The sequence below is a fragment of the Pseudomonas sp. Irchel s3a12 genome (genome assembly GCF_900187485.1).
Taxonomy (GTDB): domain Bacteria; phylum Pseudomonadota; class Gammaproteobacteria; order Pseudomonadales; family Pseudomonadaceae; genus Aquipseudomonas; species Aquipseudomonas neuropathica.
This window is the reverse complement of sequence record NZ_FYDN01000009.1, coordinates 1-230686: the sequence shown is the minus strand read 5'-3', so window position 1 is coordinate 230686 and position 230686 is coordinate 1. Positions and strand designations below refer to the sequence as shown.

At 59.2% G+C, this 230686-nt stretch carries 186 protein-coding genes, 4 pseudogenes and 1 riboswitch (1 of these 191 cut by a window edge); of the genes and pseudogenes, 91 read left to right on the top strand and 99 right to left on the bottom strand.

Annotation, left to right across the window (positions count from 1 at the left end):
* A protein-coding gene (locus CKW14_RS17085; protein WP_095125730.1) for a TonB-dependent siderophore receptor crosses the window boundary here: on the bottom strand, window positions 1-2005 show its 5' portion. 128 nt of this gene lie to the left of the window's left edge; 2005 of the gene's 2133 nt are visible here — the first part of the coding sequence; its start codon is at window positions 2003-2005; its stop codon lies off the left edge, out of view.
* A gap of 92 nt (window positions 2006-2097) precedes the next feature.
* Complete coding sequence (locus CKW14_RS17080; RefSeq protein WP_016982997.1) at window positions 2098-2487, bottom strand: DUF2946 domain-containing protein; 390 nt, start codon at window positions 2485-2487, stop codon at window positions 2098-2100.
* 94 nt (window positions 2488-2581) lie between these two features.
* Between CKW14_RS17080 and CKW14_RS17075 the strand changes: the two genes are divergently transcribed.
* Complete coding sequence (locus CKW14_RS17075) at window positions 2582-3022, top strand: DUF3995 domain-containing protein (RefSeq protein ID WP_095050003.1); 441 nt, start codon at window positions 2582-2584, stop codon at window positions 3020-3022.
* Window positions 3023-3131: 109 nt separating this feature from the next.
* Here the strand turns inward: CKW14_RS17075 and CKW14_RS17070 are convergent, their stop codons facing one another.
* From CKW14_RS17070 to CKW14_RS17040, 7 genes are all read right to left on the bottom strand, one after another.
* Window positions 3132-3494, bottom strand: coding sequence for a Na+/H+ antiporter subunit G (locus tag CKW14_RS17070; RefSeq protein ID WP_093437301.1), 363 nt, complete (start codon window positions 3492-3494; stop codon window positions 3132-3134).
* Window positions 3491-3769 carry a K+/H+ antiporter subunit F gene (locus CKW14_RS17065; RefSeq protein ID WP_007910754.1) on the bottom strand — a complete coding sequence of 93 codons (279 nt, stop codon included), beginning with the start codon at window positions 3767-3769 and terminating at the stop codon, window positions 3491-3493. Before CKW14_RS17065 ends, CKW14_RS17070 begins: the two co-directional genes overlap by 4 nt.
* Window positions 3766-4254, bottom strand: coding sequence for a Na+/H+ antiporter subunit E (locus tag CKW14_RS17060; protein WP_095125729.1), 489 nt, complete (start codon window positions 4252-4254; stop codon window positions 3766-3768). Before CKW14_RS17060 ends, CKW14_RS17065 begins: the two co-directional genes overlap by 4 nt.
* Complete coding sequence (locus CKW14_RS17055) at window positions 4251-5930, bottom strand: monovalent cation/H+ antiporter subunit D (RefSeq protein WP_095050005.1); 1680 nt, start codon at window positions 5928-5930, stop codon at window positions 4251-4253. The genes CKW14_RS17060 and CKW14_RS17055 overlap by 4 nt, the downstream gene beginning before the upstream one ends.
* Complete coding sequence (locus tag CKW14_RS17050) at window positions 5927-6271, bottom strand: Na+/H+ antiporter subunit C (RefSeq protein ID WP_007910763.1); 345 nt, start codon at window positions 6269-6271, stop codon at window positions 5927-5929. Before CKW14_RS17050 ends, CKW14_RS17055 begins: the two co-directional genes overlap by 4 nt.
* Window positions 6271-9189 (bottom strand): monovalent cation/H+ antiporter subunit A, encoded by a 2919-nt coding sequence (locus CKW14_RS17045; protein WP_095125728.1) that lies wholly within the window; start codon window positions 9187-9189, stop codon window positions 6271-6273. The genes CKW14_RS17050 and CKW14_RS17045 overlap by 1 nt, the downstream gene beginning before the upstream one ends.
* Before the next feature lie 248 nt (window positions 9190-9437).
* On the bottom strand, window positions 9438-10373 hold the full coding sequence (locus CKW14_RS17040) for a DMT family transporter (RefSeq protein WP_095050007.1): 936 nt from the start codon (window positions 10371-10373) through the stop codon (window positions 9438-9440).
* Window positions 10374-10458: 85 nt separating this feature from the next.
* Between CKW14_RS17040 and CKW14_RS17035 the strand changes: the two genes are divergently transcribed.
* Both CKW14_RS17035 and CKW14_RS17030 read left to right on the top strand, forming a co-directional pair.
* Window positions 10459-11022, top strand: coding sequence for a helix-turn-helix domain-containing protein (locus CKW14_RS17035; RefSeq protein WP_093437325.1), 564 nt, complete (start codon window positions 10459-10461; stop codon window positions 11020-11022).
* Entirely contained in the window at window positions 11023-12417 is a 1395-nt protein-coding gene (locus tag CKW14_RS17030) for an FAD/NAD(P)-binding protein (protein WP_095125727.1), read from the top strand.
* A gap of 207 nt (window positions 12418-12624) precedes the next feature.
* On the opposite strand, the gene ppnN is transcribed toward CKW14_RS17030, so the two are convergent.
* Window positions 12625-13998 carry a nucleotide 5'-monophosphate nucleosidase PpnN gene (gene ppnN / locus CKW14_RS17025; RefSeq protein WP_007910770.1) on the bottom strand — a complete coding sequence of 458 codons (1374 nt, stop codon included), beginning with the start codon at window positions 13996-13998 and terminating at the stop codon, window positions 12625-12627.
* A gap of 223 nt (window positions 13999-14221) precedes the next feature.
* Between ppnN and CKW14_RS17020 the strand changes: the two genes are divergently transcribed.
* Window positions 14222-14749, top strand: a complete 528-nt coding sequence (locus tag CKW14_RS17020; protein ID WP_095050009.1) for a DUF3087 domain-containing protein — start codon at window positions 14222-14224, stop codon at window positions 14747-14749.
* A 19-nt stretch (window positions 14750-14768) separates the two neighbouring features.
* Here CKW14_RS17020 and CKW14_RS17015 read toward each other — a convergent pair whose 3' ends face one another.
* Window positions 14769-15656, bottom strand: coding sequence for an NAD(P)/FAD-dependent oxidoreductase (locus CKW14_RS17015; RefSeq protein WP_095050010.1), 888 nt, complete (start codon window positions 15654-15656; stop codon window positions 14769-14771).
* 133 nt (window positions 15657-15789) lie between these two features.
* On the opposite strand from CKW14_RS17015, the gene CKW14_RS17010 reads away from it, so the two are divergent.
* A complete protein-coding gene (locus CKW14_RS17010) occupies window positions 15790-16230 on the top strand; it encodes an Rrf2 family transcriptional regulator (RefSeq protein ID WP_095125726.1) in 441 nt (146 codons plus the stop codon).
* Here the strand turns inward: CKW14_RS17010 and CKW14_RS17005 are convergent.
* Window positions 16227-16610, bottom strand: coding sequence for a DUF2784 domain-containing protein (locus CKW14_RS17005; protein ID WP_095125725.1), 384 nt, complete (start codon window positions 16608-16610; stop codon window positions 16227-16229). The genes CKW14_RS17010 and CKW14_RS17005 overlap by 4 nt on opposite strands.
* 186 nt (window positions 16611-16796) lie before the next feature.
* On the opposite strand from CKW14_RS17005, the gene CKW14_RS17000 reads away from it, so the two are divergent.
* The 3 genes from CKW14_RS17000 to CKW14_RS29990 all read left to right on the top strand — a co-directional run bounded on the left by CKW14_RS17000 (window position 16797) and on the right by CKW14_RS29990 (window position 18016).
* Window positions 16797-17495 (top strand): AzlC family ABC transporter permease, encoded by a 699-nt coding sequence (locus CKW14_RS17000; RefSeq protein WP_095125724.1) that lies wholly within the window; start codon window positions 16797-16799, stop codon window positions 17493-17495.
* On the top strand, window positions 17495-17806 hold the full coding sequence (locus CKW14_RS16995) for an AzlD domain-containing protein (RefSeq protein WP_174244501.1): 312 nt from the start codon (window positions 17495-17497) through the stop codon (window positions 17804-17806). Before CKW14_RS17000 ends, CKW14_RS16995 begins: the two co-directional genes overlap by 1 nt.
* Window positions 17807-17869: 63 nt before the next feature.
* Window positions 17870-18016 carry a hypothetical protein gene (locus CKW14_RS29990; protein WP_176471299.1) on the top strand — a complete coding sequence of 49 codons (147 nt, stop codon included), beginning with the start codon at window positions 17870-17872 and terminating at the stop codon, window positions 18014-18016.
* A 45-nt stretch (window positions 18017-18061) separates the two neighbouring features.
* Here CKW14_RS29990 and CKW14_RS16990 read toward each other — a convergent pair whose 3' ends face one another.
* The 4 genes and pseudogenes from CKW14_RS16990 to CKW14_RS16975 form a co-directional block, all read right to left on the bottom strand.
* Window positions 18062-18334 carry a hypothetical protein gene (locus tag CKW14_RS16990; protein WP_095125723.1) on the bottom strand — a complete coding sequence of 91 codons (273 nt, stop codon included), beginning with the start codon at window positions 18332-18334 and terminating at the stop codon, window positions 18062-18064.
* Window positions 18335-18666: 332 nt separating this feature from the next.
* A pseudogene (locus CKW14_RS16985) lies at window positions 18667-19347 on the bottom strand (SOS response-associated peptidase).
* Window positions 19348-19375: 28 nt separating this feature from the next.
* Window positions 19376-20218: an ABC transporter permease gene (locus CKW14_RS16980; protein WP_095125722.1), complete on the bottom strand. Its 843-nt coding sequence runs from the start codon at window positions 20216-20218 to the stop codon at window positions 19376-19378.
* Window positions 20219-20280: 62 nt separating this feature from the next.
* On the bottom strand, window positions 20281-21261 hold the full coding sequence (locus CKW14_RS16975) for an aliphatic sulfonate ABC transporter substrate-binding protein (protein WP_095125721.1): 981 nt from the start codon (window positions 21259-21261) through the stop codon (window positions 20281-20283).
* Between the two features lie 294 nt (window positions 21262-21555).
* Between CKW14_RS16975 and CKW14_RS16970 the strand changes: the two genes are divergently transcribed.
* From CKW14_RS16970 to CKW14_RS16960, 3 genes are all read left to right on the top strand, one after another.
* On the top strand, window positions 21556-22503 hold the full coding sequence (locus tag CKW14_RS16970) for an ABC transporter substrate-binding protein (RefSeq protein WP_095125720.1): 948 nt from the start codon (window positions 21556-21558) through the stop codon (window positions 22501-22503).
* Between the two features lie 131 nt (window positions 22504-22634).
* Entirely contained in the window at window positions 22635-23534 is a 900-nt protein-coding gene (locus CKW14_RS16965; protein ID WP_095125719.1) for a polysaccharide deacetylase family protein, read from the top strand.
* Window positions 23535-23643: 109 nt separating this feature from the next.
* Window positions 23644-23886, top strand: a complete 243-nt coding sequence (locus CKW14_RS16960; RefSeq protein ID WP_095125718.1) for a DUF1652 domain-containing protein — start codon at window positions 23644-23646, stop codon at window positions 23884-23886.
* 4 nt (window positions 23887-23890) lie between these two features.
* On the opposite strand, the gene CKW14_RS16955 is transcribed toward CKW14_RS16960, so the two are convergent.
* A complete protein-coding gene (locus tag CKW14_RS16955; protein ID WP_095125717.1) occupies window positions 23891-24253 on the bottom strand; it encodes an NUDIX hydrolase in 363 nt (120 codons plus the stop codon).
* Window positions 24254-24476: 223 nt separating this feature from the next.
* On the opposite strand from CKW14_RS16955, the gene CKW14_RS16950 reads away from it, so the two are divergent.
* A complete protein-coding gene (locus CKW14_RS16950; RefSeq protein WP_095050021.1) occupies window positions 24477-24674 on the top strand; it encodes a DUF2188 domain-containing protein in 198 nt (65 codons plus the stop codon).
* Between the two features lie 68 nt (window positions 24675-24742).
* Here the strand turns inward: CKW14_RS16950 and CKW14_RS16945 are convergent, their stop codons facing one another.
* Window positions 24743-24982 (bottom strand): hypothetical protein, encoded by a 240-nt coding sequence (locus CKW14_RS16945; protein ID WP_016983018.1) that lies wholly within the window; start codon window positions 24980-24982, stop codon window positions 24743-24745.
* 184 nt (window positions 24983-25166) lie between these two features.
* Between CKW14_RS16945 and CKW14_RS16940 the strand changes: the two genes are divergently transcribed.
* The 5 genes from CKW14_RS16940 to CKW14_RS16920 all read left to right on the top strand — a co-directional run bounded on the left by CKW14_RS16940 (window position 25167) and on the right by CKW14_RS16920 (window position 30357).
* A complete protein-coding gene (locus tag CKW14_RS16940; protein WP_095125716.1) occupies window positions 25167-25502 on the top strand; it encodes a hypothetical protein in 336 nt (111 codons plus the stop codon).
* A gap of 333 nt (window positions 25503-25835) precedes the next feature.
* Window positions 25836-26348: a formaldehyde-activating enzyme gene (gene fae / locus CKW14_RS16935; protein ID WP_093437400.1), complete on the top strand. Its 513-nt coding sequence runs from the start codon at window positions 25836-25838 to the stop codon at window positions 26346-26348.
* A gap of 10 nt (window positions 26349-26358) precedes the next feature.
* Complete coding sequence (locus CKW14_RS16930; protein ID WP_093437404.1) at window positions 26359-27393, top strand: aldo/keto reductase; 1035 nt, start codon at window positions 26359-26361, stop codon at window positions 27391-27393.
* Window positions 27390-28823, top strand: a complete 1434-nt coding sequence (locus tag CKW14_RS16925) for an NAD-dependent succinate-semialdehyde dehydrogenase (protein WP_095125715.1) — start codon at window positions 27390-27392, stop codon at window positions 28821-28823. Before CKW14_RS16930 ends, CKW14_RS16925 begins: the two co-directional genes overlap by 4 nt.
* Window positions 28824-28992: 169 nt before the next feature.
* A complete protein-coding gene (locus tag CKW14_RS16920) occupies window positions 28993-30357 on the top strand; it encodes an MFS transporter (RefSeq protein ID WP_095125714.1) in 1365 nt (454 codons plus the stop codon).
* Window positions 30358-30657: 300 nt separating this feature from the next.
* On the opposite strand, the gene CKW14_RS16915 is transcribed toward CKW14_RS16920, so the two are convergent.
* Both CKW14_RS16915 and CKW14_RS16910 read right to left on the bottom strand, forming a co-directional pair.
* A complete protein-coding gene (locus CKW14_RS16915) occupies window positions 30658-31533 on the bottom strand; it encodes a LysR substrate-binding domain-containing protein (RefSeq protein ID WP_093437416.1) in 876 nt (291 codons plus the stop codon).
* Window positions 31534-31742: 209 nt separating this feature from the next.
* On the bottom strand, window positions 31743-32921 hold the full coding sequence (locus tag CKW14_RS16910; RefSeq protein ID WP_095050027.1) for a hypothetical protein: 1179 nt from the start codon (window positions 32919-32921) through the stop codon (window positions 31743-31745).
* Window positions 32922-33107: 186 nt separating this feature from the next.
* On the opposite strand from CKW14_RS16910, the gene CKW14_RS16905 reads away from it, so the two are divergent.
* The 6 genes from CKW14_RS16905 to CKW14_RS16880 all read left to right on the top strand — a co-directional run bounded on the left by CKW14_RS16905 (window position 33108) and on the right by CKW14_RS16880 (window position 40804).
* On the top strand, window positions 33108-34040 hold the full coding sequence (locus tag CKW14_RS16905; protein ID WP_095050028.1) for a LysR substrate-binding domain-containing protein: 933 nt from the start codon (window positions 33108-33110) through the stop codon (window positions 34038-34040).
* Window positions 34041-34273: 233 nt separating this feature from the next.
* Window positions 34274-35698: an aldehyde dehydrogenase gene (gene aldA / locus CKW14_RS16900; RefSeq protein WP_095050128.1), complete on the top strand. Its 1425-nt coding sequence runs from the start codon at window positions 34274-34276 to the stop codon at window positions 35696-35698.
* Between the two features lie 82 nt (window positions 35699-35780).
* Window positions 35781-37100 carry a nitrate/nitrite transporter gene (locus tag CKW14_RS16895; RefSeq protein WP_095050029.1) on the top strand — a complete coding sequence of 440 codons (1320 nt, stop codon included), beginning with the start codon at window positions 35781-35783 and terminating at the stop codon, window positions 37098-37100.
* Between the two features lies 1 nt (window position 37101).
* Window positions 37102-38319: a mandelate racemase/muconate lactonizing enzyme family protein gene (locus CKW14_RS16890; RefSeq protein ID WP_095050030.1), complete on the top strand. Its 1218-nt coding sequence runs from the start codon at window positions 37102-37104 to the stop codon at window positions 38317-38319.
* Window positions 38320-38482: 163 nt separating this feature from the next.
* Window positions 38483-40096 carry a GMC family oxidoreductase gene (locus tag CKW14_RS16885; RefSeq protein WP_095125713.1) on the top strand — a complete coding sequence of 538 codons (1614 nt, stop codon included), beginning with the start codon at window positions 38483-38485 and terminating at the stop codon, window positions 40094-40096.
* Window positions 40097-40198: 102 nt separating this feature from the next.
* A complete protein-coding gene (locus CKW14_RS16880) occupies window positions 40199-40804 on the top strand; it encodes a DUF6338 family protein (RefSeq protein ID WP_095050032.1) in 606 nt (201 codons plus the stop codon).
* Between the two features lie 118 nt (window positions 40805-40922).
* Here the strand turns inward: CKW14_RS16880 and CKW14_RS16875 are convergent, their stop codons facing one another.
* Window positions 40923-41843 (bottom strand): LysR substrate-binding domain-containing protein, encoded by a 921-nt coding sequence (locus tag CKW14_RS16875; protein WP_095125712.1) that lies wholly within the window; start codon window positions 41841-41843, stop codon window positions 40923-40925.
* A gap of 119 nt (window positions 41844-41962) precedes the next feature.
* Between CKW14_RS16875 and CKW14_RS16870 the strand changes: the two genes are divergently transcribed.
* Both CKW14_RS16870 and CKW14_RS16865 read left to right on the top strand, forming a co-directional pair.
* Window positions 41963-43330: an MFS transporter gene (locus CKW14_RS16870; protein WP_095125711.1), complete on the top strand. Its 1368-nt coding sequence runs from the start codon at window positions 41963-41965 to the stop codon at window positions 43328-43330.
* Between the two features lie 30 nt (window positions 43331-43360).
* Window positions 43361-44635, top strand: coding sequence for a glucarate dehydratase family protein (locus CKW14_RS16865; RefSeq protein ID WP_095125710.1), 1275 nt, complete (start codon window positions 43361-43363; stop codon window positions 44633-44635).
* Between the two features lie 97 nt (window positions 44636-44732).
* On the opposite strand, the gene CKW14_RS16860 is transcribed toward CKW14_RS16865, so the two are convergent.
* Window positions 44733-45617, bottom strand: coding sequence for a LysR substrate-binding domain-containing protein (locus CKW14_RS16860; RefSeq protein WP_095125709.1), 885 nt, complete (start codon window positions 45615-45617; stop codon window positions 44733-44735).
* Between the two features lie 157 nt (window positions 45618-45774).
* On the opposite strand from CKW14_RS16860, the gene CKW14_RS16855 reads away from it, so the two are divergent.
* A complete protein-coding gene (locus tag CKW14_RS16855; RefSeq protein ID WP_095125708.1) occupies window positions 45775-48801 on the top strand; it encodes an FAD-binding and (Fe-S)-binding domain-containing protein in 3027 nt (1008 codons plus the stop codon).
* Here CKW14_RS16855 and CKW14_RS16850 read toward each other — a convergent pair.
* Together CKW14_RS16850 and CKW14_RS16845 are read right to left on the bottom strand one after the other, a co-directional pair.
* Window positions 48734-49423, bottom strand: coding sequence for a paraquat-inducible protein A (locus tag CKW14_RS16850; RefSeq protein WP_095125707.1), 690 nt, complete (start codon window positions 49421-49423; stop codon window positions 48734-48736). The two genes, CKW14_RS16855 and CKW14_RS16850, sit on opposite strands and share 68 nt — an antisense overlap.
* Entirely contained in the window at window positions 49420-50016 is a 597-nt protein-coding gene (locus CKW14_RS16845; protein WP_095050039.1) for a paraquat-inducible protein A, read from the bottom strand. Before CKW14_RS16845 ends, CKW14_RS16850 begins: the two co-directional genes overlap by 4 nt.
* A 217-nt stretch (window positions 50017-50233) precedes the next feature.
* Between CKW14_RS16845 and CKW14_RS16840 the strand changes: the two genes are divergently transcribed.
* A complete protein-coding gene (locus tag CKW14_RS16840) occupies window positions 50234-51400 on the top strand; it encodes a DUF1624 domain-containing protein (RefSeq protein WP_095125706.1) in 1167 nt (388 codons plus the stop codon).
* Window positions 51401-51404: 4 nt separating this feature from the next.
* Here the strand turns inward: CKW14_RS16840 and CKW14_RS16835 are convergent, their stop codons facing one another.
* The gene (locus CKW14_RS16835; RefSeq protein ID WP_095125705.1) at window positions 51405-52295 is read right to left on the bottom strand and encodes a LysR family transcriptional regulator; all 891 of its coding nucleotides are present in this window, start codon (window positions 52293-52295) and stop codon (window positions 51405-51407) included.
* 131 nt (window positions 52296-52426) lie between these two features.
* Here CKW14_RS16835 and CKW14_RS16830 point away from each other — a divergent pair, with 131 nt between their 5' ends.
* A complete protein-coding gene (locus CKW14_RS16830; RefSeq protein ID WP_095125704.1) occupies window positions 52427-53257 on the top strand; it encodes an oxidoreductase in 831 nt (276 codons plus the stop codon).
* A gap of 131 nt (window positions 53258-53388) precedes the next feature.
* Window positions 53389-54933 (top strand): MFS transporter, encoded by a 1545-nt coding sequence (locus tag CKW14_RS16825; RefSeq protein WP_095125703.1) that lies wholly within the window; start codon window positions 53389-53391, stop codon window positions 54931-54933.
* A gap of 249 nt (window positions 54934-55182) precedes the next feature.
* On the opposite strand, the gene CKW14_RS16820 is transcribed toward CKW14_RS16825, so the two are convergent.
* Window positions 55183-56574 carry an aldehyde dehydrogenase family protein gene (locus CKW14_RS16820; RefSeq protein WP_095125702.1) on the bottom strand — a complete coding sequence of 464 codons (1392 nt, stop codon included), beginning with the start codon at window positions 56572-56574 and terminating at the stop codon, window positions 55183-55185.
* Between the two features lie 103 nt (window positions 56575-56677).
* On the opposite strand from CKW14_RS16820, the gene CKW14_RS16815 reads away from it, so the two are divergent.
* Window positions 56678-57556, top strand: a complete 879-nt coding sequence (locus tag CKW14_RS16815; protein ID WP_095050129.1) for a LysR family transcriptional regulator — start codon at window positions 56678-56680, stop codon at window positions 57554-57556.
* A 27-nt stretch (window positions 57557-57583) separates the two neighbouring features.
* Here the strand turns inward: CKW14_RS16815 and CKW14_RS16810 are convergent, their stop codons facing one another.
* Both CKW14_RS16810 and CKW14_RS16805 read right to left on the bottom strand, forming a co-directional pair.
* On the bottom strand, window positions 57584-59149 hold the full coding sequence (locus CKW14_RS16810) for an aldehyde dehydrogenase (NADP(+)) (protein ID WP_095125701.1): 1566 nt from the start codon (window positions 59147-59149) through the stop codon (window positions 57584-57586).
* Window positions 59146-59784 carry an isochorismatase family cysteine hydrolase gene (locus tag CKW14_RS16805; protein ID WP_095125700.1) on the bottom strand — a complete coding sequence of 213 codons (639 nt, stop codon included), beginning with the start codon at window positions 59782-59784 and terminating at the stop codon, window positions 59146-59148. Before CKW14_RS16805 ends, CKW14_RS16810 begins: the two co-directional genes overlap by 4 nt.
* A gap of 98 nt (window positions 59785-59882) precedes the next feature.
* Here CKW14_RS16805 and CKW14_RS16800 point away from each other — a divergent pair, with 98 nt between their 5' ends.
* Window positions 59883-60380 carry a helix-turn-helix domain-containing protein gene (locus CKW14_RS16800; RefSeq protein ID WP_095125699.1) on the top strand — a complete coding sequence of 166 codons (498 nt, stop codon included), beginning with the start codon at window positions 59883-59885 and terminating at the stop codon, window positions 60378-60380.
* Between the two features lie 6 nt (window positions 60381-60386).
* Here the strand turns inward: CKW14_RS16800 and CKW14_RS16795 are convergent, their stop codons facing one another.
* Window positions 60387-61010, bottom strand: coding sequence for a glutathione S-transferase family protein (locus tag CKW14_RS16795; protein WP_095050048.1), 624 nt, complete (start codon window positions 61008-61010; stop codon window positions 60387-60389).
* A gap of 100 nt (window positions 61011-61110) precedes the next feature.
* Window positions 61111-62526, bottom strand: coding sequence for a cytosine permease (locus tag CKW14_RS16790; RefSeq protein ID WP_095050049.1), 1416 nt, complete (start codon window positions 62524-62526; stop codon window positions 61111-61113).
* A gap of 235 nt (window positions 62527-62761) precedes the next feature.
* Here CKW14_RS16790 and CKW14_RS16785 point away from each other — a divergent pair, with 235 nt between their 5' ends.
* Entirely contained in the window at window positions 62762-63673 is a 912-nt protein-coding gene (locus tag CKW14_RS16785) for a LysR family transcriptional regulator (RefSeq protein ID WP_095125698.1), read from the top strand.
* Between the two features lie 18 nt (window positions 63674-63691).
* Here CKW14_RS16785 and argE read toward each other — a convergent pair whose 3' ends face one another.
* The 6 genes from argE to CKW14_RS16755 all read right to left on the bottom strand — a co-directional run bounded on the left by argE (window position 63692) and on the right by CKW14_RS16755 (window position 69012).
* A complete protein-coding gene (gene argE / locus CKW14_RS16780; RefSeq protein ID WP_095125697.1) occupies window positions 63692-64840 on the bottom strand; it encodes an acetylornithine deacetylase in 1149 nt (382 codons plus the stop codon).
* Window positions 64837-65514, bottom strand: coding sequence for a DUF1028 domain-containing protein (locus tag CKW14_RS16775; RefSeq protein ID WP_095050052.1), 678 nt, complete (start codon window positions 65512-65514; stop codon window positions 64837-64839). Before CKW14_RS16775 ends, argE begins: the two co-directional genes overlap by 4 nt.
* A gap of 154 nt (window positions 65515-65668) precedes the next feature.
* Window positions 65669-66085: a RidA family protein gene (locus CKW14_RS16770; protein ID WP_007910844.1), complete on the bottom strand. Its 417-nt coding sequence runs from the start codon at window positions 66083-66085 to the stop codon at window positions 65669-65671.
* A gap of 57 nt (window positions 66086-66142) precedes the next feature.
* The gene (locus tag CKW14_RS16765) at window positions 66143-67462 is read right to left on the bottom strand and encodes an NAD(P)/FAD-dependent oxidoreductase (protein WP_095125696.1); all 1320 of its coding nucleotides are present in this window, start codon (window positions 67460-67462) and stop codon (window positions 66143-66145) included.
* A gap of 207 nt (window positions 67463-67669) precedes the next feature.
* Window positions 67670-67936 (bottom strand): DUF4880 domain-containing protein, encoded by a 267-nt coding sequence (locus tag CKW14_RS16760; RefSeq protein WP_095050054.1) that lies wholly within the window; start codon window positions 67934-67936, stop codon window positions 67670-67672.
* A gap of 257 nt (window positions 67937-68193) precedes the next feature.
* Complete coding sequence (locus CKW14_RS16755) at window positions 68194-69012, bottom strand: alpha/beta fold hydrolase (protein WP_095125695.1); 819 nt, start codon at window positions 69010-69012, stop codon at window positions 68194-68196.
* 186 nt (window positions 69013-69198) lie between these two features.
* On the opposite strand from CKW14_RS16755, the gene CKW14_RS16750 reads away from it, so the two are divergent.
* The 11 genes from CKW14_RS16750 to CKW14_RS16700 all read left to right on the top strand — a co-directional run bounded on the left by CKW14_RS16750 (window position 69199) and on the right by CKW14_RS16700 (window position 86202).
* Window positions 69199-69648 carry a helix-turn-helix domain-containing protein gene (locus tag CKW14_RS16750; protein WP_095125772.1) on the top strand — a complete coding sequence of 150 codons (450 nt, stop codon included), beginning with the start codon at window positions 69199-69201 and terminating at the stop codon, window positions 69646-69648.
* Between the two features lie 97 nt (window positions 69649-69745).
* Window positions 69746-70294 carry a hypothetical protein gene (locus CKW14_RS16745; RefSeq protein WP_095125771.1) on the top strand — a complete coding sequence of 183 codons (549 nt, stop codon included), beginning with the start codon at window positions 69746-69748 and terminating at the stop codon, window positions 70292-70294.
* A 48-nt stretch (window positions 70295-70342) separates the two neighbouring features.
* Window positions 70343-70753 carry a lipocalin family protein gene (locus CKW14_RS16740; RefSeq protein WP_095050056.1) on the top strand — a complete coding sequence of 137 codons (411 nt, stop codon included), beginning with the start codon at window positions 70343-70345 and terminating at the stop codon, window positions 70751-70753.
* A gap of 155 nt (window positions 70754-70908) precedes the next feature.
* Entirely contained in the window at window positions 70909-72615 is a 1707-nt protein-coding gene (locus CKW14_RS16735; protein ID WP_095125694.1) for a ShlB/FhaC/HecB family hemolysin secretion/activation protein, read from the top strand.
* A gap of 24 nt (window positions 72616-72639) precedes the next feature.
* Complete coding sequence (locus CKW14_RS16730) at window positions 72640-83424, top strand: deaminase domain-containing protein (protein WP_095125693.1); 10785 nt, start codon at window positions 72640-72642, stop codon at window positions 83422-83424.
* 85 nt (window positions 83425-83509) lie between these two features.
* Window positions 83510-83797: a hypothetical protein gene (locus CKW14_RS16725; RefSeq protein ID WP_095050058.1), complete on the top strand. Its 288-nt coding sequence runs from the start codon at window positions 83510-83512 to the stop codon at window positions 83795-83797.
* A 376-nt stretch (window positions 83798-84173) separates the two neighbouring features.
* Window positions 84174-84407: a Hint domain-containing protein gene (locus CKW14_RS30475; protein WP_095125691.1), complete on the top strand. Its 234-nt coding sequence runs from the start codon at window positions 84174-84176 to the stop codon at window positions 84405-84407.
* Window positions 84408-84596: 189 nt separating this feature from the next.
* Window positions 84597-85094, top strand: coding sequence for a contact-dependent growth inhibition system immunity protein (locus tag CKW14_RS16710; protein WP_095125690.1), 498 nt, complete (start codon window positions 84597-84599; stop codon window positions 85092-85094).
* A gap of 134 nt (window positions 85095-85228) precedes the next feature.
* Window positions 85229-85402, top strand: a complete 174-nt coding sequence (locus tag CKW14_RS29985; protein WP_176471298.1) for a hypothetical protein — start codon at window positions 85229-85231, stop codon at window positions 85400-85402.
* Window positions 85403-85432: 30 nt separating this feature from the next.
* Entirely contained in the window at window positions 85433-85669 is a 237-nt protein-coding gene (locus tag CKW14_RS16705) for a hypothetical protein (protein WP_095125770.1), read from the top strand.
* A gap of 98 nt (window positions 85670-85767) precedes the next feature.
* Window positions 85768-86202, top strand: coding sequence for a hypothetical protein (locus tag CKW14_RS16700; protein ID WP_095125689.1), 435 nt, complete (start codon window positions 85768-85770; stop codon window positions 86200-86202).
* Between the two features lie 755 nt (window positions 86203-86957).
* On the opposite strand, the gene CKW14_RS16695 is transcribed toward CKW14_RS16700, so the two are convergent.
* Both CKW14_RS16695 and CKW14_RS16690 read right to left on the bottom strand, forming a co-directional pair.
* Complete coding sequence (locus tag CKW14_RS16695; RefSeq protein WP_007910852.1) at window positions 86958-88001, bottom strand: LLM class flavin-dependent oxidoreductase; 1044 nt, start codon at window positions 87999-88001, stop codon at window positions 86958-86960.
* A gap of 152 nt (window positions 88002-88153) precedes the next feature.
* Entirely contained in the window at window positions 88154-88639 is a 486-nt protein-coding gene (locus tag CKW14_RS16690; protein WP_016987069.1) for a flavin reductase family protein, read from the bottom strand.
* 324 nt (window positions 88640-88963) lie between these two features.
* Here CKW14_RS16690 and CKW14_RS16685 point away from each other — a divergent pair, with 324 nt between their 5' ends.
* Window positions 88964-90370 carry a cytosine permease gene (locus CKW14_RS16685; RefSeq protein WP_095125688.1) on the top strand — a complete coding sequence of 469 codons (1407 nt, stop codon included), beginning with the start codon at window positions 88964-88966 and terminating at the stop codon, window positions 90368-90370.
* A gap of 249 nt (window positions 90371-90619) precedes the next feature.
* Entirely contained in the window at window positions 90620-91720 is a 1101-nt protein-coding gene (locus CKW14_RS16680; RefSeq protein ID WP_095050069.1) for a polyamine ABC transporter substrate-binding protein, read from the top strand.
* A gap of 115 nt (window positions 91721-91835) precedes the next feature.
* On the opposite strand, the gene CKW14_RS16675 is transcribed toward CKW14_RS16680, so the two are convergent.
* Window positions 91836-92810 (bottom strand): TerC family protein, encoded by a 975-nt coding sequence (locus tag CKW14_RS16675; RefSeq protein WP_095125687.1) that lies wholly within the window; start codon window positions 92808-92810, stop codon window positions 91836-91838.
* 164 nt (window positions 92811-92974) lie between these two features.
* On the opposite strand from CKW14_RS16675, the gene CKW14_RS16670 reads away from it, so the two are divergent.
* Window positions 92975-93919 (top strand): Dyp-type peroxidase, encoded by a 945-nt coding sequence (locus CKW14_RS16670; protein WP_095050071.1) that lies wholly within the window; start codon window positions 92975-92977, stop codon window positions 93917-93919.
* Here the strand turns inward: CKW14_RS16670 and CKW14_RS16665 are convergent, their stop codons facing one another.
* Window positions 93920-94708, bottom strand: a complete 789-nt coding sequence (locus tag CKW14_RS16665; protein WP_095125686.1) for a helix-turn-helix domain-containing protein — start codon at window positions 94706-94708, stop codon at window positions 93920-93922.
* Window positions 94709-94792: 84 nt separating this feature from the next.
* On the opposite strand from CKW14_RS16665, the gene CKW14_RS16660 reads away from it, so the two are divergent.
* On the top strand, window positions 94793-95791 hold the full coding sequence (locus CKW14_RS16660; protein ID WP_007910866.1) for a bile acid:sodium symporter family protein: 999 nt from the start codon (window positions 94793-94795) through the stop codon (window positions 95789-95791).
* Window positions 95792-96196: 405 nt separating this feature from the next.
* A complete protein-coding gene (locus CKW14_RS16655; RefSeq protein WP_095125685.1) occupies window positions 96197-100171 on the top strand; it encodes a hypothetical protein in 3975 nt (1324 codons plus the stop codon).
* Here CKW14_RS16655 and CKW14_RS16650 read toward each other — a convergent pair.
* Window positions 100161-100766: a response regulator transcription factor gene (locus CKW14_RS16650; protein ID WP_095125684.1), complete on the bottom strand. Its 606-nt coding sequence runs from the start codon at window positions 100764-100766 to the stop codon at window positions 100161-100163. The two genes, CKW14_RS16655 and CKW14_RS16650, sit on opposite strands and share 11 nt — an antisense overlap.
* 115 nt (window positions 100767-100881) lie before the next feature.
* Between CKW14_RS16650 and CKW14_RS16645 the strand changes: the two genes are divergently transcribed.
* Window positions 100882-102510 (top strand): hybrid sensor histidine kinase/response regulator, encoded by a 1629-nt coding sequence (locus CKW14_RS16645; RefSeq protein WP_007949861.1) that lies wholly within the window; start codon window positions 100882-100884, stop codon window positions 102508-102510.
* Between the two features lie 115 nt (window positions 102511-102625).
* Here CKW14_RS16645 and yecR read toward each other — a convergent pair whose 3' ends face one another.
* The 3 genes from yecR to CKW14_RS29980 all read right to left on the bottom strand — a co-directional run bounded on the left by yecR (window position 102626) and on the right by CKW14_RS29980 (window position 103818).
* Complete coding sequence (yecR, locus tag CKW14_RS16640) at window positions 102626-102934, bottom strand: YecR family lipoprotein (RefSeq protein WP_095125683.1); 309 nt, start codon at window positions 102932-102934, stop codon at window positions 102626-102628.
* A 32-nt stretch (window positions 102935-102966) separates the two neighbouring features.
* Window positions 102967-103281: a hypothetical protein gene (locus CKW14_RS16635; protein WP_095125682.1), complete on the bottom strand. Its 315-nt coding sequence runs from the start codon at window positions 103279-103281 to the stop codon at window positions 102967-102969.
* A 234-nt stretch (window positions 103282-103515) separates the two neighbouring features.
* A complete protein-coding gene (locus CKW14_RS29980; RefSeq protein ID WP_176471297.1) occupies window positions 103516-103818 on the bottom strand; it encodes a hypothetical protein in 303 nt (100 codons plus the stop codon).
* On the opposite strand from CKW14_RS29980, the gene CKW14_RS29975 reads away from it, so the two are divergent.
* On the top strand, window positions 103817-104143 hold the full coding sequence (locus CKW14_RS29975) for a hypothetical protein (protein WP_176471296.1): 327 nt from the start codon (window positions 103817-103819) through the stop codon (window positions 104141-104143). The two genes, CKW14_RS29980 and CKW14_RS29975, sit on opposite strands and share 2 nt — an antisense overlap.
* 570 nt (window positions 104144-104713) lie before the next feature.
* Here the strand turns inward: CKW14_RS29975 and CKW14_RS16625 are convergent.
* Together CKW14_RS16625 and CKW14_RS16620 are read right to left on the bottom strand one after the other, a co-directional pair.
* Window positions 104714-105886: a cystathionine gamma-synthase gene (locus CKW14_RS16625; RefSeq protein WP_095125681.1), complete on the bottom strand. Its 1173-nt coding sequence runs from the start codon at window positions 105884-105886 to the stop codon at window positions 104714-104716.
* Window positions 105883-107259, bottom strand: coding sequence for a cystathionine beta-synthase (locus tag CKW14_RS16620; RefSeq protein WP_093437711.1), 1377 nt, complete (start codon window positions 107257-107259; stop codon window positions 105883-105885). The genes CKW14_RS16625 and CKW14_RS16620 overlap by 4 nt, the downstream gene beginning before the upstream one ends.
* Before the next feature lie 424 nt (window positions 107260-107683).
* Between CKW14_RS16620 and metE the strand changes: the two genes are divergently transcribed.
* Window positions 107684-109972, top strand: a complete 2289-nt coding sequence (gene metE / locus CKW14_RS16615) for a 5-methyltetrahydropteroyltriglutamate--homocysteine S-methyltransferase (protein ID WP_095125680.1) — start codon at window positions 107684-107686, stop codon at window positions 109970-109972.
* Between the two features lie 207 nt (window positions 109973-110179).
* The gene (locus CKW14_RS16610) at window positions 110180-110686 is read left to right on the top strand and encodes a GNAT family N-acetyltransferase (protein WP_176471295.1); all 507 of its coding nucleotides are present in this window, start codon (window positions 110180-110182) and stop codon (window positions 110684-110686) included.
* On the opposite strand, the gene CKW14_RS16605 is transcribed toward CKW14_RS16610, so the two are convergent.
* From CKW14_RS16605 to CKW14_RS16590, 4 genes are all read right to left on the bottom strand, one after another.
* Window positions 110670-111434: an ABC transporter ATP-binding protein gene (locus CKW14_RS16605; RefSeq protein ID WP_095050078.1), complete on the bottom strand. Its 765-nt coding sequence runs from the start codon at window positions 111432-111434 to the stop codon at window positions 110670-110672. The two genes, CKW14_RS16610 and CKW14_RS16605, sit on opposite strands and share 17 nt — an antisense overlap.
* A complete protein-coding gene (locus CKW14_RS16600) occupies window positions 111431-112435 on the bottom strand; it encodes an iron ABC transporter permease (RefSeq protein ID WP_175559651.1) in 1005 nt (334 codons plus the stop codon). The genes CKW14_RS16605 and CKW14_RS16600 overlap by 4 nt, the downstream gene beginning before the upstream one ends.
* Window positions 112436-112443: 8 nt before the next feature.
* Window positions 112444-113457 carry an ABC transporter substrate-binding protein gene (locus tag CKW14_RS16595; RefSeq protein ID WP_095125678.1) on the bottom strand — a complete coding sequence of 338 codons (1014 nt, stop codon included), beginning with the start codon at window positions 113455-113457 and terminating at the stop codon, window positions 112444-112446.
* Between the two features lie 143 nt (window positions 113458-113600).
* Window positions 113601-113795: riboswitch (cobalamin riboswitch) on the bottom strand.
* Window positions 113796-113837: 42 nt separating this feature from the next.
* Window positions 113838-114773 (bottom strand): Ppx/GppA family phosphatase, encoded by a 936-nt coding sequence (locus tag CKW14_RS16590; protein ID WP_095050081.1) that lies wholly within the window; start codon window positions 114771-114773, stop codon window positions 113838-113840.
* Window positions 114774-114781: 8 nt separating this feature from the next.
* Between CKW14_RS16590 and CKW14_RS29570 the strand changes: the two genes are divergently transcribed.
* Window positions 114782-115051: a hypothetical protein gene (locus tag CKW14_RS29570; protein ID WP_141231800.1), complete on the top strand. Its 270-nt coding sequence runs from the start codon at window positions 114782-114784 to the stop codon at window positions 115049-115051.
* Between the two features lie 69 nt (window positions 115052-115120).
* Here CKW14_RS29570 and phnX read toward each other — a convergent pair whose 3' ends face one another.
* The 7 genes from phnX to phnD all read right to left on the bottom strand — a co-directional run bounded on the left by phnX (window position 115121) and on the right by phnD (window position 122005).
* Window positions 115121-115948 carry a phosphonoacetaldehyde hydrolase gene (gene phnX / locus CKW14_RS16585; protein ID WP_095050083.1) on the bottom strand — a complete coding sequence of 276 codons (828 nt, stop codon included), beginning with the start codon at window positions 115946-115948 and terminating at the stop codon, window positions 115121-115123.
* A gap of 74 nt (window positions 115949-116022) precedes the next feature.
* Entirely contained in the window at window positions 116023-116892 is an 870-nt protein-coding gene (locus CKW14_RS16580; RefSeq protein WP_095050084.1) for a LysR substrate-binding domain-containing protein, read from the bottom strand.
* Between the two features lie 10 nt (window positions 116893-116902).
* The gene (locus CKW14_RS16575; protein ID WP_095125677.1) at window positions 116903-118198 is read right to left on the bottom strand and encodes an MFS transporter; all 1296 of its coding nucleotides are present in this window, start codon (window positions 118196-118198) and stop codon (window positions 116903-116905) included.
* Between the two features lie 129 nt (window positions 118199-118327).
* Window positions 118328-119419, bottom strand: a complete 1092-nt coding sequence (gene psrA, locus CKW14_RS16570) for an iron-containing alcohol dehydrogenase PsrA (RefSeq protein ID WP_095050086.1) — start codon at window positions 119417-119419, stop codon at window positions 118328-118330.
* A 110-nt stretch (window positions 119420-119529) separates the two neighbouring features.
* Window positions 119530-120348: a phosphonate ABC transporter, permease protein PhnE gene (gene phnE, locus CKW14_RS16565; RefSeq protein ID WP_095125676.1), complete on the bottom strand. Its 819-nt coding sequence runs from the start codon at window positions 120346-120348 to the stop codon at window positions 119530-119532.
* Window positions 120349-120350: 2 nt separating this feature from the next.
* Entirely contained in the window at window positions 120351-121142 is a 792-nt protein-coding gene (gene phnC / locus CKW14_RS16560) for a phosphonate ABC transporter ATP-binding protein (RefSeq protein ID WP_095050088.1), read from the bottom strand.
* A complete protein-coding gene (gene phnD / locus CKW14_RS16555) occupies window positions 121139-122005 on the bottom strand; it encodes a phosphonate ABC transporter substrate-binding protein (protein ID WP_095050089.1) in 867 nt (288 codons plus the stop codon). The genes phnC and phnD overlap by 4 nt, the downstream gene beginning before the upstream one ends.
* Before the next feature lie 109 nt (window positions 122006-122114).
* Between phnD and CKW14_RS16550 the strand changes: the two genes are divergently transcribed.
* The 3 genes from CKW14_RS16550 to map all read left to right on the top strand — a co-directional run bounded on the left by CKW14_RS16550 (window position 122115) and on the right by map (window position 124052).
* Window positions 122115-122972 carry a LysR substrate-binding domain-containing protein gene (locus CKW14_RS16550; protein WP_095050090.1) on the top strand — a complete coding sequence of 286 codons (858 nt, stop codon included), beginning with the start codon at window positions 122115-122117 and terminating at the stop codon, window positions 122970-122972.
* 64 nt (window positions 122973-123036) lie between these two features.
* A complete protein-coding gene (locus tag CKW14_RS16545) occupies window positions 123037-123264 on the top strand; it encodes a ParD-like family protein (protein WP_007918027.1) in 228 nt (75 codons plus the stop codon).
* Complete coding sequence (gene map, locus CKW14_RS16540) at window positions 123261-124052, top strand: type I methionyl aminopeptidase (protein WP_093437755.1); 792 nt, start codon at window positions 123261-123263, stop codon at window positions 124050-124052. Before CKW14_RS16545 ends, map begins: the two co-directional genes overlap by 4 nt.
* A 316-nt stretch (window positions 124053-124368) precedes the next feature.
* Here map and CKW14_RS16535 read toward each other — a convergent pair whose 3' ends face one another.
* From CKW14_RS16535 to ribBA, 5 genes are all read right to left on the bottom strand, one after another.
* Complete coding sequence (locus CKW14_RS16535; protein ID WP_095125675.1) at window positions 124369-125523, bottom strand: ABC transporter ATP-binding protein; 1155 nt, start codon at window positions 125521-125523, stop codon at window positions 124369-124371.
* A gap of 17 nt (window positions 125524-125540) precedes the next feature.
* On the bottom strand, window positions 125541-126350 hold the full coding sequence (locus tag CKW14_RS16530) for an ABC transporter permease (RefSeq protein WP_095125674.1): 810 nt from the start codon (window positions 126348-126350) through the stop codon (window positions 125541-125543).
* Between the two features lie 6 nt (window positions 126351-126356).
* The gene (locus tag CKW14_RS16525; RefSeq protein WP_166674938.1) at window positions 126357-127304 is read right to left on the bottom strand and encodes an ABC transporter permease; all 948 of its coding nucleotides are present in this window, start codon (window positions 127302-127304) and stop codon (window positions 126357-126359) included.
* Complete coding sequence (locus CKW14_RS16520; protein ID WP_007918009.1) at window positions 127301-128326, bottom strand: ABC transporter substrate-binding protein; 1026 nt, start codon at window positions 128324-128326, stop codon at window positions 127301-127303. Before CKW14_RS16520 ends, CKW14_RS16525 begins: the two co-directional genes overlap by 4 nt.
* Before the next feature lie 447 nt (window positions 128327-128773).
* Window positions 128774-129883: a bifunctional 3,4-dihydroxy-2-butanone-4-phosphate synthase/GTP cyclohydrolase II gene (gene ribBA, locus CKW14_RS16515; protein ID WP_095125672.1), complete on the bottom strand. Its 1110-nt coding sequence runs from the start codon at window positions 129881-129883 to the stop codon at window positions 128774-128776.
* Between the two features lie 68 nt (window positions 129884-129951).
* Between ribBA and CKW14_RS16510 the strand changes: the two genes are divergently transcribed.
* Window positions 129952-130248, top strand: a complete 297-nt coding sequence (locus tag CKW14_RS16510; protein ID WP_095050095.1) for a DUF1330 domain-containing protein — start codon at window positions 129952-129954, stop codon at window positions 130246-130248.
* 161 nt (window positions 130249-130409) lie between these two features.
* On the opposite strand, the gene CKW14_RS16505 is transcribed toward CKW14_RS16510, so the two are convergent.
* The 7 genes from CKW14_RS16505 to CKW14_RS16475 form a co-directional block, all read right to left on the bottom strand.
* On the bottom strand, window positions 130410-130973 hold the full coding sequence (locus CKW14_RS16505; protein WP_095050096.1) for an NUDIX hydrolase: 564 nt from the start codon (window positions 130971-130973) through the stop codon (window positions 130410-130412).
* A gap of 1 nt (window position 130974) precedes the next feature.
* Window positions 130975-131727 (bottom strand): GntR family transcriptional regulator, encoded by a 753-nt coding sequence (locus CKW14_RS16500; protein ID WP_095050097.1) that lies wholly within the window; start codon window positions 131725-131727, stop codon window positions 130975-130977.
* Between the two features lie 58 nt (window positions 131728-131785).
* A complete protein-coding gene (locus tag CKW14_RS16495) occupies window positions 131786-132175 on the bottom strand; it encodes a carboxymuconolactone decarboxylase family protein (protein WP_095125671.1) in 390 nt (129 codons plus the stop codon).
* Window positions 132176-132306: 131 nt separating this feature from the next.
* Complete coding sequence (locus CKW14_RS16490) at window positions 132307-132792, bottom strand: flavin reductase family protein (RefSeq protein ID WP_095125670.1); 486 nt, start codon at window positions 132790-132792, stop codon at window positions 132307-132309.
* A gap of 12 nt (window positions 132793-132804) precedes the next feature.
* On the bottom strand, window positions 132805-134286 hold the full coding sequence (locus CKW14_RS16485; protein ID WP_095125669.1) for an aldehyde dehydrogenase: 1482 nt from the start codon (window positions 134284-134286) through the stop codon (window positions 132805-132807).
* On the bottom strand, window positions 134283-135116 hold the full coding sequence (locus CKW14_RS16480) for an alpha/beta fold hydrolase (RefSeq protein WP_095050100.1): 834 nt from the start codon (window positions 135114-135116) through the stop codon (window positions 134283-134285). Before CKW14_RS16480 ends, CKW14_RS16485 begins: the two co-directional genes overlap by 4 nt.
* A gap of 31 nt (window positions 135117-135147) precedes the next feature.
* Window positions 135148-135738, bottom strand: a complete 591-nt coding sequence (locus CKW14_RS16475) for an amino acid synthesis family protein (protein WP_007917992.1) — start codon at window positions 135736-135738, stop codon at window positions 135148-135150.
* Window positions 135739-136178: 440 nt separating this feature from the next.
* Here CKW14_RS16475 and CKW14_RS16470 point away from each other — a divergent pair, with 440 nt between their 5' ends.
* Window positions 136179-137222: a YCF48-related protein gene (locus tag CKW14_RS16470; RefSeq protein WP_095050101.1), complete on the top strand. Its 1044-nt coding sequence runs from the start codon at window positions 136179-136181 to the stop codon at window positions 137220-137222.
* Window positions 137219-139603: an RND family transporter gene (locus tag CKW14_RS16465; RefSeq protein WP_095050102.1), complete on the top strand. Its 2385-nt coding sequence runs from the start codon at window positions 137219-137221 to the stop codon at window positions 139601-139603. Before CKW14_RS16470 ends, CKW14_RS16465 begins: the two co-directional genes overlap by 4 nt.
* A gap of 364 nt (window positions 139604-139967) precedes the next feature.
* Here CKW14_RS16465 and CKW14_RS16460 read toward each other — a convergent pair whose 3' ends face one another.
* Complete coding sequence (locus tag CKW14_RS16460) at window positions 139968-140687, bottom strand: FadR/GntR family transcriptional regulator (RefSeq protein WP_064392969.1); 720 nt, start codon at window positions 140685-140687, stop codon at window positions 139968-139970.
* A gap of 199 nt (window positions 140688-140886) precedes the next feature.
* Window positions 140887-142623: an IlvD/Edd family dehydratase gene (locus tag CKW14_RS16455; RefSeq protein ID WP_095050103.1), complete on the bottom strand. Its 1737-nt coding sequence runs from the start codon at window positions 142621-142623 to the stop codon at window positions 140887-140889.
* Window positions 142624-142817: 194 nt separating this feature from the next.
* On the opposite strand from CKW14_RS16455, the gene CKW14_RS16450 reads away from it, so the two are divergent.
* The 8 genes from CKW14_RS16450 (at window position 142818) to CKW14_RS16415 (ending at window position 149624) form a co-directional block, all read left to right on the top strand.
* Window positions 142818-144140 (top strand): MFS transporter, encoded by a 1323-nt coding sequence (locus tag CKW14_RS16450; protein WP_077573249.1) that lies wholly within the window; start codon window positions 142818-142820, stop codon window positions 144138-144140.
* A gap of 174 nt (window positions 144141-144314) precedes the next feature.
* Window positions 144315-145307 (top strand): AraD1 family protein, encoded by a 993-nt coding sequence (gene araD1 / locus CKW14_RS16445; protein ID WP_095050104.1) that lies wholly within the window; start codon window positions 144315-144317, stop codon window positions 145305-145307.
* 9 nt (window positions 145308-145316) lie between these two features.
* On the top strand, window positions 145317-146897 hold the full coding sequence (locus CKW14_RS16440) for an aldehyde dehydrogenase (NADP(+)) (RefSeq protein WP_095050105.1): 1581 nt from the start codon (window positions 145317-145319) through the stop codon (window positions 146895-146897).
* Window positions 146898-147076: 179 nt separating this feature from the next.
* Complete coding sequence (locus CKW14_RS16435; protein WP_095050106.1) at window positions 147077-147379, top strand: DUF5629 family protein; 303 nt, start codon at window positions 147077-147079, stop codon at window positions 147377-147379.
* Window positions 147376-148551: a lactonase family protein gene (locus tag CKW14_RS16430; protein ID WP_095125668.1), complete on the top strand. Its 1176-nt coding sequence runs from the start codon at window positions 147376-147378 to the stop codon at window positions 148549-148551. The genes CKW14_RS16435 and CKW14_RS16430 overlap by 4 nt, the downstream gene beginning before the upstream one ends.
* Before the next feature lie 156 nt (window positions 148552-148707).
* A complete protein-coding gene (locus CKW14_RS16425) occupies window positions 148708-148887 on the top strand; it encodes a hypothetical protein (protein WP_007917967.1) in 180 nt (59 codons plus the stop codon).
* A gap of 270 nt (window positions 148888-149157) precedes the next feature.
* Window positions 149158-149370, top strand: a complete 213-nt coding sequence (locus tag CKW14_RS16420; protein ID WP_095125769.1) for a hypothetical protein — start codon at window positions 149158-149160, stop codon at window positions 149368-149370.
* The gene (locus CKW14_RS16415; protein WP_095050108.1) at window positions 149367-149624 is read left to right on the top strand and encodes a hypothetical protein; all 258 of its coding nucleotides are present in this window, start codon (window positions 149367-149369) and stop codon (window positions 149622-149624) included. The genes CKW14_RS16420 and CKW14_RS16415 overlap by 4 nt, the downstream gene beginning before the upstream one ends.
* A gap of 88 nt (window positions 149625-149712) precedes the next feature.
* On the opposite strand, the gene CKW14_RS16410 is transcribed toward CKW14_RS16415, so the two are convergent.
* The 3 genes from CKW14_RS16410 to CKW14_RS16400 are packed head-to-tail and all read right to left on the bottom strand — an operon-like array spanning window position 149713 to window position 155188.
* Entirely contained in the window at window positions 149713-150309 is a 597-nt protein-coding gene (locus tag CKW14_RS16410; RefSeq protein WP_095050109.1) for a glutathione S-transferase, read from the bottom strand.
* Window positions 150306-153947, bottom strand: a complete 3642-nt coding sequence (locus CKW14_RS16405) for an AAA family ATPase (RefSeq protein WP_095050110.1) — start codon at window positions 153945-153947, stop codon at window positions 150306-150308. Before CKW14_RS16405 ends, CKW14_RS16410 begins: the two co-directional genes overlap by 4 nt.
* Entirely contained in the window at window positions 153944-155188 is a 1245-nt protein-coding gene (locus CKW14_RS16400) for an exonuclease SbcCD subunit D C-terminal domain-containing protein (protein WP_093437857.1), read from the bottom strand. Before CKW14_RS16400 ends, CKW14_RS16405 begins: the two co-directional genes overlap by 4 nt.
* A 347-nt stretch (window positions 155189-155535) precedes the next feature.
* On the opposite strand from CKW14_RS16400, the gene CKW14_RS16395 reads away from it, so the two are divergent.
* The 4 genes from CKW14_RS16395 to CKW14_RS16375 all read left to right on the top strand — a co-directional run bounded on the left by CKW14_RS16395 (window position 155536) and on the right by CKW14_RS16375 (window position 170722).
* Entirely contained in the window at window positions 155536-168591 is a 13056-nt protein-coding gene (locus CKW14_RS16395) for a hemagglutinin repeat-containing protein (RefSeq protein WP_095125667.1), read from the top strand.
* A gap of 602 nt (window positions 168592-169193) precedes the next feature.
* On the top strand, window positions 169194-169949 hold the full coding sequence (locus CKW14_RS16385; RefSeq protein WP_176471294.1) for a DNA/RNA non-specific endonuclease: 756 nt from the start codon (window positions 169194-169196) through the stop codon (window positions 169947-169949).
* Complete coding sequence (locus tag CKW14_RS16380) at window positions 169946-170248, top strand: hypothetical protein (protein WP_095050112.1); 303 nt, start codon at window positions 169946-169948, stop codon at window positions 170246-170248. The genes CKW14_RS16385 and CKW14_RS16380 overlap by 4 nt, the downstream gene beginning before the upstream one ends.
* 171 nt (window positions 170249-170419) lie before the next feature.
* Entirely contained in the window at window positions 170420-170722 is a 303-nt protein-coding gene (locus CKW14_RS16375) for a hypothetical protein (protein WP_007916505.1), read from the top strand.
* 112 nt (window positions 170723-170834) lie between these two features.
* Here CKW14_RS16375 and CKW14_RS16370 read toward each other — a convergent pair whose 3' ends face one another.
* From CKW14_RS16370 to CKW14_RS16340, 7 genes are all read right to left on the bottom strand, one after another.
* A complete protein-coding gene (locus tag CKW14_RS16370) occupies window positions 170835-172472 on the bottom strand; it encodes a BatD family protein (protein ID WP_095125665.1) in 1638 nt (545 codons plus the stop codon).
* Window positions 172469-174208 (bottom strand): tetratricopeptide repeat protein, encoded by a 1740-nt coding sequence (locus CKW14_RS16365; protein WP_095125664.1) that lies wholly within the window; start codon window positions 174206-174208, stop codon window positions 172469-172471. Before CKW14_RS16365 ends, CKW14_RS16370 begins: the two co-directional genes overlap by 4 nt.
* Window positions 174205-175284, bottom strand: a complete 1080-nt coding sequence (locus tag CKW14_RS16360; RefSeq protein ID WP_095125663.1) for a VWA domain-containing protein — start codon at window positions 175282-175284, stop codon at window positions 174205-174207. Before CKW14_RS16360 ends, CKW14_RS16365 begins: the two co-directional genes overlap by 4 nt.
* Window positions 175277-175774 (bottom strand): DUF4381 domain-containing protein, encoded by a 498-nt coding sequence (locus CKW14_RS16355; protein WP_038369283.1) that lies wholly within the window; start codon window positions 175772-175774, stop codon window positions 175277-175279. Before CKW14_RS16355 ends, CKW14_RS16360 begins: the two co-directional genes overlap by 8 nt.
* Window positions 175771-176715 (bottom strand): DUF58 domain-containing protein, encoded by a 945-nt coding sequence (locus CKW14_RS16350; RefSeq protein ID WP_095125662.1) that lies wholly within the window; start codon window positions 176713-176715, stop codon window positions 175771-175773. Before CKW14_RS16350 ends, CKW14_RS16355 begins: the two co-directional genes overlap by 4 nt.
* Before the next feature lie 5 nt (window positions 176716-176720).
* On the bottom strand, window positions 176721-177680 hold the full coding sequence (locus CKW14_RS16345; protein WP_007913915.1) for a MoxR family ATPase: 960 nt from the start codon (window positions 177678-177680) through the stop codon (window positions 176721-176723).
* Window positions 177681-178000: 320 nt separating this feature from the next.
* The gene (locus CKW14_RS16340) at window positions 178001-178354 is read right to left on the bottom strand and encodes a hypothetical protein (protein ID WP_095050118.1); all 354 of its coding nucleotides are present in this window, start codon (window positions 178352-178354) and stop codon (window positions 178001-178003) included.
* Between the two features lie 504 nt (window positions 178355-178858).
* Here CKW14_RS16340 and CKW14_RS16335 point away from each other — a divergent pair.
* Window positions 178859-183754, top strand: a complete 4896-nt coding sequence (locus CKW14_RS16335) for an NAD-glutamate dehydrogenase (protein WP_095050119.1) — start codon at window positions 178859-178861, stop codon at window positions 183752-183754.
* 170 nt (window positions 183755-183924) lie between these two features.
* Here the strand turns inward: CKW14_RS16335 and CKW14_RS16330 are convergent, their stop codons facing one another.
* The 4 genes from CKW14_RS16330 to CKW14_RS16315 all read right to left on the bottom strand — a co-directional run bounded on the left by CKW14_RS16330 (window position 183925) and on the right by CKW14_RS16315 (window position 187336).
* Window positions 183925-184638, bottom strand: coding sequence for an ATPase (locus CKW14_RS16330; RefSeq protein WP_095125661.1), 714 nt, complete (start codon window positions 184636-184638; stop codon window positions 183925-183927).
* A gap of 216 nt (window positions 184639-184854) precedes the next feature.
* Window positions 184855-185259 (bottom strand): cupin domain-containing protein, encoded by a 405-nt coding sequence (locus CKW14_RS16325; RefSeq protein ID WP_095050121.1) that lies wholly within the window; start codon window positions 185257-185259, stop codon window positions 184855-184857.
* A 226-nt stretch (window positions 185260-185485) separates the two neighbouring features.
* A complete protein-coding gene (locus CKW14_RS16320) occupies window positions 185486-185779 on the bottom strand; it encodes a putative quinol monooxygenase (RefSeq protein ID WP_095125660.1) in 294 nt (97 codons plus the stop codon).
* Between the two features lie 123 nt (window positions 185780-185902).
* Window positions 185903-187336: a PLP-dependent aminotransferase family protein gene (locus CKW14_RS16315; protein ID WP_095125659.1), complete on the bottom strand. Its 1434-nt coding sequence runs from the start codon at window positions 187334-187336 to the stop codon at window positions 185903-185905.
* A gap of 311 nt (window positions 187337-187647) precedes the next feature.
* Between CKW14_RS16315 and CKW14_RS16310 the strand changes: the two genes are divergently transcribed.
* Window positions 187648-188088 (top strand): carboxymuconolactone decarboxylase family protein, encoded by a 441-nt coding sequence (locus CKW14_RS16310; RefSeq protein WP_095125658.1) that lies wholly within the window; start codon window positions 187648-187650, stop codon window positions 188086-188088.
* A 129-nt stretch (window positions 188089-188217) separates the two neighbouring features.
* Here CKW14_RS16310 and CKW14_RS16305 read toward each other — a convergent pair whose 3' ends face one another.
* Complete coding sequence (locus tag CKW14_RS16305; RefSeq protein WP_095125657.1) at window positions 188218-188532, bottom strand: hypothetical protein; 315 nt, start codon at window positions 188530-188532, stop codon at window positions 188218-188220.
* Between the two features lie 207 nt (window positions 188533-188739).
* Here CKW14_RS16305 and CKW14_RS16300 point away from each other — a divergent pair, with 207 nt between their 5' ends.
* Genes CKW14_RS16300 through CKW14_RS16290 form a run of 3 tightly spaced genes read left to right on the top strand, consistent with a single transcriptional unit; the run spans window position 188740 to window position 190923 of the window.
* Window positions 188740-189405: a secretin and TonB N-terminal domain-containing protein gene (locus CKW14_RS16300; RefSeq protein ID WP_095125656.1), complete on the top strand. Its 666-nt coding sequence runs from the start codon at window positions 188740-188742 to the stop codon at window positions 189403-189405.
* Window positions 189402-189953, top strand: a complete 552-nt coding sequence (locus tag CKW14_RS16295) for an RNA polymerase sigma factor (RefSeq protein ID WP_007913935.1) — start codon at window positions 189402-189404, stop codon at window positions 189951-189953. The genes CKW14_RS16300 and CKW14_RS16295 overlap by 4 nt, the downstream gene beginning before the upstream one ends.
* Window positions 189954-189984: 31 nt before the next feature.
* Window positions 189985-190923, top strand: a complete 939-nt coding sequence (locus tag CKW14_RS16290; protein WP_095125655.1) for a DUF4880 domain-containing protein — start codon at window positions 189985-189987, stop codon at window positions 190921-190923.
* 692 nt (window positions 190924-191615) lie between these two features.
* On the opposite strand, the gene CKW14_RS16285 is transcribed toward CKW14_RS16290, so the two are convergent.
* Both CKW14_RS16285 and gspH read right to left on the bottom strand, forming a co-directional pair.
* Window positions 191616-192224, bottom strand: coding sequence for a prepilin-type N-terminal cleavage/methylation domain-containing protein (locus CKW14_RS16285; RefSeq protein ID WP_095125654.1), 609 nt, complete (start codon window positions 192222-192224; stop codon window positions 191616-191618).
* A complete protein-coding gene (gspH, locus tag CKW14_RS16280) occupies window positions 192221-192667 on the bottom strand; it encodes a type II secretion system minor pseudopilin GspH (protein WP_008087980.1) in 447 nt (148 codons plus the stop codon). Before gspH ends, CKW14_RS16285 begins: the two co-directional genes overlap by 4 nt.
* A 120-nt stretch (window positions 192668-192787) precedes the next feature.
* Here gspH and CKW14_RS16275 point away from each other — a divergent pair, with 120 nt between their 5' ends.
* Window positions 192788-193219: a type II secretion system protein N gene (locus tag CKW14_RS16275; RefSeq protein WP_095125653.1), complete on the top strand. Its 432-nt coding sequence runs from the start codon at window positions 192788-192790 to the stop codon at window positions 193217-193219.
* Between the two features lie 239 nt (window positions 193220-193458).
* On the opposite strand, the gene CKW14_RS16270 is transcribed toward CKW14_RS16275, so the two are convergent.
* The 3 genes from CKW14_RS16270 to CKW14_RS16260 all read right to left on the bottom strand — a co-directional run bounded on the left by CKW14_RS16270 (window position 193459) and on the right by CKW14_RS16260 (window position 198061).
* Entirely contained in the window at window positions 193459-195192 is a 1734-nt protein-coding gene (locus tag CKW14_RS16270) for a UvrD-helicase domain-containing protein (RefSeq protein ID WP_095125652.1), read from the bottom strand.
* A complete protein-coding gene (locus CKW14_RS16265) occupies window positions 195189-197270 on the bottom strand; it encodes an ATP-dependent endonuclease (protein ID WP_095125651.1) in 2082 nt (693 codons plus the stop codon). The genes CKW14_RS16270 and CKW14_RS16265 overlap by 4 nt, the downstream gene beginning before the upstream one ends.
* Window positions 197271-197470: 200 nt before the next feature.
* On the bottom strand, window positions 197471-198061 hold the full coding sequence (locus tag CKW14_RS16260; protein WP_256587238.1) for a hypothetical protein: 591 nt from the start codon (window positions 198059-198061) through the stop codon (window positions 197471-197473).
* A gap of 509 nt (window positions 198062-198570) precedes the next feature.
* On the opposite strand from CKW14_RS16260, the pseudogene CKW14_RS30210 reads away from it, so the two are divergent.
* Together CKW14_RS30210 and CKW14_RS16245 are read left to right on the top strand one after the other, a co-directional pair.
* A pseudogene (locus CKW14_RS30210) lies at window positions 198571-198852 on the top strand (hypothetical protein).
* Between the two features lie 471 nt (window positions 198853-199323).
* A complete protein-coding gene (locus CKW14_RS16245; protein ID WP_008087957.1) occupies window positions 199324-199683 on the top strand; it encodes a DUF6124 family protein in 360 nt (119 codons plus the stop codon).
* 157 nt (window positions 199684-199840) lie between these two features.
* On the opposite strand, the gene CKW14_RS16240 is transcribed toward CKW14_RS16245, so the two are convergent.
* Genes CKW14_RS16240 through CKW14_RS16230 form a run of 3 tightly spaced genes read right to left on the bottom strand, consistent with a single transcriptional unit; the run spans window position 199841 to window position 201333 of the window.
* The gene (locus tag CKW14_RS16240; RefSeq protein WP_095125649.1) at window positions 199841-200230 is read right to left on the bottom strand and encodes a hypothetical protein; all 390 of its coding nucleotides are present in this window, start codon (window positions 200228-200230) and stop codon (window positions 199841-199843) included.
* On the bottom strand, window positions 200227-200832 hold the full coding sequence (locus CKW14_RS16235) for a hypothetical protein (protein WP_218233172.1): 606 nt from the start codon (window positions 200830-200832) through the stop codon (window positions 200227-200229). The genes CKW14_RS16240 and CKW14_RS16235 overlap by 4 nt, the downstream gene beginning before the upstream one ends.
* Window positions 200833-200835: 3 nt before the next feature.
* On the bottom strand, window positions 200836-201333 hold the full coding sequence (locus CKW14_RS16230) for a PAAR domain-containing protein (protein WP_095125648.1): 498 nt from the start codon (window positions 201331-201333) through the stop codon (window positions 200836-200838).
* Window positions 201334-202011: 678 nt separating this feature from the next.
* Here CKW14_RS16230 and CKW14_RS16225 point away from each other — a divergent pair.
* A complete protein-coding gene (locus CKW14_RS16225; RefSeq protein ID WP_095125647.1) occupies window positions 202012-202371 on the top strand; it encodes a DUF6124 family protein in 360 nt (119 codons plus the stop codon).
* A 176-nt stretch (window positions 202372-202547) separates the two neighbouring features.
* Here the strand turns inward: CKW14_RS16225 and CKW14_RS16220 are convergent, their stop codons facing one another.
* Window positions 202548-203489, bottom strand: a complete 942-nt coding sequence (locus tag CKW14_RS16220) for an aromatic alcohol reductase (protein ID WP_095125646.1) — start codon at window positions 203487-203489, stop codon at window positions 202548-202550.
* Window positions 203490-203585: 96 nt separating this feature from the next.
* On the opposite strand from CKW14_RS16220, the gene CKW14_RS16215 reads away from it, so the two are divergent.
* Window positions 203586-204044 (top strand): helix-turn-helix domain-containing protein, encoded by a 459-nt coding sequence (locus CKW14_RS16215; RefSeq protein ID WP_095125645.1) that lies wholly within the window; start codon window positions 203586-203588, stop codon window positions 204042-204044.
* A gap of 317 nt (window positions 204045-204361) precedes the next feature.
* On the opposite strand, the gene gspI is transcribed toward CKW14_RS16215, so the two are convergent.
* Window positions 204362-204748, bottom strand: a complete 387-nt coding sequence (gene gspI, locus CKW14_RS16205) for a type II secretion system minor pseudopilin GspI (protein WP_095125643.1) — start codon at window positions 204746-204748, stop codon at window positions 204362-204364.
* Between the two features lie 147 nt (window positions 204749-204895).
* Here gspI and gspG point away from each other — a divergent pair, with 147 nt between their 5' ends.
* From gspG to CKW14_RS16160, 9 genes are all read left to right on the top strand, one after another.
* Window positions 204896-205354 carry a type II secretion system major pseudopilin GspG gene (gspG, locus tag CKW14_RS16200; RefSeq protein WP_095125642.1) on the top strand — a complete coding sequence of 153 codons (459 nt, stop codon included), beginning with the start codon at window positions 204896-204898 and terminating at the stop codon, window positions 205352-205354.
* Window positions 205355-205362: 8 nt separating this feature from the next.
* Window positions 205363-206322 (top strand): type II secretion system minor pseudopilin GspK, encoded by a 960-nt coding sequence (gene gspK / locus CKW14_RS16195; protein ID WP_095125641.1) that lies wholly within the window; start codon window positions 205363-205365, stop codon window positions 206320-206322.
* Window positions 206319-207497 (top strand): type II secretion system protein GspL, encoded by a 1179-nt coding sequence (gene gspL, locus CKW14_RS16190; RefSeq protein ID WP_095125640.1) that lies wholly within the window; start codon window positions 206319-206321, stop codon window positions 207495-207497. Before gspK ends, gspL begins: the two co-directional genes overlap by 4 nt.
* The gene (gspM, locus tag CKW14_RS16185; protein ID WP_095125639.1) at window positions 207490-208038 is read left to right on the top strand and encodes a type II secretion system protein GspM; all 549 of its coding nucleotides are present in this window, start codon (window positions 207490-207492) and stop codon (window positions 208036-208038) included. Before gspL ends, gspM begins: the two co-directional genes overlap by 8 nt.
* On the top strand, window positions 208035-210407 hold the full coding sequence (gspD, locus tag CKW14_RS16180) for a type II secretion system secretin GspD (RefSeq protein ID WP_095125638.1): 2373 nt from the start codon (window positions 208035-208037) through the stop codon (window positions 210405-210407). Before gspM ends, gspD begins: the two co-directional genes overlap by 4 nt.
* A 151-nt stretch (window positions 210408-210558) precedes the next feature.
* Complete coding sequence (gene gspE, locus CKW14_RS16175; protein WP_095125637.1) at window positions 210559-211965, top strand: type II secretion system ATPase GspE; 1407 nt, start codon at window positions 210559-210561, stop codon at window positions 211963-211965.
* On the top strand, window positions 211965-213176 hold the full coding sequence (gene gspF / locus CKW14_RS16170) for a type II secretion system inner membrane protein GspF (RefSeq protein WP_095125636.1): 1212 nt from the start codon (window positions 211965-211967) through the stop codon (window positions 213174-213176). Before gspE ends, gspF begins: the two co-directional genes overlap by 1 nt.
* A gap of 612 nt (window positions 213177-213788) precedes the next feature.
* The gene (locus CKW14_RS16165) at window positions 213789-214898 is read left to right on the top strand and encodes a substrate-binding domain-containing protein (RefSeq protein WP_095049840.1); all 1110 of its coding nucleotides are present in this window, start codon (window positions 213789-213791) and stop codon (window positions 214896-214898) included.
* Between the two features lie 191 nt (window positions 214899-215089).
* Window positions 215090-227584 carry a filamentous haemagglutinin family protein gene (locus tag CKW14_RS16160; RefSeq protein WP_095125635.1) on the top strand — a complete coding sequence of 4165 codons (12495 nt, stop codon included), beginning with the start codon at window positions 215090-215092 and terminating at the stop codon, window positions 227582-227584.
* A gap of 53 nt (window positions 227585-227637) precedes the next feature.
* On the opposite strand, the gene CKW14_RS16155 is transcribed toward CKW14_RS16160, so the two are convergent.
* From CKW14_RS16155 to CKW14_RS16145, 3 genes and pseudogenes are all read right to left on the bottom strand, one after another.
* A complete protein-coding gene (locus CKW14_RS16155) occupies window positions 227638-227859 on the bottom strand; it encodes a type II toxin-antitoxin system RelE/ParE family toxin (protein ID WP_256579944.1) in 222 nt (73 codons plus the stop codon).
* Between the two features lie 46 nt (window positions 227860-227905).
* Window positions 227906-228099: pseudogene (locus CKW14_RS16150) on the bottom strand (stability determinant).
* 254 nt (window positions 228100-228353) lie between these two features.
* Window positions 228354-229301 carry a transporter gene (locus tag CKW14_RS16145; protein ID WP_095049844.1) on the bottom strand — a complete coding sequence of 316 codons (948 nt, stop codon included), beginning with the start codon at window positions 229299-229301 and terminating at the stop codon, window positions 228354-228356.
* 210 nt (window positions 229302-229511) lie between these two features.
* On the opposite strand from CKW14_RS16145, the pseudogene CKW14_RS16140 reads away from it, so the two are divergent.
* Window positions 229512-230537 (top strand): annotated as a pseudogene (locus tag CKW14_RS16140) (AraC family transcriptional regulator); the annotation flags it as partial.
* Window positions 230538-230686: the final 149 nt, after the last annotated feature.

Here is a 230686-nt window from a genome sequence, read left to right as displayed (position 1 = left end):
GCGAATCAACCTTGTAGCTGAGAAAGCTGCCGAACAATGTGTACGACGGCACGGTCATGGTATTCGCAGTATCGGCATACACCGATGCCACATATCGTGCATCCACCCCACCTTGCCATTGCGGCGAAAAATCGTAAGTCAGCCACAGATTGCCAACCCGATCCGGCACGTTGGTCGGCGTGTTGCCCTTGCGTGATACCACCACGCCGGCGGCATTCTTTTCGGTGAAATCATCGTATTGCGCATCGACCCAAGCGAAGTTGCCTTCAGCCAGCAGCTTGTCGGTGATCCGCAACGAGCTGGCGATCTCTAAACCTTTCGACGTCTGCTGACCGACCGGAATACTGCTGGTCGGGTCCAGCGGATCGGTCACGGCGAAGTCCTTTCGCTCAATGGTGTAGGCCGCAATCGTCGCCGAGCCGCGCCCGTTCAGATAATCAAATTTGCTGCCAATCTCCCATTGCTTACCGGTGGAAACGTCGAAGTCTTGCGTGCCGTTCGGTTGCTCGGCGGCGGTGCTGTATTGCACGTAGACGTTGGCCGACGGAATGAATTGGTAAGTCAGGCCGGCGCGGCCGGTGACTGGTTCCCAACTGCGCTTGAGGTGTTTCGGGTTGGTGGCGGTTACCGTGCGATGGTTGGTCACGTCGAGGTCAATGTCGTCATAGCGCAGGCCGGTGAGCAGCGACAGTTTGTCGGTCAACGCTAAACGGTTTTCCACGAACAATGCTTTGGTGGTGACCTCGTTGGTTTTGTCGCTGATCAGCTTGGGGTTGGTGCCCGGGATGTCGTAAAAATGCCCCGGACGGTAGTTGTTCGGGTCAACCGAGCTAGCGCCTTTGACGTTCAGCGGCGAGTTGGTGGTCTGGTTGACCTTGTATTCGAAGCCCGCCGACCACGTCGTATCGAGACCGAACAGCGTGTTGTCATGGCGCAACTCGAACTGGTTGCCGTTCTGCTCGCCTTGATGACGCACCTGATACGCAGTGGAGCGATTCACCGCGGTGTTGTCGGCGTTGTACTGGTAGGTTTCGAGGTTGCGGTAATCGCGTTGGCTGTCGAGGTGGTACAGCGTATTGCGCAGGGTGGTGCTGTCGTTGATCCGGTAGTCGATGATCGAACGGACCCAGATCGTCCGCTGCTCGTAGCGACCGTCCTCGACGTTGTAGTTATTGAAGCGGTTGTGTTTATCGATCTTCAACTCGCCGGCCTTGGGATTGAGCACGGGCGTGCCCCAGTACGGACTGTCTTCGTGTTCATCCTGATATTCCAGGGCCAACGTGTGCGACAGGTCGGGTGTGAGATCGCTGAGCAGCGAGAACGCCACGCTCCAGGCATCGCGCTCCTGGCGGTCGATGTAGCCGTTGCTGGTGTTGTGACTGACGTCGAGGCGCGCGTAGTGCTGCACGTCGGCGCTCGGGTCGGTGAGGGCGTGGTTGAGGCCGAAAGCGGTTTCGCTGGTGTCGTAGGTGCCGTAGCTGACCCGGCCTTCAACCGCTTGTTCATCACGGGTGGCGAGTTTGGTCACGTAGTTCAGCGATCCCCCCACCGAGCCTGCGCCGTTGATCAGCGACGACGGGCCGCCGACCAGTTCCACACGATCATAGATCCATGAATCGACGGGCCGCGCGAGTCCGCCGGAGACGTTGATGCCGTTGAACATCTGGGTGATCTGGCTGCTGGTGAAGCCACGATAGGAGACGAAGCCGCCGAACCCCGGCGGTGCGCTGGCGTTGACCCCAGGCAAGGTGTTGGCGGCGTCCTGGAAGTTCTGCGCGCCATGGCGTTCGATGTCATTGCGATTGGCGATGGCCACCGAGGCCGGCGTGTCGCGCACGCTCAAACCCAGTCGCGAGGCCATGCCGCTGGATTGGTCGAGGCTCAGACCCGGTTCTGCGCCGGACTCGCCATCGATGGTGATCGGCGCCAGATCCACGGTGGATTGCGCCCAGACGTTAACGGACAGGCAGCCGCACAGGCTCGCCAGCAGAGTGAGTTGTTTCATCATTGAATCCTGAATGCTTGTCTAGGAGTCAGCGCACAGGCAAACGCCGCGCGTTGGCGCAGTGGGCTGACAAATCAAAAAGGCAGAGACACTCAGGCGAGCGGTGGGGCGCGAGGATTGGCCGACGGCCAGGTGAAGCGGGCAGGGAGGTCGGCGCTGACGATGGGCGCCAGTGGTGGGCTGTGTTGTTCGGGCAGGATCGCTAGCGTCAGGCTGGAGTTGAACGCCGGGCCCATGCCGCCGCCGACCGAGCACAGCGGGCAGCCAAATGCCTTGGACAGGGTCGGCAGTTGTTCTTCAGTGGGGTTGCTGGCGAGCGGCGCTTGAGTGGCCGGGTCGACTGTACAGAACTGGCCGCCGATACCGTTCAGCTGCATGCCGACCATTTGTCCGTGACCGATGCTGCAGGCGAACACGTTGAACAGGACGCAGCAATAAAGCATCCAGGCCAGTAGTGAGCGATCGGAACGGGAGAATTTCATGGGGCGGCACTTTACCGTACCGCTGATCGGTCGTGCACTTGGAAAAAATGCGACTAGGCTGATTTGTTCAAATCCCTTTCCAAGGATTTCAACCATGACCTTTGTGTTGGCTCAATGGCTGGTGACAACGTTTGCGGTGATCGCCTTGATGCACGTGTATTGGGCGCTGGGTGGGCAGTGGGCGGCAGCGGTGGTGGTGCCGCAGGTGCCGGTGCGCGGATTTGTCGCAACGGTGCGGCCGGCGTTCAAGCCGTCAGGCTGGCTCACGTTGATCGTGGCGGCGGCGTTGCTGGTGATTGCTGCGTTGGTGTGTATGCGGGTTGGCTGGGGAGTGCCGGCGGTGACACACAAAGCGCTGCAATGGGTGATCAGCGCGATTGCGCTGTTGATGTTTGCCCGGGCGATTGGTGATTCGAATCTGGTCGGGTTTTTCAAGGAAGTGACGGATTCACGGTTTGCGCGACTGGACACCTGGGTGTATTCGCCGTTGTGTGCGGTATTGGGAGCGGGGTTGTTGGCGGTGGCTTGGGTTTGAGGTGAGTCGGATATCGCTATCGCGAGCAGGCTCACTCCTACATTTGGAATGCGTTCCCCTGTAGGAGTGAGCCTGCTCGCGATGGCGTCATATCAGCCCCTACAAATCTTCAGCTACCACTCTCGGTGCGGCGGCTACTGACTTCTGCCGGCACATCATCCCCAGCCATACGCTTGCGGAACAACGCCGCCCGCGCCAGCAGCAAAGTAGTCACCGGCACAGTAATCGCCAGCAAAACCGGAATCAGCCAGGCATGTATGACCGGCCCGGACTTCAGCGCCGAAAAACAGATGATCGATGCCAGCGCCACACACCATGCGCCTAGCGTCGAAGCCAGTGCCGGCGGATGCATGCGCTGGAAGAAATCCTTCATACGCAATAATCCGATCGCACCGATCAGCGCAAAAAGCCCGCTGAGCACCAGCAGGATCGCCACCGGAATCTCGATCCATAGCGACAATTCAGCATTCATTCGATCACCTCGCCACGCAGCAGGAATTTCGCCAGGGCAAACGAGCCGACGAAGCCGAACAGCGCAATCAGCAGCGCCGCTTCGAAGTAAGTGTCACTGGAATACCGAATGCCCAGGGTCAGCATCATCAGCATCGCGACGATGTACAGGTAGTCCAGCGCCAAGACCCGATCTTGCGCCGAAGGGCCTTTGAACAGGCGCACCAGGGTCAGCACCATCGCCAGCGAGAACAGGAACAGCGTCAGCAGGATCGCGTTCGACAGTAATGGGCTCATTCGAAAATCTCCATCAGCGGCCGCTCGTAGGTGCTCTTGAAGTGCTCGATGAACTGCGCTTCGTCATCCAGATCCCAGACGTGCAACAACAGAATGCTGCGATCCAGCGACAGTTCCGACCATACCGTGCCGGGCACCACCGTGCAGATCATCGCCAGCGTTGCGAGGCCGTGAGCATCGCGCAGGTCCAGCGGGACTTTGACAAATCCCGAGCGCGGAGGGCGGCGACCGGCATTGAGCACGCCCCACGCGACGATCAGGTTGGACATCACCACGTCACGACCGACGAGCAGAAACAGGCGCAGAATCGTTCCCGGACGGCGAATGCGAACTTGTTTCGGGCGCAGTTTGCGCATCATCAACGGCGCAGCAAAACCCAGTATCGCGCCGAGCAGCAGATTGCCCGGGCTGATCGATAGGTTCAGGGTCAGCCACAAGGCGCACAGCGCCAACGACAATAAAGGTGCAGGAAACACGCGCTTCATGGCTGCACCTCCAGCATCGCCGATTTGGCTTCCGGGCTCGGGACGGCGCGGGTGCCGAGCACCGCCATGACGTATTGCTGCGGGTTGTTCAGTGCCTCGGCGGTGGCCTGGGTGTAGCGCAGCAGGGGCTCAGCCTTGAAGGTCAAGACGATGCTCAGCCCCAACAACAGGAAGATCGGCGCGCATTCGAGTTTGCGCAGCAGCGGCGAAGGGCGCTCCTCCGGGGTCCAGAAGCGCTGGATGCCGAGGCGCGAGAACGCCATCAACGACGTCAGCCCGGTGAGGATCAGCAGTGCCAGCAACGCCCAGGCCGCGTTGGATATCGGCGCGCCGGTGCCCAGGCCTAGCGGATTGAGCAAGGCGCCGATCAGGCTGAGTTTGCCGATAAATCCGGACAGCGGCGGCATGCCGATAATCAGCAAAGCGCAGGCGATGAAGCTCAGGCCGAGAAACGCCATAGTCCACGGGATAACCTGGCCGACCACGGCTTTCTGCTCGTCATCGAGGTTGATGCCTTTGGGCGGTTGCAGGGATTCCTGTGGGCGTGGCAGCAGTTCGCTTTCGTCTTCCAGCGGGATCTCGTTGGCCGAACGCGAACGTTCGATCAGTTCTGCCAGCAGGAACAGTGCACTCAGCGCCAGGGTCGAGCTGACCAGATAGAACAGCGCCGCGCCGATCAGGTTTGGCTGGGCGAAACCGACGGCCGATAACAGAATCCCCGCCGACACCAGAATGCTCAGGCTGGCCATGCGCTCCAGCCGTTGCGCGGCCAGAATCGCCAGCGCCGCACAGGCCATCGTCGCCATGCCGCCGTAGATCAGCCAGTCGCCACCAAAGAATGCCGACGCTCCGGCCTGGCCGGAAAACAACAGGGTCCACAGACGCAGCAGGGTGTACACGCCAACCTTGGTCATGATCGCGAACATCGCCGCCACCGGTGCACTGGCGGAAGAATAGGCGGGTACGAGCCAGAAGTTCAGCGGCCACATGCCGGCCTTGGCCAGGAAGGCGACGGCGAGAATCCCCGCGCCGGCGTGCAACAAGCCGCGGTCGGCTTCCGGTACCAGCGGAATCTTCAGTGCCAGATCGGCCATGTTCAGCGTGCCGGTGACACCGTAGATCAGGGCCGCGCCAATCAGAAACAGCGACGAGGCAAGCAGGTTGATCGAGATGTAATGCAACCCCGACGAGACCCGTGCCCGACCCGAGCCGTGCAGCAACAGGCCATAAGACGCGGCGAGCAAGACTTCGAAGAATACGAACAGGTTGAACAGATCCGCCGTCAGAAACGCGCCGTACAGGCCCATCAACTGAATCTGGAACAGCGCGTGGAAGCTTGAACCGGCGCCGTCCCAACGGGCCATGGCAAACAGCAGGGCGCTGACGCCGATGATCCCGGTCAGCACCAGCATCAGCGCCGACAGGCGATCAACCACCAGCACAATGCCGAACGGCGCCTGCCAGTTGCCCGGCAGGTAAACCCCGATGGAGCCGGGCACGCCGGTGGTTTGCGTCCATTGCAGCAACAGCACCGAAATGAACAGGCCGACGAGGCTGGAGAACAGGTTGATTTTTGCCTTCAACGGTCGGTGCCGCTCGCCGAGCATCAGCATGATGGCGGCGGTCAGCAGCGGCAGCAGGATCGGTGCGGCGATCAGGTGAGTCATCGCCATCATTCCTTAGGCTCCCGGCCGTCAACGTGGTCGGTGCCGGTCAAACCGCGTGAAGCGAGCAGCACGACGAGGAACAGCGCGGTCATGGCGAAACTGATGACGATCGCGGTGAGTACCAGTGCCTGTGGCAGCGGGTCGGTGTAGTGCAACAAATCCTGGGTGACACCGTCCTTGATCACCGGCTCCTTGCCGATGAACAGGCTGCCCATGCTGAAGATGAACAGGTTGACGCCATACGACAGCAGGCACAGGCCCATGACCACCTGGAATGTCCGTGGCCGCAGGATCAGCCAGACGCCGGACGCGGCGAGCACGCCGATGGCGATTGCGATGACTTCTTCCATCAGACGGCTCCTTTACTAGCGACGGACTTGGGCAGCGATGCGGTCTTGTGACCCCGCACCGATTGGTGGGCGAGGGCGGTGAGGATCAACAGCGTCGAACCGACCACCACGCCGTACACGCCAATGTCGAAGAACAGCGCGCTGGCGACATGGATGTCACCCAGCACTGGCAAGCTGAAATGCCAGGTGTGTGTGGTCAGGAACGGATAACCGACCAGCATCGCGCCCAGACCTGTAGCGGTGGCGAATAGCAATCCGGTGCCCATCCAGCGCAACGGCCGCAGGCTCATTTGTGCCTCGACCCACTGTGTACCGGCGACCATGTATTGCAGGATGAAAGCCACCGACATCACCAGGCCGGCGACGAAACCGCCGCCCGGTTGGTTGTGCCCGCGCATGAACAGGTAGCACGACACTACCAGCGCAATCGGCAGCAGCAGACGCACCAGCACTGCCGGCACCATCATGAAGCCGAGCGCGGTGTCGCTGGCGGAACGCGGGTTGACCAGATCGGTGACCACGTCCGGTGCCAGCAAGCGTTGCTGGGCTGGCAATTGCAGGCTTTCTTTCGGAGGACGGAAGCGCCGCAGCAGGGCGAATACGGTCAGCGCCACGGCAACCAGCACGGTGATTTCGCCGAGGGTGTCGAAGCCACGGAAATCCACCAGCATCACGTTGACCACGTTGCTGCCGCCGCCCTCAGGCATGGCGCGGCTCAGGTAGAACGAGGAGATGTCGTTCGGCGTTTGCCGCGTCAGCATCGCGTAGGACAGCAGCGCCATGCCGCCGCCGACGGCAATCGACAATAGCAAGTCGCGCAGACGACGAATGCGTGCTTTGCGCAGGCTGCTCGGCAGTGGCGAGACTTCTTCGATGCGGCGTGGCAACCAGCGCAGGCCGAGCAGAATCAGCACGGTGGTGACCACTTCCACTGCCAGTTGCGTCAGGGCCAGATCCGGAGCGGAGAACCAGACGAAGGTCACGCAGGTCATCAACCCGCAGACGCTGACCATGGTCAGGGCGGCGAGACGGTGATACTTGGCTTGCCACGCGGCGCCGAGCGCGCAGGCGATGGCCAGCAACCACAGGGTCACGAAGACAATGGAACCGGGGATTTTCGGCCGGTCGCCCCAGCTCAGCGTGCTGTGCAACATCGGGATCAGGCCGGCGAGTACCGCCGCCAATACCATCAGGAACAATTGCATTTGCAGGCGCTTGGTGCCGAGTCGTCGCTCCAAGCGTCGGGCCATACGCATCATGACGACCAGACTACGCTCGAACAGGCGCTTGCCGTTGAAGCGGCCCACCAGTGGCGGATATTTGAAACGTCCGCGCTTGAGCTGATTGCGCAGCAACAGATAGACGATGATGCCGCCGGACATGGCAATCAGGCTCATGATCATCGGTGCGTTCAGACCGTGCCAGATCGCCAGGCTGTATTCCGGCAGTGTGCCGCCAACCACTGGCAATGCCGCTGCCGCGAGCAATGGGCCGACGATCTGCGCCGGGAAAATCCCCACCAGCAAGCAAGTGAATACCAAAAGCTCTACCGGCGCACGCATCCAGCGCGGCGGCTCGTGCGGAGTGTGTGGCAGGTCAGTGGCCGGCGGGCCGAAGAACACATCGACGGTGAAGCGCAACGAGTAGGCAACGCTGAATGTACCGGCGATGGTCGCGACAATCGGCAGCGCCGCTTCAACCCACGCAGTGGCATTGATGAACACGGTTTCGGCGAAGAACATCTCTTTCGACAGGAAGCCGTTAAGCAGCGGCACACCTGCCATCGAGGCGCTGGCAACCATGGCCAGCGTCGCGGTGAAGGGAATCAGTTTGATCAGGCCGCTGAGTTTGCGGATATCGCGAGTACCGCTTTCATGGTCGATGATGCCCGCGGCCATGAACAGCGAGGCTTTGAATGTCGCGTGATTGAGGATGTGGAATACCGCCGCCACAGCGGCCAACGGACTATTGAGACCCAACAACAGCGTGATCAGGCCGAGGTGGCTGATGGTCGAGTAAGCGAGCAGACCTTTGAGATCGTTCTGGAACATCGCGCAATAGGCGCCGAGCAACAGCGTACACGCTCCAGCGCCGCTGACGATGTAGAACCATTCTTCGCTGCCGGACAGCGACGGCCACAGACGCGCGAGCAGGAAAACCCCGGCCTTGACCATGGTCGCCGAATGCAGATAGGCCGAAACCGGAGTCGGCGCCGCCATTGCGTGGGGCAGCCAGAAGTGGAAAGGGAACTGCGCGCTTTTGCTGAGGGCGCCAATGAGAATCAGGGGAAGGAGGATAGGGTAGAGCGAATGTGCGCGAATCATGTCGCCGGCGGCCAGGACCTTGTCGAGGTCATAGCTGCCGACGACATGGCCGAGAATCATGACCCCCGCCAGCAGGCATAACCCGCCGGCACCGGTGACCATCAACGCCATATAAGCACCGCGACGGGCGTCGGCGCGGTGGTGCCAGTAACCGATCAACAGGAACGAGAAGAGGCTGGTCAGCTCCCAGAAAAACACGATTTGAATCAGATTGCCGGAGATGACCAGACCGAGCATGGCGCCCATGAACGCCAGAAAAAACGCGAAGAAACGCGGCACCGGATCGTCCGGGGACATGTAATAACGGGCATAGAGAGAAACGAGCGTGCCGATGCCAAGTACCAGCATCGAAAACAGCCAGGCGAAACCGTCCATACGCAGAACGAAGTTCAGACCGAGGCTGGGCAGCCACATGAACTCTTCGCGGATCACGCCGCCGTGGGCAATTTGCGGGTACAACATCGCGACCTGGACGGTGCCGATCAAAGCGACCAGACCTGCCAACAGTGATTCGGTATTACGCGCGTTGTGAGGCAGCACCGCTGCCAGACAGCTGCCAATGAATGGCAGAAGCAGTAGAACTATCAGGGACATAGGCTTCTAATCTGCGGAAGTTTGTGAAGCATCATACGTGCCAGCTCCCCGATCACCAAACGCCAGGATGTCTCAGAATCCTACAAAGTAGTCTGGAATTTTCTGTTTGGCATTGTTTCAGGTAGATCGATGTTGCTTGGAATGGCCTCATCGCGAGCAGGCTCATTCCTACAGGGGGGAACGCATTTCAAGTGTAGGAGTGAGCCTGCTCGCGATAGCTATAGTCCAGGCACTAAAGATATTGCAGATTAACCTTGAGTTTCTCGCTCCAGCTCTGCTTCGGCTTCTGCAACCTTACCCTTGGTCTTCAATTCACTGACAATCACCGCCGCGACAATCAACCCGGCGCCCACCAGCGCAATCGCCGGCAACCGCTCCCCGGCAATCCGCCCGACAATCCCGGCCCACACCGGCTCACCGGCATAGATCAACGTCGCCCGGGTTGGCGAAACACTCTTCTGCGCCCAGTTCATCGCCACCTGAATCGCCGCACTCGCCGCGCCCAACCCCAGCGCGGTCACCAGCAGGGTCCAGGAAAAGTCCGGTATCAATTCGCCAGTCGGCACCACCAGCAGGAACGACAACACCGAAGTCGTGGCCAGTTGCACCACGGTGACCCGACGCACATCCACCTGGCCGGCGTAGGTACTGATCAAAATGATTTCGGCGGCAATCGCGATCGCACTGATCAATGTGGCGATTTCACCTGGACTGAAATTCAGCTCAGCCCCGGACGGCCCCGACAGCAGCATCAAACCGGTGAACGCCAACATGATGCCAATACTCGGCATCAGGCCCGGACGACGCCCGAGCACCAGCCATTGCAGCAACGGCACGAACGGCACATACAACGCAGTAATGAACGCCGACTGACTACTCGGAATGGTTTGCAGCCCGACCGTCTGCAAGCCGTAACCAAGCATGATCGCCACGCCAATAAAGGCGCCGGCCTTGAGTTCGAACAGGGTCAGTTCGCGTAGATGACGCCATGAGAACAGCGCAACGATACAAGCCGCTGCCGCAAAACGCAGGCCGACAAAAAACATCGGGCCGCTGACCGTCATCGCGTGCTGCACCAGCAGGAACGTGCCGCCCCAGACCATGGTAATCAGCACCAGCACGCACTCGGCTTTGCTGAAACGAGAGAAACGGAGGGGAGTGGGGGAGCTGTTCTGCGACGTCATGACCTTGCGCACTATAAAAAGGAGGCCGCACAATGCGCCCAACGTTGCGCAGTATACTGCCCAACCTCACCGAGTGAGCAATATAGTGCACAAAGATTCAATGCAACGGGCATCCGTCCTGCAACACGTCAGCCAGAACGTCCGGCGTCTGCGGCATGCCGCCGACCTGAGTCAGACCGCGCTGGCAGAAAAGTCCGGTGTCAGTCGGCGAATGCTGGTGGCGATCGAGGCGGGCGAGAAGAATGTCAGCCTGACCACCCTTGATCGCGTCGCCGAAGCGCTCGATGTAGCGTTCAGCGATCTGATCCAGGCGCCGGATGCGCGTGATCCGAGCCGCATCAATGAGGTGGCTTGGGCGGGCACTCACCCAGGCAGCAAAGCGGTGCTGCTCTCCAAAGCCACGGCGACGCGCGAAGTCGAGCAATGGGAATGGTGCCTGCAACCGGGCGAGGTCTACCCCTCGCAAGCCGATGCCGAGGGCTGGAGCGAGCAGATTTTCGTCTTTGAGGGTTGCCTGACCCTGATGCTCGGCGATCAGCCGCAGCACATCGGCACGGGCGAGTTTTTTATGTTTGCCAGTAACCAGCCGCATTCCTATCGCAACGATGGGGATGTGCCGGCGCGGTTTGTTCGTAATGTGGTGATTTGAATGAATCAGCGTGCAGACATCCTGATTATCGGCGGCGGCCTCAGCGGCACGATGCTGGCCGTGCAATTGTTGCGTCTGCCGGGCCGGCGCCATGTCCTGATTATCGAACCGCGTGCCGAGATCGGTCGAGGCGAGGCCTATAGCGCGGTCGAGTTGGGTCACACGCTCAACGGCAACGCCGCGCGCATGAGCGTTGATCCGGATAATCCCGATGACCTGACGCAGTGGCTCACCGAGCACATTACTGCTGGCGGCTGGCCAGAGTCTGCCGAGCAGAAGGTGCCGATCAGTGAACTGTTTCCGCCGCGTGGATTGTTCGGGGTCTATGTGCAGCAGCGCTTGGCCGAAGCGCGCCGTGTCGGTGCGAGAAATGGCTCAAGCGTTGAACACCTTCGCGCGGAGGTCGTCGACCTGCAGGTCGAGGCCGATTCGGTGCAGATCACACTGAGCAATGGTCAGGCACTGCGCGGTGGCTACGCGGTCCTGGCGACTGGAATGTTCCCGGCCGCGCGAACCCCGCAGAAAACCTCCAGTGGTCTCAACGCCGCAGCGCTCGATCCTTGGGACGTCGCTGCTATGCGTCAACTCGACCCGCAATCGACCGTGCTGATCATCGGCTCCGGCCTGACCATGGTCGATGCCGTGGTGTCACTGGAACAAGCCGGGCATCGCGGGCCGATCGAAGTGTTTTCCCGCCATGGTTTGTTGCCCCATGTGCGCCGACAACCGCCGGCCTGGGTGGATTTTCTTGGCGACGATCACAGCCTGTGCACGCCTCGGCAGCTGTTGCGCGAATTGCGTCGGCAATGCCAGGCAGCCATCGCACAAGGCATCGATTGGCAAGCGCCGCTGGACGCGGTTCGCGTGCACATCGCCCGCTTATGGAGCCAGGCGACTGACACGCAGCGTCGACAATTCGTACGGCATGTACGTCCGTGGTGGGAAAGTCATCACCACCGTTCGCCGCCGTTGAGTGCGGCGCTGGTTGAGCGTCTTTATAAAGAAGGGCGATTGCGTATTCAGGCAGCTTCGTTCAAAGGGCTTGAGGCAAGTCCGGACGGTGGCGTCCGTATTCGCATTCGGCGGCGCGGTGAGTCGCAAACCTGCGTGGTGCAAGGCGCCGCGTTGATCAATTCCAGCGGTATCGAATACGACTGGCGCCGAGTGGCGCGACCGTTGCCGCAGCAGGTGCTGGCGCGTGGTCTGGTGCAACCGGGGCCATTGGCGTTGGGGATCGCGGCGACCGTGGATGGCGCGGTGCTGGATGCCGAGGGGCGCGCGGCTGGCCGGTTGTTTGCCATGGGGCCGCCATTGCGCGGGATGTGGTGGGAAAGCACGGCGGTGACGGATGTGGCGTTGCAGGCCAAGGCGTTGGCGGCGCGGTTGGTGGGATAAGGTTGATAGTGTTCTTTCGGGCCTCTTCGCGAGCAGGCTCGCTCCCACAGGGGGACTTGGGTTGTAAACACCCTTTGCGCTACACACCAGACCCTGTGGGAGCGAGCCTGCTCGCGAAATCGGTGGATCAGTCGACATCACAGCGACTGATATACCGCTATCGCGAGCAGGCTCGCTCCTACATTTGTTGCGTGGTAACCGAAAGAGTTACGCCACCACTCGATAACACGGCACATACGCCGCGCCGCCCGGCAGTTTCATCCGGTGTTGGGCGACGAAGGCTTTGAGCAGCGCATCGAGCGGTTGCATGATCGCCGCGTCACCACGGATCTGGTACGGCCCGTGTTCTTCGATCAGGCGAATGCCCTTGTCCTTGACGTTGCCGGCGACAATGCCCGAGAACGCTCGGCGCAGGTTGGCCGCCAGTTCGTGCGGTGGCTGGTCGCGGTGCAGTTTCAGGTTGGCCATGTTTTCGTGGGTCGGATCGAACGGGCGCTGGAAGCCTTCGTCGATTTTCAGCAGCCAGTTGAAGTGGAACGCATCGTTACGCTCGCGGCGGAACTGCTTCACCGCTTTCAGGCCTTGAGTCATCTGCCGCGCCACTTCGGCCGGGTCGTCGATGATGATTTCGTAGTGCTGCTTGGCCGCTTCGCCCAGAGTCGCGATGACGAAGGCGTCGAGTTGTTCCAGATACGGCGCGGCATGTTTCGGCCCGGTGAGGATCACCGGGAACGGCAGCCCCTTGTTGTCCGGGTGCATCAGGATGCCCAACAGATAGAGGAACTCTTCAGCCGTACCGGCGCCGCCTGGGAAAATGATGATGCCGTGGCCAACGCGCACGAAGGCTTCCAGACGTTTCTCGATGTCCGGCAGGATCACCAGCTCGTTGACGATCGGGTTCGGCGCTTCGGCAGCAATGATGCCCGGCTCGGTCAAACCCAGGTAACGACCGCCATGAATACGCTGTTTGGCGTGGGCAATGGTCGCGCCTTTCATCGGGCCTTTCATCACGCCGGGGCCGCAGCCGGTGCAGATGTCGAGGCTGCGCAGGCCCAGTTCGTGGCCGACTTTCTTGGTGTATTTGTATTCTTCGGTGTTGATCGAGTGGCCGCCCCAGCACACGACGATTTTCGGCTCGACACCCGGACGCAACGTGCGCGCATTGCGCAGCAGGTGGAAGACGTAATCACTGATGCCTTGCGAGGTGCTCAGGTCGATGCGTTGGCTGTCGAGTTCGTTTTCGGTGTAGACGATGTCGCGCAGGGCGCTGAACAACATTTCGCGGGTGCTGGCGATCATTTCGCCGTCAACGAAGGCGTCGGCCGGAGCGTTCAGCAGCTCCAGGCGTACACCGCGATCCTGTTGGTGAATGCGGATTTCGAAGTCCTTGTAGGCTTCGAGGATGGTCTTGGCGTTGTCGACATGGGCGCCGGTGTTGAGGATGGCCAGGGCGCACTGGCGGAAGAGGGTGTAGGTGCTGCCGGATCCGGCTTCGCTCAGTTGCTGAACTTCACGTTGAGAAAGGGTTTCCAGGCTGCCTTTCGGGCTGACCGAGGCATTGATTACGTGTCGTTGGGTCATGCAATGATCCTTAAAACGATGTCATCTCAAGACTAGGCGATGGCATCCGAATAGTGTGTATCCATGAATGAAGATGGCACGATCTGCGCAGTACCGCCATGTCCCCGTTGGACGCTGAAAAGATGAAAAGGAGCCCCAGCATAGCTAAATCCGCGGTAGAGGCGATAATGCGCCGGCCGGTTTTTTCAGTTAGCCCTTTTGTCGCTCAAGGAAGTCATTTGTGATGTTCGAGATTCAGCCGATGGATGCCGCCACTTTTCGCCAGCAGACCCGCCGCAGCACGATCATCATCGCCGTGCTGTTCCTGGTGCTGGCGATGTTGTTTTCCAGCGTGGCGGTGGCGCTGTTCGGCGAGCCTGGCGGCGATAACCTGCGCTTCAATGTCGGCGGCGTGTTTGTGGCGTTTCTGCTGACCGCAGCGTTACTGCGCGGGCGCTTCTGGAATCAGAGCTGGATGGCGCCAGCGGTGTACAGCTGGCGGCTCAAGCGCAATCTGATGAGCATCACCAACGTCATGCATCAGGTCACTGCAGCCGTGGAGCAGAATGATCCGACGGCCATGAAGGTTCTGCGCTTTTACCATCTCGGGTTAACGCAAATGCACGAACTGGACGGCAACTCCAGTGATCACGGGCAACTGTGGCGGGAAGTTGAAACGCACAAGGAGCGGATGCAGGCGCTGGGACTCGATACCGAGCAGACGCGCCTGGATCCGGCCTGGCTGGAGGCGTTGAAGCCAACTTCGCGCTGAAACGTCCGCAGTATAAGTTTCAGCCAAAGATCATTGAGCGATGAGTGCCTGCACCGGCGCGGGCCCCATCGCCAACTGCTAGCGCTACTGAACCGGCAGCCAATGCCGCATCTCCGCAGGCAAATACGCCGGCGACGCTGGTTTGTTGTGTCGCGTCAGTCTGAATAAACGGCCCCATCGGGCCATCCTCGAATGTACATCCCAATTGTTCAGCCAGCGGGCTGGCCATGCGTGTGCGCGGCATGGCAAACAGGCCTGCAACGGCGATGACCTGACCATCGCTGAGCACCACGTCCGCACGCTCGCCACGGATGTGACTGACCGGCCGGGTTTCCAGAATTACACCGCGGCGATCCAGTTCCGCCAATTGTTCGGCATCCGGCTCGAAGACACCGTTGGTGAAGAACGTGGTCGGACCCCAATCCGGCAGTAGCAGGGCGTGATGAATCGACATGGGTGACGTCGCCAATACGCCGATCGCGCCTTGATTCAGTTCATAACCGTGGCAGTAGGGGCAATGGAAAACACTTTGGCCCCAGCGTTGCCTGAGACCGTCGATGTCCGGCAACTCGTCGATGACGCCCGAGGCCAGGATCAGTCGCTTGGCGCTGAGCCATTGGCCGCTCTCTGTGCGCAAATCGAATCCGCTGTCAGTCCGAGTCGCTTCAACTGCTGTATCCGTTAGCCATTGCACGCTGGGGTAAGCCAGTAATTGTGCGCGTGCTTCGTCAGCAATTTGCTCCGGAGCACGTCCATCCTGGCCGAGGAAACCGTGGGATGTTTCGGCAAAACGGTTGCGTCGCAGGCCCGAATCCAGCACCAGCACATTGCGTCGGGCGCGGGCCAGTTGCAGGCCGGCGGACAGCCCGGCATAGCTGCCGCCAACGATGATGACGTCGTACACCATGAGCGAATCTCCTCTTGAGTTTTCAAGGCACACCGTAAGTTACGAGAAATATTGCTGTCAATAGTCTCGTAACTTCAGACCTTGCAAGCGATACTCGGCGCATCTTCTCAAAGGCTTGAAAAAAGGATCATCGATGAGAAACGACACGCGGTTATCGCGCATGCTCCATGTGTTGATTCACATGGCCCGCCATGAAAAGCGCGCGACCTCGGAAACCATCGCCGGCATGCTTGGCACCAACCCGGTAGTGGTGCGGCGCACCATGGGTTTGCTCAAGGAGCAGGGTTTTGTGACGTCAGAGAAGGGCCATCAGGGCGGCTGGGCGCTGGCCAAACCGCTGGCGCAGATCACCCTGCTGGATATCCACCAAGCGTTGGGCACGCAGTCGATTTTTTCCATCGGTTTGTCGACGGATCACCCGGAGTGTCTGGTCGAGCAAGCGGTGAACGCCGCACTGACCCGAACCTTCGATGAGGCGCAGGCGCTGTTGCTGGCGCGGTTGGGCGGCATCTCCCTGGCGGACCTGGCAGCGGATTTCGAGGCCCGCTTCAAGTCAGTCGGCGAGGATAATTAAAGCGGCGAAGCGGCGCGACGATGTTTCCATGAGCGAATTGCCCGCCCGTACACCAGCAGGTTGACCGCCAGCACCACGCTGCCGAGCGCCAGTTGAATCTGCGGGGTGAGCCCGGCCGGATAGATGATCGGCCAGATGTAATGCTCGATGAAGCCGCCGGCATATTCGGTCTGCCCGGCGGCGTGGCGCATGAGATTTTCCCAGTAAGTCAGCGGGCAGGTCAGATGCAGCACTTCGACCGCCACGCCCCAAGCAGCGGCCGGCAAATGCAGCCACATCACCCGTGGCCATTTGAGGACCAGCAGCCCGCCAAACAGCACGAACAGAATGAAGGACAAATGAAACAGCACCAGCCCGTCGGCTGCGATTCGGTACAGCATGTCGTCTCCCTGACGCGATTATGAATGGCGCTATGTTACGCCGCTCAGGGCATTAAAGGTCAGTGCGAAAGTCAGCGAATTACGCGCGCATCCGGCCGATTTCCCACAAGTGCGCAAGATTGTTCAAGCCAGAAAAGCGAAATGGCTGGCACAGTCTTCGACCGTTTTCCTGGTTGAAGAACGTTTATGTCTGATGCACTTATGCCGCGCAGTGCGTTCCTTTGCGGCGCTGCGGCGATCATGCCGTTGTCTCTGGCCACCGCGCCTTGGGGGCTGCTGGCCGGTTCCATGGCGATCGAAGCCAACCTAACGCCGCTGCAAGGGCAGGGCTTGTCGAGCATTGTGTTTGCCGGCGCGGCGCAATTGGTCGCGATCGGTATGCTCAAGGGCGGGGCGGGTATTTTTTCGATTCTGTTGACCACGCTGCTGCTGACTTCACAGCACTTACTGTATGGCATGAGCATGCGTTCGGTGATTTCGCCACTGCCGGGGCGCTGGCGCATCGGTCTGGGCTTTTTGCTCACCGACGAGTTGTTTGCACTGACCAGTCAACATGATCGTCAACAATTCAATCGCTGGTATGCGCTCGGCGTCGGCCTGACGTTCTACATCGCCTGGAACCTGTTCACCCTCGCCGGCATTGTCCTTGGCAGCAGCATTCCGGGGCTTGAGCACCTGGGGCTGGACTTCTCGATTGCCGCCACCTTCATTGCCCTGATTACACCGGTAGTGCGCAACGTGCCGACGGTGGTTTGCGTGGCAGTGTCGCTGTTTTGTTCGGTGTTGTTCAGTTACTGGCAATGGGGCTCGGCGCTGGTGTTGTCCGGTCTGGCCGGGATGACGGCAGGGTTTATCTGCAACAAGCTGTATCGGGAGCGCACATGATGGTTTGGGCGGTGATTTTCGGCATGGGGATTCTGGTGTTTCTCAATCGCTACGTGTTTCTTGAACCGCGTTTGCCGGTGCGCTTGAGTAGTAATGCGCGGCAGTTTCTCGGTTTTGCAGTACCGGGGATGCTCACCGCGATCTGCGGGCCGATTGTCTTCATGCCGGACAAACAGCTGAATCTGCAGTGGGACAATCCGTACCTGCTTAGTTCGCTGGTAGCGATCGCTCTGGTGATTTACACGCGCAGTACTTTGCTCAGTATGTTGTTGAGCATGGCGTTCTTCTTTTTGCTGCGGTGGTGGTTGTAAGTTGTGCGTTTGAAACTGTTCTACGCTTCAAGGATGACGGGTAACTGATGACGGGAGGTGTACATGACGACTGAGCCAAAGCAGCCAGAGACGGATGACCAAGACACGGGTCAACCGACGCAAGAAGAAATAGAGCGGGAGAAACACAACGAACAGACCTGGAAGCGCGATGAATCCACAGAGCTTTCAAATCCAGACCGCAAGTTTTGAAGATTTTTACGAAAAAGCCCCGCACATGCGGGGCTTTTTTTGGGTTCAGAGATCGTCCAGCTGCGTGAAATCGGGGTGTGAAGCCCGATATCCCAATGTTCGGTCGATCCATGCGTTCAGCTCGTTGACCATCACCGGCGCGTGGCCGGGATACCCTTCGAGGGCGGTGCGCAGGATGCGTTCGATATCGGGAACGGCACGCAGGTTTCGGGTCTTGATGTAGTGGCCGATAAAACAGTCGAATTCAAAGCGTTCTGTCATGGACAGATAAATACACTCCAGGCCGCTGACCTGTTTGATTGCAAAATCGTCGCGCAACTTATTTCTCTGCAAGGCTTGTAGACGTTGTGGGGATTCCTGGTTTGTTGACTCTTTGGTCAACTGGTATACCAATCGGAAAGGCGGCGCGCATGCTAGCCGTAGTGCATCTAAATGTATGTATGACGGTTGAAATGTCAGACAGGCGGTTTGTTCACTCGAACGTGTGTTTTATTTGCAGCGTTTCAAAGATGAAACAGAGTTTGTAACGGCAGTGATTCGCCTTTATGAGTCGCTGAAGGTTGCAATAGTTTTATTCTTCTAACGCTGCGTCAAAAGATCGCAGCCTTCGGCAGCTCCTACATGGATAGACGCGTCAAGGCGGTAAATGTTTAAGTCTCCTCGATAATCAAACTGGCCCCCTGATTGCGCACGTTACCGACGGCTTTACCGACTTTGTACCACTCGAACACTTCACTGCCTTCACCTTCGAACAACAGCATTTGCTCGGCGCGTTCAACGGGTGTCGCGGGGTCGAGCCATTCGCGCACCAACTCTGCGCGGAACACCACCGGTCGGCGATCGTGGATATCGAGCATGCCGCCGGCGGCATCGGCGGTGATGATCACGAAACCGTCGTCGTCTCGGGCCGCTGTTTCGGCTGTCGGAAATTGGCCAATGGCAGCGCAGAAAACCGCCCCATGATCCGCCCGACGAATCAGCCACGGTTGTCGGGATTTGTCTTCGCTATCAACCCATTCAAACCAGTTGTCCACGGGCACAATCAAGCGATGTCGCCAGATCGCCCGGAAGAACGGTCCGTGGGCGACTTTCTATACCCGGGCATTAATCGGTGGTGGGCGATCCTTGGCCCAATGCGGGCGCCAGCCCCAGCGCAGATTGTCGGCTTGCAGGTGTTGCTCTTGTTGATGCAGGACGGCCAGCGCGGTGGTCGGCGCCGCGTTATAGCGATCAAGCGGCGCATCGCCAACGTGGTTGATCAACGCGTCGGGAATGCTCAGCACCGCGACAAAGTCGTGAATGCCACGGTACTGCGAGAGTCTTCCGCACATGGGCCGATCTCCGGTTGGAGTTTTCAGCTTAGTCGCTGGCGCTCTGACCGGTGAATGTGTCGCGCCAGTTCAACCAGCGGCGTTCGAGCATGGCGAGCAGGCCGTCGCTGAATTTACCGAGCAAGGCGAGCACGATGATCGCGGCCAGCACGATGTCCGGCCGCGAGGTTTCCCGGCCGTCACTGAGCAGATAACCCAAGCCTTTGGTGGCCGCGATCAGTTCCGCTGCCACGAGAAACATCCACGCCAGACTCATGCCGCTGCGCAACCCGGTGAACAGGCCGGGCAGGGCGGCCGGCAGCAATATTCGTCGCACCAGTTGCAAGCGGCTGAAGCCATAGATGCGGCCGACTTCCACCAGTTTGCGGTCAATGTTGCGTATGGCCGCGACGACGTTGACGTACACCGGAAAGAACGCACCAATGGCGATCAAGACAATTTTCGAGGTCTCGTCGATGCCCAGCCACAACAACAGCAGTGGCACCCAGGCCAGGCTCGGGATTGAACGCAGGGCGGCGAAAGTCGGTTCCAGATAGGCCTCGGCTTCGCGGCTCAAACCGACCCAGGCGGCAAACACCAGCGCCAGACTGGCGCCAATGGCAAAGCCCAGCAGCACGCGTATCAGGCTGGCGCCGATGTGTTTCCACAGTGCACCCTCAGCGAGGTCGGTGAGGGTCAGAGCAATCTCGCTCGGTGCCGGCATCTGGTAGGACGGCAGCCACCCGATGCGTACGATAATTTCCAGCGCAACGATGATCAGCAGCGGCAGGGCCAGGCCCTTGCAGCGGCGCTGCCATGTCGGATTTAAACGCGCAGGACGCTGGCGCGGTACGGCAAGTGGCGCGGGCAAGTCTTTGCTGTGAGTGGTCATGGTTTTTGGCTCCGCTCACAACAAATCCGCGACGGGCGCGGATTTGTCCTGAGGCTGATCGGTTACTGGCGGGCGACGGCTTGCTGCACACCGCTGTCGAGCAATTGATCGATGACTTGATCGACATTCACCCCACGGCGCACCAGTTCCTCGGAGACCAGAATCGGCGCCGCTGCCTTGGAGGCACTAATGTCCTGTTGGGTCAGTTGCGGGCTGCTCAGATCGGTACGCGACAGTTGCAACTTGGCTACGTCCAGCGGCAAGTCGGACTCCTTGGCGAGGAGGGCGGCGAACTCATCAGGATTTTTCAGCGCCCAGTCGCGGGCCTGTTCGTAGGCTTTGATCACGGTTTCGATAGTCTGCGGATGTTCTTTGGCGTATTGCTCAGTGACGCTGACCACGCCGTAGCTGTTGAACGCCGGGTTGCGGTAGAGCAGGCGCGAACCGGCCTGCACCTGACTGGCGGCCATGTGGGGATCAAGGCCGGCCCAGGCGTCGACATCGCCTTTTTCCAGCGCGGTGCGGCCATCTGGATGTTGCAGATGAACCAGTTCCACATCGTCTTTTTTGAGTCCGGCCTGTTGCAGGCTGCGTAGGGTGAACAGGTACGGGTCGGTGCCCTTTGTGGCGGCGATCTTCTTGCCCTTGAGGTCGGCGACGGTCTGATATGGCGAATCCTTGCGCACCACCAGCGCTGTCCATTCGGCGCGGCTGTAGACGTAGACCGATTTGATCGGGCTGCCATTGGCCCGGCTTAGCACGGCGGCGAGGCTGGCGCTGGAGGCGAAATCCACGCCCCCACTGTTCAGGTATTCCAGCGAGCGGTTGCTGCCCTGGCTCAATACCCAACTGACTTTGGTTTGCGGCAAGGCCTTTTCGAGGAAGCCGAAGTGCTTAAGCACCAGGCTGACTGGCGAGTAATAGGCGTAGTCGAGATGCACTTCAGCCGGCGCGGTTTCAGCCGCGTGGGCGAGCGGTTGCAGGCTCAGCACCATGGCGCTGGCAGCCAGCAGGGTTTTGAGTCGGGGAAAGAACGATGTCATGGGGGCGCTCCGGCAAAGGCACAGGTTTCTTATGTCCAAAAAGATATTTTTATCGAATGCTTCCTGCATGAATGGAATATTGCAGGCTCTGTGCCATGTGCTTGAGAGCGCCGGTTTATAAGGGTTTTAACGCCAGGTGCAGGATTTCAGCTGTTGCGTGGGAAACAGTGTGGTTCGCAACTGTTGCCAAGCAAACAGCAAGTATCAACCGTGATGAGCTTATGCATTTATCGAATTTCAAAACCGCGAATCAACAGCGTTATGGTCTATGTAATTACTTTCGCAGGACTCGCCATGAAGCTTTCTCGTTTCCTCGGCAGTGGGTTAATCACTGCATTATTTACCTCGCCGCTTTCCTACGCAGCCGAGCCCTTGGTCCTGCACGTCGGCGATCAGAACTACTACAACATCCGTGCCTCGGTGGAGGCGTCCGGCGTGTTGAAAGATGCGCCTTATACCGTCGACTGGAAGCACTTCCAGGCCGCTGCACCCTTGGCGGAAGCCTTGCAAACCGGTTCGCTGGATCTGGGCTTTCTGGGCGATTCCGGTTTTCTGTTTCTGGCTGCCAAGCAGGCGCCGGTGAAACTGATTGGCGTATCGCGGCAGAATCCGGACACCATCGCGTTACTCGTGCCAAAGGATTCGCCGGTAAAAACCATCGCTGATCTGAAGGGCAAGAAAGTCGCTTATTGGCCTGGCGCCTGGAGTCAGCAGTTGACCTTGCGCGCCCTGGAGCAGGGCGGTCTGCCGGAAAACTACGTCGATTTCGTCAAGCTGATGCCGATCGATGCCGCCGCAGCGTTGCCACAGGGCAGTATTGACGCTTTCCCGGTGTGGGAACCGTACATTTCCCAGCAGATCGTATTTTCCGGCGCGCGGCCGATCCTGACCGCAAAAAATCTGATGCCGGGGCTCAGTGCAATCGCGGCATCCACGCCGTCGATTGACAGCAAACGTGCAGCCATCGCGGATTTTCTCGGGCGCTTGAAGCAGGCGCGGGCCTGGGTCGACAGCCACACGCATGAATACGCTGATCTGTGGGCGAAGAAAGCCAATCTCGATCAGCAGGTCTCGCGCCACTGGTTGCGTCAGGCGCACATGACTGTGGGACCTGTAGACGAGCAGGCGGCTTCAGACCTGCAAAGTACTGCTGATTTCCTGTTCAAAGTGAAAGCGCTGCCGGCTCCGTTGGCCTCCGCTGACATTATCGACACGTCTTTTCAACAGGCATTGGCTCACTGAGCGAGCGCCGGAACCAAACCCTGTATACCTTATCCAACCTCCGCTCGCGTATCGGAGCGCAGGGATGGATAAGGGCGAGGGAGTTTTGCCAATCGACAACATGACGGCCGTCGCCGTGCTCAAGGCAAAACATGACATCCGGATTCAAACTTCTTTGTGCTGCGCTGATTGCGCTTGGGCTGGCCGGTTGCATCGCCGCCCCGATAGAAATGACTGCGCAAACCGAAACGCGCCTGAAGACCCAGGCGCCGGTGCGTTTTCTGTTGACGTTCGACGATGGCCCCAGCGCTTCGAGTTTGTGGAATCCGTCGGCCACAGTGCTCGACAGTCTCAAGGACAATCCGCTGCAGCCAGACATCAAAGCGGTGTTCTTTGTGCAGACGCGTGCGCCACGAGCGGGCAACAGTGACATTGGTCGCAGCATCATGCGTCGTGAACATGATGAGGGGCACATTCTCGCGTTTCACACCGCGACCCACTGGCACACCAATCATCGTTTGCTCGACCCGCAAGAACTCGAAGAGTCGCTGACCAACGGCACGGCTGATATCGCTGCCATCACTGGCGCGCCGCCGAAGTTGCTGCGCCCGCCGTTCTGGAATTACGACAAACGTACCTTTGCCGCCTATCAGCAGCACGGCTTGCATGTGTTGCTCACGGATTTAAGTGCCAACGACGGCAAGATCTGGGGCTTCAATGCCAGCCCGAGGCGCCGGGCCAACCTATTGCGGCAGTTATCGGAAGTCCGTGAACGGATTGCCCTTGGCGAGCTGCCGACTGTGGACGGGGTGATTCCGGTGGTGGTGACGTTCCATGATCTCAACCGCTATACCGCGCGGCACACGCGCGAATACCTGCAGATTCTGCTCGATAGCGCCGCTGCCACGGGCGTGAAGCTGGCTGACAAGCCTTTCTACGATGATCACGCTGAACTTGAGAAAGCGGCATTGGCTCGTACGGTGGAAAAAAGCTCGGAGCCGGTGAGTTTGCCGGGGATGTGGAACTGGATATGGGATCACGACGCGCACTGAGGGCGGGGTGGAAAGTTGTGATCGGGTTGGCATTTTGTATCGGGCAAGCCACAACTGGCTCATCTATGCTCAACGAGTCGACCGACCAACGCCTGCGAGGCGTGCACTCATGCTTGCCATTAACGATATTTGCCGGATTGTCGAATCCGGCTTTCCTGCGTTCAAGTGCGAGTGCATTCCGAATTCGCAGGGCCTGCTGCAGATCAAGGTTTATGAGGCTGACAGCGAGCGCGTCGAATTGCTGCTCACTGGCGTTTCCCCGGAACACCTCGTCACGATCCGTGACATTTCCAACTTCATCGGTGAATTACGCACCGAAATGAGCGCTGGCCGTCGAGCCTTCGCGGGCTAACACCTCATAAACGCCGTTGAAACGCTTCAACGATGCGCAGCGTCGCCTCGCTGGTGTGCAGATTGCGCACCGCGTCCAGTGGGTGCCAGATGCAATCGGTGATCTCGTTCTGGGGGCGCACTTGCTCAAAGTCCGGCACGGACGCCTCGTAGACATGGTGCCGCGTGCTGCCGCTATGCAGTTCCATCAGGTACAACACATCGTCGGCGGCAAGGCCGGTTTCTTCCTGCAATTCGCGCACGGCTGCCTCTGCCCGGGTTTCGCCGGGCTCGACCTTGCCGCCGGGCAATGTCCAGCGGCAGTGGGGTTTGCGTACCAGGAGAACGTGGCGATCCTGTTCGCATATAACGGTTGAGCGTACTTTCATCTGTTACCTGTTTACTGCTTGTCACGAGATAGTAATAAAACTGCAATATTTGAGCCGGGGCCAGCAACAAAGGTTTCATTGGAGTTTGGAGCGTTTGCGGCGGGGAAAAGTGCCAGAGCCATGACGGATACGGCTTGCGACACCCGGTCGGCATTTCGGGCGGATCAGGGTGTAAGGTAAAAGCGTGAAGCTGGATCTGACCGTTAGCGAAATGGAGGTGTCCATGAGCATGCCGATGTTGAACAAGATGCACATGAACGGCTATGACGTGCTAAGCGTGAACAATGGCCCATGGCGGGTTTGCACCCAGGGCGATCGGCTGGCGTCGTTTGGCAGCCAGGAGGAAGCACTGGCCTATGCCGCCGCACTGCCTGGCTACAAAAAACGCTCGACGCGCGCGCAAAGTCACAAAACCCACTGACAGGCAGGCTGTAACGAAAGAGCCCCGGCATGTGTCGAGGCTTTTGTTTAGGGTAGGGCGGGTGGGTCTCAGTGGACCTTGGTTCGGCTGATGGCGCGGGCTTTCACTTCCTTGGCATAGAGTTGCAGCCGTTCCTCATCGCTTTGCAGTACCTCACAGGATCTCAGCACGCTTTGCGCATCTGCCTCGTTACCGGATTTGCGCAGTTGTTCTGCGATACGTTTGAGGTCGACCGCCGACCATCTCAAGTCCGATGCAACGCTTTGCAGGTCGCGTTGAAGTTCGTGTTCATATTCATTGAGCCGCATGATCACCTCCAGAACATTCTCGGTAGAAAAGAGTAGTCGCATTTTTCGTCGATGGGCAAAGCCTGTTCGTCAGCACGCTGAACGGTTGTGAAAAGTTGCGCAGATTGCGCCAAGGGCGCGGTGCCACGATGGATGTAGCGCCGCTTACACGCTACATTCACTTTTTTCAGATCAGGAATACACCATGCGGATATGGATCGGGAGTCTGGCGTTGACCCTGTTGGCAGGTTGCTCGTTGCCGGCATCGCTGGTGCCGGGTGAGCCGAATATCAGCAAGACCAGCGCCAAGTCGCCCAAGGACTATGCTGCGTGTTTATTACCGTTGTGGCAGAAGGATGTGGCCAAGACTTCGCAGACATCGATTTCCAACGGCTTCCGCATCACCGCGCCGAGCATCATCACGGCGGACGAGATTCTCGACATCGTCAAGTACAAGGATGGCAGTCGGGTTTCGCTGTATCAGGGGCCTCCGTGGGCCAAGTCCGGGTCGTTGCGCCAATCGGTGCGTGACTGCCTGTAACCACGCCTGCAGGCGGTGTGCATCGAGCGCCGGCCATCAATGGCCAATCCGGACGCATCGCCTTCAACCATCCCGCTCTCTGAGCGGGTTTTTTTTGCCCGCGAGAAGGGCTATGACTAAAACTCATTGCCCCATGATTTTTAATGGTTACGGCCGGCTCCAGTCCCGGTGTTAAAAAATCGCAAACACAGCTCATCAATAACAACCAGAGAGCGTTTGCAGCCATGTCCCATTTCTCCCGCCGCAACTCACCGCGCCCGTTATTGACCACACACGCCACTCGGCCCGTGTGAGCTATCGAACATCCCTCGTATCGCACAAGAGTAATGACTGATGAAAGAACTCGACCTGTACATCGGTGAAGGTTTCGAAGGCCCGGGCGTGAACGCCGCGCACATCAATATTCTGATTGGCCCGCGTAACGGCCCGGCCGGGCAGGCGTTCGCCAACAGCCTCGCGTCGCCGAGCCAGGGGCACTGCCCGTTCATGGTGATTGCGCAGCCGAACATCCCGGTCAAACCGATGACCTTGTACGTGAATAAAGCCGCGATCAGCAGCGACCTGCACGGCAACGCCACGTGGGGCGCCTCGCAGGCCGGGATCGCCAAAGCCGTGCTCGAAGCGCTGCTCGACGGCACGCTGCCGCCGGAAGCCGAAGACGAATGGGCAATCGTCACCGCCAATTGGGTCAACCCGGCGTGCGACGACCTCGATGCGGTGTACCTGAACAACTACAACGCCTGCCGCACCGCGATCCGCGCGGCACTGACCGGCAAGCCGGAAACCGCGCAACTGAAAGACGTCGTTGCGCACATCAGCAATCCTTTCTACACGCCAAAAGCCTGAGGTCGACGCCATGCAATACATCCGTTTGGGCAACTCCGGCCTGCAGGTTTCGCGTCTGTGCCTGGGCACCATGAACATGGGCACGCCGGACTGGAAACCGTGGATCTTCAATGAAAAGCAGAGTGAGCCGATCGTCGCGCACGCACTGGACAACGGCGTGAACTTCATTGACCTCGCCGACTTCTATTCCGCCGGTGTCGGCGAAGAGGTGGTGGGTCGCATCGTCAAGCGTCTGGCCCGTCGCGAAGATCTGGTGATCACCACCAAAGTCGGTTACGGCACCCGCAGCGGCATCAACGCCAGCGGCCATTCGCGCAAGCACATCATGGACAGCATCGATGCCTCGCTGAAGCGTCTGGACATGGATTACGTCGACGTCTTCATGCTGCATTACTTCGATGTGAACACCCCGGTCGAAGAAACCATGGGCGCCTTGAATGACATCGTGCGCTCCGGCAAGGCCCGTTACATCGGCGTTTCGACCATGCTCACCGGGCAACTGGCGAAGATCCTCATGGCCTGCGAGCGCAATGGTTGGGTCAAACCGATCAACATGCAGCTGCAACTGAACTGCGCTTACCGCGAAGAAGAGCGCGAAATGATTCCGTTCTGTCGCGATCAGGGCATCGGCGTATCGGTGTTCAGTCCTTTGGCGCGTGGTCTGTTGACCGGTGACGTGCAGTCGACCCGCAACCAGACCGACTTTTTCACTCAGCAGATGTACAGCGACGAAGCCTCGTTCGAAATCGCCCACTCGGTGCAGCGCGTAGCCCGAGCTCGCGGTGTGTCGAATGCGCAGATCGCCCAGGCTTGGGTGGCGAACCATCCGGGCGTTGATTGCATGCTGGTCGGCGCCGACACCACCGCGCAATTCGACAGCGCATTGGCCGCACTTGAAACCAGGCTCGACGCTGATGAATTGCATGAGCTGGAACGCAATTACACCCCGTGCGACGTGATCAACGATTACACCGCCGGCAAACGCATCCTCCGCTCGGCGCGTCCGGGGCTTGAGCGTTTCACTCTGCAGGGAGCGGTGGCATGAGCGATTTGATCCGTCACGGCAACTTCATCGATGGCCAGTGGGGGCAGGGCGGCGCGACCTATCCGGTGCGCAATCCGGCCAACGGCGAGCTGATCACTGAGGTGCAGAAGGCTGGCGCCGAAGAGACCAACCTGGCCATCGACGCCGCCCACCGCGCACTGCCGGCGTGGCGCAAATTGACCGCGAAGGAACGCAGTCAACGCCTCAAGCGCTGGAGCGAATTGATGCTCGCCAACCAGAAGGATCTGGCCACGCTGCTCAGTCGTGAACAAGGCAAGCCGCTGGCCGAGGCCATGGGCGAAGTGGTTTACGCGGCGAGTTTTCTTGAGTGGTTCGGCGAGGAAGCCAAGCGGGCCTACGGCGATGTGATCCCGAGCCACAAGGCCGATGCGCGAATCATCGTGGTCAAGGAAGCCATTGGTGTGGTCGCGGCGATCACCCCGTGGAATTTCCCGTTGGCGATGGTCACTCGCAAGGTCGGGCCGGCGCTGGCGGCGGGTTGCACGATGATTCTCAAACCATCGGAAGAGACGCCGCTGTCGGCCTTTGCCTTGGCCGTGTTGGCCGAACAGGCGGGGATTCCGGCCGGTGTCTTCAACATTGTGTCCGGCGATGCCGTCGCCATCGGTGGCGCGCTGCAGGCATCGAGCATCGTGCGCAAATTGTCCTTCACCGGCTCTACTCGCACCGGCAAGTTGCTCATGCGTCAGGCCGCCGACACCTTGAAAAAGGTCTCGCTGGAACTGGGTGGCAACGCGCCGTTCATTGTCTTCGACGATGCTGATCTGGATGCCGCAGTCAAAGGCGCAATGGCCTCGAAATTCCGCAATACCGGGCAGACTTGCGTGTGCGTGAATCGCTTCTTTATTCAGGGCGGCGTCTACGAAGCCTTCACCGGCAAGCTTGCGGAAGCGGTGGCGGCGATGCGCGTCGGCAGTGCACTGGACGGTGACACCGAACAAGGTCCACTGATCAACAGCGCGGCGCTGGCCAAGGTGGAAAGCCATGTCAGCGATGCCCTGGAGAAGGGCGCGAGACTGTTGTGCGGCGGCCGTCGCCACGCCTTGGGCGGCACGTTCTACGAGCCGACCATCCTCACCGAAGTTAACGGCGACATGCTGATTGCCCAGGACGAAACCTTCGGTCCGGTGGCAGCGTGCTTCCGCTTCAAGGACGAGGCCGAAGTGCTGAAACGCGCCAATGACACGCCTTTCGGGTTGTCGGCGTATTTCTACAGCCGCGACATCGGCCGGGTCTGGCGTATGGCTGAAGGCCTGGAGGCGGGCATGGTCGGGATCAACGAAGGGATCATCTCCACGGAAGTGGCACCGTTCGGCGGAATCAAGGAATCGGGCCTCGGCCGCGAAGGTTCGAAGTACGGTCTGGATGACTATCTGGAGGCCAAATACCTGTTGATGGGTGGTCTCTGATTCCCCGAAAACAACAATCTTTGTGGGCGCTGAGCCTGCTCGCGAAGACGGTCTATCAGTGGAAAGTAATGTGACTGACATGCCGCCTTCGCGAGCAAGCTCGGCTCCCACAAAAAGCAAAAGCAAGAGCAATCGGTTTCTCCGTCAATAACAACAATTGGAGACGAACATGTCCGCTCAACCCATAAAAATCGATGACCTGCCGATCGGCCGGTTTCACATCAAGATCGCCGGCCTGACCTTCGGCGCGCACTTCACCGACGGCTACATTCTCGGCCTGATCGGTATCGCGTTCACCTTGCTCAGTCCGCAGATGCAGCTGGATGCGTTCTGGCAAGGCTTGATCGGCGCGTCGGCGTTGATCGGGCTGTTTCTCGGCAGTCTGTTTTTCGGCTGGATCTCCGACAAGGTCGGCCGCCAGAAAATCTTTCTGGTCAGTTTTGTGCTGATCACCGTGGCCTCGGTGATGCAGTTTTATGTCGAAACAGCGATGAGTCTGTTTCTTTGCCGAGTGCTGATCGGCATCGGCTTGGGCGGCGACTTCAGCGTCGGCCACGCGATGCTGGCCGAGTTCTCGCCGAAAAAACATCGCGGCGTTTTGCTCGGTTCTTTCAGCGTGATCTGGACCTTCGGTTACGTTGCCGCAACCTTCGTTGGCACGGCGATGCTCAGCCTTGGTGATGATGCCTGGCGCTGGATGCTGGCATCGTCGGCGATTCCGGCGGCGTTGATCCTGATCGCGCGCATCGGCACGCCGGAATCACCGCGCTGGCTGGTCAATCAGGGACGCATCGCCGAGGCGCGGGCGATCGTCAAAAAACACTTGGGCGATAACGTCGAACTCGACGAAACCCGCTCTACGGAAACCCGTTCCGGGTATGCGGTGCTGTTCAGCCGTGAGTACCGCAAGCGCACCGCGTTCAACTGCCTGTTCTTCGTGTGCATCGTGATGCCGTACTTTGCGATCTACACGTTCCTGCCGTCGATTTTGCAGAAGATGGGCCTGGCCGAAGGATTTGGTACCGAGTTGATGTTGAACATGCTGCTGATCCTCGGCGCGCTGATCGGTATCTGGTGCACGATCAAATTCACCCGGCGTGGATTCCTCATCCACTCGTTCATCATTCTCGCGGCGGCGCTGTTTCTGCTGGCGGTACTGCCGGGCAGCGCGGCGTGGCTGATGGTGCTGGTGTTTGGTCTGTTTACGTTGGTGTTGTCGGCGGTGAGCAATCTGGTCGGGGTGTTCCCGGCGGAGAGCTTTCCGACCGAGGTTCGCGCCAGCGGTATCGGGCTGGCGACGGCAGTGAGTCGCTTGGGGTCGGCCGTCAGTACGTTCCTGCTGCCGGTGAGTGTGGCCGGGATCGGATTGAGCCCGACGATGGGCATTCTCGCGGCGATTCTGGCGATTGGTGCATGGCTGTCGTGGGCGTGGGCGCCGGAGACCAAGTCGCTGACGTTGAGTCAGGCGTGCAAGGCGCAGACCACGGTGGAGGGGAGTTCGATTGTGGTGAGCAAAGTCGTCACGCCGATTTGATGTGCAAGGCTTAAAACCTCCCCCCCTCACCCCAGCCCTCTCCCCAGAGGGGCGAGGGGAAAGGGGGCCGATCTTTGTGGCTTTCAACGTTTGCGTTCGACTCGAGATTTCAGATCGGTGTCCCCCATACATTCACCCCGACCAGCTCTCTCTTCCTTTGTGGGGCGAGGGGGAAAGGGGGCAGATCTATGTAGTATTCAGAATCTACGTCCGACTCGATATTTCAGGTTGCCGCACTTCGCACATTCACCACCGTCAGTTCCCTCTCCCTCCGGGAGAGGGCTAGGGTGAGGGGCTCTTTCAGGGATTGCTCACCAGGCTCAGCCAATCGGTGAACAGCTTCACTTTCGACAGGCCTTGCTTGTCATTCGCCACATCCAGCCAATACCCATACGGGCCGATCACTTCAATCGGAGTGATCGGCACCAGGCTGCCGTTGGCCAACTCCTTCTCGATCATCTGCCGATCAATCACCGCCAGTCCGCCACCCGCCAGTGCGGTGTGAATCACCTGATCCAGCGTGCTGAATTCCAAGCCTTGTCCCGCATCGATATCCTCTCGCCCCATCGCCGCCAACCAGTTCTCCCAGACCTTCAGACGCTTGCCGTCATGCAGAATGTGCAACAACGGAAACTCGTGCAGGTCTGGCGCTTGATCGCCGTTAAACAGCTCCGGACTGGCCACCGCAATATGCCGTTCCATGACCAATAACTGACTGGCGCAGTGGGTTGACGCGGCGAGGCCAAAACGAATGTGGCAATCGATGTCCGCGAGGCTGTCGTGACTGGCCTGATTGGTCACGCTGAGGCTGATATCGGGGTAGCGCTGGCAGAACGCGCGCAGGTGTGGCGACAGCCAGCGTGTCGCCCAGGTCGGTGGGGCGAGTACGCGCAGGCGCTGGCGCAGATTGGGCACGCGTACCGCTTGCAGGGCGCGTTCCATATGGTCGAAGGCTTCGGCCAGATGCGGTTTGAGATTGCTGCCGGCTTCGGTCAACGAGAGGCCTTGCGGGGTGCGCACGAACAGCGCGACGCCGAGGTAGTCTTCGAGTTGTTTGATCTGGCGACTGACTGCGCCCTGGGTGACGTTAAGGCCGAGTGCGGCCTGGCTGAAGCTGCGATGACGCGCGACTTCTTCGAACACGCGCAGGGTGTTGAGGGAGGGCAGTTGACGCATGGAGGCAGAACCCCGGATCGAGCGTTTGGCTCGGTTTGTTTTTGTAGGTTTTGTTTGTAGGGGGTATCTGACTATTGGTGAGGGTTTGATGCAAGTGGAGTTTGTGCGGGCGCCTTCGCGAGCAGGCTCGCTCCTACCCTGGAATGCAATTCCAATGTGGGAGCGAGCCTGCTCGCGAAAGCTATCTCATCGGCGCAATCATGTCGGGATCAGAAGTAGTAACCAACGTTCACATACAACTGGTTCTCCCACTGATCCAGCCCACCCGCAGCCAGACTCTGGGTGTAACTGCTGCCGCCAATGTACGGATCATTCCGGCCAAACAACCACTCGGCCGCGACCCACAATTTGCTCACCGAAAACGAGCTGCCGAGGATCATCCGCTCTGACGTCTTGTAGCCGCTGGCGGATTTGTCGAAGGCGCTGTAGTTGGCGTAAAGCTTGACCCCGCTGACCTGATCAAAGAGGTATTTGCCTCCGACGTCATAGCTCAGGTCGGCCACGTACAGATTGCCGCGACTGGCGACGTTGTAGGTGCCGTCGTAGCCGCCGAGGGTGACCACTTCATCACTGCCGGGATTGCGCGGCGACATCTGTTGCCGCGCCGCTTGCAGTTGCACGCCCCAAGGCCCGTTCTTGCCCAGATAGTGGATGGCCACGGCGTTGCGCCGGCCATCGCTGTGGGTGTCGCGGTTTTGCAGGCTGGAAGTCAGGCCGGAGACGCCGACCTCGGACTTCCACGGGCCCAGATCGAGTGCCTTGGCCACGCGCAGCACCAGGGTGTTGCGCTCCTGATTGTCGCTGCCGTCAGCCACGTAACTGTCGGCCTCGGAGACGATGCTGGAGTAGCTCACGCCATTGCTGGTGCCTTTGCCTTGCCACGCCGGGCGCAGGTAGTAACCGGCCTGGACGTTCCAGTCGCCACTTTGCTGGATGTACTTGGCGCCGACCTGTTGCACGTCTTCGAGGCCGATAACGTTGCCAAGGGTTTCGTAGAAGGTGCTGCCGAAGTACGGCTGCAAGCCGAACGGCACGGTGTTCAGGCCGACCTGCACTTGCTGATCGGGATTGAATTTGTAGCCGACCCACGCGAACTTGGCGAACTGGATGTCGCCGTAGTTTTTCGTGTACTGGTAGGGATACGAACGACCGTAAAAGCGGTACTGCGCTTCACCGATCCAGCTGTCGGAATTGTACTTGGCACTGAGGAATACCGTGTCGAGGCCGAACTTCTGAATGTCGCGATCCGGGTCCAGGTCCCAGCGCGCACGAATGGCGCCGCCCAGATCAAGATTGTCGGTGACCTGCACAGCCATCGCCGGAGCGGCAATGCTGCAGAACAGGACGATGGACGTGGTGCGCAAGCGAAAGGAAGCAGAGAAGGGCATGGAGCGGCTCTCGATTGTTTTTATTAGAGATGCCGCGCAGTTTTGCCATCCGCTGGTGGTTGAACAAACGATAAAAACGGTGAGTAAACCTGCGTCGAATGCATGTTACTCGGAAATTCCTGTAGGACAGTCCGGCACAGTCGTGGGATGCTTTGCGCCCTGTCAGTGGTTTTCGAGTGCCTTGATATGAAACGCAAAATGCCCGGCCTGAACGCACTCAAAGCGTTCGAGGTGGCCGGCAGCACCGGTAGTTTTACCCGCGCCGCCGAGTTGCTCAATGTCACCCAAAGCGCCGTCAGCCGGCAGGTGCGGCAATTGGAAGAACAGCTCGGCGAGAGTTTGCTGGAGCGCCGCCATCACCATTTGGAGCTGACCGGTGCCGGCAAGATCCTCCTGCGGGCATTGCACCAGTCATTCGACAAGATCGAGCTGACAGTGCGCAGCATTCAGCAGAAAACCCACTCCAACCGCTTGCATATCAATGCGCCGCCAACCTTTACCAGCCGCTGGTTGATGCCGCGTCTGGGCCGTTTGCGCGAGCAACACCCGGAGCTTGAGTTGAGCATCACCACACGCTTGCAGGACAGCCTCGCGGAAACCAGCACGCTCGATTGTGCGATCCGTTTTGGCGACGGCGAGTGGGACGGTCTCGACAGTTCATTGTTGATTCAGGAGCGCCATATCGCCGTGTGCGCCCCCTCTCTGTATGCCCGCGAAAGTGGCGAGTCGGGCATTGATCTCAATCGCCTGACGTTGTTGCACGTATTGGCCAGGGAGGATCAGCGTTATCTGACCTGGAAACATTGGCTCGATGCGGCGCGGATCACCGGCGTGGATACCCAGGGCGGCTACGAGTTCGATCTACTGGATCTGGCGATTCGGGCGGCGACCGATGGTCTGGGCATCACCATTGCCGACTGGCACATGGTCGCGGCCGAGTTGGCCAGCGGGCAGTTGACGCAAGTGCTGAATGTGCATGTGGAGGGGCACCAGTCGTATTGGCTGGTGACCCGGCCGGAGCAGACCGAGATGCCGCAGTTGCAGGTTTTTTCGCAATGGCTGCAAGAGGAAATCTGGCTGGCGCAGCGCCAGTTAGAGCCCTCGACCGCTGCTATCTGAGTCAGCCCAGATTCCCTTGTAGGAGTGAGCCTGCTCGCGATGGCGGTCTCTCAGCGAAAAATATGTGACTGACCACCACCATCGCGAGCAGGCTCACTCCTACAGGGGGTTTATGCTGATACGGGGGTAACCTGCATTTTTCGAATGTTCCACCGCCCGATAAATCGTTTGTTCAACCCGCCATCGATGACAAGACTAGTTGCATTGATAAAAACAAACGATGGGCGATGCACATGCGAACCGAGCGAAATTTTGTTAACGGCCAATTTATCGAGCCTGCCAGCGCGGCGCTGATCGCGGTCTACAACCCTGCCACCGAAGCGTTGCTCGGCCATGTGTCGGGTGCCACCGCCGAAGAAGCCACCGCGGCGGTCGATGCGGCGGCAGCGGCACAAAATGTCTGGGGCAAACTCACCAGCATCGAGCGCGCCGAACATCTGCGAGCCTTGGCCACCGCCCTTGAAGATCGCGCTGAAACCATCGGTGCCGCACTGGCCGCCGAATCCGGCAAAAGCGTTAGCGATGCCAGCAACGAAGCCCGTTACGCCGCGCAGATCACTCGCTACCACGCAGAGTGGGCGCGCCGTATCGAAGGCGAAATCATCCCCAGCGACAGCCCTGACGAAAACCTGTTTCTGCACCGCGAGCCGATCGGCGTCGTTGCCTGCCTGATCCCGTTCAACTACCCGGTTTACACGTTGCTGCGCAAAATCGCCCCGGCGCTGATCGCCGGTAACACCGTGGTGGTGCGCCCGAGCAACAACACACCGACCTCGGCATTTGAAATTGCCAAAGCGGTGCAGCAATCGGGCATGCCGGCCGGTGTGATCAACATCCTGACCATGGATCACGCCACGGCAGCGGCCGTTTGCACCCATAAAGCCGTGGGCCTTATTACCCTAACCGGCAGCGTCAACGCCGGGCGCATCGTTCTCGATTATTGCAAGGCAAACATCGCCAAACCTTCGCTGGAACTGGGTGGCAAGACCCCGGCGATCATCGAAGCGGATGCCGACCTGGAAGCGGCCGCGACAGCAATCATCGCGTCGAAAACCACGCATTGCGGCCAGTTGTGCACGGCGGTAGAGCGTGTATATGTGCAGGAAAGTGTCTACGACCGGTTCCTCGCACTGCTCAAGGCCAAAATCGCTGCAGTGAAATTCGGCGACCGCGCCACCGACGCCCACCTGATGGGACCGCTGGTCAACGCCAGTTCGCAGCGGAACATCCACGCTTTGGTCGAGCGCGCCATCGCTGCCGGCGCGACGCTCGAAAGCGGTGGCGTGTTGCCGCAAGGGCCGGGGCATTTCTATCCGCCGACTCTGCTCAGCGGTTGCCGTCAGGACATGGAAATCGTCCAAGAAGAAATATTCGGTCCGGTGCTGCCGGTGCTCAAGTACTGCGACATTGATGAAGCGCTGGCGATGGCTAACGATCATCAGTTCGGTCTGTCATCGGTGCTCTACACCGAGAACTACCGGACCGCACAGAAAGTCGCCAACGCCATCGAAGCCGGCGAGTTGTACGTCAATCGCACCCCGGCCGACCCGTATCAGGGCTACCACGCCGGCTGGAAACGCTCGGGCCTGGGCGGCGATGACGGCAAGCACGGCATGCTCGAATTCACCCAGACCCGACTCGTGGTCATGAAGTACTGATCCACCGCAACACGCCTCACGCTGCACCTATAAAAACAATTATCAGGGGCGCCCGGAGCACGGGTCGCCCGAGGTCACTTCAATGTCCAAGCATGCATCCTCTGCTGCCGCTGTTCAGGGTTCCACGTCGGCTGTGAAAAGCCAGAGCGACAAGGGAAGTCGCTATTTCCAATTGATGTTGCTGGTGCTCGCCGCCGGCGCAATCTATCCGATTCTCTATCTTCGTCAGGTCTATCAAACGACCATGCTCGAGGTGTTCCAGATCAACCACAGCGAGCTGGGTTATTTGTACTCGATGCTCGGCACGATTTTTCTGCTCAGCTACTTGCCTAGCGGTTGGCTGGCCGACCGCATTGCGCCGCGCTTTCTGATTTTCTTCTCGCTGGTGGCCACCGGTGCTCTGGGCCTGTGGTACTCGACGGCACCGTCGATGAGCGGGCTGATGATCATCTTCGGTTGCTGGGGGGTGACCACCGGTTTGACCTTCTGGGCCTCGGTGCTCAAGCGCGTGAAGATGATTGCTCATCACACGGAACAGGGCCGGTTCTTCGGGATTCTCGACGGTGGTCGCGGGCTGGTTGAGGCGTTGCTGGCGACGGTCGCGCTGGGTCTGTTCGCGTTTGCCACGGAGACACGGGGCGAGTCGACCGCCGAAGGCTTCAAACACGTGGTTTATCTGTATGCCTTCACCTGTATCGCCATCGGTTGCTTGCTGGTGCTGATCAAGGACCCGAAGTCGATGGAAGACACGCCCGCGGTGGAGAAGGGCAAGTTCAATCTGCTCAGCGATCTGGGCACGCTGGTGAAGATCCCGGAGCTGTGGCTGGTGACCGCCATCGTGTTCTGCGGGTATCACATCTTCTGGGCGACCTACAGTTTCTCCGATTACTTGCAAGGCAGCGGCATGACGGCGGTCATGGCCGGCACCATCACCACGATCAAATTGTGGATGCGCCCGATCGGCGGCATCGGTGGCGGCTGGCTGGGCGACAAATTCTCGAATATCTCGGTGCTGATCGTCGCGCTGCTGCTGGCCAGTCTGGCCATCGTCGGGCTTATCGTATTTCCGGGACTCAACAGTATGGGGCTGCTGATCGGCACGGTGATTTTCATCGGTCTGATGACTTACGCGATTCGTGGTCTGTACTGGGCGATTCTCGACAGCTGCAACATTCCGCTGCGCATCACCGGTCTGGCCATCGGCATCGTCTCGGTCGTCGGTTACATGCCGGATGCCTTTATCCCGCTGATCAACGGCTACCTCACCGAGCACTTTCCCGGCGCCCTCGGCTACAAGCTCTACTTCGGCTACATCGCGACTATCGGTCTGATCGGCACCCTCGCTGCTGTGACCTTGCGTGCTCGAATCAATCGTCAATCTTCGAAAAAAGCAGGTGCCTGAGATGAAAATCATCGCCCTTGAAACCCATATCGTTGCCGTACCGCCACCGCACATCGGCGGCATGTACTGGCTGTTCGTCAAGCTGAAGACCGATTGTGGCATTGAAGGTGTCGGCGAGATCTACGCCGCGACCTTCGGCCCGAAAGCCATGTTGCCGATTATTGAGGACGTGTTCGAACGCTACCTGCTCAATCACGATCCGCACCACATCGAGCGCTTCTTTCGCCAGGCGTATTCCAGCGGATTCACCCAGCGTCCCGATCTGACCATGATGGGCGTGGTCAGCGGTCTGGAGATGGCCTGCTGGGACATCATCGGCAAAGCCGCGAACAAACCGGTTTACGAGTTGCTCGGCGGCAAGGTCAATGAACGTCTGCGTTCCTACACCTACCTGTACCCGGTCAACAGCCGTGGCGAGTACGACTACGACGATCCGGATCTGGCCGCCGAGTGCGCGATAGAGAACATGAACAAGGGCTTCACCGCCGTGAAGTTTGATCCGGCCGGCCCTTACACCGCGTACTCCGGGCACCAGATTTCGCTGGAAGTGCTGGAGCGATGCGAAACCTTCTGCCGCAAGATTCGCGAAGCAGTCGGCGACAAGTGCGACCTGCTCTTCGGCACCCACGGGCAGATGGTGCCCTCGTCGGCAATCCGCCTGGCCAAGCGTCTGGAGAAATACGACCCGCTGTGGTTCGAAGAGCCAGTGCCGCCGGGGCAGGAAGAGGCCATGGCGCAGGTCGCGGCGAAGACCAGCATCCCGATCGCCGCTGGCGAGCGCCTGACCACCAAGTACGAATTCTTCAAGCTGTTGCAGGCTGGCGGCGCGTCGATTCTGCAGATGAACGTGGCGCGCTGCGGCGGTCTGCTCGAAGCCAAGAAGATCGCCAGCATGGCCGAAGCCTACTACGCGCAAATCGCCCCGCATTTGTACAACGGGCCGATTGGCGCGGCGGCGAGTTTCCAGTTGGCGACCTGTACGCCGAATTTCCTGATTCAGGAAAGCATCGAGACGTGGGGTGGCTTCCACGCGCAAGTGCTGACCAAACCGTTGCAGTGGGAGGACGGCTACATCATTCCGTCCACGGAGCCGGGCCTGGGGGTTGAGCTGAACATGGACGTGGTGCGCAAGCATTCGCCGTACACCGGCGAGCGTTTGCACCTGCAGATGGCGCCGACCCCGGTGGACGTGAAAGACAACTCACCAGCTCGCGGCTGACAGAGGCTTTAATTGCCAGGCCAGTCCCCTGTTGACGTGAGCTCGCTCGCGAACCGACGGGGTGTCAGGCAATGAAACTGCAAGCTGACAGGCAGTCTTCGCGAGCAAGCTCGCTCCCACAAGGGCGGCGAATTTTGTACAACGACTTACGCGGTAACCGTGCATGACATACGACTACATCATCGCTGGCGCTGGCGCCGCTGGCTGCGTGCTGGCCAACCGGCTCTCGGCCTCGGGCCAATACACCGTGCTGTTGCTGGAAGCGGGCGGCAAGGACAGTTCCCTGTGGTTCAAGATTCCGGTCGGCTTCGCCAAAATGTATTACAACCCGACCTTCAACTGGATGTATTACAGCCAGCCACAGAAACAACTGAGCAACCGCGAAATCTATGCACCGCGCGGCAAGGTGCAGGGCGGCTCCGGCTCGATCAATGCGATGATCTACGTGCGCGGCCAGGCTCATGATTTTGATGATTGGGCCGCCAATGGCAACGACGGCTGGGGCTTCAAGGACGTGTTGCAGTACTTCCGCAAACTGGAAAATCATCCACTGGGTGACAGCGAATATCACGGTAGCAGCGGCCCGATCAGTATTACGCCGATGAAGGGCCAGACCCATCCGATCTGCGATGTGTTTCTTGAGGGCTGCTCGGAACTTGGCTATCCGCGCAGTGAAGATTTCAACGGAGCGAAGTTCGAAGGGGCGGGTCTCTACGACGTTAACACCAAGAACGGTCAGCGCTGCTCCAGCAGCTTCGCGCACCTGCATCCAGCACTGAAGCGGCCGAACCTGACGGTCGAACACTTCGCGTTGGTGGATCGGGTGTTGTTTGATGACGCGCAACAACATGCGACCGGGATCTCGATTACTCAGCATGGCGTGGTACGAACCTTCACCGCACGCAAGGAAGTGATCTTGTGTGCAGGTGCCGTCGACACACCGAAGATCCTGCAACTGTCCGGCGTGGCGGATCGTGAGCTTCTGGCCAAACATCAGATTCCCTTGGTCAAACACCTGCCGGCAGTCGGGCAGAACCTGCAGGATCACCTGTGCGCCAGCTATTACTACAAGGCCAATATCCCGACGCTCAACGATGAACTGAGTTCGCTGTTCGGTCAGTTCAAACTCGGCGTGAAATACCTGCTGACGCGCAAGGGCGCCCTGGCCATGAGCGTCAATCAGGCCGGTGGTTTTTTCCGTGGCGACGCGCAGCAGAATCATCCGAACCTGCAGCTGTATTTCAACCCGCTGTCGTACCAGATCCCGAAAAACAACAAGGCCAGCCTCAAGCCTGAGCCGTATTCCGGCTTTCTGCTGTGCTTCAATCCGTGCCGGCCGACCAGCCGTGGGCATATCGAAATCGCCTCGAAAAATCCCCGGGATGCGGCGCTGATCGATCCGAATTACCTGAGCACGCAAAAGGATATCGACGAGGTGGTTCAAGGCAGTCGCCTGATGCGCAAGATCATGAATGCGCCGGCGCTAAAGTCCATTACCGTTGACGAGGTTTTGCCTGGGCCGGCGATAGAAACAGACGAACAGATGTTGCAGTACTTCCGTGATAACTGTGGCTCGATCTATCACCTCTGTGGTTCGTGCGCGATGGGCGCTGACGAGCAGACGTCGGTGGTCGACAAGCGGCTGAAGGTGCACGGTTTCCAAGGGTTGCGGATTGTTGATGCGTCGATCTTTCCGAACGTGACATCGGGTAATACTCACGCGGCGGTGTTGATGGTGGCGGAGAAGGGCGCGGATCTGATTTTGCAGGATGCGTAATGAGTGGTGACAGTTGCGCGTGAGGGTTTTCAGCCGTGTGCACTAGGCTTTTGAGGGGCGGTCGATAGTCAGATCGGCCGGTCTTTCAAGGAGCCTCGGATCATGGATGATCTGGTCAAAGAAGTTATTCCGCTGTTGCAGTACCTGATTCCCGGTTTTTTGTCGGCGTGGATTTTTTATTCGCTGACGGCTTTCAAACGACCCGATACGTTTGGGCAGATTGTGCAGGCGCTGATTTTTACGTTTGTGATTCAGGGCGCGGTATTGGGGATTGGGGCAATTTGTCTGTGGGTGGGTTCGAAAGGCTTTTCTTTAGGGAAATGGGATGCTCGGGCGGAAGCATTGTGGGCATTTATTGTTTCAGTATGTCTCGCCGGGCTTTTCTGTTATTTGGCTTCAAACGGGATGTTGCATGTGTGGCTACGCAAGCGACACCTGACACGCAAAAGCTCCCATCCTAGCGAGTGGTACAGCGCTTTTGAACGACAGGATCGCCTTGTCACTTTGCAACTGAATGACGAGAGGCGATTGTTTGGCTGGCCTTTGGAGTGGCCTTCCAGTCCCTCGGAGGGGCAATTTATCTTGCTGAATCCACAATGGCTTGGCGATGGTGGCGAGGTGTTTACTTTTGGCGCCGAATTAATGGTGATAGATTCCTCAAAAGTTCAGTGGGTCGAATTCAATTCTGTCGAGGAGGTTGTTTCATGAGCGCAAAAGCACCCAATCCCATGCCACCTCACGTGGCACGTCTCTTCGTGGGCCCAGACGGCAAGCCATTGGCAAAACCCCTGGTTAAAGGACCCAGTGCGCCTCCACCGCCAAAGCGCTAATCAGCGTCGCCAGTCACCTGGCCCCACCCCTCAGCCACCGCCCGGCGAATCGCTTCCAGCAACATCGCAAACGCCGGGTTGTCGTTGTTCTCCCGCCAGATCAGATGCAGCTCGCTCTGCACCCCTTCGCCCAAATCGATATCGCGAAAGACTACATTTTTGAACACCACACTGGTGGCGCAACGCGGCACCAGTGCCAGGCCCATGCCCGCATTGACCAGTGCCAATATCGTCAGCGACGACCCCAGCCATTGCACATAATCCGGCGCAACCCGGGCTGAACGCAGCATGCCGGTCAGCAATTCGTTGAACGGCGGATAAGCAGCGTGGGAGTACATCAGGAAGGGTTGTTTATCCAGGTCATTGACCGACACTTCAGTCGCCGTTGCCAATGGATGTCCGCTTGGCACTGCCAGCACAAACGGCTCGCGCACCAGGCACTCGGTGGCGTACCCCGGTTCCAGTAGCGGCGCGCGGGCGATGCCCAAATCGATGCGTCGCGCGCGCAGGGCTTCGTGCTGCTGGTAAGTGTTCATCTCCGACAGATCGATTTTCACCTGCGGTTGTTTCAGGCGCGCCTCGGCAATCACCTTAGGCAGAAATTCATACACCGCGCTGCCGACAAAACTGATGTTCACCGTACCGATGTCGCCCTCTGCGAACCGTCGGGCAGTGACGGCTGCTTGCTGTGCGCGCTCCAGCAGGTTCTGTGCTTCGATGAAGAATGCTCGGCCCGCTGCGGTGAGAGCGACGCTACGAGTGCTGCGGGTAAACAGTTCGACACCGAGGTGATGCTCAAGCAACTGAATCTGCCTGCTCAGTGGCGGCTGGGTCATGTTCAGTCGCTCAGCGGCGCGGCGAAAGTTGAGTTCGGTGGCGACGGTGGTGAAGCAGCGTAGCTGGGTCAGTTCGAACATTGATCTAATCCGGGTATCAATCGAATGCCAAGTTAGATTAGGCGGGATCAATGATCGCCGTCCATGATCGACCCATCGCTTTACGCCATCCCTAAAAAAACAAGATCGGGAGTCGCCCCTTGAACACCCTCCAGAGTCCGCTGGACGTCACGGTTCTCGCCCGTGCCGCCGCCAAGGTCAAGCGCCACGTGCTGCCGCTGTTCGTGGTGATGTTCATCGTCAACTACATCGATCGGGTCAACATCGGTTTTGTGCGCAGTCACATGGAAACCGATCTGGGCATCGGTGCGGCGGCTTACGGCCTCGGTGCCGGTTTGTTCTTCGTTGGCTACGCGCTGTTCGAAGTGCCGTCCAACATGCTCCTGCAACGTTACGGCGCACGGGTCTGGCTGACGCGGATCATGTTCACCTGGGGCGCGGCCGCCATGGCCATGGCGTTCGTTAGAGGAGAAACCAGTTTCTATGTGCTGCGCTTTGTTCTCGGCGCGGCCGAGGCAGGGTTCTTTCCGGGGATCATTTATTACTTCACCCAATGGCTGCCAGCCTCCGAGCGCGGCAAGACCATGGCGGTGTTTCTCAGCGGTTCGGCGATTGTCTCGGTGATCTCCGGCCCGGTGTCCGGTGCGTTGCTGCACATCAGCGGCCTCGGCCTGCATGGCTGGCAGTGGATGTTCTTGATCGAGGGTGCCGCATCGGTGGTGCTCTGCGCATTTGTATGGTTCTGGCTGCAATCGCATCCGCGTCAGGCCAAGTGGCTGAGCGAAGAAGAGCGCGAAGCGCTGGTGGCGGCGATTGCCGAGGAGCAGCGCGCTCGTGAGGCGTCGCAGGTGGCCAAACCGTCGATGTTCAAGTTGTTGGCGGATCGGCAGATTGCGCTGTTCTGTTTCATCTACTTCTCCATTGCCCTGACCATTTACGGCGCGACGTTCTGGCTGCCAAGCATGATCAAGAAGATGGGCAATCTCGGCGACTTCCAGGTCGGCCTGCTCAATTCGATTCCGTGGATCATTTCGATTGTTGCCATGTACGGTTTCGCGGCGATGGCAGGCAAGTGGAAGTTCCAGCAGGCGTGGGTCGCGCTGACGCTGGTGATTGCGGCGATCGGCATGTTCATGTCGACCACCGGCGGGCCGATCTTCGCCTTCGTTGCCATCTGTTTCGCCGCCATCGGCTTCAAGGCTGCGTCGGCGTTGTTCTGGCCGATTCCGCAAAGCTATCTGGATGCGCGCATTGCCGCTGCAGTGATCGCGTTGATCAACTCCATCGGCAACCTCGGCGGCTTCGTTGCGCCGACGGCGTTCGGCATCCTCGAAGAAACCACTGGCTCCATTGAGGGCGGTCTTTATGGCCTGGCGGCGACGTCGCTGGTCGCGGCGGTGGTGATCTTTTTCGCCCGCACGGCGCCGGGTGCCAAAGGTAAAACCCCGGCAAAGCCGCATGACGAGACCGCCGTTGTCGTGACGGCCAGCCCGGCCGCGAGCCATTGAATTGATTGTCGATCTGTCAGGAGCGTTATCTTGAAAATCACCCGCGTAACTGTGACTCCGATTGCCTTTCGTGATCCGCCGCTGCTCAACGCCAGCGGCATCCACGAACCCTTTGCCCTGCGCTCGATCATCGAGATCGAAAGCGATAACGGCTACATCGGCCTCGGCGAAAGCTATGGCGATGCCCCGGCGCTGGCGATCCAGCAGCAGTTGCAGGCGCAACTGATCGGTCTCGATCCGTTCAACCTCAACCAGTTACGCGCGATCGTGCAGGCCACCGTTGCCGCCAACAAACCCGCCACTATTGCCGGTGCCGAACTCGCGCCCGGTTCTCATGCCAGCAAAGCGGTGAGCAATGCTTATTCGGCGTTCGAAGTAGCCTTCCTCGATTTGCAGGCGCATTACCTGAATGTGCCGCTGGTGGACCTGCTCGGTGGCGCGATTCGCGATCAGGTGCCGTTCAGCGCCTATCTGTTCTTCAAGTACGCGCAGCATGTCGATTCGCCCTACAAACCGGACAACTGGGGCGAAGCACTCAGCGAGCAGCAGATCGTTGCGCAGGCCGCGCGGATGATCGAGGCGTACGGTTTCAAAAGCATCAAACTCAAGGCCGGGACGTTGCCGCCGGAGCATGAAGTGGCGTGCATCAAGGCGTTGAAAAAGGCCTTCCCCGGCTACCCGTTGCGCATCGATCCGAACGGCAACTGGTCGCTGGAAACCTCGATTCGCATGGCCGAATTGCTCGGCGATGATTTGCAGTATTACGAAGACCCGACCCCGGGCCTCGACGGCATGGCCGAACTGCACAAGCGCACTGGTCTGCCGCTGGCGACCAACATGGTGGTCACCGATTTCGACGAGTTCCGTCGCAGCGTTGCGCAGAACAGTGTGCAGATCGTGCTTGCCGATCACCATTACTGGGGCGGCCTGCGCGACACGCAAACGCTGGCGAAGATGTGCGATGTGTTCGGCGTTGGCGTGTCGATGCATTCCAACTCGCACCTGGGTATCAGCCTGATGGCGATGGCGCATGTCGCGGCGGCGGTGCCGAATCTGGATTACGCCTGCGACACCCATTACCCGTGGCAGGAGCCGGATGAGGAGGTGATCAAGGGTGGCAAACTGCCGATTGTCGATGGCTGCGTGAAGATCACCCGCGCGCCGGGGCTTGGGCTGGAGCTGGATCATGAGCAGTTGGGCAAGCTGCATGATCAGTATCTGACGTGCGGGATTCGTCAGCGTGATGATGTGCGGCAGATGCAGCGCTACAAGCCGGACTGGAAGGCGGTCAAGCCACGGTTTTGAGGTGTTTGATTTGACGCCATCGCGAGCAGGCTCACTCCTACAGTTGGAATGCGCTTCCCTGTAGGAGTGAGCCTGCTCGCGATTGGCGTCCTCATGTTCACAACGTTTTTACCAGCCAATCCCGAAACGCTTTCAGCGACGGCAAATTCTCATTGCGCGGCGGATACACCAGGTAATAGCTGCGCCGACTGGTAATCGGCTCGCCCAGTTGCAACAACTCACCACTCAACAACTCATCCTCAACCAGAATCCGCGGCACCAAACCCACACCAATATTGGCCCGCACTGCCTGAATCAAGTGCGAAGTCATTTCAAAGCTCGGCCCGATGCGCATGCTGCGGTGCGGCAGACCTTGATGGCTGAACCACTCCGCCCACGCCTGGGCATTGCTGCTGACATTGAGCAGCAGTTGCCCGGCGATGTGTTGTTCGGCGTCGTCGCGTTCGGCGTCGGACAACTGCGCACTGGCGATCACCACCAGTTCCTCGGTGTGCAAGGGCAGGGCGGTCAGCCCCGGCCACTCCCCGCCGCCGACGCAGATTGCCGCATCGATTTCGCTGGTGTCGAAGTCGATCGCTTCGATACGCGAATGCAAATGCACGGTCATACCCGGGTGCGCGGTGTAGAAATCCTTGAGTCGCGGCAATAGCCACTTCGAGCCGAAAGTCGGCAGCGTTGCCAGGCGCAAGCTGTGAATGCCCGAGCCAAATGCCATGGCCTGCAAGGTCGCGCTGCGAATCTGCCCAAGCGCTTCGGCGAGTTCGCGCTGATACATGCGCCCGACATCGGTCAGCACCACTTGCCTGCCTTCGCGCGTGAACAAACGCATGCCGAGCATCTTCTCGAGAATCTGCACCTGACGGCTGACCGCACTCTGCGTCAGCGACAGTTCGTGGGCGGCGCGGGTGTAGCTTTCATGGCGCGCGGCGGCCTCGAAAGCCAGCAATAACGACATGGAAGGAGTGAGCGTGCGCGGATTCATTCGTAAAAGTCATCAATAGCGGGTCGAATTTACGGTTGTCCCGGCGTTCGCCAGCAATGAACATGGGCACCATTAGATGGCGGAGCCTGACGCAATCATTCGTTGCGTACAACTGTTCACCGCCACACGGCCCGATTTGACCGAGATACCCTGACCGATGATTGCCCAGCTGTCCCCCGCCAAAGCCCTGGCCAACGATTACCAGCAGTTCCTCACAGCCCTGAAAGCCAGCGGCTTTCGCGGTGAAATCAGTGCCGATTACGCCAGCCGTGTGGTGCTGGCGACCGACAACTCGATCTATCAGCGCCTGCCGCAAGCGGCGGTGTTTCCGCTGGACGCTGATGACGTGGCACGGGTGGCGCGGCTGATCGCCGAACCGGCCTATCAACAAGTGGTGATCACCCCTCGCGGTGGCGGCACCGGCACCAACGGCCAATCGCTGACGGACGGCATCGTCGTCGACCTGTCGCGCCACATGAACCGCATTCTGGAAATCAACGTCGAGCAGCGCTGGGTGCGCGTGCAGGCCGGAGTGGTCAAGGATCAGCTCAACGCCGCGCTGAAATCCGCCGGGCTGTTTTTTGCCCCGGAACTGTCGACCTCCAACCGCGCCACCGTCGGCGGCATGATCAATACCGACGCCAGTGGTCAGGGCAGTTGCACCTATGGCAAGACCCGCGACCATGTGCTCGAACTCGACATGATCTTGCGCGGCGGTGAGCGTCTGCACGGTCTGCCTCTTGAGGAAAGCGAACTCGAAGCCCAGTGCGCCCGCGAAGATCGCGTCGGTGAAGTCTACCGCTGCGCGCGGCAGATCATTGATGAGCAGGGCGAGCTGATCAAAGAGCGTTTCCCCGATCTCAACCGTTGCCTGACCGGTTATGACCTGGCGCACCTGCGTGAGGCGGACAACCGTTTCAACCTCAACAGCGTGCTGTGCGGTGCTGAAGGCTCGTTGGGTTTTGTCGTTGAGGCGCGGTTGAATGTGTTGCCGATCCCCAAACACACGATGTTGGTGAACATCCGCTACGCCGGGTTCATGGACGCACTGCGCGACGCCCGCGCCTTGATGGCGCTCAAACCATTGTCGATCGAAACCGTTGACTCGAAAGTCTTGCTGCTGGCGATGCAGGACATTGTCTGGCACGGCGTCGCCGAGTATTTCCCGGAAAGCGCCGAGCGGCCGACCTTGGGCATCAATCTGGTGGAGTTCTGCGGCGACGATCCGGAGGATTTGCAGCACCGGGTCGAAGCATTCGTCGAGCACTTGAGCAGCGACCGTACGGTTGAGCGTTTGGGCCATACGCTGGCGGTCGGTCATGCGGCGGTAAACAAGGTCTACGGCATGCGCAAACGTGCGGTAGGCCTGCTCGGCAACGTCGCCGGAGAAGCGCGGCCGCAGCCTTTTGTTGAAGACACAGCGGTGCCGCCGCAGCATTTGGCCGAGTACATCGCCGAATTACGCGACCTGCTCGACAGCCACGGCTTGCAGTACGGCATGTTCGGTCACGTCGATGCAGGCGTGCTGCACGTGCGGCCGATCCTCGACATGAAAGATCCGCAGCAAGCGGCGCTGGTGCGTCCGGTGTCCGATGGTGTCGCCGCGCTGACCCAGCGTTACGGTGGCCTTCTGTGGGGCGAGCACGGCAAAGGCTTGCGTTCGGAATACGCGCCGGCCTTTTTCGGTGAACTCTACCCGGCGCTGCAAGCCTTGAAGGCCGCGTTCGACCCGTTCAACCAGTTCAACCCAGGCAAGATCGCCACCCCGGCCAACACTGGCGCTGCGCTGCTGAAAATCGACGAAGTGACTTTGCGCGGTGAACTCGATCGACAGATCGACGAAAAAGTCTGGCAAAGCTACGGCGCGGCCATGCATTGCAACGGCAACGGCGCCTGCTACAACTTCGACCCCGATGACGCGATGTGCCCGTCGTGGAAAGCCACTCGCGAACGGTCGCAATCGCCCAAGGGTCGCGCCTCGTTGATCCGCGAGTGGCTGCGTTTGCAGGGCGAGGCGGGCGTTGATGTGTTGTCCGACGCCATTCGCAAACCAGCGTTTTTCAGCTCATTGTGGCAGCGCTGGCGTAACAGCCGTGCACAGTCCGAAGACTTCTCCCATGAAGTCTACGACGCCATGGCCGGTTGCCTGGCGTGCAAATCCTGTGCGGGACAGTGCCCGGTCAAGGTCAATGTGCCGGAGTTTCGTTCGCGTTTTCTTGAGCTGTATCACAGCCGTTATCTGCGCCCGGCGCGGGATTACCTGATCGCCTCGCTGGAATACAGCATCCCGTACATGGCGCGGATTCCGGCGTTGTACAACGGGTTGATGGGCGCTGCATGGGTTCGCGGGCTGCTGGAACGCGTCGGCGGCATGATCGACGTGCCGCTGCTCAGTCGCTTCGATTTCCACGCGGCGATGCGCCGCTGGCAGGTGCAAGCGGCGACGGCGTCGACCTTGGCGGCGCTGACTCCAGCGCAACGCGAACGCAGTGTGGTCATCGTGCAGGATGCCTTCACGCGCTACTTCGAAGCGCCGTTGCTGGCGGATCTGGTCGAACTGATTTCACGTCTGGGTTATCAGGTGTATCTGGCGCCGTTCAGCGCCAACGGCAAGCCGCTGCACGTGCAGGGCTTCCTCTCGGCGTTCAACCGCGCGGCGCTGCGCAATGCCCGGCAGTTGCGCGAATTGGCGGACATCGGTGTGCCGTTGCTGGGCCTCGATCCGGCGATGACGCTGGTGTACCGCCAGGAATACCTGAAAGTCCCGGGCATGCAGCAATGCCCGGAGGTGGCACTGGTGCAGGAATGGTTGCTCAAGGTCATGCCGGAGCAGGCGCCGCAGGATAAAAACGCCTCGTTCCGACTGCTCGCCCATTGCACCGAGAAAACCAACGCCCCGGCCGCGACTCGGCAGTGGGAGCAAGTGTTCGAGCGCGCAGGGTTGAAACTGGCCACGCAAGCCACCGGTTGCTGCGGCATGTCCGGCACGTATGGCCACGAGGCGCGCAATCGTGAAACTTCAGCGGTGATCTACGAGCAGTCGTGGGCCCGTCAGGTGGCGGCGCCGGCAGAGCAGGGCGAAGCGTTGGCCACGGGGTATTCCTGCCGCAGTCAGGTCAAGCGCCAGTCGGATCAGGCACTGCGCCATCCGTTGCAGGTGTTGCTGACGGCTCTGCGTCGCTGAGTGGTTCATCGTCTGGAGCGTTGTCCCAGATCAGCCGAGGGTCGAAGCTCATTGCCGAGAGCATGGTCAGCACCACGACCATGCCGAAGAACAGGATGCCCGGTCGCGGTTCGATATCGCCCAGTGTCTGGAACTTCACCAACGCTGCGACCAGTGCGACCACCAGCACATCGAGCATTGACCAGTAGCCGATGAGCTCGACGAAGCGGAACATTTTCGAGCGCTCCCGGCGTGCCCAGCCACTGTCGCGTTGCACAGTGATCAACAACAGCGACAGGGCGACGAACTTGACGCCCGGCACGGCGATACTGGCGATAAAGATGATCAGTGCGATGTCCCACGCGCCATGCTGCCAGAACTCCAGCACGCCGCTCATGATCGTGCTGTCGGCGCCGCTGCCAAGCATGGTGGTGTTCATCACCGGCAGCAGATTGGCCGGCACGTAAAACGCCAGCGCCGCGAGCATGTAGGCCCAGGTGCGCGCCAGTGAATTAGTCTTGCGCCGATGCAGCGGCGCGTCGCAACGGGGGCATTCATGTGGCTCGTCGGTCATGTCGCAGGCCAGGCCACAGCTGTGGCACAGGCACAGGTTGAGTTCGCTGGCAGTCGCGGGTCGGTTCATGGAATGTCCCATAGGTCGCGGATATCGCGGCCGGCAATCCTGATCATCATCAAACTCAGCACGGCCAATGCGAACAGGCCGATGCCGGGCAACACGTCGAGCAATCCCGCCAGTTTGAACACCGCGACCATCGCCCCCAGCAGGCACACTTCGAGCATGCTCCACGGCCGCAGGGTTTCCAGCCAGCGCATGCACACCTTGAAGCCCGGTGCGCGTCGCGATGACAGGGCGAAGCTAAGCACCCAGGTCAGCAGGACCAGTTGAAATGCCGGGGCAATAATGATCGAAATTGCCGCGACCATCGCTATGAAGGTGATCGGCCCCTGACTCAGCGCCAGCACCGAATCCCACAGCGTCGCACTGTTTTTCAGGCCTTTGAGGCTGATGCTCATCACCGGATAGAAATTGGCAAACAGCCACAGCATCGCCGCCGTGAAGGTCAGTGCCAGGCGCTGTTCGACGGTCAAACCGTTGAAACGCTGGAGTACGCCGCCGCAACGCACGCACGAGGTTTTCTGGTGTTTGCCCAGCACGGCTTTTTCGTAAACGCAGTCGCAGTGCTCGCAGATGATCAGGTGTTCGGTGTTGACCATGGACAACGCTCGACAACAGGCCGCAAGGGCAGGGGACTTGATCACTATAGAAGCCTGAGGCCATTGGGCAACCTGGACGGTGTGATCGGCTGCGGTTTTCTGAGAATTGCTATCGATTGGGCTTTGGATTTTGCTTTTTAGTGTTATAAGGTAACGCAAAATTTTCAGGGCAGTCCTTGTCGGCGCCCGCTGTTAACCCTTCGATTGCGAAACGCTCATGACAATTGCGCTCCCCCGTTCTGCCTCGCCCACTGGCCGGCTGCTGTCCATTGACGCCCTCAGAGGCTTGGTCATTCTGTTCATGCTGCTGGACCACGTGCGCGAAACTTTTTTGCTGCACCGCCAGGTCGCCGACCCGATGGACATTGCCAGCACTGAACCGGCGTTGTTTTTCAGTCGCACGCTGGCGCATCTGTGTGCGCCGGTGTTCGTGCTGCTGACGGGATTGTCGGCGTGGTTGTTCGGCGAAAAGTACGCAGGCAAGGCCGATGTCAGTGCGTTTCTGTTCAAGCGCGGTCTGTTTCTGGTGGTGCTGGAGTTCACGCTGGTGAACTTCGCGTGGACCTTCCAACTGCCACCGAGCGTGATTTATCTGCAAGTGATCTGGGCGATCGGTTTGAGCATGATCGCCTTGTCATTGCTGGTGTGGCTGCCGCGCTGGTTGTTGCTGGCGTTGAGCCTGATGATCATCGCCGGACACAACCTGCTCGACGCGGTGCATTTCCCGGTGGAGTCGGCGCTGCATGTGCCGTGGGCGATTTTGCATGATCGCGGCTGGATCGAAGTCAGCGAAAATCTGCGCCTGCGCACCTCCTATCCGTTACTGCCGTGGATCGGTGTGATCGGTCTGGGTTATGCGCTCGGGCCGTGGTTTGCTCGTGGCGTTGAAGCAGGTTTGCGTCAGTGCCACCTGCTGATCGCGGGTAGCGCCGGGCTGCTGGGTTTTGTCGGCTTGCGGCTGATCAACGGCTATGGCGAAAAACCATGGGTCGTGGGTGACACGTCGGTGCAAACCCTGATGAGTTTTTTCAACATCACCAAGTACCCGCCGTCGTTGTTGTTTATCGCGCTGACCGTGAGCGTCGGGCTGTTGCTGCTACTGGCATTCGAACGCTTGCAGGATCGCCGCTGGATTCGCTGGCTGACTGTGTTCGGTTCGGCGCCGATGTTTTTCTATCTGCTGCATCTGTACGCGTTGAAGGTGTTGTACCTGATCGGTGTGGCCCTGTTCGGGCTGAATCAGGGCAGCTATTTCGGCTTTTCGTCGGTGGCGGCGATCTGGCTGGCGGCAGCGCTTCTGTCGATTGCGCTGTACCCGGCCGTGCGCTGGTTCTCGGAATTGAAGGCGCGTCGCCGCGACATCGCCTGGTTGAAATACCTGTAAATGCCTAACGCCGGTGGCGCACGAAATCGATAAACGCCTTTAGCGGCGCCGGTACGTGGCGCCGGCTCGGGTAGTACAGGTGCAGGCCCGGATAGAACGGGCACCAGTCTCCCAGCACTTGCAGCAGACGCCCGCTGGCCAGGTGTTCGCTGACCATGTCTTCGAACACATAGGCCAGGCCCAGCCCTTGCAGCGCGGGCCCGACCATCAGGCTGACATCGCCGAGGGTTAACGGGCCGTTGACTTCGATTTCCTGGGCGATGCCGCCACGTTCGAGTTCCCAGCGATACAGCGAGCCGCTGGGAAAACGGTGGCGGATACACGGCAGTCCATGCAGGTCTTCGGGTTTTTGCGGCGCTGTGTGGCGTGCAAAAAATGCCGGTGAACCGACGACCACTGAACGCATTGTCGGGCCGATCGGCAGCGACACCATGTCAGCCTCAAGGCGATCGCCGAAGCGCACGCCGGCATTGAACCCATTAGCGACGATATCCAGCAGCGCATCGCTCTCGACCACTTCCAGACGGATGTCTGGATAGGCCAGCAAAAACTCGCTGGCAATCGGCAGCAGCACCAGTTCACAGGCTTGCCGTCCGCAGGTGATGCGCAGGTTGCCCGAGGGTTTATCGCGGAAATGGTTGAGGTCTTCCAGCGCATCGTCGATATCACGAAAGGCCGGTTTCAACCGTGCGTACAGGCGTTCGCCAGCCTCGGTCAATGCCACGCTGCGAGTGGTGCGATTGAACAGGCGCACGCCAAGACGATTCTCTAGTGCCTTTACCGAATGGCTTAACGCGGACGGCGTCAGGCCTAGCTCGATTGCCGCTTTGCTGAAATTCAACTGCTGAGCGGTGCAGAGGAATACCGAAAGATCTGCCGCTGAAGGGGTTTTCATCTGTGAATGCCTTTCACAAAGTCATGCAAATTTGTTGGGATTATCACATCAGTAACACGGCCTTAAAGTCGCTTCAACTCATCAAGAAGACCCCGGCACCACCGCTAGGGTCGCAGACAGGAGGGGTTGATATGCGTACCTGGTTCATTACTGGCGCTTCCCGTGGTTTTGGTAGCCTCATTGCAGAACGCGCCCTGCATGCCGGCGATGCGGTGATCGCCACTGCACGTAACCCGCAAGACATCACTGACCGTCTCGGCGAGCAACCGAACCTGCTGGCGGTGCGTCTCGACGTCACCCGTGAAGACGAAGCTCACCAAGCGGTTGCTGAAGGAATCAAGCGGTTTGGCCGTATCGATGTGCTGATCAACAACGCCGGGTTTGGCGTACTCGGCGCGGTGGAAGAAACCAGTGCCAGCGAGACAGAGCGCCTGTTCGCCACCAACGTGTTCGGCCTGCTCAACGTCACCCGCGCGGTGTTGCCGCCTATGCGGGCGCAACGCAGTGGCCGGGTGATCAACATCTCGTCGATCGGCGGCTACCAGGCTTATATGGGCTGGGGTGTTTACGGCTCGACCAAATTTGCCGTCGAAGGCATCACCGAAGCGCTGCATCAGGAACTGGCGCCGCTGGGCATTCAAGCCACGGTGGTCGAGCCGGGCTTCTTCCGCACGGATTTCCTTGATGAACAGTCGCTGATCAAAACCCGGCTTGAGCTGGCGGACTATGACGAAACCGTTGGCAAGATGCGTGCGTTCGCCGAGGCGGCCAACCATGCGCAACCGGGTGATCCGCAGAAGTTTGCCGAGGCGATGCTGGCGCTGGTCAATGCGCCAAATCCGCCGCAACGCCTGGCGCTGGGCAGTGACACGGTGGCGCGGATCGAGGCGAAGAATCGGTTGGTGGCGCAAGAACTGGCCGAGTGGAATGAGCTGGCGCTGTCTACCGATTTCGCCAACTGAACGCCGGAGCTGTGAGAGCGAGGTTGCTCGCTCTCATCTTTTTGGTGCGCAAACTTCGGTGGATTTTTCTGCGGTTTTCGCGCCTTATTCGCTGCGTTATGCAGCACTGTGATTGCTCAAGGGATGGAATGATGAACGCTATGACTCCGCCGCACGGAACGCGCGACAAGTTGCTCATACTGGCGGCCGTGTGTCTCTCGGCGCTGGTGCTGCCGTTAAGTTTTACCGGAGGCGCGGTGGCGACGCCGGCCATTGGCCGCGATCTGGGCGGCAGTCCGGTGGCGCTGACCTGGATCACCAATGCGTTCATGTTGTCGTTCGGCAGTTTGCTGATGGCCGCCGGCGCATTGGCTGACGTGTACGGACGCAAACGCCTGTTTACCTTCGGCATGTTGCTGTTTACCGCCGCGTCGATCGCGCAGAGTCTGGCGCCTTCGGTGTTCTGGCTGGATGTGTTGCGCGCGGTTCAAGGAGTGGCGGGAGCGGCGGCGCTGGCCAGCGGCTCGGCGGCGCTGGCGCAAGAATTCGAAGGCCATGCCCGGACCCGGGCGTACAGCGTGCTCGGCACTACGTTCGGCATTGGTCTGGCTTTCGGTCCGCTGGTGGCCGGCGCGTTGATCGAGGCCTTCAACTGGCGGGCGATTTTTGTCTTTACCGCGTTGATTGGAATCATCGCGCTGGTTTTCGGTGTGCCGCGCATGCGTGAAACCCGCGACCCGCATGCCAAAGGGCTGGACTGGCCGGGCACGCTGCTGTTCAGCGCAATGCTGGCGCTGTTTACGTTTGGCCTGATCCAGGCGCCGGACAGTGGTTGGGACAGTCCACTTGTGCTCGGTTTGCTGTGCGCTTCGGCGGTGCTGCTGGCCGCTTTCGTGATCGTCGAGATGCGTGTCGAACGGCCGATGCTGGATCTGACCCTGTTCCGTTATCCGCGATTCATTGGCGTGCAGATGCTGCCGATCGGCACCTGTTTCTGCTACATCGTGCTGGTGGTGATGTTGCCGCTGCGCTTCATCGGCGTTGAGGGGCTGAGCGAGATAGACGCCGGTCTGCTGTTACTGGCGTTGTCGGCGCCGATGCTGGTGGTGCCGATGCTGGCCGCATCGCTGGCGCGCTTCGTTTCCGCCGGCATCTTGTCCGGTGCCGGATTCCTGATGGCCGCTGTGGGCTTGCATTGGCTGAGTCTGTACAACGTCGGTGAGCCGAAAATCGCCTTGGTGGTGCCGATGCTGCTGATCGGCATGGGCGCCGGTTTACCGTGGGGGCTGATGGATGGTTTGTCGGTCAGTGTCGTGCCGAAAGAGCGCGCCGGCATGGCGGCGGGCATCTTCAGTACCGTGCGCGTGGCGGGTGAGGGGATTGCTCTGGCGATTGTGGCGGCAGTGCTGGCGTCATTACTGCACGCTGATCTGTCGAGTGCCCTGCACGCAGTGACAGGCAGCGCTGAGGCGTCGCTGATCGCCGAGACCGCGCACCGGGTGACCACCGGCGATATGGCGCATGTGATCAACACCGTGCCAGGTCTGGCCAATGAACGTTTGGTGCAAGGTTATGCGGCGGCGTTTCAGTATCTGCTGCACATCCTGACGGTGATCACCCTCGCATCGGCGGCGGTGGTGCTGGGATTGTTGAGCAAAGATCGCAGCGTCGCCGAGCCACAACAGGCTGCCGCATAAAGCCAATGTGGGAGCGAGCCTGCTCGCGAAAGCGGAGTATCAGTTGGCATAAATGTCGACTGATGCACCGCTATCGCTGGCAAGCCAGCTCCCACAGGGTTCCAGGGTGTCTGCAGCATCAGTGGTTACACCGCAGTCATTGTGGGAGCTGGCTTGCCAGCGATGGGGCCGGTGCATTCAGCATCTTCATCGCTTGATGTACCGCTATCGCGAGCAGGCTCACTCCCACAGGGTTTTCCGGTGTCTGGATTATTTACGATCCAGCCACACGGTCTGCGCGTTGCAGAACTCGCGTACGCCGAAGTGCGACAGTTCACGTCCGAAACCGCTCTTCTTCACGCCGCCAAAGGTCACGCGCGGATCGCTCGCGGAGTAGCCGTTGATGAACACGCCGCCGGTGTCCAGTTCGCTGGTCAGTTGCTGGGCCAGTGCCACGTTGGCGGTGTAAATGGTCGCGGTCAGGCCGAACTCGCTGTCGTTGGCCAAGGCCACGGCATGCGCGCAATCGCGGGCGGTGATGATCGAGGCGACCGGGCCGAACAGTTCCTGTTTGAACGAAGTCATGCGGTCGGTGACATCGGCCAGCACGGTCGGCTCGTAGTAGTTGCCCGGGCCTTCAGACTTGCCGCCGCCGAGCAACAGCGTTGCGCCTTCTTCAAGGGTGTCGCGCACTTGCTGGTCGAGTTCATCACGCAGGTCGAAACGTGCCATCGGACCGATGTAGGTCTCGGCGGACAGCGGATCACCGACCTTCAACTTGCGCGTGGCTTCGACGAATTTACGCGTGAATTCTTCGACCACGCCTTCTTCGATGATCAGCCGTTTGGCTGCTGCGCAGACCTGACCGGAGTTCTGGTAGCGACCGATCACAGCGGCTTGCACGGCTTCATCCAGATCGGCGTCGTTGAGCACGATGAACGGGTCGGAACCGCCGAGTTCCAGCACGCATTTCTTCAGCGCGGCACCGGCCTGAGCGCCGATGGCCATGCCGGCACGCACGCTGCCGGTCAGGGTCACGGCGGCAATGCGCGAATCGGCAATCGCGGTGGAAACGCCTTCCGGGGTGACATTGATCACTTCAAACACACCATCAGCGAAACCGGCGCGAGTAAACGCGTCGCGCAACAGGTAGGCGCTGCCCATCACGTTCGGCGCATGTTTGAGCACGTACGTGTTGCCGGCGATCAGCGCCGGTACGGCGCCGCGCAGCACTTGCCAGATCGGGAAGTTCCACGGCATCACTGCGAGGATCGGGCCGAGCGGACGGTATTCGATGCGCGCCTTGCCGCCTTCAACTTGCGTTGGTTCGGCGTCGAGCATGGCCGGGCCGTGTTCGGCGTACCACTCGCAAAGCTTGGCGCATTTCTCGATTTCGCCACGGGCCTGAGCAATTGGTTTGCCCATTTCCTGAGTGATCATGGTGGCCATGGCTTCGCTGGTTTCGCGCAGCGCACCGGCGAGGGCGCTCAACAAACGCGAGCGATCCTGCAACGGCTTGCGCTTCCATTTGCCGAAGCCATAAGCGGCGCGGGTCAGTGCGGCGTCGAGCGCTTGCGCGGATTCAAACGCGTAGTGACCGATCTGCTCGCCGGTGGCGGGGTTGATCGAGATGGCGTGGGTCTGGCTGGAAATCTGGCTCATGGCATCGTCCTGCATGTTCGTCGGATGGGCCTAGAGTAGGGTGGTGTTTGTTTTCTGGAAACTGAATAATAAAGATCGTTTCTTTCACGATTGGAGAATGACTGTGGATCTGGTGCAGCTGGAAATCTTCAAAGCCGTTGCCGAGCACGGCAGCATCAGCGCCGCCGCCGCGCAGATTCATCGCGTGCCGTCGAACCTGACCACGCGGATCAAGCAGCTTGAGCAGGATCTGGGCGTTGATCTGTTTATCCGCGAGAAAAGCCGTTTGCGCCTGTCGCCGGCCGGGTGGAGTTTTCTTGAATACGCGCGACGGATTCTCGACCTGGTGCAAGAGGCCCGGGCGACGGTGGCGGGGGAGGAACCGCAGGGCGCGTTTCCGTTAGGCTCGCTGGAAAGCACGGCGGCGGTGCGTATTCCCGAATTGCTCGCGGCGTACAACCAATTGCACCCCAAGGTCGATCTCGACCTCTCGACCGGCCCCTCGGGCACGATGATCGACGGCGTGCTGTCCGGGCGTCTGGCTGCAGCGTTTGTCGACGGCCCGGTGCTGCATCCAACGCTGGAAGGCGTGCCGGCGTTCGAGGAAGAAATGGTCATCATCGCCCCGATCAGCCACGCGCCCGTCAAGCGCGCGGCGGATGTCAACGGCGAGAATATTTATGCCTTCCGTTCCAACTGTTCCTACCGTCACCACTTTGAAAAATGGTTCAGCACCGACGCCGCTGTACCGGGCAAGATCTTCGAAATGGAGTCCTATCACGGCATGCTCGCCTGCGTCAGCGCCGGTGCAGGTCTGGCGCTGATGCCGCGCAAAATGCTGCAGAGCATGCCCGGCAGCGCGACCGTCAGCGTCTGGCCATTGGCCGCGGACTTTCGTTATCTGACCACGTGGCTGGTGTGGCGACGGGGCACGGTATCGCGCAGTCTGAGCATGTTTGTGCGCTTGCTGGAAGAGCGCGGGGTGGTGCGCGCAGATGCATGATCGCGTCCGCCGCGCACTGGATCGCTGTTATTGCCCGTCGACGCTACGTGGCAGTTGCAGCGGATTGCCCTCGCGCAACGGCTGTGGCAACAACTCATCCGGAAAACCCTGATAAGTCACGGGACGCAAGAAGCGTTCGATCGAGGTCATGCCGACCGAGGTGAAACGGCTGTCCGACGTCGCCGGAAACGGCCCGCCGTGCACCGTGGCGTACGTCACTTCCTGTGGATGCGCGAAGGCGTTGGCCACGATGCGTCCGGTGCGGCGTTCGAGGATCGGCAGCAGGCGCCGCGCGAGTTCCAGGTCCACCTCTTCAAGGTGGATGGCAGCGCTGAGCTGTCCCCTGAACGAGCGGGCGACCGCCAGCAGTTCCTCGGCATCAGTGACCGCCACCAGCAGCGCCGACGGGCCGAACACTTCGTGGGCCAATCCCGGTTCACTGAGCAATTGGTGTCCCTCGACTTCCAGCAACGCAGCGCGTCCGGCGAATGTGGCATCGGCCGGCGTGCCTGCCGCGATCACCTGCGCGCCGGCACCTTCCATCACCATCAGACCCTCGACGTAGGCGCCATGAATGCCCGGCGTCAGCATCGTCCGCGCCGGTGCCGCGCTGACCCGTTTGCGCATGGCGCTGCGCAGCTCTTCAAACCCGGCACCACGGATGGCAATCAGGATCGACGGACACAAACAGGCCTGACCGACGTTGACCAGCATGCGCTCGATAAAGCCGTCGCCGATCTCGGTGCCGCGAGCCGCCATGGCCTCGGGCAGGATGAAGGTCGGGTTGACGCTGGTCATTTCGGTGAATACCGGGATCGGCTCGGGGCGCAATTGCGCGCGGCGATAGAGCGCCATGCCGCCCTGTTCAGATCCGGTAAACGTCACAGCCTTGATCAGCGGATGATCGACCAGCGCTTCGCCAATGGCATTGCCGCCACCACGCACCATCGAGAAAACACCTTCGGGCAAGCCATGCGCCTGCACGGCTTTACGAATGGCGCGGGCCTGGATTTCCGAGGCGCCGGGATGCGCGTTGTGTGCCTTGAGAATCACCGGTGCCCCGGCCGCGAGTGCCGACGCGGTATCGCCACCTGCCACCGAATAGGAAATCGGGAAGTTGCTCGCGCCGAAAATCGCCACCGGGCCGATGGCGATTTTTTGCAAGCGATGATCCATCCGTGGACGTGGCTGACGCTGGGGTTGTGCCGGGTCGATCGCCAGTTGTAGAAAGCGGCCCCGGCGCACCACATCGGCGAACTGGCGGAACTGGATCGCGGCTCTCAAAGCTTCGCCCTCAAGCTGTGCTTCGGGCAGTCCGGTTTCCAGTGCCGCGCGTGCCGCCAGTTCGCTACGAACCTCATCGAGGTTGTCAGCGATGCTCTCGAGAAACGCGGCACGCTCGGCCAGCGAGGTGTGGCTGTAGTGGTCGAACGCGGCATCGGCGAGTGTCGCAGCCTGATCAACCTGTGCCGCACCGCCGAAAGCGAAGTCCGGTTCTATCCGTTGATCGGTGGCCGGGTTCAGCGCTTTCATCGTGCCTTCGGTGGCGGCGACATCCGCCGCGCCGATCAGCAAATGGCCGGTCAGATTCATTGCGCGTCACCCTGGGATTGGAGGTTGGCAATTAGTTCGTCAGTGCTGGCAATCACGTGAGCGAATGTCGGGCCGTTGAGTTCGTGAGCGGCGTGCATCATTTCCGCTTTGAAGGCCGCTGTTGCATCGCGTACCAGGGTGACGTGGTAACCCAGTTCCGAGGCATAGCGCGCGGTGGCTTCGATGCAGGTATTGGCCAGCAGGCCGACGATGATTACGTGTGTGACGCCTTGCTGCTTCAGGCGAAAATCCAGGTCGGTGTTGGCGAATCCACTGGAACCCCAATGCTCCTGAACCACGATATCGCCATCCTTCGGGGCGAAATCCGGGTGCCATTCGCCGCCCCATTCGCCCCGGGCAAAATGATGCATGTGCATGATTTTGCATTGCGTCGGGGTCGGGTGGTCCCAGGTTTCGTAGTCGCCTTTTTCCCAGCGATGATGGGGTACGATGACCACCGGAATGTTCAGGTCGCGCACCGTGCGATCGAGTTTGCGCAGGTTGTCGAGCAGGCCGTTCTGCTCGGCCATGGGTTTGATCAAAGGGAAAATCTTGCCGCCCTCCGAGAGAAAATCGTTGTACGGATCGACCAACAGGTAGGCGGTTCTGTCCAGCGGATAGGGGGTATTCGACATGGCTGCTTGCTCCGGCAATGGGATTATCGGTGCACAGGGCTTGTCCCGGCATCGTGTAGATATGATAATCATAGTAACTGTAAAAGAGGCAAGCCCTGATGGCAGTAAACGATAGTCTTCCCGATACGCTGTGCCCGATTTCCCGGGCCGAGACGATCGTCGGCGACCGCTGGACCGTGCTGGTTTTGCGCGAGTTGTTCATGGCCAATCATCGCTATGACGAGATCCAGGCGCAGACCGGCGGTACGCCGCAGATGGTTGCCGCGCGTCTGAAATGCCTGGAAGCGGAGGGGCTGGTTGAGCGCCGGTTGTACAACGAAAGGCCGAAACGCTACGAGTACCACCTCACGGCGAAAGGTGAGGCGTTCTACCCGGTGATCATCGCGTTGCGGGCGTGGGGAGAGACGTGGTGCAAGGCACCGGAGGAGGGACTGGCGGTGAACATGACCCACAAAAACTGCAACCACGACGCCGGCCTCGGGCCGCTGTGCGAGCACTGCGGTGAACCGTTGCGTCGGCAAGATTTGATCAGCCAGCCACAAGCAGCCTACGCCGCCGAACGGCAGGCGCGGCGTGAGGCGTTCAAAGGCAAATAACCTCGATCACGGCGTGCCGTTGCGACCGTGCAGCACGTAGCCGGGGCGCAGGTTCAAGCGATCGTAATAGGCTTTCACTGCGGCAAAATTCGGGTGAGCCAGTGGCGTTTCGAACCAGCGATTCACCGACAGCCCGATGGGAATGTCCGCCAGGGAAAACTGTTCGCCGCTGACGTAGGCGCCGGTCTTCTCCAGTTGCCGGTCGAGGATTGCCATGTTCTTCGACCATTGCTCAATCCCGACCGCCAGTGCGGCGCTGTCCTGATGCTCAGGCGACTGTCGCACCAGAGACAGAAAAGCGTACGACCACGAGCGATTCAGCTCCGACGCTTGCCAGTCGATCCACTGATCAATCCGCGCCCGTGTTTGCGCGTCAGTCGGGTAGAGGTGCGAACCGTCGTAGCGCGACACCAGATAACGAATGATCGTGTTCGATTCCCACAACGTGAAGTCGCCGTCCTGAATCACCGGCACCATGGCACAGGGATTGAGCGCGAGAAACTGCGCATCGTGCGTCGATCTGAATCCCGAACCCCAGTCTTCACGCTCGAAAGGAATCTGCAGTTCAGCGCAAGTCCACAGGACTTTGCGCACGTTGATCGATGAGGCTTTACCCAGTATTCGCAGCATTGGATTTCCCTTACCCAATAATCGTCAGGCCTGAAGTAATACCACACCGCAATAGACAAGGCCCGCACTGGGCGGGCCTTGGTTGTTCATCAGGTCAAAATCACAGACTGCTCGCCAGTTTCCCGCCCATCATCCGCCGCCGATAGGACGTGTCGCGGTTAGCCAGCCAGAAGTACAACGGCGAGGTCACCAGCAGCCCCACCAGCCAGGACAGGTCCGCGCCGTTGATGTGCGCCGACACCGGGCCGACGTAAAGCGGCGTGTTCATGAACGGGATCTGCACGGCGATGCCGATCGCGTAAGCCAGCAACGCCTGCGGGTTGTAGCGGCCGTAGATGCCGCCGTCGACCTGGAAGATCGACTGGATGTCGTACTGACCTTTGTGGATTGCGTAGAAGTCGATCAGGTTGATCGCCGTCCACGGCACCAACACCACCAGCAACACCAGCACCATGTCGACGAAGTGGCCGATAAAGTCTTTCGAGGCGCCGACAGCGGCAAAGCAGCAGGCCAGCAACACGATGATCGAGATCACCGCACGGCTTTTGGCGGTAGGAATCCAGCGGTAGGCGAAGGTTTGCACCAGGGTGATCAGCGACAGCACCGCGCCGTAGAGGTTGAGGGCGTTGTGGCTGATCACGCTGAGCAGGAACAGCACCAGCATCAGCGGGCCGATGGAGCCAGTGGCGAGTTTGACCGCGTCCATCGTGTCCATCCCCACCGGCGTCGCCAGCACGGCGACAGCACCGAAGATGAACGCCAGACTCGAGCCCAGCGCTGAACCCAGATACGTCGTCCAGAAGGTCGACGAGACTTTCACGTCCGCCGGCAAATAACGCGAATAATCGGACACGTAAGGCGCGAACGCGATCTGCCACAGCGCCGCCAGCGACACAGTGGCGAGCCAACCGGAGAGGTTGAAGCTGCCACGGGTGAGGAAGTCGTCAGTTTGAATGTGGGTGAAGATGTAGCCAAAGCCGACAACGATGCCGATCCCTAGCACCCAAGTGCCGATGCGGTTGAGCACGTGGATAAAACGGTAGCCGATGATGCCGATGATCCCCGAACCGACTGCGCCAATGACGATGCCGACCGGCACCGGAACGCTGTCGACTACGCCGTGTAACGACTTGCCGGCCAGCACGATGTTGGAGGCGAAAAAGCCGATGTACATGACGCCGGCAATCAACACCACCAGCAATGCGCCGAGGGAGCCGAACTGCGCGCGGCTCTGGATCATTTGCGGAATGCCCATCTGCGGGCCTTGCGCCGAGTGCAGCGCCATCAACACGCCGCCGACCAGATGGCCGACGAGAATTGCGACGATGCCCCAGAGCAGATTCAAGTGAAACAACTGCACGCCCAGTGCACCGGTGACGATGGGCAACGGCGCGATATTGCCGCCGAACCACAGCGTGAACAGATCCCTGACCTTTCCGTGGCGATCTTCGGGGGGCACGTATCCTATCGTGTGTTTTTCAATCAGCGGAGCGGAAGTTGCTGCAGGGATAGCCATGACGAACTCCAAGGCAAGGATGAGTACGTGGACGTACTTCGGCAAGCGCCGGCACGGGCGGCGCATTTCTTGTTGAAGTGATCATGTGCAAAGCGTCGGGATTGATAAATTAGTAAGTTTGTTGCTACAGACCTTAAAAAAAATATGCTTCGGCTGGCGCCCGCGTCCGGTATGTTCAAGCTTGATCGTGCGCCAGGGAAACAGGGCGAACACTCGCGCTCTTCGGGAGACTCACATGGCTGCCTATAACCTGCGCCAGCTCAAATACTTCGTCACCACGGCCGACTGCGGCAGCGTCGCCGAGGCCTCGCGCAAGCTCTACATCGCGCAGCCGTCGGTCTCCACCGCGATCAAGCATCTGGAAGAAAGCTTCGGCGTGCAGTTATTCATCCGTCACCACGCCCAAGGCGTCTCGCTGACGCCCAGTGGCTCGCGCTTTTATCGCAAGGCGCTGGAGCTGCTGCGGGTGGCTCACGAGTTTGAACAAAACGCGCTGGCCGATAATGACGTGGTCGCAGGGCAGATCGATATCGGCTGTTTCGAAACCGTCGCACCGCTGTACTTGCCGCGCTTGATCGCCGGCTTCAAGGCGCGCTGGCCAGGGGTGGAAATCCGCATTCGTGATGGCGAACAACAAGAGTTGGTACAGGCCCTGACCGCCGGCAGCATCGACGTGGCGATGATGTTTGAACACGACTTGGACAGCACCATCGAAACCACGCCGCTGATGCCACCGCAGCAGCCTTATGCGTTGCTGCCGGCCAGCCACCGCTTTGCGCAACAGGCAAAGGTCTCGCTGGATGATCTGGTGCTGGAACCGATGATCCTGCTCGACGTGGTGCCGAGCCGCACCTACTTCGTGAGCATCTTCGAGGAACGCGGGCTGACGCCGAACATCGTCTTCAGCTCACCGTCGATCGAGATGGTGCGCGGTATGGTCGGCAACGGTTTCGGCTTTTCGATTCTGGTGACCAAACCGTTCAGCGACTACACATACGACGGCCAGCAAGTGGTGTGCGTGCCGCTGGCGGAAAACGTCACCGGTTCGGGATTGTCGGCGGCCTGGCTGCGCCGGGTGCAACTGACCAAACCGGCGCAGTTGTTTGTCGATCATTGCCGCGAAGAACTGGCCCGAGTGCACCCGTGAGGGCGGTCGGGCCGGGGTTCAATCACTGATAAACGCAAGCATGCGCTGAAGCATCTGATCGCACGCCTGCAACTGATCGAGGCTGACAAACTCATCGGGCTTGTGACCCTGATCCATGCTGCCGGGGCCACACACCACGGTGGGAATGCCTACTGCATCAAACAACCCGCCTTCAGTGCCGAAGGCCACGGTGCCGAAATCCGTTGAACCGCAGAACGCAGAGATCAACTCAGCGGCCTGACTTTGCGCATCGGTGGCCAGCCCCGGATACGCCGATAAGGCGCTGAAGCGAATATCACTCTGCGCACTGACCGCGCGCATACGCGGCAGCACTTCGCGCTCGGCGTAGGCTTTCAGTGCTTCGGCGACGAGCGCTGGATCCTGCGAGGGCAGGGCGCGGATCTCGAAATCGAAACGGCAATCGGCGGGCACGATGTTCAAGGCCTTGCCGCCGCTGATCACACCGGTCTGCACCGTGCTGTAGGGCGGGTCGAAGCGCGCATCGTGATGCTCCGGCGCTTTTAGTTGCTGGCCGAGGCGACCCAGTTCGCCGATCAGTTCGGCTGCGTATTCAATCGCGTTGACCCCGAGCGGCGCATAGGCCGAATGGCAAGGATGGCCCTGCACATCGCAGCGCATTGCCAGTTTGCCCTTGTGGCCGAGCACCGGTTTCAATTCGGTCGGTTCGCCGATGATGCACAGCAACGGTTTGATCGGGCGTTGCTGCAAGACCTTGAGCAACGAACGCACGCCGAGGCAGCCGACTTCTTCGTCATAGGACAAGGCAATGTGCACCGGCAGGCGCAGCGGCGTTTTAACCAGCAACGGCACCAAGGCCAGCACGCAGGCGATATAACCCTTCATGTCTGCGGTACCGCGCCCAAACACCTTGCCGTCGCGTTCCGTCAGTTCGAACGGCGGCAGCGTCCACGGCTGACCATCGACCGGCACCACATCGGTGTGCCCGGACAGCACGATGCCCGGTTGATCCACCGGGCCGATCGTGGCGAACAGGTTGGCTTTGCTGCGCTCATCGTTGTAGATCAGCGCGCATGGCACGTCGAAACCTTCGAGGTAATCGCGAACGAATTCGATCAGTTGCAAGTTGGATTCACGGCTGGTGGTATCGAACCCCACCAGCGCCTTGAGCAACTCGACGCTGTTCATCGGTCATCACCGGCCACGCCATAACCCGGCGCCTTGGCCGGATCGAGGGCGCGGTCGATGTAGTCCTGAAGCTGCGGCTCGTAAGCGTTCCAGAGTTTTTGCAACTGACCGATCGGGTCTTCATCAGCCCAGTCGACGCGCAGGTTGACGATCGGCCAGGTCTGCTCGCCGACCACCACAACAGCGGCGGAGTGCACCGGGCCGGCTTCGCCACCGAGCGCTTGTGCGGCGTGCAGGGCTTTGAGCAGACGATCAGCGAGTTGACCTTCGCCGTCCTCGAAGGCGCTGACCATGGCTTCGATCACCGAACGCCCGGCAAGCATGTTGCCGGCGGCGACGCACTGTTCGCCGCTGACGGCGTTGTGCACACCGAGGGTTTGCGCACCGCTGAAATGTGCGGTCTGGCCGAGGTGGTTGATCGCGGTGATCTGGCGGTACTGGCTGTAGCCGTTGCGCGTGAGGACTTTATCCAGCGCATCGTCCGGCGCCAAACCTTGCTCCATCAGCGCGAGGACTTCCGGGCCGAGAGACGGCAGGGTGATGTTCTGGCTCGACACCGCGCCAACACCCGGCAGCAGCCACGGGCAACGGGCACCGACGGCGATGCTGGAGGAACTGATGGCGACACCGAACTGGCCGGTTTCGGCGCAGCGGGCTGTGATTGAAAAGGTCATCTGCTTATTCCTTTCTAGGAAGATGTTGTCCTTGAGGGCCTCATCGCTGGCAAGCCAGCTCCCACAGGTTTGGGGTCGATCAAAAAACCTTCAAACAACTCCAAACCCTGTGGGAGCTGGCTTGCCAGCGATAGCCGCGACTCGGTGTGATGCCTTACTCAGGAATCACCGCAATCACATCAATCTCCATCAGCCACTGCGGCTGCCCCAGCGCCGACACCACCAGTCCGGTCGAGATCGGGAACACGCCTTTGAGCCACTTGCCGACTTCGCCATACACCGCCTCGCGATAACGTGGGTCGATCAGGTATGTGGTGGTCTTGACGATATGACTCATGTCGCTGCCAGCCTCTTCGAGCAGTTGCTTGACGTTGCGCATGGCCTGTTCTGCCTGCGCACGCGGATCACCCAGGCCGACCAGATTGCCGTCGAAATCCGTGCCGACCTGACCGCGTACATACACGGTGTTGCCGGCGCGCACGGCCTGGCACAGGTCGTTGTCCAGCGTCTGGTTCGGGTAGGTGTCCTTGGTGTTGAACATGCGGATGCGAGTGTGGGTGGGCTGGCTCATGAACGGCTCCTGAAGAAGGTTTGCCCGGCGCAATCGGCGCCGGGGCGAAAAGGGCTATCAAGCGTCGACGGTGTCGGCGGCTTTGCTGTGGCTGTCCTGGTGCAACTCGGCCTCGCGCTGTTCGGCATCGCGGTAGTCGAGGTACTTGCGCTGGGTGGCGATGTGGTCGGCGACATGTTTGGCGTCGTGCCAAACGCCCCAGATAAATGACGAGCCACGGCGCGACTGCCACGGCAGACCGAGGAAATACACCCCCGGCTCACTCGACACGCCGCGCTGATGCACAGGCTTGCCCTTGTCATCGAACGCTGCGACCTGCAACCACGAGTAATCCACGGCAAACCCGGTGGCCCAGATGATCGCGGTGACGCCAGCCTTGGCCAGATCCAGATCGGCTAGCGGATTTTTCACGCACTCGGGGTCGGGATAGGTTTCGCGCGCTTCTGGTTCTTCCGGCAGATCGAGGCCGTTGCGCTCGATGTAGGCATCGGCGGCATCCAGCAACGCCAGATAATTCTCGTCGCCGCGAGTGAGGTTGCCGACCAGGTCCTGCTTGAAAGTCACCACGCCGTTATTGAACGATTCGGTGACGCCGACCAGGGTCATGCCGCGATGGGCCAGACCACGGAAATCGATGGTGCGACCGCCATGAGCGCCGCTGACTGCGATGGTCACGTGCTCACGACCGGGTTTCATCGCCGCTTGATCCCACTCGCCGAGCACGCCGAGCCACCAGCAGAAATCCCGGTTGCGATAAGCGCGAGGCGGGCGGTCATGGGCGCCGACCGACAGGTAAACCTGTTTGCCGGAACGTTGCAGCTCATCGGCGATCTGCACGCCGGAAGAACCGGCACCGACCACCAGCACTGAGCCTGCCGGCAGTTGCTGCGGGTTGCGGTAGTCAGCGGAATGGATCTGCAACAGACGTTCGTCTTGCGGGGCAATCGCCGGGATCACCGGTTTCTGAAACGGCCCGGTAGCGGCGACAACACGGTTGGCTTCGATCACACCTTCGGAGGTTTCAACCGTGAAGCCCGGACGACCGACATTGCGCACCACGCTTTTCACCTCAACGCCGGTACGGATCGGCGCATTGAATTTCTTCGCATAGGCTTCGAAATAGTCAGCCACACGTTCTTTCGGGGCGAAACCGTCGGGATCGACGTCATCGAATTCTAGCCCCGGGAAGCGGTCGTGCCACGCCGGGCCGTTGGCCACCAGCGAGTCCCAGCGCCCGGTGCGCCAGCGTTCGGCAATGCGATTGCGCTCTAGCACCAGGTGCGGCACGCCGAGTTTGCTCAGGTGTTCGCTCATGGCGACGCCTGCCTGGCCAGCACCCACGATCAGCGTGTCGGTTTTTATTATTGCAGTGGTCATCTCTACATCCTTCCTAGCAAGGCAGTGGGATTCGGGCCGCTGTTGGCTTGTCCGTTTGGCTTGAGGTCAGACTAGGGAGGAGGGGGATATCGGTAAAATATTATTAAGCTGGGATGTGAAGATAAAATTCTGATGCAGAAGGGCGAAAGCCTTTGAATACGCGGCTTTCAGTTGTTGGAGCGAGGGAGAGAGGGGCGAGCGTGGCCCCTATATTTCGCGCGAACCTTTGTGCGCTGGTTTGTCGCCGGTCAGGAGTTTTTTCGCTGTTTCGGGTTCATCCGGCAATTGGCCGCTGAGATCCCAGATTTCGAGCATTTTTGCGTATTCAAAAGCGTGGCGCGGGTCGAGCTGGATCCAGTGCTGGAAAGCCTGACGTTCAGCCAGCGGGCAATTGTTATCGTGCAGGCGCATGCACCAGTCAGCGGCTTGGTTAGCGATGTCTTCGTCTATTTCGTTGCAGTCGGAAGGGGGCATGGGCAGGTTCCTGTTTGGCCGGATAACGCACCCTACGAAGCGGACTGGGAAAAAAATGTCAAAACGGCGTAATGATCGTCTGGGTGCGTTTGCAGCGGACCTTCACGCAGTCCGTGCGGTTGCCATTATCGGCAAAACGCAAGCAAATGCCGACTCCCTTTTACTCGGTAATGCCCCGACGATAGATCGTCTCGGTCGAGACGCAGAGCCGCAAAAAGTCCGTCAAAGTGATCTGACGGACTTGTTCGTGGGGTTTTTCAGCGCTGGAGGAATGCCAGCAGATCCTCATTCAAGGCCTGTGCATGCGTCACCGCAAAACCGTGTGGCGCCCCGGCGTAAACCTTCAGTTCAGCGCCCTTGATCTGCGCCGCCGCCTGCTTGCCGGTGGTTTCGAACGGTACGATCTGGTCGCCGTCGCCATGGATCACCAGCGTCGGCACGTCGATCTTGGCCATGTCCGGGCGGAAGTCGGTTTCCGAGAACGCCGTGACGCAATCCACGGTGCCTTTGAGCGAGGCCATCAGGGCAATATTCAGCGTTTGCGTGAGCACGCCGTCAGAGACTTTCTGGCCTTGGTTGGTGCCGTAGAACGGCGCGGCGAAGTCGGCGATGAACTGCGCACGATCCTGCAGCAGGCCGCCCTTGATGCCGTCAAACACTGAAGTATCGACGCCTTGCGGGAAGTCGGCTTTCTTGCCGAACAGCGGTGTCACCGCGCCCAACAACACCAGACCGGCAACGCGCTCGCTGCCATGCCGGGCGATGTAGCGGCTGACGTCGCCGCCGCCCATGGAAAAGCCCACCAGCGTCACGTCACGCAGGTCCAAATGGTTGATCAGCTGCGCGATGTCATCGGCGAAGGTGTCGTAGTCATATCCGGTCCACGGCTGATCGGAACGGCCGAAACCGCGACGATCAAAGGCAATGGTGCGATAGCCACGGCTGCTCAGGTATTCCATCTGGTATTCCCACATGTCGGCATCCAGCGGCCAGCCGTGGCTGAACAGCACAGGTTTACCGCTGCCCCAATCCTTGTAGTAAATCTCGGTACCGTCTTGCGTGGTGAAGGTGCTCATGGAAACTCCTGCGTCAGGGATCGCGAGTGATGCCGAAATGGCGACATTCACTATCAACGCAAAGCGATCCGGCTACTTGTATGCAGGTGCTGGTTTTAGGTCGGCTCGGTCGTGGATCCGCGCCAGAGTTGTATGATGCAACTCAAGGCCGCCCGGCCGCCCACTGAATCGAAGGAGTACGTTTACGTGAAACGCAAAAGCCTGCAGGGCAATGCCTGCCCGGTCGCCCGGACGCTGGACCTGATCGGCGACTGGTGGTCGTTGTTGATCATTCGTGATGCGCTGGATGGCATCTGTCGCTTCAATGATTTTCAGAAGAGTCTGGATATCGCCAAGAACATGCTCAGCGCGCGCCTCAAGGGGCTGGTGGAGCAGGGGATTCTGCAGGCGATGCCCGCCGCCGACGGCGGCGCCTATAAGGAGTATGTGCTGACTGAGCGCGGCAAAGCCCTGCAGACCGTGATTGTCGCGCTGTCGCAGTGGGGCGGTGAGTTCATGTACGCGCCGGGTGAGCCGGGGTCGGTGATGGTTGATGCAAAGGATCGTCAGCCGATTCGCAAGCTGGAATTGATCTCGGCCGATGGTCGGTCGCTGGCTCCGGAGGACGTTGCGACGCGACTGGGTGTTGAGCACTGACCAACAAAGGTTTGACGCCAAAATGATGGCCAACTAATATCGCGCCACTATTTTGATGTCATTCTTGGCGCCCGTCCTTAATCGAGAAACTTCGTCCGTGAATAAACGCGCATTACTGCCTCTGGCTGTGATTTTTACGCTGGCAGGCTGCCATTCCAATGTTCGGGATTCTTCTCCAAGCCTGCTGAAAGATGGTGTTCAACTGGGCCAGAACAAAGTGGCAACGGATGACCAGCACGCCAAGGTCATCATGAAAGCCTCCGGTGGCACCCATCCGGTGGAGTTTTCCATCCGGCGTGCGGATGACCCTGACCGTCGAATGGAGGTTCTTGGCACCGTCGTTGATTCAGGTCGGGGCCATGTTTTCGGCTGGATCGCCAAACTCAATGAAGTGGCGAACAGCGCCACGGTCAAGCGCTTCCCGCAAGTGGAGGCACAAGCGGATGCCGACAAGCCCTTTGAAGTTTCGGGGTATTCGAACAGCCGGGTTACGGGAGGTATTTATACCTGCGGGCCGCTGACCACTGTTTTCACTCCCGAGCGTGGCAAGGTCTACCAGGTGGAGTTCCAGTTCAGCGGTGAGCATTGTGAACAGCACGTTTATGACGTTACTCAGCCCCGGCAGCGCACGCTCGTAAAGAGTTGAGTCGGCACGCACAGCGCACTGAATTTATCGAAAAAAAGGAAACACCCTGTGAAACGGAATCTCTCCCTGGCACTTATTATTCTGGCCGCGACATTGTCTGGCTGCGCCACTAATAAGCCGGTCGTTGACCCATCGCTGGTCGGTTCATGGAAAGGTCAGCGCGACGAAAACGGCAAATGCCAGTTCATGTCCTGGAAAAACCAGTTCAACGCCGACGGTACTTTCTCCATCACCTTTTTCCGCGACGCCAAGCAGACACAGAAGGTGCAAACCGAGCATGGCACCTGGACAGCTACCAATGGCAAAAGTGTGCTGAGAACTAATGGCGTCGCTGCGCCTGATGTTTACACCTACAAGCTTACTGATGCTGACACGGTGCATTACGTCAATGTGGAGAAAGGCCCTTCGGCGGATTGCCAGGAAGATTATGCTTTTGATGAGCACCGTATTCGCGGGTAAGCCAGTCAGAAGCATTGCGGGGCTGCAACGGCCCCGTTTGTTCAATCCTTGATACAAACCCGACAAAAGGTCGAAACGATTGTTTGACGTCAAAATGATGGCCATCTAATATCGCGCCACTATTTTGATGTCACTTTCGTCTCGAGGGATCGAACATGTCCTCACCCGCCCTCGTGGCGAGGTTGTGCGTAGCTTTGCTGTGCCTGTCTCCACTTCAGATTGCCGTCGCCGCTCCTACCCCCGGTGACACTGACCTTATCCGTGACCGCCAGAACCGCCTGCTCGAAGAGCAGCAGCGGCGCCTCGAAGAACTCAAGGATCTGCCCGGCAAGGACGCCAAGCCTGCGCAACCGGCAGCCCCCACCGATACCCGCTGTTTCCCGATCAAAGACATCGAACTCAAAGGGGCCGACAGTCTTTCCGAGCGCGACAAGACTCGTCTGCTCAAACCCTATATCGGTGAATGCCTCGGTGTGCCGCAGCTCAACGAACTGCTCAAAGTCATCACCGATCACTACATCGAGAAAGGCCTGGTCACCAGCCGCGCCTACCTGCCGCAGCAGGATCTGTCCACCGGGCATCTGCAAGTGCTGGTGGTCGAAGGCAAACTTGAAGGCATGAAGGGGGCGGAAAACAGCCAGCTCTCGGAGCGCGAACTGGCCATGGCCTTTCCCGGCAAAACCGGTGACCTGGTCAACCTGCGCGAGATCGAGCAAATGGTCGATCAGCTCAATCGTCTGCCATCCAATCAGGCAAAGATGGAGCTGGCGCCCGGCCAGAACGTTGGTGGCAGCGCAGTGCTGGTCACCAACACGCCGCAGAAACCATGGCGAGTCGGGCTGTCGCGCAACAACGACGGTCAGCGCAGCACCGGCGAACAGCAATGGGGCACCACGTTTGACTGGGACAGCCCGCTTGGCCTGGCGGATCAGTTGAGCCTGCGCGGTGGTCACGATGCGATGACCGACCATCAGCACACCTCCCGTAACGCCATGCTCAATTACAGCCTGCCGTGGGGCTGGTGGACGTTCAGCTACACCTACAGCCAGAGCGAATACCGCTCGCAAATCGCCGCCAACCTCTACAACTTCAAACAGACCGGTGACAGCGAAAACCATCAGTTGCGCGCCGAGCGGGTGATCCACCGCGATGCCGTCAGCAAAACTTCGCTCAGCGCTGGCCTGTCGTACCTGCGCACCAACAACTTCATCGAAGACAGCAAACTCAAACTGAGCAGCAACCGCATCAGCGAAGCGCAGTTCGGCTTCAACCACGGTCGCCGCGTCGGCAGTGCTTTCGTCAACTTTGACGCCGGCATGCAAGAGGGCATTGGCGCCTTCGACGCTCAAGGCAGCCATGATCCGGGCCCGGGCGAGCCGAATGCGCGCTATCGCAAATACACCTCCACCCTGAGCTACCTGCAGCCGTTCAAACTGTGGGGCGAGTCCTTCAGCTTCAGCAGCCTGATGACCGGCCAGCGCAGCGAAGACGTGCTGTTCAGCCCGCAGCGCACCAGCCTTGGTGGCTCGTCGTCGATTCGTGGTTATAAGGACCAGTCGCTGTCCGGTGACAGCGGTGGTTACTGGCGCAATGACCTGCGCTGGAGTCGTCCGGTGACTGTCGAGTGGCTGCAACCGGTGTTCTCCGAATACGGCACTAGCCTCGGTTACGACCAGGGTGTGATCCGTGGCGATCGCTACAACGGCAATCAGCATGGGCGTATGTCGAGCAATTCGCTGGACCTGTTTGCCCGTGGTCAGCACGTCGCCGCCAGCGTGACCTTTGCCCATTCCCTGGAACGGCCGGACGCGCTGACCGAGCGTGAAGCACCGATCTACTTCCGTCTGGATTTCTTCCTCTAATAACAACTTTCCGAGAACACCGACATGGACGTTCGCCAGTTTACATTTCTTGCGCTCCAACCTTCTGCGGCTGTAAAAGACCGCGAACGTTTTTTGGGCATGCCCAAACGTGGGGTGGCGTTTCTGCTGGCCAATGTCATGTTCTGGCAACCGATGTGGGCGCAGGCTGACGGTATTGTCGTCGCCAACCCGAATACCTCGCTGGACCGCGCCGGCAACGGTGTGCCGATCATCAACATCGCCACGCCCAATGCCAGCGGTCTGTCGCATAACCAGTTCCACGACTACAACGTCGGTGCGCAGGGGCTGATCCTCAACAACGGCTCGACGCAGAATAATCTGACCCAGCTGGGCGGCCACATCATCGACAACCCGAACCTGAAGAACAGCGGTTCGGCGCAGGCGATTCTCAACGAAGTCATCAGTGGCAACCCGAGCCAGTTGCGCGGTTACACCGAAGTGGCGGGGCAGTCGGCGCGGGTGATCGTCGCCAACCCTTATGGCATTACCTGCAACGGTTGCGGTTTTATCAACTCGCCACGGGTAACCCTGACCACCGGCAAACCGGTGCTCGACAACGGTCGTCTGGATCGCTTTCAGGTTGATCAGGGTTCAGTGGCCATCGAGGGCGCGGGCCTTAACGCGACCAACGTCGACCGCTTCGAAATCATCACCCGCAGCGCGAAGATCAACGCCGAAATTCAGGCGCAGAACCTGACGATTGTTGCCGGTCGCAACGACGTCAACGCTCAAACTCTGAATGCTACGGCCCGTGCTGATGACGGCAGCAGCAAGCCGCAACTGGCCATCGACTCCTCGGCCCTCGGCGGCATGTATGCCGGCGCGATCAAACTGGTCGGCACCGAGGGCGGGGTCGGGGTGAAACTCGACGGCAAACTGATTGCCAGCGGCGGCGATATTCAGCTCGACGCCAACGGCCAGTTGAGCCTCGCGGAAACCTCGGCCACTGGCGCCGTCAACGTCAAGGCTGCCAGCCTCGATACCCAAGGCGCGATCTATGCAGGCACCGCGCTCAATGTGCAAACTCAAGGTAACCTGACCAACCGCCAGACCCTCGCGGCCCGAGACAGCATCAGCCTCAGCGCCGGCGGGCAACTGACCAACGCCGGCAGCATCGAAGCGGGCGTCAACGCCGACGGCAGCCGCAATGCCAGCGGCGATCTGAGCCTGACCGCTCAGCATCTGGACAACACCGGCAAGAGCTTGCTCGCCAGCCGCAATCTGACGGTCAATGCTGCCATCCTGAACAACCAGAACGGTTTGCTCAGTGCAAAAAACATCGCCCTCACCGGCGGGTCTCTGGACAACCGCAGCGGTCAGATTCTTGGCGATCTCGGGTTGAATATTGATCTGAGCGCAGCGCTGGACAACCGTGATGGCGTGCTCGGTTCCGGGCGGGCGGTAGACCTCAAAGCCTCCAGTGTCGATAACCGCGATGCCGGCTCGGTGGTCAGCGATGGTGGTCTGACGCTGCGCGTCAGTGGCTTGCTCGACAATCGCAACAAGGGCGAGATCACCGCCAAAGGCGCGACGACCCTGACCGGCCAAAGGCTGGACAACAGCGGCGGCAATTTCAGCAGTCTCAATGGCTTGGTGATTACGCTTGATGATGCGCTGACCAATGCTGGCGGCGTCATCAGCAGTGAAGGTACGCTGACCCTCAACGCCGGGCGTATCGATAACAGCACCGGCAACCTGAGCAGTGCCGGCAAGCTCACGATCACCAGCGCGGGAGTATTGCTGAATCGGGCAGGTTCGATCAGCACCGATAGCCTATTGGCCGTCAACAGTGCAAGCCTGGACAACAGTCAAAAAGGCCTGATCATCAGTAAACAAAACAGCCGGATTGATACTGGCCTGTTCAACAACAGCAATGGTCAACTCCTCGGACAACAAGGCTTGACGCTACGCATGGCGCAAGCATTGAACAACGTCAAAGGTGTGATTTCCGGCGCCTCTGTGGACAGCCACAGCGCCAGTCTCGATAACCACGAAGGCCTGATCAGCAGTCGCGGCGTGTTGCTGTTGACCACCGACAAGACGTTGGATAATCAGTCGGGCACGGTGATTGCCGACGGTCAGCTCTCGCTTACGGCGGGTATTCTGGACAACCGTGGCGGCAACGTCGCCGGCAAATCGGACGTCAGCGTGCTGGCAGAGCACGCCGACAACCAGAACGGTAAGTTGATCGCCACCGGTGTGCTCAAACTCAACGCCGGTCAACTTGATAATCGTCAAAACGGTCTGTTGGGTTCAACCAAAGCCATGACCCTGACCGTGGGTGAAATGGATAACCGTGGCGGCGAAATCAGCACCAACAGCGATCTGCTGCTCACCGGTAAAAAACTCGACAACAGCGATGGCGGCAAGCTGTTCTCCGGCAAGGCGCTGAAGCTGACCATCGATGAAGTGCTCAACCGCAACAAAGGCCTGATCGATGCGGGCACGCTCTTGACTTTGCAAGCGCGTACTCTGGCCAACAACGGCGGTGAATTGCGCAGTCAGCAAACCATGCACCTGACCGCCGACGACGCCTTCGATAACACTCAGGGCAAGGTCAGCAGTGAATCGACGTTGACGGTCGACACTGCACAGATGAACAACGTCCAGGGCAGTCTTTCCAGTGCCGCCGATTTGAAACTGGTCAGCCGTCGTGGCATCGATAACCAGGGCGGCAAGGTTGTTACTGATGGTGCACTCGTCATTGAAAGCGGCAGCCTCGACAACCGTCAGCAGGGCACGCTCAGCGGTAAAGGTGCAGTCACCGTTACCACCGGCGCATTCGATAACAGCAATGGCCTGCTCAGCAGTGCCGACACCCTGAACCTCATCGCCGCTCAGGTCACCAATGCCGGTAACGGCATTATCGGTAGTCAAGGCGCTCTGACAGCTTCGGTCACAGGTCTCGATCAACAGGGCGGCAAGCTGTTCAGCAACACGCGTCTTAGCCTGGATTTGAATCACGGTCAGTTGAACAACGGCGGTTTGATCAACGCCCCCGGCGCGCTGCTGCTCAAACAACTCAACGGCGTCAACAACCAGGGCGGGACGATTTCCAGCGCGGAAGCCTTCACGCTGACCGCGCAAAGTCTGGATAACGGCAACGGCAATCTTTTGAGCAATCAGGGCCTGACTCTGCGCATTGCCGCAGCACTGGATAACGTCAAGGGCATGATCGGCGCCGCTTCCATTGATGTCCGCGCGGGAAGCGTGAACAACGGCGGTGGTGGCCTGGTCAGTCGAGGCGATCTGGACATCACCGTCGACGGCCAACTGCGTAACGACGCCAGAGGGTTGGTCAGCGCTGCACAAACGCTGCACATCGACAGTGCCGAGCTCAATAACCGCAACAGTGGTTTGATCAACAGCAAAGGCAACCTGACGCTGAAGGCGACCGGTCTTGACTCCAGCAACGATGGCGAAGTCTCCGCCAACGGTGACGTTGATCTGACACTGACCTCGTTGACCCAGAACGGTGGGCGACTGCTGAGTGACAAATCGCTCACCGTGGATCTGGCCAACGGCGACCTCGACAACCAGAACGGTCTGCTCACCGCCAAAGGCCCGCTGACCCTCAAGCGCCTGCGCGATCTGAGTAACCAGAACGGCGAAGTCTCCAGCAACCTCGGTTTTGACCTCATCGCCCGAACGATAAACAACAGCGCCGGTAAAATCATCAGCGGTGAAAAGCTGCTGGTACGGGGCACCGGACTGATCAACCAGAAAGGCCTGCTGTCCGGCTGGCAAGGGCTCACGGTCAGCGGCGACAGCCTCGATAACCGCGACAGCGGCACGCTATCCAGCAAGTTCGCCGATGTCACTGTTGATCTCAAGGGGGCGCTACTCAACAGCGGCGCGGGTGCCGTGGTCGCTCAGGGCAATCTGAGCGTCAATGCTGGCAGCGTCGATAACAGCGACAAGGGCAACCTTAGCAGTGGAGCAGGGCAGACCCTGACGCTGGCCGGTGCGCTTAATAACAATCAGGGCGGCCTGATTGCCAGTGCTGCGGCGCTGGATATCGTCAGCACGGCGTTCAGCAATATCGGCGGCGTGATCAATGCAGAGCAGGTCTTCAACGCCACCGCATCGAGCCTCGACAACCGTGGTGGACAGATCGCCAGCAACGATGCAATCACCCTCAACCTGAGCGGTGAGCTGAACAACAACACCGGTAAACTCGCGGCTGCCGGCCCGCTGCTGATCAAGGGTGTAACCGATCTGCATAACCAGAACGGTCAGCTCGCCAGCCAGAAAAATCTGGACCTGCGTACCGGCTCGCTGGACAACAGCAACAAGGGCACCGTCGCCGCCAATAACCAATTACTGATCACCGCCTCGGGCGCCGTCAGCAACAATGCCGACGGCCTGATCTACAGCAAAAGTGCCGATGTGCAACTGCACGCGGCCAGGCTGCTTAACGGCAAAGGCTCGATCCAGAGCGACAGCGCGCTGACTCTGGAAATCAGCGGCGATTTCGACAACCAGAGCGGCAAAGTCATCGCCCAGACCGGTGATGTGCTGATCAAGGCAGCCAACATTGATAACCGTGGCGGTACGCTCGCCAGCATCAAGGGTGCACTGGAAGCGCGCACGGTTGGCGTCCTGCGCAATGGTTTCGACCTGAACAACAACCGTCAGGGTGGCATCATTCAGGCGCAGAGCCTGACGCTGTCGGCATTGGCAGGCCTGAACAACAACGGCGGGCGGATCTCGGCGCAAGCGGCAGACAGCAGCATCACCACGGCAGCGCTGACTAACGGCAGTGGCGTGCTTTATGCGAAAAAGCTGTTGGGCGTTACCGGCGCAAGCCTTGATAACAGCGGCGGACAGATTGCCGCCGAGCGCATCGATTTCAGCCTCAGTGGTGCGCTAAGCAATGGCGCGGGCGTCATCGAAAGCGACACACAACTGAGCGTCAAAGCGGGAACGCTCGATAACCAGAACGGGCGCCTGCGCTCGCTGGGCGTCACCGGCAAAACCGCATTTCAGATTGGAGGTTTGCTCGACAACCGCAATGGCGTACTGGAAACCGCTAACACTGACCTGACCCTGGCGGTCGGCAGCTTCCTCAACAGCGGCGGGCAACTCAACCACGTTGGGCGCGGCAAATTCGATATCTCCACGGCCAATGTGCTGGGCGCGGGTGGCAGCATCGTCACCGGCGGCCTGCTGGAACTCAATGCCGATAGCTGGAACAACACCAGCGCGATTCAGGCCGGTCGTCTGAACGTGAACGTGCGCGAATTCAGCCAGAGCGCCAGCGGCAAACTGCTGGCTTCGGAGTCTTTGCAGGCCCGGGGCGGCAACTGGACCAACAACGGACTCATCGCCAGTGATGGCTCCATCGATATGCAGTTGGGCGGAACCTATGCGGGTAGCGGTCGCCTGAGCAGTCAGCGTGGCACTTATCTCTCCGCTGCACAAATGAACCTCAGTGCGGGCGGCAGTTTCGCCGCCGGCGCGACATCGACCATCAGCGTCGGTGGGCAACTGCTCAACGCGGGACGCATCACCTCCAGCGAAGACCTGACCGTCAACGCCGGCAGCGTTGCCAACTACGGTAGCCTGGGGGCGGCGCAGAACCTGTTCATCAACACGCCCACATTACTCAACGATCGCGGGCTGATTTTCAGCGGCAACAACATGACACTCGGCGTCAGCACGCTGACCAACCAGCACGGCGATTTCTACGGTCTGGGCAATGTGCTGATCGGTGGATATGGCGGCGCAGCGCGGGCTGCCGGGGTCTACAACATTTCCGGCTCGATGGAGAGCGTGGGCGGGTTCACACTCAATGCCGATGTGTTCGAGAACCGAACTGAAGGCCCGACGACGGTGGCTGAACGCAAGCTGATATCGGGGTATATCGCGGCAAGCTGTGGCGACTGCGTCGGAGGTACTTTCAGCAACTTCCTCACTTCCCGTGAGATTTATGAAAGTGTCGACCCTGACGTCAGTGCCTCTGCCGTTCTAAACGTCGGCAAGGATTTTGTGTTCCAGGGAGGCACGTTTCTCAACAGTAAAAGCACCGTGGCAGCCGGTGGCAACGTCGATATTAACGCCGTGAGCCTGAAGAACATTGGCGCAAAAAGCGGAACTATCGAAGTCACCCGCAATTACGCCTTTGAAATGGGGGGCGGCAGCACGGAAAATTTCATGGCCAACTACGTTGCGCCTTACAACCAGCACAACAACCCCGATTTTCCGTATGTGTATTACCTCGCCCCTGATAGCACGGTGCGCAAAGCCATCGCGAAATCAGGCAGTAAAAGGGAGGGCGGGCGAGACGGAGAGACCTTTCGAGTCGTTATTCTCACAGACAGTGAAACAGGCGAAATCGTTAGTGATCGCAAGTATGGTCGGGGGCTATCGGGGCTGAAATATGGCTTTGAAACCTCGATGCCATCGCTGTACAACCCCAATAACCTGGTTGCGTTACCGAGCGAACTGGCGCCATATCAGCAAGGCGATGCCATCGAGCTACCCACTGACAGCACCGGCTCCACCGGTACAGTCACCAGTCGCAACGCGGTCATCCAAGCGGGCGGCAAAGTCTCGATCACGGCCACCCGGGAAGTCGAAAACAGCGTTATCCATGAGGACTACAGCTCCGCTGGCGGTACTAACAAAATCGCCGACACCAACGTCGGCAAGAGTGGCACCACCGTTGTCCGCATCAACAGCCAATTGCCGCCAGATCTTGCGCAGCAGCAAGTCAATCCGCTGAGCTTGCCGGGCTTCTCCCTGCCCACCGGTGAAAACGGCCTGTTTCGTTTGAGCGGGCAGGGCAGCAGCGCCGCGTCGTCCGGCAACGGCCCAGCGCCGACCTGGACTGTCGGTGGTGGCGCGATCAGTGCTCAGGACCATGTGGCCGTCGCGACCACTGGCGGTCCGCGCAATCTGTTTATTGACGCGCCGGCTCAGGTCTCCGACAGCACCCGCGCAGTCGATACATTCCGTCGCACGCCGAGTGTTGGTAACGACGCCAAAGACTCGATCGACAACCGCCCGGTGACCCGCGTCACCGGCCTGCCGGACACGAAGGCACCGTCCAACGCGCACAAATACCTGATCGAAACCAACCCGGTACTCACCGACCTTAAGTCGTTCATGAGTTCCGATTATCTGCTCGACAAACTGGGCTACGACCCCGACCAGAGTGCCAAGCGCCTGGGCGATGGTCTCTATGAGCAGCGCCTGATCCAGCAAGCCGTCACTGCACGCACGGGGCAGGCTTTCCTCGACGGCCAGACCTCCAACGAGGGCATGTTCAAGTACCTGATGAACAACGCCATCGCCAGCAAGGACGCGCTCAACCTGTCGGTCGGTGTGGGCCTCACGTCGCAGCAAGTCGCCGCGCTGACCCACGACATCGTCTGGCTCGAAGAGCACGAAGTAAATGGCGAAAAAGTGCTGGTGCCGGTGGTGTATCTGGCGCAAGCCAGCGGCCGTCTCGGACCGACCGGGGCATTGATTGCCGGTAACGATGTGACGCTGATCGCCGGGGAAAACCTCGACAACGTCGGCACGCTTAAAGCCACCAACAACCTCTCCGCCACGGCGGGCAAGGACCTGGTCAACAGTGGCTCGATCGAGGCGGGCAATCGTCTGGACTTGCTGGCCACCAACAATATCGTCAACAAGGCCGGCGGCATCATTGCCGGCAAGGACGTCAGCCTGACCACCCGCACCGGCGACGTGATCAACGAACGGACCATCACTTCGATGGACAACCAATACGGCTCAGTTACCCGGCATCAGGACTTTGCCGATAACGCAGCGCGTATTGAGGCGGCCAATGACCTGACTGTCAAAGCGGCCAACGACATCAACGTCATCGGCGGCGTGCTGAAAAGCGGTCAGGACATGACGTTGAATGCCGGGCGTGATGTCAACGTGGTCTCCGTGCAGGTCAACGACAGCGTTTCGTTGGGTTCAAGGGCAAGTAGCAGTGATATCACTCAACTTGCCGCCGATATCGATGCCGGACGTGACTTCAAGGCTGAGGCCAAGCGCGACATCAATGTGATTGCCAGTGAGATCGATGCCAAGCGTGATGTGGCGATGTCGGCGGCAGAGAACATGCTGATCAGCTCGGCGGCAGATGAAGAACACTCCAGATCCAAGAACAAGAAAGAGAAGCGTCAGGAAGATCATGTCACTCAGGTCATGTCCGGCATTACGGCGGGTGGCGACGTGTCGCTGGCGGCGGGACAAAACCTCGCGGTAGTGTCCAGTCGTGTCACTGCTGGCGATGAAGCCTACCTGGTGGCGGGTGATCGTCTGGATATCCTTGCTGCGCAGGATACCGATTACTCGCTGTATGACATGAAGAAGAAGGGTAGCTTCGGCAAGCTGAAGACGAAGCACGATGAGGTGACCGACAACAAGCATGTTGGCTCCGAAATCAGGGCCGGTGGCAACCTTTCTTTGGTCAGCAAAGGCGATCAGCTTTACCAAGTGGCGACGCTTGAAAGTGGGAAGGACATCACGCTCGAAAGCGGTGGAACGATCGTTTTCGAAGGGGTTAAGGATCTTCATGATGAGAGTCATACCAAGAGCAACGGTGATGCTTTCTGGACCTCATCAAAAGGGCGCGGTAAGACGGACGAAACACTGCGCCAGAGCCACTTGATCGCGGCGGGCAAGCTAACCATCAAGGCTGTCGAAGGCCTGAAAATCGATATCAAGCATGTCGACCAGCAAAGTGTCAGTCAGACAATTGATGCAATGGTCAAGGCCGATCCGCAGCTTGCCTGGCTAAAACAGGCTGAAGCGCGCGGGGATATCGATTGGCGGAAGGTGAAGGAAATCCACGAGTCATTCAAATACGAGAACTCGGGACTTGGGCCTGCATCGCAATTGATTATTGCAATTGCACTGGCAGCCGTGATGGGTCCAGCCATGGCTGGCATCAGCACGATGATGCAGTCAGTGGCGGTGAATATCGCGACAACAGCGACAGTTAGTACCGTTAATAATCGCGGTAATTTGAGCAGAGTCCTAAAAGACGTTACCTCGAAAGAGGCAATTAAAAGTTATGTCGTGTCTGCGGGATCTGCCGGAGTTGCTCAGGGGCTTAATTACAACCCCAGTTCGATGGGGTTCAATACTGAGAGCTACAAGCTCATCGCGATGAAGGTCGGTGCTGACGCATTGATCAAAACCGCAGTCTACGGCGGGAATTTCAAAGACAATCTTGCCAGTTCAGCTGCGGGTACGGCGGCAAGTATTGGTGGCGCAATCGGGGCCGGAAAAATAGGTGATATGGGCCCCGACATCAGTCTGTCCAAAATCGCACTGCACGCGGGGTTGGGAGGCTTGTTGGCCGAAGCGATGGGGGGCGATTTCCGTACCGGTGCCATTGCCGGAGGCGCCAACGAGGTATTGGTCGGGCTGCTGGGAGAAAAGCTGCTTCCTTCGTCCTATGTGAAGGGTTCTCCTGAATACAACCAGGCTCAAGCCAATATCCTCGCTCTTTCACAAATTGTGGGGGTGCTTGGCGCTACGATGTCTGGCGGCGATGCGGGCACAGCGGCGGCAGTCGCAGCGAACGCAACGCAATACAACTTTCTTGGTGATCATGCGCAGGCCGAGCGTGATCGTGCACGGAAAGAGTTCAACGAGACCAACGGAATCGACCCTGCCAGACAACTGGTGAAGCTAGAGGGGGCCGATCACCGTAGTGACAATCTATTAGCTAAGTTTCATTCAGACAGAAGCTCGCTTACTCCTGCAGAGTCCGTAGAACTGAATGCTTACATGCAAGTGTACGCAGCGGACATGTTGAGTAAACCCGGCGCTACCGTGGACTCGGTAAAACGGCTGGTTACGCAACTGTATAGCGAAGGTCCAACCACCACGGGCGTTTATTTGTATGCAGGTACAACCGAAGCAAAAAACGCATTCGCGGATGCGATGCGTGCCCAACTGGATGGCTGGTTTGATCAACTCGCCTGGATCAGACCAAAAACCGAAAACGAATTGATTTACAAGGATGCGCAGGGCTATCTACGTATCAACAACGAACAGCAGGGCCTATCTAATATTGGAGGCCCGGCACTCTACGGATTGACCGGCCCACTGGGTACCAGCGTTCGTTTGGCAGCCGCGGCCGACGGCGTTCTACAGGTAGGCGCTGGAGCGCGACAGGCGCTTAATGGTGACCTTTGGAACGCAGCTGGAAACATCGTGGTCGGCGCGCTGGCGATCGCTGGGGCGGGGATTCCGGATGTTCGGTCGCCGAAGGGTTCGGGTATTGGTGAAATTCCGGTGGTAAATCCCAAGCCGGGCAGTACCTTTGGAGTGGAAGGCTTTGCGACGAGCATCGATACACATCTACTGGCCCAGAAAATAGCGGATATTCGAGCAACATTGCCCTCTAAGCTAAAGGGTGAAGGAAATATGGCTGTTGCAGATATCAAAGTCGAAGGTTTGCCCTCTCAAATGGCAGCACACAGTAGAATTAATACCCCTAATTCAGCACAACAGGCTCAGGGAATTGTTGGTGAAGGAAGTGGTTTGTTCCAGACCCAACTTGTTCCCAATAAATCTGGAGTGCTAATACCGAGGTCTGGAGACTCAGAAGCAAAAATTCTGGATAGACTTGCACAGTTGCTAGGTGACCGTTACAGTGCCAGTGGTGTCGTTACCATATTTACAGAGCGCCCCGCATGTAGTAGCTGTCTTGGTGTGGTTGAACAGTTCAAGAGTAGATATTCAAATATTAGAGTCGATGTATTAGATAATAAGGGAGTTGTCATGCGTCCTCTTAAGGTGGGTCAATAAAGTGGAACAGTATCGGGTTTCGTATCAGGAAATAAAAAGCTGGGTCCTAGGTAACTTCTGGGATGGATGCAGAGACCATGGCCCAATGGCCAAGGCTCAGGATAAGAGTGTTTGGAATTTAGAACAGATTGTCTCGGATGTCTATGATGGCTATGCGGGTGGGAGTGGGAGTTTTGATTCTCCGCTTGAGTATCTAATGCTGGAAGTGGTGAGTTTGGTTTTGTCCAGTTGGTATCCGAGTCAAGTGGAGTATCATAAAGAACGCATTGCTGAACTACTTGCGGGAAATGACTTGGATGAAATGCTTAGGGGAATTCCTGCCGAAGAGTTGGAGGAGTTTAAGCATGATCTATATATTTTAAGTATTGTGTGAGTTGGAAGATAAATGGGTGATAAATTGGGACAGACCACGTTTAGAAGGCACTCCAAAAACGTGGTCTGTCCCCTTTTTATTTTGATCCTTTGCAAGGATGCGGACGGGGCGGACATGATTTTGCATTGGGCAACGCAAGATTTGATTGAAGATCTTGTAGAGCGAGATCGACTAGCAATGGTCGAGTTCTTAAGGCGCATAAATACTGATGGAAAAACTCGTGCAAACTACGTTAAGAGGATAAATGGGGACAGATCACGTTTAGAAAGTGCTCTGAAAACGTTGTCTGTCCCCTTTTTACAAGTTAGGAATGATTATGAGCAGTGGTGTATAAAAGGGAATAGACCACGTTTAGAAAACACTCCGAAGATGTGATCTGTCCCCTTTTTTTTGCTGCTTTGCTGCGGGTACGAAAGTTTCTACACCGCAAGGCGACCGCGTTATTGAGTCGCTCAAGGTGGGAGATGTTGTCTGGAGCAAGCCTGAGAAAGGGAGCAAGCCGTTCGCTGCTGCCATTCTGGCAACGCATCAGCGTTCGGATCAACCGATCTACCGCCTCAAGCTCAAAAGTGTTCGTGGCGCTGGCGCAGCGGAAGGCGGGAATAAATAGGGACAGACCACGTTTAGACAGAACTCCGAAAACGTGGTCTGTCCCCTTTTCTTGTCCTTTTCTTTGTCCCCTTTTCTTTCTGTCGCTGTTCCTGCAGGTAAGAATTCGGTGCAATGGCTTCAAAAAAATCACGCGATAAAGTATGGTTGATCTCATGGCGTAAAAGTAAGCATAGGTTCGGTTAGGCAAATGAGTCAGTTGAATAATAAAGCTTGGGCTTACGTTAAGTTTAATAAGGATTTTATTTTCATTGAGACCTACTCCGGCTATTTTAATTGTCTGCCGGATCCTGAGGGGAGGAGGTCTTTGCTGTTGCACACCTGTGAAGATAGCGAACTGGGAGAATGTGTTTTGGCGGCCTTGGCCGTTAGCCGAATGATTGACCCGAAGGAAAATCCAGAGTTTTTTGATTTTAGAGGTCGCGTGGTCACTCAATATAATGAGTGGATAGCTAATCTAATGAAGGAATTTGGCTACAAAACCAAACGTGCACTGTTTAAGGATATGAAAATCTGCTCACTGGACGCCGTTAATGGACTTGTAACAATTCGTCCCAGTCATCATGAGAAACTGGAGGCCTGGAGTGGCAAGGGGATAACTGACAAAGACTATGTCGTTATTTCCGCTACTAGTGCCTGTAACGAGGTTGGCGCGGCACTTCGTTTGGCATTTAGTCGTTGTTCATAAACTTGGATTCAGTTCGACAGGCTCTGTTCACGATTGAGTTGAAAATCTTAAAGGGTGTAAATGGGGACAGACCACGTTTAGATAGTATTCCGAAAATGTGGTCTGTCCCCAGTTCACCTAAAAGTGAGTTCTCTATGAAGGTGAACTTCGTAATAGAGCCTTTTTTATTGCTGGAAGTGAGATCGGAGGCGGAAGTCTTGGGGTTATCTTCAAAACAGTATGTTGCAAAATTTTATTCAGAGTTTGGTGCTGTGGCTTTTGAGGATATTGCTGGTCTGGTGATGCATGTTCGTCAAGAATTTCAATAGATTGAGTGGGTGAATGAATAAGAGGTGTACGTGGCTATTTATATAGAGATGGATAAGGTTGTAGAGACTGAAGCATATGTGGAATATACGTTTGGCCGGGGCGGTGACGTGGGTCTGATACAGCTAGATAAAATAAAGGAAACTATAAGCGTCATTAAAGAGTGCCCGTTGGATGGAAGCGGAAAATGGTCGGAAAGAGCGGGTATGAAGCTCGCTCAGCTTTTCGTAAAAGGCGAGTATCCTGAGAAAACCCAGTGGGCTTCTTGAGAAAGGATAGAGAGAAAATGGGAAAAATGGGGAAAGATTCTCGGGGATTCCCCGCGCTAATTGAGTTAAATCCCGGGTTTATTGCGTGTAGATCATAAATGATGAAGAATTTTTTCTATTATCAATCGCTTCCTGACTCGATGCCTGTAGAAGATGTGGCAAACGAGTTTCATGAACTGCTGATCGAGAAACCTTTTTCTGGAAAATCAAAGTTTGATTTTTTACAGGCTCTGTTAGAACTCAGCGATCGTCAGTGGCACACCTATGAACAGTTGTGCGAGTCACTAAAGACTCAAATAGAAAAAACCTTGATCAATGAGTGGGATGGTTTTGATTTTGATTTTGCTCAGGGGGCGATCGTCGTTGCGGCACACCTTGGATTGGCGGGACTGTTTGACTTTATATCAAGCCAGAATGTCAGTGAGCTTTCGTCAGAAGTGGCTATCGAGATCAAAGAGGCAATTGCTGAGCTGGGTAGTAATATCGCTGATCCGTATAGTGGTATGAAATTGATAGGTGGAGACTACGTTTAGCGAGCATTTGGAAATGTCAGCTAGCCCCGTTTTCCACCGTTTCGAAGTCAACGTAGCCTCATCGAAGTCTGAACCATTTGGAATGGAATGGGGACAGACCACATTTAGACAGCACTCCGAAAATGTGGTCCATTCCCGTTTTTCCTTTCGGATTATTGACCGTGGTAACCCATAATGAATGAATCCTATCCAACAGCATGCGAGCAGTGTAGAGGCGAATTAGTTGTCTTCAATGAGGGTAGCACTCAGGGAACACGCTGCGATCTGTGTGGCTGGTCGGTAGTTACCACCAATATGCCCGGCATCCAGCTGGATGAGTGCAGGTATGAGGTTCGCTGTCGCGGCGACTATTGGAATCAAGCACAGATAAGGGCGGTTTCCGAGGTGACAGGTCACAATTTTTTAATGTCGAGAGATATGCTCCAGCAAGGCTCTACTCTGGTGTTTAGCGGTCAGGCGAAGTCGGTCCTACGGGTTAGAAATATTCTTGTATCAGCTGGGGTCGCTTGTGAGATTGCGCCTGATTTTTGCTGGATATAAATTGACTCTGGCGATGAAGGCCAATTTTTCGCAGGCAGCCATGAGTCAACAACAGGAGTTGATGATTGACCAGGTATAGAGGCGGATTTCACAAGGTAGATTTTTTGAGTTTTGATTCTGCGGTGGGAATATCCCAAAAGAATATTTGCATGCTGAACTGAAAAGCCCCGAACTGCTCGGGGCTTTTTTATTTGGGGCAGGCAATCAGCAGTGACTCAGCGAAACGCCGGCACCACATGCTTGATAAACAGCTCCAGCGACTTCTTCTTCTCCTCATGCGGCAAGCTATTGTCACACCAGAAACTGAACTCATCCACGCCCAGTTCCTGGTAGTACTTGATCCGCGGAATGATCTCTTCCGGCGTACCAATCATCGCGGTCTTGTGCAGGCTCTCCAACTCAAACTCCGGACGCCCGGCAAACTTCTCTTCCGGGCTCGGCGCGAGGAAACCGTTGACCGGCGTTTGCTTGTTGCCAAACCACGCATCGAACGTGCGATAGAAACGTGAGATCGCTTTCGCCCCGACTTTCCAGCCATCCGGATTATCAGCGGTGTGCACGTGAGTGTGACGCAGCACCATCAGTTGCGGGCGTGGCACGTCGGGGTTGTTGTCCAGCGCAGTCTGGAATTTGTTCTTCAGGTCGAGGACTTCTTCGTCGCCCTTCATCAGCGGCGTGACCATCACGTTGCAGCCGTTGGCCACAGCGAAGTTGTGCGAATCCGGGTCGCGGGCGGCGATCCACATTGGCGGGTTGGGCTTTTGAATTGGTTTCGGCACGCTGGTCGAGGTGGGGAATTTCCAGATATCGCCGTCGTGAGCGTAGTCGCCTTGCCACAGGGCGCGGACCACCGGGACCATTTCGCGCAATGCCTGGCCACCGCTGGAGGCGGGCATGCCGCCGGCCATGCGATCGAATTCAACCTGATAGGCGCCACGGGCCAGGCCGACTTCCATGCGACCGTTGCTGATGACGTCGAGCAACGCGCATTCACCGGCAACGCGCAACGGGTGCCAGAACGGCGCGATGATGGTGCCGGCGCCGAGGTGGATGGTGGTGGTTTTGGCGGCGAGGTAGGCGAGCAATGGCATCGGGCTTGGCGAGATGGTGTATTCCATGGCGTGGTGTTCGCCAATCCACACGGTGCTGAAACCGCCGGCCTCGGCCATCAGGGTCAGTTCGGTGAGGTCTTCGAACAGTTGGCGGTGGCTGACGCTTTCGTCCCAGCGTTCCATGTGGATGAACAGGGAAAATTTCATGACGCTTCCTCGGGTCTTTTATTGTTGAGGCTACAAAACTTGTAGGAGTGAGCCTGCTCGCGATGGCGGTGTGTCAGAAAAGACATCGACATCGGATAAATCGCTATCGCGAGCAGGCTCACTCCTACAGTTGAATTGTGCGGGGCTGACGATCAGGCCAGGACGGGCAGGGCGCCCATCTTGCCGTGGCAATACACCAGCGGCCCGGCGATCTGTTCGGGGACGATCAGGTTCTTCACCGCGCCGACCATGATGGCGTGGTCGCCGCCTTCGTATTCGCGCCACAGCTCACACTCGATGATAGCTGTAGCGTTGGCGAGGATCGGGTTACCCAATTCGCTCAAGGTCCATTCGATGCCTTGCGCCTTGTCTTTGCCTTTGCGGGCGAAGGCGTAGGCTTCGCTTTGCTGGCCGCCGGACAGAACGTGGATGGCAAAGCGTTTGTTTTTGATCAGCACCGGGTAGGAATCAGAACTGTAGTTGGGGCAGAACAGCACCAGCGCCGGATCCATCGACAGCGAGCTGAATGCACTGGCAGTCAGGCCGACGATCTGACCGTCATCGTCCAGGGTGGTGATAACGGTTACGCCGGACGGGAACGAGCCCATGACTTGTTTGTAGATGGCGGCATCGATCATTGGTCGGTCCTCGGGTGTTGTGACACTGTTTTTATGTGTTTGTTGGTCTGATGGTATACCAGTATTCGATCTTTGCAAGGCCTTTTAAGCTGAACCGATAAACGTGCCGCGTTCGTCGGAAACTCAGCATTTACGGGGCTTTCGGCTGGTCTGCAGGCCACGGTTTCAGCGAGGATGGCGTATCAGCTGGCGTCGTAAACTACGGATCAGTCTTGTGAATTGTTTGGAATACCATAATATGGTCTGCATCTGAGGGGCGGCCAGAGAGTCCCCCCGGTTTGGCTTCATACAACGATAAGAACAGACAAACTCGAGTTCATGCATATGTCCCAGATGTCCCGGCAAGATCCGTTGATCGAGAACCATACGGTCGACTACGTCCCACTCGCGGAACGCCACGGGAAGGCCCGCGACCTGTTCACCCTTTGGTTCAGCACCAACATTGCGCCACTGCCCATCGTCACCGGCGCCATGGTGGTTCAGGTGTTCCATCTCGATTTGCTTTGGGGGCTGCTGGCGATTGCGCTGGGGCACCTGATCGGCGGCGTGGTGATCGCGCTGGCCTCGGCGCAAGGCCCGCGCATGGGCATTCCGCAAATGGTCCAGAGTCGCGGCCAGTTCGGCCGTTATGGCGCGCTGTTGATCGTGTTTTTTGCGGCGATCATCTACATCGGTTTCTTCATTTCCAACATCGTGCTGGCCGGTAAATCCATCGTCGGCATCTCGCCATCGGTGTCGGCGCCTCTGAGCATTCTGATCGGTGCACTGGCGGCCACGGCGATTGGCGTGATCGGCTACAACTTCATCCATACGCTGAACCGCATCGGCACCTGGGTGATGGGCAGCGCGTTGCTCGCTGGGTTCATCTATATCTTTGCCCATGACTTGCCGGCGAATTTTCTCACCCGCGGCAGTTTCAACCTGTCCGGCTGGCTGGCGACGGTATCGCTGGGGATTATCTGGCAGATCAGTTTCTCGCCGTACGTGTCCGATTACTCGCGATACTTGCCGGCGGATATCGGCATTGCCAAGCCGTTCTGGGCGACCTATCTGGGCGCGACGCTGGGCACGATTCTGTCGTTCAGCTTCGGCGCGGTTGCCGTACTGGCGACCCCGGAAGGCACCGAAGCGATGGTCGCGGTCAAGCAATCGACCGGTTGGCTCGGGCCGATTCTGATGGTGTTGTTTCTGCTGAATATCATCAGCCATAACGCGCTGAATCTGTATGGCGCGGTGCTGTCGATCATTACCTCGATTCAGACGTTTGCCAGCCAATGGACGCCCAGCATCAAGGTGCGCGTGGTGTTGTCGAGCGTGGTGCTGGCCGGTTGCTGCGTGGTTGCGTTGGGCGCGTCGGCGGACTTCATTTCCGAGTTCATCGGTTTGATTCTGGCGCTGCTGCTGGTGCTGGTACCGTGGGCGTCGATCAACCTGATCGACTTCTACCTGATCAAGCGCGGCTGCTACGACATCACCTCGATCTTCCGCGCCGATGGCGGGATTTACGGGCGCTTTAATCTGCACGCGATCATTGCCTACTTCATTGGCATACTCGTGCAACTGCCATTCGCCAACACCTCGCTGTATGTCGGACCGTACGCCAATCTGGTTGAGGGTGCGGACTTGTCCTGGCTGGTGGGCCTGGTTGTCACCGTGCCGTTGTATTACTGCTTGGCAACACGCAGCCAGACTCAGCAGAGCAGGGCGGCGAGATTGGGTTACACCGACTGAGCTGATCCGCTTCACCACAATGCCCGGCCAAGTGCCGGGCATTGTTGTTTCCGCATCCCGGCGGTCAATCAAATTGGCCACATCGATCCCCTTTTGGCCCATCCCCCACTGTGCTCCAGCTACGCTGTCAGCAAGAATCAAAACCACAACAAGACGCTCGACCCTTTTTACCCTTGGCTACCTTTACAGCCGCTGCCGTGTACAGAACATAAAAACCATCGAACTCACGCTGCCTTTTGGGGAACAACCATGGTCACGATGAAACGCATTCTGGGTGCCACTGTGTGTGGGCTGACGCTGCTGGCCGGCGCTGTCCAGGCTGAGCAACGCGAACTGCGCGTGTACAACTGGGCGGACTACATCCTGCCGTCCGTGCCCAAGGATTTCGCTGCAAAAAGTGGCATCAAAGTGACCTGGGACACCTTCGACACCAATGAATCCCTGGAAGCCAAACTGCTCACCGGCAACTCCGGTTACGATCTGGTGGTGCCGTCGAACCAGTTCCTTGAAACGCAGATCAAGGCTGGCGTGTTTCAGAAACTGGATAAATCGAAGCTGCCGAACTGGAGCCACCAGGATCCAGAACTGTTGAAACTGCTGGGCAAGAACGATCCGGGCAACCAGTACGGCGTGCCTTACATGGTCGGCACTGTGCTGATCGGCTTCAACCCGGCCAAAGTCAAAGCGGCACTGGGCGACAACGCGCCGGTGGACAGCTGGGATCTGGTGTTCAAACCGGAGAACATGGAAAAGCTCAAATCCTGCGGCGTGGCGATGCTTGATTCGCCGACGGAAATCCTGCCGTTGGCCCTGCATTACCTGGGCCTCGACCCGAACAGCCAGAACCCCGCCGACTATGAAAAAGCCAAGGAGCTGATGCTCAAGGTTCGCCCGTACGTGACCTACTTCAACTCGGCCAAGTACATGACCGACATCGCCAACGGCGACATCTGCGTGGCCATCGGTTACTCCGGCAGCTTCTATCAGTTCGGCAACCGCGCCAAAGAGGCGGGCAACGGTGTGGTGGTCGACTGGCGCTTGCCGAAGGAAGGCGCGCCGATCTGGTTCGACACCTTCGCCATTCCGAAGAGCGCGAAAAACGTCGCCGAAGCGCATGAATTCCTCAACAACCTGCTCGATCCGAAAGTGATCGCACCGATCAGCGACTTCCTCGGCTACCCGAATGCGAACAAGGATTCGATGCCGCTGATCAACAAGGAAATCACCGACAACCCGAACCTGACGCCGACCCCCGAAGCGCTGAAAAACCTCTACGTCGTGCAGCCGTTGCCGCAGAAACTTGAGCGCGTGCGCACCCGCGTGTGGACCAGCATCAAGTCCGATAAGTAACACCGATCCCCTGTAGGAGTGAGCCTGCTCGCGATAGCGGTCTGTCGGACAACGCGGTGTTGACTGGCAGACCGCTATCGCGAGCAGGCTCACTCCTACAGGGTCTTGTGGTGTTTCATTCAGTGCGGCGTTCGGCATCTCTGGTCATGACCAAGCTGAGCAGGACTGAGCCAAGGATCACCCCACCCACCACCGCCAGCGACCATTCCACCGGCATGTGCAGCCACGGCATCAAGACCATCTTGCCGCCGATAAACACCAGCACAATCGCCAGCCCATACTTGAGCAAGTGAAAGCGATCCGCCATGTCCGCCAGCAGGAAATACAGCGCACGCAGGCCCATGATCGCGAAGATATTTGAAGTGAAGACAATGAACGGGTCAGTGGTCACGGCGAATATCGCCGGGATGCTGTCGACCGCAAACATCAAGTCACTGGCCTCGATCAGCACCAGCACCAGAAACATTGGCGTGGCCCAGCGCACGCCGTTCTGCAGGACGAAAAACCGTTCGCCATGAAACCCGCTGGTGATGCGCATATGCCCGCGCACCCAGCGCAGCAACGGATTCTTGTCCAGGTCTGGCTGGTGGTCGGCAAACACCAGCATCTTGATCCCGGTGATGATCAGGAACACGCCGAACGCGTACAGCAGCCACTCGAACTGCGACACCAGCCACACGCCGGCGAAAATCATCACCGCGCGCATCACTATTGCCCCGAGCACGCCGTACAACAGCACCCGTCGCTGTAACTCCGGCGGTACGGCGAAGTAGCTGAAGATCATTACGAAGACGAACATGTTGTCGATCGACAGCGATTGTTCGATCAGATAACCGGTGAGGAATTCGAGGGTTTTCTGCCGGGCGATCTCGGTGCCGAACGCACCGTGCAAATACCACCAGAGCAGCGCCGCGAAACTCAGTGCCAGCAGGCACCAGGCGATGACCCAGGACAAGGCTTCGCGAACCGACACCCGATGCGCCTTGCGCCCACCGAAGACAAACAGGTCCAATGCCAGCATGGCAAGCACGAAGACGATGAAGGCGCCCCACATCCACGGTTCGCCGATATTGATGTTGGTAGGTGGCATGTCACGCTCCCTGTCTATTCTTGGATTGGGGTCAGACGAGGCCATGCTAGCGACGAGTTTGCGGCAAAGAAAAATCGTTTATTTCTACGCAACAGTTCGATAAAAACGAACTATCTGCCCTCGTTATCAGCTCGGGCATTTTTTACGGAGCAATGTTTTCAGCGATGAATACCGACATTCTCGAACCTCAAGCGGTGTGCAGTCCGATCACCAGCAGCGCAATATTCATCGTCGCGACGCTGAATGCCGGGCCTGAAGCAGCGCAAACCGTCAAAGACTGGTGCGGCGATGTCGCCGGGCTGGTGCGCTCGGTTGGCAAGCGCGTCCCGACCGGCAACCTGACCTGCATCTGCGGTTTTTCCTCGAACGCTTGGGATCGCCTGTTTGGCCATCCGCGCCCGGCGTCGCTGCACGATTTTCGCGAGTTTGGCGAGGAAGGGCGGCACGCGCCGGCAACCCCGGGCGATCTGCTGCTGCACATTCGCGCCGATCAAATGGATCTGTGTTTTGAACTGGCCACGCAGATCATGGCGGTTCTCGGCGATGCGGTGACGGTGGTCGACGAAGTGCAAGGTTTTCGCTATTTCGACATGCGCAGCATCATCGGTTTTGTCGACGGCACGGAAAACCCGGTCGGGCGCAAAGCGGTCAACTTCACCATCGTCGGTGACGAAGACCCCGACTTCAGCGGCGGCAGCTACGTGCTGGTGCAGAAATACCTGCACAACATGGCCGCGTGGAACGGCCTGAGCGTTGAAGCACAGGAGCGCGTTATCGGTCGCACCAAGCTCTCCGATATCGAACTGGACGACGCGGCCAAACCGAGCAACTCGCACAGCGCGCTGACCACCATTACCAACGCGGCCGGGGAGGAAGTGAAAATTCTCCGTGACAACATGCCGTTCGGCCGGCCGGGGGCAGGGGAGTTCGGCACCTTCTTCATCGGTTACGCGCGCTCGCCCGAGCCGATCGAGCAGATGTTGGAAAACATGTTCGTCGGCAAGCCACCGGGTAACTACGACAAGTTGCTGGATTTCAGCACCGCCGTCACTGGCAGCCTGTATTTCGTGCCGTCAGCGGACTTGCTGGAAGCACTGGCGGATCGCTGATCAGCGAAAAAACTCACCCGGCGTTTCGCCAAACTGTTGGCGAAACGCGGCGATAAACGCCGAGGTCGAGTCGTAACCACAGGCCAGCGCAACGTCGGTGACGCGTTCGCCTTTTTCCAGCGGTGTCAGCGCACCGAGCAGGCGCAAACGCTGGCGCCATGCGCGGAAGGTCAGGCCGGTGTCACGTTGAAACAGGCGGGTGAGGGTCTTTTCGGTGACGCCGAACTTCTCGCTCCAGTGGCTCAGCGTGGTCTGCTGTTCCGGGTGTTGCTCCAGGCTCTGGTAGATCTGCTTCAAGCGGGCGTCTTGCGGCAACGGCAGCATCAGATCGATCTGCGGCGCCTCGGCCAATTGATCAAGGATGACCTGGGCCAGACGTCCGTGCGGGCCGCTTTGCTCGTATTCCACCGGAACCTCACTGAACGCGCGGATCAATTCCCGGAGCAGGTCGCTGACGCCCAGCACATGGCAGCGCTCAAGCGCCCATCCGGCGACGCTGCAATCGATGTAGAGACTGCGCATTTCCGTGCGAGGCGAGCTGAACACCCGATGCGGCACGCCCGCCGGGATCCACACGGCGCGCTCCGGCGGCGCGACGAAGCGGCCGGCGCTGGTCTGTATTTCGAGTACGCCCTGAATCGCGTAGGACAACTGTACCCACGGGTGGCTGTGGCGTCGGGTCAGGGCGCGATTGGGCAGCGATTCGGTGCGTCCGTAGAGTGGACGCGGCAGGCTGGGCAGCCCGGGAATGCTGCGACGGACGCTTTTCTCATGTCCTTTAGGCGGCATCTTGTGGCCCTTCGGCGTTAGTCGGTAATTGGCCGTCACGTTAGAGTCGTCGGCACGCACTGGCAACCCCCGGATGAACCGACCATGACTCGCCCACGTTTTTTGCCCGATAACTTCACCCTGACGCTGATCGGCGTGGTGCTGCTGGCCAGTTTCCTGCCGGCCAGCGGCCAGGTCGCCGTCGGCTTTGGCTGGTTGACCAACATCGCCATCGCGCTGCTGTTTTTCCTGCACGGCGCCAAGCTTTCCCGCGAGTCGATCATTGCCGGTGCCGGTCACTGGCGCCTGCACTTGCTGGTATTTGGCCTGACCTTTGTGCTGTTCCCGATTCTCGGGCTGGCGCTGAAACCGCTGTTGTCTCCACTGATCGGCGACAAGCTGTACATGGGCATGCTTTACCTGTGCGCACTGCCGGCAACGGTGCAATCGGCGATCGCCTTCACTTCGCTGGCGCGCGGTAATATTCCGGCGGCGATCTGCAGCGCGGCAGCTTCTAGCCTGTTCGGGATTTTCCTCACGCCATTGCTGGTGACGCTGCTGCTCGACGTCCACGGTGATGGCGGATCGACGCTGGATGCGATTCTGAAAATCAGCGTGCAGTTGTTGCTGCCATTCATTGCCGGGCAGATCGCCCGTCGCTGGATCGGCGCGTGGGTGGGGCGCAACAAGAACTGGCTGAAGTTCGTTGATCAGGGTTCGATTCTGTTGGTGGTCTACGGCGCATTCAGTGAAGCGGTCAACGAAGGCATCTGGCATCAGATCCCGCTAGTCGAACTGCTCGGGCTGGTGGTGGTTTGCTGCATCCTGCTGGCGCTGGTCTTGCTGGCGTCGACGCTGCTCGGCAAGGCGTTCGGTTTTAGCCAGGAAGATCGCATCACCATTTTGTTCTGCGGCTCGAAAAAGAGCCTGGCCACCGGTGTGCCGATGGCGCAGGTGTTGTTTGCCGGTAGCACGATTGGTGTGTTGATTCTGCCGTTGATGCTGTTCCATCAGATTCAATTGATGGTCTGCGCGGTGCTCGCTCAGCGTTATGCGAAACGGCCGGAATCGGTGCCGGAGCTGATGGCGCAAGTCGATCCATGATGCTGACCGCCTGGTTCCTCCAACCTCCAACCTCCGACGCCCGGCGACCCATCAGTTCAACCCGTTCGTCCTATTGCGGGAAGTTGCTGCATCTGACTTTGATCAAGGTGTTAGGGCAAGCACAGTGTTGTGTGCAGGGCGAGCAGCTATGGCCCAGATCTGAATTGATCTCATGAGTTCAGGAGTATTTTGTTGGAGCAGCGTTCAAGATGACTTAATGAATGGGGCTGTTGCGCCTATCGGATTGGCACGTTGGTTGTTGCACAGATATGATGAATCAAAGCTTGAATCGCTTCGACGCTTGAATCGGCTGACCGGCCAGTTACCCCTATGACTCCAGGCGGTTTTTTCCCTTCCTGATCCCGACAGGAAGAAGTCATCGTCGCCTGTCTGGATCGATCTTCTATGACATCTCAAGGACATCAAGGCGCAACCGGAACTGTTGCGGAAGATGAACATGCCTCCAGAGCGACTCCCCTCGCCGGATTCGAGTACCAGATAGATGTCTCAGTCTGGCTTGCTCTCGATTTGATTCTGGTATCCCGACAGACCAGAGAGGTGGTGCTCGAGCCGGCAAGTCAGGAAGATCTTGAAGCAGAACTTTCAGGTCAAGAGCCGGGACGGCTCGTGAGTCTGGTGCCGATGGCCGACTATACATTGGTTGTCCAGGCTAAGAGGCGTGAAGGTAATGCCTGGACACCGAAGACGCTCAAAAGCCTGCTTGAATACGGCAGTACAATCAGGCCCAGTGCATCCACTCGGCTGGCCGATCCCCGCTGCCGTTACTTGCTGGTTACCAGTGCGGGCCTGAACGGTGATGCGCAAAAGCTCGGTCGGCGCAGACCGGGAATGTGGCCCGGCCCGGACACATTACCGCAGTTGATCGCTAAGGGCCTCAATCACGACATCACCGGGCGATTTGCTGTCATTGCCAATCAGGACGACGAGCGTCTTCGCGTTGATATTGATCGACTTCTTCGAGAAAGCTGTCGCGTACCCAATGCTCGACTTGAGGCGTGCCTCATCCAGTTGCGAGAAGCCGCTCGTGCCCGAATAGTGCGAGCAGGGGGGGGGCGTTTGGAGCGTCAGGAACTCGAAGACATCATTCGCCGGCATGACGGCTATCTCGCGAGCTCGCCAGAGCTCGAGCATTATGTTTACCCGACTAACTGGTCAGATCTGCGAGCGCAGATGGCACAGAAATCGGCGGCGATTCTGGTCGGCCAATCCGGTACAGGGAAAACCCTTGCGACTCAAATGCTCTATGACGAATTGCGCAAAGTACATCCCGGGCTGACGCGAGTATTGATCAGGCAGGGCCCTTCACAACTGCGCGACGATACGACTCCAGCGCCCGTACTCTACGACATCGAGGATCCGTGGGGGCGGTTCGACTTTGATCAAAATAGTCGCGCGTGGAACGATCAACTCGGCCGTTTTTTCGCCAGTGCCAGAACCGACAGAATGATAATTGCAACGTCGAGACGGGACGTTGCATTAGCATCAGGCTCTTTGGATACGATAAAAAACTGGGAGATCAAACTGGAGGCTGAGCACTACGGTTCGGATCAACGGCACAGGCTCTACACGACTCGAGTAGACAGTTTGCCGCAAGCACAGCAAAAGCTCACTCGTCTGTCTGAAACCCAAGTGCTGGGCGAACTTGCTACGCCGCTAGAAATTCAGAAATTCTTCGATGCCATACGAGCGTTGGATCCTGAGGATTTTCACAGCGATTTTTTTATCGTGAATGAGGCCATTCGTCGTGCACACCAAAACTCGATAGAGCAAACGGTCATTGAGCAGATTGAGGCACGCGGAGATATAGACGCTGCCGCGATACTTTGGGCCCTCCTTGGAACCGGCGACCAAGTGACTCGCTCGATCCTTCTTGTGGTCGAGGATGGTCTATGTGACATGGATGAAAAAAATTCCGCGAATGTCTCTTCGCTGGTTGATTGCTTTGTCGCCGCTCGTAACTTCCGCCAAAACGAAGCAGGTGACCTTACCTATTACCATCCGAGAGTCGAAGCCGGAATCACCCGAGCGCTTGAGAAAAATCGTCGGCAAGTACGGCAGGCGTTGCGTCGACTGATTGATTTTCTGGTTTTGTGCAAGCGTCCAACAATCGAATGGGGCGTTGCAACAGCGGCTCTCATACTTGAACGGGTCGGCACTTCCTTTGCAATTGAACCTGGTGAAGCCGTGCAAGCCAGGATTGATGCATGGCTGGAAGCAAGGCTTATGGAAGGCGGGAAGGAGTTCGAACAGTATCTAAAATGCGCTGCCAATGTGGGGTCCAGCGCGAGCAACGCTGCAGAGGTTGCTCGCTTTTTATTGACTCGAGCCCCAACCGCGTATGCCGGAAGGGATGAGTGGGAAGCGTTGATGCGACCGGCTGAGTGGTATCGCGCGCGCGCGGTTTCAATGTCTACAAAGCCTCTGTTGGAAACGTTCATACGAACACTGTTGCCGATTGATTTTGCTAGTTATCCGGCAAACTTCGCCCAAGAACTTTCAAAATTTGTACACGGTCTGGAGTCTGCTTTTATGGATGCTGCACGCGCAGTAGTTCAGGCCGGCGACTTGTTTTCGCATGACGCTATTGCTTATGGCGCGCTTCAGGACTTCGACGGGTTCGAAGAAATAGTTGATTTGGCAGTGAGCTTTCTGACGCCAACGGAGGACGACCTTCGCAAACGTGCGATAGATTACCTTGATGTGGTCAACTGCGTTTATGACGAGGAGCATGAGTTCTTTCTTCACGACAATGACCAAGGGCAGGCGGCCCGTCAGTTTCTCGAAGCATATGTCAATGTCGCTCGTGCCAAACGAAACTGGGAATGTTTGGCGCGTCACCGGCATATAAAATGGCTTAGGCATCATTGGCTGTGGAGTTTCTCTAGAGATGTTCGCTTGCATTCACTGGACGATGACGAACTTGCTGCAGCCTTCGCTGTTGGATACGGGACAGAGGAGGAGGAATACCTCTGGTTGGCGTTATTGTCAGACTGGAAAGAGCAATACAGTGTTGCCCTTCACACGCGGCTGCGTGAAGGGGCGTCGACGTTTGCCGTCGACTCTTCAGCATTGGCTTGCGTTTTAAGGAATGATCAACAGGGCTGGCGGGAGCTTTTGGCTTATCTGAGACAAGAGCGGAATGTTGAGCGATTTGTAAATATCGGGCGAGGGCTCGCGCATCTTCATTGCGATGAAACCCAAAAAGGCCAGAACGCGCTGGCTGAGGCGGCTCGGATGCAATTACCTGCGCCGTTCAACGAAATCTGCGCTGCGGAAATCGAGCTGAAGAAAGAAAAACGGGTCGTTCTTTCGCAAACAGCGCTGCAAACGTTGCAAGGTATTGAGAATGCAGACGCTTTGATACGCTCCCTCCGGTTGCAACTGGATGCACACTGTCCGCTATTCATCGAGCCGGATGTGTGCTGGGCATTAGAGACAAGCTATGACTTCGACACGGTTGTGAACGCGGTATCGGCAGCTATCCGGCATGGGATGGCATCATATGTGAACGCTGCTTTGAAAAACCAGTTCGCGCATGCCGTAGCGATGGCGCTCGGTGCCATTGCCTCATCGCTGGAGGGGCCTTTGCCGGCGTACCTGCTGGATCTTGCAAACCATCGAGGGAGCCCGGTTCGATTGACTTTGGCAGAAGCGCTCTGTGCAAATGTTCATCCTTCCTATCAGCAAACGCTGATCAAGCTTGCCAAGGATCAATGGTGTCAGAGTGACCTGTACCCCAATTCGGAGTATCCAATAGCGCGGGTTGCAATTGCTGGACTCATCGAACTTGGCGGGGTCGAGTATCGTGACGGTCTCGAGCTGTGGAGCAAGGCCATACTTTCCTCAGACGATGAAGTGCTCGCCGGTATTTTCCGCGTGCTGGCGAACTCTGGTGCAAATCTACAACGAATGCTTTTTGATTGGGCAATGACACCGGATACAGGCCGTTCGCAATCTGCTGCTATTGTTGCTCTCCTGGATTCACGCGAATCTATCGATCAGCGACTGATCGAAGAGTTTAGCGCCGACCAGATCGCTACGTGCCATGCACTGGGGGCGGGTCTTCTAGCAGTGCTTCTGGGGGAGCGAGGTTCTGTTGTATCAGTACAGCGGCTAGCAAAGGATTTGGCAATTAACCGCGTGCGTAGTTCTCTTTTATTTCTCGTAGCGGGCGTGCTGAATAAACGCGATCCTGTTGTTGCGAGGGAAATAGTGCAGTGGGTTACCTCCGATCCGGAAGTATTGGATTGGGCCCTGTCATGCACGACTACTACCATTGATGAAGCCCGGATTGCGGAGTTCGGGGAACCAGAGATCATTTCTCAGATCCGGCGGTATAAAACTCGGCTCAGTAATTAAATCCGCCCGAATACTTCACCGCGGCTGCCCGCGAGGGCACGTTCAATGTGCGCAACAACGACGACACATGAATCCGCACCGTGAACGGCGAAATATCCAGTTCACGGGCGATTTCCTTGTTGGTCTTGCCTTGGGCGATCAAGCGCAGCACGTCTTGCTGACGAGGCGTAAGGGCGGCGCCGGTTTCCAGCGGCAGCAAGCCGGACGGCGCAAACTTCACCAGCACCTCACCTTCACGAATCGCCAGAATCGCCTGACCGATTTCATCGGGGGCAATGTTTTTGCCGATAAAACCGTCAATGCCAGCGGTCATGACTTCGCTGATCAGCGACTCATCATCGACCATCGACACCACAATCAGCGTGGTACGCGGCAAGCGTCGACGCAGTTCGGCGAGCTGGCTCACACACGTGAGCCCGGGGAAGCGCAAGTCGAGAATCAATGTGTCCGGCTCGCCCAAAGGCAGCAGCGCCAATACGGCGTCGAGATCGCCCGCTTCTTCGATAACGGCTTCGGGCAGCAACCGCTGCACCGTGCGCAGCATCGCCTCGCGAAACAGCGGGTGATCGTCGGCTATGATAATTCGGCAGGTCATGGCTTGACCCTCCCTGGGTCAGGCGTTACTCAAGGCTTGCACCTTAGCACCGGGCGCGAAGGTTGCCTGTAGGCTGATTCGGAAACTGACGATTGCCGCACAAGGACGTTTAACCATGAAGTTCGAGAAAAACACCGAACTCGATCAGGCCAACCTGCGCATCATCATTGCCAGTATTGCCGTGGTTTACATGCTGATACTGGGTTTTTTGCCAGGCCAGCGCTTCGATACATACCTGCCGATCATTACCTACATCATTGTGTTTTTGTTGGCCTCGATCGCCCTGCGTCAGGCGATTGCGCGCTGGCCAGGGCATTACCCGGCGCGACGGATTTTCGCCATGATCCATGATTACACCGGTACCTGCTTTGGTCTGGTGGTGGGCGGCGAGATGGCGTTGCCGCTGTACGCGGTGATCATCTGGGTCAACCTCGGCAATGGCATGCGCTATGGCTCGCGCTATCTGGCGATTGCCACGGCGCTGGCGCTGCTGGCATTGCTGTGTGTTTATCGCCTGACGCCGGTGTGGCAGGCGCAACCGTTCATGGTGTTGATGCTGATGCTCACCAGCACGGTGATTCCGTTCTATGCGCACTTGTTGCTGGAACGCACGCGTAAGGCCTCCGAAGAGGCGGTGGCGGCGAATCTGGAAAAGTCGCGGTTTCTCGCTCAGGCCAGTCATGATTTGCGTCAGCCGATTCATTCCATCGGTCTGTTTACTGCCTGTCTGCGTGAGTCGAGACTGGGCGAGGAGGAACGGCGCTTGGTCGACAATATCGACCGTTCGTTGCTCAACGTTTCGCAACTGTTCCGCTCGATTCTCGATCTGTACACCCTTGATAACGGCCGGGTTCTGCCCAAACTGCAAACCCTCAATTTAGGGGAATGGCTCGCGGATCTGATTCGCCAGAACGCTGAAGCCGCGCGTTGGGCCGGGGTCGAATTGCATGTGCGCCCCTGTGAATATTGGGTGCGCACGGATCCGGCGTTGCTCGCGACCATGGTCCAGAACGTACTGTCCAACTGCTTCAAATACGGTGCGCATCGGCCGGTATTGATCGGTGTGCGTCGGCACGGGGCAGGGCTGTCAATCGTTGTTTATGACCGTGGCAACGGTATCGCCGAGGAGCATCAGGCCAAGGTGTTCGAGGAGTTTTATCGGGTACGGCAAGTGCGCGACAAAGACGTCGAAGGCGTGGGCTTGGGGCTGTCGATCGTCAAGCGTCTGGGTGAGTTGATTGGTGTCGGCGTTACTCTGCGTTCGCGGCTTGGGCGCGGAACAGCGGTGACTTTGTACGGGTTGCCGATCGCCGCGCCAGCGCCGTTAACGGTCAATCGGAATGAGGCGCGCCAAGTCGGTTTGCTGACCGGGCTGAAGGTGTGCCTGGTGGAAGATGACCGCAATGTGCTGCTGGCGACTTCAGCGTTGCTGGAGCGCTGGGGCTGTGTGGTTCAGGCCGAGTTGACGGCTCAGGATCTGGTCACCGACTGCGACATCATCGTCGCCGACTATGACCTCGGCACCCATGCCACCGGCATCGAATGTATTGATGATGTGCGCAGGCAGCGCGGTTGGGCGGTACCGGCGATGATCATCACCGGGCATGACGTCGAGAAAATCCAGGCAGCCCTGCACGACCGCGACATCGCCATCCTGTCCAAACCGGTACGCCCGGCCGAACTGCGCGCGACCTTGCGAGCCCTGCGCGATCGCCAGCCCGAACCCACCGAAAATGCCTTGTAGGTGTCCATGGGGCTGTAGGAGCTGCGGCACGCTGCGATCTTTGATGTTGATGAGAAGGGCAAGATCAAAAGATCGCAGCCTCGTTGCACTCGACAGCTCCTACAGGGTCAAGCGTCTAGCGTTTGCACAGGTAATCCTGGGTGATGGTGGTTTGCAGGCAGTTGTATTGGCCCATGGTGCGGCAGATGTTTTTCTCCGAGCCGGTCACTTCGGCGTTCTTGTAGCCCCAGGTCTTGCAGCGTTGTGCGGCGACGGTCAGGCCTTGTTCGGCGCTGGTCTGGCCGCTTTCGAATTGGCCCAGTTCATAGGAGACCTGGACGATGCCATCGTTTTTGCTGCCGCCAGTGGCTTCCCATTGTTTTGGCGTGGCGCAGGCAGTGAGGAAAAGGGCGCTGAGGGTGAGTGTCGCGATCAAGATTTTCATGAGCAAACGGAGTCCTTTACCGGGCGGAGAAGTTATTGCAGTGGGATTGGCGAGGCGCCTTTCGGCAGGCACGACAGCGGCGGCGACATCATGCCCATGCTGGCCACGGCGATGATTACGCCGCTGGGCAATTCACAGTTGTATTCCCCGGCCGGGGTGTACGCGGTGTAGTAGGTGAGGGTGCTGTCGTTGCGGATGTTGTCGATTTTCGACACCGGTTTACCGATCACCGTCTGAGCGCGTTCTTTCATGCTCGCTTCAGTCGGTTTCACGGTCTGGCAGCCGGCCACGCTGAGCAGCACGGCACCGAATACGGCGATTTTGGTAAGGTTTGCATGGAGTTTCATGGTGTTTCTTCCTTGGTGTTGTTCTGATTTCCAGGCACAACGATCCCGCACGCTGCGAACTGGCAACGTTGAGGAACATCGGGGGTTGCGGGGGAATATAACGCCAGCGGACAGGCCGGTCGATTAGCACAAATGTGCTAGTGCGGCGCTCAACAGGCAGCTCGCTAAAACCGCCTGTTGCGCCGAAGGAGGATTACTGTGGACTGTTGAACTGGTCGGAATAACTGCCGGTCATCAGTGCGGAGGCGACGCGATCAGAACCAACGCCGACACGAGAATAGGCAAACCGGTTGATGCCGGTGCGATCGGCGCCATCTGCCGCCAATGCGCCTGCACCGACATGATCGGCACCATCAGAAGCGACTGCGCCCGCGCCAACATGATCGGCGCCATCAGAAGCGACCGCGCCTGCACCGACATGATCGGCACCATCAGAAGCGACTGCGCCCGCACCGACATGATCGGCACCATCAGAAGCGACTGCGCCCGCACCGACATGATCAGCACCATCAGAAGCGACTGCGCCAGCGCCGACATGGTCAGCACCGTCGGAAGCTACAGCACCCGCGCCGACATGATCAGCACCATCAGAAGCGACCGCGCCCGCGCCGACATGATCAGCACCATCAGAAGCCACGGCGCCTGCACCGACATGATCAGCACCGTCGGAGGCTACCGCGCCTGCACCGACATGATCGGCACCATCGGAAGCCACCGCACCTGCACCGACATGATCGGCACCATCGGAAGCCAACGCTCCGGCCCCGACATGATCCGATCCATCGGAAGCCAACGCCTGCGGTTGTGCAGCCCAGACATTGGGCACCACCACGGTCGCCACGACCGCCAGAAGCACGCCTGACAACAGCTTGTGTTTCATAGTTTTCTCCATGACCCGGCAGCCACAAAGCGATAAGGCATCGTCCGCCGCTTGTTCGCTGGCGTTATGACTCATTGGCCTGGGTCAGTCTGGTGGGCGAAAGGCACGGGCACACCGTCAGGCGTGCGGGTGTCGACAGAATCATGATCGAACTGATTGAGTATAGATCGCGATAGCGAGGCGGTACGGCGGGGGGATCGGCGGCCTTTAGGCGCTTATCTTCCTGCCCGTTTTGAGCAAAGCTCAAATCAGTCTAAAAACTCTGATTCAAGTCCACGAGGCTTTGCTAGGCTCAAAGATGTAGGCGAAGACGCAGACTGATGCGCAATCGGATAGCAAGGGGGCGTGGGGCGCGCTCCGAAAGGTACACGGTTAGAAAGATCTCCGCGCTGAGATCCAGCCCTTATGCCGTGTGAAGCAGCCGAGGCACTAACTTTCAATTTGACCCGGTACTGTGGGAAGCCCGATAAACCTTGTAAGCCAGAGACCAGCACTGGCCGCCTGCTCGAACACCAAAGCCCGCTACGTGCGGGCTTTGTCGTTCCTGCCAGGTCAGATCGATTGCAGCGCCTGCGCCAGATCGGCACGCAGGTCTTCGACGTCTTCGACGCCCACCGACAGACGCACCAGGCCATCGCCAATCCCCAGTTTCGCCCGGGTATCAGCCGGAATGGTCGCGTGAGTCATGATCGCCGGATGCTCGATCAGGCTCTCCACACCGCCCAGACTTTCCGCCAACGCAAAGATCTTCACGTTCTCCAAAAACCGCCGCGCACCTGCCAGATCGCTGTTCAGATCAACAGAAATCATCCCGCCAAAACCACGCATCTGGCGCTTGGCTAACTCATGCTGTGGATGCGACGGCAGCCCTGGATAGTAGACACGTTTGACCTGCGGCTGCTGCTCCAGCCACTGCGCCAGATCCAGTGCGTTGCTGCAATGACGTTCCATGCGCAGGGCCAAAGTCTTCACCCCGCGCAGGGTGAGAAATGCATCGAACGGCCCGGCAATCGCACCGACCGCGTTCTGCAAGAAGCCCAGCCTCTCGGCCAGTTCTTGGTTCTGGCCGACCACGGCGATGCCGCCGATTACATCGGAGTGACCGTTCAGGTACTTGGTGGTCGAGTGCAGCACGATGTCGAAACCCAGCTCCAGCGGCCGCTGGATATACGGGCTGGCAAAGGTGTTGTCGGCCACGCTGATGATCCCGCGAGCGCGGCAGATACGGGCGATAGCGGCGAGGTCCGACAGGCTCAGCAGCGGGTTGGTCGGTGACTCGACAATCACTAGGCGGGTGTCGTCCTGCAGCGCCGCTTCGAACGCCGCCAGGTCAGTCAGATCGACGTAGCTGAAACGGTGTCCGGCACTGCGCTGACGGACCTTGTCGAACAGGCGGAACGTGCCGCCGTACAAGTCATTGCCGGAGATCACGTGCGAACCGGCATCGATCAGTTCGAGCACCGTGGAAATCGTTGCCAGCCCGGAGGCGAACGCGAACGCCTGGGTGCCGCCTTCCAGGTCCGCCACGCAACGCTCCAGGGCAAAACGCGTCGGGTTGTGCGAGCGCCCGTAATCGAAACCCTTGTGCACGCCGGGGCTGTCTTGCAGATAGGTGGAGTTGGCGTAGATCGGCGGCATCAGCGCGCCGGTGGTCGGATCCGGCGTCTGCCCGGCGTGGATCACCCGGGTCGCGAAGCCTTGGGATTTGTCGTCGTGCTGACTCATGCGAGGGATCTCCGTAATTGGTTGAGCATGTCGGTGCGGGTAATCAGGCCATGGAAGCCCGATGCATCGGCAATGATCGCGACGAGGCCACGGCTGAGCACCGCTTCCAGCTCAGCAAGGCTGGCGCCAGGGGCGAGGGTCTGCAGTTTGTCGGTCATCACGCTGGACACTGATTGGCTGAAGCGGGCGGCGTCTTCGTGCACCGCCAGCAGGATGTCCGACTCGTCGATCACGCCGACCAGTTGCTTGCCTTCCACCAGCACTGGCAATTGTGAGACATCCGCCAGGCGCATGCGCTGGAACGCGGTCAGCAGAGTGTCGTCGGGGCCGACACTGATCACGCGGCCGTCCTCGAAACGCCGGGCGATCAGGTCGCGCAAATCGCCGTAGCCCTTGCGCTGCAACAGGCCCTGATCGGTCATCCACTGGTCGTTGTAAACCTTCGACAGGTAGCGCGTGCCGGTGTCGCAAACGAAGCTGACCACACGTTTCGGCTCGGTCTGTTCGCGGCAGTAACGCAGCGCCGCAGCGAGCAGAGTGCCGGTCGACGAGCCGCCGAGAATGCCTTCGGCCTTGAGCAATTGGCGGGCGTGAGCGAAGCTTTCTTCATCGCTGATCGAATAGGCGTGGCGCACGCTGGAGAGGTCGGTGATCGACGGAATGAAGTCCTCGCCGATGCCTTCCACCGCCCATGAACCGGGCTTGGGCAGAGAGCCGTCGCGGCTGTATTGCGCCATCACCGAACCGACCGGGTCGGCTAGGACCATTTCCAGATCCGGCTGCACGCGTTTGAAGAAGCGGCTCAGGCCCGTCAGCGTACCGGCCGAACCGACACCGACGACGATTGCGTCCAGGTCATGTTCGGTCTGCGCCCAGATCTCCGGCGCGGTGCTGCATTCGTGGGCCAGCGGGTTGGCCGGGTTGTTGAACTGGTCGGCGAAAAATGCGCCGGGAATATCTTTCGCCAAACGTGCGGCGACATCCTGGTAATACTCGGGATGACCCTTGCCGACGTCGGAGCGGGTGATGTGCACTTCAGCGCCCATGGCCTTCAAGTGCAGGACTTTCTCGGTGGACATTTTGTCCGGCACCACCAGCACCACGCGATAACCTTTGGCGCGCCCAACCAGTGCCAGGCCCAGGCCGGTGTTGCCGGCGGTGGCTTCGACGATGGTGCCGCCGGGTTGCAGACGACCATCACGCTCGGCAGCGTCGATCATGGCCAGACCGATACGGTCCTTGATCGAACCACCGGGGTTCTGCGATTCGAGCTTGAGAAACAGTGTGCACGGGCCAGTATCGAAACGAGTGACTTGAACCAGCGGAGTGTTGCCTATCAGCCCAAGTACGGCAGGGCGTGATTCCTTTGACATTTCTTCACCTCTTAATGGTGTTGATTGCGTTCCAATCGCGGGGAAAAGACTCGCGTGCAACATAGGCTCAGACATCCTCTGTCGCAACCTTTAGTCGGCCGCAAATGCTGCCATTTCGATCTAACGATAGATCGAAATCAGAGACCTGCCGGGGCGGGTTCGAGTGCGTTTACACAGAGGCGTCATTGAGTTTTCAAAGGGCGTCTTCATGGCGACGAACAGCTTGAATTGGCGAGAAAATCCCCGGCGCAAAAAACCGTTCAGCCTTCACGCGCGCTCTCGGCTCCGGAGTGTTTACAAGCGACAAGCAGCAATATTTTTATCATGAGGGAAACTCGTGTTGATCACGATTAAAATGAGTTTGTCTCACTAGCGACCGATGCCGACAATGGCCGCCATCAACAGGACATTGGAGTTGTTTGTTATGGCACTGGCCCATTCCCTTGGATTTCCGCGCATCGGTCGCGACCGCGAACTGAAGAAAGCGCAAGAGGCGTTCTGGAAAGGAGAACTGAACGAGGCCGGCCTGCGAGATGTTGGCCGTGAGCTGCGCAAGGCCCACTGGGACTTGCAGAAAAACGCCGGTATGGAATTGCTGCCGGTCGGCGATTTCGCCTGGTACGACCAGGTCCTGACGCACTCGCTGATGTTTGGCGTGATCCCTGAGCGTTTCCGTCCACACGACGGCAAAGCCACTCTGCAGACCCTGTTCGGCATGGCCCGTGGCGTCAGCGACAGTTGCTGCGGCGGTGCCCACGCCCAGGAAATGACCAAGTGGTTCGACACCAACTACCACTACCTCGTCCCGGAATTCAGTGCTGATCAACAGTTCCAGCTGGGTTGGGATCAGTTGTTCGAAGAAGTCGAAGAAGCCCGTGCGCTGGGCCACAACGTCAAACCAGTGATTATCGGCCCACTGACGTATCTATGGCTGGGCAAGGCCAAAGGTGCGGAGTTCGACAAGCTGGAACTGCTCGATCGCCTGCTGCCGCTGTACGGCCAGATCTTCGCGCGCCTCGCCGCTCAAGGCGTGGAATGGGTGCAGATCGACGAGCCGATTCTGGTGCTTGATCTGCCGCAGGAATGGAAGAACGCGTTCGAGCGTGCCTACAACCAGATTCAGCGTGATCCACTGAAGAAACTGCTCGCTACTTACTTTGGTGGTCTGGAAGAAAATCTTGGTCTGGCGGCGAACCTGCCGGTCGATGGTCTGCACATTGATCTGGTGCGCGCACCGGAGCAGTACCCGACCATTCTCGATCGTCTGCCGGCCTACAAAGTGTTGTCCCTGGGCGTGGTCAACGGGCGGAATGTCTGGCGCTGCGATCTGGAAAATGCCTTGGCGACGTTGCGCCATGCTCATGAGCGTCTGGGTGAGCGTTTGTGGGTCGCGCCGTCCTGTTCGCTGCTGCACAGCCCGGTGGATCTGGGCCGTGAAGACAAACTCGATGCCGAGCTGAAAAGCTGGCTGGCCTTTGCCGTTCAGAAGTGTGAAGAAGTGGCTGTTCTGACGCATGCCGTCAATCAGCCGGAAGCGCCGAAAGTGCTGCGAGCATTGACTGAAAGCCGGTCGGTGCAGGCCGCTCGCGCTGCTTCGCCGCGCATTCACAAACCTGCGGTTCAGGCGCGGGTTGCGGCGATCACGGCCAAGGACAGCCAGCGTCAGTCGCTGTTTGCCCAGCGCATCGCCAAACAGCGCGCGGGTCTTGATCTACCACTGTTCCCGACCACGACGATCGGTTCGTTCCCGCAAACCGCGTCGATCCGCCTCGCTCGCCAGTCGTTCAAACAGGGCAAGCTGACCGAAGCTGAATACACTGAAGCCATGTACAGCGAGATCCGCCACGCAGTGGAAATCCAGGAGCGTCTGGGCCTCGATGTACTGGTACACGGTGAGGCCGAGCGTAACGACATGGTCGAGTACTTCGCCGAGCAACTGGATGGCTACGTGTTCACCCGTTTCGGCTGGGTGCAGAGCTACGGTTCGCGTTGCGTGAAACCGGCGGTGATCTTCGGCGACCTCAGCCGCCCGAAAGCCATGACGGTCGAGTGGATCCGCTACGCCCAAGGTCTGACCGACAAGGTCATGAAAGGCATGCTGACCGGCCCGGTGACCATGCTGATGTGGTCGTTCCCGCGTGAAGACGTCAGCCGTGAAGTGCAGGCCCGGCAACTGGCGCTGGCGATCCGCGATGAAGTGGTCGATCTGGAAGCCGCCGGCATCAAGATCGTGCAGATCGACGAAGCGGCGTTCCGTGAAGGTCTGCCGTTGCGTCAGGCGCAGTGGCAGCCTTATCTGGACTGGGCGACGGAAGTATTCCGTCTGTGCGCCTCGGGCGTGCGCGACGAAACGCAGATCCATACGCACATGTGCTACAGCGAATTCAACGATGTGATCGAGTCCATCGCGGCGATGGATGCCGACGTGATCACTATCGAAACCTCGCGTTCCGACATGGAGTTGCTGGATGCCTTCGAAGCCTTCGCTTATCCGAACGAAATCGGCCCGGGTGTCTACGACATCCACTCGCCACGCATCCCGGATGCTTCGGAAATGGCTAATTTGCTGCGCAAGGCTGCCAAGCGGATTCCGGCCGAGCGGCTGTGGGTCAACCCGGATTGCGGTTTGAAAACCCGTGGCTGGCCAGAGACTGAGGCGGCGCTGGTGCACATGGTTACCGCCGCCCGGCAGCTGCGTAAAGAGCTGGCGTAACGCTCGGGTTGCATGAAATAAAACACCTGTGGGAGCGAGCCTGCTCGCGAAAGCGTCCTGTCAGTCAACATTATTGTTGAATGATCTGCCGCCTTCGCGAGCAGGCTCGCTCCCACAAGGTTTTGGGCAAGTCATGAGATTCTGAATGGCCTCGCGGGACCTGTTGTTGCTACTGTGGCCAGCCGCAGTTCAGGTGTTTGCCGCTACATGAGTGATCAACCCGTTATCCAAACCGTGTCTGACGCAGACATTCCCGAGGTGCTGGATTTTGTTCTAAAGGCCCGTGCCGAGCTTTTCCCCAAGCTCAGCGCAACGGGCATGCCCGACGATCTGGCGCGTTTTGCCGAGGTTTATCTGCGTGGGGCAGGGCGCTTTCTGATTGCTCGCCACGAAGGGCAGATCGTGGCCTCGATCGGCTATCTTCCTTACGACCGGCGATTCCCGAACCTGGATTATCCCGACCGCAATGTGGTGGAAATCGTGCGCCTGTTCGTCGTGCCTTCACAGCGGCGATCCGGGCTGGCCAGCGCACTGTATCGATCACTCAATGATCTGGCACTCGCTGACGGCGTCGAGTTGATCTACCTGCACACCCATCCGTTTTTACCGGGGGCCATCGCGTTCTGGCAACGGCAGGGCTTCAAGATTATCGACGTCGACGCTGACCCGGTCTGGCAAACAACCCACATGCACAACGTCATGAGTGAAATCTGAGAATCTGCGCCCCATCGAACGGGTCCGTCAGGTAATGCGCCCTGACCCCGAACGTCTCCTGTAAGCGCTGCGGTGTCAGCACCTCCAGCGGCTTGCCCAACGCCACCAGCCGCCCGCGTTCCAGCACCGCCAGACGATCACATTTCAACGCCTGATTAAGATCATGCAGCGCAATCAACGTGGTCACCGGCAACGCCTGCACCACGTTGAGAATGGTCAGCTGATGTTGGATGTCAAGGTGGTTGGCCGGTTCGTCCAGCAACAGGATTTGCGGTCGCTGCGCCAGGGCCCGAGCGATGTGTACCCGTTGTCGCTCACCACCGGACAAGCTGCGCCAGAGACGGGTGCGCAGGTGCATCGCGTCGACGTCGGTCAGCGCCTGCTGAACAATGGCGTCGTCGGCCGCCGACCACGGTTGCAGCGCCGACAGCCAGGGCGTGCGCCCCAGCGCGACAGCGTCGAACACGCGAATACCGTCATCTGTGTCGGCTTGTTGTTCAACCACCGCGAGTTTTTGCGCAATGCTGCGTCGGGCCATTTTGCCCAGGCGTTGACCATCGAGCAGCACCTCGCCAGCGCTCGGTTCACGCAGCCCGGCCAGTAACTTCAACAGAGTGGATTTGCCCGCGCCATTCGGCCCGACAATGCCCAGGGTTTCGCCACGCTGAACCTCAAGGCTGACACCGTTGAGCAACTCGGCGCCGCGCACCCTGAAGCTCAGGCCGGAACAACTCAAAACACTGTTCATCGCGCCGACCTGCGGCCGACCAGAATCAAGGCGAACACCGGCGCGCCGACCAGCGCGGTAATCACTCCGACCGGAATCACCTGGCCCTTGATCAGGGTGCGCGACAGCACATCGGCGGCTATCAGAAACACCGCGCCACCCAACGCACTGGCCGGCAGCAACCGCGCATGACCGGTGCCCAGCAACAGACGCGCGGCATGAGGAATGACCAGACCGACAAAACCGATCGAACCGACAATCGACACCATCACTGCCGTCACCAGCGCCGCACAACCGATCAGCAGAATCTGCACACGCCGCACCGGAATGCCGAGCGACGCCGCCGAATCCGCACCAAAGGTAAACGCATCCAGCGCCCGCCGATGCCACAGGCACACAACCAACCCCAACACGGCCACTGGCACCGCCAGCCACACCGACGGCCAGCGCACGCCGCCGAGATTGCCCAGCAGCCAGAACATGATCCCGCGTGCCTGCTCGGAGCTTGCCGAGCGGGTGATCAGAAACGCCGTCAGCGCATTGAACAGCTGCGAACCGGCGATCCCCGCGAGAATGATCTGCCCTGTACCGCTGGCGGAGCCGCTGACCCGCGCCAGCACAATCACCAGCACGAACGCCGTGACCGCGCCGGCGAAGGCACCGACCGAGAGTGAGATGATCCCGGCACCTACGCCAAGCAGCGCGACCATCACGGCCCCGGTCGAGGCGCCGGCAGAAATGCCCAGCAGATACGGATCGGCCAACGGATTGCGCAGCAGCGACTGCAAAATCACTCCGCAGGTCGCTAAGCCGGCACCGCATGCCGCCGCGACCAATGCCCGGGTCAGGCGGTAGTTCCAGACGATGCCTTCATCGATCGGGTCGAGGACATGCCCGGCGCCCCACAATTTGTTCGCCAGCACTTGCAACACCACGTCCGGTGCAATCGAGGTTTCACCGATGGCCACGCCGGCGACCACTGCAATCAACAGGGTCGCCAGGGCCAGGAGCGTGCGGATCAGGCTGGCACTCATTGCGACAGGTCATAGCCGTTGATGGCCGTGGCCAATTGCTCAATGCCCTCGAACATGCGCAGGCTCGCCTGCATGGCCATGGCATCAAGAATGATGATGCGGTTGTGCTTCACCGCGTCCATGTTGCGCGTCACCGGATCACTGCGCAGGAAGGCGAGTTTCTTTTCATAGTCGTCGGCGGGGAAACGTCGACGATCCATGCGCGCGATGACCAGGAAGGTCGGATTGGCCTTGGCGATGGTTTCCCAACCGACGGTTGGCCACTCCTCATCGGACGCCACCACGTTGCGCACGCCGAGGGTGCTGAGCATGAAATCGGGAACGCCTTTGTGCCCGGCCACGAACGGCTCGATGTCCATTTGTGCGCTGGAGAACCACACCAGCGCGCTGGCGTCTTTGAGCTGTTTGCCTTGGGCGGTGGCAATCGATTTGGCGAGACTGGCCTTGAGTTGATCATTGAGCTGCTGGCCACGCTCCTGAACATCGAAGATCTGCGCCAGTTGGCTCACGCTTTTGTAAATCGTCTCGATGCGAAACGGCGCCAGTCGCGTGCCATCGGCGCCGACGAGGTTGTCCTTGGCTTCGCAATCGGAAGGCAGCAGATAGGTCGGAATCTTCAGTTCATGAAACTGCTCGCGAGTGCCCACCGCGCCTTGCGGGCCGACCATCCATTCCAGTTCCACGGCGACCAGTTCCGGACGCTTGCCGATCACCGATTCGAAACTCGGTTCGTTGTCAGCCAGACGCTCGATCTTGTCATCCTGCGCTTTGTATTTGGCCAGCACATTGTTGAACCACAACGAGGTGCCGACGACTTTGTCGCCCAGGCCCATGGCGTAGAGCATTTCCGTGCCGGCCTGGCCGATGGTCACGGTGCGCGTCGGTGCGTGCTGGAAGGTCAGGGTGCTGCCGCAGTTCTCGACCGTCAGTGGATAGACAGTCGGTGCCGCCTGCGCCAGGGCGCCAAGGCTCAGGCCGGTAAAGAGGGTGGCAACGCGGGGCAGCAGCATGGGGCAGTCTCCAGGGGAACCGTACGGGGAGCGGGAGAGTACGGTCTGGAAACACACCATCGAACGCGGTCAGGAAAACAGCGCAAGGCCGGGCAGCCAACGAAGACGCGCACGGCACGATGTCCTTCCCGGACACCCCGCCGGTTAGTAATCACTGTGCCGGCAGGTCTCCTGACTGATGCGTCATCGCCTGGCTCCGGCCTTCCCGGGATTCACCCAGTGGCAGTCGTGGAGCAGGCTCGGCACCTACAGTTGCGGGGGCAGTTCCGATCAGTGCTGTGCAAGCACCTCGGATTCCCTATTAGTCCCGTTCGGGAACCGACGGCGGCATGGTAGTCGATCGAGCCGCTGAAGGGGAGACGAATCTGCCGTGGCGAGGATTAGTGTTGGCTCATCAAACCGTGCAATACGCCCAAACGCAGGCCCGGTTCGGAGGGCAGCATTTGTGCGATACCGAATACTTTGAATGCCGCCAGCATTAACACCAGACCGCCGGGCAGAATGCTCTGGCGGTGTGGTTGCAGACCGGCAAGCTTGAGTTGTTGCACGTTGTTTACCTTCAACAACAGCAGCGACAGGCGCAGCAGTCCGCCGTAGGTGATGCCGTCCTGACCGAAGTCGTTGAGGCGATTGGTCTTGAGCACTTTGGCGAGCATGCGCGCGGTGCCGGACGAACCGATGGTCTGCTGCCAGCCTTGCGCGCGATAGCGCTTGGCGACATGTTCAAACTGCAGAATGGCGAAGCGTTCAGCCTCCTGTAGCGCGCCGGCGGACACATCGCCGCCGCGAAAGAATCGCGTGCTCAAGGTGCCGCTGCCGATGGCGATGCTTTCGGTTAACAAGGGTTGTGAGCCCTGGCCGAGGATCAGCTCGGTGGAGCCGCCGCCGATGTCGACTACCAGGCGCAGGTCGTCGGCGCTGGGCAAGGCGTGAGTTACGCCGGCGTAGACCAGCCGCGCCTCTTCATGGCCGCAAATGACGTCGATGGGAAAGCCCAGATGCCGCTCGGCACTGGCCAGAAAAAGTTGCGCGTTGTCCGCTTCACGCACCGCGCTGGTGGCCACCGCACGAACACGGCCGGCCTCGAAACCACGCAGCTTCTTGCCGAACCGCGCCAACGCCTGCCAGCCGCGATCCAGTGCCAGTGCATCCAGCGCACCACCGTCAAAGCCTTCGGCAAGGCGCACCGGCTCGCGCAGGGTTTTCACTTCCTGAATCTGCAAGCCTTTGCGGCTGCGCACCGACTGGCCGATCATCAGGCGAAAGGCGTTCGAACCCAGGTCGATGGCGGCAAACAGCGAGGCGTCGTCTTTCATGGGAATCCTTGCAGAGCATCCGTCGCGAGGCTCAAGACGGTTTGCGAGGATTCTGCCGTGATCTTGATGACATCCTGATGACGGGGGCGGGGCGGTTGAATGAATTTTCGGCTGTCATGACACTGTCATTATCCGGCGTCTATGCTGCGGTCAATACATCGCGTGTTCTTAAAGTTTTTGCTGCCATTTTTGGCAGCTTTTTTTTGCCCGCGATCTGGCTGTTGATCGTTCCCACGCTCTGCGTGGGAATGCCTCTAGGGACGCTCTGCGTCCAGTGACGCGGAGCGTCACGGGCTGCATTCCCACGCAGAGCGTGGGAACGATCAGCGCGGGGTGCGGACGATCAATTAGCAGGACTGCGGAGTTTCGCCCCGGGCCAGGCGCGCATTGATGTCGTCGATCACTTCGGGCAGCTCGGCGATGGTGTCGATCAGGTAGTGCGGGCGCGAAGGGGCGAACATTTTGCCGATTCGCGCACGCTCTTCCGCCAGTCGATCCGACGGCAACGCCTTGTATTGCTCATAGGTCAGGCCCAGTGCGTTGCCGGAACAGGTCAATGCCACCGTCCACATGCCGGCTGCGCGCCCTTCGAGAATCCCCGGCCAGGTGTCGTCGACCTTGACGCAGGCGGCCACGTCATCGATGCCCAGGGCAATCACGTTGGCCAAGGCCTGCGCCGGATACGGCCGGCCATTGGGCACTTCATCGGTGGCGACGACATGGTCGGCGACGTAGCCATTTTCCCGCGCCAGTTCGACGACCTTGGCCATCACCACCGCCGGGTAGCCCGAGCACGAACCGATTTTCAAACCCTTGTCGCGCAATGCCGCAATGGCTTCGAGTGCGCCCGGAATCAGCGCCGAATGCAGGGCGATTTTCTCGATTTGCAACGGCATGAAACGTTCGTAGATTGCCGTTACATCGTCATCACTCGGCAAGCGATCAAACGCTGCACGATAGCGTTCAGCAATCTGTGGCAAGTTGCACAGCGTGCGGATGTGATCCCACTTGCCCATGCCCATCGGCCCGCGCGCTTCTTCAAGCGATACCGCGACGCCGAACTCGGCAAAGGCTTCGACGAAGATTTGCGTTGGCGCAAACGAGCCGAAATCGACAACGGTGCCGGCCCAGTCGAGGATCGCGGCTTGCAGGTGAGTCGGTTGTTGGTACTGCATGGTCAATCTCCGTTTTCAGGTAAGCGTGGGCCATCCCTCGGCAATGAGGTAGGCGGTTCAAGGGTCAGTGCTGATCAGGTCAGCGGTGGATTCGCATCAAACAGTTCGGCAATCACCGGTCGGTTGCGGCGGATGCCGAGGCAGCACAGGTGGTATTCGATGAAAAACGGGTGATCGACAAAGGTGATCGGCTTGGTGCCCGGGGTTTCGGCGTACTCGACCGCCGAGACAAACCCGATGCCGATGCCCTTGACGATCGCGTGGACGATGGCTTCGCGGCTGTTGAGTTGCATGACGCAATTGAGATCGATATTGAGGCGCTTGCAGCTTTCTTCCACCAGTTGCCGGGTGCGCGCACTGGATTCGCGCATCACCCATTTTTCGCCGCTGATTTCACTGATGTGAACCTGCGCCTGACTTGCCCACGGATGGTCATCGCGGACCACGGCGATGATCGGATAACGGTGATACAGCCGCGTGTGGAAGCGCTCATCGAATTCCGACAAGGCCAGAATCGCCACGTCGATATCGAAGTTGAATAACCGCGCCAGGGTGTCCTTTTCCGAGGAAAACGAGGTTTCCAGTTCGATATCCGGGTGGCGCTGCATCAGCTCATAGGTCAGGTTCATCGCAATTGGCGGTGACACCGCGCCGAGGCGCAGCATGCCGGTCTTGCGCTGCTTGAAGCTCTGCAACAGTTGCACGGCTTCATCCTCCTGACCGAACAGGCCCTGAGTGATCGCATAGAGCTTGTGCCCGGCGGCGCTCATTTCGATGTAGCGGCCACGGCGATGGAACAGCTCGACCGAGAAGGTCTTCTCCAGAGCGTTGACCTGTTCGCTGACGGTCGGCTGACCGACGCTGAGAAACTCGGCAGCAAGGGTAAAGCTGCCGGTCTTGGCCACCGCATGAAATGAACGCAACCACTTGTGATACTGGTACATGCAAGCCCCGTCAGCGTCGAATGAACAAGGCCACTGCCGCACTGCACAGGCAGGCGCTGGTGACCACTATGAAGATCAGAGACGTATTTGCCGTGGTGTCAAGCAGACGCCCGATCAGTGGCTCGGCCAATCCGGCGAACAGGTACGAGGAAAAGTTCATGATCCCGGTCGCCGTACCGGCGCGTTTGGCCCCGACCAGATCCGGGCACAGCGCCCAGAAACTCGAGGCCGGGCCGTAGACGAAGAAGCCGCAAAGGAACAGGGCGATCAGGCCGATGACGCTGTGTGGGGGCAGGCTCCACATCCACAGGCTGGTCGCGGCGCCGAGGAACATATAGAGCATGATCGCCAGATACCGCTTGGAGCCGAACAGTTTGTCCGACACCCAGCCGTTGCTCAGTGCACCGACCGCCATGCCGACGGGGAGGGCGACAGTGATCCATTTCGGATCGATCATGCCGTCACCACTTTTCCAGTCAGCGCCGAGAAAGTGCACCGGCACCCAGACGATCAAGCCGTAGCGCGCCGCGTTCTGAAAGCCCAGTGACAGCGCGGCGATGAGCAGGCGAGGGTTCTTCAGCACGGCTTTGTAGCGTTGTGCCGAGGATTCGACTTCGCCCTGTGCCGCTTCCTGATGTTTGTCGTCAGCGTTGGCCACGCCGGTATCACCCACCGGTTCGAAGCCCAGATCCTGCGGGCGTTCGCGGGCAACCAGGTAGAAAATGATCCCGCCGGCGAGCATCAGCAGCACTGGCAAACGGAAGATCCAGCGCCATTCCAGTTGCAGCACTTCGAGCACGACGATAGAGGTGACGTACGACAGAATCGACGCGCAGCCGGCGGCGAAGGTGTAAAAACCATAGACCTTGCCGCGCTCACCTGCTGCCCACCAATTAGCAATCAGCCGACCGCCCGGCGCCCAGCCCAAGGCTTGAAAGTAACCGTTGACGCCCCACGGCAGAATCAGGCTGGTGAAACCACTGGCAAAACTGGTTGCCCAGTTCGCCGCGCAGGACAGCACCGCACCGAGGGTCATGATGCGCCGGCCACCGAATTTGTCGGCGAGGTTGCCGTTGATCGCCTGGCCAATCGCGTAGGCCCAGAGCATCGCCGCAGAGGCCCAGCCGAGGGTTTCTTTGCTCAAGCCGAACTCGGCCTGAATCCCCGGAATGGCAAAACCGAAGGTCTGCCGACCGGTGTAGAAAAACAGGTAACAGAACATCGCCGCCAGCAGCATGCGCCACTGGGCGACCCGGAACGAGGCAGAACGGACGGCGAGACCAGGCATTGTTTCGGCACGATTCATGATCTTTTCCTTATTGTTGTCGGTTCCCGCCGGGTGTCGTCGGCGGGTGCACTCTTTTTCGGTGCGGCAGGAAATCACCGCGGCTGCATGCCGCTGGCGGTGCTTGGGTGACTCGGGTGTTATCAGGCGTCAGGCGGCTTGTGAACCGATGAAGTTCTTGCCGCGCGCACCCTGCATCGCGAGCTGGATGATGGCTTCGGCGTCCTTGGCCGAGACGCCGTAATCGGCAAACTCGGTCTTCACCCCGAGGCTGTGCAGGAACTCGCGCAGTTGCTGTTGGGCTTTGCCCAGGTCCGCGCCGAATACCCGTTGCAAGGTACGGTCGCGCGTGGCGTCGTGGCCCCAGGCCAAACCCAAAACCAGCGGTAAGGTGAAGGAGCAGGCGATGCCGTGGGGCAAACCGTGGCGCAACGTCATCTCATAGGAAATCGAATGCGCCAGCGCGGTTTTGGTGTTGGAAAATGCCAGCCCGGCCTTGAGTGCGGCGAGGGCCATGCGCGTGCGCAACTCTTGGCTCGACAGATCTTTGTGCAAACGCGGCAGGCATTCGAGAATGTCTTCAATCGCGGAAATGGCAAAGGTGTCTGAGACCGGGTTGGCGTTGACGTTCCAGATCGCTTCCAGCGCATGGGACAGGGCATCGAGCCCGGTGGAAACGGTGACGCCGGCCGGTACGGTGAGCATCAGTTGCGGGTCGATGATCGCCACCCTTGGCCAGGTGCAGTCCAGGTGCAGCGAATATTTCTTTTGGCTGGCGCTGTCCCAGATCGTCGCCCACGGGGTGACTTCGCTGCCGGTGCCGGCGGTGGTCGGTGCGGCGATCAGTTGTTTGCACCGGGCTGGCGTGAAGGGCTTGCCGCTCGACAGCAGGCTCAACAGTTCATCGAAACGGCCGGATTCGGTGCCGACGATCAATGCCTTGGCGGTATCGATGGCGCTGCCGCCACCCACGGCGAGGACCACGTCACAGTCACCGGCGTGTTGCCAGAAGTGCTCGTAAGTGCTGCGCAGATGGGCGACGTCGGGGTTGGGCTGAACGTCTTCGAACACATAAACCAGACGCGCACCGAGCAAGGCTTGCAGGCGATCGACCAGCCCCAGGCCACGCGCTTCGGGAAAGGTAACGAGGGCCACGGTCTGCTGTTCGGTGAGGGCGGCGAGGTCTTGCAGGCTGCCCCAGCCGAAACGGGTATCGACGGGGTTCTGGTAGCGGGCAGTCATGGTGAATCCTTCTTGTTGTTGTCGTGTGGCGCCATACTCAGCGCCCGTCGACAACGGCTCAAATCGATAATTCGCAGGTTTGAATCGGCTCAGCCGATAACAGCTTTACGCTAGTGCGCCGAACCGCTCTGGATGGCGGCACGCAACCGGCCGGAAACGGCATCGGCGACGATCACCATGAAGGTGATGACGATGATGCAGGTCGCAGTTTCCTGGTATTTGAACAATTTGAGACTGCTCACCAGTTCGAAACCCAAGCCACCAGCACCGACCATGCCCAGCACCGTGGCCGAGCGCAGGTTGACTTCGAAGCGGTACAGAATCACCGCAATCCATGCGGTGATGACCTGCGGCAGCACACCAAACACGATCACCTGCAGTGGTCGCGCACCGGTCGCTTGCAGCGCTTCAATCGGGCCTTGGTCGATCTCTTCGATGCTCTCGGCGAAGAACTTGCCAAGCATGCCCAGGCCATGCAACGCCAGCGCCAATACGCCGGGGAACGGGCCGAGTCCAACCGCCGAGACGAAGATCAGCGCGAGGATCAGTTCATTGATGCTGCGGGTGAAATTCAGTGCCTGACGCGTGGCGTGAAATACCCAGCGGTTGCGGCTCAAATTGCGTGCCGCGAGAAACGACAGTGGAATCGCCAGCAACACGCCGAGCAGGGTGCCCCAAATGGCGATCTGCAAGGTTTCCACCGCTGGCGCGAGCAGACGCGGAAGAATGCTCAGATCCGGTGGGAAGGTGCGCGAAAGGAAATCACCGATCTGTGGCAACCCCGCCGCCAGTTCACCGAGGCTGAGCTGCGCGCCTTGTGCGCTCCATTTCAGCGTCCACAGCACGATCAGGACGACGGCGCCGGTGGTCAGCCAACTGCGCGGGCCACGGGGCCGGTCGCCGACCCACTGATAGTTTTGCGATTGCATGCTCAGGCCCTCGATGCAGTGCAGTAGGACAGGGTGGGCGTGGGCACGTCAGCAGGGGATTGCGCCGATTGCCCCGGATAGATTCGCGCCAGATCGGCGTCGGTCATGCTCGAGGCTTTGCCATCGAACACCAGGCTGCCATTGGCCAAGCCGACCACGCGGTCGCCAAACTCACGGGCGTATTCGACCTGATGCAGATTGCACAGCACAGTGATGCCCAGTTCGCGGGTGGCATCGCGCAAGTACTGCAACACCAGGCGAGCGGTTTTCGGGTCGAGACTGGCAATCGGTTCATCGGCCAGAATCACCTGCGGCCGTTGCGCCAAGGCGCGGGCGATGCCGACGCGCTGTTTTTGTCCGCCAGACAACGAATCGGTGCGCTCGCCAGCCTTATGCGCCAGTTCGACGCGCTCCAGACATTGCATGGCAAGCGCCACATCGTCACGGCGGAACAGTTGCAGAATCGAGGCGAGGGTACCGACGGAACCGAGGCGACCGGTCAGCACGTTCTTCAGCACACTCAGGCGCGGCACGACGTTGTGGTGCTGAAAAATCATCGCCACTTCACGGCGCAGAACGCTGGTGTCAGGGCAGGCGAGGGCGTCGATGCCGGCCACGTTCAGCGTGCCGCTGTCGGCCTGCGCCAAGCGATTGATACAACGCAGCAAGGTCGATTTACCAGCGCCGGACTGACCGAGCACCACGACGAATTCGCCGGCCGCGACCTCCAGGTTGATGCCACGCAGCACCGGGTTGCTGCCGTAGTGTTTGGTCAGTTGGCGGATGCTGATCATTTCATGCTCCGCAAATCGAGATCGAGCACCTTGGCGGTTTCGCGCACCACGTCATACGACGCGTCGGTGGTGGGCTGGAAGCCGTTGAGCAGGCCCTGATCGCCCCACGGCACATCCTTGATCGAGGCCAGTGCATCGGCGACTTTCTTCTTCAGTTCCGGATCGAGCGCCTTGCGCCAGACCATCGGCGACTCAGGAATCGGCTTGGAACTCCAGACTATTTCGAAGTCATCCTGCTTCACCACACCTTTGGCCACGGCGCTGGCGAAGATGCGGTCAGCCACGGCCGCCGCGTCGACTTTCTTGTTCTCCACCGCAAGGATGCTGGCGTCGTGGGAACCGGAGAAAATCACCCGTTTGAACAGGCTGTCCGGAGCAAAACCGGCCTGCTCAAGGCCTGCTTTCGGGAACAGATGGCCGGACGCGGAACTTGGGTCGACGAACGCGAACGTATGGCCCTTGAGGTCTGCCAGTGAATGAATACCGCTGTCCTTGCGCGCCAGAATCACGCTTTTGTACGCGCTCTGCCCGGTCTTCTTGGTCACCGCCACCGAGAACGCCTCGACATCCGCCACCGAGGTCGCCAGCACGTAGGAGAACGGCCCGAGGTAGGCGACATCGAGCTTGCCCGAACGCAGCGCTTCGATGATGCCGTTGTAATCGGTGGCCACGAACGGCACCACCGGCATGCCGATTTTGGCTTGCAGATCGTCGAGCACCTGTTTGCTCGATTCGATCATCGCCTGGGAATCTTCAGAGGGGATCAAGCCAATGGTCAATTTGTCCTTGGCCCAGACCTGGCTGGCGCCGAGGGCAATGACGGTGAGGCTGGCGACACGCAGAAACTGTTTGATTGTTTTCATGGCATTCCACGGTGTGGTTGGGAGTTGCCACAGGCTAGGTCTGTCACGTGACAGTCATTCAATCAATTCAATATGGGAAACAGCAGCTAACTATTGATGGAGTCTATGGATGTCAAGCGCGAAATTGCGGGCCTTTCTCGCCGTTGCCCGTCACGGCAGTTTCAGTGCCGGTGCGCGGGCGACAGGGCTCAGCCAACCAACACTGACCACGCAAGTACAAGCCTTGGAACGCCAGCACAATGTTGAGCTGTTCCATCGGCGCGGGCGGCGGATCGAGCTTTCCGATGTCGGGCGGCAGTTGCTGCCGATCGCGCAACGGATTGCCTTGCTGGAACTGGAAGCGCACAACCTGCTGCGCGACTCTGGACGGCTCGACAGCGGCCAGCTCAAGGTTGGTGCGGTGGGGCCGTTTCATGTGATCGAGATGGTCGACAGCTACCTGCAACAACACCCGAACATCGACGTGTCGATCCGCGTGGGTAACTCGGCACAGGTGCTGTCGGATCTGGAAAACTATGTGACCGACATCGCCGTGCTGGCGGGGCGTCAGGATGATCCGGCGTTGTGTTCGGTGCGTTATGCGCGGCACGCGATCATTTTGTTCGCGCACCATGAACATCCGCTGGCCAATCGTGGCAGCGTGCGGTTGGAGGAACTGGAAGGGCAGCGGCTGCTGCAACGCGAGCCAGGCTCGACCACACGACTGGTGCTGGAACAGGCGCTGAATGCGGCGCAGGTCAAACCGCGCATCGCCATGGAAATCGGCAGCCGTGAGGCGTTGCGTGAGGCGGTGGTGCGTGGGCTGGGGTTGGGGGTGGTGTCAGAAGCGGAGTTCATTGCCGACCCGAACATCCGCACGATCAGAATCGAGGGCGAAGAACTGTTTACCGAGACTTATTTGTACTGCTTGGCGGAGCGGCGTTCCAGTCGGCTCATCTCATCGTTTTTCGACGCGGCGCTGGGTTGATTTGCAATTTCGCGTGAGGCTTGGCTAATATACGATCCATATACACATCGTATCGGATCCATATATGGGCATCGTAAAGATTTCAGAGGACATGCACGAGAACCTGCGTATCTCCAGCAACGCCCTCAGCCGCTCGATCAACGCGCAGGCCGAGCACTGGATGCGCATCGGCATGCTCGCCGAGCTGCACCCCAACCTCGACCACAGCGCCATTTGCCGCTTGCTGATCCGTGCCGAACAGAACGGCGGGCTGGATCTGCAACAACTGACTCAGGAAGCCGTCAGCGCATGAGAAACCAGATCAAGATCAACACCCCGGCCGACATCGCGCAATCGCGTGCTGCCGGCAAACTCGCCGCTGAAGTGCTGGCCATGCTGGTGCCGCATGTGAAGGCGGGCGTCACCACTGATCAGCTCGATCAACTGTGCAACGACTACATCGTCAACGTACAGAAAGCCGTGCCGGCCAACGTCGGTTATCACGGCTTTCCGAAGACCGTATGCGCGTCGGTTAATGACGTGGTCTGCCACGGCATTCCGTCGGGCACGCCGTTGAAGGATGGTGACATCGTCAACCTCGACATCGCGGTGATCAAGGACGGTTGGTTCGGCGACACCAGTCGCATGTACGTGGTCGGTGAGGCGACGCCTGAAGCGCAGCACCTGATCAAGACCACTTACGAGGCGATGTGCGCGGGTATTCGTGTGGTGAAACCGGGCGCGACGCTGGGCGACATCGGCCACGCGATCCAGAGCTTGGCGGAGAAAGAAGGCTTCAGCGTGGTGCGCGAGTACTGCGGGCACGGGATCGGCAAGGTCTATCACGATGAGCCGCAGATCCTGCATTACGGCTTTCCGAATCAGGGCATGAAGCTCAAGGCCGGGATGATTTTTACCGTGGAGCCGATGCTCAATGCCGGCAAGCGTCATGTGAAGAATATGCCGGATGGCTGGACCGTGCTGACCAAGGACGGCTCGTTGTCGGCGCAGTGGGAACATATGGTTGCGGTGACGGAGACGGGCTTCGAAATCCTCACGGCGTGGCCGGATGAGATTGAAGGCTACCGCGCTATTGTCTGATACCGCGTCGACTGTTTCCCTCACCCTAGCCCTCTCCCAGAGGGAGAGGGGACTGACCGAGGTGTTCTTTCGAGGTACGCCGACGTGTGATACCGAGTCGAACTCGGATTTGAACAGCATGGCGACTGGTTCCCTCACCCTAGCCCTCTCCCGGAGGGAGAGGGGACTGACCGGGTTATTCTTTCGAGGTACGCCGACGTGGGATACCGAGTCGAACTCGGGTTTTGAACAACACGAAGATCGGCTCCCTTTCCCCCTCGCCCCCCTTGGGGGAGAGGGCTGGGGTGAGGGGGTAGATCCCACAGACAACACGCTATCAGTGAGCGCCGGCAGCCTTGTTCAGATCGCTTTCGGTCCATTCGGTGTAGACGCACGCATCGGCAGTGGCCCAGCGCACTTGCACCGGGTCGCCAGCCTTGAGCGGCATGCCGGCGGCTGACAGTGCTTTCACCGTCATCGAAGTCCCGCCCGAGGTGACCACGCTGCAGGTCTGGCTCTCACCGAGAAACAGCACTTCCACAACCTTCGCTGAAACCTCATTCCAACCCGAAGGCAACGGCTCGCTAATCGCCTGCGCCACGCTCAACGCCAGTGCCTTTTCCGGCCGCACCATCAGCAAAACATCCTGATCGGTGTACAACCCAGCGGTCAGTCGAATCGACAATGACTGTCCTTCAAACGAAGCCGCTGCATTGCCCTGCGCCTTAAGCTTGAGGAAGTTCGAATTGCCGAGGAACGACGCCACAAACGCATTCGGCGGATTCTGATAAAGGTCATAACCGCTGCCCAATCCAACAATCTTGCCATGACTGAAAATCGCAATGCGCTGCGACAAACGCATGGCTTCTTCCTGGTCGTGGGTCACGTAAATAATGGTAATGCCCAGGCGACGATGCAGTTGGCGCAGTTCATCCTGCAGATCTTCACGCAGCTTTTTATCCAGCGCACCGAGCGGTTCATCCATCAGCAGGATGCGTGGTTCGTAAACTAGCGCCCGGGCAATGGCGACACGTTGCTGCTGGCCGCCAGACAGTTGCGAAGGGCGGCGATGCGCGAACTGTTCCAACTGCACCAGTTTCAGCATTGCATCGACACGCTTGTCGCGCTCGGCGGCGGCCAGTTTGCGGATCGCCAAAGGAAACGCGATGTTGTCGCGCACCGACAGATGCGGGAACAGCGAATAACGCTGGAACACCATACCGATGTCACGCTTGTGCGGCGGCACATTCACCAGCGACTGACCGTTGACGAGGATCTCGCCACTGCTCGGCGTTTCAAACCCGGCGAGCATCGACAGCGTGGTGCTTTTGCCCGAGCCGCTGGAGCCGAGGAAGGTGAGGAATTCACCGTCCTTGATGTCCAGCGAGATGTTGTCGACGGCAGCAAAGTCGCCGTAGTGCTTGTTCAGATTGCGCAGGCTGACCAGGGGTTTGTCATTCTGCTGGGAAGCGTCTTTGATCACGGCACTCATGTCGTACTCCTGGGCGCTCAGGCGCTGATTTCGTTGCGCCGGCGCAGCGCGGCGGCGATGACCATGACCAAAACAGACAAGCCGATCAGCAGCGTCGAAGCGACGGCGATCACTGGCGTCAGGTCCTGGCGCAGGGTGGTCCACATTTTTACGGGAAGGGTTTGCAGGGTCGGGCTGGCCATCATCACGCTGAGCACCACTTCGTCCCACGACACGAGGAAGGCGAAGAGGGCGCCGGCGACCATGCCCGGACGAATCGCCGGGAATGTCACTTTGAACACCGCTTGCAGGCGTGAAGCACCGCAAATCACCGCCGCGTCTTCAATCGACTGATCGAACAGTTTCAGCGAGTTGATGATCGAGATGATGGTAAACGGCAGCGCGACGATCACATGGCTGACGACGAACGCGAACATCGTCCCGGTGTAACCGAGCTTGAGGAACAGTGCGTACACCGCCACGGCGATGATCACCAGTGGCACGATCATCGGCAGGGTGAACAGACCGTAGAGCATTTCCCGACCGGGAAAACGCCCGCGCACCAGCGCAAACGCGGTCGGCAAACCGAGGGCTACGGCGCAGATCGTGGTCAGCACGGCGACCTTGAGGCTGGCCACTGCGGCGTTCATCCAGTCGGGGTTGGAGAAGAACTGGCCGTACCATTTCAGCGTCCAGCCCGGTGGCGGAAACACCAGCCATTGCGAGGAACCGAACGACAGCAGCACGATGAAGACGATCGGCAACAGCAGGAACAGACCGATCAGCCCGGTGGTGGCGTAGAGGCCGAAGCGCATGCGCCGGCTCATCGCATTGGGGGTCAGGAGCATGTCGGCTTACCTCGCGTTACTGGCGCCAACCGGGGATTCCGGCTGAAGCTTCAGGTAGAAGTAGAACAGCACCAAAGTGATCGCGATCAGCAACGCAGCGCCGGCACTGGCCAGGCCCCAGTTGAGGAACGATTGCACCTGCTGAATGATGAACTCCGGCAGCATCATGTTCTGCGCGCCGCCGAGCAGCGCCGGGGTCACGTAGTAACCGAGCGACATGACGAACACCATCAAGCCACCGGAGGCCAGACCCGGCCGGCACAGCGGCAGGAACACCCGGAAGAAGTTGGTCCACGGACTGGCGCCGCAAATTGAACCGGCCTGCAGAATCATCGGGTCGATGGCCTGCATGGTTGCCTGCAACGGCAGCACGATGAACGGGATCATGATGTAGCTCATGCCGATCACTACGCCGGTGAGGTTGTGCACCATTTCCAGCGGCTGATCAATGATGCCCATCGCCATCAGAGCCTTGTTGATCACGCCCGACGCTTGTAGCAGCACCAGCCACGAATAGGTGCGGGCGAGCAGGCTGGTCCACATCGACAGCAGCACGATGTTGAGAATCCAGCGTCCCCAGCCGCGCGGCACCAGCGTGATCGCCCAGGCCAGTGGAAAGCCCAGCAGCAGGCTGAACAGCGTTACCAGCCCAGCCACCGAAAAGGTGTTGAGCAGCACTCGGGCGTAAGCCGAGTTGGCGAACAGTTGTTCATAGTTGCCAAGGCCTGGCGTCGGTTCAAGCACGCCGCGCAACAGCAGACCAATCAACGGCGCGAGGAAAAACAGGCCGATGAACAGCAGCGCTGGGGCGAGGTTGCCGGCGCCGCGCCAGCGTTGTCTGAGGGACGGGGCTTGCTGCATCGCAACCGCCTGTGTTCCGTGGGCCGAGCCGGCAGCGCTGGTCGCGCTCCCGGTGGCAGTGGAGGGACGGGACGCGGTGGCCGCCATTTTCATTTGACCAGCCATTCGTTCCACCGTGTCGCGATGGCCTGGCCGTTTTTGGCCCAGTACGCGAAATCAAGAGTGATCTGATCCTTAGCGTAGGCAGTCGGCAGGTTGGGAGCCAGCGTCGAATCCAGACGCTCCACACTGTCGAGGTTGACGGGGGCGTAGGCGGTCAGGTTGGAGAAGTCGGCTTGGCCTTTGGCGCTGCTGGCAGCAGCGAGAAACTTCATCGCCGCGTCCTTGTTTTTCGAGCCCTTTGGAATGACCAGAATGTCGGCCATGACCAGGTTCTGTTTCCAGCTCACGCCGACCGGCGCGCCGTCTTCTTGCAGGGCGTGAATGCGACCGTTCCAGAACTGGCCCATGCTCGCTTCACCGGAGGCCAGCAGTTGCTGCGACTGCGCGCCGCCGCCCCACCAGACGATGTCTTTCTTGATGGTGTCGAGTTTTTTGAAGGCGCGATCCAGATCCAGCGGGTAGAGCTTGTCGGCCGCTACGCCGTCGGCCAGCAGCGCCAGTTCGAGCACGCCGGGGCTTGGCCATTTGTACAGGGCGCGTTTGCCGGGGTAGGTTTTGGTGTCGAACAGGGCGCTCCAGTCCTGCGGCTTGTTGGCGCCGAGTTTGCCCTCGTTGTAGCCGAGGACGAAGGAGAAGAAGAACGAGCCGACACCGTGATCGCTGACGAAACGCGGGTCGATCTTGTCGCGCTGAATGACTTTGAAATCGAGAGGTTCGAGCAGGCCTTCAGCGGCGGCGCGCAGGGCGAAGTCGGCTTCGACATCGACCACGTCCCACTGCACGTTGCCGCTCTCGACCATGGCTTTGAGTTTGCCGTAGTCGGTCGGGCCGTCCTGCACGACGGTGATGCCGCTGGCCTTGCTGAACGGATCGGCCCAGGCCTGTTTCTGCGCATCCTGGGTGCTTCCGCCCCAGCTGACGAAGTTCACGCTCTCGGCAGCCATTGCAGCCTGACCGGTGACGCTGAGCAGTCCCGCGAAAAAGATCGCGGTTGCAGCTTTGTTCAACACCATTTTTACGCCCTCATTGTTGTGTTTTTGAGCGGGCTTGCGTTGTTGCCCGCCTGTCGGGAGCAGTAGATGGACCTTCGTTGGAATGTCCGGTCTATGGAATATCATATTATGGTATTCCAAGCTTTGTGCAAGCACTTTGCCTTACCGGTTATCTGGAGGCTGATGGTTTTTTCACTTGAGAGCTGTGTAGAAATTTTAGATCCAGCCCCTCATCGGAACGCCGCCCGCCCAGCCCTCTCCCAATGGGAGAGGGGGAAAGGGAGCAGATCTTCATGTCGTTCAAAACCGCGCTCGACTCGGCATTGGAAAGGGAGCCGATCTTTGTGCTGTTCAAAACCTGAGTTCGACTCGGTATCTCAAGTCGGCGTATAGCGACTAAACACCTCGGTCAGCTCCCTCTCCCTACGGGCGGTCCGACGTTTCGGGAGGGCTGGGGTGAGGGCAGCTTCATTCAGTGAACGGAATACTCTCGACCACTTCCAGGTCATACCCGGTCAACCCGGCGTATTTCAGAGGAGGGCCCAGGTGACGCAGCTTGCCAACCCCAAGATTCTGCAAAATCTGCGCCCCAGTCCCGACCTCCGAATAAATCCGCGATTGCGAGCGGCTGAACTGCCGTGGCGGCTGAGTCAATTGCGGCACCCGCTCCAGCAGCGCCTGCGACGACTCATGATTGGCCAACACCACCACAACCCCGTGCCCCTCAGCCGCCACCCGTTGCAACGCCGCCCACAGCGTCCAGTTCGTTGGCCCGCTGTACTCGGCACCGACCAGATCACGCAGTGGATCGATCACATGCACGCGCACCAGCGTCGGTTCTTCACGGCGCAGATCGCCCATGACCATCGCCATGTGCACGCCGCCCTCGATGCGATCCTCAAAGGTGATCAAGCGAAACGTGCCATGCACCGTCGGCAGCTCCCGTTCGCCGATGCGTTCAATGGTGTGTTCGGTGCTCAGGCGATAGTGGATCAGGTCGGCGATGGTACCGATCTTGATCCCGTGCTTGCGCGCAAACACTTCCAGATCCGGGCGACGGGCCATGGTGCCGTCGTCGTTCATCACCTCGACGATCACCGAGGCCGGCGTAAAACCGGCCAGACGTGCCAGGTCGCAACCGGCCTCGGTGTGGCCGGCGCGGGTCAGCACGCCACCTTCCTTGGCGCGCAACGGAAAGATATGGCCCGGCTGCACCAGGTCTTCAGCGCGGGCATTCGGCGCGACGGCGGCGGCCACGGTGCAAGCGCGATCTGCTGCGGAGATGCCGGTGGTCACGCCCACCACTGCTTCAATCGATACGGTAAACGCGGTGCTGAACACGCTGCCATTGGCCGGGACCATTTGCTCCAGGCCCAAACGCTGGCAATGTTCGTCAGTCAGGGTCAGGCAGATCAGCCCGCGCGCTTCACGGGCCATGAAGCTGATCGCCTCGGGCGTGCAACGGTCGGCGGCCAGCAGCAGGTCGCCCTCGTTCTCGCGATCTTCGTCATCGACCAGCAGGACCATTTTGCCGAGACGATAATCTTCGATGATTTCTTCGATGCTGTTGAAGGCCATGCTGGACTCTCAGGGTTCGTTGGAAATATATTGGTATACCATAATACAAAATCAACAATGAGGTCACTATGAAGGCGTACTGGATTGCTCATGTGGATATAGCCGATGCCGATCATTACAGCCAATACACCCAGCGCGCGCCGGTGGCGTTTGCTGAGTTTGGTGCGAAATTTCTGGCGAGGGGCGGGCGCAGCGAAGCGATGGAAGGACGCGAGACGCCACAGCGCAGCGTGGTGATCGAATTCGAAAGCTACGAAAAAGCCGTGGCGTGCTACCACTCGGCGGCGTATCAGGAAGCGAAAAGTTATCGCGAGGAATGGGCGAAGGCGGAAATCATCATCGTCGAAGGCATCGCCCCACTCTGAAGCCTAGGGTATTGATCGTTCCCACGCTCCGCGTGGGAACGCAGCCCCCTTTCAAAGCCGAACGCGGAGCGTCCGAAGAGGCATTCCCACGCGGAGCGTGGGAACGATCAGAACGACCGCATTCGCGAGCAGGCTCGCTCCCACAGGGGTATAGGTGGTGATCAGCGGATAAAGTGGATCTTGCCGCTATCGTCATTGCCCATGTAGATCCCATACACCCCAGCCTGGCGTTCTTCGATATAGCGCTCGAGAATCTGCCGGATCGCCGGGTAATAGATCTGCTCCCACGGAATGTCTTCAGGCGCGAAGAACTTGTAATCGAGGGTTTCCGGCCCATACTGCCCGGTGATCTCCAGTGCGATCGCACGGAAGATGATGTACACCTCGCTGATCTTCGGCACGCTGAAAATCGAGTACGGCGAGACGATTTCCGCGCGCACACCGCTTTCTTCCCAGACCTCGCGGATGGCCGCTTGCTCGGTGGTCTCGCCGCTTTCCATGAACCCGGCGGGCAGCGTCCAGGTGCCCGGGCGCGGTGGGATCGCGCGTTGGCACAAGAGGTATTTGCCGTCCTGCTCAATGATGCAGCCAGCAATGATCTTCGGATTGACGTAGTGAATGTAGCCGCAGCCGCGGCACATCAGGCGCTCGTGCGTATCGCCCGGCGGCACCTGCTGACCGAGGTCAGGGCCACCGCATTTCGGGCAATAGCTCGGGCTGAACATATCAGTGACCTATACGGGGTTCTTTCAGCGCGATGGGCAGGGTGATGTTCGGCGTGGCGCCGGTCTCTTCCTGTTTGCGCTTAAGGTAATCGAGCGCCACCGCAGCAGCGGCGCGAACGTGATCGACGCAGGCCTGATGCGCCGCCAGCGGATCGCCGCTCTTGATCGCCTCGACCATTTTTTCCATTTCGTGGTTACTCGCGCCGCGACGGTTTTCCTGGGACACCGAGGTCGCGCGCAGGTAGCTGATGCGCGCCTGCAACTGGCGCAGTTGAGTCGCCGCCACATGGTTACCCGAACCTTCGAGCAGCACGTCGTAGAAACCCTGCACCGAGTCGATCACCTGCTGCAACTCGCCGTCCTTCAACGCCTTGCGGTTGTCGTCGAGGGCTTTTTCCAGGGCTTTGATGTCCTTGGCTTTGGCGCGCAGGGTGAACAACTGCACGATCAGTCCTTCAAGTACGCAGCGCAACTCGTAGATATCGACCGCATCGGTGAGGGTGATGATCGCCACGCGCGGGCCTTTGGCATCGGCGAACTCGACCAGACCTTCGGATTCCAGGTGACGCAAGGCTTCACGCACCGACGTACGGCTTACACCGAGGCGATCGCACAGATCGCGCTCGACCAGACGATCGCCGGGCATGAGCTGGAAATTCATGATCGCGCTACGCAGTTTATCCAGCACGATTTCGCGCAGGGTAACGGGGTTGCGATTGACCTTGAAGCTGTCGTCGAGTGGCTGGCGTTTCATGGGGTCCGCTCATTCGGTTGGCTGTCCATGCCAGACGGGCATCTAAACAGCCGAGGGGTTAACTGGAGGCCTCGGCGTCGGCTTCGGCAAAGGCTTCACGGGCCAGCCGGAAACTGTCCACGGCTGCCGGAACGCCGCAATAAATGCCGACCTGAAGCAGAATTTCGCGTATTTGCTCACGACTCAGGCCGTTACGCAAGGCGCCGCGCACATGCAGCTTGAGTTCATGCGGACGGTTGAGCGCCGAGATCATCGCCAGGTTGATCATGCTGCGCTCCTTGAGCGACAAACCCTCACGCCCCCAGACATGGCCCCAGCAGTATTCGGTGACCATTTCCTGCAAAGGGCGGGTGAAGTCGTCGGCGTTGTCGATTGAACGCTGAACGTAGGCTTCGCCGAGCACCTGAGTGCGGATCTTCAGACCTTTTTCGTACTTTTCGTTATTCATATTCTTTGCCTCACCTCAGTCCCTGTGGGAGCTGGCTTGCCAGCGATAGCGGACTATCAGCCAACATCAATGTTGAATGTTAAGCCCTCATCGCTGGCAAGCCAGCTCCCACAGGGTTTTGCATTGTCGCTTCAGGCCAGGGTCGGCAACGGGCCGAGCTTGCCTTTGTGGTAGATCATCGGCGTCACCGGTTGCGCCGGCAGGATCAGGTTCTTCACCGCGCCAACAATGATCGCGTGGTCGCCACCATCGTACTCACGCCACAACTCGCACTCGATGATCGCCGTCGCTTTGGCCAGAATCGGGTTGCCGAGTTCGCTCAAATGCCACGCGATGTCCTTGGCCTTGTCCTTGCCTTTACTGGCGAACGCATAGGCCTCAGCCGTCTGGTCAGCCGACAGCAAATGGATCGCGAATTTCTTGCTGTCACGCAGCACCGGGTAGGTGTCGGAAGCATAGTTGGGGCAGAACAGCACCAGTGCCGGGTCAATCGACAGCGCACTGAAGGCGCTGGCGGTGATGCCGACGATGCCGCCATCCGGGTCGAGGGTGGTGACCACCGTGACGCCGGACGGGAACGAGCTCATGACGTCTTTGTAAATGCCGGGTTCGATCATTTCGCAGGACTCCTAGCGCATCACAAACGGATCAGGCATTGGCGCCTGGGAAAGGTTGATCCACACCGTTTTCAGTTCGGTGTAGGCCAGCACCGAATCGATGCCGCTTTCGCGTCCATAGCCACTGTTCTTGAAGCCGCCGATCGGCGCCATCGCTGACACCGCGCGGTAGGTGTTGACCCAGATAATTCCAGAGCGCACATCGCGCGCCAGACGATGGGCACGACCGAGATCGCGGGTCCAGATGCCGGCGGCGAGGCCGAACTGCGAGTCGTTGGCGATCGCCAGTGCTTCGGCTTCATCTTTAAAGCGGATCACCGACGCCACCGGGCCGAAGACTTCTTCCTGCATGATCTTCATCGAATTGCGGTCGCATTCGAACAGCGTCGGCTCGTAGTACCAGCCTTCGCCGAGATCGGTCGGACGCTTGCCGCCAGTGCGCAAACGCGCGCCTTCAGCGATGGCGTCGGCGACCAGACCTTCGACCACCGCCAGTTGCTGCGCGGTGGCCATCGGGCCCATTTCACTGTGGTCTTCCTGCGGGTTGCCGATGCGAATGCGCTGGGCGCGTTCGACCAGTCGGCTGACGAATTCGTCGTAGATCTCGTCCTGCACCAACAGCCGCGAACCCGACACGCAGCTCTGCCCGGAGGCCGCGTAGATCCCGGCGATCGCGCCGTTGATCGCGCTGTCCAGATCGGCGTCGGCGAAGATGATGTTCGGCGACTTGCCGCCCAGTTCCAGCGACAGCTTGGCGAAGTTCTCGGCGCTGCTGCGCACCACATGCCGCGCTGTCGCCGCGCCGCCGGTGAAGGCAATCTTGCGGATCAGCGGATGGCGGGTGAGGGCGGCGCCAGTGCTCGGGCCGTAACCGGTGACGACGTTGACCACGCCCGGCGGAATGCCGGCTTCGAGGGCCAGTCGCGCCAGTTCAAGAATGGTTGCGGACGCGTGCTCGGAAGGCTTGATCACAATCGTGTTGCCAGCGGCGAGGGCCGGGGCGAGTTTGATTGCGGTCAGGTACAGCGGGCTGTTCCACGGAATGATCGCGGCGACCACGCCCATTGCTTCGTGCACGGTGTAGGCGAACAGGTCGGGCTTATCCAGCGGCAGCGTGCCGCCTTCGAGCTTGTCGGCCAGGCCGGCGGTGTAGTGGAAAAACTCCGGCAGATAGCTGACCTGGCCACGGGTTTCGCGGATCAGTTTGCCGTTGTCGCGGCTTTCCAGTTGCGCCAGTTGTTCTTTATTTTCGGCGATCAAGTCGCCGAGACGGCGCAGCAATTTGCCGCGTGCGGTGGCAGTCAGGCCGCGCCATGCCGGGCTGTCGAAAGCGGTCTGTGCCGATTGCACGGCGCGTTCGACGTCCGCCTCATCAGCGTCGGGCAACTCCGCCCAGGCTTGCGCCGTGGCCGGGTTGAGGCTTTCGAAGGTCTTGCCGGAGAGGGCGTCGACCCATTCTCCGCCGATGCACATCTGGAAGCGTGCGAGTGTCATGCAACGATCCCCTTTATATGGTTTTGTCGGGAGTGTGCGAATTCGAGAAATTCCAGCAGCGTCTGGTTGACCAAGCGCGGCGACTCTACCGGCATCATATGCCGTTGCTCAGGCAGCACGGCAACCTTCGCACCGGGGATGCGTCGGGCCAGTTGCTCGGCCATTTCCGGGGTCGAACCCGGATCGAGTTCGCCAGTGGCAATCAGCGTCGGCGCCTGAATGCTGCCCAGGTCGTCGGCGCGGTACATGTCTTGGGTAGCGAACAATTCATAAGTGGTCAGGTAACCCTGCGGATCATTACCGGCCAGGGTCTGGCGGATCGCAGCGATCTGCGCCGGGTTGGCCGCTTGATACTCGCGGCTGAACCAGCGCGACAACGCCGCTTCGGCATTGGCGTCCGGGCCATGTTCGGCGGCTTGCGCGGTACGGGCGATGACGCCGGCACGCTGTTCTTCGCTGCGGTTGAACACGCTGTTCAAGACCACCAGGCTTTGCAGGCGCTCCGGGTAATGCAGGGCAAAGGCCCGCGCGACCAGACCGCCCATGGAGAAACCGATCACCGCTGCCTGCGGCAGATTGAGGTGATCGAGCAGCTCCAGCAACTGATCGGCGTAACCGAGCAGGGCGGTGCCATTGGCGGGTCGCGGACTGGCGCCATGGCCGAGCATGTCGTAGGCGATCACCCGGTATTGGCTGGACAGACCGACGATCTGCCCGCCCCACATTTCTTTGTTCAGGCCCACGCCGTGGATCAAAACCACGGGCTGGCCTTGGCCGGTCGCCAGGTAACTGGTGCCAGCCGGGGTGAGTTCAGCGGTGAGCCGAATCATGGAGCGCTCCTGCAATGCCTTTTTATTGTGATTACTGGGCTTTTTCGGCGGCCAGTTCTTCCAGATCGATGTAGCGGTTACCGATGCGCGGGTGCAGGCGACCACCGTCGGCGCAACCCAGCACGACGACGATTTCGTCGGCGCGCGGTGCGTCTTCGATCTGCATTTCCAGGGTGATGTAGTGCGAACGCTGACCTTCGTCGTCCTTGTGCATCATCGGGATCTGGATCGAAGTGCCCGGGCCGCCGCGCTTGTTGGTAAAGCTCAGGTAGCTCTTGGCGTTGACCGCTTCGCGGTAGTGATTGCCAAAGCGCAGGGTGTGGATCACGGCGGAGGCGTGTTCGATCTCGCCATCAGCGCCGACCACAGCGGCTTTGCCGTAGGCCTCGATTTTTTCCGCACCGCCGATGATGCCGACCAGACGTTCAACCATCAGCGCGCCGAGGTCGGAGCAGTTGGCACGGATCTGCGGTTTGAGGTCTTCAACGAAACCGTTGCCCACCCATGGGTTTTTCATCACCACGGCGAGGCCAACCATGGTCACGGGTTTGTCAGTGGCTTTGCCGCCTTCGATAAAAGTTTCTTCGACATAGCTGACGATCTTGCGAATTTCGAAACTCATGAGCTGCTCCGTTGGGGGGATTAAGAGTGTCTGTGCGTCTGATGGTATACCATAATACCGATCGTGCAAGTCCCTCCGGTAACTTTTGCCGCATCACCCCGGCGAATGGTCATGTATTCAAATCCCAAAGCCCCCACAACTCCCTGTAGGAGTGAGCCTGCTCGCGATAGCGGTGTGTCATCTGAGCAATTGCTAACTGATACACCGCTATCGCGAGCAGGCTCACTCCTACAGGGGGGAATCCGTCGGCAATGCGGTTAACAAAAGATAACGTGGCGCCGATTGTCAGACGTTTCGAAAGCCCGATAGGATGAGCCAGCTTCCGAAGTGGCTCTGGATTGCGGGTTTCAGGACTATGCTTCTGACCAGCCATCAGCGGAGCACACTTGCGGCGCCCTTGAAGGCCAGATGGCCTAACAATAATAAAGAGGGGAAGGTCTATGAGTCGTTGCCGCCCGCCGGCGTTACGCAACACCGCGTTGCTGGCCACAGCACTCTCGCTGCTGGGCTTTGCCACGTTATCGGCACCGGTGATTGCCGCCGAGGCCCCGGCTGACGTGGTCTATGCCACCGAATCTACTAAAGCCGCGAAAAGCCTGATTCTCGATGTCGTCCACGCTGGCGCACGCCTGGTCGCGGTCGGCGATCGCGGACACATTCTCTATTCCGATGACCAGGGCAAAACCTGGAAGCAAGCCAAGGTGCCGAGCCGGCAACTGCTGACGGCTGTGTATTTTGTCGACGACAAACACGGCTGGGCGGTCGGCCATGACGCGCAAATCCTCGCCAGCGCAGACGGCGGTCTGACCTGGGCCAAGCAATTCGAAGACCTCAAACGTGAATCGCCGCTGCTCGACGTCTGGTTCAAGGACGTCAACAGCGGCCTCGCCGTGGGCGCGTACGGCGCGTTGATGGAAACCACCGACGGCGGTAAAAACTGGGAAGACGTCAGTGACCGCCTCGACAACGAAGATCAATTCCACCTCAACGCCATCGCAGCGGTGAAGGACGCGGGGCTGTTTATCGTCGGCGAGTCGGGCAGCATGTTCCGCTCCGCCGATGACGGCCAGACCTGGGAAAAACTCGAAGGCCCGTACGAAGGTTCGCTGTTCGGCGTGATCGGCACGGCGCAACCGCAGACCCTGCTGGCGTACGGCTTGCGCGGCAACCTCTACCGCTCCACCGATTTCGGTAGCACCTGGGAGCAGGTCGAGCTGAAAGCTGCGCGCGGATCGCTGGAATTCGGCCTGTCCGGCGCGACCCTGCTTGAAGATGGCTCGATCGTGATCGTTGGCAACGGCGGTTCGGTGATCAGCAGCAGCGACAACGGCGAGACCTTCAGCGTGTTCAACCGTCCGGATCGTATTTCCCTGTCGTCGGTCACCGCTGCCGGCGACGGCAACCTGATTCTGAGCGGGCAGGGTGGCGTTCACACCACGCTGCCAAACGGTGCCGAGATCAATAATAAGAAGGCGGGGCTATGACTTCCTTGATCACTCCTCAGCAGGACAAGGCGACGTTTCTTGAGCGCCTGATCTTCAACAACCGTCCGGCAGTGATCCTTATCTGCCTGGTGGTGAGTATTTTCCTGTTCTGGCAGGCCACGCTGATCCGGCCGTCGACCAGTTTCGAAAAAATGATCCCGCTCAAGCATCCGTTCATCGAGAAGATGATGGAGCACCGCAACGATCTGGCGAACCTGGGCAACACTGTGCGCATTTCGGTGGAAGCCAAGGACGGCGACATCTTCTCCAAGGAGTACATGGAGACTCTGCGCCAGATCAACGACGAGGTGTTCTACATCTCCGGCGTCGACCGTTCTGGCCTGAAGTCGCTATGGAGCCCGAGCGTACGCTGGACCGAAGTGACCGAAGAGGGTTTCGCCGGCGGTGAAGTGATCCCGCAGAGCTACAACGGCTCGCAAGACAGTCTCGATCTGCTGCGCAACAACGTACTCAAGTCAGGTCAGGTCGGGCGTCTGGTGGCCAACGACTTCAAGTCGAGCATCGTTGACATCCCGCTGCTGGAGTCCTACCCGGACCCGGAAGACCAGGGCAAGTTGCTCGCGCTGGACTACCGCAAGTTCTCCCATGAACTCGAAGACAAGATCCGCAACAAGTTCGAAGCGCAGAATCCCAACGTCAAAATCCACATCGTCGGATTCGCCAAGAAGGTCGGCGACCTGATCGACGGTCTGGTGATGGTGGTGTTGTTCTTCGGTATCGCTTTCGTCATCACCCTGATTCTTCTGTTGTGGTTCACCAACTGCGTGCGCAGCACCATTGCGGTGTTGAGTACGACGCTGGTGGCGGTGGTCTGGCAGCTCGGCTTGATGCACTTCTTCGGCTTCGGACTTGATCCGTATTCGATGCTGGTGCCGTTCCTGATCTTCGCCATCGGTATTTCCCACGGCGTGCAGAAGATCAACGGTATCGCCCTGCAATCCAGCGAGGCCGACAACGCATTGACCGCTGCGCGGCGCACCTTCCGCCAACTGTTCCTGCCGGGGATGATCGCGATTCTTGCGGATGCGGTGGGCTTCATCACCCTGCTGATCATCGACATCGGCGTGATCCGTGAACTGGCCATCGGCGCGTCGATCGGCGTGGCGGTGATCGTGTTCACCAACCTGATCCTGCTGCCGGTCGCCATTTCCTATGTCGGTATCAGCAAGCGCGCGATTGCCAAGAGCAAGAAAGACGCGAACCGCGAACACCCGTTCTGGCGCCTGCTGTCGAACTTCGCCAACCCGAAAGTCGCACGTATTTCGGTGGTGCTGGCGCTGATCGCCTTCGGCGGCGGCCTCTGGTACAGCCAGAACCTGAAAATCGGCGACCTCGACCAGGGCGCGCCGGAACTGCGTCCGGACTCGCGCTACAACAAGGACAACAACTTCATCATCAACAACTACTCGACCAGTTCCGACGTGCTGGTAGTGATGGTCAAGACCAAGGCTGAAGGTTGCTCGCGTTATGAGGCCATGGCGCCGATCGATGAGCTGATGTGGAAGATGCAGAACACCGAGGGCGTGCAGTCGGCGATCTCGCTGGTGACCGTGTCCAAGCAGATGATCAAGGGCATGAACGAGGGCAACCTGAAATGGGAAACCCTGTCGCGCAACCCGGACGTGCTGAACAACTCGATTGCCCGCGCCGACGGTCTGTACAACAACAGTTGCTCGCTGGCGCCAGTGCTGGTGTTCCTCAACGATCACAAGGCTGAAACCCTCGATCGTGCGGTGCACGCGGTGCAGGAATTCGCCAAGGACAACAACAAGGACGGTCTGGAATTCATCCTCGCCGCCGGTAACGCCGGCATCGAAGCGGCCACCAACGAAGTCATCAAGCAGGCTGAGCTGACCATCCTGATTCTGGTGTACATCTGCGTGGCAGTGATGTGCATGATCACCTTCCGTTCGTGGGCGGCGACGCTGTGCATCGTCCTGCCGCTGGTGCTGACCTCGGTACTCGGCAACGCGCTGATGGCGTTCATGGGCATCGGCGTGAAAGTCGCGACCTTGCCGGTGGTGGCGCTGGGTGTGGGGATCGGTGTCGACTACGGCATCTACATCTATAGCCGTCTGGAGAGTTTCCTGCGCGCGGGGCTGCCGTTGCAGGAAGCCTATTACCAGACGCTGAAATCCACCGGTAAAGCCGTGCTGTTCACCGGTCTGTGCCTGGCGATCGGTGTGTGCACCTGGATCTTCTCGGCGATCAAGTTCCAGGCTGACATGGGCCTGATGCTGACCTTCATGCTGCTGTGGAACATGTTCGGTGCACTGTGGCTGCTGCCGGCACTGGCGAAGTTCCTGATCAAGCCTGAGAAACTGGCGGGGCAGAAGGGCAATTCGCTGTTTGCGCATTGATCTGAAAGGCTGAAACGACAAAGCCGCAACCTTAGGGTTGCGGCTTTTTTGTGTTTTAAGATCAAGAGCCCCCTCACCCTAACCCTCTCCCGGAGGGAGAGGGGACTGACCGAGGTGTGCGGCTTGATACATCGACCTGAAACACCGAGTTGATTATGGATTTAACGCAAATCATTCGACCTGAGATACCGAGTTGATTATGGATTTAACGCAAATCATTCGACTTGAGATGGCAGTCGGTTATGGATTCACTGCAAATCGTTCAAGTCGGCGGAAATCCCGAATATCCCCCAATCGGTCCCCTCTACCTCTGGGCGGTCCGACGTTTCGGGAGGGCTAGGGTGAGGGCAAGCAGTCTCAAGCCTTAAGTGAGTTCAGCGCCAAGCACGACACTCAAAGCACTACGCGCATCATCCAGCTGCACCAACGTCGCATGCCGAGCCCCCAGCGCATCACGATTCTCGATCGCCGTCAAAATCGCCTTATGCCGTGGCAACGCCAATTCATGCAGATTCGGCCGCTGATTCGAATGCTTCAACGCCTCGGCAATCGCCACCGACAACATATTGCACAGATTCGCCAACAAGTCGTTGTGTGTCGCATCGGCAATCCGGCTATGGAAATCCAGATCCGGCTGCAACAACGCTTCCGGCGTCGGCGCCGCTTCCATGCGCTGATACGCCTCGCCAATCGCGGCAATATCAGCCTCGGTCGCATGTTGAGCAGCGAGGGCGGCAGCCGCCGGTTCGATAATGCTGCGCACACTGGTCAGCACATTGAAGAATTCATTCTGCGGGCTGCTTTGCATCAGCCAGTGCAGCACGTCCGGGTCGAGCATGTGCCATTCGCGCCGCGCCTTGACCACCGTGCCAACCCGAGGCTTGGAATACACCAGCCCCTTGGCCACCAGCACCCGCGTGGCTTCGCGTAACACCGGCCGGCTGACCGCGTACTCCTCGCAGAGCAGGGCTTCGGCGGGCAGTTTGTCGTCGGGCAAGAAGCGTCCGGAGACGATCTGCATGCCCAGTTCCTGGACGATGCGCGAATGCATGCTTTTGCGGTCGGAAGGTTTGCGGTAATCCATGGGGAGTGGCGCGATCCTGAGCGATGGAGATGCCGCGCATCATAGCAGGCACCAGACAATCTTGAGGCGGGTAATGATCGTTCCCACGCTCTGCGTGGGAATGCTGCCCGGGACGCTCTGCGTCCCATTTCAGAGCTGGAACGCGGAGCGTCCCTTGAGGCATTCCCACGCGGAGCATGGGAACGATCGGTGGAGAAGGTCAGTGAGAGTGGCGGGGCACTTCAGCGCCTCGGCAACCTACCAGGAAGTCAAAGTCACAGCCCTGATCCGCCTGCAGCACATGGTCGATGTACAACTGACGATACCCGCCCACCAACAACTGCTGCGGCGGCTGCAGATCCGCCATGCGTGCCGCCAGTTCGGCATCCGGAATATCCAGGTGCAGCCGCCCGGTGGCGCAATCCAGCTCGATCCAGTCGCCTTCCTGCACCGTCGCCAAAGGCCCGCCGGCCGCCGCTTCCGGCGCCACGTGCAAAACCACAGTGCCGTACGCCGTGCCGCTCATCCGCGCATCAGAAATGCGCACCATGTCGGTCACACCCTGTGCCAACAACTTGGCCGGCAAGCCCATGTTGCCGACTTCGGCCATGCCCGGATAACCCTTCGGCCCGCAGTTCTTCATCACCAGAATCGAATCTTTATCGACCTCCAGTTCCGGATCGTTGATCCGCGCCTTGTACATGTCGAAGTTCTCGAACACTACCGCGCGGCCGCGATGCTGCATCAATTCCGGGGTCGCGGCGGACGGCTTGAGCACGGCACCCAGTGGCGCCAGATTGCCGCGCAATACGCAAATGCCGCCGTCAGCACGGATCGGATTGTCTAGGGTGCGGATCACCTCGTCCTCGCCATAGATCGGCGCGTCCTTGGTGTTCTCGCCAATCGACTTGCCATTGACCGTCAGTGCATTCGGGTTAGGGATCAGATTGGCTTCACCGAGACGCCGCAGCACTGCCGGCAAACCACCTGCGTAATAGAACTCTTCCATCAGGAAACGCCCAGACGGTTGCAGGTCGACAATGGTCGGCATGCCACGACCGATACGGGTCCAGTCGTCCAGATCCAGTTCAACGCCGATGCGTCCAGCGATAGCTTTCAAGTGAATCACCGCGTTGGTCGAACCACCGATGGCGGCGTTGACCCGGATGGCGTTTTCGAAGGCTTCCTTGGTGAGGATCTTCGACAGTTTCATATCTTCGCGAACCATCTCCACTGCACGCATACCGGACATGTGCGCCAACACATAACGTCGCGCATCCACCGCCGGGATCGCCGCGTTGTGCGGCAGGGAAGTGCCCAGTGCTTCAGCCATGCAGGCCATGGTCGACGCCGTGCCCATGGTGTTGCAAGTGCCTGCCGAACGCGACATGCCACCCTCGGCCGCAAGGAAATCGTCAATCGTGATGGTGCCGGCCTTGACCTGCTCGCTGAGCTGCCAGACCACGGTGCCCGAGCCGATGTCCTTGCCCTTGTGCTTGCCGTTGAGCATCGGCCCGCCAGTCACAACAATCGCCGGCACATCGCAACTCGCCGCGCCCATCAGCAGCGCTGGAGTGGTTTTGTCGCAACCGGTCAGCAGCACCACGCCGTCGATCGGGTTGCCGCGAATGGCCTCTTCAACGTCCATGCTCGCCAGGTTGCGAGTGAGCATGGCGGTCGGGCGCAGGTTCGATTCGCCGTTGGAGAACACCGGGAATTCCACTGGAAAACCACCGGCCTCGATCACCCCGCGTTTGACGTGCTCCGCGATCTGGCGGAAGTGCGCGTTGCACGGGGTCAGTTCCGACCAGGTGTTGCAGATGCCGATGATCGGCTTGCCATGGAACTGGTGGTCGGCGATGCCCTGATTCTTCATCCAGCTGCGGTACATGAAGCCGTTCTTGTCGGCCGTGCCAAACCATTGGGCGGAGCGCAGGGTGGGTTTCTTATCAGACATGATCGATTCTCTTATTGTATGACTATAGTGTTCCAGCTACGGCCTAATCTAAGCGCAAAATCCTAGGTTTGGAAGTGTTGTTGGTGAATTAGTATTACTATATAGTCGTTTTCGACGGAGGGATGGCCCTGACGGTTTTTCCGTGAGAGGCGTCCCCCGAGGTTCTATAAAAACAACAATCGGAGACCGATCTCATGAGCCAGGAACTGCGGCTAATCCGGCGCATTACGCTGAAACTGATTCCCTTCCTGATCCTGCTGTACCTGATCGCCTATGTGGATCGCTCCGCCGTCGGCTTCGCCAAGCTGCACATGGGCGCTGACATCGGCATCGGCGACGCCGCCTACGGCCTCGGTGCCGGGCTGTTCTTCATTGGCTACTTCCTTCTCGAAATCCCCAGCAACCTGATGCTCGAACGCTTCGGCGCACGGCGCTGGTTTGCGCGGATCATGATCACCTGGGGCGCGATCACCATCGGCATGGCCTTCGTTCAGGGCCCGCACAGTTTCTACGTGATGCGCTTTCTGCTCGGCGCGGCCGAGGCGGGGTTCTTCCCCGGCGTTCTCTACTACATCACCCAATGGTTCCCGGTGCGCCATCGCGGCAAGATCCTTGGCCTGTTCATCCTCTCCCAGCCGATCGCGATGATGATCACCGGCCCGGTGTCCGGCGGTTTGCTCGGCATGGACGGCGTCCTTGGCCTGCACGGCTGGCAGTGGCTGTTCATCGTCATCGGCACCCCGGCGATCCTCCTGACCTGGCCAGTGCTGCGCTGGTTGCCTGACGGTCCGCAACAAGTGAAATGGATGGATCAAGCCGAGAAAGACTGGCTGACCGGTGAGCTGAAAAAGGATCTGCAGGAGTACGGCCAGACCCGCCACGGCAACCCGCTGCATGCGCTGAAAGACAAACGTGTGTTGCTGCTGGCGCTGTTTTATCTGCCGGTGACGTTGAGCATTTATGGCCTCGGTCTATGGTTACCGACGCTGATCAAACAGTTCGGCGGCAGTGATCTGGTCACCGGTTTTGTGTCGTCGGTGCCGTATATCTTCGGGATAATCGGCTTGCTCATCATCCCGCGCAGTTCCGATCGTTTAAATGATCGTTACGGGCATCTGGCTGTTCTTTATGTGCTGGGCGCGATTGGCTTGTTCCTGAGTGCGTGGCTGTCGCTGCCCGTGGCGCAATTGGCGGCGTTGTGTCTGGTGGCGTTTGCGCTGTTTTCCTGCACAGCGGTGTTCTGGACCTTGCCGGGGCGCTTCTTTGCCGGCGCGAGTGCGGCGGCGGGGATCGCGTTGATCAACTCGGTAGGGAACCTGGGCGGATACATCGGGCCGTTCGTGATCGGGGCGTTGAAGGAGTACACCGGGAATCTCGCGTCCGGCCTGTATTTCCTGTCGGGCGTGATGGTGTTCGGCTTGATCCTGACGGGCGTGGTTTACCGCGTGCTGGAACGCAAACACGTGCTCCCGGTTGACCAATTTGCCGCCAGCGCCCGTGGCGCTACCCGCACCTGAACCCCATCGACCCATCACCACCGAACCTGTGGGAGCTGCGGTGCGACGACTCGACTTGCCAGCGATAGCAATCTGTCAGACACATTAATGCTGAATGTGCCGCCGTCATCGCTGGCAAGCCAGCTCCCACAGGGTTTTGCAGTGTTTCGAAGTTTTGTGTAAAGGAGAGGACATATGCATCTGGTTCAATTCGAATTAAGCAACCGCGAACGCCGCGTCGGCGTGGTCGACAACGATCTGGTGCGCGAAGTGCTAGACGCGCGCAGCGTGCGCGATCTGGCGCTCGCCGCCATCGAAGCCGGCAACACGCTGGAACAGCAAGTGCAGATCCTCGGCCTCGGCATCAGCCACGACTACGCCGAACTGCTCGCGCAACTGCGCATCCTGCCGCCCCTCGATCACCCGGACCCGGCGCACATGCTGGTCAGCGGTACTGGCCTGACTCACCTGGGTAGCGCCTCGGCCCGCGACAAGATGCACCAGCAGGCCGGCGACGAAGTGGCGATGACCGACACCATGCGCATCTTCAAATGGGGTGTGGAGGGCGGCAAACCGGCGGCGGGGCAGGCCGGTGTGCAACCAGAATGGTTCTACAAAGGCGACGGCAGTATTGTCGTTCGCCCGGGTCAGCCGTTCCCGGTGCCGCCGTTTGCTGAAGACGCTGGCGAAGAACCAGAGATGGCCGGCCTCTACCTCATTGGCAACGACGGCAAGCCTTATCGCCTGGGTTTTGCGGTGGGCAACGAGTTCTCCGATCACATCATGGAGCGCAAGAATTACCTGTACCTCGCGCACTCGAAATTGCGCAGTTGCAGTTACGGCCCGGAACTTCGCACCGGTGAACTGCCTCAACATCTGGCAGGCACCAGTCGCATCCTGCGTGACGGCGAAGTGCTCTGGCAGAACGAGTTTCTCAGCGGCGAGGCGAACATGTGCCACAGCCTCGCCAACCTCGAATACCACCATTTCAAGTACAGCCAGTTCCTGCGTCCGGGGGATGTGCACATTCACTTCTTCGGCACCGCGACCCTGTCGTTCGCCGATGGCATCCGCACCCAGCCGGGCGACGTCTTCGAAATCAGCCAGGCCGAATTCGGCGCGCCGCTGGTCAATGGCATCGTTCCGGTTCCAGCGGCTTTTGTACCGGACAGCATCGGCACCCTTTAAGGAGATCCCATGACTCAGATTCTCGGTCACAACTACATTGGTGGTCAGCGCAGCGCCGCTGGCGACGTCAAACTGCACTCCGTCGATGCCACGACGGGCGAACAGTTGCCGCACGATTTCATTCAGGCCACGGTTGAGGAAGTCGACGCAGCGGCCAAAGCTGCCGCTGTCGCGTACCCGGCTTATCGCAGCCTCAGCGCCGAACGCCGCGCGCAGTTTCTCGACGCAATTGCCGATGAACTGGATGCCCTCGGTGATGATTTCGTCGCCGTGGTCTGCCGCGAAACGGCGTTGCCCGCCGGACGCATTCAGGGCGAGCGCGCACGCACCAGCGGGCAGATGCGTCTGTTCGCCAAGGTTCTGCGTCGGGGGGATTTCTACGGTGCGCGGATTGATCTGCCGTTGCCGGATCGCCAGCCATTGCCACGTCCTGATCTGCGCCAATACCGCATCGGCCTCGGTCCTGTTGCGGTGTTCGGCGCAAGCAACTTTCCACTGGCGTTTTCCACGGCGGGCGGCGACACCGCTGCGGCGCTGGCCGCCGGTTGCCCGGTGGTGTTCAAGGCCCACAGCGGTCACATGGCCACGGCTGAGCTGGTCGCTGACGCGGTGATTCGTGCAGCGGAAAAAACCGCGATGCCTGCCGGTGTGTTCAACATGATCTACGGCGGTGGCGTCGGTGAATGGCTGGTCAAGCACCCGGCGATTCAGGCAGTCGGTTTCACCGGTTCGCTCAGAGGCGGACGTGCGCTGTGTGACATGGCCGCTGCACGCCCGCAACCGATCCCGGTGTTTGCCGAGATGTCGAGCATCAACCCGGTGATCGTCCTGCCGCAGGCCCTTGCCGAGCGTTCGGAAACGGTTGCCCGCGACTTGACTGCTTCAGTGGTGCAGGGCTGCGGTCAGTTCTGCACCAATCCGGGCCTGGTCATCGGCATCCGCTCGCCAGAGTTCAGCGCGTTCGTGCAGCAGGTTGCGGGTTTGATCGGTGATCAACCGGCGCAAACCATGCTCAACGCCGGCACCCTCGGCAGCTACGGTAATGGCTTGCAGAAACTGTTGGCGCATCCCGCCATTGAGCATCTGGCCGGCAATCCGCAGCAGGGTAATCAGGCTCAGCCGCAATTGTTCAAGGCCGATGCGAGCCTGTTGATCGATGGCGATGAAGTGCTGCAGGAAGAAGTGTTCGGCCCGACCACGGTGATTGTCGAAGTGGCGGACAAGGCGCAACTGAGTGCCGCATTGCACGGCCTGCATGGGCAACTGACCGCGACGATCATTGGCGAGCAGGCGGACTTTGAACGTTTCCCTGAGCTGACGCCGTTGCTGGAACAGAAGGTCGGGAGGATCCTGCTTAACGGTTATCCGACCGGTGTCGAGGTGTGTGATTCGATGGTGCATGGCGGGCCGTATCCGGCGACATCCGACGCACGCGGCACCTCCGTCGGTACGCTGGCCATCGACCGCTTTCTGCGCCCGGTGTGCTTCCAGAATTACCCGGACAGCTTGCTGCCCGAGCCGCTGAAGAACGCCAACCCGCTGCGCATCCAGCGCCTGGTTGACGGCAAGTCCTCACGCGACGCGCTGTAACTGCCAGCCAATATCCCTGTGGGAGCGAGCCTGCTCGCGAATGCATTCTTTCAGTCAGCCTTTCATGGCCTGACACACCGCATTCGCGAGCAGGCTCGCTCCCACAAGGGTTCCCATAAGGCCTCTGGATCACATTGAGCTATCATTGGCCCTTTCCCCCCCTAGAAAGACTGTTTGCCATGACTGCCCAAACCCTTCTCGACGTCCTCGAACAATCCGATATGGTCGAAATCGACGGCTTGCACGCCTTCGAATTTTTCCTCGATGAAGACGACAATCTGCACATCGAATGCATCGACGGCCGAGCGGCCAAGCATTGGGAATTCACCCCGGTTCAGGTTGCCGCTGCAACTTTCGACGACTCTTTGCAGAGCTGGTTGATCGTCGGTTATTTCAATGAAACCAAAGCGATCGGCGAACACCGCTTGGTTTGTCATGGCGACGTAGTCAGCAGCAGCGATGACGAGGATGACAATCAATGAAAATGCGTAAATTCTGGCCGCTGCTGATGGCCGGCAGCGTCGGTGCCATGGGGCTTTCCAGCGCATCCGCCGAGAACTTCCAGTTGCTGGTCGGTTCCTACACCGCCAACACCAGCCAGGGCCTCTATCGAATGAACTTCGACAGTGCCACCGGCCAGATCGCCGCCAAACCGCTACAGGTGGTCAAGAGCGAAAACCCGTCATGGCTGACCCTGTCCAAAGACCAGCGTCGCCTGTTCGTGGTCAACGAAAACGGCCCGGGCCAGAAAGACCCGGTCGGCCGTGTCAGCAGCTATTCGATCGATCCGAAAACCCACACGCTGACCCTGATCAATCAAGTTCAAAGCCTGGGCAACGAGCCGACCCATTCGAGCCTCAGCGCTGACGCCAGCCACTTGTTCGTCAGCAACTATTCGGTGATGGAAGATCCGGGTGGAACGCTGGCGGTACTGCCGGTGGGTGCTGACGGCAAACTCAAACCGGTGGTGCAGATGAGCGCGCACCCGGCGAGCCGGGTCAACCCGGAGCGCCAGGCCTCCAACCACGTCCATTCGACGGTCTCTTCGCCGGACGGCCGCTACGTGTTCTCCAATGATCTGGGCGCGGACAAGGTTTTCATTTATCAATTCGATCCGAAAGCCAACCCGGAGCTGCCGCTGACCCCAGCGAAAGCTGCATCCGTGGCGTTGCCTGCCGGCAGCGGCCCGCGTCATTTGCTGTTCAGCGCTGACGGCAAACACGCCTGGCTGACCATGGAAATGAGCGCGCAGGTCGCGGTGTTCGATTACCACGATGGCGTGCTGACCCAGACGCAACTGGTCGATCTGGCCGCTGGTCAACCGACCTTGGACAAGGCCGGCGCCGCGTTGCATGCCTCGGCGGATGGCAAGTTCCTCTACGTCAGCAACCGTGGCACCGCCAATCAACTGGTGGTGTTCGCGATCGATCCGGCGAGCGGCCAGCTCAAAGAGCTGCAAAAGCGTTCGGTGGAAGGTGATCACCCGCGCGAGTTCAGCCTCGATCCGAGCGGTAAGTTTCTGCTGATCGCCAACCAGAAGAGCAACGAAATTGTCGTCGTTGAGCGCGATGGCAAGACCGGTCTGCTCGGCAAAACCGTGCAGAAACTGCCGATGGACGCGCCCAGCGACCTCAAGTTTATCGTGCGACAATAAGCCACAGGCCCCGGTTTAAGGGGCCTGTCTCTTTGTATTAATCGCGCTGATATCCGGTAATGCTACAAAGCATTTCAAGCGATCAACCCTTGAGCGTTAAGTTTGCTTCACAGCCCAACCGGGCAAGCAAGCCAACCGAACACGAGGGTTACCGCCATGAACTTCAATCTCTTCTCCGTGATTGCCGCTTCCGCCATCTCCGCCACCGTTGTGCTGCCAGCCAGTGCCAACGTTGAAATCAACAGCAAAAAATCCCACACCCAGAGCTACACCCAGAAATACCTGCAACAGAGCGCCAACTTCTACGCCGCCCTGGATCACAAAGCCCAACACTGAAATGCCCATTGCGCACAACTCCCTGTAGGAGCTGCCGAAGGCTGCGATCATTTGATCTTGTTTTTAAAAGCAAAATCAAAAGATCGCAGCCTTCGGCAGCTCCTACACGTGTGCGTGTGTTTTTCGCAAACCGATAGGTTTGTTCAAACACGCAAATAGACTGGCTAAATAATCAACGAAGCTGATGTTTACTATGGAAAACCCTGAGTGGTTGCCACGGCTTTTTTGATCGATTCTGTGGGCATCGAAACATGCCCACGGGAGAACACCATGGCCAGCGCAATCCTTCATTCAGCCAAACGCGGCGCCTACCTGGCCATCGGTCTTTACCTGGTCGTGGTGCTGGTCGTCAGCATCGCATCGCATATGGAACACACCTTCGACGCACCGATTCAAGTCGACCACCCCGGCATCCAGTTCGAAGTCCGCTCGCAAAGCGTGATGGTCGACCGGGCCGAACTCGCAGGAGTCGGCGGAGCATGAAAGGCTACAGACTTTGGGTAGTCGCCGGTTTGGCGTTTTTCACCAACGGCGCTTCATTATTGGGTATCGGTCAAGGCTCGGTGGGCGCACTGGCCCGGGCCATAGAGGCCAATCACAACATTGCGCACAATATCGAGAGAGCAAATACGCTAGGGCTGATGGCCGGCAATCCGCCGGTAAAAGTCTCGGCGGATTTTCTCGGGCCATTCGAGATAGATTGCATGGCCCTCGGCATGTGCAACGCGCTGGCTTGACCCTGTAGGAGCTGCCGAAGGCTGCGATCTTTTGATCTTGCCTTTATAAGATCAAAAGATCGCAGCCTTCGGCAGCTCCTACATTGAGTTACTTCTTCATAATTGAAGTGAAAAGGTCTGATTCGAGGAAGCGCTGTAACCAGGCCTGTAAGCGAACATAAGGCGTCTGTGCAAACCACTCGCGATCAACATGGGCAAACTGCCGAACGAAGGGCAGCAGGGCGATATCGGCCAGGCACGGATGGTCAGCCAACAGGTAGTCGTATTCACCCAGCGTCAGATCCAGATGATGCGCAATCATTGAGCATCGCATCCGATAGGCCTCCATCGGCTCCGCGGGATAGCGCTCGGCGTATTTGTAGTGGTTCAACGATGTTTTGAAGTTCTCGTCGTTGGTCCTGATCAGCATGTCCATGATGACTTGCGCACCTGGGTCATCTTTGAGCAACCAATCATCCGGATCATTCTGCGCCAACGCCCAGCGCATGATCTCCAGGCTCTCATCAATCACCCGCCCACCGGCATTCAGCACCGGCACCGTGCCTTTTGGCGAGATCGCCAGCATCTCCGCTGGCTTGGCCTTGAGGCTGACCTCAACGATGTCCACCGGTACACCCGAGTAACGCAGCGCCATCCGCGCCCGCATCGCGTACGGGCAACGGCGGAAGGAATACAGCGTGTTCATTTCACCTCCAGCGTGCTCAAACCATTGCCTTGGCGCTGCACCTGAATCTGCACCGGAATCCGCTCGTGCATTTCCTGCACATGGGAAATCACCGCGACCTTGCGCCCCTGCGCCTGCAAACCATCGAGCGCATCCATCGCCAGTTGTAGCGATTCCGGATCGAGGCTGCCAAAACCTTCGTCGATAAACAGCGATTCGATTTTCAGCGTGCTCGACGCCATCGACGCCAGGCCCAATGCCAACGCCAGCGACACCAGGAACGTCTCGCCACCGGACAACGAATGTACCGAGCGCAGTTCGTCGCCCATTTCGGTGTCCATCACCAGCAGGCCAAGCATGCTGCCACCGCGCTTGAGGCGATAGCGTTTGACCAGTTGGCGCAACTGCACGTTGGCGTGGTGCACCAGCAGGTCGAGGTTGTAGGCCTGGGCGATCTTGCGGAAGGTGTCACCGGTGGCCGAGCCGATCAAGGCACTCAGTCGCGCCCAGCGTTGATATTCGGCGTAGGCATCGGCGATCTGCTGGGCCAGCGCCTGGTTGGCGTTCTGCCGGCGCTGATCTTCAGCCTGTTCGGCACGCAGTTCGGCGCATTGCTGCTCGCTGACATTGAACTGATTCTGCAAATCGCTCAAAGCGGTGGTGAGTTGCTCGGCATCAAGATTGCCGTTGTGTTGCGACTGATGATCGAGCAACAACCGATCACGCTCCTGCAGCAAGACCCTGGCTTGTTCGATGGCTTTTTCATTGAGCTGCAAGCGCTGGCGCAATTGCGCGACTTGCTCATCATCGACGCGCAACAAGTCTTCGAGGCCGCCGTCATCCAGCTCGGGATGACGAGCGCGCCAGTCGACAATCTTGCTCGCCAGATCCTGTTCCTCGCTTTGCAGCGCCTGCAAACTCTGTTGCTGCGCCTTGAGTTCAGCGGCGATCTGCACAATCTGCGTGCGTACGTTTTGCAGGTCTTGAGCGGTGCCAGTTTCGGCAGAGCGCGCTTGCTCCACAGCCTGTTCCAGTTGCTGCTGCCACTGTTCGGCGCTGCCGTGTTCACCCAGCAACTGCGCAAGTTTGTCCTGGCAGAGTCGTTGCTGTTCGGCCAGCGCATTGAACTGTTGCTCAGCCGTTTGCGCCTGCTGGACGCGGGTCTGCTGGCGATCCTGCTCTTTCTCCAGCGTCTGCTGACGCTGTTGCTGTTCGGTCTGTTCCTCCTTGTGCTGATCGACTTGCGCCAGACGCTCGGCGATCTGCCGGTCTAGCTGCATGAAGGTCGCCGCCGGTTCCTGGCGCAAGGCTTCAAGGGTGTCGGCCGGCAGCAGATTGCCGAACGCGGTCAGCTCTTCATCGAGGCGCTGACGGTCGCTGCTCAGCTCGCGCTGCTGATTGCTCAAGTGCTGCGCCGCTTGCTGATGCGCGGTTTCGGCCTGACGCAATTGCTGGGTCAGGCGCGCGGCATCCTGTTGCAGGGTGAGCAGGGCGCTCTGGCGTTGTTCGTCCTGAGTGATGCTCTGGTTCAGTTGCTCGTTTTGCCGGGCGAGCCAGGCATCGCGCTTGTCGGTGTCCTGATTGAACAACTGCGCGGACAGCGGATGCGCATCGAGGCTTGGCGCCAACGCTTGCTGCTGGTTCACCAGTTGTTCTTGCTGTTGCAGCAGTTCTTTCTGTTGCGCAATCACGCCACCGACTTCGGCGCGCAGTTCGATGAGCTTTTCCTTGAGCTGATCGACCACTTGCTGGGCGTTGGCCTGTTCGCTTTCATCATGGCGACCAAGACTTTGCAGCAGCGCTTCGGGCTGATGATACGGATGCTCGTTGCTGCCGCAGACCGGGCATGGCTGATCGTCCTGCAACTGCGCGCGCAACTCTTCGACACTGGCACTGCGCGCCAGCCGCTGGCGTTCAAGCAGCTCGCGGGTGACGTTGAGGGTTTGTTCGGCGACGGTCAGTTCGGCTTTGCTTTTCACCCCGTCTTGAGTCAGGCGATCACGCTCCTGCTGGGCGTTGAGTTGACGCTGTTGCAACTCGGTGCTGCGCTTGTCGAGATCCTGCTGCGTGGCCCACAGGCGCGACAGGTCTTCGAAGGCGCGCAGTTGTTTGCGGTTGTCCTGCAGCAGCGTGCCGAGGATGCCGATTTGCTCGGCGACGGCATCGGGTTCGGCGCCGGCCTCTTTGAACAGCACTTCCAGTTGCTGCTTCTGCGTGGTCAGTTCTGCGGCGCTGCGCGTGGCATTTTCTTCGAGGCTCGCCAGTTCGGCTTGGCCCTTGTTCAAGCGGTTGCCGATCAGCATCAGCTGTTGCAGGCGATCGCGGTAGGCATTCCACGCGTCGCTCAATGGCGCCAGATGAGCACTCTGCTCAAGCTCGGCGGCGATACGTTGCAGGCGTTCGCCGACCTGGGTCTGTTTTTCCAGCAAGGCTTGAATGGCGTTCTGGCCTTCGGTACAAGCCTGCTGCGCATTGGTTCGGGCTTCGGCACTTTGCGCGACATCCTTGGCCAGACGGGCGAGGGTGCTTTGCTCATCAAAGGCCTGACGCAACAGCGGCGCGTTTTCACTTTGCCGTTGCTGCGCTTCGCTCAGGGCGACTTTCGCCGCTTCCAGAGTTTGCTCCAGTTGCGTTTGGCGCCCAGTCAGTTCGCCGTGTTGCTGCGAGTGCGCAGCAATCTGTGCGGCCAACGGCGTCAGCAGCGCATCGAGTTCGGTTTTACGCGCGAACTGGTGCCGCTGCGGGCCGAGCTGCTCCAGTCGCGTCAGTGTCACCCGCTCGCCGGCCAGACTTTCCGATTGCTGCTGGGCACTGTGCAGTTGTTCTGCGGCCGCTTGCTGCGCGTCCTGCAACACACGTAAATCCTTGAGCCAGCCGTGCTGTTGCTCAAGCTGCTTGAGCTGCGCCTGCTGCAACTTCATTTGCTGTTGCGCGGCATTGAAGCGCTCATCCAACTCGGCCCGCGCTTCGGGCGCCAACGGGGTCACGCCGGTCGCCTGATCCTGCAACAGCTTATGCGCTTCGCGGGCTTCTTTAGTCTTGTCGAAGGCGCGGCGGCCGAGACGGGTGTACAGCGCGGTGTCGGTGAGTTTTTCCAACAGTTCGCTGCGGTCGTTGTCGTCGGCCTTGAGGAACGCACTGAACTCGCTCTGGGCCAGCAGCACGGCGCGGGTGAACTGTTCGAAGTTCAGGCCGAGCGCAGCTTCCAGCTGAGTTTTGTATTCACCTTTCTGGCTGGCGAGCAGTTGATCCTGATCGATGTCGCGCAGGCTCTGCCGGCTGGCCTGCAACTTGCCGCCGGCCTTCTCGCGCGCACGGTTAGCTTCCCAACGTGCCCGATAGCGACGGCCATCGACACCGACGAAATCCACTTCGGCATAACCTTCGCCGGTGCCGCGACGCAGCAAAGTGCGCGGGTCGCCGGTGGCAATTTCGCCGTCGGCATCCGGGACTTTGGCGTCACGGCCAGTGTTGTTCAGACGCGGCACCGCGCCAAACAACGCCAGGCACAAGGCGTCGAGCAAAGTACTTTTACCAGCGCCGGTCGGGCCGGTAATCGCAAACAAACCGGCACTGGCCAGCGGTTCAGCAGTGAAATCGATTTCGAAAGGCCCGGCCAGCGAGGCCAGGTTCTTCAAGCGAATGGCGAGAATCTTCATGGCTGCTCGCCCTCCAGTTGTACGTCTTGCAGCAGTTCGGCGAAGTCCTTCAGCGTTTGCTCGTCGACCTCGCTGCCATAGTTGTCGAGCCAAGCGCGGCTGAACAGTTCCTGCGGAGTGAGCTGGTCGAGTTCGATCAGCGCGGTGCCGTCTTCGACGCCGTCAGCACCACGATTACCGGCGTATTCAGCGGCGATACGCACCAGGCGCACGGCTTTGCCTTGCAGGGCGCTTTCGACTTGATGGCGCAGATCCGGCTGTGGCTCGTCGAGGGTTACGCGCACTTCCAGCCACGGTTGCCGCTGGGTTTCGGCGAGCAGATCGATGTTCGGCAGATCGGCCAGTTGCAGCAGGATTTCGGCCAGCGGTGCCGGGCCGATGCGCTGCAGATTGACCGAGCGCGGGATCAGTTTCGGCTCGACGCTGACCAGGGTTTCGCCGTCGAGGGTGACGTCGAGAATCTGGTGCTGATAGCTGATCTCCGAGAACGACAACGGGATCGGCGAGCCGCTGTAGCGAATGCGTTCTTCACCGTTGACCTTCTGCGGCTTGTGCAAATGGCCGAGGGCGACATAGCTGATGCTCGGCCCGAACAGGCTGGCGGGCAGGGCTTCGGCGTTGCCGATGATGAGGCTGCGTTCGGAGTCTTCCGAGACCGAACCGCCGGCCATATGTGCGTGGCTGATGGCGATCAGCGCCTGACCGGGTTGGCGCTTGGCGTTGGCCGCTTCGATCAGCCATTCGTGCACCTGACCGATGCCGCGCAGATAGTTGTCGCCCAGATGCGCGCCCGTCACCTCTGCCGGACGCAGGAACGGCAGCGCCAGGCACCACGCGGCGATTTCGCCTTGGGCATTTGGCAGTGGCAACAGCAAGCGGTCGGCGTCCAGTTGCCCGTCATCCAGCCACAGCACCCGACCCAGCGCGTGGGTGCGCAAACGGCGCATCAACGGCGCGGGCAATTCAATCCGCGAACCGGAGTCGTGGTTGCCGGCGATCATCACGATGGTCAGCAACGGCTGCTGTTCGTGGGCGCTGACGATGAAGTCGTAGAGGCGTTCCTGAGCTTTGACCGGCGGATTGACCGTGTCAAAGATGTCCCCGGCAATCAGCAGCACATCCGGCTGCGCCAGTTGCAGTTGGCGCAGCAGCCATTCGAGGAAGCACGCATGCTCGAAATCGCGCTCCTGGCCGTGCAGGTTTTGCCCAAGGTGCCAGTCGGAGGTGTGGAACAGACGCAAGGTGGACTCCGCAACATTTAAAGAGGTGATGGCCGCGAGGAAATGAAGGGCGGCGAAAGAGGGGAGAGTTTACAGATTATTGCGGCGGGAGGGCTTGTTGTGCAGGTGAGCGACTGTCAAGCGGAACCAGGTTTTACTCATACCGATCGTCGGCAACGATGGTTCAGGTGATTCAAAAATTGACGCCAAAATAGTGGCCATCTAATATCGCGCCACTATTTTGATACTAGTGCGCTGCTCCCCCTTTTCCCGCTTTTCGCAGATCGGCATCAAGGTTCGTGCCGTTCAGGAAGCATCGCGCTCGCCTTCAATCCGACTATCGTTGCCCGTTCTAAGAGACCTTCAACATGGATGTTCGCCAGTACGCCTTTCCTGCGCTCCAACCTTCTGCGGTCGTGAAAGACCGTGAACGTTTTTTGGGCATGCCCAAGCGCGGCCTGGCGTTCCTGTTGGCGAACGTGATGTTCTGGCAACCGATGTGGGCGCAGGCCGACGGCATTGTCGTGGCCAACCCGAACACCTCGCTGGATCGCGCCGGCAACGGCGTGCCGATCATCAATATCGCCACGCCCAATGCCAGCGGGCTGTCGCATAACCAGTTCCACGACTACAACGTCGGCGCGCAGGGGCTGATTCTCAACAACGGTTCGACGCAGAATAATCTGACGCAGTTGGGCGGGCACATCATCGACAACCCGAACCTGAAAAACAGCGGTTCGGCACAGGCGATTCTCAACGAAGTCATCAGTGGCAACCCGAGCCAGTTGCGCGGTTACACCGAAGTGGCGGGGCAGTCGGCGCGGGTGATTGTCGCCAACCCTTACGGCATCACGTGCAACGGGTGCGGTTTCATCAACTCACCGCGTGTGACTTTGACCACCGGCAAACCAGTGCTCGACAACGGTCGGCTGGATCGCTTTCAAGTTGATCAGGGCAGCGTCGCTATTGAAGGCGCGGGACTCAACGCGACCAATGTCGACCGCTTCGAAATCATCACCCGCAGCGCGAAGATCAACGCCGAGATTCAGGCGCAGAACCTGACGATTGTCGCCGGTCGCAACGATGTCAACGCACAAACCCTGAATGCCACCGCCCGCGCCGATGACGGCAGCACCAAGCCGCAACTGGCCATCGACTCCTCGGCACTCGGCGGCATGTACGCCGGGGCGATCAAACTGGTCGGCACCGAGGCCGGGGTCGGGGTGAAACTCGACGGCAAGCTGATTGCCAGCGGCGGCGATATCCAGCTCGACGCCAACGGCCAACTGAGTCTGGCCGACACCTCGGCCACCGGCGCGGTCAACGTCAAGGCGGCCAGCCTCGACGCACGCGGCCCGGTTTACGCCGGCACCGCGCTCAACGTACAAACCCAGGGCAACCTGACCAACCGCCAGACCCTCGCGGCTCGCGACAGCATTAACCTCAGCGCCGGCGGCCAACTGACCAACGCCGGCGCCATCGAAGCCGGCGTCAATGCCGACGGCAGTCGCAATGCCAGCGGCGACCTGAGCCTCACCACGCAGAACCTCGACAACACCGGCAAAAGCCTCACCGCCAGCCGCAGTCTGACGGTCACCACCGCGCAAACCCTGAACAACCAGGGCGGCACGCTCAGCGGGCAAACCGCGGCCATCACTGCCGGCACACTGGACAACCGCAACGCCGGCAAAGTGCAGAGCAACACCACCCTGAACCTCAACGCCGCTCAGGTGCTGAACAGTCAGGGTGTGATCACCAGCAACGCCAGCCTCACCGCCAACATCGGCCAGTTGATCAACAACAGCGGCGAACTCAGCAGCCAGACCGACGCGGTTCTCAACGTCACCTCGCTGGACAACGTTGCCGGCCTGATGAGCGCCGGCCGTCTGCTCGACATCAGCGCCCTAGGCGCGATCAACAACCGCACCGGCAAGATCGGCGCCAAACAGACCCTCACGCTAAAAGCCCAACAACTCGACAATAGCCAGCAAGGCCAGTTGACCAGCGAAGGCACGCTGACCACGCGGATCAGCGAGCAACTGAACAACCAGAACAAGGGCCTGATCCAGGCCAACGGCGCCATGGACGTGCAGGCCACGCGCCTGGATAACCGCGCCGGCAAGATTTCCAGCCTCGATACCCTGACCGTCAGCAGCGCCAACACCGACAACCGTGGCGGGACGATTCGCGCCGATCAGGCCGCCAAACTGCTGATCGACAACCTGGACAACCGCGACAAGGGCCGCCTCGAAAGCAAGACCGCGCTGAGCTTCGACGGCAACACGCTGGATAACAGCAATGGCGGCCTGTTGACTTCGACCGGTCTGTTGAGCCTCAAAGCCAAAGCAGTCACCAACGATGGCGGACGGATTTCCGCCAAGGGTGATATCGACGCCAACATCGACACCCTCAATCAAGAACACGGCGAACTGGTCGCCGAAGGCAATCTGCTGCTGACCGGCAAAACCCTCAATAGCCATCAGGACAGTCTGGTTGGTTCGCTCAAGACTTTGACCGTCAATGTCGAGCAGATCGACAACCGCGCCAGCACACTCTCCAGCCAGCTGGACCTGCACATCAACGGCGCACGGCTGGACAACAGCGATGGCGGCAAGGTGCTGTCTGACACCACTCTGGCGCTGAAGGTCGCGCAGATCATCAATGCCAGCAACGGCCTGATTTTCAGCAAAGGCGCGAGCACCCTCAGCGGCATCGGCCTGAGCAACGTTGGCGGGCGCATCGTCAGCCAGAACACGCTCGGGCTGACCTTCGACGAGGCCATGGACAACCAGCAAGGCCTGATCAGTAGCGAAGGGCAGATGACCCTCAGCGCCGGCAGCCTCGACAACCGTCTGGGCAAACTGTCGAGCCTTGAAGCGATGGCGCTGACCGCCAGCGGTTCCGTGCTGAGTCAGGGCGGCCTGATCGTTTCGCAGAAAGGCCTTACCTTTAAAAGTGGCAGTCTGGATAACAGCGACAACGGCATCATCAGCGCCAAGGCTGATTCGACCCTGACTACCGGTGAGTTGAAGAACCGCCAGGGCGGCAGTATCGCCACCGATGGCTCACTATTATTGACCGCCGCGCACCTGGACAACTCGGGCGGCACCCTCGGCAGTCAGCAGAAACTCGAAGTCTCGGTGACTTCGCTGGCGCAGGACGGCGGCGAGCTGTTCAGCAACGGCGACCTGACCCTGGACATGAACAACGGTCTGCTCAATAACCAGCGCGGCAACATCCATACGCCGGGCCAGCTGCTGCTGAAAAATCTCAAGGACGTCAACAACAGCGCCGGCGAAATCTCAGCTGCCAAGGCCTGGAGCGTTAACGCGCAAAGCTTGAACAACGACGGCGGCAAGTTGCTGAGCAATGAAAAGCTCACTCTGGTCATCGAGCGCGCGTTGAGCAACGTCAAAGGTCTGATTGCTTCCGCCAACCTCGACAGTCGCAGCGACAGTTTGAACAACAGCAGCGGTGACATTCGCGTACGCGGTGATGTCGATTTCAGCGTGACTGGCATGTTCGATAACCAGAACGGCGTGGTCATCGCCGACAACGGCCTGACGATCATCGCCGCGAGTCTGGATAACCGTCAGGAAGGTCTGATCGGTTCGACTAATGCGCTGAAGCTCAACGTCGAGCGTGTCGACAACCGCAGCGGCGAGCTGTCGAGCAAGAGCGATGTCAGTCTGATCGGCGCCTGGCTCGATAACAGCGACAGCGGCTACATGCTCGCGGGAGGCAATCTGGCTCTGACCGTCAACGACGTCATCAACCGCAATAAAGGCCTGCTGTCCGGTGACACAGGGCTGACACTGACCGGTAAGACACTGGAAAACAGTGGTCGCCTGACCAGCCAGAAAGACCTCGTGATCAACCTCTCCGGGGAGCTGAACAACGCACAGGGCAGCGTCGTCAGCGAAGGCGCCTTGGCGATCAACGCCGCTAGCCTCAACAACGACGCCGGCACGGTCTCCAGCGCCAAAGCGCTCACCGTCGATACGCGCGGCGCCATCAGCAACCGGGGCGGCAGCCTGCTGACCGATGGCGATCTGACCGTCAACAGCGATGCGCTGGATAACCAGCAAAAAGGTGTGATCAGCAGCAAGGCCAACCTCAATATCAGCACTGGCGAGTTCAACAACAGCCAAGCGAATATTTACGCGGCCGACCACGTTGAGATCAATGCCGGTCAGGTGACCAACACCGCAGGCAGCCTCGGCGCGGGCAAGACGCTGACCGCCAATATCCAAGGCCTCGACCAGCAGGGCGGCAAACTGTTCAGCGGCGGCACCGTCAGTGTCGATCTGAACGGCAGCGCGCTGAATAACCAGGGCGGCGTGATCAACGCGCCGGACCAGTTACTACTGAAAAACCTCTCCGACGTGAACAACCGTGGCGGCGAGATTTCCAGCGACAAGGCTTTTGAACTGATCGCCACATCGCTGGACAACAGCGGCGGCCAACTGCTGAGCAACCATAAACTCACCGTGACCCTCGACAAGGCGCTGACCTCGATCAAAGGCACGATTGCCGCTGCGGCGTTGCAGGTTCGCGCGGCGAGTCTGGATAACAGCGATGGCGGCGTGTTGCTCAGTGACAGCGATATCGAGGTGACTGTCGATGGCCTGCTGAAAAACACCAACAAAGGCAGCATTCGCGCCGCGCAACAACTGACCCTCAACAGCACCGGTCTGAACAATCAGGGCGGCACGCTGGTCGGCGTTTCCGGCTTGAATATGGACTTGGGCACCACCGCGCAGGACCTGAACAACCAGGACGGTGTGATCAGCAGCAAAGGTGTGTTGAGCATTGCCCATCTGCGCGACCTGAATAACCAGAACGGCGTGATCAACAGCAAAGGCGTGCTGAGCATCGCCACCGTGCGTGACCTGAATAACCAGCAAGGCGAAATCTCCAGCGTCAACAGCTTCAGCCTCACCGGCAACCGCTTCGATAACCGTGGCGGCAACCTGATCAGCAACGATCAACTGACCGTGACGGCGGTCGATCTGAACAACCAGAACGGTCTGGTTTCCGGTTGGAAAGGCGCAAGCCTCAGCGGCGGCACCCTCGACAACAGCCTGGAAGGCGCGATCTCCAGCCAGCTCGGCAACGTCAACATCGACCTCAGCGGCGCCTTGCTCAATCACAGCAAGGGCGGCATCGGCGGCCTCGGCGAAGTAACCATCAAGGCCGCCAGTCTCGACAACACCGCTGGCACGGTCAGCAGTGACGGCAAACAAACCCTGAGCATGACCGGCGGCGCGATCAATAACGCTGCCGGAGGCTTGATCAAAAGTGGCGACACCCTCGACATCCGCGCGGCCAGCCTGAACAACACCTCCGGCAACGTCATGGCGAAAAAAGCCCTGACCTTCACCGGCGGCCCGCTGAACAATACGAAGGGCAGTCTGGTCGGTGACGACAGCGTCACCCTCGATCTGCTCGGCGCCCTGAGCAACGTCAATGGCGCACTCGGCAGCGGCGCTGCGCTGCTGATCAAACGCGCTGCCAGCGTCGACAACCAAGGCGGCCAGTTGATCAGCCAGACCCTGCTGAGCCTGCTCACCAGCGGCGACCTGAACAACAGCCAGCGCGGCACCGTCTCGGCCAACGGCCAACTGGACCTCACCGCCGGCGGCACGTTGCGCAACGACGCCGACGGCCTGCTGTCCAGCCGCGATGCCGGCGTGACTCTCACCGCCGCCGCGATGAACAACTCCAAAGGCGCGGTGCAAAGCATGACCGCGCTGACCGTGAACACCGGCAACGGCGCGATCGACAACCAGGGCGGCAAAATCATCGCCCAGAACGGCGACCTGACCCTCAACGCTGCCAGCCTCGACAGCCGAGGCGGGGTGCTCTCAAGCCTCAAAGGTCTGCTGCAAACGCGTTTGACCGGCGTGTTGCGCAACAGCCAGGGCGGCAAGATCGAGGGCAGTCGCCTCGACCTGCAAGCGCTCGGCGGTATCTACAGCGATGGCGGACGGATCGCCGCCAACACCGGCAACATCCTGCTCAACGCCGGCGGCAACACCCTCGACAACAGCGGCGGCGGGATCTATGCCAAAGGCGTGGTGAAAACCATCGCCGGCCTGATGAGCAACAACAACGGCCAGATCAGCGGCAGCAGTATCGAGCTGGGTGTCGACGGCAACCTGAGCAACCGCAGCGGCCTGATCGAAAGCGCCAGCACACTGGCGATTCGCGCCGCCAATCTCGACAACCAGGGCGGCAAACTGCGCGCGCTCGGCACCAGCGGCAAAACCGATTTCCAGATCGGCAGCCTGTTCGACAACCGCAATGGTCTGGTGGAAACCGCCAACACCGATTTCACCCTCGCTGCGCCTAGCTTCCTCAACGCCGGCGGCTCGGTGACGCATGTCGGGCTGGGTGAGTTCGACATCTCCACCGCCAACGTGATGAACGCCGGCGGCTCGCTGGTCACCCGTGGCGGACTGACACTGAACGCCGACAGCTGGATCAACAGCAGCGTGATTCAGGCCGGGCGGTTGACGGTCAATGTCGGCAATTTTGTGCAGACCGCGAGCGGGCAGTTGCTGGCTTCCAATCAATTGGTGGGACGTGGTGGCAACTGGACCAACGAGGGCTTGATCGCCAGCGATGGCAATATGGATATCCAGCTGTCCGGCAACTACGGCGGCAATGGTCGGGTGAGCAGCGTCGGTGATCTGGGACTTGCTGCTTCGCGCATTGACTTGAGCAGTGTGGCGAGCATCACCGGGGCCTCCACTGCCACGATCACCAGCCGTGGCAACCTGACCAATCTGGGCCGCCTCACCTCGGTCGACAGCCTGACCGTCAATGCCGCGTCGTTGGTCAACAACGGCACCTTGGGCAGCGCCGGCAATCTGCGGATCAACAGTGATTCGTTGCTCAACCAGAACGGACTGATCTTCAGCGGCCGCGACATGAACCTGCGCGTGGGCTCGCTCACCAACCGTTACGCCGATATTTATGGCATGGGCAACATCAGCATTGCCCGCGATGACAGCAATGGCTGGAGTTCATCGATCAATAACATTTCGGCAACGATTGAAAGTGTTGGCGATCTGAGTCTGGCGGCTGATCACATCGAGAACCGCAAGGATGTGTTTGAGGTTGCTGCGGGTGGCGGGCTCGTTTCGGGAACAATTGGCGTTCGCTGCACGACGTGTACTTCATTCAGCGGCATCAACTTCGAGAGTCGCCTGCCGAGCCACTTGGTCTGGGTTGAAAAATACCATTCAACCATTGTCAGGGATTCGGCTTCGGGCACATTGACGGCCGGGCGCAATCTGACGGGCAACGGTCGCGAATTCATCAATAACGCCTCGACAGTCAGTGCCGGTCGAGATTTGACATTCAACGTACAAAATTTCACTAACCAAGGGGCAACGGTCGGGGATTACACCATCACGCGCTGGATTGATGCACCCAGGGCGAGCAGGGGCCCGGACTTTTGGCAGGACGTATTGAATTACAACGCCGCAAACGACCCGGATTATGACTCGGGCCAAACCGGTGTTGTGAACGGAAAGATCAGGATGGTTCCCAATATTCACACGTGGGATATGAATACGGTTGAATCACTCACCCGGATAGGCGGGCGTCAAGGTGGTCGCGAGGCAATCAGGTATCTTCTGTTTGGTTCGATCGCCATCGAATACGATTCCGGGAATCTCCGTTACGCTCCTCCTGGCTACGACGCTGGCGTGCGCGCAGAAGCCCCGGACATCATCAAGAACGCGACACCTTTCAACACCTTTACTACCGAAAGCAGTCCGACAGCGAATGCCAACGCCGTGGTTCAGGCAGGCGGCACCGTTTACATAAACGCGACCAACAAACTCGATAACGGTGTGGTTCGCAACGGCAACGCATCGGCCGGTGGCGCATCGCGTTTGGGTTCTACCCAACTGGGCGGCCAGGTCACGCCGACCGTCATCCGCATCAACGCCCAGCTTCCTCCAGACCTGGCCCAACAACAGGTCAACCCACTGGCCTTGCCGGGCTTCACCCTGCCAACGGGCGATAACGGTCTGTTCCGCCTCAGCCGTAAGGATGGCAGCGAACAAGCGATCTCGCCGATCAAAGACTGGGCAATCGGCTCGATCACTGCAGCATCCTCTGGACATACCACCGGAATGCCGGTCAGACATGCCACCGATTTCCAGATCGACAAGAACGATCCGGTCTCGATGAAAAAGCGCGACCTGGCGTTGAGTGATGCCGCGTCGCTGAATCTCAACGAAAAAACAGCTCAATTCAACGTTGGCGCAACCGCCGCTGACGGTCCGGTCGGCGTGCTGGTACCCGGCCGTGGCAGCCCTTCCTTTGACGTACCGCGCGTACAAGGCTTGCCCGACCCCAGCGTGCGCTCCAACCCGCACAAATACCTGATTGAAACCAACCCGGTACTGACCAACCTCAAGCAGTTCATGAGCTCGGACTATCTGCTGGGCAAGCTCGGCTACGATCCCGACACCAGTGCCAAACGTCTGGGCGATGGTCTGTTCGAGCAGCGCATGGTGCAGCAGGCCGTGGTCGCCCGCACGGGCCAACGCTTCATCGACGGCCAGACCTCTGACGAAGGCATGTTCAAGTACCTGATGAACAACGCCATCGCCAGCAAGGATCAGCTCAACCTGTCGGTGGGCGTCACCCTGACCGCGCAACAAGTCGCGGCACTGACCCATGACATCGTCTGGCTCGAAGAGCACGAAGTGAACGGCGAAAAGGTACTGGTGCCGGTGCTGTATCTGGCGCAGGCCAATAATCGGTTGGCGCCAAACGGGGCGTTGATTCAGGGCGGCGACGTAACCCTCATTGCCGGCGACAACCTCGATAACGCCGGCACGTTGCGAGCCTCCAACAACCTGTCGGCCGAAGCCGGCAACAACCTCACCAACACCGGTCTGATCGAAGCTGGCGAACGCCTCACGCTGAAGGCCGGCAACGACATCATCAACAAGTCCGGCGGCATCATCTCCGGCAAGGACGTCAGCCTGACGGCCACCAACGGCAGTGTGATCAACCAGCGTGATGTGACCAGTGTCGATGTCAGCCGCGGTGGCAGTGTGTACCACCGTGACTATCTGAATAACGCTGCGCGAATCGAAGCGGCCAATGACCTGACGATCAAATCCGGCAAAGACATCAACAACATCGGCGGCGTGCTGCAAAGCGGTCGGGACATGACGCTCGACGCTGATCGTGATGTGAACATCACCTCGGTGCAGAATCGCAGCACCGATGCGCGGGGTAGCAATTTCCTCAATCAGACGATCACTCAGCACGGCGCCGAAGTGAAGTCCGGGCGGGATCTGTCGATCAGTGCTGATCGTGACGTGGCGATTGTGGCCAGTCGGCTGGATGCCAAGCGCGATCTCAGCGTCGATTCAGGCCATGACATTGTGATTACTTCGGCCGCCGACGAGAGTGACTACGTCTCGCGCAGCAAGAAGCGCGCGAACGAAACTCACAGCATCACGCAACAGTCGTCGGTATTGAACGCCGGTCGCGATATCGCGCTGAACGCGGGTAACGACCTGGGCATCATCGCCAGTCGGATCAAGGCTACGGAAGATGTCAGCCTCGATGCGGCTCAGGACATCACCGTTGCCTCGGCCAAAGACGAAAGTTCTTCTTATTACTACAAGAAGAAAAAGGGCTCGTTCGGCCGGAGCAAAACCACTCAGGCGGAAAGTTATGAGAGCGAAAACGTTGCTTCGGTGATCGACGCCGGACGCGATCTCACCGTCAATTCGTCCAAGGACGGAGACGGCAGCGTCAGTCTTGATGGCGGGCGCAACGTCACCATTATTGGCAGTCAATTGAATGCAGGTAATGACCTGGTTGTGGGCGCGACAAAGGACGTGGCCGTTCTTTCCGCCACAGAAGAGTCCGGGTCCTACAGCAAGAAGACCAAGACCGGTCTGTTCGGTCTGTCGAAAAGTGGCAGCAGCCATTTGCAAACAGCCGTTACTCAGGTCGGCAGCGAGCTCAATGCCGGTCACGACGCCGTTATCATCGGCGGCCGCGATATCAATCTCAATGCCAGCGTCATCAACGCCGACAATAATGCAGAGTTGCACGCCGGACTCCTGGATAAGACGGGTGACATCAATCTTTCCTCCGCCGACAACGAAGCCTACAGCCGCGCTGAAGAGTTCAAGAAAAAGCTGGGTCTGTCTCTGAAGGACACCGTTGGCCTGTTTGCGGGCACCCCCGGTGCTGGCGCCGATATCACGGCGAATGCTTCGCACAAGGGCGGACGTGAAGTCGTGAGTTCCACGAGTGTCGGCAGCGAAATCAATGCCGGTCACGATGCAATACTGAAAGCGACTCGGGACATCAACATCATCGGCAGCGGCATCAATGCCAATCACGATGCGAATCTCGATGCCGGCCGCGATGTAAACGTGGTTGCAAGCACCGATGAACACCGCGATAACAGTTGGGAAACCAACAAAAGCTATGGCATCAAACAAACCATTGATAGCAACGCGTTCAGCACTTTTGTCGGCAATGAAACCATCAAGAACGGAGTCAATAGCAGCGGGCACACCGCTGCGGGCAGTTCGATTTCTGCCGGGCAGAACCTTAACGTCAACGCCGGTCGTGACGTCAATCTGCAAGGGTCGGACATGCAGTCGGGCATCGATCTGAAGATTAATGCCGAGCGTGACATCAACATTGATGCGGCAGAGCAGGCCGAAGCGATCACCACGTGGGACAGCATTAAACGCAACGGTACTACGACCACGGTCGCCTACAACATTGGCAATACACTCGACACCCTCCAAGGCACCGGTAAAGGACAGGATGGCGTCAGCAAAGGCTCGAGTGTATTGAAGTCGGTCGATACCCTGGGCCAGTTTTTCGCCGGGGCGACGTTCGATGGCCATGCCGGGGCGTCGAGCATCAGCCAGACCCGAACGCAAACATCGGTTACCAATCGTCCTTCGACACTGTCGGCAGCCAATGACATCACGCTCGACGCGGGTAACAACGTCGTGGTTCACGGCAGCAAGTTTGACGCTGGACGTAACATCAACATTTCCGGTCGCGATATCACGCTTGACGTTGCTCATGGTGCTGACGGTAGCGAAGGCAATCAGACTCAAAGCAAAGGTGGCCTCAAGGGTGGCACAACGGGGGGCTTCAAGCTTGGTGTTGGAATCAGCAACGCCGCGAGCGAAGAGGATTCCACTCAGGGTAATTCCACGCCGACACAACTCAATGCCGGTGGCAGTATCAACCTGGATGCCAAAAACGATCTGACGCTGATTGGCACAAGGGCAATTGCCGAGCGCGATATAAATCTCAAGGCGGCCAACGATCTGAACATCTTGTCCACGCAGAATGCCTACAGCAGTGACCATAGTCGTCGTAGCTGGGGCGCTGAGGGCGGGGTGATCGCCGGGCAGGACGGCTTCGGCTTTTACGGCTCCGTCAACGTCGGTTTGGGGGATCTCAAACGTCAAGGGGTTGAGCAGCAAGAAGCCTATCTATATGCAGGCAAAGGCCTGAATTTTGAGAGCGGCCGTGATACCAACATCGCCGGTGCCACTTTACGAGGGGATGAAGTTACAGGGGATGTCGGCCGTAACCTTACTGTGACCTCGGTGCCCAATACCGGTAAGGTCGAAGGCAAGGAACTTGACGCTAGCCTTACCGTGGCGGTGAGTATCGGCGCGACTGTCAGTGGTTCGCTCGGTTATGGGCAGACAACCGGGAAAACCAATTGGGTCGAAAACCAGACCACCATCAGTGGCAAAAGCAACGTTGATATCCGAACCGAAAAACATACTCAACTTGATGGCTCGGTGATTACCGCTGACAACGGCAATTTGAATCTCGACACCGACACCCTCGGCTATCGCAATATCACCGGTAAGGATAACGAGCACGGTTACTACCTCAACGTCAGCGGTAGTTACGGTAGTGGCGGTGGTTCCCAAGCCGACAAACCCAACAAGGGGATGGAAGGCGATGGTAAAAGCAGTTGGGCGGTAGAGGGTTATAAATACGACAAGGATCGTGAACAAACCCTCAATGCGACGGTAGGCACGGGTGAAATTGTCGTTCGCCACGATAAGCAGACTGGCCAGGATTCGACCGCAGGGCTCAATCGTAATGTCGGTAAAGCCTATGAGGTGACTCGTGATGACGAGCACCGAACTGATCTTTACGTGAGCAGCTCCTCGATCAGCGCTGTCATGAATCCCGAAAAGACATTCAATCAGTGGGTGGAAAATGCAGAGAAGTACGGTGAGAACAGCCTCGAGTCGTTGAACAAACTGGTAGATCTGGTCTTCGCCACAAACGCTTTCGTGGTTGGCAATGGATTCAATAGCGCGAATCTCGTTCTGGCCAATCGAGCCGCTACTCGGGTGATTCTCAAGCGCATGCGTAATGAATCCACTCGAAAGGAAACGATCAAGATAGTGATCGCGAGCATGATGAACGGCGCCTCGTCTCCCGAGGCACAAGCCATGATTGACCGTATCAACCAAATTGCAGAGACCAATCCCGACTTGGCGTTGAGCCTGCTGTATGCCTTCAAGCGCCTGCAAACACCCGCAACCGGGCAATCGCACTTTCTACCTGTCGTGGCAGCCGGAGGTGCATTGGCCGTGCTTGCCGGCGCGCTGTTGACAGTTGCAGCTTCGCCGCAGAACCAGGAGGCGATGCGCGAGGCGGTGAATGCGTTGATGGAAGCCACTAAAGATGCAGGGTTGCAACTACAAGAGCGTGTTAAGTTGGCCTCAGAGTTGTGGGAAACCATACTGGGCACGGCATTCCCGATACACATGCTGGATCCCAAATTCGGGACGTTGATCAATCCTGTGGTCGATACTGACGTTCTTCATCCTGTCAGCGCCGGCGGATATACCATTGAGCCTTCCTCGCCAAGCAGCACAGGGGGAAGCACAATTGAAAACGGGGAAGGGTGGAGCACTACGTCCCCAGCCGTAAATCCAGGCCCATCGCCAGGCAATATGTACAGCACGCCTGGAACGATAACGACAGAGTCAGGTGCTATACCTGACGCAAACGAGGTTCGGGCCGGGGAGGATCTGTCTCGTCTGGGTTATGATGTTACGTTCCTCGCAACCGCGTCATCCCAAGGAATTCAGGGGCAACGTACTGCTGATTTGATGATTGAAGGACTAGGCCCGATTGACGTGTATACCCCACAAAATCTTAATCCTTCAAACATCCTGAAAAATATCGAAAAGAAAGCGAGTCAGGCCAGTGGTGTGATTGTTCAGGCAGATATTTCCGCAGCGGATATGTCTTCGATAGCGGGTCGTATGTGGGGCAAGTCGAACGCTCAGAACATCAAGACGATATTTTTCCAGAAAGCCGATGGCTCTGTTGTTCGCTTTAACCGACCTCAAGGAGGTAAATAGTCATGTCGAAATTCGCTTGTATCTGCGGTCATGTGATTAACCTGTCCCAAGGTACTTCTGAATCCGAGTATTCTCTGGTTCCAGAGACTACGATAGACGCTATAGGTGGCATCCTTTCAACTCGTGGACTCTCCGAGGAAGGATTTTATGACGCGATAAATGATGGGGCTTCTACTGTATATCGCTGCTCGAAATGTGGTCGATTACATTTAGATGAGGGCAGTGGAGTTTTCTCTTCATACGTTAAAGAGGAAAGTGTTCAGCGGTAGGCGTTGCATGAACAGCTGACGGCTCATCGCGGGGAATTGGATAGCTATCGATTATTTGGGGGGCTGGAGACTGATGAGGTTTCAGTTGTGACGTTTAATCGATAGCAGAATCAAAAGATCGCAGCCTTCGGCAGCTCCTACAGAGATATGTGTAGAAGTTGCCAAAGCCTGCGATCCTTTGATCTTCACTTCGGATAAAGCGGCGGCAGCCCACTGTCACCCACCGGATCCTGTGATAAATGGGGACAGACCACGTTTAGAAAATATTCCGAAAACGTGGTCTGTCCCCTTTTTATGCGTGTACGAGGCGCGGCGACGCTACTGAACATTGCCTTGGGCACCGCAACCAACATGGCAGGTAGCGTCACGGGCAAGGTTTTCAGCGTCGTCGGTGGCAAAGGGACTACCGGCGGGAAAGTCTCTGATCCAATTACGATCGATTCGAAGCATCCTGACTGGGCAAAAGAGTTTGGTGATGCGCCGGTCAAAGGGTGGGTAGACGGGCCGACGAGCAAGCCACCTGTAGCTTCTGGGCACGGCGACGGGGCGAAGCCTCATATCGAGGCCGTGGTGAAGGTCGAGACTGCCAAATCCGTCAAAGGCAGTCATGAATATGAACTGCTCAACAATCCTGCTGCCAGAAGTCCCAACACCCGTTATGAGCTTGATAATGGAAGTACCTTTACGACCAATAGCAAAGGGATGGTGGAGGAATTGACCTTCACGCCGGTCAAGGAAAAGGTGCCTCGAGATCCGCGGCAGACTGCAGCGGGTAAAGAAGGCCGGGATACTGACGTCGGTGGGCATGCCCAGGCGTGTAGCCAGGGCGGCACGTGCGATGGTTATAATCTCTTTCCGCAAGACAGAAACTTCAACAATTCGGCTTACAAGGTGTTCTATGAAAATAGAATCAAGGAAGCACTTGAAGATCCTTCCAAAACGGTCGGCCTCACGAGAATAAAGTTCAAACGTGAAGAGCCAGGATCTTCTCGGCCTGATTCGTTGCAAGTGTTTTACACGATTGATGGCAAGACCAAGTCTGTAGTGTTTGAGAACGAAGCCCGAAAAATACCGGAGATAATCGAGTGATTACAGATGATCTAGAAATCGTCAAAAAAATTTTTCAGATGGTCCACGAGGGTATTGTTCACGGATACGACGCCTTCCGTTACGAGATAGAGATGGGTGAAGGGTTCATGGAGGCCGAACTGACAGTCGAAAAAGACGGAGTTGAGGTAACGGACGCTGAAATCGATTTCGATGTCTCCGACGTGTATTTTTTGGCAAAAGATTTAAAGGCGAATGCCGTGCAGCGTGGCGAGCCCTGGAAATCTTTTGTCATGTCTTATCGCGATGGTGAGCAAGTGAAGACCAAATTCAATTATTGATTTGAGACGCTGCATTTCATCTTTTTTGATAGGCCAGGGTGTGGCTGGTTGCCCGTTTCCTTCTATCTGATGGGATAAATGGGACAGACTCCGTTTAAATAAACGTGGTCTGTCCCTGAGGGATCTTAGAAGAGGGGATGATTGGAACAATCAATTTCCGGAGGTGAGAGAGTGATTGCTGAAGATTTTGAACTTGTGACAGCCATTTTTCAGCTGGTTGAGGCCGGAATTGTTCACGGTTATGACGCCTTTCGATACCGCGTTGAATGGGGGGGTAACTATATGGAGGCAGACCTCGCCGTTGAAAAAAATGGCTCAGAAATCTGGGACGCTGAAACTGATTTCAACCATTCGAAAATCTATGCGCTTGTAGAAAAATTACACGAGCATGCAGTCGCTCGCGGTGAGCCCTGGAAGGCATTTGTTCTCTCCTATCGCGAAGGCGAACAAGTGAAAACGAAATTCGACTATTGATTCCGATTGTCTTCAGCCTTTTATCCCTAAAGCAAAATCGAAAGATCGCAGCCTTTGGCAGCGCCTACACATACCCTCTGTAGGAGTTGCCGAAGGCTGCGATCTTTTGCTTTTACTTCGGATAAAGCGGCGGCAACCCGCTGTCACCCACCGGATCCTGTACCCGTTCCGCCGCCGGAATCGTGCGGATCGCCCGCCACAAATCCTCACCCTGCCAGTGCTGTCCCGTCTCGCTGTACAGCGCTCCATTCAACCCATCCAGCGCATCCGACAACGGCACAAACCGCGCTGCCATGTCCGCCAGTGTCTCCGGCTGCTGCCGCGCCCACGCATCCAGCGCCTGCCGCGTCGCCTGCGGATCATTCGCCTGACTCGCTCGCTTGATGTCATCCATCAAAGTGCGCGGGCTCGGGCCGGTTTGTGCGGCGCGGTGCACCGCCGGTTGCCAGCGCGCGCGCCACCACAGGCCGAAGCCGAGGAGGGTGGTGCAGGCGAGGATCAGGGTGCTGAGTTTCCACCACCACAACACGTCGTTATCGACGGCGCTCACTTGCAGGTTGCCGGCCGGGGTGTCGACTTGCAGGCTCGGGTTGTTGGCCACTTGCAGGGTGCGCGCGGGCAGGCTGCTGTGTTCCAGATGATCTTCGAAGGTGTTCCACCAAACTACGTCCACGGTCGGCAAGTCGATGGCGCCGCTGCGGCTTGGCACCAGCGCTTCGCGTTCTTCGCGGCTGCCGACAATGCCCCGGTCAGTGCTCTGGTTGCTCAGCACCGGTTGGTCGGGGTAGCGGCGCAGGCCGTTGACGTCGGTGGCGGGCAGCGCTGGCAGTTGCGAGGCAGCCAGACCTTCCACTTTCAACGTCAGGCTGCGGGTCAGGGAGTCGCCGACCTGGGTGTGTTCCGGTTCCGGGTTCCAGCTTTCGCTGAGGCTCAGACTGCGCGCGGGCAGCCATGGCGCGTCGACCGGGTAGGTTAGGGGTTTGGGTTTGACGGTCAGGGGGATTTCAGCAGAACTGACGCGCATCAGTTTGCCCGGCTTTGGCCCCTGCGCATTGGTGTCCTGAGACGGCTGCGTGTCGACCAGTGTGGCGCTGAAGGTCTGCGGCGCGATGGTCAGCAAACCGCTGTGCTGCGGGTAGATCGCATAGCGCATTTCGATCACGCCATGGCGCACACCGTTGAGGTCTTTTTCGTAGGTACGCGTGTCGCCAAGCTGTTCGATGCGCGCATCGGCGATTTGCAGCGGCGTCAGGCTGCTGTCGTCGTACAGCGACACCGAGTGGTAGATGCGCAACGTCAGGATCGCCTGCGCCTGCACATACACGCTGGACTGATCGAGGCTGGCCTCGATGAACACCGGATCAAGGCTGTTCTGGTTCTCGCGGGTGTCGCTTTCGACCACTTGCACGGTAATCGGCTGGCTCTGCGCGTCGCCCAGTTGCAGCGGCGGGATCACTACGCTGCCGTTCTCCTTCGGCAGCAGGGTGATGATCCAGCGCGTGGTTGCGCGGTTGTCGCCATTTAGGGTGTTGAGCTGGTTGACCTGCCGCGTGCCGCGCACTTCGAACAACGCTTCCAGTGCGGTCAAATCGGGTTTGCCGAACTGGGTGACGTCGCTGGTTTCGAGGGTGAGTTCGACCGTCTCGCCGGAGTTCAGGCGACTGCGATCCACACTGGCGGTCAGCTCGGCCGCCTGGGCGGTGGCCGTGCAGAGCAGCAGGGGCAGCAAGAGAGCGGTGAAGCGGGTCATCGAGTGTTTTCCTGATCCTGATGTTGTTGCTGTTCGTACCAGAATTTGCGTCGCAGCAGTTCGCCCGGATCATCCGGGATCTTGCCCAGCCATTGTTCCAGTGCCTGGCGTTGCTCGCCTTCGAGGTTGTCTTCACTCGGGCGCAGCGTCGGCACGGTATCCGTTTGTTCTTCTTCGTCGCTGCCCGGCACCTCGTTGGGGCCTGGCTGCGGCGGTGTAGTCGGTGGCGGTTCGCTGGCCGATTCAGTCGGTTGCGCCTCGCTCTGGGTTTCACTTTTTACCGCCGGTGGCGGTGCGGTCGCTGGCGGTGGTTCGTCGCCCGGCAGACTTTGCTGTTCGCTCGGTTTGGTGTCCGGCTCGGCGGGCGGCGGTGTGTTTTTCTGCTTGAGCAGGTTTTCCACCAGCGCCTTGTTGGTCTGCGCCGGACGCAAATCCGGTTGCAGTTCCAGGGCCTGTTCATAGGCGTCGATTGCCGCTTCCAGCTCACCGCTTTTCGCCAAGGCGTTGCCACGATTGTAGTGGGCGCGGGCATCGCTGCCTTCGGCGAAGCGCTGGGCGGCGCCACTGTAGTCGCCGGCCTCGTACAACGCCACCCCTTGCCATTGGTGATCGTCGAAATGTTGCGCGGCTTCGGCCGGGCGTTTCTGTTTGAGCAGGTGCAGGCCCTGTTGATCGGGGCGCAGCCACAAATCCTCGAAGTCAAAAGCGTAGCTCGGTTGCGGCAGGCAGAAGAACAAAGGCAGGCAGAACAACCAGCCACGTCGCCCGGCGCACGCCGCGAGCAATAACAGCGGCAACAGCAGCCAGTAACCTTGATCGGCCCAGGTATCGAGGCGCACGGTCTGGCCATCGTCGCGCAGACTGCGCGGGCCGTTGAGCAGACCGAGCGCGCCAAGATCCGCTTCGTCGAGGCGAGCAGGGTGGTATTCGCCGCCCACGCTGTTGAGGAAAGCGCTCAGGCCCGGACTGTCGAGTTGCGGCACGCGGATCGCGCCTTGTTCGTCCTTGAGGAAACTGCCGTCCTCTTGGGCGATTGGCGCACCTTCGGCGGTGCCGACGCCGAGCATCAGCAGTTGTGCCGACTCACCGTTGAGGGCGCGGCGAATGCCTTGGCGCTCTTCATCATCGAGCGACGAGCCGATCAGCAGAATCCGCCCCTGACCGAGCGCGCCTTGTTTGAGCAAGGCCAGTGCTTTACTCACGGCCAGATCGGCGCGATGGCCGTTTTCCGGCATCAGTGATGGCTTGAGCGCATCGAGCAGATTGCGGCTGGTCGCCAGGTCATCCGACAGCGGCACCAGCGTGTGTGCGCTGCCGGCGTAGACGACGATGGCGGTCTGCGCATCGCTGCGCGCCTGCAACAGGTCGAACAGCTTGCGCCGGGCCTGTTCCAGTCGCGTCGGCGGCGAGTCGGTGGCGAGCATTTCCGGGGTCAGTTCCAGTACCACCACCAACGGATCGGCGGGTTTCTGGCTGGTCTGTTCGACCCGTTCCCAACTCGGTCCGAGCAGCGCCAGAACCGTCAGCAGCCACGCCACGCCAAGGGCAACCCACGGCAGTTTGCTGTCGCGACCATTGCCGCCGCTGAGCAGGGTGGCATGAAACGCCGGCGGCAAAATCATCTGCCAGCGCCCGGCGCGTTTCTGCCGATGCCAGAGTTGCCAGATCAGCCAGCCCAGCAGCGGCAGCAACAGCAACCACCACGGACGGAACCAGTGCGGCCAGAGCGCGATCATCGGCGCCTCCGCAGACGCAAGCGCTTAAGGCGCTCACGCCAGTCAGGCAGCGGACTTTGCAGATACAGCTCCTTGGTGAACAGGCGTTGCAGCGGGTTGTCCGGCCACAATTCACGCGCGACCAGCAACAGGCTCAACCACAGCGCCAGCGCCAGAGGCCAGTGATACAAAGCTTGTGCCGGGCGGGCCTGGGTCGGTTGTTGGGTCACGGGTTCGAGTTGGTCCAAGGTATCTTTGATTGCTTGCAGTTCTTTGCCGTCGTGGGCACGGAAATACTGGCCACCGGTGACTTCGGCGATGGCTTTGAGCGCCGGCTCGTCGAGATCCAGACTCGGATTGACGCCGAGCAGGCCGGTCGAACCGCTGTCCTCAGGGTTGGCGCCAATCCCGATTGGATAGATTTTTACGCCTTCGCTCGCAGCGAGTTTTGCCGCCGTCAGCGGATCGATCTCGCCGCCGTTGTTGGCGCCATCAGTGACCAGAATCAGCACACGGCTTTGCGCCGGACGCAGGCGCAGGCGTTTCAATGCCAGACCGATGGCATCACCGATGGCGGTGTTCTTGCCGGCAATGCCGATGCGCGCTTCGTCGAGCCAGACGCGCACGGTGCGGCGATCAAACGTCAGCGGCGCTTGCAGATACGCCTGACTGCCAAACAGGATCAAACCGACGCGGTCGCCATCGCGACTTTCGAGGAAATCACCGAGCAGATATTGCACCAGCGTCAGCCGACTGACTTCTTCGTCCTGCCACTGCATATCCGGGAAATCCATCGAACCGGACACGTCCACCGCCACCAGCAGATCACGCCCACTGGCAGCAATCGGCAGCGGTTCGCCGAGCCATTGCGGGCGGGCGGCGGCGGTCAGCAGTAACAGCCACAAGAGCATGAACGGCGCCTGTTGACGCCACGCGGGCAGGTTGGCGCGAGCGCGACGGCGGGCGAGGCCTTCCAGATCGGCGAGGAAACTGACTTTCAGCGCGGGCTCGCCGCTGTCGGCCACTGGCAGCACCAGACGCATCAGCCACGGCAGCGGCACCAGCACAAAGATCCACGGCCAGGCGAACTCAAACATGTTTGCGAATCCATGTATCGACCGCTTGGGTCAGGCCGGCGATGGCTTTGTCATCGAGTTTGCACTCCGGTTTATAGGCGCCTTCGACCAGCACCATCCAACGGGTGAGGCCCGCCGCCGGGCAACGGTTGTCGAGAAAGGCCAGCCATTTACGCCCATTGAGGGTGTGGCTCTGGCTGTAGGGATAGTGGTTGCGGCACAGGCGTTTGAGCAGGCCGTTGAGTTGCTGCAACCACGCCCCGGCCGGAGCACCGTCGTAGGGTTTGGGCATTTGCGCCAGTTCGGCGAGGGCGGCAATGCGCACTGGGTCGAGCGGCTGCTCGGCGCGGACAATCGGGCGTTTCTTCATCGGAATGAAACGGCGAAGTTTCCACACAGCGAAACCCAGCAGCGGCAGCAATAGAAGCAGCAGCCACCAACCTGGTGCCGGCGGCCAGAAGGCAATCGGTGGCGGCGAGATCAGCGGTTGCAGTTGTTCGAGGCCGTTCATCGACCTTTCCCCGGACGCTGCGGATTGAGGAATTCGCGCATCTGCTCGACCATTTCGCTTTGCGTGCTCAGCGGCATCAGCAATACCCGCAGCTTCTGCGCGAGCAATTCCCAGCGCGCGATGCGTGCTTCGGCCTGGGCGCGATAGGTCTGGCGCAGGTCGAAATTCAGCGTATCGAGTTCGAGTTGCGCGCCGCGTTCGGCGAATCGGAGAAGACCGGCGGCGGGCAGGGCGTGATCGAGGGGATCGGAAATCGGCAGCATCAACAGATCGCAATGGCGCGAGAGCAGGCTCAATTGTTGTTCAGCGCTGTCGGACAACGCGCGCTCGTCACAGATGACGATCACCAGACTGCCCGGGCGCAGCACTTCGCGGGCACGGCGCAGCGCCACGCCAAACGCATCGCGATCCGGCTCGCGCTCGCTGTGCAGCGACTGGTTGACCTTGACCAGGCGGTTGAGCAATTGCAGCAGGCTCTGTTTGCTGCGCCGCGGTTTGATTTCGTAGTGCTCGTTGTCGCCGAACACCAGCCCGCCAACGCGATCGTTGTGGCCGAGCGCGGCCCAGCCGATCAGCGCCGCTACTTGCGCTGCCAGTACCGATTTGAACATCAGCCCCGAGCCGAAAAACAGCCGTGTGCTTTGCTCGACCATGATGAAAATCGGTCGTTCGCGTTCTTCATGGAACAGCTTGGTGTGCGGCTCTTGCGTGCGCGCCGTTACGCGCCAGTCGATGGTGCGCACGTCGTCGCCGGCCTGATAAACCCGCACCTGATCGAAGTCGACGCCACGGCCACGGAATTTCGAGTGATGCAGGCCGATCAGCGGGCTGCGCTGGCTCGGCGTGGAAAACAGCTGCACTTCACGCACGCGGTGGCGCATCTCGATCAGCTCGGCGAGGCTGACGCGGATGCCCGGTTCGGACGGCAGGGTGGCGTTCATGGGGGTCAAGCGACGGCTACGACGTCGAGAATCCGCTGCACCACCCGATCCTGATCGATGCCGGCGGCTTCGGCTTCAAACGACAAAATGATGCGGTGGCGCAACACGTCGAACAGCACCGCTTGAATGTCTTCCGGGCTGACGAAATCGCGGCCGGCCAGCCAGGCGTGGGCGCGGGCACAACGGTCGAGAGCAATCGAGCCGCGCGGGCTGGCGCCGTAGGCGATCCACTCGGCCATTTCCGGGTCGAACTTGGCCGGGTTGCGCGTGGCCATGACCAGTTGCACGAGGTATTCCTCCACGGCGTCGGCCATGTACAGACCGAGGATTTCCTTGCGCGCGGCGAAGATCGCCTGTTGGCTGACGCGGCGTTCGGGTTTGGTTTCACCGTTCAACGCTTCGCCACGGGCCTGCTGGAGGATGCGGCGTTCGACGGCAGCGTCCGGGAAACCGATTTTCACGTGCATCAGAAAACGGTCGAGCTGTGCTTCTGGCAGCGGATACGTGCCTTCCTGCTCGATCGGGTTTTGCGTGGCCATTACCAGAAACAGCGGCGACAACTCGTAAGTGCTGCGACCGACACTGACCTGACGCTCGGCCATGGCTTCGAGCAGCGCCGATTGCACTTTGGCCGGGGCACGGTTGATTTCGTCCGCCAGCACCAGATTGTGGAAGATCGGCCCTTGCTGGAACACGAAACTGCCGGTTTCCGGGCGATAGATTTCGGTGCCGGTGATGTCGGCCGGTAGCAGGTCAGGGGTGAACTGAATGCGATGGAACTGGGCTTCGATGCCCTCGGCGAGTTCTTTGATCGCTTTGGTCTTGGCCAGACCCGGAGCTCCCTCGACCAGCATGTGGCCGTCGGCGAGCAGGGCGATGAGCAAACGCTCGATGAGTTTTTCCTGGCCGAGAATCTGCGTTGAAAGAAAGGTTCGCAGCGCCAGCAGCGCTTCACGATGTTCCATCGGTGACTGTTCCTGGAAAGGGGTGGCCACAGGCGTCCGGATAACGCCAGGGCTGGGGGCGTTACTTTAATCCATCGCGGGGGGTGGCGACTAACGGCATTTTGTAGAAAAAGGCAAAAGATCGCAGCCTGCGGCAGCTCCTACAGGTGATTGCATTCCAATGTAGGAGCTGCCGCAGGCTGCGATCTTTTGGCTGTCTGTGAAGGCCTCATTGCTGGCAAGCCAGCTCCCACAGGGACCGATGTGTTGCATAGATCGCGTTCACACCGCTGATACTTGTGGGAGCTGGCTTGCCAGCGATGAGGCCAGTCTGGACGCCATCAAACTTCGTTAATGAAGGTACCCGTCCCATCAAGGATATTCGTCAAGGTCTCGACAACCTCATCCAGATCAACCATGTCCGGGTTAAAGCTGATCTCCAGCACATCATCCCCGTTCAGCGCATCGGCATCCGCCGCCGCAATCTCGATCTTCAACAGATTCGAACTCAGGGTGACTTTCACCCCGTCCAGCGTCGAAGGTTCGCCATCCAGAGTGATCTCCAGCTCATCCTCATCCGGGTAGCGACTCATCAGGAACATGTCGCCCTTGTCGCTGTGGCAGCAGAGCATTGCCATGTTGTCTTCTTCGTCATCGCACGGGTTGACGATCAGTAGGGCGGTGGTCATTTGCATGGTCAATTCCTGCCTCGAGGGGCGTGTTGGTCGCTAATGGGCGCGATTCTGCCAGTCCTCGGGAATTTCTGCATGTGAGAGTGTCAGAGGATGTGTCGTGAACGCGACATGGATCAATGGTCATTTCTGGCACGCATGTACCGTAAAAACGGGCATTCAGACCGGCATTTTCCGCCACGACTGCTAGTGTTTACCGGTGCCAGACCCTCGGTTTACGTGCCAATGACCGAATATGTCGCAGCACCGCAAGCAGACACATTGTCGCACCCTTTAAGCTGCGCAACGGATGAGCACCCGTAAAGGCATTGTCGGCACCGCTGGCAGTCGCTTTTGCAGATGCTCATTCTATGGAAGGTGAATGTGACCTGAGTGTCCCGTCCAGCTTCACCCACCTGTCCCCCTGTTTCCTCTGCCCGAGAATCAGGAACAGGGCGACACAAGCCCCGAAAGGGGTGTTGCACGCGACGCTTTCCATCAATAACAAGCTTAAGCGGAGTACCACAGATGGCGTTCTTCACCGCAGCCAGCAAAGCCGACTTCCAGCACCAACTGCAAGCGGCACTGGCGCAGCACATCAGTGAACAGGCACTGCCACAAGTGGCGCTGTTCGCTGAACAATTCTTCGGCATCATTTCTTTGGACGAGCTGACTCAACGTCGCCTCTCCGACCTCGCTGGCTGTACTCTTTCCGCGTGGCGCCTGCTTGAGCGCTTCGATCACGCGCAACCGCAAGTGCGCGTCTACAACCCTGATTACGAGCGTCATGGCTGGCAGTCGACCCACACCGCGGTCGAAGTCCTGCACCACGACCTGCCATTTCTGGTCGACTCGGTTCGTACTGAACTGAACCGCCGCGGCTACAGTATCCACACCCTGCAAACCACCGTGCTCAGCGTGCGTCGTGGCAGCAAGGGCGAGTTGCTGGAAATCCTGCCGAAAGGCACCCAGGGCGACGGCATTCTGCAAGAGTCGTTGATGTACCTGGAAATCGACCGCTGCGCCAACGCGGCCGAACTGAATGTGCTGAGCAAAGAGCTGGAACAGGTTCTCGGTGAAGTCCGCGTCGCGGTCGCCGATTTCGAGCCGATGAAAGCCAAGGTGCAGGAAATCCTCACCAAACTCGACAACAGCGCCTTCGCCGTCGATGCCGACGAAAAGAACGAAATCAAAAGCTTCCTGGAATGGCTGGTGGGCAACCACTTCACCTTCCTCGGCTACGAAGAATTCGTAGTCACCGATCAGGCCGATGGCGGCCATATCGAGTACGACCAGAACTCCTTCCTCGGCCTGACCAAACTGCTGCGCACCGGCCTGACCTACGAAGACCTGCGCATCGAAGACTACGCCGTTGCCTACCTGCGCGAACCGACCCTGCTGTCGTTCGCCAAGGCTGCGCACCCAAGCCGTGTACACCGTCCGGCTTACCCGGATTACGTGTCGATCCGTGAAATCGACGCCGACGGCAAAGTCATCAAAGAACACCGTTTCATGGGCCTGTACACCTCCTCGGTGTATGGCGAGAGCGTGCGGGTCATCCCGTTCATCCGCCGCAAGGTCGAAGAAATCGAAACGCGCTCCGGCTTCCAGTCCAAGGCTCACCTGGGCAAGGAACTGGCGCAGGTGCTTGAAGTGCTGCCGCGTGATGACCTGTTCCAGACCCCGGTCGACGAACTGTTCACCACCGTGATGTCGATCGTGCAAATCCAGGAACGCAACAAGATCCGCGTGTTCCTGCGCAAAGACCCGTACGGGCGTTTCTGCTACTGCCTGGCCTACGTGCCGCGCGACATCTACTCCACCGAAGTTCGCCAGAAGATCCAGCAAGTGCTGATGGAGCGCCTGAAGGCTTCCGATTGCGAGTTCTGGACGTTCTTCTCCGAGTCGGTACTGGCGCGCGTGCAGTTGATTCTGCGTGTCGACCCGAAAAACCGTCTCGACATCGACACCGTGCTGCTGGAAAAAGAAGTCGTACAAGCGTGCCGCAGCTGGCAGGACGACTACGCCGCACTGACCGTCGAAAGCTTCGGCGAAGCCCACGGCACCAACGTGCTGGCCGACTTCCCGAAAGGCTTCCCGGCCGGCTACCGCGAGCGTTTCGCTGCGCATTCGGCCGTGGTCGACATGCAGCACCTGCTGAGCCTCAACGAAAAAAATCCGCTGGTGATGAGCTTCTATCAGCCGCTCGGTCAGGTCTCCGGCCAGCGCGAGCTGCATTGCAAGCTGTACCACGCCGACACGCCGCTGGCGCTGTCCGACGTCTTGCCGATCCTGGAAAACCTCGGTCTGCGCGTACTGGGCGAATTCCCGTACCGTCTGCGTCACACCAATGGCCGCGAGTTCTGGATCCACGACTTCGCGTTCACTGCCGCTGAAGGCCTCGACCTCGACATCCAGCAACTCAACGACACCCTGCAGGACGCGTTCGTCCACATCGTTCGCGGCGACGCCGAAAACGATGCGTTCAACCGTCTGGTACTGACCGCCGGCCTGCCATGGCGCGACGTCGCGCTGCTGCGTGCTTACGCGCGTTACCTGAAGCAGATTCGTCTGGGCTTCGACCTGGGTTACATCGCCAGCACCCTGAACAACCACACCGACATCGCTCGCGAACTGACCCGGTTGTTCAAGACCCGCTTCTATCTGGCGCGCAAACTCAGCGACGACGATCTGGAAGACAAGCAACTGCGTCTGGAACAAGCGATTCTGACCGCACTGGACGACGTCCAGGTGCTCAACGAAGACCGCATCCTGCGTCGTTACCTCGACCTGATCAAAGCCACCCTGCGGACCAACTTCTATCAGACTGACGCCAACGGCCAGAACAAGTCGTACTTCAGCTTCAAGTTCAACCCGCACGCGATCCCTGAACTGCCGAAGCCAGTGCCGAAGTTCGAAATCTTCGTCTACTCGCCACGCGTTGAAGGCGTGCACCTGCGCTTCGGTAACGTCGCTCGTGGTGGTCTGCGCTGGTCCGACCGTGAAGAAGACTTCCGTACCGAAGTCCTCGGCCTGGTAAAAGCCCAGCAAGTGAAGAACTCGGTCATCGTGCCAGTGGGTGCGAAGGGCGGCTTCCTGCCGCGTCGCCTGCCACTGGGCGGCAGCCGTGACGAGATCGCGGCCGAGGGCATCGCCTGCTACCGCATCTTCATCTCGGGTCTGTTGGACATCACCGACAACCTGAAAGACGGCGCGCTGGTACCGCCGGCCAACGTCGTGCGTCATGACGACGATGACCCGTACCTGGTAGTAGCAGCGGACAAGGGCACTGCGACCTTCTCCGACATCGCCAACGGCATCGCCATCGACTACGGCTTCTGGCTGGGTGACGCGTTTGCGTCCGGTGGTTCGGCCGGTTACGACCACAAGAAAATGGGCATTACCGCCAAAGGCGCGTGGGTTGGCGTACAACGCCACTTCCGCGAGCGCGGCATCAATGTTCAGGAAGACAGCATCACTGTGGTCGGTGTCGGCGATATGGCCGGTGACGTGTTCGGTAACGGCCTGTTGATGTCCGACAAGCTGCAACTGGTTGCCGCGTTTAACCACATGCACATCTTCATCGACCCGAACCCGAACCCGGCGACCAGCTTCGTTGAGCGTCAGCGCATGTTCGACCTGCCGCGTTCGGCCTGGACCGACTACGACACCAGCATCATGTCCGAGGGTGGCGGTATCTTCTCGCGCAGCGCGAAGAGCATCGCGATCTCCCCGCAGATGCAGGAACGCTTCGACATCAAGGCTGACAAGCTGACCCCGACCGAACTGCTGAACGCCTTGCTCAAGGCACCGGTGGATCTGCTGTGGAACGGCGGTATCGGTACTTACGTCAAAGCCAGCACTGAAAGCCACGCCGATGTCGGCGACAAGGCCAACGATGCACTGCGCGTGAACGGCAACGAGCTGCGCTGCAAAGTCGTGGGTGAGGGCGGTAACCTCGGCATGACCCAATTGGGTCGAGTGGAGTTTGGTCTGAATGGCGGCGGTTCCAACACCGACTTCATCGACAACGCCGGTGGCGTGGACTGCTCCGACCACGAAGTGAACATCAAGATCCTGCTGAATGAAGTGGTTCAGGCCGGTGACATGACCGACAAGCAACGCAACCAGTTGCTGGCGAGCATGACCGACGAAGTCGGCAACCTGGTGCTGGGCAACAACTACAAGCAGACTCAGGCCCTGTCCCTGGCGGCGCGTCGTGCCTACGAACGCATCGCTGAGTACAAGCGTCTGATGGGTGATCTGGAAGGCCGTGGCAAGCTGGACCGTGCCATCGAGTTCCTGCCGACCGAAGAGCAGATCAACGAGCGCATTGCCGAAGGCCACGGTCTGACCCGTCCTGAGCTGTCGGTGCTGATCTCGTACAGCAAGATCGACCTCAAAGAGCAGCTGTTGGGCTCCTTGGTGCCGGACGACGACTACCTGACCCGCGACATGGAAACGGCGTTCCCGCCGACCCTGGTCAGCAAGTTCTCCGAAGCCATGCGTCGTCACCGTCTGAAGCGCGAGATCGTCAGCACCCAGATCGCCAACGACCTGGTCAACCACATGGGCATCACCTTCGTTCAACGACTCAAAGAGTCGACCGGCATGAGCCCGGCGAACGTCGCTGGCGCTTATGTGATCGTGCGCGACATCTTCCACCTCCCGCACTGGTTCCGTCAGATCGAAGCGCTGGACTACCAAGTCAGCGCTGACGTGCAGTTGGAGCTGATGGACGAGCTGATGCGTCTGGGTCGCCGCGCTACGCGCTGGTTCCTGCGTGCCCGTCGCAACGAGCAGAACGCTGCCCGTGACACCGCGCACTTCGGTCCGCACCTGAAAGAGCTGGGTTTGAAGCTCGACGAACTGCTGAGCGGCGAAATCCGCGAAAACTGGCAGGCGCGTTATCAGGCTTACGTCGAAGCCGGTGTGCCGGAACTGCTGGCGCGTATGGTGGCGGGCACCTCGCACCTGTACACCTTGCTGCCGATCATCGAAGCGTCCGACGTGACCGGACAGAACCCTGCCGAAGTGGCCAAGGCCTACTTCGCCGTGGGCAGTGCGCTGGACATCACCTGGTACCTGCAACAGATCAGCGCGCTGCCGGTTGAAAACAACTGGCAAGCCCTGGCCCGTGAAGCGTTCCGTGATGACGTCGACTGGCAGCAACGGGCGATCACCATCTCCGTCCTGCAACAGGGCGACGGCACTCAAGACGTGGAAGCACGTCTGGCGCTGTGGATGGAACAGCACGAAAGCATGATCTCGCGCTGGCGCGCCATGCTGGTGGAAATCCGCGCGGCAAGCGGCACGGACTACGCCATGTATGCGGTGGCCAACCGTGAACTGCTGGATCTGGCGTTGAGTGGGCAGGCGGTTGTGCCTGCGGCTGCTGCGAATGCCGAGCTTGAATTGGCGTAAGTAGTGGGTGAATGAAAAAGCCCCGGTGTCGTGAGATGCCGGGGCTTTTTTCTGTCTGAGAGGTTTGTGGTGGCTGTTCCGGCCTCATCGCTGGCAAGCCAGCTCCCACAAGGATCGGGTGCACCACGATACCTGTGGGAGCTGGCTTGCCAGCGATGAGGCCCATACATTCAATACAACTTCTGACTTTGTTTACTATCCAGCATTGACACTTTGTCCGCAGGCCTTGCGACCAAATTGTTGAGCGACTGGTCAAACTTCTGCAACGCCCGAACTTGCACATCCTGCTGCTGATTAATATCGGCAACTATCTCTTCCGAACCCTTGAAGTCCGCCCACACCGGTGTCAGTTCTCTCGCCTCGGAGCCTTTCGCCGTACCGATATAGTTCAGCTGCGCATCATAAAAATCGGCACTGACGTCGGCCTTGATGTCGGAACTGCGCGAAGTGATCAACTGGCTGTGGGTATCGATGATCGCCACCACATCCGGTCTGGCCGCACGCAGACTCTGCATATCCGGATACACCGTCACCGAGCCGAACTGACGCTGCAGCGAGGCGTTGACCCATTCCACCGCCATGTCTGGTTTCGAGCTGGCGACATAGGCGTCGTGGATCGGCTGCACCAGCAGGCTCTGGCCGAAACCGGTGCCGGCGTTGGCTTGATAGTCACGCAGGTATTCACGGTTGGTCTGGGTACTTGGGCTGTAGACCACGCCGAGCGATACGCCGGGACCGCTTTTTACCTGAGTGGCGCTACTGCGGCCGGTGGGATGAGGCAGCAGAGTATCGAGAGAGGAAACTGCTTTTGGGGCCGTCGGCACTGAACAGGCAGAGAGGGTTAAAACCGATATCGCCAGTACACTGGTGAACGCAAGTTTCATGGTGTTTCTCCCGTGAAACAACATCAGTCGGAAAGTTTAAAAGTCGTAAATCACGACCGTTAACTCAGACTAAACCCGCCAACCTGACAATTTGCTGAGCTAACAACAGTTGATTAGGTTCATTTGCTGTAACCCGGCGCGGTTAATTGCCCCGGGCAATAAAAAGGCCCAAATCAACGATTTGAGCCCTTTTATTTATGGCTGGTTAAACAGCCATCAGTTTTTCAGCGGGATCAGCACTTGTTCATCCGGGGCCAGCACCATGAACACCAGCAACTTGGCGGGTTTGCTTTGGCTGGCATTTTTCGACACCAGATGCTCGGAGCCGGCGGGTTCGTACCAGAACTGGCCCTTCTTGTAGGTGATCGGTTGTTCGCCCTTCACTTGGGAAATCACTTCACCTTCCAGCACGTAAGCCATCGCCGTGCCGTCGTGTTTGTGGGCGATTGAGGATTGGCCGGGTTTGTAATCAACCTCGATCATCATGGCTTTTTTGCCGGGGGCGTTTTTCAGCATCTGGTCTTGCAGGACGGTGACTTTTTCCGAGGGATCGTGGGCGAAAACGGCCGAGGTGCAGAGGCTCAGGGCGAGGGCGGCGGCGAAGAAGGGCAGGGCTTTCATGGCGGGTTACCTGTGATGATCGGGGTGTTGCTGATCACAGTAGTCCGCAGGGCGGGGCATTCAAACGGCCAATATTCGGGAAGATCAGGTGACCAATCGGCGGTTATTCAGCGTGTTTGAGTACGCCATCGCTGGCAAGCCAGCTCCCACAGGTTTTGTGTCGTTCATTAAATTATCGAACGACGCTGAACCCTGTGGGAGCTGGCTTGCCAGCGATAGCGTCAGATCAGACGATATGGAAGCTGTTGAAATCCACACTATTGGCCAACCGACTATCGATCAAGTCAATAAACCCCTGCGCCTCGGGCCGGTTGAAATGCGCCTGCATCGCCGCTTCCGACTGCCAGCGTGCACTGACCGTCCAGCGGTGGCTGTCCTCGGGGCAGCGGTCGACCAGGTAGGAATCGCAGCCCGGCGTTTCGCGCAGGGTTTCGACGATCTTCTGCAGTTGCTTGCCCAGTTCATCCGAGCGGCCGGCGGCAGCCTGCACCTGCACCGTATTGATCACTTCGTTGGACATTGCTCACACTCCTGAATCAGGCCGGACGAATCCTGCTCATTGAGGGATAACGCCTGTGCAGAATAGGCCTGCACTTGTGGATCACCAATAACCAATCGGCGGTTAAATCTTTAGGCCAATCGCTCAGGCGACCTGCTGGAGGATGTCGCGCAGGCGATCCAGAGCGATATCGATGTCCAGGGTTTCGATGGCGCCAAAGCCGAAGTACAGGCCGTTTTTCGGCGTTTGCTGGTAATAGAAACCGTTGATCGCATACAGGCCGACTTCGACCTTTTTCGCCAGTTCGATCACCAGCGGCAGGTCGATCGGAACCTTGCAGAACACCGTCATGTGGAACCCGGCACTCGGCGGCACCGCCTGCAGCCACGGCGAAAGATCGTCGGCCATGCGCGCCAGAATGCGCTCGCGGCGTTGCGCATAAATGGTGTGGCAGCGGCGGATATGCTTGAGCAGGCAACCCTCGGCGATGAACTTGGCCAGCGCCCATTGCGGCAAGGTCGAGGCGTGTAGATCGGTGAGTTGCTTGGCGCGGATCACCGCCTCGAGGATCGCTGGCGGCAGAATCGCATAACCCAGGCGCAGCTCCGGCAGCAGGGTTTTCGAGAAGGTGCCGACGTAGGCGACGATGCCGCGCTGGTCGAGATTGAACAGCGAATCGGTCGGCCGACCTTCGTAGCGAAACTCACTGTCATAGTCGTCCTCGATGATGATCGCGCCCAACTCATGCGCGCGAGCCAACAAGGCTTCGCGGCGTGCGTGGCTCATCGGCATGCCCAGCGGGAACTGGTGCGACGGCGTGACATAGATAAGGCGGGTGCCCTCGGGAATATGTTCAACCTGAATGCCCTCGGCATCCACCGGAATCCCGACCACCTCGGCGCCATGGGTGGCGAACAACAGGCGTGCCGGCGGATAACCGGGATCCTCCATCGCCACCAGACTGCCCGGGCGGATCAGCACGCGTGTGATCAGGTCCAGCGCTTGCTGCGCGCCGTTGCACACGACGATGTCTTCATCCTGACAGTTGATGCCCCGGGAAAACGCGATGTGCCGGGCAATCGCATTGCGCAGCGCCGGCAAGCCTTCGGGCAGGCTGTAGAAACCCTTGGACTGCGCCATCTGCCGCATCGCGTGGGACACGCAGCGGCGCCAGTCATCTTGCGGGAGCTGGCCCTTGCTGGTGGCGCCGCCGATAAAGTCGTAGCGCAGCGAGCCTTCCAGCGTCGGATGGCGCAGAAACACCGGTAGCTTGCGCCAGCTCTCGATCACCTCGGCGCCGGCCAGTTCGGTGTGGCTCTGTTTGCGCTGGATCTGCGCCGGGCGCGCGTTGACGTAGGTGCCTTTGCCGATCACCCCGGTGAGAAAGTTTTCGTAGGTCAGTTGCGCGTAGGTGTCGGAAATGGTCTTGCGCGAAATCCCCAGTTGCTCGGCGAGCAGACGGCTGGGCGGCAATTGCGTGCCGGCGGCCAGACGCCCGGATTCAATGGCCCCGCGCAGTTGCTGATACAACTGACCGGCAAGATCCTTGCGGCCGTTGATCACGACGTGAAGTTCCATACCGACGAGGCTCCTGGGGCTGTTTGGCGTGCCCGCCAGATTACCGCTGTTGCGGGACCGGCAATAGTTGCCTACCCGAAAAACCCGAAATTGGCCCCATTCCCTGTGGGAGTGAGCCTGCTCGCGATGACGGTGGCACATCCGACATCAATGTTGCCTGACACACCGCTATCGCGAGCAGGCTCACTCCTACAGGGATTGGTGTTTGGCGGGGATTCAGTGGTGTGGCGGTTTTCCGTGCAATTGGGGCTGTAATGCATGGTTGTCGGCGTTTACGGTGAACTCATCATTCCGTCCACCGAGACCTGCCCATGTCCCCGCGCCTGGATTACTACAACGCTTCGCCCAAAGCGATGAAAGCGATGATTGCCATGGAGGCGCTGACCGCCAACCTCAGTATCGAACAGCCGATACTGCAACTGATCCGGATCCGCGCCTCACAACTCAACGGCTGTGCGTTCTGCACCGACATGCACTCGGTGGATGCGCGGCGGGCGGGGGAGACTGATCGGCGCTTGTATGCGATCGCGGTGTGGCGCGACAGTAATTTCTTCAACCCGCGCGAGCGTGCGGCGCTGGCCTGGGCGGAGGCGGTGACGTTGTTGGCGGAGAGCCGTGTGCCCGATGAGGTGTATCAGCAGGCGCGCGAGCAATTCAGCGAAGGCGAACTGGTCGACCTGACCATGGCCGTGACCACCATCAACAGTTGGAATCGCCTTGCGGTGAGCTTCCGCCAAACCCCAAGCGATTGAACCCGCCCTGATCGTTCCCACGCTCCGCGTGGGAATGCCTCAACGGACGCTCCGCGTTCGGCTCTGGATGGGACGCGGAGCGTCCCGGGCTGCATTCCCACGCGGCGCGTGGGAATGATCGGTGGCGTGTCATTGCGGTGGGCGTTGTGGTTTCACTGATGTGCCAAAGGTATTGCCCATCCGCGTACTGGTCGCGGCCGGCGTCGCCAGTCCAACCTGATTCGGCGGCCGTTTGTTCACCGGCACATTCAGCGCCTCCTGGTTCTTTTCCGCCGCCGCTGCGCCTTCCGGGTTGTTGCCCATCTGCTGGCTCAAACAGTCGTAATTCGGCGCCTTGTAGCCGCCGACCGTCACCTCGACACAGCCCAAGGATTCCTCGGCATAAGCGCTCGACAGCGCCATCAACAACAGCCCGCCAAGGCTCAATCGCCACAGTGTGTTCATGCTCGCCTCCTGGCCGGCCCGACGGGGCCGCGCTATGGCTTGAGTCTAGTGCAAGCCTTGCGCAATTCCCGTGATGGTTTTTTTGCACCGCCCGTCACACCAGATTCATAAACAGCCCTCAGGATGACGATTTCCAAGGATTCGTCAGCCGTGCAGCGAGGCAATTCCACGGACGGTTTTCAGCGTTCAACGAGGCTTGTGCGCCGGATGTGTCTGGGGTGGCTGCTCGGCTGTGCGGCAAGTCACGCCATGGCCGACGCGGTGCCGGCGGACTTGCGCATGACGCTGCACATTCCGGCACAGGATCTGGCCCACGCGCTGGATCAGTACAGCCACGCCACTGGCGTTGCGGTGCTGGTCGACAGTCAGTTGAGTCGCGGTCGACGTTCGCTGGCGGTCGACGGTGAATACACCGCCGCCGATGCCCTGCGTCGCTTGCTCGGCGGCAGTGGGTTGATGGCGCGTTATGCCCGCGACGATGCGTTTACGTTGCAAGTGGCGCAGGTCGAAGACGTGCCGGCACCGCCGCAAAAGCAGACGCCCGAAAGCGTCGCCGTCAACCGCAGTTACGCCACGGCGGTGCAAGCGGCGATCGAGCGCAACCTGTGCCGCTCGCCGCTGACCCGTCCGGGCAGTTATCGCGCGGTGTTGCAGGTCTGGGTTGGCCGCGACGGCATGGTGCAGCACAACCGGTTGGTCACTTCGACCGGAGATGTACGGCGCGACAACGCGCTGGTGGAAAGTTTTCGCAACCTCAAAATCGACCGGCCGACGCCCAGCGCCTTGCGTCAGCCGGTCACGTTGCTGTTGTTACCGGAGTCGTCAGGAAAACGCATGGAATGCACCAAATGGGAAGGAGTTTCCGGGGGATGAAAGACACCGGACAAGGTTCGATGGTCCAACTGTTCCTGACGTCCTACGAGGACTTTCGGGTGCGCCTGCGCAGGCGTCTCGGTTCGGAAGATCTAGCCAACGACGTGCTGCATGAAACCTACCTGCGCGTCGACCGCATGGAGACGCCGCCGAACGTCCTGCGGCCCAATGCCTACCTCTATCGCATGGCCCTGAACATCGCCGCCGACCGCCGTCAGGCCGACGCGCGCCTGCTCACCGGCGAGGAAGTTGAAGAGCTGCTGCAAATCGGCGATGAAGCCCTCGATCCTGCGCGGGTGGTCGGTGGGCAGAAGGAAATCCAGTCGCTGCTCAGTGCGTTGTACGAGCTGCCCGCACGGCGCCGGAAGATCTTCATCGCGGCGCGTCTGGAAGAGGCGCCGCACCTGGAAATTTCCCAGCGTTTCGGCATTTCCACGCGCATGGTCGAGAAGGAAATCAAAGCCGCGTTAGGCTTCTGCGCTGCGAAGCTGGAAAGAAAAGTGTTTCAGCGGTTCGGTCGCGGGGCCGGAAAACCGTCTTCTGAATAGTGCCCGATCAATTCGTTGAGAATCTGCGCGTTTGAACATCTTTCGACTGACACCTGCCGAGCCATCGGCGGCCGACAATCTGCACAGCGAAGCCCGTGACTGGCTGGTCCTGCTGACCTCCGGCCGCGCCACCGTGGCCGACGCCCGCGCATTGCGCGAATGGTGCGCGCAGAGTGCCGAACATGCGCGCGCATTCGAAGATGCCAAGCGGTTGTGGCAGCAACTGCAACCGGCCGTGGAGCAAATGCAGGCGCCACGGCGTTTCGGTCGCCGTGCCTTTCTCGGTGGGGCGATTGCTGCGTCGGCGGCGTTTTTGCTGGTGCGCGGGACGATTCCTGGTGGTTTTGAAGGGCTGGGCGCTGACTACATCACTGAAGTTGGCCAGCAGCGTCGTTTTGAACCGGCGCAGGGTGTGAGCCTGGAGCTGAACACCCAGACTCGGATCAATCAGCGCTCAATCGATAACGGCGTGCAGGGCTTTGAACTGGTCAGCGGCGAAGTCGAAGTGCAGACCGCACGCTTGCCGCTGGCGATGCAGGCTGGAGGAGGGTGGTTGCGCGCCAGTCAGGCACGTTTCAACCTGCGCAACACTGATCAGCAAGTCTGCGTGACCTGCCTCGATGGTGCGGTTGAAGTGGATGTTGAGGGTCGTAGTCTGCGTCTAGAACCGGGCCAGCAAGTGACCTATGACGCGCGCCAAGTTGGTAGCGTGCAAAGCGTCGACACAGCCGCAGTAATGAACTGGCGCCAACAAGTGCTGGTGTTCAACGGCGCAACCCTCAGCCAAATGATCGACGAGATCAACCGCTACCGCCCCGGCATGTTGCTGCTGCTCAACCGCGAACTCGGCCAACGCCGCGTCCAGGCGCGCTTTAGCCTTGATCAGCTCGCCGGCGTTGCGCTGCTGATTCGCGATGCTTATGGCGTTAAATGCACTGAGTTGCCGGGTGGCGTTGTCGTTTTGAGTTAGTGGGTTTGACTGGGTACATATCCGTTGCTGCGGTAAAGGCCGCTTAGGGTTTCGCCCTTACGGCGACTCACTTTTTTTACAAACGCCTAAAAAAGTAAGCAAAAAAACGCTTGCTCCTACGTACGGCCCGCTCGCTAAAGCTCGGGGTACCTTCGCTGCGGGATCCATCCGGGCGCATCGCCTACGGTTTGCTTCGCTGCACCTCCTCTCGATGCATTTGGCTTCGCCAAACGGTCGCTGCGCTCCCACGCCCGGATGAATCCCTCCACTCAGCCTTCCGACGTCGCCCGTGGATCAAGATCAAGATCAAAAGCTGCAGCCGAGCTAACGCTCATCCTGTTGAGTGGGGCGGCTTTGCCGCTTGGGTTGTACGCAAATTATAAACTGTGGGAGCGAGCCTGCTCACGAATGCGGCCTGCCAGCCAACCAATCTCTTGCTGATGTACCCGATCCAACTGTAGGAGTGAGCCTGCTCGCGATGACGACCTCACAGCCAACCAATCCCCACTGACCTCACCCAATTCCTGTGGGAGCTGGCTTGCCAGCGATGACGGCCTGCCAGCCAACCAATATCTACCGGTTGTACTCAATCCCTGTGGGAGTCTGGCTTGCCAGCGATGGCGGCCTGAAAGCCGACCAATTTCCAACTGATTTCAACCAATCCCAATGTAGGAGCTTTGCAGGGATACGCATCAATCCAACGGCCCAATCACCTGCCGATACTTCTCCACCCCCTGCACCGTCCCCCGACTCAAGCGAATCTCCAACCCCAACGGATCCTCCCGCCGATTCCCACTCAACTGCCGCCACCCCTTATCCACCTCCCAAACCCGCACCTGCACATCACTGACATCACTCAAAACAGCAACCCCATTCCCAGGCGCCGGCAACGGATACCGACTCCGCGCCTCAGCCACCGCCCGATACAACGTGTCGCCCTTGACCCACCAGCGCACCCGCTGCAAAGCCCCAGGCTGATCCGCCGCCGTGCGAATGATGTCCAGACGAAAACCCTTACTGTCGCTACTGCGCACAGTCAGGGCTGGCGGGGCGCTCGGCGGCTCATCATCCACCCCAACCTTCTTCGGCTCCGTCAACTCAATCCCCGCCCGCATCTCCACATCCCGCTGCAACTGATTCAGCGCCCGCAACAAACCGTCACTCTGCTCACTGCTCGCCTGCAAATGACTGTCCGCCCGCGTCACACTGTCCAGCCCCCGCCAGGCAATCAGACTCACCACCGCCATCAACAAAATCGCGACCATCACCTCAATCAACGTAAACCCTTGCTGGCGCTTCATTGCAGGCTGATCCTTCCACTGCCATCACGCAGCACACTCAAGCGATTCAACCCATCCGACAACGTCAATTGCAGCGGCGGATTGATCCACTCAGCGTTCAGCACAACCCTCTGTTTCGGCTCCACCCGCACCTCCATCTTCGGACTCTGCCAGGCACGCGGCCGCAACTGCGGATCCTGCGCGAAATGATCAAAACCCTTGCCACTGTCACTGCGCCGACTAAAGCGAAACCCCTTGGCATCACTCACCCACACAATCGGCCGACCATCGGCGCGCGCCTCCGCCTGCGCCACCTGCAGCAACTGCGCCACACGCTCGGCATCCTTGCGCAGCAACTGCAACGGATCAGGCTTGATACTCAAGCTGATCGCCGCACTGGCGATGCCGATGATCACCAGCACCACCATCAACTCGATCAGCGTAAAACCCTGTTGCCTGTTCATCGCGCGCGCGCTCCTTTGCGTCCTGCGCCATCGTGCACGGCCAACATGTAAGGCGTGTGAAATAAAACGGAGAGAATTGCCGCGTAGGCTGACAGCAGGGATAAAAAGGAGATTCAACCCATGACCTTCACCGCACGCTTTTCCCCACCCCAAATGGTCCAGGCCCTCGCACTGCTCGCCGCGCTGGTCGGCGTGGCGACATGGTCGTCGCTGCTACTGACCTCCGCCGAATCACACACCCCGGCAGCGGCCCCGCAATTGCTGGCGGCAAGAAGTGATAGCCCGGCGTTGCAGTGGTTTTCCAATCAGACGGCGCCGATGGATATCAAGGTGAGCGGGGTGATGGCGGGGAGTCGGGGGGCGGTGGCGATACTGAGCCTGAACGATGGGCCGCCGAGGAGTTTTTTGCAGGGGGAGAAGGTGGGGCCTGGGGTGAAGTTGGTGGCGGTGGAGGGGGATGGGGTGGTGATTGAGCAGGGTGGGGAGAGGGTAAGGTTGGGGGTGGAGAGGTTGGCGGAGGGGGTGGTGTTGCCTAGGTTGGTGAGGCCCTGATTTGTAGAGGTAGAGTCGATATTTTTGCTGTGTAGCTGATTGCTTGGTTCAAGCGCCCCTGGAAAAGCAGAGGACCGCCAAGCGGAGAATCATCGTGGTCGTTTTCTGCCAAAAGCGGATGGTAGCGAATGTCCGCTATCGGCAGATTCTGTTGGTGAAAACAAGCAGAAAACGGCAGAGGTGAACATATGTAATTGGGGGGCGGTTTTAATCGCCCGGTTTTCGGCTAGCCAATTTTTTCACAATGCAATAGAAAACTCTTCAACATTGTCGCTTCCAAACAGCTTGTTTATCGCTTCGAGGGCGTTATCCGGCATGGTTTGCGAGGCAAGCACTGCCAGACGAGTCATTGGTCGGGATATGGAAACATAGAAGAGGTTGCGAGCACGGTAAAAGCCTTTTGTATTCTTGCTATTCAGTGCTTTTGTATTAACAAGCTCTAGTAACTGAGGCCAGTTGTAGTGATTCCAGCCCCCTCCCAACACTACCAATACGTTCTCAAACTCAGCACCCTTGACGCTATGCTGTGTGGCAAAGGAGGTCTGTTTGTCAATGAATTTAGCCACCTCGATAACCTCACCGTAACGTATTTCCCGCAGCTTGCTGTACCGCAAAAGTGCGGAGGAATCGTCAGGTATAGGGTCACCATTTAGAGCCCTGAGCTCTTCATCGCGCCGGAGCAGACGATCAGGCGGCGATGGACGTTTTGTTGCTTTTAGGTGATCGATGACCTGTCCAATCGTGCCTTCTGCACGCAGCGTCTGGAGATCGTCCATGTCGCGACGCCAGCACGTTTTGTCTTCATGCTTGGTGATCGTAGGACCTGTGCCGAACACTTTGAACATATCCCCGAAGCGAGATGCGCTATAGGCCGCACACATTGGCTCCACTACTTCTACAAAGAACTTGATCGCTGGGTCTTCTTTCTTTACGAATTGTTCGGTGCGACCGCTGAATACCTCGGCGATGTTGGGATAACCCTGTTCAGCTGCCAGGACGTTGTGAGTAAGCATCAGTACCTTAGTCTTACTCAGATCCCAGCCCTCGGCTTGCAGTCTAAGCATCAAGTCTTCTCGAGTGCGTCGCGCTAGATCGGGTGGTAAGTCTTCTTTGGAGTGCCTGTCATTGGTACGTTGACCTTTATAGGCGTTGGTGTGAAAGAACCGTGCCTCGCCCTTCGCTTGTGGCTCATGGACTGCTTGCTTGAGTTCGGGGCGCAATTTGTTCAGCACATCGACAATGGCAGGCACTGATCGAAAGTTGGAGCCTTTCGGGATTTCTTCTATTGGGTACTTTGCGAGCTCATATTCACTACGATAAATAGTCTGCCAGTGGTCCCCAAATAGACCAATGAGCGGTCCTGTGGCGGGCTTCAAGAAGTGCTCGGTAATTGCCTCCATAAACTGGGGATGGGTATCTTGATATTCGTCGATGAAGATCACTGGAAACTGTTGGCTCAACAGACGTCGGAACTTTTCCTCCTGCAGAAGATTGGCAATCATCTCTGGAATGTCATCGTGGCTCAGCGTGATTCTGTCGGTATCGACGCTGAAGTATCCCAAGTTGTAATCCACAGGCTTTAATCCGATTCCTCCGCCTTGTTCGACCTTTTCTTTCCGATCATCCATTTTACCCACAAGGTCGCGCATTGCTTTTTGAAACTGTTGCAGGAACGCCCAGGAAAATCCGTGGATGGTATTGACCAAAATTGCGGGGTGATCCTCAATCTCCTGGGCAATTTCGTTACGGGCTACCTCTGTGTAGGTGATGCAAGCTACCCTTTGCCCTGATTGAACCAAGGCAGGACCTCGCTCTGTAATCAGTCGCTTAAGCGCTGCGACTAGTGAATATGTCTTGCCTGCGCCGGCACCGGCTTCAAGGCGGAAGCTACGGCCAGCATCAAGAGCCTCATTTATCTTTTTTTGGGCTTCTTGTGCAGCGATGAGCGCGGGGTTCTCGGTAGGCTCCGTCATTGCGCTTCCTCCTTAACTGGTGTTTCCACGTTCTGTGCGGGAGGAGGCGGGGCGGAAAGCCATCCTAGTCCTTCTTGGATATAGCGGGGTACTGTCCATTCCTTTTCGCGAATGGCAAACCGCAACGCTGTATCAGCTTTCGCGAGCCCTTTAGCTATCTCCCATGCTTCAGATGCCTCATCTTGTTCCTTAGGCCAATTAAAGCGATCGGGGTTTGCTAGAACGAGTGCATCTTCATAGCTCCGGGCACAAATGTTAGTACCGGGTTTCTCTGCAATTTGATATGCAATGCGGCGGTAGCCGCTTTGCTTATCTTCCGCAGTTTTGGAAACAAGCTCCGCCGGAGTGATCTGCCAGCCATCCTTATCTGCGGCATCCTCGGGACGAAACCAATCCTTGATTGCTGCGTTCGATGTCCGCTCGCCTTCAGCTACTGGGCACTTGTCCCAGGTCGTAATCTTTTTCCCATGCTTGTTCTGCTTTTCCACCGGCTTGGTTGAATCTAGGTCGGTGACGACCAAAGTTTTGAGTTCGAGGAAGTCTAGAAGTGGATAGAAAATGTTCGCATAAGCTCCACCGACCTCAACGCAGGTCACATACTGTCTGCCCAGTTTGTGCTTGTCTTCGAGCGTTTTATCAACCAACTCGCAAAGGCGGGGCATCAGTAGCCTCTCGGTTGTCCCCTCAACCATGATGGCCTTGTCCGCAAAGTACAGATCACACTTCGTTAACGTCATGTACTGATGCAGGAAGTCTTGGTCGTCGGGAGAAATGCTGCTCAAGCCTTTCTTGAAATCTTTAACTTTGGTCTGACGAGCGTTTGCTGGGGTTGGTGACTCATTTAGGAAATATCGTACTGCTTCGAACGACGCGGTATTAGCCACATGCGGAGAATGCGTCGAGATGATGAACTGAACGTTCCACGCAGCCTCTCCAGGGTAACTCGTAGACAGCTTTCCAATGGCGGCATTGAGTTGATTGATGAAAACTTCTTGCATCTGCGGATGCAAGTGGGCTTCGGGCTCTTCGATGAATATTAGGTGAGTTGCTGGACGGGTTATTTTGGCTCGGTAGATTTTGTGGTAACTCTCTAGCTGCAACAGCATGTAGATAAGATTGCGAGTGCCGAGGCCATTATAGCCCTCCGGGAGATGCACCCCGTCTGTACCTGTGTAGACCACCTTTGTGTGGTCCGAAAGGAGGGCCTCAACGTTCAATGAGGTCTCGGGTCGAAGTTCGGTATCGTTAAGGCTTGGAAAACCGAGTACTTCCATCGCTGGCAAAAGTTTTTTCAGCATCTCGTCGAAGTCGCCTTGAACATTGCGCTCGATATCTTCGACTGATGCCTTTAGCTTCGCTGCTAGCTCCTGATCTGCAGATGCAGCATTCGGCGATGATGCAGTTTTGAATAACGCGCTGAGCAATTTACCAATAACATCGGCATCGCCATGCTTCGCGTGGTCGAGAGTCCTTTGTGCCCGGACGAAATTACACTGCAGCAAAGCCGATAATGCGGCTGTGCCCTCGAAAGTACGGCGATTGGTATTGTCGGTGGGGTCGATGGCGAACACATGGATACTGTATGCCTTAGCCACTGTGTCGCGTAATGAGCGAAAGAAGTGTGTTCTTGGTTCGACACCTTCTGGCGCGGGAGGGGCATCGAGCAGCGTATTGAGAGTTGACAGTGTCGCTCGGTATTCGAGGCGCACAACGGCAGTGGTGGAGTCTATATCCAAGTCAATGACGAAAGGTGAAAGAGGTCCTAAGTTGGGAGCGGTGCTGTCGTAACCGAAGGTGAGAGTAAGAGCGAGCATCGGGAGTGCCGCAAGTACGTCCTCCGGTTTTGCCGCCTGTTCTCTAAGCGTTTTTGCAGCGAAGAACCGCTCGCGTTGTGCGGCCGAGAAGTCTTCAAGGCGAAACCGCGCTCCAGTCTCTCCGGTAAAGCGATCAAAAATGTCGGTAAACGAGGTCTTTCCGCTGTTGTTGCGTCCAACGATCACCGTGGAATTTTTTTCCAGAATGATCTCAACATCCTGAAGCAGTCGAAATCCCTCAACTCTAACCTTCTCAACTCGCATTCTTGCTCCCCTTATTTGTTGTTCTTAATAATGGGTACTGATTTATTTTCTGGGAATAATTCAGTCCACTTTTAATGCTTGAATTAACCTTCTGAGAATAGGCCCTACTCGCAACGAGCTCGAGTAGGGCAAAAAAACATCAGTCTTTCTTTGGCGGTGGCGGCGGTGGTGGCGATTTCGGAAGGTTTTTTCCGTGATCCTTAACGAAGCGCATTGGAGGGGGCGGGGGTGGTGGAGGCTTTTGATTGCTCATGCTGGTTCAGCTCCTGCTGATGGGTGTAAAACGGAACGAATGACAACACCGAAAAGATCATAGTGAGTGTTACGGAATTCGCTAGCGAAACTAGTTTTGAACCACGTTTGTCGTTGTTCACAGTGTTAACGGTTGCACCTTCAATGTAGTAGCTCAAGATGATCGTCTTGAAGTAGGTTTCTGCGTCATCTTGATTTTCGCCATGTACTGCGAAATGAGAAGTTGCTTCGGCACGATAATTCTCCAGCTCAGTCAGGGTTGGGAGGCCCCTGTCGAAATCACGCAGTTGCCAAGATGAGCGGAAGTAATAAGCTCCGCAAAGCAAGCAGAAGACCGCGCACAAATACAGAATCCAGAATGAGACACCGGCAAAGCCGTCCTCTGAGCCGGGCGCTTTACCCAGCATGTAAGACAGAAATGAGAGCAATACACCTAGGATGGCCAAGGGAAGGTTGAGCCTCGAAATGAGCTTTTCTTTACGTTCCAGCTCGTAAAAGTAAATCTTTTCGTAAAATGCAAACCTTGCCGCTTCGTCCACGCGATCCTCCTTTCAGCTAGGAATGGTTAGCATCTTGCTACATCAACTACTCAATCATCGCTTTGCGTATTGATTACAGCCCTTTAAGGCTTTGGACTCGCTGATTTTAACTGCCCAAGCAAGTTCAACAAGGTTCTAAGCGGACGGATTCATCTTCTGGGAAGGAATCCGTCCCAAGAGCAATTTCAATCACTGAGGCCATCAACCTGCAGCTAGTCTCCAGGCTTATGTTTGTGGATAGGTAACGTCGGGTGTTTTTTATCGTTGGGTGGGTTCACATGCCGTCTGCGATCTTCCTTGCCGTCGTCACGCTTGGGCTTTGGACCCGGCTTGATGTCAGTAAACATACGCTCTCCTGTAATGAACGGTGATGATAGGCATTGAAAAAGTAGCACATGGCCATTTACTTAGCTCATCGCATAGGCATAACTAGCACCGGCCATGCTAAGTCCCAGGCTGGCCAGATACATCAAAGCCAAATTCCGTTTGCTTTCACCTCTGGTACCACGATGAAAAAGCTCTTAGTCGCAGCAACCCTCGCCGTCGAGACCATGCTCTACGTCCTAGAACGCCGTTGAGGATGGCGACATCGAAACCATTGTTTTCATCAAGAAGCACCCACGTTTCAGATGAAGTTCTACAACATCCACGCCAACGACGGCGAGATCAGGAAGGTAGAGCGTCTGACGACGGAGGAGCGGGGGTGGATTATTGATTACTGTAGGTTCCGGTTGGGCGTCGATACAGACCTGAGCACTCAGGATGACGTCGATATGTGCTGGAAGAAATAGCACTATTTATATGGCCGAGGTTGTCAGTTACGACTGGCAATCTCGGCCATTTTCTTTCGTCTGTTGGGGCATGGGACGGATCTGTCGTGGTGCCGAGACGGAATGAGGTCTAGATAAACGCCAATGTTTAAAAAGACATCTCCAGACACTCTCTCAGGCTACATATCCTTGCGCCTTTGCCTACAGCTACGCCAGAATCCGCCGGCTTGTGGGCTTTGTACCTGGTCTATATCGTCTATGGGTCGCTGGCAACCCAGCGACCGGGTTTAGCGACCTGACCAGGTATAAGTACACCGACGCTCCAGTTTGTCGCAGACGCTTGCGACGACGATATGGTGGCTGTGCGTGGGAGACCTTCGGGTCTGCCGGGTCTTATACCTCTCGGTTCGCTAACCCGCGTACAGCTGCCACCCTTACTTGTTTAGCGACAGGTGTTGTTGGTTCCACCAGGTATAAATATGGAGCTTCACCATGATCAAACCAACACCCAACCCGCCCGAAACCGCCTCGGTTTCCCCTTACGAATCCATCGATTCCAAAAAACTCCACGAAGCCGCCGACCGCGCGCTCGACCATTATCTCTGTCCGCCCGGTTCCACGCCGCCGCCACGTAAAAACCGTGGGATGTACGCCGTGACGGCGGACAACAAAACCGAAGAACTGCTGGTCGATGCCAGTGCAACACTCGCTTCGGCCAAAACCATCGCCCAGAACGTCTCCAGCCTGTTGCCGGCATCGCAGCGCCATGCGCTGGCGGGGATTGCGCAGTTGATCATGCTGGGGGAGTTGGCGGTGAATCGGGCTTTGGACAATTTGCAATTGCCGGAGTGAGGCGGGTGTCGGGATCACCTGGTGATTGATCGGGTGTCCATTCTGGCGCTTTCGCGAGCAAGCTCGCTCCCACAGGGTTTTGTGCTGATTGCAGATGCTGTGTACGACGCTGAAACCTGTGGGAGCAGTCGATTATTACCGCGTAGTCTTCGGGTGGTTATTGGGGCGCCTCGGGACATTCGTGGGTCCATCGCGTCACGGCCATGTCATTGAATTGTTCACCGATGGTATCGACGCGTAGGCAAGTTCCTTTCTTCGCGTAGTACAAGATGCAACGCGAGCTATCAAACGAGCAGGTATCCAGTTCGAAGAACTTGCGTGCAGCCAGCTCCTTCTCCACGCCGCTGTACTCATAGCCGTCGTTGGTATGCATCCGCGTCGGCTTCCATCCTTGTTTGACGAGCTTGGACTTGGCCGCAGCCAAACGCTCACCGACGACGATGCCTGCTGGCCCGCGATTGTCGTTTGTTGCCTGTGAGCCATCGGCAAATGCTGCGCTGATACCCATGTAATAAAGTGCGACGAGTACGAGGGGTGAAGCCTTCATTTGGTTGTTCCTCCAGCCGATTTGTAGCTCGACAAAAACTCTGGATACTCGACGTAATGTTGCGGGGGATAGTGATTCTTTTTGCCGGGCCCTTCGGGAAGTGCCGCCCACCTTGTTGCTGCTTTCGGCATCGCGCCTGGAATGTCGCCGGCCTTGATCTTGTCGATCACACCCAGGGTGCGCAGCATGTCGACCGCGATAAGGTCTTGCGTATGAGGCGTAAAGTCGGTCAGCCCCATCTTTCCGCCATACTCGCGCCAAGTGGCAATGGTTATTTGATACAAGCCCGATGCCGTTGTGGATCCGCCGAAGCCGGCGCCCGGATGGGTCGATTCATCAGTGAACGTCCATTTTCCTGTCTGAAAGCCCTTTGCCCAGCCATATCCATATTTCGCGTGGTAGTCACCGCCTTCGGCTTTGGCAATGGCAGCCAAAAAGGCCTTCACGTTCGGATCCTTCAAATACTCCTCATTCTCCGCCCGTCTTATCTGTTTTTTAGCGTCCAGCGCTACAGTTTTTGGGGTGGTGTCTTTGACGGCCGTCACTTCTCGCGTGGCGACCGGAGACATTTTTCTGCCACTCTTGCTAATCACCTCAGCCATGCCTTAGTCCTCAAGAAACAGCTTGATGGTTTCAGGCAGGTGCGAACTCACTACGTGCGTGTAGCCCATCGGATCACTTACGCCGTGTTCCATACTGCCGTCAGCGCGTTGAATGGCGTATTCAAAATTGGCTAACGGTTTGCCCGACTCCTGGTCAACCAGTCTGAACTTGTCACTGAAATGCACCGGCATCGGCAGCAGACCGCTGAAAGGCGCTGAAACGACGGTGTCGCCGATAATGACCGTGCCGGATCCACCGATAACCACGTTGCCGTGGCCACCGGTACTGTCTTTGGTCGCAGCGTTCAGCCCATTGATGAAAACCGTAGCGCTGACGGCGCCCGTGATTGGGCTACCGCAGGCGGATTTGTCGGTCATTCGAGCGGCGGCAAGGCCGTCGAAATTTACATTGGGCGAGCCGCTGACAATAGGGTTTGTGCCATGCCCGGGGAGCGGGCAATTGGTTGGATCTGTCACTCGCGCAGCAGGTTTGCCACTCATGAAATGTTCCTTTTCAAAGTTTCAGTTTTCCTTGACCGGAATGGAGTCGATATGGGGGCGGGGGATATCGGCTGCCAAAATAATGCGGGGGTGACCAGCGTGTACGCGAGAAGAATGGGCATGTCCTGGGAGGGGCGCATAAAGTTTTACTGTCCATGTAAATGTGCTGCGCGCAGCATGCCCGAGGCAGGCGGCGCGCTCAATATTTACTTACAAATTATTGGTTGACTGTAGGGGGCGGTCGCAATGCGGGGGCAAGCTCGGGTGATCTCTAGCAACACGTGACGGGATCGATTTTAGAAATCGGGATGCGATGAGGCTCGATAAACACCAACGTTTAAAAAGACATCTCCAAACACTCTCCCAGGCTACACATCCTTGCGCCATTGCCTACAGCTACGCCAGAATCCGCCGGCTTGTGCGCTTTTGGGGCGGATTCTATTGTGGTGCGGTCGCTGACGAATCAGCGATCGGATTTGACCGTCCGCCCAACATCAAGGCGCGCCAGCGTTCTGCACGTGTTCAGGCATTGTCTGAAATCATGTCGCGGTGGCTGTACGTGGGACACCTTCGGGTGTGCCGGAGTCCTTGATGTCCGGTCGGTCAACCCGCGTACAGCTGCCACCCAGTTTGTTTGACCGCGAACGGTGGCGGCTCCAGTCATCAAGGAGCTTCACCATGATCAAACAAACACCCAACCCGCCCGAAACCGCCTCGGTTTCCCCCTACGAATCCATCGATTCCAAAAAACTCCACGAAGCCGCCGACCGCGCGCTCGACCATTACCTCTGTCCACCCGGTTCCACGCCGCCTCCACGTAAAAACCGTGGGATGTACGCCGTGACGGCGGACAACAAAACCGAAGAACTGCTGGTCGATGCCAGTGCAACACTTGCTTCGGCCAAAACCATCGCCCAGAACGTCTCCAGCCTGTTGCCGGCATCGCAGCGCCATGCGCTGGCGGGGATTGCGCAGTTGATCATGCTCGGGGAGTTGGCGGTGAATCGGGCGCTGGATAATTTGCAATTGCCGGAGTGATGCGGGTGCCGGGATCACCTGGTGATTGATCGGGTGTTCATTCTGGCGCCTTCGCGAGCAGGCTCGCTCTCACCTTTGAGCGTGTTCCAAGGTGGGAGCGGGCTGGCTCTTCAGCCGCGATAAATATCGAGAGACCTACGCGTTTCTGTACCTGCGGTTGTGGGGCTTTCTTTGCGTCAATCGACTGCCAGGTTGTCTCGAGCCCACTGTTCCGCCGTAGTGACCTGAATCGACTGCTGTTCGTTGAAAGTCCCCGCTTTAGGCCACGACACGCCTCTGCCTTGGGCAAATACGGCGCGGTATTTTTTGATGTGGTGAGTGGGGTCTTTTTCCAGTTCCTGCATCAGGTACGGAACCGTCCAGACGTTACGCTTGAACGGCCGCCCCAGCACACGCTCAAGCAGGCTCGCCACTTGCCCATAGGTCACCGTGTCGCCAGACAGGTACACGATCTCATTGCGAAATCGCGGTTCGAGGAAAACGACGTCTGCTGTCAGCTTGCCGATGTCCTCCGGTGTCGTGAGCGTCACGCTGGTTTCCAGGCTGCCCAAGGCGTTGACGGTGTGGTTCTCAAAGTCGACGACTTCGAATACCGGCTCGAACAGAAAACTGGTGAACATGCCGGTCGAGATGATCACCCATTCGGTTTTGTCCTGAGCGCGGAGCAACTCGCGCACGTCGAGTTGCGCATCGAACAAATCCTGCGGACTGCCCCGGCCAATTACTTCGAAATCTACGCCAAACTGCCAGGGGAAGTAGCGCTTCACGCCGGACCTGAGCGCTGCTGTCGCCAGTTTCATCGGCGTTTCACGGCCCGCGACCATGCCGGCGCAGCCTATGACGGTATCGAATGCTGCGAACACTTCGGCCAGTTGATCGATGGAATCGTTAACCAGGTCTGCAGCGACTAGCTGGATGCCCAGACTGCGCAGTTCATCGATTTCCCGCTTTTTCTCAGGGACTTGTGTGTTGATGGTCGAATCCCTGAGCAGGACGCTGATGGTGCTGCCGGGCGAGCGTTTTGCTACCCGCGCAAGATTGCGCAGCACCGGCAGGCCGAGTTCGCCGGCGCCGAGTACGAGAATGGATTGTGGGGAAGGGGGGGGCGATGCGGTCATGATGTCTCCTGAGATCTGTCGTCTGTATGATTTTGCGATGCTGGCACGATTGCGCAGCGCTCAGAAGAAGGCACACGCGTGATACCAGGGGGACATATGACCGATGAGGAAACCCTTAGCCAGGCAGAAGCGATCTGCCAGACGCTAAGACGAGACGATGATGGCGTGCGGCGCGAAGTCCTGGCTCACGCCGGTAGCCGCTGGTCACTGGGTATCCTGCATGCCCTGGGTGTGTACGGCACGATGCGTCATGCCGAGATCAAACGGCAGATGACGGGCGTGACTCAGCGCATGTTGACCAAGACGCTGCGTGCACTGGAACGCGATGGTCTGCTGATACGGCGGGAGTTGGATCAAGTGCCGCCCCATGTCGAGTACGAGCTGACGGCGTTGGGTATGGAGCTGTTGGTTCGTATGTCGCCGATTTGGACTTGGGTTGTGGAGCACGTGGATGATTTTCGCGAGGCGCGCCGGGTGTTTGATGGTCAGAGTGGGAAAAAACCTGCGTGGCAGGTTCCGGTGGTGGGGCTGGTTGATTTGGATGGGTCTGATTGATTGGTTGCTTTGGTTCAGGCCATTGCGCAGAACGTGGCGAATCTGTTGCCGGGTTTGGGGCTTGCGATTAGAAGCGGCCCTCACCCCAGCCCTCTCCCGGAGGGAGAGGGGGCCGACCGAGGTGTCTTGCGGGGTACGTCGACCTGGAAGATTTTGGTGATTATGGGTTTGGTGAAAGGCTTTGGCGATTATGGTTTTGGTTAAGGACCTTCGATTTGGCTTTTTGAGCTTGGCCATTTTGGATTCAGTGCATGGCTTTCAAGTCGGTGTAGCTCTCGAATATCCCCGAATCGGTCCCCTCTACCTCTGGGAGAGGGCTAGGGTGAGGGGCTTTCGGTTCGGGACATTAAAGTCTCCAACCTGGCCAACGGTGGAGCATCCTGGTTGCGGTCAAATACCTGAATGCCAATCTTGAGTAAGCGGCCGTTTTCGGCTGCGCTGATCACCTGCTCACACCGCAACAACAACCGCCCCTGATCGCAATCCAGCGCTTTCATACCCATCGGCAACCTGCCTTCCAACCGCAACTCCGCCATCCGACTCTGCGCCGCAATCATCGCCACCGAGCGATCCCGCAAAACCCCGCTACTCTGCGTCATCAACCCCGCCACGCGCACAGCCGCCGACATCGCCACGGCAATAATCGCCAGCGCTACCAGCACCTCAATCAACGTGAAACCCTCTTCCCGCGAACGCGCACGCATAAACCGCCCAAAGCCAAAACCCAGCCCTCGACGCTAACCCGCGTCCTTGACGGCTTGACGACGAAAACACCCGAGGATTTTCAACATCACTGACATATCTTCTTGCAACACTGCGCGTCGAATCGAATCAAGCCAGGGTATGTCGAGATGGATATCGCACCTTTCAAATCGCTTCAGCAACCGTTGCGCACGCCGCGTGGGCAGCATGGTTTTACCCTGATCGAGATCATGGTGGTCGTGGTGATTTTGGGGATTTTGGCGGCGATGGTGGTGCCCAAGGTGCTCGACCGGCCGGATCAGGCGCGGGCGACGGCGGCGAAGCAGGATATTGGTGGGTTGATGCAGGCGTTGAAGTTGTATCGCCTCGATCACGGCACTTACCCGAGCATGAATCAGGGGCTGAAGGTGTTGGTGGAGAGGCCGGCGGATGCGAAGAACAGCAATTGGCGCTCGTACCTAGAGCGTTTGCCGAACGATCCGTGGGGGCGGCCTTATCAATACCTCAACCCTGGCGCCAATGGCGAGATCGACATCTTTTCCCTCGGTGCCGACGGTCAGCCTGACGGCGACGGCGTGAATGCCGATATCGGTTCCTGGCAGTTGTAAGGCCGGCCATGAACAGCCGCTCGCCTGAGGGGGCGAAGCAACAGGGCATGGCGATTATCAGCGCGTTATTGATTGCGGCCGTGGTGGCGGTGATTGCGGCGGGCATGTTGACGCGCCAGAGCGTGTCGACCCGTGCGCTGGAGGCGGATCAGCAGCGTGTGCAGGGGCGTTGGCTGGTGCAGGGCGGGTTGGAGATCAGCCGTCAATTGTTGTGGGACGCACGTCAGCGCGATCCGTTGACCCGGCTCGATCAGCCGTGGGCGCAGCGGCTCTCCGCGCAAGGTTTTGAAGGGCGGCTGGAGGATGAGCAGGGCAAGTTCAACTTGCGCAATCTGGTGGCCAACGAGCGGGTCGATGAGGCGCAGGTCGCGGCTTTTCAGCGCTTGTGCGAGTTGATCGGGGTCAGCGCCGGTTTGAGTCAGCGCATCAGTCAGCGGGTGATTGCCTCTTATCCGCGACTGCTGAATCCGCAGATAGCCGAGGCGCCGAAAAGCGGTTTCGACAGTGGCCGCGCGACCTCGCCCAACGCTTCACACAAACCGCAAAAACCGACGTTGCCGATGCTGCGCAGCATCGATGATTTGCGCAGTGTCGACGGCGTGAATGAGGCGGTGATGGGCAAACTGGCGCCGTACCTGACGGTGATCCCCGCGACGACCTGGCTCAATGGCAACACGGCCACCGCGCCGGTTTTAGCGGCTTATGTACCGGGGCTGTCGCTGGAGCGTGCCAATGCGCTGATCGCCGAGCGCGATGCCGGGCGTTGGTTTATCAACCGTGGTGATTTTGTTAACCGCTTGCGCATGCCGCAATTGGAACTGACCAGCGTCAAGGTCGGCATTACCAGTGACTGGTTTCGCCTGCGCGGTGAGGCGCGGCGTGATCAGCGGCGGGTCAGTCTTGAGGCGTTGTTGCATCGCAGTCAGGACCGCTTACCGCAGGTGATCTGGTCGCGGGTGGGCGTATGAGCCAGTTGAAAGTGGCGTTGCCGCCTTTGGCGGAACTGGATCTACACAGTCAATTGCACTGCGCCTGGCTGGATCGGCAGGGTCAGGTCACGCGGGAAGAACGCCACAGTCTGAGCCAGTTGAGCAAGCAGGCGAAACTGCCGCCGCTGGTGTGTTTTCTGCACCCGGCTGACAGCCTGTTGGCGAGTCTCGATTTGCCGCCGTTGCCGGCCAGCAAGATTGTCGCGGCGGTGCAGTGTGCGGCGCAGGCCTTGATGCTCGGCGACAGCAGCGCGATGCACATCGCGCACAGCTCGCGGGACGAGGCCGGGCAGGTGCAGATTGCTTGGGCGCCTCGGCAACAGTTGTTGGGTTTTGGCCAGTTGCTCAAAAGCGCTGGGCTGAACCTGCGCGGTCTCTACCCGGCACCCTACAGTTTGCCGGTGCTGCCCGGCACCGTCGCTTGCGTGCAGGACGGGCATTTGTTGCTGCGCGATAGCGTGCAAGCGGCGCGGGTGCAGCCGTTGTTCGATGACGGTTTCGACGGTGTCGTGTGGGAACCGGGCGTCACTTTGCATTGGATCGGTGAGCAACCGCCGCCGGGTGCTGAACTGCCGATGGCGGGTGTGCAGCGCTGGACCGGGCCGCTTCCGGGTTGGGGGCTGCATGGCGCGGTCCAGCAACAACAAACCGAGCATCGCGGCTGGGGCAGGGCGATCGCCCTGTCAGCGTTGGCCGTGGCCATTTGGGTGATCGGTTTGAACCTTTACGCCGCTCGCGAGGCCGGGCAGGGCCAGCAGTTGAAAACCCAGATGAACCTGCGGGTAAAGCAGGCGTTTCCCGAGTTGCCGGTGATTCTCAACCCGTTGCAACAGGCTCGCCAGCAATTGGCGGCGCGGCAGAAGGGCGCGGCGGATGATCCGGCGCAGACCTTCAATCGTTTGGTGTTGCAGGCCGGTAGTGGCATGCCGTCGATGGCCGGCAGTGTCGAGCGGCTGACGTTTATCGACGGCGTCTTGCAACTGAGTCTGCTGAGTGAAGCCCGTCGCGGCGGCAATGATCAGGAGTGGCAAAGTACCTTGGCCCAGGCCGGTATCAGCGTTACGGCGGATGACGAGGGCTGGACCTTGCGTCCGGCCACTGAAGCCAGCCCAAGCGACAGCGATGACAACGGCGGAGCAGAAGAAGATGAATAAGGCCTCGCTCGCGCTCTATCGCGCCAAGTGGCAACGCTTTAACGCTCAGGTGCAGGCCCGTTGGCAGCCGTTGGCGCTGCGCGAAAAACGCATGGTTGGCGGTATGGCTGTAGCGCTGGTGGGCCTGCTGCTGTGGGTTGCGCTGATCCAGCCACCGCTGAAGAAAATCGCTTATTGGGAAGCCGAGACGCCAAAGCTGCGCGCTCAGACTGAAGCGCTGGAAGTATTGCTGCGTGAAGTCAGCGTGCGTCCCGCCGGGCAAAGCGTGGCGCAGTCGCTGGAGCAGACTCTGCAGGCCAGCGGCCTCGCCGGGCACTATCAGTTGCAAGCCGGGGAGGCGGGCGCTTGGCAGTTGACCTTCGACGCGGCAACGGCCGACGCCGTGCTCGACTGGCTGTTGAGCAACCCGGCACAACATTCTCTGCAAGTGGTCGAGGCCCGTTTGCAACGCGCAGACAACCCCTCGACCGAAGTCACCGCCGGCACTTTGTCAGGCACCGTTCGCATGGATCAGGCGCTGGGCGCTAAGGAAGCTTCATGAAGGGGTCAGGATCCAAACCGGCACGTCTGGCGTTGCCGATGCTGCTGATGGCGTTGAGCGCGTGCAGCAACACCACCACACCGCAGAATCAGCCGCCGTTGCTGGTCGACAGCGAGCTGGGCCGGCCGCTGGCCAACACCCAGCGCAGCGGCGACGCGGTGCTCGATCGCGAGCGCGCGCAGGCTCAGGCGCGACCCGTGCCGAAGCAATTGCACAACATCACCCAGCGTGCGCGCAGCGGCGCGGCACCGTCGGGCATTGCCTTGCCGAGTAATCCTCTGGGTGATCAACCGGTAACGCTGAATTTTGTCGACGCGGATATTCAAGCGGTGGTGCGGGCGTTGTCGCGTTCGACTGGGCAGCAGTTTCTGGTCGATCCTCGGGTGAAGGGCACGTTGACGCTGGTCTCGGAAGGTCAGGTGCCGGCGCGGCAGGCTTACGACATGTTGCTGGCGGCGTTGCGCATGCAGGGTTTTAGCGTGGTCGATGTTGGCGGTGTGGCGCAGGTGGTGCCGGAGGCGGATGCGAAGTTGCTTGGCGGGCCGATTTACAGCGCCGACAAACCGGCGGGCAACGGCATGCTCACGCGCACATTTCGTCTGCAATACGAAAACGCGGTGAACCTGATTCCGGTGCTGCGCCCGATCGTTTCGCCGAACAACCCGATCAATGCCTATCCGGGCAATAACACCATCGTCATCACCGATTACGCTGAGAACCTGACCCGCGTTGCGCAGTTGATTGCGAGCATTGATTCGCCGAGCGCGATCGACACCGATGTGGTGCAGATCCAGAACGGCATTGCCGCTGACATCGCGCCGATGGTGGCTGATTTGCTCGATGCACCGGGCAATGATCCGACGCAGAAAATCGCCGTGATCGGTGACCCGCGTTCCAACACCATCATCATTCGCGCCGGCAGCCCGGAGCGCACGGAACTGGCGCGTAACCTGATCTACAAACTGGATAACGCGCAGAGTAATCCGAGCAATCTGCATGTGGTTTATCTGCGTAACGCGCAAGCAGCGAAACTGGCGCAGGCGCTGCGCGGTTTGCTCACCGGTGAGAGCGACAGCGGCACCAGCGACAGTGCGCGCTCGGTGCTCAGTGCCATGGGCGCAAGTACCGGCGGCAGCGCTGGGCAGAATGGCCAGAGCGGCACGCAAACCAGCGGCAGCACCTCGACCACCAACAGCAGCGGCAGCACGGGTGGCAGTTACGCGCAGGGCAGCAGTGGCAGCGCAACCGGCAGCGGCGGTACGCAGAACAGCGAACAGAACGTCGCCTTCAGTGCCGGCGGCGTGACCATTCAGGCTGACGCCACCACCAACACTTTGCTGATTTCCGCGCCGGAGCCGTTGTATCGCAACCTGCGCGAGGTGATTGATCTGCTCGACCAGCGCCGCGCGCAAGTGGTGATCGAAAGCCTGATCGTCGAAGTCGGCGAGGACGATGCCAGTGAGTTCGGCGTGCAGTGGCAGACCGGCAACCTCGGTGGCAATGGCGTGATCGGTGGCGCGAATCTGGGTGGCTCGGGGATCAACGTCAGCGGCAAAACCAGCATCGACGTACTGCCGCAGGGTTTGAACCTGGGTTACGTCAACGGCACTGTCGACATCCCCGGCATCGGCAAGATTCTCGACCTGAAGGTGCTGGCCCGGGCCTTGAAAAGTAAGGGTGGCACCAACGTGCTGTCGACGCCGAACCTGCTGACCCTCGACAACGAAGCGGCAAGCATTTTTGTGGGGCAGACCATCCCGTTTGTCAGCGGCAGTTACGTCACTGGCGGTGGCGGCACCAGCAATAACCCGTTCCAGACCGTGACCCGTGAAGAAGTGGGTTTGAAGCTCAATGTGCGCCCGCAGATTTCCGAGGGCGGCACGGTCAAGCTTGATATCTATCAGGAAGTCAGCAGCATTGATGAGCGGGCTTCGGCCAGTGCCAATTCGGCGGGGATTGTCACCAACAAACGCGCGATCGACACCAGCATTCTGCTTGATGACGGGCAGATCATGGTGCTCGGCGGTTTGCTGCAGGACGGCTACAGCCAGAGCAATGACTCGGTACCGTGGCTGGGCGACATTCCGGGGATCGGCGCGCTGTTTCGCAACGAACGCCGAGCGATCACCAAGACCAACCTGATGGTGTTTCTGCGTCCGTACATCATTCGTGATAGCGAAGCGGGGCGCAGCATCACCCTCAATCGCTATGACTTCATGCGCCGCGCACAAGGTGGTTTGCAGCCGGAGCGCAGCTGGGCGATGCCAGACATGCAAGCGCCGCAGTTACCGACGGCGGCGCAGGGTGTGCCGGCGGTGTTACCTGGGGCGGGTCCGCGCGCCACTATCAAAGCGGTGCCCATCCAATGACTCCGCCATCGCCCCTTGATCTGGAAAACGGACCTGTAGGAGCTGCCGAAGGCTGCGATCTTTTGATCTTGCTCTTCGACGGATCCAAACGACCAAAGATCAAAAGATCGCAGCCTTCGGCAGCTCCTACAGGGATTGGGGAGGGCATGAGATGAGTGTGTTGCCTTACGCCTGGGCCAAGGCGCAGCGGATTTTGTTGTGCGATGGCGTGTTGACCGTGTGCCCGTCGACGCCGGGCTGGTCGATCAGCGAGGCGCGGCGTCAGTTTGGCGCGACCACGATTCAGCGGGTGCGCGATGATGAGCTGGATGGCTTGCTTGCCAGCGCTTATGCCGACACGGGCAGCGCGGCGGCAGTGGTCGGTGCGGCGGAAAACGAAGTCGACCTCGACCGCCTGATGCAAGACATGCCGGAAATCACCGACCTGCTCGACACTCAGGACGGCGCGCCGGTGATTCGCATGATCAATGCCTTACTCACGCAAGCGGCGCGCGACGAGGCCAGCGACATTCATATCGAACCGTTCGAAACCCATTCGGTGGTGCGCTACCGCGTCGACGGCACGCTGCGTGACGTGGTCTCTCCGCGCAAGGCTCTGCACGGTGCGCTGGTGTCGCGGATCAAGATCATGGCCCAGCTCGACATCGCCGAAAAACGCCTGCCGCAGGACGGTCGCATTGCCCTACGCGTGGCCGGTCGACCGATCGATATTCGTGTTTCAACCGTGCCGACCGGCCATGGCGAACGGGTGGTGATGCGCTTGCTCGACAAACAGGCCGGGCGCCTGCATCTGGAAACCCTCGGCATGGACGCGCAGGTATTGGCCAAACTCGATCACCTGATCCGTCAGCCTCACGGCATCGTTTTGGTCACCGGGCCAACCGGCAGCGGCAAAACCACCAGCCTCTACGCGGCACTGGCACGGCTCGATGCGAGTACCAGCAACATCCTCACCGTGGAAGACCCGGTGGAATACGACTTGCCGGGGATCAGCCAGATTCAGGTCAACGCCAAGATCGACATGACTTTTGCGTTGGCGCTGCGAGCAATCCTGCGGCAAGACCCGGACATCATCATGATCGGCGAAATCCGCGATCTCGAAACCGCGCAAATCGCCGTGCAGGCCTCGCTGACCGGACATTTGGTGCTGGCGACCTTGCACACCAATGACGCAGTGTCGGCGGTCAACCGCTTGATCGACATGGGCGTCGAGCCGTTTCTGCTGGCGTCGTCAATGCTCGGGGTTTTGGCGCAGCGACTGGTGAGGCGGTTGTGCAATCAATGCAAGGAAGAAGACCCCACCGCGCCCGGCACCTGGCGCCCGGTCGGCTGCCCGGAGTGCAATCAAACCGGCTACAGCGGCCGCACCGGCATCCACGAATTGTTTTGCATCGACGACGACATCCGCACCCTGATCCACCAAGGGGCGGGGGAGCAGGCCTTGCGCGCCTCGGCGGCCAAGGCCGGGATGTTCAGCCTGCGTGAGGACGGTGAACGCTGGATCCGCAGCGGCGCCACTGCCCCTGAAGAAATCCTCCGTGTGACACGGGACGCCTGATGAATCGCTATCGTTTTGAAGCCGCCGATGCCACCGGCAAGATCGAATCCGGGCACCTTGAGGCCGACAGCCAAGGCGCGGCGTTCAGCGTTTTACGCGGGCGCGGTTTGACCGCGTTGTCGGTGCACAAGGAAAGCAACGTTGCCCAGCACGGCGGTGGTGGATTGTTCAGCGCCAAACTCTCGGACAACGATTTGGCCTGGGCCACGCGGCAATTGGCGAGTCTGCTCGGGGCCAGCCTGCCGTTGGAAGCGGCGCTGAGTGCCACGGTCGAGCAGGCCGAGAAAAAGCACATTGCCCACACCCTAAGTGCCGTGCGCGCGGATGTGCGCAGCGGTATGCGACTGGCGGAATCACTGGCGGCGCGGCCACGGGATTTTCCGGAGATCTATCGCGCGCTGATTGCGGCGGGTGAAGAGTCTGGCGATCTGGCGCAGGTCATGGAGCGGCTGGCCGACTACATCGAAGAACGCAACAACCTGCGCGGCAAGATTCTCACCGCGTTTATTTATCCGGGCGTGGTTGGGCTGGTGTCGATCGGCATTGTGATTTTTCTGCTCAGTTACGTGGTGCCGCAGGTGGTCAGCGCGTTTTCCCAAGCGCGGCAGGATTTGCCGGGGCTGACCCTGGCGATGCTCAATGCCAGCGATTTCATTCGTGCGTGGGGCTGGTTGTGTGCGGCGCTGATCGCCGGGGCGTTCTGGAGCTGGCGTCTGTACCTGCGCAATCCGGCGGCGCGTTTGAGTTGGCATCATCGGGTGCTGAAATTGCCGTTATTCGGGCGTTTCATTCTGGGTCTGAACACTGCGCGTTTCGCCTCGACGCTGGCGATTCTCGGCGGCGCCGGGGTTCCGCTCTTGCGTGCACTGGAAGCGGCGCGGCAGACATTGTCCAATGATCGCCTGAGCCTGAGTGTCACTGAGGCCACGGCCAAGGTGCGCGAGGGCGTCAACCTGGCAGCAGCGTTGCGGGTGGAAAATGTCTTCCCGCCGGTGCTGATTCACCTCATCGCCAGCGGTGAAAAAACCGGTTCATTGCCACCGATGCTCGAGCGCGCAGCGCAAACCCTGTCGCGTGATATCGAGCGGAGGGCGATGGGCATGACCGCGCTGCTGGAGCCGCTGATGATTGTGGTGATGGGCGGGGTGGTGCTGGTGATTGTGATGGCGGTGTTGCTGCCGATCATTGAGATCAACCAACTGGTCCAGTAGCCGGTTTTGATGGTGTCTGATCGGGCCCCTTCGCGAGCAGGCTCGCTCCCACAGTGTTCTGTGTTGTGAAGTCAATTGCATTCGATCATTGAGAGCACTGAGTTGATCCAGTAGTGGTGTGTCAGATGTTTTTAGGGTGTCTGACCTGGCCTCATCGCTGGCAAGCCAGCTCCCACAGGTTCTTGTGTTGTGTCGCAGATCGCATTGACAACATGGCTCCTTGTGGGAGCTGGCTTGCCAGCGATGGGGCCAGTCAGGGCAACAAATAATCCAATCTTTTTTCCAGGACTTCAGCATCACCCGACCCTCAAAAGAACCATCCTCGGGTTCTCCTTTCTGTCATCTGCAACCACCCGCCAACGCCTCCAGCCCGATTCAGTCAAACCCGCGATCCAGACGCTGCGCAGCATCCGACAAACACCCGAGAAAATCCCTTCGGAAACAGCTCTCAGCTCCCGAGGTTTTTTCCTTTATCTGTCACCGGAAACTGCGAATTTCTCAGTGCGACTTAACCAAGGCCAACGCTAGCGAGGGCCCCGGTGAGTCCTCCCAGTGTCATGCAAGTCACCCGAAAACCTGTGTTCCCAAACCTAGTTGAAAAGGAGATTCTTCATGTTCAAGCGCACTCTGATCGCAGCCTCACTGACCGTCGCCGCTCTGGCATCCGCCCAGGCCATGGCCGTAACCGGTGGTGGCGCTTCACTGCCTGCCGCTCTGTACAAAGGTTCTGCCAACAGCATCCTGCCTGCCAACTTCAGCTACGCCGTAACCGGTAGCGGCATCGGCAAAAGTGCTTTCCTCTCCAACACCGCTTCGCAATTCGGCACCACCGGCACTGTGCACTTCGCTGCCAGCGATTCGATTCTCAACGCTACGGAACTCAGCAACTACACCGCCAACTTCGGTACTTCCTACGGCCCGCTGATTCAGTTGCCATCGGTTGCCACCTCGGTAGCGATCCCTTACAAAAAGACTGGCAACACCACCCTCAACCTGACCAGCGCGCAACTGTGCGACGCCTTGTCCGGTGCCAAGACCACTTGGGGTGAACTGCTCAACAACGACGCCAAAACCGACCCGACCCTGATCCGCGTGGTCTATCGCACGGCTTCCAGCGGCACCACTGAAATTCTCACTCGTCACCTGAACTCGGTGTGCCCTGGCCAGTTCGCCGTCAACACTACCTTTACCAGCGCTCGTCTGGGTGGCTCTCCGCTGCCGGGCAACTGGGTAGGTGTGGTCAACACGGCTGACGTCGCTACCGCCGTGAACGCTGTAAACGGTTCGATCGGTTATGTCGGTCCGGACGGTGTGAACGCGTCGAGCAACGCCGTAGTGGCGCGCATCAACGGTGTTCAGCCTACCAGCGCCAACGTCAATGCTGCCCTGTCATCGGCTGCTCTGCCAGCCACTCCATCCAACCCGGCGCAGTGGGTACCGGTCGTAGCCAACCCAGGGACCGGCTATGCCATGGCGGCCTACACCAACTTCATCTTCGGCCAGTGCTACAAGGACGCCGCTGTTGCCGCTGACGTGAAGGCCTTCCTGACCCAGCACTACAGCACTCCAGGCAACGCTGTTGCTACCGCTGCCCACGGCTTCATTCCGGTTCCAACCAACTGGAAAAACGCTGTGACCGCCAACTTCATCACCAACTCCTCCGGCAACAACCTGGACATCAACAACGCCAGCGTCTGCAACGGCGTGGGTCGTCCTTTGTAAGTCCTGCTACACGCACAATGAAATGGCAGCAGCCTTAGGGCTGCTGCCATTTTTTTTGGCCGATTTACACCTCAATCATGAAGTTTGTGTGACATCCGTTCGGTCGTGGCCCTCGCCAACAGCCTATGTCGTAACAGCAGGTTTTTGCTGGCCTGCAGCTTCGTGTGGCAATCAAAAAGGATCTCGTAGTGATGCTCGCTCGCCCATCCCGTCGCAATATCCCCGGCCAGACTTTCAGGCGTGACGTTGCCGATCCGGCGCTGTGGTTGCTCAAGCCCCTGGCGCACGCGGTGGCATTGTGTCTGGTAGCCGGCAGTGCCGAGGCGGCGACCGCGTTCAGCTCTGGCTGGTTCGCGGCCAAGGGCGCTGCGCAACAAGCCGCGGCCGCCCGGCCCGGTGCGGCTGGTTTGCCGGGGATGACGCCACCCTTGGCGCAGCAGCAAAAAGCCAACCAGCAACTGCAACGCTCGTTGCAGACCCTCAACAACACCGTGGCGGCCATTGCCGCACAGCAGGCGGCTCAGGCTGCCGGGCGCGCGGTGGCCCTGGGCAGTCTGCAGACCGTTCCGGACGGGCTGGGCGAGGGCGGCCTCAAGGTCGACAACAGCCTGACTCAGGGTTGGCTGAACGCCAAAGGCCCGCAGCAGACGCAAGCCGATGGCAAGACCAACGTGAAGATCGAGCAGACGGCCGACAAGGCCATTCTCAACTGGGAGACCTTCAACGTCGGGCGAAATACCACAGTCGAATTTGCTCAGCAGTCGAATTGGGCCGTGCTCAACCGTGTCAACGATCCGAACACACGCGCCAGTCAGATCCAGGGCCAGATCAAGGGCGACGGCACGGTGATGCTGATCAACCGCAACGGCATCGTGTTCAGCGGCAGCAGCCAGGTCAACGTGCGCAACCTGGTGGCCGCCGCTGCCAATATCACCGACATCCAGTTCCGGGATCGTGGTCTGTATTTCGACAGCAACGGCAGCCAGCCGACGTTCACCGATGCCGCCGGCAAGGTGCTGGTGGAGCGCGGTGCGCTGATTGAAACCCACAAGCCCGTCGTCTCGACCGACGCCGGTGGCTATACGCTGTTGCTCGGCAAAGACGTTGTCAATGACGGCACCCTCAACACCGCCAAAGGCCAGACCGTGCTGGGTGCCGGTGATCGTTTTTACATCCGCAAAGGCTCAGGCACAGAAGGCAACACGTTTTCGACAACCTTTGGCAACGAAGTCACGCCCGGCTTCAAGGCTGGCGAGAGTGGCGGCCGGGTCAGCAACAGCGGGTTGATTCAGGCTGCCACGGGTGACATCACCCTGACCGGGCATGAAGTGGAGCAGGGCGGCGTGTTGCTGAGCAGCACCTCGGTCGCCACTCGCGGGACCATTCACCTGCTCAATCCGGCGAGTGACACGAGCGGCAGCGTCACCCTGGCGCCCGGCAGTGTCACGGCGGTCATGCTCGACAGCAGCGACCTGACGGCGCTGGACAGTCAGCATCAGGCGGCCCTGAGCGGGGTCAACCTCAATAACAGGATTCGCGGCGATCAGTCGCGTATCGATCTCCAGAGCGGCGGCAGTGTCGAATTCCAGAACGGTTCGATCACCCTGGCCACCGGGGGGCAGATCGCTGTCACCGCGCAGCGTCGCAGCCTGGTTGGCGAAGGCGCGGTGATCGACGTTGCCGGCGCTGTCGGCGTTAAGGTGGCGATGGAATCGAACAACATCAAGATCAACGTGCAGGGCAACGAGCAGCGCGATGCGTCGGTCAATCGCGAGAACGGCGCGCTCAATAGTAACGATGTCTGGGTCGATGTGCGTGAACTGGTCTACGTGCCGGCCGGCACCAATGGCTATGCGACGGACCGTTGGTACACCGCGGGTGGCCTGCTGGAAGTCGGCGGTTATCTGGGCACCCAGGGGCATGGCATCGGCGAGTGGATGGCGCAGGGCGGCACAGTGAGTTTTGCCGGCAACGACGTGGTCACGCGTAAAGGATCACTGATCAACCTGTCCGGCGGCACCCTCGATGTGCAAAGCGGCGAGATTCGACAGAGCTGGCTGCGCGGTGCAGACGGTCGTCTTTATGAAGTCTCGCGTGCGCCGGGGGATCAGCTCTACAACGGTTTGTACAAGGGCTACGAGGATCACAGTGAGCGGTGGGGCCAGACCCGCACGTTCTATAACCCGCTGATTGCACCGTCCAGTCGTACAGAGTCGGGTTACACCGTGGGTCGCGATGCCGGGCAACTGGTGGTCAGCACTGGAAACGCGGTGCTGGACGGGCAACTGCTGGGTGAGGTTTTCCAGGGTGAACGACAGACTCAGGCGCCGCGTGCGGTCATCGACGGTTATGAGCAGAGCCAGACTGCGCTGGCACGGCGCGCGCAGTTGATTGTCGGCAGTTATCTGCCGAGCTATCAGGCGGCGTCCGGCGGATTGCGCTACACCCTCAATCCGCTGCTGGATCAGGTTCTGATCGGCGGCGAACGGCGGGACGAGGAATTCACCGGGGATCTGAACGGCGCCGTCGCGCAAGACCGTCAGGGCAAGTTGTTTCTCGACGCCGGCCAGCTCAATGGCTTTGATCTCGGCGCACTGAAGATTTCGGCGCTTGAGCGGATTGAAGTCAACGACGCGCTCAAGGTAGACACCGGGGGTGACATCACGCTGTACGCACCGGATGTCCGTGTTGCGGCCGATCTGACGGCGCGCGGCGGCAGTCTGAATCTGGGCAACGTGCTGAACCAGCTGCGCAGCAGCACCCTTGACGACATGCTGATTGCTGCACCGGCGGGTGAACCGGTGCAGGTGACAATCGCCAGGGATGTACGCCTCGACACCCGTGGTCTCTGGAGCAATCTGCGTACCGATCCGGACGATGTGGCAAGTCTCGGATACCTGAACGGAGGCCGGGTCTCGATCCGCAGCAGTGGCGATATCGATGTGGCGACGGGCAGCTTGATCGATGTGTCGTCCGGTGGTGCGATTCTGGCCAATGGCAAGACCCGGGGCGGCAAGGGTGGCGACGTGAGTCTTGAGTCCAGCGCGATTTCTGCGCTGGGCGATTCGCATCTGACGATGGCCGGCGACATTCTCGGTCATGGCGTGACGGGCGGCGGTACGCTCGCTATTCAGGCCAATCGGGTGCGGATCGGTGCGTCCGCAGACACGCTGCCCGAACATGCCTTGCAGCTGACGCCCGAGTTGTTCGACAACGGTTTCTCTGCCTACCGGGTTACCGGTCTGAACGGTCTGGAGGTGACGGCGGGCACACAAATCGATGTGACGATGCCGGTCTACCGTTTTGCCGACACAACGCTGAATCCGGTCAGCGGGGTCGACCCGAGCCAGGCGATGGAGCGGTGGACACCCACGCTTTATCAGGAAGACCCGCTCAAGGGCGTACTCAGTCAGCGCGCCGGTGCGAGTCTGGCGCTGCAAGCCGGCTCGAGTGAACTCGACCGGTTCGACACCGCCAGCACCCTGACGCTGGGACGCGGATCGCGCATCACGGTCGATCCCGGACAACGGATCAATCTGCGCGGGACCGGGCAGATCACCCTGGAAGGCGAACTGCAGGCCTGGGGCGGAACCCTGGATATACGTCAGCAACAGTTCGGCTCGATCGACGTTGCCACTTCACAGCAACAAGCCGACAGCAAGGCGCACAACCGCTCGATCTGGATCGGCGAGCAGGCGCTGCTGGACGTCGCTGGGCGTGCCCACACGGCGGTCGATGCGTCGGGTCGGGTCTACGGTCAGGTCGACAAGGGCGGCAGCATTATCATCGGCGGCGAAATCGATCCCAAGCGTGCGACGGCGACTGCGGCCGATGCATTTCTGATTGTGCGCGAAGGTGCACGTCTGGATGCCTCCGGGACGCAGGCCGTGCTGGACATCTCCGGGCAGGGTCCGACCCGCGTTGCCTCGGATGGCGGACGTATCAGCCTGAGTTCGTATAACGGCCTGTGGATCAATGGTCAATTGCGCGCCGCTTCAGGTGGCAGCGGTGCTGCCGGCGGACGGCTGGAGGCAGCTCTGGAGACCCCGCTGTACGCTACGCAGAAGGCGGGTGCCGAGGTTCTGCGAGCTCGGGAAATCGTCATTGGTCACGGACCGGGCGATGCAGTGTTGCCCGTGGACCTCAAGCCCGGTGACGCCGCGAACACTCTTCGTTACGGGCATGCCCGCCTGAGCACCGATACGTTGATGTCGGGCGGATTCGACAATCTGAGCGTGTTCAGCAACGGCCTCTTGTCATTTGACGGCGACGTCGACCTGCACATGAATCAGAGTCTGAATCTCTATGCTGGGGCCTTGTCCCTGGCGCAGACTTCCAGCGACTCGACGCGGGTCAATCTATCAGCGCCTTCGGTGCGGCTGTCCGGTGTGGGGACTTATTACGGTGTGGTGGGCACCATTCGTCCCCGGGTCCTGAACAGTCCGACTGCGCAAGTTTCGCCGGCGCAGTTCAACGTCAATGCCAACGTACTGGATATTGCCAACAGCCTGTCGTTCGGCGCGCAAGGGTCGATCTTGCAGAACAACGACGCCCCGGTTGAAGTCAGCCGTCGCGGCTTTGACCAGGTATCGCTGACCAGCACCGGGGACGTGCGGTTTCTTGCGCCCACCAGTGGCCAGGTGAAGTCAGAGTTGTGGACACCGGGGGACCTGAATCTGCGCGCCGCGCAGGTCTACCCTGCGAGCGGGGTCTCGGCCGAAGTCCGGGTCGGCTATCAGAGTCAGAGTTCTCTCGCCGATACCCATCGGACATTGCGCATCACTGGCCAGGGTCCGGCGCCGACAGCGCTGCCGTACTCGGTGTTTGGCACGCTGGCGATGAGCGCCAGCCGGATCGATCAGGGCGGTGTTCTGCGTGCGCCTCTGGGCGTCATCAGTCTGGGTGATCTGCTGACCAAAACCCAGGAACTGCGCCTGCTGCCCGGGAGTACGACGTCGGTCAGTGCGGCCGGTCTGGTGATGCCTTATGGCGGCACCACCGACGGTATCGAATACCTTTACAACGGCGCGCCGATCATATTGAAAGGCATCAGTGGCGACAGCGCCGGGGTGAGCCTGCGCTCGCAGTACGTGGATGTGCAGTCCGGCGCGTTGATCGACCTGTCGGGCGGCGGAGATTTGCGCGGTGCCGGGTTTGTCTCCGGTCGCGGTGGCTCCACCGATGCGCGGTTCAGTCCACTGGTGCGTAATGCCAGCGATGGAACGTTCAGTCTGCCGGGGCTGGCCAGCAACCCGGTGTACGCCATTGTCCCGGGCGATCAGAGTGCATACGCACCGATACTGGGGGAAGCGGGAGCGGTCGATCCGCGCATCGGTCAGCAGATCACCCTGGGCAGCGGCGTGCCAGGGTTGGCGGCAGGCACTTATACATTGTTGCCTTCCACCTTCACGTTGCTGCCGGGCGCGTTCCGGGTGGAAGTGAACGGCCAGGCCGCCCCGGGCGCCACCAACGGCGCGGTTGCAATGCGCAACGGCTCGTGGACAAGCAGTGCGCGGATGTCGATTGCCAATACCGGTGTGCGGGACAACCTCGCCAGCCAGGTCATCGTGACATCGGCGGATGTGTTGCGGCGTTACTCGCAATACAACGAAACCACTCTGGAGCAGTTCATCGTCAGCGATGCGGCGCGCCGGGGTGTTCCGCGTGCGCTGGCGCCCATGGACGCTAAAGCGCTTAACCTGTTTGTCATCGCGGGGGGCAAGCAGGATACCGCACTGGACTTCAACGGCCGGATCGCCTTCGCAGCCGCCAAGGGAGGCGTGGCCGGGACGGCGGTGATTCGTGGCGGCAGTGGCGACAGCTTTGAGATTCTCGCCACCGGGCAGTCAGCCACGAAAGGCTTTGCCGGCGTCTCGCTGAATGCCGATACGCTCAACCGGCTGGGCGCTTCTCGTCTGGCGATCGGTGCGACCCCGACGGTGAATTACGGCACGGCCGGTAACATCGTCAGTTTCACGGGCAGTACCTACAACATCACCTTGCGTGAAGGTGCGCTGCTTTCAGCACCCGAAGTGCTGCTCTGGACCAACAGTGGGGACGGTGCCATCACGGTCGAGGCCGGTGCCGGCGTCAACTCTCTGGGACGCGGCGAGGTGCCGTACGACTCCTCGAACGGTTTCGTCTATCAGCCCGGCGCCGCGAGTCTGCTGGTGGTGTCCAACGGCTGGACGAATGTGCTGGCGCCAGAGGTCAACGTCAGCACTGCGTCTGGCAGCATCCGCATCGGTACCTGCGATCGCCAGGCATGCGCCAATCCGGCGATGCTTTATTCGAATGGCAGCATTACGGCGGCCACCAACAATCAGTTCGAACTGGCCGAAGCGGTGCGTTTCGGCACCCGTCACTTGGCATTGGCTGTGGGTGCGGTCAACATCGGTACCACTGAAACACTGGCGGCGGTCGGTCGCCTGCCTGCCGGCCTGACGTTGAATCAGGGCGTGCTGGACCGGTTGCTGCGCGGCGATACTCAGTTTGCTGCGCCAGCCCTGGAAACGCTCAGCCTGACCACTCGCGACGCGTTCAACTTCTACGGCAGCGTCGCGCTGGACACTCTGGATCCTCAGACCGGGCGCAGCAGGTTGCAGAATCTGATGATCACGACCCCGGCCATCTACGGCCTGGGGGATACGAGCGACGTGGCGACCATCCGCACGGCCAACCTGATCTGGAACGGCACCACTCAGGCGCCCGGGGCCGTGGCCAGCGGCGGTGCGGGCACCGGGCACGGCACGCTGAACATCGAGGCTCAGCGCATCGATTTTGGCTACGGCCCTTATTCCCAACCCAACGGCCTGGATCAGAACGCTCGTCTTGCGCTGGGCTTTGCCAACGTCAACCTCAACGCCAGTGACCGCATTACCGCCAACCACAAGGGCAGCCTCGCGGTTTATGAAACGCAGGGGGCTTACGACCCGATCAAGGGTTATCTCTACAGCGGCGGCAACCTGAACCTGCGCACACCTCTGCTGACCGGGGAGGGCGGCTCGGTGAATGCGCTCAAGGCCGGCGGCAGTCTGGTATTGAGCGGGCCGACCGGGGTGGCGCCCGCCGATGCACTGGGTGCCGAACTGACGCTGGAGGGGCGTAATGTGGTGCTCGACGGCCGGATTGCGCTGGCCAGCGGCAAATTGCAGGTCAAGGCCGAGGGCGATCTGACCCTGACGAGCGGGGCTACCCTAGACTTGGCGGGCCGCACCCTGCCATTCAACGATATCAATCAGTACAGCTGGGGCGGCGACGTGGCGTTGTACAGCCGCGACGGCAATATTCGTCAGGCGGCCGGCTCGCGCATCGATCTGTCAGCGCAGAACAATCAGGCCGGCAATCTGAGTGTCGTGGCACTGTCAGACACCGCGGGCGAGGTCGATCTGCAAGGCGAAATCCGTGGCAGCAGTACAGGGCATTACGATGCCGGCGGCACGTGGGTACCCTACAAATCCGCTGGCGTGGACATACGCGCGCAACACCTGGGTGGAGCGCTGAATGAACAGTTTGCTGCGCTCAACCAACGCTTGAACGCCGGGCAAGTCTTCGGCAGTCGCAGCTTCCAGTTCAAACAGGGCGACCTGGTGATCGGCGATGGCCTCAAGGCGGGCGAGGTCTCGGTATCGGTGGACAACGGCAGCCTGACGGTGAACGGCCTGGTCGATGCCAGCGGCGAACGTGTCGGCAATATTCGCCTGTCGGCCGCCCATGGCCTGAATGTGGCGGGCGGCGCGGTACTGGATGCTCACGGTCGGGTACTGCGGGTCGACAGTTACGGCAAGATTATCGACGCGCCCAACCGGGCCATGGTCGAGCTCAGCTCCGGCGACGGCCTGCTGACCCTCGCTCCCGGTGCACGGATAGACCTGCGCCATGGCACGGACGCGGCAGTCGGCACCCTGGCGGGTCAGAATGACGGTCGCCTGCGCGGCACACTGGAACTGAACGCACCGCGACTGGGCGACGATGACATCGCCATCGATGCCCGTGGCGCGTTGATCATCCAGGGTGCGCGGTCCATCGGGCTCAATGCCGTGCGCCGCTATACCGATGCCGCCGACGGGGTAGATCCGGCGGCCAGCGGTCGGCCTTATCAAATCATCGACCAGGCTTACCTGAACCGCATCCACGGTGACAACGACCTGTTCATCAACGCAGCCTTGGGCAACGCTGATCTGTTGCAGCGCAAACTGGCAGGGTTGAACAATGCGGGGTATGCCGATGCCTTCCATTTGCGACCAGGTGTAGAGATTGCGAGTAAAACCGCCGACGGCGATATGGTGGTGCAGGGCGATCTGGACTTGTCCGGCTATCGCTACGCCAGTCTCAACCCGAACACCGGCAAAACTTCGCTCTACGGTTCTGGCGAGGCGGGGAGCCTGGTGATTCGAGCCGGGGGGGACCTGGACATCTACGGCAGCATCAACGATGGTTTCGCGCCGCCACCGGAAACCGTGGACGATGCGGGATGGAAACTGCTGCCGGGCGTCCAGCCGTTTGGCGGCGATCTGATTGTGCCGGGGGCGGGCGTGACGCTGGCCGAGGGCACGTTGTTCCCGGCGGGCGTCAAGCTGAACTATGACTTGCCGATCCAGGCCGCCGTCCTTGCCAGCGGTACGCTGTTGCCCACCGAGGGCGTGCTCGCCGGCCCCTACACGTTGCCGGCCGGCACCGTGTTGAGCGCAGCCGTACACGATGCCTCCGGTAACCTGCTGTATGTCGCCGGAACGCTGCTCAATGACAGTGTGATATTGCCGGCCGGCAGCCGCCTGGGCGCCGGGACCCGACTCGCTCAGGCTACCGGGATGCAGGCCATGCTCTGGCCAAAAGGCGTGCCGCTGCCCAGTGTTCTGGATGACCAACAGCGTGCGGTGGGGGCGAAGTTGAGTGGGTCGCTGGCGCTGCTGCGCGGCTCCCTGATTCCGTCCATGACCGATGTGGTGCTGGCTGCCGACACACCCTTTATCGAACTTCGTTCATTGAACGGTACACGCCAGGGCGCGAACTGGGCGATTGCGAGCATGTTGCCGTCGGGCAGCGCATCGTGGTCGATGCGGATAGTTGCAGGTGCCGACCTGGAAGCCGCTGACAGTCGTGTGGTGAAACCCGTCACCAGTGGCGGTGACTTACGGCTGGCAGACACTCACCTCGGGATTATCGTCACCGAGAAAAAGCTCGACAGCACCTGGTCGGCGGATAACCCGTTGGGGTATCCGGCGGGCAGCGTCGTCAGCGATGAGGACAGTTTCTGGTGCGATCTGATTCCCGGGGTCTGTCTCCCACCGGCCAAGTTCCTGTGGGCGGATGGCAACATGATGGGCATACCCGCCGGAACCCCGGTCAGTGACGACGATCTGTTCTGGTGCGACATCGATCCGGGGAACTGCCTGGCCAACAAGGGCGGGATAACCGCCAATCCCCACTCGCAGATGTTCAGCGTGCTGCGCACCGGTACTGGCGATCTGGATTTGATGGCTGCGGGCAATCTGCGCATGGACTCACCGTTCGGCGTTTATACGGCGGGCACTCAGTCCAGCGATGTCGATTCACGTTTCAACCAGGCCCGCGGCCGCCTGTCTGACGATGGATCGGTACTGGGCAGCGCCGGCAGCGCTTACGAAAAATGGGTCAATGGCGGTTCAGAAAGCCTGTATCAGGCGTGGTATCCGCAGATGGGCGGCAACCTGACGATCGGTGCCGGTGGTTCGGTGTCGGGGGACACGCTCGGGCGGCGCAGCTACGCAATGAACGCGCCACTGCGTGAACAGGTCCCCAGCGTTGCTGTGGGCAACTGGCTCTGGCGTCAGGGCGACGCAAAGGCGGATCTTCCTACGGCCTGGTGGATCAACTTCGGCAGCTACGCCACGCAGCCCTTGCCGGACCAGAGCACCGACACCGGGTCGTACCTGGTCGGGTTCACCGGCTTCGGCACGTTGGGCGGCGGCAATATCAGCCTGCGCGCTGGCGCGGATGCAGGCATGCTCAGGGCCATAGGCGATCAGTTGCTTAACCCCCGCAGTCAGGGACTGATCGTGGCAGTGGGCAGCACCGGCCGCGTTGGCGCTGACGGTAGCCTGCAGTTGACCGGCGGTGGCGACATGGACATTCGTCTTGGCGGCATGCTCAATCCGTCATTGCAGGCGAGGTCGGGGCAGAACGGCACGACACCGCCGCGACACGACCTTCAAGGCGCCCTGATCAATCTACGGGGTGCGGCACAGCTGACCGGCGCTGCTGCGGGTGCGATCAACCTGCAATATGGCGTCGAGCAATTCCAGCAGGACGCCCGGGAAACCAGAGCCTACGATTTGTTCAGTGCCAGCACCGGAGCGGCCGGCGGTGGCGTGGTCTTGATACCGGGTGATTCGGGGATGCGCATCAGCACACGCGGCGACCTGGTGATAGGGGGCGCGGCGGATCCGGGTCGGGTCAGGCTGCAGAACTCCACGCCGTTCACCACTGACAATGGCGAGGTCCATGCGGGTGGTGGACTGAGCGGCTTCTCGTTGTGGACCGGGCACACGGCCATCGATCTGTTTTCCGCCGGAGGCAATCTCACACCGAGCACACAGATGGCTGAAGTCATCACGACGTCGTCTCAAACCGTAAGTGGAATGAACAGCTCGCCGACTGATGGTCGCTTTGTATACCCCTCGATTCTTCGGGCCGTTGCAGGCCAGGGTTCCATCTATGCGGGACCGTCGGCCGCTTTCGGTGCATCAAGCAATCTGTTTCCGGCGGTGGGGTACTCGTTATTGCTGGCGCCTTCGACAAACGGGCAACTGTCGTTGCTGGCCGGTGACTCCATCTACGCCGGCGGTTATGCGATCAATCAGTCCGGCGCGAGCCCGGCAGCCATTGCGACCCCCTTTGCGCCTGCCTTCTCGGGATACGGAGCCAGCGCGAACGTGCCGTTGGTCAGCAACTACAGCCCCGATGGTGTGATCCCGAAGGGAAACCTGCGTTATCCGCTGTTTGCCTTTGGCGCCGACACCTTCTCGGGGTTAAGCGATGTACAGGGCCCGGCGCGTTTCTATGCCTTGACTGGTGATCTGGTCGGTTTACGCAGCGGCGAAACGCTGAGTTTTTCCCCGTCCGCTCGTACCTGGTATGAAGCGGCGGGGCCGGTGTGGATGATGGCCGGTCGCGATATCGTCGCGTCCGGTACTTTCCTGGGGCAGCCGACAATCGCGCCGAATGAGGAATTGGGCGGAACCCGACAAAACGTCAGTTCGACCGGCAACCTGTTCATTCACAACGACCCGCGGGATGTCTCGCGCGTATCTGCCGGGCGCGACATTCTCTACAGCAGCTTCGATATCGCCGGCCCGGGCCTTTTGGATGTCAATGCCGGGCGCAACATCCTGATGGAGAATCAGGCCGCTATTACCAGCCTCGGACCGATCACGGCGGGAGACAGCCGATCGGGGGCAAGCATCGTGTTGCAGGCCGGCGCAGGAGTGCAGGGGCCGGACTACACGCGATTCATTGCGCGTTACCTTAACGCGCAGAACCTGGCCGATCCGAACGCTTCCCTCAACGGGCAACCGGGCAAAGTGGTCAAGACCTACCTGGACGAGTTGCAGAGCTGGCTGACCCTCGGCTACGACTTCAGCGGCAGCGAAGAACAGGCGCAAGCCCTCTTCGCCGCACTGCCGAGTACCGAACAGGCGATCTTCGCCCGCCAGGTGTACTTCGCCGAACTGCGTGCCGGCGGTCTGGAATACAACGACGTCGATGGCCCGCGTACTGGCAGTTATCTGCGCGGTCGCAACGCCATCGCTGCGTTGTTCCCGACCACTGATGTGGCGGGCAATCCGATCCGTTACGACGGCGACATCACGATGTACGGCGGGGCAGGGGTCAAGACCCTGTTCGGCGGCGACATCCAGATGCTCACGCCGGGCGGCGGTCAGGTGTTCGGCATCGAAGGCGCGGCGCCGCCATCGACAGCGGGGATCATCACCCAGGGTTCGGGCAATATTCAGCTCTATTCGCAGGGCAGCATTTTGCTCGGCCAGAGCCGGATCATGACCACGTTCGGCGGTTCGATTCTCGGCTGGTCGGCCGAGGGCGATATCAACGCCGGTCGTGGCTCGAAAACCACCGTGGTCTACACCCCACCGAAACGCGTCTACGACACCTGGGGCAACGTGACCCTGTCGCCGTCGGTGCCAAGCACCGGCGCCGGTATCGCCACGCTCAACCCGATCGCCGAAGTGGCGCCGGGCGACATCGACCTGATCGCGCCGCTGGGCACCATCGATGCGGGCGAGGCGGGGATTCGCGTGTCGGGCAACGTCAACATCGCCGCGCTGACGGTGGTCAACGCCGCGAACATTTCGGTGCAGGGCAAGGCGACGGGTGTGCCGGTGGTGTCGGCGGTGAATACCGGGGCGATTACTTCGGCCAGTTCGGCGGCATCGTCGGCCACCCAAGCGGCGGAAGACGTGGCGCGTCAGCAGCAGGCGGCTTCGCGACAGAATCAGGCGTCGGTGTTCACCGTGCAGGTGTTGAGCTTCGGCAATGAACAACTTGCGCCGTCCCGCGATGGCGCTAGCCGTGCACCGGCCCCGGGTTACAACCCGAACAGCCCGGTGCAGGTGCTGGGCGCCGGGGCGCTGGATGAACAGGCGAAGCAGCAGTTGACCGAGGAAGAACGTGGGCAACTGACGTTGTAAAAGACTCTCGTGTAGTACGTTTGGGCGGCCGGTTGGTCGCCCTTTTTTTATATTTATGAGGTTCGTGGGTATTGTTGTCGGGTGTGGACTAACGTCAGGATTTTGATGCGCCCGTTCACTCGATAGACCAGTAGATAGTTTGGATTGACCACCATTTCCCGAGTGCCTGGTACTCGACCGGATCTGTAACCATAGGGAATTGATGAAAGCCTTTGCGTTGCTGCACCCACTTTGCGCTGCAGAGCCGCTGAAGCGTTGGAATTGTATTGTTCAATGTAATCGATAATGTCAGCCAGATCGTCCAGAGCTTGATCACTCCATTCAAGCGGCAGTGCGTCGATTCTTGCGTTTCTCTTCTAATAGTGGTCGAGCCGCACCATGGCTTCCTCATGGGGAATGCCTGGGCGAGGATCATCCAGTGCAGCCTGCACCTTGGCACGAAACCAGCGATCGTAGCTCTCTGCCTCTTCTTCGGATTCGAACTCAGAATAAAACGGGGAAAGCAATATGCTCATATGACCTCCGTGATCAATGTCAAGCAGTCTAAGGGGGGAACGGCCCGTTGTCGTCACTGGCTGACGATGCACCCCATGAACCCTTGAGCAACCATGGGATAACGGAGCCCAGTATCTGCAAGCGCACCCTTTAAATCTGCCAGACGTTTCCCCCTGTTGTCCGGTAATCTCGACCGCCGCTGTAGGCGTATTCCACCCATGCGTTTTTCAGGTTTTCAGGCTACAAAACCGGGTGTTGTTTCCTACAAATACACTCAGAACGCATAGGGAATACTCACCTTCGCCCACAACATTTCCCCCTCCGGCCGGTTCTCCACGTCAAATTCCTTGGCCCAGCGAATCTCCGCACTGGCGTACTTGAGAAAGGTAAAGTGCAGCGCCGGGCCAATCGCGAACACCTTGCCGCGCACACCATCATCGACGTCCTGCCCGGCAAACTGCACGGTGTGGCCGAACTGTTTGTCGTCGGTGGTCTGCTTGAGGAAGTAGCCGTTGACGCCGAGCATCAGGTCGTCGGTGATCTTGTAGCTGGCCGAATAATCGAAGTGGAAGATCTGCCCGGACTTGTAGTCAGTGTCCTTGTTCTTCTCGTTGAAGCTGTAGGTGGTCTTCATCGAGACTTCGGTGCGTTCAGTCGGCAACCAGGTGAACGAGAACAGCGGCTTGTAGGTGTAGAAATTGTTGCTGGTGTTGGCCAGTCGATCGACGCTGTATTCGCCGGTGGGCACGGTGATTTCCACGGCGGCGCCGAGGGTCAGGTTTTTGCCCATGTCCCACAGAATGATCGGCGCGATGGTGGTATCGCCCATGCCTTCGCGGGTGTCGCTCAAGCCGAACACCGAGACTTCCTGCTTCAACCACGGCTGGGCGATGTAACCGGCCAGACGCCCGCCGAACACGCGCACGGGGCTTAAATAATCGAGACGCGGAATCACCGCAGTGGATTCGATTTCGACCTTCGGTACCTTGCCGCCCAGCGAACTGATGTTGAGCTTTGTCGACTTGTAATGGTTGTAGTAGAGATTGAACGCGACCATGTTCTGCGGAAGGCTGTCGACTTCCAGCGGCAGCATGAAGAAGCCGTCGGTGCCGGTGCCGATGTTGTCGACCCCGGCTTCGGTGGCCAGGGCGGGCAACGTCAGGGTGCAACCTGCGATGAAAAGGGCGAGCGGCAAGAAGGATGTTGCACGGTTCTGGCTCATGACTGTCCTCATTATTATTGTGATTGGGACCTGGTACCGGTCGCTCGGAGCGCCGGTACGCTAGAAATAAGCGTTTGGCGTACGTTGGGGCAGGGTATTGGCGGACACCGAGGGGGGCATCTGCGGACAGTCCGTAAACCTTGTGCTAACTTCCATCGACACAACCGGTTACAAAAATAACAATCAAGCGTGATCCGGAATGTCAGCCCCATGAACGTAAAAGTCCAAGACCCGACCTTCGAACTGGCGCTGGTCTCGCCGTTTCTTTTGCAAACCCTCGCCGAAGTCGCGCAGAACAAAGGCATCGATCCCCAGAGCCTGTGCCGTGGGCTGGGTTTCACCCTTGAGGATCTGCAGGATCCGGCGCAGCGGATTTCCTATCGCCAAGCCGTGGCGATGATTCAGCGCGCGCTCAAAGTGCTGCCCAATCAGGGGTTGGGATTGTGGGTCGGCGCGCAGAACGTACTCGGTACTTTGGGTCTGCTTGGGCATGTGTTGTCGCTGTGCAAGACCTTGCGTGATGCCTTTGCGCTAGGCATTCGTCATCAACACACCTCGGGCGGGATTGTGGTGTCCAGTGTTGATGTGGTCGGCGCTCAGGTGCATCTCGATGCTGAATGTCGTCTGCCATTTGCCGATGTGCAGGTGTTTGCGGTCGAGGAGTTCTTCGCCAGTTTGCTGGTGTATGGCCGCGCGCTGGTGGGGGGTGAGTTCAAGGCGATTGCCGTGGAATTTGTGCATGCCGCACCGGATTACCTCAGCGAATACCAGCGCCTGCTCGGGCCGGACGTGCGCTTCGGTTGCCTGCACAACCGCATGCTGATCGATGCGCAATGGCTGGACGTGAATCTGCCCAATCATCATTCGCTGGCGTTGCGTCAGGCGGTGGCATTGCTGGAGCTGGAAGCGGCGCAGGTGCATCAGAAACTTGATTTGATTCAGGCTGTGGAACGGGCGATTGCGCGGGATTTGAGTAGCGGCAGTCACATCGAAAAGATTGCTGGCGATTTGAATATGAGCAGCCGTACGTTGCGCCGGCGTTTGACTGAGCATGCGCTGACGTTCGAGGCGTTGCTGGAGCAGGTGCGGCAGGCGCGGACCCTGAGTTTGCTGGCCAATCCTGATATGCCGATTGAGCGGATTACCGAGGAAGTCGGCTACAGCGATGTGCGCAGTTTTCGCCGGGCGTTCAAGCGTTGGACGGGGTTGAGCCCTAGCGCTTGGCGTAATGACGCACACCCTCACCCCAGCCCTCTCCCTGTATGTACCGGAGACATGGTGGACAGGTGTTCGGAGACATGGTGGACACATTTTAATAGACACATTGCTCATCGCGAAGGAGATGGCCTGTGTCTTGGGAAGAGGTGTCCACCGTGCAGCTTCGT

What these genes read in the sequence shown, in the direction of transcription:
- CKW14_RS17080 (WP_016982997.1), bottom strand. Translation starts at nt 2,487, where the DNA reads ATGAAATTCTCCCGTTCCGATCGCTCACTACTGGCCTGGATGCTTTAT.
- CKW14_RS17075 (WP_095050003.1), top strand. Translation starts at nt 2,582, where the DNA reads ATGACCTTTGTGTTGGCTCAATGGCTGGTGACAACGTTTGCGGTGATC.
- CKW14_RS17070 (WP_093437301.1), bottom strand. Translation starts at nt 3,494, where the DNA reads ATGAATGCTGAATTGTCGCTATGGATCGAGATTCCGGTGGCGATCCTG.
- CKW14_RS17065 (WP_007910754.1), bottom strand. Translation starts at nt 3,769, where the DNA reads ATGAGCCCATTACTGTCGAACGCGATCCTGCTGACGCTGTTCCTGTTC.
- CKW14_RS17060 (WP_095125729.1), bottom strand. Translation starts at nt 4,254, where the DNA reads ATGAAGCGCGTGTTTCCTGCACCTTTATTGTCGTTGGCGCTGTGCGCC.
- CKW14_RS17055 (WP_095050005.1), bottom strand. Translation starts at nt 5,930, where the DNA reads ATGATGGCGATGACTCACCTGATCGCCGCACCGATCCTGCTGCCGCTG.
- CKW14_RS17050 (WP_007910763.1), bottom strand. Translation starts at nt 6,271, where the DNA reads ATGGAAGAAGTCATCGCAATCGCCATCGGCGTGCTCGCCGCGTCCGGC.
- CKW14_RS17045 (WP_095125728.1), bottom strand. Translation starts at nt 9,189, where the DNA reads ATGTCCCTGATAGTTCTACTGCTTCTGCCATTCATTGGCAGCTGTCTG.
- CKW14_RS17040 (WP_095050007.1), bottom strand. Translation starts at nt 10,373, where the DNA reads ATGACGTCGCAGAACAGCTCCCCCACTCCCCTCCGTTTCTCTCGTTTC.
- CKW14_RS17030 (WP_095125727.1), top strand. Translation starts at nt 11,023, where the DNA reads ATGAATCAGCGTGCAGACATCCTGATTATCGGCGGCGGCCTCAGCGGC.
- ppnN (WP_007910770.1), bottom strand. Translation starts at nt 13,998, where the DNA reads ATGACCCAACGACACGTAATCAATGCCTCGGTCAGCCCGAAAGGCAGC.
- CKW14_RS17020 (WP_095050009.1), top strand. Translation starts at nt 14,222, where the DNA reads ATGTTCGAGATTCAGCCGATGGATGCCGCCACTTTTCGCCAGCAGACC.
- CKW14_RS17015 (WP_095050010.1), bottom strand. Translation starts at nt 15,656, where the DNA reads ATGGTGTACGACGTCATCATCGTTGGCGGCAGCTATGCCGGGCTGTCC.
- CKW14_RS17010 (WP_095125726.1), top strand. Translation starts at nt 15,790, where the DNA reads ATGAGAAACGACACGCGGTTATCGCGCATGCTCCATGTGTTGATTCAC.
- CKW14_RS17005 (WP_095125725.1), bottom strand. Translation starts at nt 16,610, where the DNA reads ATGCTGTACCGAATCGCAGCCGACGGGCTGGTGCTGTTTCATTTGTCC.
- CKW14_RS17000 (WP_095125724.1), top strand. Translation starts at nt 16,797, where the DNA reads ATGTCTGATGCACTTATGCCGCGCAGTGCGTTCCTTTGCGGCGCTGCG.
- CKW14_RS16995 (WP_174244501.1), top strand. Translation starts at nt 17,495, where the DNA reads ATGGTTTGGGCGGTGATTTTCGGCATGGGGATTCTGGTGTTTCTCAAT.
- CKW14_RS29990 (WP_176471299.1), top strand. Translation starts at nt 17,870, where the DNA reads ATGACGACTGAGCCAAAGCAGCCAGAGACGGATGACCAAGACACGGGT.
- CKW14_RS16980 (WP_095125722.1), bottom strand. Translation starts at nt 20,218, where the DNA reads ATGACCACTCACAGCAAAGACTTGCCCGCGCCACTTGCCGTACCGCGC.
- CKW14_RS16975 (WP_095125721.1), bottom strand. Translation starts at nt 21,261, where the DNA reads ATGACATCGTTCTTTCCCCGACTCAAAACCCTGCTGGCTGCCAGCGCC.
- CKW14_RS16970 (WP_095125720.1), top strand. Translation starts at nt 21,556, where the DNA reads ATGAAGCTTTCTCGTTTCCTCGGCAGTGGGTTAATCACTGCATTATTT.
- CKW14_RS16965 (WP_095125719.1), top strand. Translation starts at nt 22,635, where the DNA reads ATGACATCCGGATTCAAACTTCTTTGTGCTGCGCTGATTGCGCTTGGG.
- CKW14_RS16960 (WP_095125718.1), top strand. Translation starts at nt 23,644, where the DNA reads ATGCTTGCCATTAACGATATTTGCCGGATTGTCGAATCCGGCTTTCCT.
- CKW14_RS16955 (WP_095125717.1), bottom strand. Translation starts at nt 24,253, where the DNA reads ATGAAAGTACGCTCAACCGTTATATGCGAACAGGATCGCCACGTTCTC.
- CKW14_RS16950 (WP_095050021.1), top strand. Translation starts at nt 24,477, where the DNA reads ATGAGCATGCCGATGTTGAACAAGATGCACATGAACGGCTATGACGTG.
- CKW14_RS16945 (WP_016983018.1), bottom strand. Translation starts at nt 24,982, where the DNA reads ATGCGGCTCAATGAATATGAACACGAACTTCAACGCGACCTGCAAAGC.
- CKW14_RS16940 (WP_095125716.1), top strand. Translation starts at nt 25,167, where the DNA reads ATGCGGATATGGATCGGGAGTCTGGCGTTGACCCTGTTGGCAGGTTGC.
- fae (WP_093437400.1), top strand. Translation starts at nt 25,836, where the DNA reads ATGAAAGAACTCGACCTGTACATCGGTGAAGGTTTCGAAGGCCCGGGC.
- CKW14_RS16930 (WP_093437404.1), top strand. Translation starts at nt 26,359, where the DNA reads ATGCAATACATCCGTTTGGGCAACTCCGGCCTGCAGGTTTCGCGTCTG.
- CKW14_RS16925 (WP_095125715.1), top strand. Translation starts at nt 27,390, where the DNA reads ATGAGCGATTTGATCCGTCACGGCAACTTCATCGATGGCCAGTGGGGG.
- CKW14_RS16920 (WP_095125714.1), top strand. Translation starts at nt 28,993, where the DNA reads ATGTCCGCTCAACCCATAAAAATCGATGACCTGCCGATCGGCCGGTTT.
- CKW14_RS16915 (WP_093437416.1), bottom strand. Translation starts at nt 31,533, where the DNA reads ATGCGTCAACTGCCCTCCCTCAACACCCTGCGCGTGTTCGAAGAAGTC.
- CKW14_RS16910 (WP_095050027.1), bottom strand. Translation starts at nt 32,921, where the DNA reads ATGCCCTTCTCTGCTTCCTTTCGCTTGCGCACCACGTCCATCGTCCTG.
- CKW14_RS16905 (WP_095050028.1), top strand. Translation starts at nt 33,108, where the DNA reads ATGAAACGCAAAATGCCCGGCCTGAACGCACTCAAAGCGTTCGAGGTG.
- aldA (WP_095050128.1), top strand. Translation starts at nt 34,274, where the DNA reads ATGCGAACCGAGCGAAATTTTGTTAACGGCCAATTTATCGAGCCTGCC.
- CKW14_RS16895 (WP_095050029.1), top strand. Translation starts at nt 35,781, where the DNA reads ATGTCCAAGCATGCATCCTCTGCTGCCGCTGTTCAGGGTTCCACGTCG.
- CKW14_RS16890 (WP_095050030.1), top strand. Translation starts at nt 37,102, where the DNA reads ATGAAAATCATCGCCCTTGAAACCCATATCGTTGCCGTACCGCCACCG.
- CKW14_RS16885 (WP_095125713.1), top strand. Translation starts at nt 38,483, where the DNA reads ATGACATACGACTACATCATCGCTGGCGCTGGCGCCGCTGGCTGCGTG.
- CKW14_RS16880 (WP_095050032.1), top strand. Translation starts at nt 40,199, where the DNA reads ATGGATGATCTGGTCAAAGAAGTTATTCCGCTGTTGCAGTACCTGATT.
- CKW14_RS16875 (WP_095125712.1), bottom strand. Translation starts at nt 41,843, where the DNA reads ATGTTCGAACTGACCCAGCTACGCTGCTTCACCACCGTCGCCACCGAA.
- CKW14_RS16860 (WP_095125709.1), bottom strand. Translation starts at nt 45,617, where the DNA reads ATGAATCCGCGCACGCTCACTCCTTCCATGTCGTTATTGCTGGCTTTC.
- CKW14_RS16855 (WP_095125708.1), top strand. Translation starts at nt 45,775, where the DNA reads ATGATTGCCCAGCTGTCCCCCGCCAAAGCCCTGGCCAACGATTACCAG.
- CKW14_RS16850 (WP_095125707.1), bottom strand. Translation starts at nt 49,423, where the DNA reads ATGAACCGACCCGCGACTGCCAGCGAACTCAACCTGTGCCTGTGCCAC.
- CKW14_RS16845 (WP_095050039.1), bottom strand. Translation starts at nt 50,016, where the DNA reads ATGGTCAACACCGAACACCTGATCATCTGCGAGCACTGCGACTGCGTT.
- CKW14_RS16840 (WP_095125706.1), top strand. Translation starts at nt 50,234, where the DNA reads ATGACAATTGCGCTCCCCCGTTCTGCCTCGCCCACTGGCCGGCTGCTG.
- CKW14_RS16835 (WP_095125705.1), bottom strand. Translation starts at nt 52,295, where the DNA reads ATGAAAACCCCTTCAGCGGCAGATCTTTCGGTATTCCTCTGCACCGCT.
- CKW14_RS16830 (WP_095125704.1), top strand. Translation starts at nt 52,427, where the DNA reads ATGCGTACCTGGTTCATTACTGGCGCTTCCCGTGGTTTTGGTAGCCTC.
- CKW14_RS16825 (WP_095125703.1), top strand. Translation starts at nt 53,389, where the DNA reads ATGAACGCTATGACTCCGCCGCACGGAACGCGCGACAAGTTGCTCATA.
- CKW14_RS16820 (WP_095125702.1), bottom strand. Translation starts at nt 56,574, where the DNA reads ATGAGCCAGATTTCCAGCCAGACCCACGCCATCTCGATCAACCCCGCC.
- CKW14_RS16810 (WP_095125701.1), bottom strand. Translation starts at nt 59,149, where the DNA reads ATGAATCTGACCGGCCATTTGCTGATCGGCGCGGCGGATGTCGCCGCC.
- CKW14_RS16805 (WP_095125700.1), bottom strand. Translation starts at nt 59,784, where the DNA reads ATGTCGAATACCCCCTATCCGCTGGACAGAACCGCCTACCTGTTGGTC.
- CKW14_RS16800 (WP_095125699.1), top strand. Translation starts at nt 59,883, where the DNA reads ATGGCAGTAAACGATAGTCTTCCCGATACGCTGTGCCCGATTTCCCGG.
- CKW14_RS16795 (WP_095050048.1), bottom strand. Translation starts at nt 61,010, where the DNA reads ATGCTGCGAATACTGGGTAAAGCCTCATCGATCAACGTGCGCAAAGTC.
- CKW14_RS16790 (WP_095050049.1), bottom strand. Translation starts at nt 62,526, where the DNA reads ATGGCTATCCCTGCAGCAACTTCCGCTCCGCTGATTGAAAAACACACG.
- CKW14_RS16785 (WP_095125698.1), top strand. Translation starts at nt 62,762, where the DNA reads ATGGCTGCCTATAACCTGCGCCAGCTCAAATACTTCGTCACCACGGCC.
- argE (WP_095125697.1), bottom strand. Translation starts at nt 64,840, where the DNA reads ATGAACAGCGTCGAGTTGCTCAAGGCGCTGGTGGGGTTCGATACCACC.
- CKW14_RS16775 (WP_095050052.1), bottom strand. Translation starts at nt 65,514, where the DNA reads ATGACCTTTTCAATCACAGCCCGCTGCGCCGAAACCGGCCAGTTCGGT.
- CKW14_RS16770 (WP_007910844.1), bottom strand. Translation starts at nt 66,085, where the DNA reads ATGAGCCAGCCCACCCACACTCGCATCCGCATGTTCAACACCAAGGAC.
- CKW14_RS16765 (WP_095125696.1), bottom strand. Translation starts at nt 67,462, where the DNA reads ATGACCACTGCAATAATAAAAACCGACACGCTGATCGTGGGTGCTGGC.
- CKW14_RS16760 (WP_095050054.1), bottom strand. Translation starts at nt 67,936, where the DNA reads ATGCCCCCTTCCGACTGCAACGAAATAGACGAAGACATCGCTAACCAA.
- CKW14_RS16755 (WP_095125695.1), bottom strand. Translation starts at nt 69,012, where the DNA reads ATGAGCACCTTCACCACGCAAGACGGTACCGAGATTTACTACAAGGAT.
- CKW14_RS16735 (WP_095125694.1), top strand. Translation starts at nt 70,909, where the DNA reads ATGTCCTCACCCGCCCTCGTGGCGAGGTTGTGCGTAGCTTTGCTGTGC.
- CKW14_RS16730 (WP_095125693.1), top strand. Translation starts at nt 72,640, where the DNA reads ATGGACGTTCGCCAGTTTACATTTCTTGCGCTCCAACCTTCTGCGGCT.
- CKW14_RS16725 (WP_095050058.1), top strand. Translation starts at nt 83,510, where the DNA reads ATGGCCAAGGCTCAGGATAAGAGTGTTTGGAATTTAGAACAGATTGTC.
- CKW14_RS16710 (WP_095125690.1), top strand. Translation starts at nt 84,597, where the DNA reads ATGAGTCAGTTGAATAATAAAGCTTGGGCTTACGTTAAGTTTAATAAG.
- CKW14_RS29985 (WP_176471298.1), top strand. Translation starts at nt 85,229, where the DNA reads ATGAAGGTGAACTTCGTAATAGAGCCTTTTTTATTGCTGGAAGTGAGA.
- CKW14_RS16700 (WP_095125689.1), top strand. Translation starts at nt 85,768, where the DNA reads ATGATGAAGAATTTTTTCTATTATCAATCGCTTCCTGACTCGATGCCT.
- CKW14_RS16695 (WP_007910852.1), bottom strand. Translation starts at nt 88,001, where the DNA reads ATGAAATTTTCCCTGTTCATCCACATGGAACGCTGGGACGAAAGCGTC.
- CKW14_RS16690 (WP_016987069.1), bottom strand. Translation starts at nt 88,639, where the DNA reads ATGATCGATGCCGCCATCTACAAACAAGTCATGGGCTCGTTCCCGTCC.
- CKW14_RS16685 (WP_095125688.1), top strand. Translation starts at nt 88,964, where the DNA reads ATGTCCCAGATGTCCCGGCAAGATCCGTTGATCGAGAACCATACGGTC.
- CKW14_RS16680 (WP_095050069.1), top strand. Translation starts at nt 90,620, where the DNA reads ATGGTCACGATGAAACGCATTCTGGGTGCCACTGTGTGTGGGCTGACG.
- CKW14_RS16675 (WP_095125687.1), bottom strand. Translation starts at nt 92,810, where the DNA reads ATGCCACCTACCAACATCAATATCGGCGAACCGTGGATGTGGGGCGCC.
- CKW14_RS16670 (WP_095050071.1), top strand. Translation starts at nt 92,975, where the DNA reads ATGAATACCGACATTCTCGAACCTCAAGCGGTGTGCAGTCCGATCACC.
- CKW14_RS16665 (WP_095125686.1), bottom strand. Translation starts at nt 94,708, where the DNA reads ATGCCGCCTAAAGGACATGAGAAAAGCGTCCGTCGCAGCATTCCCGGG.
- CKW14_RS16660 (WP_007910866.1), top strand. Translation starts at nt 94,793, where the DNA reads ATGACTCGCCCACGTTTTTTGCCCGATAACTTCACCCTGACGCTGATC.
- CKW14_RS16655 (WP_095125685.1), top strand. Translation starts at nt 96,197, where the DNA reads ATGACATCTCAAGGACATCAAGGCGCAACCGGAACTGTTGCGGAAGAT.
- CKW14_RS16650 (WP_095125684.1), bottom strand. Translation starts at nt 100,766, where the DNA reads ATGACCTGCCGAATTATCATAGCCGACGATCACCCGCTGTTTCGCGAG.
- CKW14_RS16645 (WP_007949861.1), top strand. Translation starts at nt 100,882, where the DNA reads ATGAAGTTCGAGAAAAACACCGAACTCGATCAGGCCAACCTGCGCATC.
- yecR (WP_095125683.1), bottom strand. Translation starts at nt 102,934, where the DNA reads ATGAAAATCTTGATCGCGACACTCACCCTCAGCGCCCTTTTCCTCACT.
- CKW14_RS16635 (WP_095125682.1), bottom strand. Translation starts at nt 103,281, where the DNA reads ATGAAACTCCATGCAAACCTTACCAAAATCGCCGTATTCGGTGCCGTG.
- CKW14_RS29975 (WP_176471296.1), top strand. Translation starts at nt 103,817, where the DNA reads ATGGTCAGCACCGTCGGAAGCTACAGCACCCGCGCCGACATGATCAGC.
- CKW14_RS29980 (WP_176471297.1), bottom strand. Translation starts at nt 103,818, where the DNA reads ATGTCGGCGCTGGCGCAGTCGCTTCTGATGGTGCTGATCATGTCGGTG.
- CKW14_RS16625 (WP_095125681.1), bottom strand. Translation starts at nt 105,886, where the DNA reads ATGAGTCAGCACGACGACAAATCCCAAGGCTTCGCGACCCGGGTGATC.
- CKW14_RS16620 (WP_093437711.1), bottom strand. Translation starts at nt 107,259, where the DNA reads ATGTCAAAGGAATCACGCCCTGCCGTACTTGGGCTGATAGGCAACACT.
- metE (WP_095125680.1), top strand. Translation starts at nt 107,684, where the DNA reads ATGGCACTGGCCCATTCCCTTGGATTTCCGCGCATCGGTCGCGACCGC.
- CKW14_RS16610 (WP_176471295.1), top strand. Translation starts at nt 110,180, where the DNA reads ATGAGTGATCAACCCGTTATCCAAACCGTGTCTGACGCAGACATTCCC.
- CKW14_RS16605 (WP_095050078.1), bottom strand. Translation starts at nt 111,434, where the DNA reads ATGAACAGTGTTTTGAGTTGTTCCGGCCTGAGCTTCAGGGTGCGCGGC.
- CKW14_RS16595 (WP_095125678.1), bottom strand. Translation starts at nt 113,457, where the DNA reads ATGCTGCTGCCCCGCGTTGCCACCCTCTTTACCGGCCTGAGCCTTGGC.
- CKW14_RS16590 (WP_095050081.1), bottom strand. Translation starts at nt 114,773, where the DNA reads ATGAAAGACGACGCCTCGCTGTTTGCCGCCATCGACCTGGGTTCGAAC.
- phnX (WP_095050083.1), bottom strand. Translation starts at nt 115,948, where the DNA reads ATGCAGTACCAACAACCGACTCACCTGCAAGCCGCGATCCTCGACTGG.
- CKW14_RS16580 (WP_095050084.1), bottom strand. Translation starts at nt 116,892, where the DNA reads ATGTACCAGTATCACAAGTGGTTGCGTTCATTTCATGCGGTGGCCAAG.
- CKW14_RS16575 (WP_095125677.1), bottom strand. Translation starts at nt 118,198, where the DNA reads ATGAATCGTGCCGAAACAATGCCTGGTCTCGCCGTCCGTTCTGCCTCG.
- psrA (WP_095050086.1), bottom strand. Translation starts at nt 119,419, where the DNA reads ATGACTGCCCGCTACCAGAACCCCGTCGATACCCGTTTCGGCTGGGGC.
- phnE (WP_095125676.1), bottom strand. Translation starts at nt 120,348, where the DNA reads ATGCAATCGCAAAACTATCAGTGGGTCGGCGACCGGCCCCGTGGCCCG.
- phnC (WP_095050088.1), bottom strand. Translation starts at nt 121,142, where the DNA reads ATGATCAGCATCCGCCAACTGACCAAACACTACGGCAGCAACCCGGTG.
- phnD (WP_095050089.1), bottom strand. Translation starts at nt 122,005, where the DNA reads ATGAAAACAATCAAACAGTTTCTGCGTGTCGCCAGCCTCACCGTCATT.
- CKW14_RS16550 (WP_095050090.1), top strand. Translation starts at nt 122,115, where the DNA reads ATGTCAAGCGCGAAATTGCGGGCCTTTCTCGCCGTTGCCCGTCACGGC.
- CKW14_RS16545 (WP_007918027.1), top strand. Translation starts at nt 123,037, where the DNA reads ATGGGCATCGTAAAGATTTCAGAGGACATGCACGAGAACCTGCGTATC.
- map (WP_093437755.1), top strand. Translation starts at nt 123,261, where the DNA reads ATGAGAAACCAGATCAAGATCAACACCCCGGCCGACATCGCGCAATCG.
- CKW14_RS16535 (WP_095125675.1), bottom strand. Translation starts at nt 125,523, where the DNA reads ATGAGTGCCGTGATCAAAGACGCTTCCCAGCAGAATGACAAACCCCTG.
- CKW14_RS16530 (WP_095125674.1), bottom strand. Translation starts at nt 126,350, where the DNA reads ATGCTCCTGACCCCCAATGCGATGAGCCGGCGCATGCGCTTCGGCCTC.
- CKW14_RS16525 (WP_166674938.1), bottom strand. Translation starts at nt 127,304, where the DNA reads ATGAAAATGGCGGCCACCGCGTCCCGTCCCTCCACTGCCACCGGGAGC.
- CKW14_RS16520 (WP_007918009.1), bottom strand. Translation starts at nt 128,326, where the DNA reads ATGGTGTTGAACAAAGCTGCAACCGCGATCTTTTTCGCGGGACTGCTC.
- ribBA (WP_095125672.1), bottom strand. Translation starts at nt 129,883, where the DNA reads ATGGCCTTCAACAGCATCGAAGAAATCATCGAAGATTATCGTCTCGGC.
- CKW14_RS16510 (WP_095050095.1), top strand. Translation starts at nt 129,952, where the DNA reads ATGAAGGCGTACTGGATTGCTCATGTGGATATAGCCGATGCCGATCAT.
- CKW14_RS16505 (WP_095050096.1), bottom strand. Translation starts at nt 130,973, where the DNA reads ATGTTCAGCCCGAGCTATTGCCCGAAATGCGGTGGCCCTGACCTCGGT.
- CKW14_RS16500 (WP_095050097.1), bottom strand. Translation starts at nt 131,727, where the DNA reads ATGAAACGCCAGCCACTCGACGACAGCTTCAAGGTCAATCGCAACCCC.
- CKW14_RS16495 (WP_095125671.1), bottom strand. Translation starts at nt 132,175, where the DNA reads ATGAATAACGAAAAGTACGAAAAAGGTCTGAAGATCCGCACTCAGGTG.
- CKW14_RS16490 (WP_095125670.1), bottom strand. Translation starts at nt 132,792, where the DNA reads ATGATCGAACCCGGCATTTACAAAGACGTCATGAGCTCGTTCCCGTCC.
- CKW14_RS16485 (WP_095125669.1), bottom strand. Translation starts at nt 134,286, where the DNA reads ATGACACTCGCACGCTTCCAGATGTGCATCGGCGGAGAATGGGTCGAC.
- CKW14_RS16480 (WP_095050100.1), bottom strand. Translation starts at nt 135,116, where the DNA reads ATGATTCGGCTCACCGCTGAACTCACCCCGGCTGGCACCAGTTACCTG.
- CKW14_RS16475 (WP_007917992.1), bottom strand. Translation starts at nt 135,738, where the DNA reads ATGAGTTTCGAAATTCGCAAGATCGTCAGCTATGTCGAAGAAACTTTT.
- CKW14_RS16470 (WP_095050101.1), top strand. Translation starts at nt 136,179, where the DNA reads ATGAGTCGTTGCCGCCCGCCGGCGTTACGCAACACCGCGTTGCTGGCC.
- CKW14_RS16465 (WP_095050102.1), top strand. Translation starts at nt 137,219, where the DNA reads ATGACTTCCTTGATCACTCCTCAGCAGGACAAGGCGACGTTTCTTGAG.
- CKW14_RS16460 (WP_064392969.1), bottom strand. Translation starts at nt 140,687, where the DNA reads ATGGATTACCGCAAACCTTCCGACCGCAAAAGCATGCATTCGCGCATC.
- CKW14_RS16455 (WP_095050103.1), bottom strand. Translation starts at nt 142,623, where the DNA reads ATGTCTGATAAGAAACCCACCCTGCGCTCCGCCCAATGGTTTGGCACG.
- CKW14_RS16450 (WP_077573249.1), top strand. Translation starts at nt 142,818, where the DNA reads ATGAGCCAGGAACTGCGGCTAATCCGGCGCATTACGCTGAAACTGATT.
- araD1 (WP_095050104.1), top strand. Translation starts at nt 144,315, where the DNA reads ATGCATCTGGTTCAATTCGAATTAAGCAACCGCGAACGCCGCGTCGGC.
- CKW14_RS16440 (WP_095050105.1), top strand. Translation starts at nt 145,317, where the DNA reads ATGACTCAGATTCTCGGTCACAACTACATTGGTGGTCAGCGCAGCGCC.
- CKW14_RS16435 (WP_095050106.1), top strand. Translation starts at nt 147,077, where the DNA reads ATGACTGCCCAAACCCTTCTCGACGTCCTCGAACAATCCGATATGGTC.
- CKW14_RS16430 (WP_095125668.1), top strand. Translation starts at nt 147,376, where the DNA reads ATGAAAATGCGTAAATTCTGGCCGCTGCTGATGGCCGGCAGCGTCGGT.
- CKW14_RS16425 (WP_007917967.1), top strand. Translation starts at nt 148,708, where the DNA reads ATGAACTTCAATCTCTTCTCCGTGATTGCCGCTTCCGCCATCTCCGCC.
- CKW14_RS16420 (WP_095125769.1), top strand. Translation starts at nt 149,158, where the DNA reads ATGGCCAGCGCAATCCTTCATTCAGCCAAACGCGGCGCCTACCTGGCC.
- CKW14_RS16415 (WP_095050108.1), top strand. Translation starts at nt 149,367, where the DNA reads ATGAAAGGCTACAGACTTTGGGTAGTCGCCGGTTTGGCGTTTTTCACC.
- CKW14_RS16410 (WP_095050109.1), bottom strand. Translation starts at nt 150,309, where the DNA reads ATGAACACGCTGTATTCCTTCCGCCGTTGCCCGTACGCGATGCGGGCG.
- CKW14_RS16405 (WP_095050110.1), bottom strand. Translation starts at nt 153,947, where the DNA reads ATGAAGATTCTCGCCATTCGCTTGAAGAACCTGGCCTCGCTGGCCGGG.
- CKW14_RS16395 (WP_095125667.1), top strand. Translation starts at nt 155,536, where the DNA reads ATGGATGTTCGCCAGTACGCCTTTCCTGCGCTCCAACCTTCTGCGGTC.
- CKW14_RS16370 (WP_095125665.1), bottom strand. Translation starts at nt 172,472, where the DNA reads ATGACCCGCTTCACCGCTCTCTTGCTGCCCCTGCTGCTCTGCACGGCC.
- CKW14_RS16365 (WP_095125664.1), bottom strand. Translation starts at nt 174,208, where the DNA reads ATGATCGCGCTCTGGCCGCACTGGTTCCGTCCGTGGTGGTTGCTGTTG.
- CKW14_RS16360 (WP_095125663.1), bottom strand. Translation starts at nt 175,284, where the DNA reads ATGTTTGAGTTCGCCTGGCCGTGGATCTTTGTGCTGGTGCCGCTGCCG.
- CKW14_RS16355 (WP_038369283.1), bottom strand. Translation starts at nt 175,774, where the DNA reads ATGAACGGCCTCGAACAACTGCAACCGCTGATCTCGCCGCCACCGATT.
- CKW14_RS16350 (WP_095125662.1), bottom strand. Translation starts at nt 176,715, where the DNA reads ATGAACGCCACCCTGCCGTCCGAACCGGGCATCCGCGTCAGCCTCGCC.
- CKW14_RS16345 (WP_007913915.1), bottom strand. Translation starts at nt 177,680, where the DNA reads ATGGAACATCGTGAAGCGCTGCTGGCGCTGCGAACCTTTCTTTCAACG.
- CKW14_RS16340 (WP_095050118.1), bottom strand. Translation starts at nt 178,354, where the DNA reads ATGCAAATGACCACCGCCCTACTGATCGTCAACCCGTGCGATGACGAA.
- CKW14_RS16335 (WP_095050119.1), top strand. Translation starts at nt 178,859, where the DNA reads ATGGCGTTCTTCACCGCAGCCAGCAAAGCCGACTTCCAGCACCAACTG.
- CKW14_RS16330 (WP_095125661.1), bottom strand. Translation starts at nt 184,638, where the DNA reads ATGAAACTTGCGTTCACCAGTGTACTGGCGATATCGGTTTTAACCCTC.
- CKW14_RS16325 (WP_095050121.1), bottom strand. Translation starts at nt 185,259, where the DNA reads ATGAAAGCCCTGCCCTTCTTCGCCGCCGCCCTCGCCCTGAGCCTCTGC.
- CKW14_RS16320 (WP_095125660.1), bottom strand. Translation starts at nt 185,779, where the DNA reads ATGTCCAACGAAGTGATCAATACGGTGCAGGTGCAGGCTGCCGCCGGC.
- CKW14_RS16315 (WP_095125659.1), bottom strand. Translation starts at nt 187,336, where the DNA reads ATGGAACTTCACGTCGTGATCAACGGCCGCAAGGATCTTGCCGGTCAG.
- CKW14_RS16310 (WP_095125658.1), top strand. Translation starts at nt 187,648, where the DNA reads ATGTCCCCGCGCCTGGATTACTACAACGCTTCGCCCAAAGCGATGAAA.
- CKW14_RS16305 (WP_095125657.1), bottom strand. Translation starts at nt 188,532, where the DNA reads ATGAACACACTGTGGCGATTGAGCCTTGGCGGGCTGTTGTTGATGGCG.
- CKW14_RS16300 (WP_095125656.1), top strand. Translation starts at nt 188,740, where the DNA reads ATGTGTCTGGGGTGGCTGCTCGGCTGTGCGGCAAGTCACGCCATGGCC.
- CKW14_RS16295 (WP_007913935.1), top strand. Translation starts at nt 189,402, where the DNA reads ATGAAAGACACCGGACAAGGTTCGATGGTCCAACTGTTCCTGACGTCC.
- CKW14_RS16285 (WP_095125654.1), bottom strand. Translation starts at nt 192,224, where the DNA reads ATGAAGCGCCAGCAAGGGTTTACGTTGATTGAGGTGATGGTCGCGATT.
- gspH (WP_008087980.1), bottom strand. Translation starts at nt 192,667, where the DNA reads ATGAACAGGCAACAGGGTTTTACGCTGATCGAGTTGATGGTGGTGCTG.
- CKW14_RS16275 (WP_095125653.1), top strand. Translation starts at nt 192,788, where the DNA reads ATGACCTTCACCGCACGCTTTTCCCCACCCCAAATGGTCCAGGCCCTC.
- CKW14_RS16270 (WP_095125652.1), bottom strand. Translation starts at nt 195,192, where the DNA reads ATGACGGAGCCTACCGAGAACCCCGCGCTCATCGCTGCACAAGAAGCC.
- CKW14_RS16265 (WP_095125651.1), bottom strand. Translation starts at nt 197,270, where the DNA reads ATGCGAGTTGAGAAGGTTAGAGTTGAGGGATTTCGACTGCTTCAGGAT.
- CKW14_RS16245 (WP_008087957.1), top strand. Translation starts at nt 199,324, where the DNA reads ATGATCAAACCAACACCCAACCCGCCCGAAACCGCCTCGGTTTCCCCT.
- CKW14_RS16240 (WP_095125649.1), bottom strand. Translation starts at nt 200,230, where the DNA reads ATGAAGGCTTCACCCCTCGTACTCGTCGCACTTTATTACATGGGTATC.
- CKW14_RS16235 (WP_218233172.1), bottom strand. Translation starts at nt 200,832, where the DNA reads ATGGCTGAGGTGATTAGCAAGAGTGGCAGAAAAATGTCTCCGGTCGCC.
- CKW14_RS16230 (WP_095125648.1), bottom strand. Translation starts at nt 201,333, where the DNA reads ATGAGTGGCAAACCTGCTGCGCGAGTGACAGATCCAACCAATTGCCCG.
- CKW14_RS16225 (WP_095125647.1), top strand. Translation starts at nt 202,012, where the DNA reads ATGATCAAACAAACACCCAACCCGCCCGAAACCGCCTCGGTTTCCCCC.
- CKW14_RS16220 (WP_095125646.1), bottom strand. Translation starts at nt 203,489, where the DNA reads ATGACCGCATCGCCCCCCCCTTCCCCACAATCCATTCTCGTACTCGGC.
- CKW14_RS16215 (WP_095125645.1), top strand. Translation starts at nt 203,586, where the DNA reads ATGACCGATGAGGAAACCCTTAGCCAGGCAGAAGCGATCTGCCAGACG.
- gspI (WP_095125643.1), bottom strand. Translation starts at nt 204,748, where the DNA reads ATGCGTGCGCGTTCGCGGGAAGAGGGTTTCACGTTGATTGAGGTGCTG.
- gspG (WP_095125642.1), top strand. Translation starts at nt 204,896, where the DNA reads ATGGATATCGCACCTTTCAAATCGCTTCAGCAACCGTTGCGCACGCCG.
- gspK (WP_095125641.1), top strand. Translation starts at nt 205,363, where the DNA reads ATGAACAGCCGCTCGCCTGAGGGGGCGAAGCAACAGGGCATGGCGATT.
- gspL (WP_095125640.1), top strand. Translation starts at nt 206,319, where the DNA reads ATGAGCCAGTTGAAAGTGGCGTTGCCGCCTTTGGCGGAACTGGATCTA.
- gspM (WP_095125639.1), top strand. Translation starts at nt 207,490, where the DNA reads ATGAATAAGGCCTCGCTCGCGCTCTATCGCGCCAAGTGGCAACGCTTT.
- gspD (WP_095125638.1), top strand. Translation starts at nt 208,035, where the DNA reads ATGAAGGGGTCAGGATCCAAACCGGCACGTCTGGCGTTGCCGATGCTG.
- gspE (WP_095125637.1), top strand. Translation starts at nt 210,559, where the DNA reads ATGAGTGTGTTGCCTTACGCCTGGGCCAAGGCGCAGCGGATTTTGTTG.
- gspF (WP_095125636.1), top strand. Translation starts at nt 211,965, where the DNA reads ATGAATCGCTATCGTTTTGAAGCCGCCGATGCCACCGGCAAGATCGAA.
- CKW14_RS16165 (WP_095049840.1), top strand. Translation starts at nt 213,789, where the DNA reads ATGTTCAAGCGCACTCTGATCGCAGCCTCACTGACCGTCGCCGCTCTG.
- CKW14_RS16160 (WP_095125635.1), top strand. Translation starts at nt 215,090, where the DNA reads ATGCTCGCTCGCCCATCCCGTCGCAATATCCCCGGCCAGACTTTCAGG.
- CKW14_RS16145 (WP_095049844.1), bottom strand. Translation starts at nt 229,301, where the DNA reads ATGAGCCAGAACCGTGCAACATCCTTCTTGCCGCTCGCCCTTTTCATC.